This window comes from Hymenobacter sp. UYAg731, from assembly GCF_054061335.1.
The window spans coordinates 115,344-327,135 of record NZ_JBSSEC010000006.1 but is presented as its reverse complement, the minus strand read 5'-3'; the positions used below and the strand labels follow the sequence as shown (position 1 = coordinate 327,135).

Annotated in this window: 180 protein-coding genes, 3 tRNA genes and 1 riboswitch (1 of these 184 running past the window's edge); of the genes, 102 read left to right on the top strand and 81 right to left on the bottom strand. The window is 61.0% G+C overall.

Annotated elements, in window-relative coordinates; genetic code table 11:
• Window positions 1–360 precede the first annotated feature (360 nt).
• Window positions 361–588 (top strand): hypothetical protein, encoded by a 228-nt coding sequence (locus ACVWYF_RS19445; protein ID WP_457071161.1) that lies wholly within the window; start codon window positions 361–363, stop codon window positions 586–588.
• Between the two features lie 89 nt (window positions 589–677).
• Here the strand turns inward: ACVWYF_RS19445 and ACVWYF_RS19440 are convergent, their stop codons facing one another.
• Window positions 678–1,967 carry a serine hydrolase domain-containing protein gene (locus tag ACVWYF_RS19440; protein ID WP_457071159.1) on the bottom strand — a complete coding sequence of 430 codons (1,290 nt, stop codon included), beginning with the start codon at window positions 1,965–1,967 and terminating at the stop codon, window positions 678–680.
• 212 nt (window positions 1,968–2,179) lie between these two features.
• Here ACVWYF_RS19440 and ACVWYF_RS19435 point away from each other — a divergent pair, with 212 nt between their 5' ends.
• The 4 genes from ACVWYF_RS19435 (at window position 2,180) to ACVWYF_RS19420 (ending at window position 5,525) form a co-directional block, all read left to right on the top strand.
• Window positions 2,180–3,859, top strand: coding sequence for a histidine kinase (locus tag ACVWYF_RS19435; protein ID WP_457071157.1), 1,680 nt, complete (start codon window positions 2,180–2,182; stop codon window positions 3,857–3,859).
• Window positions 3,856–4,554, top strand: a complete 699-nt coding sequence (locus ACVWYF_RS19430) for a LytR/AlgR family response regulator transcription factor (RefSeq protein WP_457071155.1) — start codon at window positions 3,856–3,858, stop codon at window positions 4,552–4,554. Before ACVWYF_RS19435 ends, ACVWYF_RS19430 begins: the two co-directional genes overlap by 4 nt.
• A gap of 232 nt (window positions 4,555–4,786) precedes the next feature.
• Complete coding sequence (locus tag ACVWYF_RS19425; protein WP_457071153.1) at window positions 4,787–5,161, top strand: hypothetical protein; 375 nt, start codon at window positions 4,787–4,789, stop codon at window positions 5,159–5,161.
• Window positions 5,162–5,243: 82 nt separating this feature from the next.
• Window positions 5,244–5,525, top strand: a complete 282-nt coding sequence (locus tag ACVWYF_RS19420) for an RNA polymerase sigma factor (protein ID WP_457071173.1) — start codon at window positions 5,244–5,246, stop codon at window positions 5,523–5,525.
• 160 nt (window positions 5,526–5,685) lie between these two features.
• On the opposite strand, the gene ACVWYF_RS19415 is transcribed toward ACVWYF_RS19420, so the two are convergent.
• Both ACVWYF_RS19415 and ACVWYF_RS19410 read right to left on the bottom strand, forming a co-directional pair.
• The gene (locus tag ACVWYF_RS19415) at window positions 5,686–7,227 is read right to left on the bottom strand and encodes a DUF4209 domain-containing protein (RefSeq protein ID WP_457071151.1); all 1,542 of its coding nucleotides are present in this window, start codon (window positions 7,225–7,227) and stop codon (window positions 5,686–5,688) included.
• 698 nt (window positions 7,228–7,925) lie between these two features.
• Entirely contained in the window at window positions 7,926–8,666 is a 741-nt protein-coding gene (locus tag ACVWYF_RS19410; protein WP_457071149.1) for a helix-turn-helix domain-containing protein, read from the bottom strand.
• Window positions 8,667–8,829: 163 nt separating this feature from the next.
• Here ACVWYF_RS19410 and ACVWYF_RS19405 point away from each other — a divergent pair, with 163 nt between their 5' ends.
• The 8 genes from ACVWYF_RS19405 (at window position 8,830) to ACVWYF_RS19370 (ending at window position 14,713) form a co-directional block, all read left to right on the top strand.
• Entirely contained in the window at window positions 8,830–8,982 is a 153-nt protein-coding gene (locus ACVWYF_RS19405) for a hypothetical protein (protein ID WP_457071147.1), read from the top strand.
• On the top strand, window positions 8,979–9,377 hold the full coding sequence (locus ACVWYF_RS19400) for a hypothetical protein (RefSeq protein ID WP_457071145.1): 399 nt from the start codon (window positions 8,979–8,981) through the stop codon (window positions 9,375–9,377). The genes ACVWYF_RS19405 and ACVWYF_RS19400 overlap by 4 nt, the downstream gene beginning before the upstream one ends.
• Entirely contained in the window at window positions 9,370–9,756 is a 387-nt protein-coding gene (locus tag ACVWYF_RS19395) for a hypothetical protein (protein ID WP_457071143.1), read from the top strand. Before ACVWYF_RS19400 ends, ACVWYF_RS19395 begins: the two co-directional genes overlap by 8 nt.
• A gap of 64 nt (window positions 9,757–9,820) precedes the next feature.
• On the top strand, window positions 9,821–10,144 hold the full coding sequence (locus ACVWYF_RS19390; protein WP_457071140.1) for a helix-turn-helix domain-containing protein: 324 nt from the start codon (window positions 9,821–9,823) through the stop codon (window positions 10,142–10,144).
• Window positions 10,145–10,157: 13 nt separating this feature from the next.
• The gene (locus tag ACVWYF_RS19385; RefSeq protein WP_457071138.1) at window positions 10,158–10,745 is read left to right on the top strand and encodes a hypothetical protein; all 588 of its coding nucleotides are present in this window, start codon (window positions 10,158–10,160) and stop codon (window positions 10,743–10,745) included.
• Window positions 10,742–11,557, top strand: a complete 816-nt coding sequence (locus ACVWYF_RS19380) for a hypothetical protein (RefSeq protein WP_457071136.1) — start codon at window positions 10,742–10,744, stop codon at window positions 11,555–11,557. Before ACVWYF_RS19385 ends, ACVWYF_RS19380 begins: the two co-directional genes overlap by 4 nt.
• Before the next feature lie 12 nt (window positions 11,558–11,569).
• The gene (gene dnaB / locus ACVWYF_RS19375) at window positions 11,570–13,027 is read left to right on the top strand and encodes a replicative DNA helicase (RefSeq protein WP_457071134.1); all 1,458 of its coding nucleotides are present in this window, start codon (window positions 11,570–11,572) and stop codon (window positions 13,025–13,027) included.
• Between the two features lie 666 nt (window positions 13,028–13,693).
• Entirely contained in the window at window positions 13,694–14,713 is a 1,020-nt protein-coding gene (locus tag ACVWYF_RS19370; protein WP_457071132.1) for a hypothetical protein, read from the top strand.
• Between the two features lie 25 nt (window positions 14,714–14,738).
• Here the strand turns inward: ACVWYF_RS19370 and ACVWYF_RS19365 are convergent, their stop codons facing one another.
• Window positions 14,739–15,710 (bottom strand): HNH endonuclease, encoded by a 972-nt coding sequence (locus tag ACVWYF_RS19365; protein ID WP_457071130.1) that lies wholly within the window; start codon window positions 15,708–15,710, stop codon window positions 14,739–14,741.
• Between the two features lie 108 nt (window positions 15,711–15,818).
• Between ACVWYF_RS19365 and ACVWYF_RS19360 the strand changes: the two genes are divergently transcribed.
• The 4 genes from ACVWYF_RS19360 (at window position 15,819) to ACVWYF_RS19345 (ending at window position 19,076) form a co-directional block, all read left to right on the top strand.
• Entirely contained in the window at window positions 15,819–16,697 is an 879-nt protein-coding gene (locus ACVWYF_RS19360; RefSeq protein WP_457071128.1) for a DNA/RNA non-specific endonuclease, read from the top strand.
• 227 nt (window positions 16,698–16,924) lie between these two features.
• Complete coding sequence (locus tag ACVWYF_RS19355) at window positions 16,925–17,398, top strand: LexA family protein (protein ID WP_457071126.1); 474 nt, start codon at window positions 16,925–16,927, stop codon at window positions 17,396–17,398.
• A gap of 36 nt (window positions 17,399–17,434) precedes the next feature.
• Entirely contained in the window at window positions 17,435–18,736 is a 1,302-nt protein-coding gene (locus ACVWYF_RS19350; protein ID WP_457071124.1) for a Y-family DNA polymerase, read from the top strand.
• Between the two features lie 79 nt (window positions 18,737–18,815).
• The gene (locus ACVWYF_RS19345; RefSeq protein WP_457071122.1) at window positions 18,816–19,076 is read left to right on the top strand and encodes a hypothetical protein; all 261 of its coding nucleotides are present in this window, start codon (window positions 18,816–18,818) and stop codon (window positions 19,074–19,076) included.
• 82 nt (window positions 19,077–19,158) lie between these two features.
• On the opposite strand, the gene ACVWYF_RS19340 is transcribed toward ACVWYF_RS19345, so the two are convergent.
• The 3 genes from ACVWYF_RS19340 to ACVWYF_RS19330 all read right to left on the bottom strand — a co-directional run bounded on the left by ACVWYF_RS19340 (window position 19,159) and on the right by ACVWYF_RS19330 (window position 20,428).
• Window positions 19,159–19,443, bottom strand: coding sequence for a hypothetical protein (locus ACVWYF_RS19340; RefSeq protein WP_457071120.1), 285 nt, complete (start codon window positions 19,441–19,443; stop codon window positions 19,159–19,161).
• A gap of 246 nt (window positions 19,444–19,689) precedes the next feature.
• Window positions 19,690–20,154: a M15 family metallopeptidase gene (locus ACVWYF_RS19335; RefSeq protein ID WP_457071118.1), complete on the bottom strand. Its 465-nt coding sequence runs from the start codon at window positions 20,152–20,154 to the stop codon at window positions 19,690–19,692.
• On the bottom strand, window positions 20,141–20,428 hold the full coding sequence (locus ACVWYF_RS19330) for a hypothetical protein (protein ID WP_457071116.1): 288 nt from the start codon (window positions 20,426–20,428) through the stop codon (window positions 20,141–20,143). The genes ACVWYF_RS19335 and ACVWYF_RS19330 overlap by 14 nt, the downstream gene beginning before the upstream one ends.
• Before the next feature lie 1,102 nt (window positions 20,429–21,530).
• Here ACVWYF_RS19330 and ACVWYF_RS19325 point away from each other — a divergent pair.
• The 14 genes from ACVWYF_RS19325 (at window position 21,531) to ACVWYF_RS19260 (ending at window position 31,881) form a co-directional block, all read left to right on the top strand.
• The gene (locus ACVWYF_RS19325; protein WP_457071114.1) at window positions 21,531–21,854 is read left to right on the top strand and encodes a hypothetical protein; all 324 of its coding nucleotides are present in this window, start codon (window positions 21,531–21,533) and stop codon (window positions 21,852–21,854) included.
• The gene (locus ACVWYF_RS19320) at window positions 21,847–22,248 is read left to right on the top strand and encodes a hypothetical protein (protein WP_457071112.1); all 402 of its coding nucleotides are present in this window, start codon (window positions 21,847–21,849) and stop codon (window positions 22,246–22,248) included. Before ACVWYF_RS19325 ends, ACVWYF_RS19320 begins: the two co-directional genes overlap by 8 nt.
• A gap of 49 nt (window positions 22,249–22,297) precedes the next feature.
• Window positions 22,298–22,492, top strand: a complete 195-nt coding sequence (locus ACVWYF_RS19315; RefSeq protein ID WP_457071110.1) for a hypothetical protein — start codon at window positions 22,298–22,300, stop codon at window positions 22,490–22,492.
• A gap of 54 nt (window positions 22,493–22,546) precedes the next feature.
• A complete protein-coding gene (locus tag ACVWYF_RS19310; protein ID WP_457071108.1) occupies window positions 22,547–22,804 on the top strand; it encodes a hypothetical protein in 258 nt (85 codons plus the stop codon).
• A gap of 48 nt (window positions 22,805–22,852) precedes the next feature.
• Window positions 22,853–23,170: a DUF3846 domain-containing protein gene (locus ACVWYF_RS19305; RefSeq protein ID WP_457071106.1), complete on the top strand. Its 318-nt coding sequence runs from the start codon at window positions 22,853–22,855 to the stop codon at window positions 23,168–23,170.
• A gap of 47 nt (window positions 23,171–23,217) precedes the next feature.
• A complete protein-coding gene (locus tag ACVWYF_RS19300; protein WP_457071103.1) occupies window positions 23,218–23,373 on the top strand; it encodes a hypothetical protein in 156 nt (51 codons plus the stop codon).
• 72 nt (window positions 23,374–23,445) lie between these two features.
• The gene (locus ACVWYF_RS19295) at window positions 23,446–24,162 is read left to right on the top strand and encodes a hypothetical protein (RefSeq protein WP_457071101.1); all 717 of its coding nucleotides are present in this window, start codon (window positions 23,446–23,448) and stop codon (window positions 24,160–24,162) included.
• A 68-nt stretch (window positions 24,163–24,230) separates the two neighbouring features.
• Window positions 24,231–24,476 (top strand): hypothetical protein, encoded by a 246-nt coding sequence (locus tag ACVWYF_RS19290; protein WP_457071099.1) that lies wholly within the window; start codon window positions 24,231–24,233, stop codon window positions 24,474–24,476.
• Between the two features lie 19 nt (window positions 24,477–24,495).
• Window positions 24,496–25,155, top strand: a complete 660-nt coding sequence (locus tag ACVWYF_RS19285; protein ID WP_457071097.1) for a PD-(D/E)XK nuclease-like domain-containing protein — start codon at window positions 24,496–24,498, stop codon at window positions 25,153–25,155.
• Between the two features lie 167 nt (window positions 25,156–25,322).
• Window positions 25,323–25,733, top strand: coding sequence for a very short patch repair endonuclease (locus tag ACVWYF_RS19280; RefSeq protein ID WP_457071095.1), 411 nt, complete (start codon window positions 25,323–25,325; stop codon window positions 25,731–25,733).
• A gap of 8 nt (window positions 25,734–25,741) precedes the next feature.
• Window positions 25,742–27,097 carry a DNA cytosine methyltransferase gene (locus ACVWYF_RS19275; RefSeq protein WP_457071093.1) on the top strand — a complete coding sequence of 452 codons (1,356 nt, stop codon included), beginning with the start codon at window positions 25,742–25,744 and terminating at the stop codon, window positions 27,095–27,097.
• Window positions 27,094–28,746: an ATP-binding protein gene (locus ACVWYF_RS19270; protein ID WP_457071091.1), complete on the top strand. Its 1,653-nt coding sequence runs from the start codon at window positions 27,094–27,096 to the stop codon at window positions 28,744–28,746. Before ACVWYF_RS19275 ends, ACVWYF_RS19270 begins: the two co-directional genes overlap by 4 nt.
• 20 nt (window positions 28,747–28,766) lie before the next feature.
• Window positions 28,767–31,004: a Z1 domain-containing protein gene (locus ACVWYF_RS19265; protein ID WP_457071088.1), complete on the top strand. Its 2,238-nt coding sequence runs from the start codon at window positions 28,767–28,769 to the stop codon at window positions 31,002–31,004.
• A gap of 4 nt (window positions 31,005–31,008) precedes the next feature.
• Entirely contained in the window at window positions 31,009–31,881 is an 873-nt protein-coding gene (locus tag ACVWYF_RS19260; protein WP_457071086.1) for an HNH endonuclease, read from the top strand.
• On the opposite strand, the gene ACVWYF_RS19255 is transcribed toward ACVWYF_RS19260, so the two are convergent.
• The 5 genes from ACVWYF_RS19255 to ACVWYF_RS19235 form a co-directional block, all read right to left on the bottom strand.
• Entirely contained in the window at window positions 31,878–32,360 is a 483-nt protein-coding gene (locus ACVWYF_RS19255; protein WP_457071084.1) for a HEPN domain-containing protein, read from the bottom strand. The two genes, ACVWYF_RS19260 and ACVWYF_RS19255, sit on opposite strands and share 4 nt — an antisense overlap.
• Window positions 32,357–33,925, bottom strand: coding sequence for a GmrSD restriction endonuclease domain-containing protein (locus ACVWYF_RS19250; RefSeq protein ID WP_457071082.1), 1,569 nt, complete (start codon window positions 33,923–33,925; stop codon window positions 32,357–32,359). Before ACVWYF_RS19250 ends, ACVWYF_RS19255 begins: the two co-directional genes overlap by 4 nt.
• Before the next feature lie 267 nt (window positions 33,926–34,192).
• A complete protein-coding gene (locus tag ACVWYF_RS19245) occupies window positions 34,193–34,606 on the bottom strand; it encodes a hypothetical protein (RefSeq protein WP_457071080.1) in 414 nt (137 codons plus the stop codon).
• Between the two features lie 116 nt (window positions 34,607–34,722).
• Complete coding sequence (locus ACVWYF_RS19240) at window positions 34,723–35,469, bottom strand: hypothetical protein (RefSeq protein WP_457071077.1); 747 nt, start codon at window positions 35,467–35,469, stop codon at window positions 34,723–34,725.
• A gap of 62 nt (window positions 35,470–35,531) precedes the next feature.
• Window positions 35,532–36,116 (bottom strand): thermonuclease family protein, encoded by a 585-nt coding sequence (locus ACVWYF_RS19235; RefSeq protein WP_457071075.1) that lies wholly within the window; start codon window positions 36,114–36,116, stop codon window positions 35,532–35,534.
• A 70-nt stretch (window positions 36,117–36,186) separates the two neighbouring features.
• Here ACVWYF_RS19235 and ACVWYF_RS19230 point away from each other — a divergent pair, with 70 nt between their 5' ends.
• Both ACVWYF_RS19230 and ACVWYF_RS19225 read left to right on the top strand, forming a co-directional pair.
• On the top strand, window positions 36,187–36,381 hold the full coding sequence (locus tag ACVWYF_RS19230) for a hypothetical protein (RefSeq protein ID WP_331058462.1): 195 nt from the start codon (window positions 36,187–36,189) through the stop codon (window positions 36,379–36,381).
• Window positions 36,382–36,464: 83 nt separating this feature from the next.
• Window positions 36,465–37,001, top strand: a complete 537-nt coding sequence (locus tag ACVWYF_RS19225; protein ID WP_457071073.1) for a hypothetical protein — start codon at window positions 36,465–36,467, stop codon at window positions 36,999–37,001.
• 5 nt (window positions 37,002–37,006) lie between these two features.
• Here the strand turns inward: ACVWYF_RS19225 and ACVWYF_RS19220 are convergent, their stop codons facing one another.
• The 9 genes from ACVWYF_RS19220 to ACVWYF_RS19180 all read right to left on the bottom strand — a co-directional run bounded on the left by ACVWYF_RS19220 (window position 37,007) and on the right by ACVWYF_RS19180 (window position 43,397).
• The gene (locus tag ACVWYF_RS19220) at window positions 37,007–38,371 is read right to left on the bottom strand and encodes a phage integrase SAM-like domain-containing protein (RefSeq protein WP_457071071.1); all 1,365 of its coding nucleotides are present in this window, start codon (window positions 38,369–38,371) and stop codon (window positions 37,007–37,009) included.
• Between the two features lie 165 nt (window positions 38,372–38,536).
• A tRNA-Asn gene (locus ACVWYF_RS19215) sits at window positions 38,537–38,610 on the bottom strand.
• Window positions 38,611–38,721: 111 nt separating this feature from the next.
• A complete protein-coding gene (locus ACVWYF_RS19210) occupies window positions 38,722–39,147 on the bottom strand; it encodes a hypothetical protein (RefSeq protein ID WP_457071069.1) in 426 nt (141 codons plus the stop codon).
• A gap of 123 nt (window positions 39,148–39,270) precedes the next feature.
• Window positions 39,271–40,242, bottom strand: a complete 972-nt coding sequence (gene ftsY, locus ACVWYF_RS19205; protein ID WP_457071067.1) for a signal recognition particle-docking protein FtsY — start codon at window positions 40,240–40,242, stop codon at window positions 39,271–39,273.
• Window positions 40,243–40,343: 101 nt separating this feature from the next.
• A complete protein-coding gene (locus ACVWYF_RS19200; RefSeq protein ID WP_072008680.1) occupies window positions 40,344–40,508 on the bottom strand; it encodes a DUF4295 domain-containing protein in 165 nt (54 codons plus the stop codon).
• Between the two features lie 8 nt (window positions 40,509–40,516).
• Entirely contained in the window at window positions 40,517–40,699 is a 183-nt protein-coding gene (rpmG, locus tag ACVWYF_RS19195) for a 50S ribosomal protein L33 (RefSeq protein ID WP_168674975.1), read from the bottom strand.
• A gap of 267 nt (window positions 40,700–40,966) precedes the next feature.
• Window positions 40,967–42,667: an aminopeptidase P N-terminal domain-containing protein gene (locus tag ACVWYF_RS19190; RefSeq protein WP_457071064.1), complete on the bottom strand. Its 1,701-nt coding sequence runs from the start codon at window positions 42,665–42,667 to the stop codon at window positions 40,967–40,969.
• Window positions 42,668–42,887: 220 nt separating this feature from the next.
• Window positions 42,888–43,127, bottom strand: coding sequence for a 50S ribosomal protein L28 (gene rpmB, locus ACVWYF_RS19185; RefSeq protein ID WP_088462723.1), 240 nt, complete (start codon window positions 43,125–43,127; stop codon window positions 42,888–42,890).
• An 87-nt stretch (window positions 43,128–43,214) separates the two neighbouring features.
• Window positions 43,215–43,397 (bottom strand): DUF5522 domain-containing protein, encoded by a 183-nt coding sequence (locus tag ACVWYF_RS19180; RefSeq protein WP_457071062.1) that lies wholly within the window; start codon window positions 43,395–43,397, stop codon window positions 43,215–43,217.
• An 80-nt stretch (window positions 43,398–43,477) separates the two neighbouring features.
• On the opposite strand from ACVWYF_RS19180, the gene ACVWYF_RS19175 reads away from it, so the two are divergent.
• Entirely contained in the window at window positions 43,478–43,990 is a 513-nt protein-coding gene (locus tag ACVWYF_RS19175) for a hypothetical protein (protein WP_457071060.1), read from the top strand.
• Here ACVWYF_RS19175 and ACVWYF_RS19170 read toward each other — a convergent pair.
• Window positions 43,987–44,397 (bottom strand): RidA family protein, encoded by a 411-nt coding sequence (locus ACVWYF_RS19170; RefSeq protein ID WP_457071058.1) that lies wholly within the window; start codon window positions 44,395–44,397, stop codon window positions 43,987–43,989. The two genes, ACVWYF_RS19175 and ACVWYF_RS19170, sit on opposite strands and share 4 nt — an antisense overlap.
• Window positions 44,398–44,505: 108 nt before the next feature.
• On the opposite strand from ACVWYF_RS19170, the gene rocD reads away from it, so the two are divergent.
• From rocD to ACVWYF_RS19135, 7 genes are all read left to right on the top strand, one after another.
• Window positions 44,506–45,756, top strand: a complete 1,251-nt coding sequence (gene rocD, locus ACVWYF_RS19165; protein WP_457071056.1) for an ornithine--oxo-acid transaminase — start codon at window positions 44,506–44,508, stop codon at window positions 45,754–45,756.
• Window positions 45,757–45,869: 113 nt separating this feature from the next.
• The gene (locus tag ACVWYF_RS19160) at window positions 45,870–47,009 is read left to right on the top strand and encodes an NAD(P)/FAD-dependent oxidoreductase (RefSeq protein ID WP_457071053.1); all 1,140 of its coding nucleotides are present in this window, start codon (window positions 45,870–45,872) and stop codon (window positions 47,007–47,009) included.
• A 57-nt stretch (window positions 47,010–47,066) separates the two neighbouring features.
• Window positions 47,067–47,618 (top strand): hypothetical protein, encoded by a 552-nt coding sequence (locus ACVWYF_RS19155; protein WP_457071051.1) that lies wholly within the window; start codon window positions 47,067–47,069, stop codon window positions 47,616–47,618.
• Between the two features lie 99 nt (window positions 47,619–47,717).
• Entirely contained in the window at window positions 47,718–48,704 is a 987-nt protein-coding gene (hemB, locus tag ACVWYF_RS19150) for a porphobilinogen synthase (RefSeq protein WP_457071049.1), read from the top strand.
• 111 nt (window positions 48,705–48,815) lie between these two features.
• Entirely contained in the window at window positions 48,816–50,009 is a 1,194-nt protein-coding gene (locus tag ACVWYF_RS19145) for a transglutaminase domain-containing protein (RefSeq protein WP_457071047.1), read from the top strand.
• 40 nt (window positions 50,010–50,049) lie between these two features.
• Window positions 50,050–50,556, top strand: coding sequence for an N-acetyltransferase family protein (locus ACVWYF_RS19140; RefSeq protein WP_457071045.1), 507 nt, complete (start codon window positions 50,050–50,052; stop codon window positions 50,554–50,556).
• Window positions 50,544–51,275 carry a DUF92 domain-containing protein gene (locus ACVWYF_RS19135; protein WP_457071042.1) on the top strand — a complete coding sequence of 244 codons (732 nt, stop codon included), beginning with the start codon at window positions 50,544–50,546 and terminating at the stop codon, window positions 51,273–51,275. The genes ACVWYF_RS19140 and ACVWYF_RS19135 overlap by 13 nt, the downstream gene beginning before the upstream one ends.
• 47 nt (window positions 51,276–51,322) lie before the next feature.
• Here ACVWYF_RS19135 and ACVWYF_RS19130 read toward each other — a convergent pair whose 3' ends face one another.
• The 3 genes from ACVWYF_RS19130 to ACVWYF_RS19120 form a co-directional block, all read right to left on the bottom strand.
• Window positions 51,323–52,723, bottom strand: coding sequence for an APC family permease (locus ACVWYF_RS19130; RefSeq protein WP_457071040.1), 1,401 nt, complete (start codon window positions 52,721–52,723; stop codon window positions 51,323–51,325).
• A 198-nt stretch (window positions 52,724–52,921) separates the two neighbouring features.
• Window positions 52,922–53,479, bottom strand: a complete 558-nt coding sequence (locus ACVWYF_RS19125; protein ID WP_457071038.1) for a hypothetical protein — start codon at window positions 53,477–53,479, stop codon at window positions 52,922–52,924.
• Between the two features lie 55 nt (window positions 53,480–53,534).
• Window positions 53,535–55,799, bottom strand: a complete 2,265-nt coding sequence (locus tag ACVWYF_RS19120) for a tetratricopeptide repeat protein (RefSeq protein WP_457071036.1) — start codon at window positions 55,797–55,799, stop codon at window positions 53,535–53,537.
• Between the two features lie 297 nt (window positions 55,800–56,096).
• On the opposite strand from ACVWYF_RS19120, the gene ACVWYF_RS19115 reads away from it, so the two are divergent.
• The 5 genes from ACVWYF_RS19115 to ACVWYF_RS19095 all read left to right on the top strand — a co-directional run bounded on the left by ACVWYF_RS19115 (window position 56,097) and on the right by ACVWYF_RS19095 (window position 59,624).
• A complete protein-coding gene (locus ACVWYF_RS19115) occupies window positions 56,097–56,453 on the top strand; it encodes a hypothetical protein (RefSeq protein ID WP_457071034.1) in 357 nt (118 codons plus the stop codon).
• Between the two features lie 62 nt (window positions 56,454–56,515).
• A complete protein-coding gene (locus ACVWYF_RS19110) occupies window positions 56,516–56,662 on the top strand; it encodes a hypothetical protein (RefSeq protein ID WP_457071032.1) in 147 nt (48 codons plus the stop codon).
• Between the two features lie 135 nt (window positions 56,663–56,797).
• Entirely contained in the window at window positions 56,798–57,724 is a 927-nt protein-coding gene (locus tag ACVWYF_RS19105; protein WP_457071030.1) for a cation diffusion facilitator family transporter, read from the top strand.
• Window positions 57,725–57,852: 128 nt separating this feature from the next.
• Window positions 57,853–59,040, top strand: coding sequence for an amine oxidase (locus tag ACVWYF_RS19100; protein WP_457071028.1), 1,188 nt, complete (start codon window positions 57,853–57,855; stop codon window positions 59,038–59,040).
• Window positions 59,041–59,132: 92 nt separating this feature from the next.
• Entirely contained in the window at window positions 59,133–59,624 is a 492-nt protein-coding gene (locus ACVWYF_RS19095; protein WP_457071026.1) for a methylated-DNA--[protein]-cysteine S-methyltransferase, read from the top strand.
• 116 nt (window positions 59,625–59,740) lie between these two features.
• On the opposite strand, the gene ACVWYF_RS19090 is transcribed toward ACVWYF_RS19095, so the two are convergent.
• Window positions 59,741–60,625, bottom strand: a complete 885-nt coding sequence (locus ACVWYF_RS19090; RefSeq protein ID WP_457071023.1) for an alpha/beta hydrolase — start codon at window positions 60,623–60,625, stop codon at window positions 59,741–59,743.
• 211 nt (window positions 60,626–60,836) lie between these two features.
• On the opposite strand from ACVWYF_RS19090, the gene ACVWYF_RS19085 reads away from it, so the two are divergent.
• Together ACVWYF_RS19085 and ACVWYF_RS19080 are read left to right on the top strand one after the other, a co-directional pair.
• The gene (locus ACVWYF_RS19085; RefSeq protein ID WP_457071021.1) at window positions 60,837–61,601 is read left to right on the top strand and encodes a tetratricopeptide repeat protein; all 765 of its coding nucleotides are present in this window, start codon (window positions 60,837–60,839) and stop codon (window positions 61,599–61,601) included.
• Window positions 61,602–61,680: 79 nt separating this feature from the next.
• A complete protein-coding gene (locus tag ACVWYF_RS19080; RefSeq protein ID WP_457071019.1) occupies window positions 61,681–62,415 on the top strand; it encodes a hypothetical protein in 735 nt (244 codons plus the stop codon).
• A gap of 181 nt (window positions 62,416–62,596) precedes the next feature.
• On the opposite strand, the gene ACVWYF_RS19075 is transcribed toward ACVWYF_RS19080, so the two are convergent.
• Window positions 62,597–65,470, bottom strand: a complete 2,874-nt coding sequence (locus ACVWYF_RS19075; RefSeq protein ID WP_457071017.1) for a M4 family metallopeptidase — start codon at window positions 65,468–65,470, stop codon at window positions 62,597–62,599.
• Between the two features lie 215 nt (window positions 65,471–65,685).
• Complete coding sequence (locus ACVWYF_RS19070) at window positions 65,686–67,011, bottom strand: amidohydrolase (RefSeq protein ID WP_457071014.1); 1,326 nt, start codon at window positions 67,009–67,011, stop codon at window positions 65,686–65,688.
• Window positions 67,012–67,165: 154 nt separating this feature from the next.
• On the opposite strand from ACVWYF_RS19070, the gene ACVWYF_RS19065 reads away from it, so the two are divergent.
• On the top strand, window positions 67,166–67,834 hold the full coding sequence (locus ACVWYF_RS19065) for a phosphatase PAP2-related protein (protein WP_457071012.1): 669 nt from the start codon (window positions 67,166–67,168) through the stop codon (window positions 67,832–67,834).
• A 74-nt stretch (window positions 67,835–67,908) separates the two neighbouring features.
• Here ACVWYF_RS19065 and ACVWYF_RS19060 read toward each other — a convergent pair whose 3' ends face one another.
• Window positions 67,909–68,691, bottom strand: a complete 783-nt coding sequence (locus tag ACVWYF_RS19060) for an SDR family NAD(P)-dependent oxidoreductase (protein ID WP_457071009.1) — start codon at window positions 68,689–68,691, stop codon at window positions 67,909–67,911.
• A gap of 185 nt (window positions 68,692–68,876) precedes the next feature.
• Complete coding sequence (locus ACVWYF_RS19055) at window positions 68,877–69,692, bottom strand: phytanoyl-CoA dioxygenase family protein (protein ID WP_457071007.1); 816 nt, start codon at window positions 69,690–69,692, stop codon at window positions 68,877–68,879.
• A gap of 372 nt (window positions 69,693–70,064) precedes the next feature.
• On the opposite strand from ACVWYF_RS19055, the gene ACVWYF_RS19050 reads away from it, so the two are divergent.
• The 6 genes from ACVWYF_RS19050 (at window position 70,065) to ACVWYF_RS19025 (ending at window position 75,005) form a co-directional block, all read left to right on the top strand.
• Window positions 70,065–70,628: a hypothetical protein gene (locus tag ACVWYF_RS19050; RefSeq protein ID WP_457071004.1), complete on the top strand. Its 564-nt coding sequence runs from the start codon at window positions 70,065–70,067 to the stop codon at window positions 70,626–70,628.
• A gap of 15 nt (window positions 70,629–70,643) precedes the next feature.
• Window positions 70,644–70,835, top strand: coding sequence for a TonB family protein (locus ACVWYF_RS19045; RefSeq protein ID WP_457071002.1), 192 nt, complete (start codon window positions 70,644–70,646; stop codon window positions 70,833–70,835).
• A gap of 98 nt (window positions 70,836–70,933) precedes the next feature.
• Window positions 70,934–72,496 (top strand): hydroxymethylglutaryl-CoA reductase, encoded by a 1,563-nt coding sequence (locus ACVWYF_RS19040; RefSeq protein WP_457071000.1) that lies wholly within the window; start codon window positions 70,934–70,936, stop codon window positions 72,494–72,496.
• A gap of 33 nt (window positions 72,497–72,529) precedes the next feature.
• Entirely contained in the window at window positions 72,530–73,303 is a 774-nt protein-coding gene (locus ACVWYF_RS19035) for a hypothetical protein (RefSeq protein WP_457070998.1), read from the top strand.
• A gap of 72 nt (window positions 73,304–73,375) precedes the next feature.
• On the top strand, window positions 73,376–74,125 hold the full coding sequence (locus ACVWYF_RS19030) for a hypothetical protein (RefSeq protein ID WP_457070995.1): 750 nt from the start codon (window positions 73,376–73,378) through the stop codon (window positions 74,123–74,125).
• A 148-nt stretch (window positions 74,126–74,273) separates the two neighbouring features.
• A complete protein-coding gene (locus tag ACVWYF_RS19025; protein ID WP_457070993.1) occupies window positions 74,274–75,005 on the top strand; it encodes a hypothetical protein in 732 nt (243 codons plus the stop codon).
• Between the two features lie 147 nt (window positions 75,006–75,152).
• Here the strand turns inward: ACVWYF_RS19025 and ACVWYF_RS19020 are convergent, their stop codons facing one another.
• Both ACVWYF_RS19020 and ACVWYF_RS19015 read right to left on the bottom strand, forming a co-directional pair.
• Window positions 75,153–76,358 carry a homogentisate 1,2-dioxygenase gene (locus ACVWYF_RS19020; protein ID WP_457070991.1) on the bottom strand — a complete coding sequence of 402 codons (1,206 nt, stop codon included), beginning with the start codon at window positions 76,356–76,358 and terminating at the stop codon, window positions 75,153–75,155.
• A gap of 78 nt (window positions 76,359–76,436) precedes the next feature.
• Window positions 76,437–78,110: a S41 family peptidase gene (locus tag ACVWYF_RS19015; RefSeq protein ID WP_457070989.1), complete on the bottom strand. Its 1,674-nt coding sequence runs from the start codon at window positions 78,108–78,110 to the stop codon at window positions 76,437–76,439.
• 431 nt (window positions 78,111–78,541) lie between these two features.
• On the opposite strand from ACVWYF_RS19015, the gene ruvX reads away from it, so the two are divergent.
• The 3 genes from ruvX (at window position 78,542) to ACVWYF_RS19000 (ending at window position 80,812) form a co-directional block, all read left to right on the top strand.
• Window positions 78,542–78,967, top strand: a complete 426-nt coding sequence (gene ruvX / locus ACVWYF_RS19010) for a Holliday junction resolvase RuvX (RefSeq protein WP_457070987.1) — start codon at window positions 78,542–78,544, stop codon at window positions 78,965–78,967.
• 89 nt (window positions 78,968–79,056) lie between these two features.
• The gene (gene def / locus ACVWYF_RS19005) at window positions 79,057–79,665 is read left to right on the top strand and encodes a peptide deformylase (protein ID WP_457070985.1); all 609 of its coding nucleotides are present in this window, start codon (window positions 79,057–79,059) and stop codon (window positions 79,663–79,665) included.
• Window positions 79,666–79,867: 202 nt separating this feature from the next.
• The gene (locus ACVWYF_RS19000) at window positions 79,868–80,812 is read left to right on the top strand and encodes a zinc dependent phospholipase C family protein (RefSeq protein WP_457070983.1); all 945 of its coding nucleotides are present in this window, start codon (window positions 79,868–79,870) and stop codon (window positions 80,810–80,812) included.
• Between the two features lie 49 nt (window positions 80,813–80,861).
• Here the strand turns inward: ACVWYF_RS19000 and ACVWYF_RS18995 are convergent, their stop codons facing one another.
• Window positions 80,862–81,779, bottom strand: coding sequence for an ion channel (locus tag ACVWYF_RS18995; protein ID WP_457070981.1), 918 nt, complete (start codon window positions 81,777–81,779; stop codon window positions 80,862–80,864).
• A gap of 174 nt (window positions 81,780–81,953) precedes the next feature.
• On the opposite strand from ACVWYF_RS18995, the gene ACVWYF_RS18990 reads away from it, so the two are divergent.
• Entirely contained in the window at window positions 81,954–82,328 is a 375-nt protein-coding gene (locus ACVWYF_RS18990; RefSeq protein WP_457070979.1) for a DMT family protein, read from the top strand.
• 11 nt (window positions 82,329–82,339) lie between these two features.
• Here the strand turns inward: ACVWYF_RS18990 and ACVWYF_RS18985 are convergent, their stop codons facing one another.
• A complete protein-coding gene (locus tag ACVWYF_RS18985) occupies window positions 82,340–83,830 on the bottom strand; it encodes a hypothetical protein (protein ID WP_457070977.1) in 1,491 nt (496 codons plus the stop codon).
• Between the two features lie 248 nt (window positions 83,831–84,078).
• Here ACVWYF_RS18985 and ACVWYF_RS18980 point away from each other — a divergent pair, with 248 nt between their 5' ends.
• The 5 genes from ACVWYF_RS18980 to ACVWYF_RS18960 all read left to right on the top strand — a co-directional run bounded on the left by ACVWYF_RS18980 (window position 84,079) and on the right by ACVWYF_RS18960 (window position 90,469).
• Complete coding sequence (locus tag ACVWYF_RS18980) at window positions 84,079–84,753, top strand: response regulator transcription factor (RefSeq protein WP_457070975.1); 675 nt, start codon at window positions 84,079–84,081, stop codon at window positions 84,751–84,753.
• 80 nt (window positions 84,754–84,833) lie between these two features.
• Complete coding sequence (locus tag ACVWYF_RS18975) at window positions 84,834–86,201, top strand: HAMP domain-containing sensor histidine kinase (protein ID WP_457070973.1); 1,368 nt, start codon at window positions 84,834–84,836, stop codon at window positions 86,199–86,201.
• Between the two features lie 217 nt (window positions 86,202–86,418).
• Window positions 86,419–87,252: an efflux RND transporter periplasmic adaptor subunit gene (locus ACVWYF_RS18970; protein ID WP_457070970.1), complete on the top strand. Its 834-nt coding sequence runs from the start codon at window positions 86,419–86,421 to the stop codon at window positions 87,250–87,252.
• 7 nt (window positions 87,253–87,259) lie between these two features.
• A complete protein-coding gene (locus ACVWYF_RS18965; RefSeq protein ID WP_457070968.1) occupies window positions 87,260–87,925 on the top strand; it encodes a response regulator transcription factor in 666 nt (221 codons plus the stop codon).
• 234 nt (window positions 87,926–88,159) lie between these two features.
• Window positions 88,160–90,469, top strand: a complete 2,310-nt coding sequence (locus ACVWYF_RS18960; protein WP_457070966.1) for a patatin-like phospholipase family protein — start codon at window positions 88,160–88,162, stop codon at window positions 90,467–90,469.
• 91 nt (window positions 90,470–90,560) lie between these two features.
• Here the strand turns inward: ACVWYF_RS18960 and ACVWYF_RS18955 are convergent, their stop codons facing one another.
• Window positions 90,561–91,271, bottom strand: a complete 711-nt coding sequence (locus tag ACVWYF_RS18955) for an alpha/beta fold hydrolase (protein WP_457070964.1) — start codon at window positions 91,269–91,271, stop codon at window positions 90,561–90,563.
• Between the two features lie 393 nt (window positions 91,272–91,664).
• Between ACVWYF_RS18955 and ACVWYF_RS18950 the strand changes: the two genes are divergently transcribed.
• Window positions 91,665–92,219 (top strand): RNA polymerase sigma factor, encoded by a 555-nt coding sequence (locus ACVWYF_RS18950; protein ID WP_457070962.1) that lies wholly within the window; start codon window positions 91,665–91,667, stop codon window positions 92,217–92,219.
• Between the two features lie 54 nt (window positions 92,220–92,273).
• Here the strand turns inward: ACVWYF_RS18950 and ACVWYF_RS18945 are convergent, their stop codons facing one another.
• Entirely contained in the window at window positions 92,274–93,194 is a 921-nt protein-coding gene (locus tag ACVWYF_RS18945) for an NAD(P)/FAD-dependent oxidoreductase (protein ID WP_457070960.1), read from the bottom strand.
• Window positions 93,195–93,343: 149 nt separating this feature from the next.
• Entirely contained in the window at window positions 93,344–100,810 is a 7,467-nt protein-coding gene (locus tag ACVWYF_RS18940) for a right-handed parallel beta-helix repeat-containing protein (protein ID WP_457070958.1), read from the bottom strand.
• A 1,153-nt stretch (window positions 100,811–101,963) separates the two neighbouring features.
• On the opposite strand from ACVWYF_RS18940, the gene ACVWYF_RS18935 reads away from it, so the two are divergent.
• Window positions 101,964–104,333, top strand: coding sequence for a T9SS type A sorting domain-containing protein (locus tag ACVWYF_RS18935; RefSeq protein ID WP_457070956.1), 2,370 nt, complete (start codon window positions 101,964–101,966; stop codon window positions 104,331–104,333).
• An 89-nt stretch (window positions 104,334–104,422) separates the two neighbouring features.
• Here ACVWYF_RS18935 and ACVWYF_RS18930 read toward each other — a convergent pair whose 3' ends face one another.
• Entirely contained in the window at window positions 104,423–107,251 is a 2,829-nt protein-coding gene (locus tag ACVWYF_RS18930; RefSeq protein ID WP_457070954.1) for a 4-alpha-glucanotransferase, read from the bottom strand.
• Between the two features lie 240 nt (window positions 107,252–107,491).
• Between ACVWYF_RS18930 and ACVWYF_RS18925 the strand changes: the two genes are divergently transcribed.
• Together ACVWYF_RS18925 and tamL are read left to right on the top strand one after the other, a co-directional pair.
• On the top strand, window positions 107,492–112,750 hold the full coding sequence (locus ACVWYF_RS18925) for a translocation/assembly module TamB domain-containing protein (protein WP_457070952.1): 5,259 nt from the start codon (window positions 107,492–107,494) through the stop codon (window positions 112,748–112,750).
• A 143-nt stretch (window positions 112,751–112,893) separates the two neighbouring features.
• Complete coding sequence (gene tamL / locus ACVWYF_RS18920; RefSeq protein WP_457070950.1) at window positions 112,894–115,215, top strand: translocation and assembly module lipoprotein TamL; 2,322 nt, start codon at window positions 112,894–112,896, stop codon at window positions 115,213–115,215.
• 7 nt (window positions 115,216–115,222) lie between these two features.
• Here tamL and ACVWYF_RS18915 read toward each other — a convergent pair whose 3' ends face one another.
• The 5 genes from ACVWYF_RS18915 to ACVWYF_RS18895 all read right to left on the bottom strand — a co-directional run bounded on the left by ACVWYF_RS18915 (window position 115,223) and on the right by ACVWYF_RS18895 (window position 120,715).
• A complete protein-coding gene (locus ACVWYF_RS18915; RefSeq protein WP_457070948.1) occupies window positions 115,223–116,392 on the bottom strand; it encodes a hypothetical protein in 1,170 nt (389 codons plus the stop codon).
• Between the two features lie 87 nt (window positions 116,393–116,479).
• Window positions 116,480–118,117 (bottom strand): hypothetical protein, encoded by a 1,638-nt coding sequence (locus tag ACVWYF_RS18910; protein WP_457070946.1) that lies wholly within the window; start codon window positions 118,115–118,117, stop codon window positions 116,480–116,482.
• A 78-nt stretch (window positions 118,118–118,195) separates the two neighbouring features.
• Window positions 118,196–119,035, bottom strand: a complete 840-nt coding sequence (locus ACVWYF_RS18905; protein WP_457070944.1) for an SDR family oxidoreductase — start codon at window positions 119,033–119,035, stop codon at window positions 118,196–118,198.
• Window positions 119,028–120,023 carry an NAD-dependent epimerase/dehydratase family protein gene (locus tag ACVWYF_RS18900; RefSeq protein WP_457070942.1) on the bottom strand — a complete coding sequence of 332 codons (996 nt, stop codon included), beginning with the start codon at window positions 120,021–120,023 and terminating at the stop codon, window positions 119,028–119,030. Before ACVWYF_RS18900 ends, ACVWYF_RS18905 begins: the two co-directional genes overlap by 8 nt.
• Window positions 120,023–120,715, bottom strand: a complete 693-nt coding sequence (locus ACVWYF_RS18895; protein ID WP_457070940.1) for a TIGR04283 family arsenosugar biosynthesis glycosyltransferase — start codon at window positions 120,713–120,715, stop codon at window positions 120,023–120,025. The genes ACVWYF_RS18900 and ACVWYF_RS18895 overlap by 1 nt, the downstream gene beginning before the upstream one ends.
• A gap of 247 nt (window positions 120,716–120,962) precedes the next feature.
• Here ACVWYF_RS18895 and ACVWYF_RS18890 point away from each other — a divergent pair, with 247 nt between their 5' ends.
• Window positions 120,963–121,763 carry a DUF547 domain-containing protein gene (locus ACVWYF_RS18890; RefSeq protein WP_457070937.1) on the top strand — a complete coding sequence of 267 codons (801 nt, stop codon included), beginning with the start codon at window positions 120,963–120,965 and terminating at the stop codon, window positions 121,761–121,763.
• The gene (locus tag ACVWYF_RS18885) at window positions 121,753–122,421 is read left to right on the top strand and encodes a DUF6134 family protein (RefSeq protein ID WP_457070935.1); all 669 of its coding nucleotides are present in this window, start codon (window positions 121,753–121,755) and stop codon (window positions 122,419–122,421) included. Before ACVWYF_RS18890 ends, ACVWYF_RS18885 begins: the two co-directional genes overlap by 11 nt.
• Window positions 122,422–122,474: 53 nt before the next feature.
• Here the strand turns inward: ACVWYF_RS18885 and ACVWYF_RS18880 are convergent, their stop codons facing one another.
• From ACVWYF_RS18880 to ACVWYF_RS18840, 9 genes are all read right to left on the bottom strand, one after another.
• Window positions 122,475–123,938: an alpha-amylase family glycosyl hydrolase gene (locus ACVWYF_RS18880; RefSeq protein WP_457070933.1), complete on the bottom strand. Its 1,464-nt coding sequence runs from the start codon at window positions 123,936–123,938 to the stop codon at window positions 122,475–122,477.
• 51 nt (window positions 123,939–123,989) lie between these two features.
• Window positions 123,990–126,095, bottom strand: coding sequence for a glycoside hydrolase family 97 protein (locus ACVWYF_RS18875; protein WP_457070930.1), 2,106 nt, complete (start codon window positions 126,093–126,095; stop codon window positions 123,990–123,992).
• Between the two features lie 151 nt (window positions 126,096–126,246).
• Window positions 126,247–127,620, bottom strand: a complete 1,374-nt coding sequence (locus ACVWYF_RS18870; protein ID WP_457070928.1) for an alpha-amylase family glycosyl hydrolase — start codon at window positions 127,618–127,620, stop codon at window positions 126,247–126,249.
• A gap of 59 nt (window positions 127,621–127,679) precedes the next feature.
• On the bottom strand, window positions 127,680–128,876 hold the full coding sequence (locus ACVWYF_RS18865) for a T9SS type A sorting domain-containing protein (protein WP_457070926.1): 1,197 nt from the start codon (window positions 128,874–128,876) through the stop codon (window positions 127,680–127,682).
• Window positions 128,877–129,083: 207 nt separating this feature from the next.
• Window positions 129,084–130,730 carry a RagB/SusD family nutrient uptake outer membrane protein gene (locus tag ACVWYF_RS18860; protein WP_457070924.1) on the bottom strand — a complete coding sequence of 549 codons (1,647 nt, stop codon included), beginning with the start codon at window positions 130,728–130,730 and terminating at the stop codon, window positions 129,084–129,086.
• Between the two features lie 23 nt (window positions 130,731–130,753).
• Window positions 130,754–133,831, bottom strand: a complete 3,078-nt coding sequence (locus ACVWYF_RS18855; RefSeq protein WP_457070922.1) for a SusC/RagA family TonB-linked outer membrane protein — start codon at window positions 133,829–133,831, stop codon at window positions 130,754–130,756.
• A 532-nt stretch (window positions 133,832–134,363) separates the two neighbouring features.
• Window positions 134,364–135,995: a DUF6377 domain-containing protein gene (locus ACVWYF_RS18850; RefSeq protein WP_457070920.1), complete on the bottom strand. Its 1,632-nt coding sequence runs from the start codon at window positions 135,993–135,995 to the stop codon at window positions 134,364–134,366.
• A gap of 154 nt (window positions 135,996–136,149) precedes the next feature.
• A tRNA-Val gene (locus ACVWYF_RS18845) sits at window positions 136,150–136,224 on the bottom strand.
• 115 nt (window positions 136,225–136,339) lie between these two features.
• A tRNA-Val gene (locus tag ACVWYF_RS18840) sits at window positions 136,340–136,414 on the bottom strand.
• A 254-nt stretch (window positions 136,415–136,668) separates the two neighbouring features.
• On the opposite strand from ACVWYF_RS18840, the gene ACVWYF_RS18835 reads away from it, so the two are divergent.
• The gene (locus ACVWYF_RS18835) at window positions 136,669–137,577 is read left to right on the top strand and encodes a TerB family tellurite resistance protein (RefSeq protein ID WP_457070917.1); all 909 of its coding nucleotides are present in this window, start codon (window positions 136,669–136,671) and stop codon (window positions 137,575–137,577) included.
• Window positions 137,578–137,680: 103 nt separating this feature from the next.
• On the opposite strand, the gene ACVWYF_RS18830 is transcribed toward ACVWYF_RS18835, so the two are convergent.
• Window positions 137,681–138,799 (bottom strand): mechanosensitive ion channel family protein, encoded by a 1,119-nt coding sequence (locus tag ACVWYF_RS18830; protein ID WP_457070914.1) that lies wholly within the window; start codon window positions 138,797–138,799, stop codon window positions 137,681–137,683.
• 114 nt (window positions 138,800–138,913) lie between these two features.
• Window positions 138,914–140,176 (bottom strand): ABC transporter permease, encoded by a 1,263-nt coding sequence (locus ACVWYF_RS18825; protein ID WP_457070911.1) that lies wholly within the window; start codon window positions 140,174–140,176, stop codon window positions 138,914–138,916.
• Window positions 140,177–140,403: 227 nt separating this feature from the next.
• Between ACVWYF_RS18825 and queA the strand changes: the two genes are divergently transcribed.
• Both queA and ACVWYF_RS18815 read left to right on the top strand, forming a co-directional pair.
• The gene (gene queA, locus ACVWYF_RS18820) at window positions 140,404–141,453 is read left to right on the top strand and encodes a tRNA preQ1(34) S-adenosylmethionine ribosyltransferase-isomerase QueA (protein ID WP_457071171.1); all 1,050 of its coding nucleotides are present in this window, start codon (window positions 140,404–140,406) and stop codon (window positions 141,451–141,453) included.
• A 92-nt stretch (window positions 141,454–141,545) separates the two neighbouring features.
• Entirely contained in the window at window positions 141,546–142,268 is a 723-nt protein-coding gene (locus tag ACVWYF_RS18815) for a 2-C-methyl-D-erythritol 4-phosphate cytidylyltransferase (RefSeq protein WP_457070908.1), read from the top strand.
• Window positions 142,269–142,334: 66 nt separating this feature from the next.
• On the opposite strand, the gene ACVWYF_RS18810 is transcribed toward ACVWYF_RS18815, so the two are convergent.
• On the bottom strand, window positions 142,335–143,174 hold the full coding sequence (locus ACVWYF_RS18810) for a hypothetical protein (protein ID WP_457070905.1): 840 nt from the start codon (window positions 143,172–143,174) through the stop codon (window positions 142,335–142,337).
• A 197-nt stretch (window positions 143,175–143,371) separates the two neighbouring features.
• Here ACVWYF_RS18810 and ACVWYF_RS18805 point away from each other — a divergent pair, with 197 nt between their 5' ends.
• A complete protein-coding gene (locus ACVWYF_RS18805) occupies window positions 143,372–143,983 on the top strand; it encodes a DUF4142 domain-containing protein (RefSeq protein WP_457070902.1) in 612 nt (203 codons plus the stop codon).
• A gap of 76 nt (window positions 143,984–144,059) precedes the next feature.
• The gene (locus tag ACVWYF_RS18800; protein WP_457070900.1) at window positions 144,060–144,662 is read left to right on the top strand and encodes a DUF4142 domain-containing protein; all 603 of its coding nucleotides are present in this window, start codon (window positions 144,060–144,062) and stop codon (window positions 144,660–144,662) included.
• Window positions 144,663–144,757: 95 nt separating this feature from the next.
• Here the strand turns inward: ACVWYF_RS18800 and uvrA are convergent, their stop codons facing one another.
• Window positions 144,758–147,790, bottom strand: coding sequence for an excinuclease ABC subunit UvrA (uvrA, locus tag ACVWYF_RS18795; RefSeq protein ID WP_457070897.1), 3,033 nt, complete (start codon window positions 147,788–147,790; stop codon window positions 144,758–144,760).
• Between the two features lie 290 nt (window positions 147,791–148,080).
• Here uvrA and ACVWYF_RS18790 point away from each other — a divergent pair, with 290 nt between their 5' ends.
• The 3 genes from ACVWYF_RS18790 to ACVWYF_RS18780 all read left to right on the top strand — a co-directional run bounded on the left by ACVWYF_RS18790 (window position 148,081) and on the right by ACVWYF_RS18780 (window position 150,053).
• On the top strand, window positions 148,081–148,857 hold the full coding sequence (locus ACVWYF_RS18790) for a hypothetical protein (protein ID WP_457070894.1): 777 nt from the start codon (window positions 148,081–148,083) through the stop codon (window positions 148,855–148,857).
• Between the two features lie 105 nt (window positions 148,858–148,962).
• Entirely contained in the window at window positions 148,963–149,436 is a 474-nt protein-coding gene (locus tag ACVWYF_RS18785; RefSeq protein WP_457070891.1) for a hypothetical protein, read from the top strand.
• A 122-nt stretch (window positions 149,437–149,558) separates the two neighbouring features.
• The gene (locus ACVWYF_RS18780; RefSeq protein ID WP_457070888.1) at window positions 149,559–150,053 is read left to right on the top strand and encodes a hypothetical protein; all 495 of its coding nucleotides are present in this window, start codon (window positions 149,559–149,561) and stop codon (window positions 150,051–150,053) included.
• A gap of 84 nt (window positions 150,054–150,137) precedes the next feature.
• Here ACVWYF_RS18780 and ACVWYF_RS18775 read toward each other — a convergent pair whose 3' ends face one another.
• Complete coding sequence (locus ACVWYF_RS18775; protein ID WP_457070885.1) at window positions 150,138–151,760, bottom strand: FAD-dependent oxidoreductase; 1,623 nt, start codon at window positions 151,758–151,760, stop codon at window positions 150,138–150,140.
• 95 nt (window positions 151,761–151,855) lie between these two features.
• Here ACVWYF_RS18775 and ACVWYF_RS18770 point away from each other — a divergent pair, with 95 nt between their 5' ends.
• Window positions 151,856–152,326, top strand: a complete 471-nt coding sequence (locus tag ACVWYF_RS18770; protein ID WP_457070882.1) for a DUF3592 domain-containing protein — start codon at window positions 151,856–151,858, stop codon at window positions 152,324–152,326.
• A gap of 89 nt (window positions 152,327–152,415) precedes the next feature.
• On the opposite strand, the gene asnS is transcribed toward ACVWYF_RS18770, so the two are convergent.
• Window positions 152,416–153,810, bottom strand: coding sequence for an asparagine--tRNA ligase (gene asnS / locus ACVWYF_RS18765; RefSeq protein WP_457070879.1), 1,395 nt, complete (start codon window positions 153,808–153,810; stop codon window positions 152,416–152,418).
• Window positions 153,811–154,002: 192 nt separating this feature from the next.
• Here asnS and rpoN point away from each other — a divergent pair, with 192 nt between their 5' ends.
• Window positions 154,003–155,592 (top strand): RNA polymerase factor sigma-54, encoded by a 1,590-nt coding sequence (gene rpoN / locus ACVWYF_RS18760; RefSeq protein ID WP_457070876.1) that lies wholly within the window; start codon window positions 154,003–154,005, stop codon window positions 155,590–155,592.
• 144 nt (window positions 155,593–155,736) lie between these two features.
• The gene (locus ACVWYF_RS18755) at window positions 155,737–158,523 is read left to right on the top strand and encodes a response regulator (RefSeq protein WP_457070873.1); all 2,787 of its coding nucleotides are present in this window, start codon (window positions 155,737–155,739) and stop codon (window positions 158,521–158,523) included.
• A 64-nt stretch (window positions 158,524–158,587) separates the two neighbouring features.
• On the opposite strand, the gene ACVWYF_RS18750 is transcribed toward ACVWYF_RS18755, so the two are convergent.
• The 3 genes from ACVWYF_RS18750 to ACVWYF_RS18740 all read right to left on the bottom strand — a co-directional run bounded on the left by ACVWYF_RS18750 (window position 158,588) and on the right by ACVWYF_RS18740 (window position 163,460).
• Window positions 158,588–160,348, bottom strand: a complete 1,761-nt coding sequence (locus ACVWYF_RS18750) for a T9SS type A sorting domain-containing protein (protein ID WP_457070870.1) — start codon at window positions 160,346–160,348, stop codon at window positions 158,588–158,590.
• A 268-nt stretch (window positions 160,349–160,616) separates the two neighbouring features.
• Window positions 160,617–161,333 (bottom strand): hypothetical protein, encoded by a 717-nt coding sequence (locus ACVWYF_RS18745; protein WP_457070868.1) that lies wholly within the window; start codon window positions 161,331–161,333, stop codon window positions 160,617–160,619.
• A 78-nt stretch (window positions 161,334–161,411) separates the two neighbouring features.
• On the bottom strand, window positions 161,412–163,460 hold the full coding sequence (locus tag ACVWYF_RS18740) for a hypothetical protein (protein ID WP_457070866.1): 2,049 nt from the start codon (window positions 163,458–163,460) through the stop codon (window positions 161,412–161,414).
• A 222-nt stretch (window positions 163,461–163,682) separates the two neighbouring features.
• Between ACVWYF_RS18740 and ACVWYF_RS18735 the strand changes: the two genes are divergently transcribed.
• Window positions 163,683–165,761: an OmpA family protein gene (locus ACVWYF_RS18735; protein WP_457070864.1), complete on the top strand. Its 2,079-nt coding sequence runs from the start codon at window positions 163,683–163,685 to the stop codon at window positions 165,759–165,761.
• 77 nt (window positions 165,762–165,838) lie between these two features.
• Here ACVWYF_RS18735 and ACVWYF_RS18730 read toward each other — a convergent pair whose 3' ends face one another.
• Together ACVWYF_RS18730 and proS are read right to left on the bottom strand one after the other, a co-directional pair.
• A complete protein-coding gene (locus ACVWYF_RS18730) occupies window positions 165,839–166,261 on the bottom strand; it encodes a DUF4844 domain-containing protein (protein WP_457070861.1) in 423 nt (140 codons plus the stop codon).
• A gap of 273 nt (window positions 166,262–166,534) precedes the next feature.
• The gene (gene proS / locus ACVWYF_RS18725) at window positions 166,535–168,010 is read right to left on the bottom strand and encodes a proline--tRNA ligase (protein ID WP_457070858.1); all 1,476 of its coding nucleotides are present in this window, start codon (window positions 168,008–168,010) and stop codon (window positions 166,535–166,537) included.
• A 264-nt stretch (window positions 168,011–168,274) separates the two neighbouring features.
• Between proS and ACVWYF_RS18720 the strand changes: the two genes are divergently transcribed.
• Together ACVWYF_RS18720 and ACVWYF_RS18715 are read left to right on the top strand one after the other, a co-directional pair.
• The gene (locus ACVWYF_RS18720; RefSeq protein ID WP_457070856.1) at window positions 168,275–169,726 is read left to right on the top strand and encodes a hypothetical protein; all 1,452 of its coding nucleotides are present in this window, start codon (window positions 168,275–168,277) and stop codon (window positions 169,724–169,726) included.
• 78 nt (window positions 169,727–169,804) lie between these two features.
• Window positions 169,805–171,373 carry an OmpP1/FadL family transporter gene (locus ACVWYF_RS18715; RefSeq protein WP_457070854.1) on the top strand — a complete coding sequence of 523 codons (1,569 nt, stop codon included), beginning with the start codon at window positions 169,805–169,807 and terminating at the stop codon, window positions 171,371–171,373.
• Window positions 171,374–171,447: 74 nt separating this feature from the next.
• On the opposite strand, the gene ACVWYF_RS18710 is transcribed toward ACVWYF_RS18715, so the two are convergent.
• Entirely contained in the window at window positions 171,448–172,470 is a 1,023-nt protein-coding gene (locus ACVWYF_RS18710) for a hypothetical protein (RefSeq protein ID WP_457070852.1), read from the bottom strand.
• A gap of 102 nt (window positions 172,471–172,572) precedes the next feature.
• On the opposite strand from ACVWYF_RS18710, the gene ACVWYF_RS18705 reads away from it, so the two are divergent.
• From ACVWYF_RS18705 to ACVWYF_RS18695, 3 genes are all read left to right on the top strand, one after another.
• Window positions 172,573–174,807, top strand: coding sequence for a S9 family peptidase (locus ACVWYF_RS18705; RefSeq protein ID WP_457070849.1), 2,235 nt, complete (start codon window positions 172,573–172,575; stop codon window positions 174,805–174,807).
• A gap of 168 nt (window positions 174,808–174,975) precedes the next feature.
• The gene (locus ACVWYF_RS18700) at window positions 174,976–175,932 is read left to right on the top strand and encodes an alpha/beta fold hydrolase (RefSeq protein ID WP_457070846.1); all 957 of its coding nucleotides are present in this window, start codon (window positions 174,976–174,978) and stop codon (window positions 175,930–175,932) included.
• A 210-nt stretch (window positions 175,933–176,142) separates the two neighbouring features.
• A complete protein-coding gene (locus tag ACVWYF_RS18695; RefSeq protein WP_457070843.1) occupies window positions 176,143–178,137 on the top strand; it encodes a pectate lyase family protein in 1,995 nt (664 codons plus the stop codon).
• Window positions 178,138–178,241: 104 nt separating this feature from the next.
• Here ACVWYF_RS18695 and prmC read toward each other — a convergent pair whose 3' ends face one another.
• On the bottom strand, window positions 178,242–179,099 hold the full coding sequence (prmC, locus tag ACVWYF_RS18690) for a peptide chain release factor N(5)-glutamine methyltransferase (RefSeq protein ID WP_457070840.1): 858 nt from the start codon (window positions 179,097–179,099) through the stop codon (window positions 178,242–178,244).
• A 55-nt stretch (window positions 179,100–179,154) separates the two neighbouring features.
• Here prmC and ribD point away from each other — a divergent pair, with 55 nt between their 5' ends.
• The 4 genes from ribD to ACVWYF_RS18670 all read left to right on the top strand — a co-directional run bounded on the left by ribD (window position 179,155) and on the right by ACVWYF_RS18670 (window position 181,185).
• The gene (ribD, locus tag ACVWYF_RS18685; RefSeq protein ID WP_457070837.1) at window positions 179,155–180,189 is read left to right on the top strand and encodes a bifunctional diaminohydroxyphosphoribosylaminopyrimidine deaminase/5-amino-6-(5-phosphoribosylamino)uracil reductase RibD; all 1,035 of its coding nucleotides are present in this window, start codon (window positions 179,155–179,157) and stop codon (window positions 180,187–180,189) included.
• A 96-nt stretch (window positions 180,190–180,285) separates the two neighbouring features.
• Window positions 180,286–180,768: a GAF domain-containing protein gene (locus ACVWYF_RS18680; RefSeq protein ID WP_457070834.1), complete on the top strand. Its 483-nt coding sequence runs from the start codon at window positions 180,286–180,288 to the stop codon at window positions 180,766–180,768.
• Window positions 180,769–180,818: 50 nt separating this feature from the next.
• Window positions 180,819–181,097 carry a GxxExxY protein gene (locus ACVWYF_RS18675; RefSeq protein WP_457070831.1) on the top strand — a complete coding sequence of 93 codons (279 nt, stop codon included), beginning with the start codon at window positions 180,819–180,821 and terminating at the stop codon, window positions 181,095–181,097.
• Window positions 181,060–181,185 carry a GxxExxY protein gene (locus tag ACVWYF_RS18670; protein WP_457070828.1) on the top strand — a complete coding sequence of 42 codons (126 nt, stop codon included), beginning with the start codon at window positions 181,060–181,062 and terminating at the stop codon, window positions 181,183–181,185. Before ACVWYF_RS18675 ends, ACVWYF_RS18670 begins: the two co-directional genes overlap by 38 nt.
• A gap of 131 nt (window positions 181,186–181,316) precedes the next feature.
• Here the strand turns inward: ACVWYF_RS18670 and ACVWYF_RS18665 are convergent, their stop codons facing one another.
• The 4 genes from ACVWYF_RS18665 to ACVWYF_RS18650 all read right to left on the bottom strand — a co-directional run bounded on the left by ACVWYF_RS18665 (window position 181,317) and on the right by ACVWYF_RS18650 (window position 185,761).
• On the bottom strand, window positions 181,317–181,979 hold the full coding sequence (locus ACVWYF_RS18665) for a phosphatidylserine decarboxylase family protein (RefSeq protein ID WP_457070825.1): 663 nt from the start codon (window positions 181,977–181,979) through the stop codon (window positions 181,317–181,319).
• A gap of 238 nt (window positions 181,980–182,217) precedes the next feature.
• The gene (locus ACVWYF_RS18660) at window positions 182,218–183,507 is read right to left on the bottom strand and encodes a Glu/Leu/Phe/Val family dehydrogenase (protein ID WP_457070823.1); all 1,290 of its coding nucleotides are present in this window, start codon (window positions 183,505–183,507) and stop codon (window positions 182,218–182,220) included.
• 168 nt (window positions 183,508–183,675) lie between these two features.
• The gene (locus tag ACVWYF_RS18655) at window positions 183,676–184,635 is read right to left on the bottom strand and encodes a phosphatidate cytidylyltransferase (RefSeq protein WP_457070821.1); all 960 of its coding nucleotides are present in this window, start codon (window positions 184,633–184,635) and stop codon (window positions 183,676–183,678) included.
• 154 nt (window positions 184,636–184,789) lie between these two features.
• Window positions 184,790–185,761: a CPBP family intramembrane glutamic endopeptidase gene (locus ACVWYF_RS18650; RefSeq protein ID WP_457070819.1), complete on the bottom strand. Its 972-nt coding sequence runs from the start codon at window positions 185,759–185,761 to the stop codon at window positions 184,790–184,792.
• Between the two features lie 231 nt (window positions 185,762–185,992).
• Here ACVWYF_RS18650 and dusB point away from each other — a divergent pair, with 231 nt between their 5' ends.
• Complete coding sequence (dusB, locus tag ACVWYF_RS18645) at window positions 185,993–186,985, top strand: tRNA dihydrouridine synthase DusB (protein WP_457070817.1); 993 nt, start codon at window positions 185,993–185,995, stop codon at window positions 186,983–186,985.
• 158 nt (window positions 186,986–187,143) lie between these two features.
• Window positions 187,144–188,349 carry an ATP-binding protein gene (locus ACVWYF_RS18640; RefSeq protein ID WP_457070815.1) on the top strand — a complete coding sequence of 402 codons (1,206 nt, stop codon included), beginning with the start codon at window positions 187,144–187,146 and terminating at the stop codon, window positions 188,347–188,349.
• Between the two features lie 67 nt (window positions 188,350–188,416).
• Here ACVWYF_RS18640 and ACVWYF_RS18635 read toward each other — a convergent pair whose 3' ends face one another.
• The 4 genes from ACVWYF_RS18635 to ACVWYF_RS18620 form a co-directional block, all read right to left on the bottom strand.
• Window positions 188,417–189,478, bottom strand: a complete 1,062-nt coding sequence (locus tag ACVWYF_RS18635) for a lipocalin family protein (RefSeq protein WP_457070813.1) — start codon at window positions 189,476–189,478, stop codon at window positions 188,417–188,419.
• Window positions 189,479–189,517: 39 nt separating this feature from the next.
• A complete protein-coding gene (locus ACVWYF_RS18630) occupies window positions 189,518–190,108 on the bottom strand; it encodes a hypothetical protein (RefSeq protein ID WP_457070811.1) in 591 nt (196 codons plus the stop codon).
• Between the two features lie 156 nt (window positions 190,109–190,264).
• The gene (locus ACVWYF_RS18625; RefSeq protein WP_457070809.1) at window positions 190,265–190,972 is read right to left on the bottom strand and encodes a carboxypeptidase-like regulatory domain-containing protein; all 708 of its coding nucleotides are present in this window, start codon (window positions 190,970–190,972) and stop codon (window positions 190,265–190,267) included.
• A 50-nt stretch (window positions 190,973–191,022) separates the two neighbouring features.
• The gene (locus ACVWYF_RS18620) at window positions 191,023–191,886 is read right to left on the bottom strand and encodes a carboxypeptidase-like regulatory domain-containing protein (protein ID WP_457070807.1); all 864 of its coding nucleotides are present in this window, start codon (window positions 191,884–191,886) and stop codon (window positions 191,023–191,025) included.
• A 127-nt stretch (window positions 191,887–192,013) separates the two neighbouring features.
• On the opposite strand from ACVWYF_RS18620, the gene ACVWYF_RS18615 reads away from it, so the two are divergent.
• The 6 genes from ACVWYF_RS18615 (at window position 192,014) to ACVWYF_RS18590 (ending at window position 197,967) form a co-directional block, all read left to right on the top strand.
• Window positions 192,014–192,538, top strand: a complete 525-nt coding sequence (locus tag ACVWYF_RS18615) for a hypothetical protein (protein WP_457070805.1) — start codon at window positions 192,014–192,016, stop codon at window positions 192,536–192,538.
• A 73-nt stretch (window positions 192,539–192,611) separates the two neighbouring features.
• Window positions 192,612–194,393 carry an amino acid permease gene (locus tag ACVWYF_RS18610; protein WP_457070803.1) on the top strand — a complete coding sequence of 594 codons (1,782 nt, stop codon included), beginning with the start codon at window positions 192,612–192,614 and terminating at the stop codon, window positions 194,391–194,393.
• 57 nt (window positions 194,394–194,450) lie between these two features.
• Complete coding sequence (locus ACVWYF_RS18605; protein ID WP_457070801.1) at window positions 194,451–195,554, top strand: sensor histidine kinase; 1,104 nt, start codon at window positions 194,451–194,453, stop codon at window positions 195,552–195,554.
• Window positions 195,555–195,590: 36 nt separating this feature from the next.
• On the top strand, window positions 195,591–196,262 hold the full coding sequence (locus ACVWYF_RS18600) for a hypothetical protein (RefSeq protein ID WP_457070799.1): 672 nt from the start codon (window positions 195,591–195,593) through the stop codon (window positions 196,260–196,262).
• Window positions 196,263–196,325: 63 nt separating this feature from the next.
• On the top strand, window positions 196,326–196,868 hold the full coding sequence (locus tag ACVWYF_RS18595) for a transposase (RefSeq protein WP_457070797.1): 543 nt from the start codon (window positions 196,326–196,328) through the stop codon (window positions 196,866–196,868).
• A 118-nt stretch (window positions 196,869–196,986) separates the two neighbouring features.
• Window positions 196,987–197,967 carry a lipid A deacylase LpxR family protein gene (locus tag ACVWYF_RS18590; RefSeq protein ID WP_457070795.1) on the top strand — a complete coding sequence of 327 codons (981 nt, stop codon included), beginning with the start codon at window positions 196,987–196,989 and terminating at the stop codon, window positions 197,965–197,967.
• A gap of 82 nt (window positions 197,968–198,049) precedes the next feature.
• Here ACVWYF_RS18590 and ACVWYF_RS18585 read toward each other — a convergent pair whose 3' ends face one another.
• Window positions 198,050–199,102, bottom strand: coding sequence for a DMT family transporter (locus ACVWYF_RS18585; protein ID WP_457070793.1), 1,053 nt, complete (start codon window positions 199,100–199,102; stop codon window positions 198,050–198,052).
• Window positions 199,103–199,241: 139 nt separating this feature from the next.
• On the opposite strand from ACVWYF_RS18585, the gene hemA reads away from it, so the two are divergent.
• Window positions 199,242–200,513 (top strand): glutamyl-tRNA reductase, encoded by a 1,272-nt coding sequence (gene hemA, locus ACVWYF_RS18580; protein ID WP_457070791.1) that lies wholly within the window; start codon window positions 199,242–199,244, stop codon window positions 200,511–200,513.
• 812 nt (window positions 200,514–201,325) lie between these two features.
• Here the strand turns inward: hemA and ACVWYF_RS18575 are convergent.
• The 3 genes from ACVWYF_RS18575 to fdhD form a co-directional block, all read right to left on the bottom strand.
• On the bottom strand, window positions 201,326–203,908 hold the full coding sequence (locus ACVWYF_RS18575; RefSeq protein ID WP_457070789.1) for an FdhF/YdeP family oxidoreductase: 2,583 nt from the start codon (window positions 203,906–203,908) through the stop codon (window positions 201,326–201,328).
• A 133-nt stretch (window positions 203,909–204,041) separates the two neighbouring features.
• Window positions 204,042–204,389 carry a DUF7009 family protein gene (locus ACVWYF_RS18570; RefSeq protein WP_457070786.1) on the bottom strand — a complete coding sequence of 116 codons (348 nt, stop codon included), beginning with the start codon at window positions 204,387–204,389 and terminating at the stop codon, window positions 204,042–204,044.
• Between the two features lie 153 nt (window positions 204,390–204,542).
• Window positions 204,543–205,436, bottom strand: coding sequence for a formate dehydrogenase accessory sulfurtransferase FdhD (gene fdhD, locus ACVWYF_RS18565; RefSeq protein WP_457070783.1), 894 nt, complete (start codon window positions 205,434–205,436; stop codon window positions 204,543–204,545).
• A gap of 195 nt (window positions 205,437–205,631) precedes the next feature.
• Here fdhD and ACVWYF_RS18560 point away from each other — a divergent pair, with 195 nt between their 5' ends.
• Window positions 205,632–206,912, top strand: a complete 1,281-nt coding sequence (locus ACVWYF_RS18560; RefSeq protein WP_457071169.1) for a cation:dicarboxylate symporter family transporter — start codon at window positions 205,632–205,634, stop codon at window positions 206,910–206,912.
• 134 nt (window positions 206,913–207,046) lie between these two features.
• Here ACVWYF_RS18560 and ACVWYF_RS18555 read toward each other — a convergent pair whose 3' ends face one another.
• On the bottom strand, window positions 207,047–207,574 hold the full coding sequence (locus ACVWYF_RS18555) for a group I truncated hemoglobin (protein ID WP_457070781.1): 528 nt from the start codon (window positions 207,572–207,574) through the stop codon (window positions 207,047–207,049).
• Window positions 207,575–207,664: 90 nt separating this feature from the next.
• Window positions 207,665–208,090, bottom strand: a complete 426-nt coding sequence (locus tag ACVWYF_RS18550; RefSeq protein ID WP_457070779.1) for a hypothetical protein — start codon at window positions 208,088–208,090, stop codon at window positions 207,665–207,667.
• 448 nt (window positions 208,091–208,538) lie between these two features.
• Between ACVWYF_RS18550 and ACVWYF_RS18545 the strand changes: the two genes are divergently transcribed.
• Complete coding sequence (locus ACVWYF_RS18545) at window positions 208,539–209,720, top strand: putative sulfate/molybdate transporter (RefSeq protein ID WP_457070777.1); 1,182 nt, start codon at window positions 208,539–208,541, stop codon at window positions 209,718–209,720.
• 400 nt (window positions 209,721–210,120) lie between these two features.
• On the opposite strand, the gene ACVWYF_RS18540 is transcribed toward ACVWYF_RS18545, so the two are convergent.
• The gene (locus ACVWYF_RS18540) at window positions 210,121–210,555 is read right to left on the bottom strand and encodes an acyl-CoA thioesterase (RefSeq protein ID WP_457070775.1); all 435 of its coding nucleotides are present in this window, start codon (window positions 210,553–210,555) and stop codon (window positions 210,121–210,123) included.
• A gap of 146 nt (window positions 210,556–210,701) precedes the next feature.
• Window positions 210,702–210,925, bottom strand: a riboswitch (cobalamin riboswitch).
• Window positions 210,926–211,008: 83 nt separating this feature from the next.
• Window positions 211,009–211,792 carry the 3' portion of an MDR family MFS transporter gene (locus ACVWYF_RS18535; RefSeq protein ID WP_457070773.1) on the bottom strand. It continues 788 nt past the right edge of the window, so 784 of the gene's 1,572 nt are visible here — the last part of the coding sequence; its start codon lies off the right edge, out of view; its stop codon occupies window positions 211,009–211,011.

Genomic DNA, 211,792 nt, shown 5'->3' with positions numbered 1-211,792 from the left:
CCGCCCTCGGCTACCGCTCGCCCCACCAATTCGAACGCGACTTTCAAATCAGCATATCTTAGTGCATTGTCCGTTTTTACTGGACCACCCCAATTACCAGTTAGTATCAGCCAACTCGTCTCCGGTAGACCCGAGTTCCTATGCTCCCCATGCGTTCAGAAAATTGGTGATGGCGTAAACACGCTCCATTCGCTGAAAGGAGCGATATATTTCCTGCATGAAGCAAGCGCTCAAACATCGACTTCTCGTGATTAGCTGCCTGTTATGGGCGTGTGGGTCCTTCGGCTGTTTGCTGTATGACGGAGCTATTGGCTTTCTTGGGGCGCTAGTAGGCATACCCGTGCTGCTGTCACTACTGGTATGGGTGATATTGCTCTTGCGCTGGGCCGTGACAGCCATTGGTTTGCGGAATCCTCACAAAACGTAAGTTCATTATTGTCGGGTATACCAAACGTGGCCTTGGTTAGAAGTCTTGTCCAAAAGTCGCATTTGGAGAACTTACATGGCAGCTCTTCTTCCAAACAGGTGGATTTACACGTTAATAAGGTTTATCTTGAGCAAAAGCCTAATGAAGAGTATTACACGTAGCAGCGCAGGTAACAAGCTGGTTGGCATCTTTAATGGCACCATTGGTCTTGAGTTATAGTGGCTGCGCCGGCTATCCGTGCCTGTGGGCGTCAGGTGTTTCGCTGGCGGGCAATCCACCAGCGTGTCCAGGTGAAATAGGTAATCACACCGATGATAAGCACCAGCCACCCTATTCCGACTGTCTTTGTCATTCCAGGCAGTAACATGGGAAATAGGAAGGTATCCACCTTGCCCGTCTTCCAAAATACCCATTCGCTTGCTAATCTGGTCGCAATCGTGGGGCTTCCGGTTTCCAGGATAATAATACCATCCCCGGTCGTCGGATTCAGTCGAACCGCGGTATTGATGGGCGGTGTGCTTTTCCCATCATGCCCGATGATAAAATCATTGCCCGCTGTGGTTGCGTAGAGCACCGGGCCAAGCCCCCAGATAGCGACGCCCATTTTTTGCCCGTGCGCTTCCCGCATTCTTTTCATAGTTGCCGGAGTAAGAACCCCTCGGCCAATCGGCTCGTGATGTTGACCTGTAAGATGCGCCTGAAAAAACAACGCCAAGTCCGATAGCGACGTGTACAAAGAAGTGGCGGCTAAAGCGGTGTAATGACGGGGTTTATATTTCGTGCCGTCTTTATTGTAAAATTCAGCCAGCGAGTACGGCGCGTTTTCATTCCACACGTAGCTTGAATGAATCATGCCCAACGGCTGGAAGACGGCCTCTTGCATATAAACGGCAAATGGTTGCCCACTTACTTCTTCTACGACGAGTTGCAGTAACGTGTAACCGCCGCCCGAATAGGTAAAAGCACTCCCGGGCTTCATCCCTACGTGTACTGCCCCGCTGATGCCCTCGTCGGCGTCAGAGGCTTTTGTCAAGGATTGTTCTAGCGACTGTGCCGGCGTTCCTGGAGCATAGCCGGAATACCCCAGGCCGTCGGTGAGCCCGGCCGTGTGGCTCAACAGCCGGCGAACCGTTACGTCGTCGTTATTGAATTCACTCGGTGGCAGATGCCACCGCGTCAAGTAGTTGCTCACCGGCGCGTCCAGGTCGAGCTTGCCCGTTTCTACTAACTTCATGACGCCCACGGCGGAAATCCATTTGCTCAGCGAGGCAACCTGGAAAACGGTATTTCTATCCGTGGGTTTTCCGGCCGAATGATACTTTTCGCTCTCAATAGCCCCCTTTTTAAAGGTGGCCATCGCAAAATTGCCGACAAACTGTTTGTCAATTTCCGCTTCCGTGGCCGTGATAAAATCCGGGGCGGCGTTTCGTGGCGCAATGGGCTGATGTAACCAGCCGTTTAGGGTTGCCGAAAAGACGGCGGCACCCCATAAAATCATGGCAAAAGCTGTCCCTAAGACATAAAGCATTATTTTTTTCATGACGACAGGAGGGGAAGAGTAGCAGCGAACTATTGTCAATAAACAAGTGCTGCGAGTACCTCTGCTACCTGCCGTAGCAGCTAGCAAACGATGCACAGCACAAGGTATTGGGTGTCCGACGCACTGCCGCGGAAATACATGCCAACGGCTCGACAAACTCGTGAACGGCTGCTGGCATTCGTCCGGTCGCCACTCACTTCTACCTTTAGGCCATGTCACGGCTACCGCTCTTGCTCCTGGTCCTGCTCGCGTTTGCCTCCTGCCAACCGGAGGCCCGGTACACGTCCGCGGCGGCTCGGTACCACACGGGCGACAACCGGCGGTGGGCGGCCCGGTCGTACGACGACTCCCACTGGGCAGCCGAGCGCTGCCCTACCGGCCACCAGGTTTTCTGGGTGCGCAGCTGGGTAACGGTCCGCCCCGGCGATTATGCCCCGCCCCTGGGGTTGGAAATAAGAGCCTTCGGCGCTTTTGCCGTTTATTGGGATGGCATTCTCATTGGCAGTAATGGGCAACCGGCTACCGGGACGCAGCCAGAGGTGCCGGGCACGGAGACCAGCCATTACCTGATTCCGGATTCGCTGGCGCAACCGGGTCGGCACTTGGTAGCGCGCCGGGGCACGCAGTGGGCCTTCAGCGACGAACCCCGATTAACCCAGCTAACGCTGCACAGCTATCCGCACATGCTGCGGGCCCCGCTGCTGCGCATGGCGTTCCTGAACCTGATAGCCGGTGCCCTGCTCGTCGCGGCGATTTACTACTTGCTTCTTTTTATCAACAGCCGCCAGCGGCAATCCGGCAGCCTGGTTTTCGGCCTTATCTGTTTGCTGTGCTTCTTGCTGCTGATGGCCGAGTATGCCAAGTATTACCTTGACATTCCGTACCCGGATTTTTACCTCCGCTTGCAACTCATTGGCCTGCTCACGTTTGCCATTGCCCTGCTGGTGCCCCTGTATTTTACCATCCAGTTTGGCTTCAAAAGCCAGGGCCCGATGGCGGGCGTCCTGCTCGCCGTGCTCGCCGGCCTCTGCGTCGTCAATTACCCGCACTACGACCGGACAGCGCTGCTCCTGAGCCGGGCCATGTGGGGCGCCTCCCTGTTGGTGGTCCTGGCGGCGAGTCGCCGGCAAGTTCCCGGTAGCCGCCTTGCACTGGCAGGGTTAGTCGCCAGTGCGGTCGTCAGCTCTTTTCTGTGGTATGATTCGAGCCTGTTCATCGGCTTTGCCATCGTCGTGCTGTGCATGCTCTGCCTGCACACCATTCGGGTCCGAGAGATGGAAAACGAGCGCCGGGCGGCGCAGCTGCTGTCGTCGCGGCTGAAGCTGGAGTTGCTGAAAAAGAATATTCAGCCTCATTTTATCAAGAACACCCTCACCTCGCTGTTGGATTGGATAGAAGAATCTCCCCCGCAAGGGGCCGTTTTTATTCAAGCCCTGGCCAAAGAGTTTGATTTGTTGAACGACATCGTCGATTCTACCCTGATTCCAGTGAGCAAAGAGTTGGAGCTGTGTCAGAACCACTTGCAGATAATGCAGTTTCGCAAGGAAATTCGCTACACCCTGGAACACTCCGGCCTCGACCCGGCGGAGCTTGTTCCGCCGGCTATTTTCCATACCATCCTGGAAAACGGCATTACGCACAGCCTCCCCCCGGCCAACGGCCACATCCGCTTTCAACTGCGTTTTGAGCGTTGCCGCCGGTACAAAAAATACCAGCTGCTCACCTGTGCCCCCCACCGGCCCGAAGTGCAAGGGGCCACAGTGGGCACCGGCACCGGCTTTCAGTACATTGTGGCCCGATTGCAGGAAACCTACGGGTCCGGCTGGGAATTTCACTCGGCCGCCGTGCCGGAAGGCTGGCTAACGTCCATCACCATCACCCAGGGACCATGAAGGTAGTTATCGTGGAAGATGAGGCCCGCATTGCCCGCCGCATTGCGCGCATGACGCAGGCTTTTTTCGGGGAGCAACTGGAATGCCTGACCACTTGCGACTCGGTAACCCAAGGTCTGCACGCCCTGCAAACGACCACCCCGGACCTGCTGCTGCTGGACCTGAATTTGAATGGCCAGGATGGCTTTGACCTGCTGCAACGCGTCAGCACCGGTGCCTTTCATACTATCATCATTTCGGCCTACACCGAAAAGGCCATCACCGCTTTTGCGTACGGCGTGCTGGATTTTGTTCCGAAGCCCTTTACCGAAGAGCGTTTGGTCCAGGCGTTTGCGCGCCTGCACCCCGCAGCCCAAAAGGCTGACTCCGGCTTGAAGTTCCTGGCGGTAAAGAAACAGGGCACCATTTCGTTGACCAACATCCAGGACCTGCGCTACATCAAGGGGGCCGGAATCTACTCGGAACTGCACCTGCAAAACGGCCGGACGGAACTGCACGATAAGTCACTCGAACGCCTGCAGCAGCTCCTGCCGGCCTCGTTTGAGCGAATCCATAAATCCTACCTCGTGCCCATCGACCAAGCCGCGCGAATTCTCGTGCAGAAGGGCTGTAAATACCAGTTGCAGCTAAAGAACGGCGAACTCATCCCGATTGGCCGGTCCCGATTCAAGGGCCTGAAGGAGAAGCTGCTTTAATGGCCGGCAAAAATTAGTCCTTCCCCAATATTTGGGGCTTTAAATTGACCTTGGTTAATTTCGTTCTGGTGGCGCTGTTGCTGTTGGCGCGATAAGAGGAGCCCACCCGCCGAATCATTAAGGTTCAAGAGGGCTGGGATGGAGAGGCTACCGAGAACCCGGTGCATTGAAAGGGTCCAACCGCGAAACCAGCCCACCAGCGGGCGAAAACGTCGGCCTTTCCTTCGACTCCATGAACAAAGAAAAAGAATACGAACTCTTCAATACCTCCGCGCCCGGCCTCACCGTCTTTTCGTATTGGGGCGCGCTCGGCGTGGCCGCCGGATTCAACGCCGCTACGGGCCACCGTGGCGTCCCCTGGTTGATATGGCTCGTGCTGGCGGCCTTGCCCTTGGCCAGCACGACCATTCACCGCCTCTCGCTGGGCCCCGAGGGCGTGGTGGTTAGTTATTCGGTGGCGGGGTTTATCCGCCGAACCCGGGCGTTCCCGCTGCGCACGTCCGTGTTTGGCTGGGAGCACACGACGAGCTTTCGGGGCGGGACCCAGCACCGCCTCTCTCTGCGGGCAAAGGCCACGCTTGCTGGTGGGCACCGCAGACGGCTTTGAAATCGGGGAGTTGCAGCGCTTCCATCGGCGACTGCTGGCGGCCCAGCAAGCGCTGCGCGAGGAATCACCCGGCTAACCAAGCCTGGCCAGCGAGGAATCCAGTTCGGTTCAGGAGCTGTGCGACGACGAGCTGAACCCACAGGACGCTTTAATTCGGCAGCAACACTGCGAGCAGGTGCAGGAAGCGGTAATGCGGCTGCCGGCCAAGTACGTGGACCTGGTGCGGCTGCGCTACTTCGAGGAGCTGAGCTACAAGGAAGTGGCCACGGAACTGCAGTGGCCGCTGGGCACGGTGAAGGCTCACCTGAACCGGGCGCGGGCACTGCTGGCGGAGCTGCTGCAGGGGACTAAGGAGAGGTTGTGATTGGACAAAAATGTATCAAGCGGGCCGGATGTCTTATCCAGCAATAGCAGCGCAGATAGGGACTGCGGATTATCTCTTCAGCTACTGTTCCAGGCACCTCATCTATTGCTCAGCGAGTCACTTCTAAGCCTTCCGTCATGTCAAGGTTACCGGAGACACTTTACTTTGTTTCTTGTTCGGTAGCCCTTTCCGAGACTAGAATGAAGCCGGAAATCCTAAGAAGCGCCATCATCAATAGTATAGCCTTTTGAAGGGAATAGTTTTCAGGAAGATGATAGTAGCCATGGGCAATGTCATTGCGCAGGTTATTGCCAACAGGGGTGAATACATACCTAAAAAAGTAGCATTCACTTTCAGTAAACAGGTTATTAGTGCGGGCTAAGTCCACTAGGTCGTCAAAGTAGACTTCGCGCAAATCGTGTCGTTTGTGCGTAGCGATAGTATGCACATTCATCCGCTGAAGCACGTCTCTAGGCAGGCCCTCAATCTTCACCGTGAGTGAATCAATGGCTAAGACAAAGTTGGCAGCTTGTGGCCCGTTGGTTAATTGTAGGCATAATTGATTGAAAAACTCTGCAATGCCGGGGTAGAGCATGGGGCGCCATGTGTACTCAACGGGGTTACCGCTGATATCATATTCGGTCATGGGTTGGGCTATCCAGCTGCACTTATCCAAGTATTGACAAAACGACTCAAAGTTGAGCTTGCCGGTGCGGTACCCTTCGATAAAAAGCGGCGTCAAGTAGAGGAGCCGGAACGACAACGCTAGGGAATAAGACCGGTTGGTTTCCCACTCCAAGTTGCGGTCTTGGCGAAAGCTGCTTTCGCCGTGTTGGGTGTTTTTGTTTCCATCAATTGTTACAATAGAAAGCATCGACAGGAAGGAGGGCTCTTGCTCTGCGGCCTTAGCTTTCAGGTCTGAATAGTCCGGAATGGTGCTCTCGTGGCAGGCCAAATAGTGCAGGATGTCGTCACTCCCGAAGTTGAGCAGGTGGTCAGTCTGGAAGCGTATATCATCCATGAGTTGTTTGGATTGCTCAGGGGTTAGTTCCGTGGAAATGGTCGCCAACTTAATCTTGGGTTTGAGTAGATGAGCTTGCAGAAGCGCTGCTTCCTCAGCGGCTGTGGCACCAGCCAGTTGGAAAGCTTTGGCGGCACGGGAGTAGAACTCAACCGCCATCAAACTAGATTCATTGCCCGTCGGGAACCGCTGAACGGCTTCCTCTTCGAATGCTTTTCCAAGGCCGAAATGCCACTCTCGTGGGTCGTGGCCAAGGGCTTGCGCATAGGGAGCGGCCACTTGGCATAAGGACTGGCAAGCGAAGTAATCCTCGGCTTGGTAGTGGGTTTCATATAAACTGCGGCTGGTGGCTAATACCACATCGTGGTCGGTTGATTTGAATAGCTTAGGGTATTTGGTAACGAGCCGCAGCAAGGACGTTCGACTGCCCACTTCGAAAGGCAACGTGCCGGTGTACCGCTGTATGACGGTCTCCACAGTATCGGCGGTACGGTAATAAATGCTGGCCGCAATGGCGCAACTCTGACGCAGCATGTCTAGGCAGTTGTGCGGCGCTGCGGTGTCCAAGCAGTCTGCTATTTCTAGTGCTTCCAAGACGTTGTCGAGGGCTGCCTGCGCATACCGAATATGTTTGTACGGCTTAGGTGCATTCCAGATAATGAGGCCGTAGCGAGCCCGCAAATATGGATTGGTGCTTTGGGCTAGCCGCTGCTGGTAGTAGTCGAATGCGGGTGGCTATAATTCATTGGGCAGCGTAGAGCCCCAGGACTTCCCTTCTTTGTCCGTCATGGAAAGCTTCCGTTGGCAGCTGCATTCTTTAAACCAGACATCCAGTGCAACCTCTTCGACTTTGACCAGTGGAGCTAATTCGGAAGGTACACTCGCCGTCCTCAGGGCTGGCAGCAAATTGAAGTCAGCACTGTAAATGCTCCAGTTCGTGCAGTTGTTGTCAAGGAAGAAGGTCAGTTCCTCTGCGGTTGAAAAGGACTAATTCTCGGTTGGCTTAAGCTTTGAACTATCCATAGATTGCATAGATAGCATTTGTATTTCAAAGAAAAGCCCCGAGCACTTGCACTCTGGTCTTTTCTTTAACTGGTGGCGTTAACTATCGTGAAGCGCTGCGTAGCTCCCATTCCACATCATCAGCCATTACGCCTGCTTCGGTGACGGCGGCGCGAAGCTGTTCGGCGGTGCTATCCTAGTTCCGAGAGTGTCCAAAAAACCCCAACCGGGGGCAAAAATTAAAAAAGCCACTTACGATATCGTAAGTGGCTTTTTAGCGCTCCCTCCTGGGTGCGTAACAATCGCCTCTAACGGCTATAGCGGCACTTTTGCTTCGTTTCGTCCCGGTTTGTGTCCCGGTCCCGGCCGCTCTCTGATTATTCTACCCTTCCCCGAATAATATCTACCACTTTCCACAATCCGCGAATATCCTCCCCCGCCACGGTAAGCATACCAGCCTTGGGGTTATCAGAATGCAGCACAAGCTGCCGCTTCGTCAACAGGTCATTGTCCTTAATCCGTTTTATCGTGAGCTGGTTGCCGAAGGCCGCCACATATACCCCGCTTACGATATACTTGATGTCCGCCATTTGCACCGGCGTCACTGCGACAAGCATCCCGGAGCGTAGCTGCGGCTCCATCGAGTCACCATCAATCTCAAACACCAGCGTACCCGGCTTACGCAACTCGGGGCTGGGATTATAAATCCGCATGGTTTCGTACTGGCCATAGTCGCCCTCAGTCGCCACTAGCTCCACGAAGCCAGCCCGCACCGGCACCGTGATGAACGGGCAGTCGATGTGCTCCTCGTCCGCAAACTTACCGAACACGATAACCTCGCCGCCCTTGGTGCTGGTATCGTCCATCGGCCCGCCGCCGAACCACAGCCAGTTGCGGCTGATTCCTAATTCTGAAACAATGGTTTCCAGCACCTCCGTGCTGGGCTGGTGCCGGCCGCCCTCAAGCTGGGCTACGGTGGGCCGCGAGATTTCCAGCAAATCAGCCATTTGCTGCTGCGTCAGGCCGCGGGCCTGCCTAACAACCTTCAGCCGCTCCGCCATGCTCAGTTCCGGCAACGGACTAACTGAGCTTATTTTTTTGCGTTCTAGTGTAGTCATTTTGTAACATTTGGTAACTTTTACCTACATTTGAGCGACATCAACCAATCAAAGGTAACATATCAAAACTAAAATGCAACCAATTGAAACCACAGCTACGCCGGCTGACCTGAGATTGTTGCTGCCACACGGCGCAATTTCCAGCATCGCCCGCTCCCTCAAAATGTCCCACGCAGCCGTGTCCAAGGCTTTGCAGAAGGCCAAGCCCGCCCACCCGGCCGTGGCAGAGGCCATTCGCCTCATCAAGGTAGCTGGCAGCCAGCAGGTCCGGGAAGAGCTCAATCATCTGGCCCAACCAGCCACCCCTGCCCGATGAGCGCCGCCCTTCACTTGCTCGAGGAGCCGCGAGAAGCTACCGCCGCCCTCGAAGCAGCCCTGACCAGTTGCCCCAGGCCCACTCACTTCGGTGACTACCCATTCTCTACCTACCCGCAGCGTCACCAGCTTGACAAGCTACTGGCATCGCACTATCTCACCCACTTCGAATGGAAATGGACGCGGTGGGTAAGCGTAAGCTTCGACGTGGCCACCGCCGCCGAGGTCATCACTCAGCTGGAGCGCATCGTCGCTTACCGCCGCGCCACCGGCCTTGAGCCCGTGTACAAAGAGCGCAGCTATTTCTGGCCCGACACGCCCCCGGCCCCGTCGGCACCCACCAAACCAGCCGCCAAACTCCGTCAAACCCGCAAACCACGCTCCGGCCATGACTGAGCTAACCACCACTACCCCCGACGGCCTGCATATCACCGTTCGGATGCCCGATAACCACGCCTGGGTGCGTGAGTCGCTGGAGAAGGCCTGCGCAGCCGAGGCCCGCCGCCAGTTGGCCGATACGCCCACCCCCGACCCGGCCTACGCCGTGCCCCGCGCCGCCGACCTGCTCGACCTGCACCCCGAAACCCTGCGCGACTACATGCGCCTGCCCGACCACCACCCGCGCCGCCTGCACTACATGCCCGGCGAGTCCAGCCGCGGCGACCGGGTGCTACTGTCCCAGATTAACGACTGGCAGCGACGCAACCGCACCGACGCGGCCCTGATTGCCCCAGCCGGCCCCCGCACGCGGGGCCGCCGCCCGCCGGCCCAATAGCCCGGGCACTCCAGCAGCTATTTGCGTGTAGTGGAAGGTTGGTTTCACCCTCATTTCACTCCCTATGCAAGTTGCCATCATCATCCCCGAAACCGAGTGGCAGGCGCTGCTGGCCACCATTGGAAAACTGGAGCAGCGGGTTGCAGCGCTGGAACCCTCCCCCGCGCCACCCGACACTCTGCTGAACGTTCGGCAGGCTGCCGCCTACATCAATTTCACCCCCGAAGGCGTCCGCAAAGCCCGTCGGGCTGGCCGCTTGAAGGGTGTAAGAATCAACGAAAAAGAGTGGGGATTTTACAAGTCCGAGCTAGACCGCTACCTCAACCGCTACAACCGAACCTCAATGGGTAGCAGCCGCCAACTGCCGCCTTTACCGCCCATCCCTTAATCCTCGTTTCCCAATGTCCCAGCTACTCCCAATCGTCGGCCCTGATAGCCCGGAGGCCATTACGTCCATCATTACCATTCAAAAAGTCAAGGTCAAAGACCAGCACCTGACCTGCGAATTCACCGAGCAGCGTACCCAGGAGGCCCCACCCCGCGCCTTCGCCCTGACGTGCGCTGAGCAGGTACACCTAGACCTCACCCACGCCCTCAGTCGCCTGGTGCCCCACCTCTGCCTGCTGGCCGAACAACTGACAGAAACGCCTGATTTCTGGCCCGACGAGTCCGAGGAACTGCCCGCGCTGTTCGAGCCCTTCACCGTTACCGGCTTCTCGATGGGCCGCAGCCAAAGCGGGGTCACCCTCATCGGCCAGCGCGAGCTAACCGGCGGCCGGGTGCTCAACCTCACTACGCCCCACCAGTCGTTCGACGACGAGCAGGCCAGCTACCCCTACACCGGCCTTCTTGAAACCACCTTGGCCACCGCCCTAACCGAAGTCGAAGCCGCCCTACGCGGCAAATGCACCGACTTCCGCCAGCTTGATTTATTCGAGCAGCCAGTCACCACCAACGTCCTTCTGGTGCCCACGCCACCGCGCGCATGAAACTCCCGGCCATCCAATTCTACCCCGGCGACTGGCATAAGGACCAAGGCGTCCAGGCCCTCGACCTCGCGCAGCGCGGGGCCTGGTTCGAGTTGCTGTTGATGATGCACGACAGCGACGAGCGCGGCGTGCTCCTCGTCAACGGCCAGCCCATGCCCGATGCCGTCATTGCCCGCCGCCTCGGTTTGGATAACCAAACGGCCAACCAAATTCTAACCACCCTCCTAACCTACGGTGTGGCCAGCCGCCGCGAGTCCGACGGCGCGCTGTTTTGCCGCCGCATGGTCAAAGACGAGAACCTGCGTCGGGTACGCACGGAAGCTGGTAAAAAGGGCGGTAACCCCAATTTACTTAACCAAAAGCCCAAGCAAAAAACAACCACCCGGGTTAAGCAAATTCCAACCCCTTCATTTTCATCTTCAATTACAACTTCGGTTATAGAGAGGGAAGCGGCTGACGCCGTCCCGCTCGCGCCCGCCACTGAAATGAAAATTGAAAAGCCAGCCGGCAAACGCCCAAAAGGTGGCGTGCCGCCCATGCTGGCCGAAGTCCAGGACTACGCGGCCGCGCAGTACCCCGACAACGGCGACGCCCAAGCCGAGGCCGCCACCTTTCACGACCACTACGAAAGCAACGGCTGGCGCGTCAGCGGCAAAACCCTGATGGTCGACTGGCGCGCCTCATTCCGCAACTGGATGCGCCGCCGCCCGCAGTTCCAGGCCACGGCTGCCGCCCGCACCGGTACCGGCCCACCAGCCCCGGCCCGCGCCCGCACCGCCCCCAAATCCACCGACCCAGCCCGCTGGAGCTAACCTCACCGCCTCATGTCCGAAGACCGTCCCAAACCCTACTCCGCCCGCCGCCCCGGCATTTCCGCCCCCACCACCGGCCAGTTGCCTCCACAGGCCCTGGACCTCGAAGCCGCCGTACTCGGCGCGGCCCTCCTCGAAGCCGATGCCCAGCGCGCCCTACTCGTCACCCTGCCCACGGAGGAAGTATTCTACTCCACCGCCCACCAGCAGGTCTACCTGGCCATCCGCGACCTGGTAGCCCGCGGCGAACACGCCGACCAGCTAACTGTCGTTCAGCAGCTGCGCCACCGGGGCACCCTGCAGCGCGTTGGCGGCCCCGTCTTCGTGGCCCAGCTAACCATGCGTATCAACTCAGCCGCGCACTTCGATACCCATTGCCGCATCCTGCAGGAGCAGCACGCCCGCCGGGTCGTCATCCGCGCCGGCACCGAGTTGGCCGCCCACGGCTACGACGATTCCCGCGACCCGCTGGAATTGCTGGCTACCGCCCAAACCCATCTCACCAGCCTTCACCGCACCCTCGAAACCAAGCCCGGCCAGACCGCCGCCGCTGCTTTCGACCCCACGTTTGACCGCCTCGCGCAGTCTGTCGGCCAGCACGGCCTGACCGGTATTCCCACTGGCCTCACCCAACTCGACGGCCTCACCGGTGGATGGCAGCCCGGCGACCTCATCATCCTGGCCGCCCGCCCCGCGATGGGCAAAACCGCCGCCCTACTACACTTTGCCCGCACCGCAGCCCTCGACCACGGCCACCACACCGCCATTTTCAGCCTCGAAATGCCCATCCTGCAGCTCATGCAGCGCATGGTGGCCAGCGAAGTCCCGGGCTACAGCAATTCCGACCTACGCCGCGGCAACCTCCCCGGCGGCTTGGAGCAAGTGGCCCATATCCGCCAGCAGGCCCAGCGTCTGAGCACCCACGGCCACCAACTGCATATCGACGACACGCCCGGCCTGAGCATCCAGCAGTTGCGCGCCAAGTGCGCCCGCCTCCACGCCCAGCAGCCCCTGAGCCTGGTCCTGGTCGACTATATCCAACTCATGCGCGGCGACACAAAGGGCAACCGCGAGCAAGAAGTAGGCAGCATCAGCCGCAGCCTGAAAGAGTTGGCCAAAGAGTTGAACGCCCCCGTCATCGCCCTCTCCCAACTCTCCCGCGACGTGGAGAAACGCGGCGGCGAGAAGCGCCCGCTACTCTCGGACCTACGCGAGTCCGGCAGTCTGGAGCAGGACGCCGACTGCATTGTGTTCCTCTGGCGAGGTGAATACTACAACATCGCCGAGTACGAGGACGGAACTGCTACCGCTGACACGGTACTATTCGACATTGCCAAGCATCGGAACGGAGCCACCGATGAGGTGATTGCTGCATGCTCAATGCGTCGCGGCGTTTTCAGCAACCTGCTGGCCACCGGTAGCCCAAATAGCTTCGGCCGACTCCCGAACTCTGAGTTCAGCAATGACTAGCCCTACTAGCTACCATTTGTCCGCCTACCAAAGTCTCGCGGCCAAACCGCGGCCATACTGCGGCCAAACCGCGGCCAAACCGCGGCCAACTGGCAAGAAGCGCGTCTTGCATCAGAAGAATTCCGCAACGCGCTTTGCAGTATAACACTCAATAAATTAGCAGTATATCTCGCAATCAAAGCAACGGATTCCGATACCTATTCCGATACCTATTGCTGCTAAAGATTCAATGCTTAGGGCCTCTTACAATCAGCACAGGCCCACGTAGAATAGCGTCCTCATCATCTGCGTCGAAAGCAACCCCTGATACATCAGCAACGGATACCATACCCTCTTGATTGACTGGCCCTTCACAATCAAACACTGAATAGGCCACATAGTCAGCGCCACTAGCCAGCACGTCAACAAGGTCGGGTGCGCACCCTAGCAACTCGGCAATCTGCGCTGTTACGACAGCGAATCCGCTCTTAGGGTCTGGTAAGGCTAGCCCGTCAACGGATACCGCCAATGGCTGTTGTTGCGGCAGGAAGAGTGTGGCGGTTATAGTGCCCATATAGCTACAGTTATTCAGCAAAGGTCGTGGTTGCAAAGGCTACCTTCACACGGCCGGACCACAGGTGCCAACAGACCCGAGGGCAGCCTTACGAATCTTCTACCTAACCGAACATGCCTCACCAATACTGGCAGCTTGCCTCTGGCGACACCTACCGCGACTTTTCTAAAGTAATGCTCGATTTTGGCGCAGCATGCATTGGTCCCGGACGACTAGGCCCCTTGAGCGACGAATCTATCCCCAGATACAAGCAATTGGGCGATAACGAGAGTGAATACTATAAGATTAAGCCCATTCTAGATATGAAGCCCGGCGACAGGGTAGTATTGAAAAACGGCCGCAATAATATTCTGGCTGTTGGGGAGATTACCGGCCCTTACAGCCACTCCTCCTGCTTTCATGATATAGATGGATGGGACATGGAGCACTACGTGCCCATCCAATGGCGCGATATTCAGTTGCAGCTTTCAGGCAACCCTTTGGTGAGAGCCACGCTTCAACGACTGGCTATACAAAGTGTAATAGCCCAAATTGAGGCGTTATGGGATACTGCGCCCTTGCTCACGCCTATCCACACAATTGCCGAGAGCGGCCAGTTATTAGCAGACCAGCTAATAGAGGAAACCTTGATTAATCACGGCCTGCGCATTGAGGACGCAGAAAATACCACACGCACACTCGCGCGCATTCGCAAGTTGGGCGAGTGGTACGTTCGTATCGATTATACAGCAAGTGAAGAAGAAATCAAGGCCTTTTTGGTCGTACCGTTTCTTCAGGCCTTAGGATGGTCCCCTCAACGCATCGGCTTGGAGGTAAATCGCCGTGACCTTGTCCTATACGACGACTCCGAGCGCAAAAAGCCTTGTGTCATTATCGAAACGAAAAGCCTGTATAGGGGCTCTACGTCGGCTATGGCCCAGGTCAAGAAATACGCGGCTGAACAGCAAACGGACCCGCTCCGGCATTTGGTCGTTTCTGACGGATTGCGCTATTGGCTTCTCGAGCCAGATGGAACGGGAGGCTGGCAAGAAGCGGCGTACATGAATTTGTCTCAGCTTAGAATCCAATGTACTGCATACCCCACCCTGAAAGGAGCACTGGAGTTGATAGCGCTATTATTGCCTCACCGCTAGGAGCATGCTGCAAATCCCCCTGTATTCAAAACCCATCCCTTCGGCTACGCTGCGCAGCTAGGTTTTCTACCAGCGGCCACCACGCCCGCACCTTCGGCAGCCGCAGTTGCCGCCCATTGAAGCGCTGCACCCCATAGTCGTGCCCGCCCAGTTCACCAAAGCCCTCGGCGACACGCACCCGGTAGTCTTCATCAATCCAGAACAGGTGCCGGTCAAAAGCCCGGTGCAGATTCGGGCACAGCGACAACCCATTGCCAATAGTGTCGTCGTGGCTCACCGACCAAGGCACGATGTGGCAGGCATCCAGCAGCGGCGCAGTTCCAGTGGTGCTCAGCAGCTGCAGTCCCGACACCGCACAAGTAGACTCATACGCCCGCAGCACCTCCCGCCCAAACACAGCACTACGTACCAGCACTTCCGTTTCGTCGGCTACGTCGACTACCCGGTTATATACAGCCGCCGGCTCCTCGAGCATTTGCCGGCCCAACTCATCCAGCTTTTCCTGCCCGGCATGAGGCCGAAAGTAATGGCGCGTCAGCGGGAAGTAGCGTGACAGCAACGCCTGTCGCACCTCCTCGCGAGCCACCGGCTGTAGCAATAGGTCCCACAGCGCCGCATCAAGCGAAGCATAGGCAATAACGTCGCGCAGGTGGCCGAAGCTGCGCACCGACTTTGACGAAGTCAGCACCAGCTCCCGTCCAGACCGTGGGTTCAGGTGCCAGAATCCGCTACTCTGCAGGTGAAAAAACGGCATATGAAACGGACAGGCGGCATACTCCGGCCCAGGGCTCAGTAGCTGGCAGTACGCCTTGAATGCCGCAATCAGTTCTGGCGTAATCTCAATGCGGTTATCCTGAATACCGCCTTCCTCAATCCCTTCCAGCACCGCTAGCAGCAGCGCCGGCTTGTACGGTGACTCCAGACGAACCCCTCCGCTGTTTCGAACGTCTACTTTGAGTCGGGTAAGCTTGGATAGATACTGCGGCAAGTAGTCCACGGGCAGAGTAAGTAGTTTCTCAGGCAAGCTACTGAACAGAATGCCTAACGGACCTTTGCCACGCTGTCCGTCAAGCACCACTGGCTTTAAGCACCACTATTCTCAGCTATGATGCCTAAGCAATTGCTTCGTTTCAACCTCCCCATTCTGGCCTTCACGCTCCTCCTGGCATCCTGCCAAAAGGACGCTGTAGCCCCAACGCCAAGCGGACCCGTCACCCAAGCCGCTCCGCTCCCCGAACACCTCACCCTCGGTAACCCCAGCGGTGCCACCACGGACCCCGCCCAACCAACCAATTACCTACTCAGCAAGCCCCAGTACGCCCTGAGCTACCACCGCGACCGCGGCATCCCCAATTGGGTGAGTTGGCACCTGAGCACCGATTGGCGCGGCAGCGCCGCCCGCCAGGACGACTTCCGCCCCGATGCTACCCTACCCGCCGGCTGGTACCAGGTCCAGTCCAACAGCTACACCGGCTCGGGATTTGACCGTGGCCACAACTGTCCCAGCGCTGACCGCACCAGCACCGTAGCCGACAACTCGGCTACATTCCTCATGACCAACATGATGCCACAGGCCCCGCGCAACAACCAGCAGACGTGGGCCAATCTGGAAGACTATACCCGCTCATTCCTCGACACCGGCAACGAGGTCTACATCATCTGCGGCAGCTACGGCCGCGGCGGCACCGGCACCAACGGCTACATGACCACCCTCGACCAGGGCCGCGTCACCGTGCCGGCGCGCTGCTGGAAAGTCGTTGTCATCTTACCCACCGGCACCAACGACGCCACCCGTGTCACCACTGGCACCCGCGTGATTGCTATCGACACGCCTAACGACAATTCCATCAGCACAACATGGGGAACCTACCGCACCAGCGTTGATGCCATCGAAGCCGCTACTGGCCTCGACCTACTTTCTGCAGTGCCCACGGCCATCCAGCAGACCATTGAAGCGCGCACCGACAACGGCCCCACCAGCTAGCTAACCCAGCAGATTAACCATTTACACCAAGAGCGGGCCCCATGGCCCGCTTTTTTTATCCACATTTTTTCCACCACAAAAACTCGAGCCATTCACTCCTATCACGTTATCCACACGACTATCCACATTAGTTACTAACCATATTGGTCACACGTCTACTAACATTATTAGTAGACGTGTCGTTATTTGTAACCAAGTAATACTTCGTCCACTACCCTCAACTCCATATGGATACCGTCGAAATCCTGCAAGTCATCCGCGAGCCCCTCTGGCTGCTTCACTGCGAAACCCCCATTCCCGCCGGCTTTCCCAGCCCCGCCCAGGACCACATCGGGCCCAAAATCGACCTCAACAAGATTCTGCTGCCCCACCCAGATTGCACCTACCTGGCCCGGGTCCGCGGCAACAGCATGGACGGTGCCCCCTCGCACATCACCGATGGGTCACTCATGGCCGTCGACTGCTCCCTGAAGCCCCAGCCCGGCAACATCGTGGTGGCCGCCGTCGACGGTGAGTTCACCCTCAAGCGCCTCGAAAAGCGTGGCGGTATCTACTGGCTGGTACCTGACAATCCTGACCACGATTCCGTCGACACCAGCCGACTCGGCCAGAGCTTCGAAGTATGGGGCGTCGTCACCCACGTCATCACCGAGATGATAAACGGCAAGCTCCACGAGCATACCCGCACCCGCCGCATCTAAACCGCTATTCCCAGCACGATAAGCCGCCTCCCGCCCATGTTCGCCCTTGTCGACTGCAATAATTTCTATGTTAGCTGCGAGCGCGCCTTCCAGCCCAGGCTGGCCGGCCAGCCCGTCGTGGTCCTGAGCAACAACGACGGCTGCATCGTTTCCCGCTCGGCCGAAGCCAAGACCCTCGGCCTCAAAATGGGTGAGCCCCTGTTCCAGGTGCGCCCTCTAATCGAGAAGCATCAGGTCAAAGTCTTCAGCAGCAACTATGCCCTCTACGGTGACATGAGCAGCCGGGTAATGAGCTACCTGACCGACGTTGCACCCGAAGTTGAGGTGTACTCCATTGACGAAGCATTTCTCGGCCTCCACGGCATGCAGCGCTACTTTGGCTCTCTAGAGAAGTATGCCCGCGATGTTCGCGCCGAAGTTCTGCAGCGCACCCACATTCCTACCTGCGTTGGTATTGCCCCAACCAAGACCCTTGCCAAGCTTGCTAACCGCGTCGCCAAGAAAAATGCCTCTCTCGACGGTGTGCTGAGCCTGGAAGAGCCCGATTGCCGCCAATGGGCCCTCACCCAAGTACCCGTAGAGGATGTGTGGGGCGTCGGACGTCAGTACGCCGCCAAGCTCTACGCCCAGGGCATAACAACTGCCGCTGACCTTTCCCGCTGTTCCGAGCTATACGCCCGCAAGCATCTCGGTGGCGTCGTGGGCGCCCGCCTAGTGCGCGAGTTGCAGGGCTTCCCATGCCACCAGTTGGCTCCCAGTGAAGACGGTAGCCTTTCCCGCAAGAGCATCGCGTGTACCCGCACCTTCGGCCGCCCCCTGCACCGGTTTGATGACTTGTTGGCCGCAGTTGCCGCCTTCACCTCACGCGCCGCTGAAAAGCTGCGCCAGCAAGGTTCCGTGGCCCACGTCCTCACCGTATTCCTCAGCCAAAACCGCTTCGGCAACACCCCGCCCCCGCATACCCGCTCCGCTCAAATCACCTTGCCTGCCGCCACCAGCAACACCCTCGAGTTGGTGAGTTACGCTCATGCCATTCTGCTGCGCATCTGGCAGCCCGGCACCATCTACGTTAAGGCCGGCGTCGTCTTCGATGGTTTTGAAGCGGCCGGCCAGCCCCAACTGAGCCTCTTCGAGAAAGTCCCCGAAATCACCCGCCCCCAATCAGCGGCTTTAATGCAGCAGCTTGACAAGCTCAATGCCCGCTACGGCCGCGCCACCGTCCAAGTCGCCGCTGCTCTCACCCCGCAAGGCCAACCCAGCGCCCCTTGGCAAGGCCAGGCTCAGCACCGCACCCCCGCCCGCACTACCTCTTGGGACGAGTTATGGGAAGTGGGCTAATCACTCAGACCGACATGCTGAGCGAAGCCGGCATCTTCACCGGGGAAATAATTCGTCATCTAGCCAAAGCGCCCACATCATGCAGCCAGAAACCAACGTCCGCTTCCTCATTGCTGTTAAGCTAACCACGCCAACTCCCGAGGTTCTCACCTTCACTTTTCAACGTGACTTCCAGGGCCGCGACCTCTACCCTATCACCTTACCCAGCAAGCAGTTCCGTGAGCTAGGTGCTGAACGCTTCCTAGAATACGTCGCCGATACTTATTTGGCCCATCAGCCCGCAGAGGCCATTCGCGTCACCCGCTCCACTATTCTCTTTACCCTAATCCATGGTATGTGACCGGACCATTTAGCCAAAAACATTGCGAGCGAACCGTTTGGCCCGCTCGCTTTCTTACAGTGCAGTGATGCCGGAATAGATTTTATTGACCGGACAATTGCTTAAATCGATTTACAATCTGTTCGATTTGCGCGGGCGTAAGCTCATCATGCAAATGCTGAGCGCCCGTTTTTTGCAAATTTTGCTCTTGGGCAGCAACTCTTTTCTCCGCAGCTTCCAGCTTCTGTAGAATAGCAGCGGAAATAGCGAGTTGCATGTATTGCATCTCTTCCGGGCCGTACGTTTTCCCCGGAGCTTTCGGGTTCAAGGACGACTCGAAAAGGTCATGGTAGGGTTTTAGAAAGTTGTCTAGTTCGGTAGTGCTCATCGTGTAACTGAGAAAAGTGAAAGTTTGGGTTTGAATGTTCAAGCCGAACTATAATCCCGCCAACACGACTTTCGGTGACAGAACGGCAGCGAATGCAAACCCTTACATCTTGATTCCTTACTTTAAAGACAGCGGCTTTTCCTGTTGTCTGTCTATCTGTCCTATCAAAGTGCATCTTCGCGGCGATGAATGAATTACCGCAACAAAAAAGAGCGGACCATCTGGCCTGCTCGCTTCGTTTCCACCCTACACCTCGAAGTGCGGCCGGTCCTTAAAATCCCTCGGGAAGTCCCCGCCCCACCGCACCCGCGCATCGGCCGCCTTTACCAGTCGCGCAAACTTGCTCAACAGCAGTCCCGACCAAGATACCGACCCATCCGCCAGCAGAAACGCCACGTCCAAGGCCCGGCTCGGCAAAACATTGTGCTTCGACTCCCCGCCCCGCTTGTACGTCACCACCGGCCCGGGCTTGCTACGCCCTTGCCGGTACAGCTCATCCTGACGCTCCGGCGACCGGTACGACTCGGTCACGATGGGCAGCCCCGCCAGGCGTAGCACCGGGTCGCCCATCCACCGGGCCAGAGCCTGCGCATAGGCCGCGGCCAAGCTCGGCACCGCCTGCGCCAGCCGGGCCGCCTGGCTGCGCTTCTGCGCCTCACTCAACGCGGGCACCACCCGCACCGCGCCAGCTATTACTTTACTCGGTGACATCAGCAGCAGCAGTGGCAGTGGTATCAGCGGGCACGGCAGGGCCCGCCACTACGCCCACCACCGGGGACTTAACCACATTCTCGGGCTTCTGTAAGGTCTTTCTTACCGTTGCCCAAATAGTGACGATGGCCACCAGCGCCTGGATGATGAGGTGCCCGTAATTCTCAATCTTGCCAGGGTCGGGCGGCGTCAGTTCGTTGCTGGCCACCTGACCCACAAGGGCCGTTGCAAAGATGTGGGCGAGGTGCCCGGTTTTCGTGCTGCTGAATAACATGGCGCTAGGGTTTTGTTTGTTACAAATATTGCATGCGACACAAACTTACGTTACATTTTGCAACATAGTTGGCAACACCAAAGCAAGTCGCTCGATTGAATTATTTTGAGCAGCCCCTTCGGGCCGGGCTATCCGCCACTCCGCTTCGCTTCGGCCCTGCGGGCAGCCTCCCGTTGGTCGGCTTGGCTACTATCCCTGTTGCGGGCAGCAGCACGCCGATACAGCCCTCATCACGCTGAAAACCACCCCAGCACTACCCAGACGCACCGCCAGCCCACCGCCAGCCGGGCCGCCCGCCCTTCGGGACGCGCCGCCCGTCCGGCCCCGCCAAACCCACCGCCCCGGTGCCGGCCGTCGCTTTCATTTCCTGCTCTCCCGCCGCGACGCTGCGCTACGTCCATTCGTCGCTTCGTTCCTGCGCTCCTTATTCCCTACGCTTGCTACGCTCTGGTCGCTTCGGTCATTGCAGCGCCGTCCCGCCCCTCTCCCCACCGCACCGATTCAATAGCCGCTACAGAATCAAGGGAAGCATCCCAACGCCAGCCAGCCGCACCGCCGCCGGGCCGCGCAAGGCCCCCAAAGGCCTCACGCCACCCGTCAGCACCTCCTGATTCGGTTGCAGGCCGCAGGCCAAAAAAGCCTGCCACCCGCGGGCAAAGCTTGCGTTCAGGCCACGCAGGCAGAAGCAAGGCCCGCTTCGCGGAGGGTTTCATTGGGGAGGGCCCCAAGCCCCCGTCATCATGCCCAGGCTGGAAAAGCCCGGTCATCTTCCTCGGGTTCCGCTGCCCCAAAAGGCCGCTACACCCTCATAAGGCCGGCTCCGCCGAGGGTCCATTGGGGGCTCGCCGCCCCCAAACCCCAGCCAAAAGGCATCTAGGTGTTGTGTGGTCGGCCGCGTCTGGCAGCACCGGCACTGCAAATTGCACTTTGCCGCATCTGTCAGGCAGAAAAAAACACCCTACTTTCTCTATCTTTTGGTTGCATATTGTTTGATTTACAAACATTTTGTTTGTATCTTTGGGTAGCAAGTCGGGAAAGACCCGGCTGCCCGCCCTACCCGGAGGCCTACGGCGCGGGGCACCCACGGCTAACACTTACAGCCATGCAACCCAACCAACTTTTGCAGCTCGCTGCTGCCGCCTGGAAAGGCCCCGCCCTTTGCCCATTTGCCGGCATTTGGGTATCCCAGTCTGCCGCTACCTACGACCAAGGCGGCACCTCCTGGTACATCAGCATCAAGCTGGCCGAGCACCCTGCCGAAGGGCAGCCCCGGCCAGACTTCAAAGGCACCGGCAAGTGCCCGTTTCACGCGCTGCGCGAGGCCTTCCGCTCCATGCGCGCCATGTACCCCGGCTATGCCTTTGGGGCCGTGTGGGAGGTTATCAAGGCCGAGGATGAGTTTGCCGGCGTCCCCGCTCATGCTTAGCATAGCTCTAGCCCCAGCCGCGCCCGCAGTGGGCGCGGCTGCTGGCCAAGTTGCTATCAAGCTGGCTGCCTTACAGGCCACGCTGGACCGGCTGGCGGCCAAGCAGCCGCCCCGCTCCGTGGCAGTTCCCGCGCCGGCTCCCATCGACCCGGCCACCACAGCCGCCCGCCACGCGCTGGCCCGCGCCCACTCTGCTTACTTCGATGCCCGCGCCGCCAAGTATGCGCTGCGCGATGATTACCGCCCCCACCCCGGCCGCTTCGCACAGCTACGCGCCGCCATCCTGCGCTGCCGTGAGGCCCAAGCCAGTTACAAGGCTGCCGCCGCCGCTTTCCACGCCAGCCCAGCCGGGGCAGCCTTGCAGGCCGCCCGCGCCCGCTACCCCCTTTTCTAGCCACTAGGTCCGCGTCGGCATCGGCGCGGGCCGTTAAGAGCCCCTTTTCATGGAGCACGAACCCACCGAGGCGGAGCTATGCGCACTCCGCAGCAGCGAAATGGCTGCTGATGAAGCCCAGGCCGCCGCCTACGAGCAGCAGGAGGAATGGGAGCGCCAGGCATGGTACCACCACGAGCAGGAGCAGCAAGGGTGGGAAGATGGCGAATACGAGCAGATGATTTTCGAGGTCGAGGGCTACTAGCCGGTCACCCTTTTCACCCGGCCTGCCCCAGCGCGGCCACTACTCCCCGCTTTTATGATTGCTCGCCTTGCCCTCAGTTTTTTCCAGGTTGCCGCGGCCTGCTTTCCGCTGCCCGGCTGCACGGTGCGCGGCTATGCCTTTGCCAAAGGCACGCGCTTCAACATCACTATCGGCACCCCACCCGATGCAGCCTGCCCCGGCCACTACCACGGCACCGGGGCCACCTGCTACGAGGCGCTGGCCGATGCGCTGCAGCTGTACTACGCCAGCGCCCACGCCTACCCGGCCACGCAGGCCGCCAGCATTCATTAACCCACCGGGGGCCGCCCGCAACGGGCGGCCCTCCTAACCAGCCTCACCATGTCAGCCAAAACCGCCACCCCCTATCAGCCCCATCTACTAGACCCGCACAGCGGCAGCCCGCAGCCCGTCAGCCCCCGCAACGGCACCAGCTTCAAGCTGGCCGAGCTCTACGAACTGCTCGACTGCCGCTTGGTCGACGTGGTGCGCCTCACGCCCGAGTTGATTTTGATAATCGACGACGAGGGCAAGTTCCGCAACCCGGCCTACCTCAACCTGCTGGCTACCTACCTCTGGTACCATCACCAGCCCGAAGCGCGGGGCCAGGATTCCATCGTGGGCCGCGCCATCCTCTGCCACGACAAGCAATTTAAATAGTCAATCAGGGGCCGGCACGGCTGGCCCCGCTTTTCCCTCCATTTCCCATGAAATCCAAGCTATTCCAGGCCTACGGCTACGAAAAGGAAAGCCGCTCCAAAATCGCCGTGCTCCTCACCGAGCGGGCCACCAACCTCACCAAAGCGAAGGCATTATTTCGCAAATACTACGTGCTGACCTCGCCCGTCACGGCCGCCGATTAACTCCCAACGGCATCGGGGCCGGCCGCAACAGGTCCCACCTTTTTCACTCCCAATCCCCAACCATTTCCCGTTATGTCCACCAAAGTAAAAGCCCAGCGTAGCGCCGACACCGAAGCCCCGGCCGCCCCCATAACCACAGCCGTTGCCGAAAAGCCCGTCCGCGCCTATCTCATCGAGAAGCTGGACGAGGCCACCGGCGAGGTTGCCAAAGTATCCCGCTTCCGCTACCTGCCCGGCCACCCGCGCCAGGTGCGTTTCGACGCCAAAGCTGGCCAGTTCAACATCGGCGGCACCGTGCCCCTTGGTAACTCACTTTCCTTCATTCCGCTGGCTTGGCGCATTTTTCAGGATGACATTCTGAACATGGGCCGCAAGCTGTGGGCCGAGCTGTTCTACGCCGACGAGAAGGGTGCCATCTGCGCCGTGCTCTTCCACGGCTACAGTGTCGAAAACCTGTACCGCCTCATCGAGCCGCTTTTCTACGACGACCTGACCCTGGCCGACGTGACAGTAAAAGTCACCGCTGAAAAGAAGCAGACCACTAAAGAAGGCAAGACGGCCACCTACTACATTGCCCAGTTCAGCTACGAAGCCGCCGACCCGGCCGAGGTAGCTGCCCGCCGAGACTACGCCCGCGACCTGCCTATCTGGCGGGCCGAAACCTACACCGGCGCAGCCGATATGCGCATCCAGCACGGCTACACCGTGCCTGCCGAAGGCGACGACCCGCACGGCATCGAAACGGAGCCAGCTGCTGCAGAGCCCGCCGCATTGCCCCAGGCCATCTAGTACCCGGCCCCCACGGTGCCCGCCGTGGGGGCCCCTAGCTACCTCACTACTGCATAACCCCTCACTGTATGGATACTATAACCGAGCTACCCCAGCTTTTCATCGAGCAGCAGCCTCACGATGAGACCGAAGCCTGCTTACTGGCCCAACTCACTGAATTATTGACCAACGCCGCCCCACAGGACGACCTGCGCGACCTGGCCCCCAAGGTGCGCCAGTTCTTTCCCGAGCCCGCATATCTGGTGGGCTGCGGCAGCTCCCACATCTGGCTGCATCGCACCAGCGACCCGAACCGCTTGGCCATTATCCGCTAACCTTCATTCCAGCACCATCATGTTTCACTCGCTCACCTCATACCCCGGCCTCACCCAGGAGCAGCACCGCGCCCTGCCCCAGGTTTCCAATACCAACCTCTCCGAGTTGAAGGCCCAGATACTCGGCCAGCTGCGCAAGCCCAACCCGCAGGCCCTGGCCTTCGGCTCTCACTTCCACAGCGCCACCCTGGAGCCGACCACCTATGCCCGTACCGCCGAGAGATGCCCATGGGAGCAGTTGGAGCAGCTGGCCCGCCAGGTACGCCGCCACCGCTACTGCCGCGACCTGCTATACCGGGGCACCCCCGAGTTGACGCACACGGCCACTCACACCGCCACCGGCGTTCAGGTTAAAATCCGCCCCGACTTACTCGTAACCAGCCGCGCCGGCCGGCGCACCACGCTCATCGACTTCAAAACCACCAGCTGCCAGGACCTGCCGCACTTCCTGGCCAGTGCCGAGCAGTACGACTATGACCGCCAAGCAGCCTTATACCTTGATGCGCTTGCAGCAGACCGCTTCCTGATTATTGGTGTGCAGAAAAAGGCCCCACACGAAGTTTGGGTATTCGACGCCACCACAGCGCCCGGCTTCATCGCGCAGGGCCGCAAAAAGTACACGGCGTTGCTGCGCAAGCATCAATCTGTTGCCGCCACAACAGCAGTAGGGGCATTATAGGTGCGAAAGGTTACCATTGGTATTGCTCCCTAGCCTCAGCTCTATTAGCTTTGTAAGAAGGGCAGCTATGCTAAAATGAATAGCAACTATCTATACGTGGAAGCTTAAAGGTATAAACCCTTAGAGTAGTGGCAATAAAGTACCGAGTTCCAGAAAGCGGCTACCCCATGCCAAAGTCCTCTGCCGTCACCAAGACGATGCAGGGGAATAAATCCAAGGACTCTAAGCCCGAGCTACTACTGCGTAAATCACTTTGGAGCGCCGGCGTGAGAGGGTACCGCCTACACCGAAAGGACTTGCCAGGCAAACCTGACTTGATTTTTACAGCCAAGAAGCTAGTCGTATTCGTTCACGGCTGCTACTGGCACAGTTGCCCAATCTGCGCCATTGCGCGTCCCAAGCACAACGAAACCTACTGGAATGAGAAGCTGGCTGGCAATAGCAGCCGTGACGCTCGAAACGCTCAGCGGCTGGCTGAGCTAGGCTGGCGCGTGCATACCGTTTGGGAATGCCAAGTAAAATCCTCGCCTGGCGAGGCTATTCAACAAATAAAAGACTTGCTGGCTGTACATAGCTAGAACATATAATGCTGAAATTCATAGACTTATTTGCTGGCATCGGCGGCTTCCATGTTGGGCTAGAGCAGCTTGGCATGGAGTGCGTATTTGCCTCCGAGCTAAGCAAAGACTTGCAAGAGCTTTACCATAGCAATTACGGCCTCGACAAAAGCCAAATCCACGGAGACATCCGAAATGTCAGCTTGGATGACATACCGGCCCATAGCTTACTCTGTGCTGGCTTCCCATGCCAGCCATTCTCCAAAGCAGGCTCGCAAGAGGGTATGCGGGATATGGTGCGCGGCAATCTATTTGATGAGATAATGCGCATTATTAAGCACCACAAGCCTCCCTACGTGCTGCTGGAGAACGTAGCCAACCTGCTAAAGCATGACAATCACAACACCTGGAAGGTCATCAAGTCTGCTCTGGAGGATGAAGGGTATCAGGTAGACCATAAGATTCTTTCTCCAAATCAGTTTGGTGTTCCGCAGCTCCGGCAGCGGATGTTCATTGTAGCAGCAAGCAAAGAGAAGGGGGGCCTCAGTCATTTTCAATGGCCCGAGCCCGAGAGCCAAGCAAACATGACGGTGCGCAGCATCTTGGAAGAGGAGCCAACTGAGGTTCGGAAGTTCACCAAGCGCGAGCGCAAAGCAGTGGCGGTGTGGCAGAAGTTCCTTGATTGTATACCCGAGCACACTCCGCTACCTTCTTTCCCAATTTGGGCCACCGAATACAGGGCCACTTACCCGTATGAAACACAGGTGCCAGGCCAACTAAAGAAGAAGCAGCTAGAGAAACATAGGGGAGCATTCGGTGTCAAGCTAGCCGACTTGAGCGGCGCAGAGCAGCTTGAGCACATTCCAACCTATGCACGCGGAGAGGCGCTGTTCCCCGTGTGGAAGCAGCAGTTCATTCGTAACAACCGGACCTTCTTCGAGACTCATGAGAAAGCGTTGAAAAAGGTCATGAAAAAGATTCGCAAGCTCCCCTTTAGCTGGCAAAAGTTTGAGTGGAACTGCAAGGGCGAAGAACGTAAGCTGGACCAACTGATACTACAGTTCCGCCCTTCAGGCATTCGGGTTAAGCGGGCTAATTTCTTTCCGGCGATAGTGTCTTCGACCCGCACCCAGGTTCCGGCCATCGGTTGGCTTGGTCGCTATATCACCCCAGTCGAAGGAGCTCGCCTGCAGTCGCTCGGCACCATCAAGCTCCCTACTAATAATACTGCAGCCTTCCGCGCCCTCGGCAATGCTGTCAATGCCGAAGTAGTTAAGCGGATTGCTGCTCGCCTCGTTCATTTCCCCCAGCCAATTCCAAAGTATCAGCCAGCTCAGCAGCGCTTGGCTCTTACGTCCGTACCTAATAACCTAGTCGCAGTATGAGCGAGACCATTGGTATTAGCCCCGGTGTAGGAATACTAGCCATTTTTCGCTACATCAAATACAAGCCCTGGTACGCCATTGCTGAGTATGTTGACAATGCAATTGACAGCTATCTGAAGAACCGCCAAGCGCTGGAGGCAACTGAGGTGGACTGGTTTTATCAGTTGAAGATTGACATTGAGTTTAATCTAGAGGATAACTTCATAAAGATTACCGATAATGCCGCCGGTATTGGGGGAAACGATTTGGAGCGTGCGCTTCGAATGGCCGTTCGACCCCCTGACCGCACCGGCCTTTCGGAGTTTGGGATGGGCATGAAGGCAGCCAGTTGTTGGTTCTCCCCGATGTGGTCGGTAGAAACGCAGGCGCTAGGCGAACAGGTGAAGCGAAAGGTCCTCTTCGATGTACAGCGCATCGTCGAGAATGAGACCAGCGAGTTGAGCACTAATCCATCACCATCCATACAAGGTGCGCATTTCACAAACATTCACCTTGGTGATGTTTACAGCATGCCTACACAACATGGCATTACCAAGATTAAGGACCACCTGACGAGCATCTACCGCGACTTCATTCGCGAGGATAAGGTTTTTGATAGAGTCATCATAACTGTAAATGGAAAGGAGCTTAAGTATAAAGCGCCCTTGGCATTGACGGCCCCACCCTTCGAGGATAAGACTGCCGAGCCCGTCAAATGGCGCAAAGAGTTGGATTTCACTTGTGTTGGAGGGCAGCGTGTCACCGGCTTTGCAGCCATATATCCCACTGCTAGAACAAAAGAGGCAGGCTTTGCTTTGCTTCGTCGCGGCCGTGTGGTGGAAGGCAGCTTTGATGAGCCTTACCGCCCAGCTAAAATATTTGGCGCGCCTGGCAGTTTCTACAGTCAACGCATCTATGGTGAGCTTCACCTTGACGGTTTCACCGCCAGCTTCACAAAAGACGGCGTTCAATGGAATCATAGCGAAGAGGACTTCTTGAACTGCCTGAAAGCCGCAATGAAGGCACCAGGCATTGATTTGCTGAAGCAAGCAAATGGGATGCGGGTGAAGGAGTCACCAGGTGGAGAGGGCGGCCCAGGTAGCGGCAAGGGCAACGAGCCGCCGGGTGGAACGCCACCCTCAGGCGGTACCCCCGGAGGCGGAGGGGAGCAAGGTGGGGGCAGCACCGGACCCGGAGTTGGCGGAAGTGGGAATGGTCAGCCAGGCAAGGGGCCCACGCCTCCTGGCGGCACGCCACCCAACCCCGGCGGCAACGACCTCTTCGGTGGGCTGTTGGGGGGCAAGCCTAAGACTAATGAAGCAGGAAAGCCGGCTGTGCGCGTGCTTTCTGCACAGCTTAATGGAGTGACCTGGCGTGTCTACGTTGAGTTGAGCAACAACGCTGCCCATACCGAGTGGCTCTGCATCAGCAAGCTGTGTATCCCGCCTGATGCCCCCCAGCCAGTCTCCAATGAGCGGCAGCTTGGAGTTAGGGTCTCAATGGCCCATCCCTTCACCCAAAAATATGAGGTATCCAATACGGATAAGCTAGAGCCACTGCTCAGACTCGCAGCGGCCTTGTCACTAGGAAAAACAGTTGCAGCTGAAGGCAGTGTCCACAACTCCAGCTTATTCATGGACTATGTAAACGAATTGCTGCTAAAGTTCTAGCGCAGCTTCAACACCAACTTATGACCGCAAATACTACTCCAAGCTGGAAAGTTATAGAAGATGGCAAGCAGATTAAGCAATTAAAAAAGCAACTGCCGCTATCCGAATCCGCTTTTAATCAGCTGATTATTGAGACATCCAAGATTCTCGGCTTGTGTGGCTCACCTGAACTCCCGGAGTGTGCAGAAACCGGTTTGGTGCTTGGCTATGTGCAAAGTGGTAAGACAATGTCTTTCACTACGCTAATTGCAATGGCCCGTGATAATGGCTACCAGATTATTATCGTATTGGCAGGCACCCAAACGGTGTTGGTCGACCAGTCAGTGAAACGCTTGACGAAAGACCTTCAAATTGAGGGCACGCGTGATTGGCGTATTGTATCTAGTACAGACGACGACAACAACTTAGATGACATCGAAACGACGCTTCGTGAGTACAAAAGGAGCGGCACGTTGGGGCAGCGCCGACGAGCCACCATTGTAGTTGTTACCAAGAATACAACGCGAATCAGCCAGCTCTGCGATGTGATAGAGCGGCTAAGCGAAGGCTTTACTGGGGTACCAACTCTTATTGTTGATGATGAGGCTGACCAGGCTGGTTTGAACAACCAAGCTCAAAAAAACCGCCAGCGAAAGCTAAACGGAGAGCCGGAGGAAGAGACTGCTGTGTATTCGCAGTTGATGCGGCTAAAAAAGGCCTTGCCGCACCACAGCTATGTACAGTACACTGCTACACCTCAAGCACTGCTTTTTATCAGTAGAAACGATAAGTTCTCCCCCAATTTTATTAAGCTGCTCACCCCAGGCTCTGACTATACTGGTGGGGAAACGTTTTTTACTCCGCCACAATTTTATAAGTTGGTTAAGGTGGTGCCTGAGGAGGAGGCTTATACCACAAAGCATCCCATAACTGATACTCCTGATACACTAAAAGAGGCTCTACGCATATTCTTCATTGGCGCGGCCGATTTTCTAATGAAGGACGAGAGTGGAAACCGCTCAATGATAGTCCATCCGTCGCAGCGCCGTGACATTCATAAAACGTATTTCGACTGGGTTAATACGTTAAAATCGACATGGGAGCGGTTGCTCGAAAAGCCAGAGGATGACCCGCACCGCCAGAAGGTAGTAGCAGATTTCGAGGTCTCATACAACGAGCTTAGCGACGGTAGTTCGGGATTGGCCTCATTCCATGATTTGCTTGCTTATTTGCCTGAGGCTATTGCATCAACGAAGGTCAGAAAGATTAATGCCGCAGCAGGGGCAACCCCCAAAATCAAATGGAACAGCAATGACTTCTTTATCCTCGTAGGGGGACAAGCTATGTCGCGTGGCTATACCGTTGAGGGATTAACTGTTACATACATGCCTCGTAGTGTTGGAACAGGTGCTGCTGACTCAATGCAGCAGTGGGCACGCTTTTTTGGCTACAAGAAAAGCTACCTGCACCTCTGCCGCATCTACCTGCTCGATAAAGTAAGGAATGCATTCTCGGGCTACGTCATCCACGAAGAAGACCTTCGCATACGCTTGCAAGAGCATGACGCGAGCCGGACGCTCAAAGAATTTGCCCGGATAGTTAAGCTTCCTTTTACCATCAAGCAGCTGACTCGCAAATCAGTTCTCAGTGAAGACCTTGAGCGGGTTCGCTTCGGTAGTAGTGCGAAAGGAAGCAAGAGTGTTAGGGGCATTATGGGTAATTGGACCACCACCACCACAGTCCAAGGAAGCCCCTCTGAGATTCAGGACAACTCTTCGACCATAAAAAGCTTCGTTGATAAGCTGAAGAAGTCTTGGAAATTAGACAAGGGTAACGACCAGCGTACTGATTTTCAAAAACACCTAACGGCTCAGGTTCCTTTAACGGAAATTTTAGACTTGTTGCGAGCATACGTCTACCTGTCAACTGACGACGCTGATAGGTTTAGCATGATGGCCAATGGCTTGAAGCAGTACATTTCTTTACATCCTGATGCACAAGGTGCAGCCTTTCAGATGTCACCACTGAAACAAAGAACTCGTACCGCTCCCAATGGCAAGCTGAGTCGACTCGCATTGTTTCAAGGTGCTAACCCTGCCAAGGATGGCGGCAGTGATATTTACCCTGGTGACTATTTCATCTGTGATGAGCAGCGTATCTCAATACAGATTCACCGCCTTGAAGTCGACACTGAAGGGAATGAGTTTGACACGTTTGCGCTTGCTGTATGGGTGCCTTCCACCGAGCCCATGGATATGGTGAAGCTCGCTAACGACTAGGTTAATGCCTCAAGCCTACAGTTCCCGCTTGGCCTCCGAGCAGCTTATCGAGGGCCAAGTCTATACCATAGACGAGTTGCAGCGGCTACTTCACATCTCGGATGCCACAGCCGGCCGGGAGGTGTTCAGGCCTAGTGGCTATAACTCCGTTTGGCTCTCCATTACGGGACAACAACCAGGCCAGGCATCTCATAGCCATCCTATCGATAGAAACACTTTGGTATGGGTAGGGCAGCCTACAGGACGCAACGACCACCTTGTTATCACCCACGAGTTGCGCGGCTTGGAGTTGCTGGTATTCTACCGCGAAGTGCCAGGCCAATACATTGGGGGCGGCTTTTGCTACCTGGGCCGTTTTGAGTACCAGAGCCACAGCGTCGCCCGGCCAGCCATTTTCACTCTGGCGCGCAGCGGGAGCATTCCCAGCCTGGCGGAAGTGCAGGCCAAACAGGACAAGGAAGCAGGGTTCAATCCTGCCACTATCCGCGACGGCCGCGAGTGGGTGCTAGCAAGCATTGTCCGTCGTCGCGGCCAAGCGGCTTTTCGCAACAGCCTGCTCACTGCCTATGCCAGCACCTGCCCCGTTACTGGCTGCCAGGTTGAGCCGCTGCTTGAAGCCGCCCACATAATACCCTACCAAGGCCCGTCGACCAATCACGTCCAGAACGGCATGCCGTTACGAGCGGATATTCATACTCTTTTTGACTTGCAGCTTCTGGCTATTGACCCCGTTACTTTGACCGTAGAGCTTTCGCCCCAACTGGCCGGCTCTGAATACTCATCACTGGCAGGACAGCAGCTACAGCTGCCAGCATTGGTAGCAAACCACCCCAGCCGCGACGCGTTACGCGCCCATCGAATCCGTTGCGCGTTCTAGCGTGTGCGCCTTAACCGCGGCCTGTCCTTTGATATTATCCGCTTCAATAGCGGAAAGATGGTCCGCACGTTGGTGTAGTAGCCTTGTATCCTTCCATAGCTTATACCGCCAGGGTCAATACCGTGCGCTAGCTTATTGCGCAGGCCCACAATAGAGCTTAACGCGCCTGCTGCTTCCTCCGTGACGTTGGTAACATACTCATCCCGCCAAATATCACTAAACGAGAGCAGCAGTTCGACCAGCTTGTCGTTGGGCAAGTTTGCTATTCTTTCGGTCTTGCCCTCAACGTATTTAGCTACCTCAGTGGCTGAGGTGCTTTTAGCATACTCTTTCAGCAGATGCTTAACCACCTGCTCCATTAGCCCCGACGTTCGAATGCATAGGTACTCCGCCAGCCTGGCCTGTGGCTCATCAGGGGGCATGCTTGCCGCTAGCTGGAACATATTGTCCAACTGTCGCTCCATTGCTTCAATCCTCATAGCAATGGTACACCGTGGTACTCCTTTTCAAAATACTCGTGCGCTACCTCCATCCTCGTTTCGATAGAGGCTTTGTCTGATGTACCTGCCCGCACTGCGCCAACATACCTGTCATCACGTAGCAGTTGGCTATACGCCTCGATTATCTGCCCCGGTGGCATGTCAGGGTCACGCAATAGGCGCGTAGCCAGTGCGACTAAAACTGAGTCAAAGACTGCTGCATTTATTCCGCCTCCCAGCCTGAACGCTCTTTTACCCAGCACGCCTGCCACCCGGACTAGCGCGGGCATTAGCAAGGCGTCAAGCTCGCCGCGCGAGTAGCGCTTAAAGTCCCTGTTTTCCGACATGAACTTGTTGAGGAACAAGGACATCGGCTTTTCATAGACAGCACGATTATAGTAGAGCGCGAAAAACCGAAGTATAAGCTCCTGGTTGCGAAATCGGTTTGAGTAGCCGAAAATTTCAACCCATGCTGGAGCGTTAGTTAGCTCATTCAGGTACTCATTAAATGAGCCGTAGTACATACTTGCCCTAATCTCTTGCGCTGTTAGCTTCTGACCGCCTGTGTTAAGGCGCTCGAAAAGGGTATATATTCCAGCACTGTCTTCAACCGGGTCGTTGGGCTTGATGATGATTGCGTGGATGGTTTGGTTATCAAGCCGGCTTCTGTCGTCCGCGGAAAGGTTATTATAACCCTTGCCTTCCAAGTCAGGTGCTACCCCTTTGAGCGTGAACTTGTCGCCGCGCAGCAGTCCTGAGTAAAAGGCTCGTAGGCTTAGGAGCCGCTGTTGACCATCAACAATTATCAGCTTATTACTGCCATCGTGCGCCAAGACAACACTAGGCACTGGTAAGCCCAAAATCAAGGACTCAATAAATCGGGAGGCTGTTTCTCGGTTCCAGATGAATTGACGCTGGAAGCCGGGCACATAAATATTTCCCAAGTCAGGGTCGAGCTTGTTAACCAGCGATTCGATGGGATAGTCCACGCCGTAGCTTGTGAGGGAAAACCGGCGAGAGCTAGGTTCGTCTTCGCCCAAGTCGACGTAAGTACCCTGCTCAACCTCGCTATTAAAGTAGCCGGCATGTATGGCGTCGTGATTTTTGAGGTACGTCAAAGCGCTTTCCTTGCTAAACACTACTACCTGCTCAGCATTTTCTTTCCCTCGAACTGTAATGCCCTCTATCACGGCTTCATGAAGTGCCTCCTCACGAACCTGCAGCGAGACGGACGTTCCGAGTGGGGTGTCATGCTTTTTGTAGTCGTAAGCCACAAATAGCTCCAGCGAGGCCCAATAGCCTAGTATCAAAGTCGTTTCGCCCTCCTCTTGCTTGAACGAATCCACACCAGTTACTTGGATTCTGTACTCCCCATTTGGCCGATTATTACCACCGCGAGACAGGTTCCAGATATAGATACGAAAGCGGCCTGAGAATTCGCTCGTTCTAACATCTAAAACTGCAGGGTGCGCATCGCGAGTGTTGATGTAGTCAACATGAGCTCCTTCTCCCTCGATGGTTTGCACAAAGATTTCTACTAGCTGCTGCTTCGAGTGCTTCGCCATTGGGCAGATTTTACGGCTTAATAAGTTGAAACTTTTGCGAAGCTAATAGTATCAAGGCTGGACTACTGATAAAAGCCATTTGTGATTTTGAGTAGACCACAGAATGTCTACCTGCAACCATCAAAGCATCAGGCCCAGTACCGGAAGGACAATAGGTATTAGAAGAACGAAGGCAGTGATTAAAAGCCCCGACTCTACAGTTGGACTCGAAAAAGGCCGGCCCCTCACAAAGAGGAGCCGGCCTTGCCGTTTATGGATAAGCAGGTGCTAACCCATTATTTCCGATGCCTGCGTATTGAGTGCCTCAGCACCTTTCTCTGTAGCCGCACCCTTCGCAGCCTGCGCCGGTGGGATAATCGGCGTGCCCGCCACAATTTCCCCAAACAGTGGGTTAGCAGGCAATTCCTGCCCGCCATTGCCGTCCGGCACCTGATTGAAGATAATCAACTCCTCGCCCGGCGTGCTTTGCGCCAAGTGGTCTATCAGCACCTCCTGCCCGCTGTTGGCGTGCAGCGCCTGCGTGAGTAGCGTATAGGTGCTCACGTCCACGTTGTAGAGCTGGTTCAGCGCGTTCATCTGCATAGCTGCGTCCTCGGCCGCACCGATGGCATCCGCGAGCAGTTGGGTGTAGCGCCGAGCCTTACGGTCAGCTTTAGCCCGTAGGCTAATAGCGCGCTTCATGCGCCGCTTGAATTGAGTTTGATAGGCTGAGAGTGCCATTGCTATAAGACTGAGAAGGTGAAAGAAAAACGGCCGGCCACATTCGGCCGGCCGCTTGGTGCCGAAGGCTCGTCGGCTTAGGCCACGTACTCAATAGCCAGCGGGTTAGTGCTGTTGTTATTGAGGGCGTAGAACTTGCCGTTAATCTGCTGGTAGAAGTTGATGCCAACCACGCCCACCACCAGATTGGCCGCCGCCGGAGCCGCCGGGAAGCTGGCCACCACCGACTGGTTGGCCAAGGCCGCGCTGTTGATGGGCAGAATACCCAGCGGAGCAGCCACCACGCCGTTGGTGTAAGTCAGCATCTCCATGTCCAGGTCCGAAGCGGCAAACACCACCTCGAAGTGGGTAGCGCCCTGCGGGGCTGCAATGTCCGAGGCCGGATTCAGCGACGGAATGGTCATGGTTACATCAGCACCCGCGCCCGTTACTTCATAAGGGAAGTACATGGTTTGGCCGATGCCGGCCCCGGCGTTGAAGTTGAAGCCCAGCAGCGGCGCCGAGTTGCCCGCGTCGAATACCCGCAGGCCGCGGTCATTCGTGTCGTCGAGTCCGATGACTTCGCGCATCACCTTCGTGAGGCGCGAGGCCAGGAGACTGTCGCTGGCCGAAGCAATGGCCACGCGCAGCGAGTCGCGGAGCAGCTTGCTGTATTTAGCGGCCAAGCCAAATTCGGCCGCGTTTTCGCGGGTACGCGCCCGGCTAGGGGCGTTGGCGAAAGCGGCCTTGTCGCCTTGCGGCTTTTGGGAGATGTTCCCGTTTTTGCTGAACACCAGGCCCCCTACGGTGCCTTGGATGCCAATAATGCCCGTTTGACGTGCCATAGTGGTAAGCTGTTAAGAGTTGAAAAGTCGTTGATTTGGCTGCTTGCGCTTATGCGACTTTGCTACCAGGTGCAGCCCACCCCGTAACGCCGCTTGTTTTTGTAGTTGAATTGCCGCCACTGCCGCGGCGTGAGCACGCTCACCGCCCCGCACTTCCAGAGCCCGCGCCGGGCGGCCACGGCTGAGGCCTGCTGCGCGGCGCGGCCGGCTACCCGGTGCTTCGGGTCCCAGGCCCACGCCCAGCCGCGCGCCACCAGCAGCGAGTCCAGCGCCAGAGCCGGCCCGCCGGCTACCGGCAGCCGCACCGTGGCCAGCGTCCGCCCGTACAGGTCCACACCGCGCCGCCCGAGCAGTACCGTCCGCTCAGGCTGGAGGAGCCGCATTACCGAGTCGCCCGCCTGATGCCCGAATGGCTGGTCCGTCTCCGGCGCATCCACGCCGAGCAGCCGCACCCGGTACACCACGCCCCCGGTCAGCACGTCGTAGGTATCGCCGTCCACGACCCGCACCACGCGCCCGGCTTCCTGCGTCGGTGCAGCAACCTTTGGCCGGGTATCAGTCAGGCCGAGAGTTACCCCCTCACCCAATCCGAAACCAGTGGCAACCAGGAGTAACCACCCGCTGAAATACAGTGCTTTATCTTTCATGGCACGAACCTACAGCCGGCTTTTAGCCGTTGTATATTCGTCTGTCCAAGTAGTCCCAATTCGCCCCCACATGCCCCAGGTTTGCCTTTACCCCAAAGACGTTGCCCAGCTCACCGGCACCGGCTACGACGCCGGCAAGCGCCTGTTACAGCGCATCCGTACCCAACTGCGCAAGCCCGCCCGCGCCTACGTTTCGGTAGCTGAATTCTGCGAGTACACCCGCCTCCCCGAGGCCGAAGTAGCCGCCGCCCTGAACCGGGGCTGAAGGCAGGACGGAGGCAGTCTGCAGGCACTCCGCAGCAGCGGGGATAAGCTCACCGCTCCGGTTACTTTGTACATTGTGCCATTATGAAAAATGGCATTCAGGAAGCAGATTTAGAAACCATTGTTCTCAGTTGGAAAGGGCCCTACACCCTTTCTGAGCTAGAAAAAATACCGGATGGCAACGGTATTTATCTATTAACCGGCACCAAGAAATACAGCCGTTCGCTACTCAACTTCACGAAGGTGCTGTACTGTGGAATTACGGAACGCCGGTTCTCAGTCCGAGTTAATGAGAAACACCACCAAGTACCCAACATCAAGCCCACTAACTTACGGATATGGATAGGGTGCCCAATCTTTCCAGTAAACCATGACCGTTCGCACTTGGAATTATTGGAAACCTGCTTAGTCTCCTTTTGGCAGCCTGAATTAAACCAAAAGAAGAAAGCTTATTATCCCCGCAAACCCATTTGCTTAGTGGTGAAGTGGTGCAAACAGGACGGCACTGCTTACAAACGCTTACCCGACGATATTTCTGAGTTGAAAGACGTTATGTGGTGGGATTGCAAAGACTGGAGAACAGGTGATTTGAAGGTACAAAGACGTACAGCGTCAGCTTAGTGTGGCTACCGAACCGGTTCCCCATCGTACCACTCACCCAGCACCGCCCGCCACGCATCGAGCACGGCCGGGGCCAGCAGCCGGGCCTTGTCTTTGGCGTAACGGTCCGTCACGTCCTCGTCAGCATGTCCGAGCACGAGCTTGGCCAGTGCCTTGTTTCCGTTGCTGACCTGCTTTAGCAGCGTGCCGGCGGTATGCCGCGCCGTGTGGGTGCTGATGACCTGATGAATGGGCCGCCAGTTATGCACCACTTTCCCGCCCGTAATCAGCCGGTCGTCCCATTCCCGCGTGAGACCGGCGGCCTGTGCAATATCTTTTATCCAGTCGCACCGCTGCTGCCAGGTACGCGCCGGAAACTGCCAGCCCCACCGCTCGCCAATCTTCACAGCAATAGGTGGCAGCGGTACGGCCGCGTCATTGCCCGTTTTTCCCTGTGCGTGGAGCAGCGCTGGCACTTTGCCACCATCGGGCAGGGTCAGCGTAATTCGTTCGCGCACGTCGAATTTTTCGAGGTCTTCGTACCGCCGCCCGCTGAACAGTTGAAACAGCCACCGGTCCCGCTCCTCGGCTAAGCCCTCCGACGTCGGCCGCCACTGAATGAGCCGGCGCACCTCTTCAATCTCCAAATCCAGCTGCGGTGCGTTCTTCGCCGAGTATTGCAGCCACGCTAGGTCATGCGGCAGCCCCAGCTGCTCAAGGCACTTGCGGATACCTCCAAAATGCACTTTGATGGTCGCGTCCGACTTCTGCAGGTCCAGTAGATGCTGTTGGTACTCCTTTGCCACCTTTTGCGTCACCTGCTCGGGCCGCAGGTCAGGCTGCCAGCTTTCCATCATCGTGGCCAGTTGGTCGTACTTGCGCAGCGAGTCCTTGGCCAGGTTGCGGTTTTCCCCCTTCCACTCTTCCAGCACCTGCCGGAAGGTGCGGCTAACCTTCGGCGCGGCCACCGGTACCAGCGCGGCTTTCTCAGGTGCCAGCTCTGCCGCCATTACGGCCTTGGGTATTTTACCGGGCCCTCTGTTGTCGTACAGCCGGTAGAACGTGTCCTCGACAGTCTTCTTGCGACCCATCAAGTGCGCATTGATATTGGTGGCCGTGTCGGGATGAGTAGGCACCGTAGCCATTTCTTTCACCGTCAGTTTCCGCCCCTCCATCACGCGCTGGGCCTTGCTGTCCCATAGCACCTCGATGCCCTGCCCATGCGGTCCGGGCCGCTCCGGCAGCACCAGTACCCCCGCATCCGACTGCAATTCCTCCCCATGCCAGCGCACGGTCATCCGAATCGGACAGTGTCCGCGTCTGTTCAGGGCGGCCTTCCGCAGGTAAAACTGTACGCTGATAGTGCGTTTGTAGAAAGTGGGGCTCAGCATTGGATTGGCCGTTATCCCGGGTTCTGTCCCGGTACATGTCCCGGTTTGTGTCCCGGTCCAATCCAAAATTAACCGAAGATGCCCGAAGTGCCAAACAGCAAATGTGCCCGTAAGGCCTGAAAACAAAGAAACCCGCCGGTTATCGGCGGGCTTCTTGTGTTGTAGCGCTCCCTCCTGGGCTCGAACCAGGGACCCTCTGATTAACAGTCAGATGCTCTAACCGGCTGAGCTAAGGAAGCTTTTTTCTAGTCCGAAACCCGGTTGTTGTTGTTTCGGAGTGCAAATCTACAACGGTCTCTCAAAGATACGCAAGCCTTAATCTGTTTTTTTTCAAAAAAATCTACGCAGGCTCAGTTTGTAATATTGAGGATATTGCCTTGTAGGTTGGTACTGTACTGTTTAAGCGGCCGGGGCGTGGGCCCACCGGTTATCTGCCCTTGCAAATCAAATTGTGAGTTGCAGCACGAGTCACGCATAAACAGCCGCGAACGGTCCAGGCTGACCGTGGCACAGGCGTCGTACGGGCGGTAAGGGCAATTGCGCTCGAAGGCTAAATAGGAGTTCGCATTCTGGCGCACCACGATTACGCCCTTCACGCCGCCGGTGCCGGCCGGGCCTTGCACGGGCAGCATTACGGCCCCGTTGTTGGCCCGCAGGTTCACGTACTCCTGGTTCGTGAGCACCAGGCTCAGGTTCACCGGCGCGTAGGGAATCAGCGGCTGGTCGTCGTTTTTGGAGCCGCAGGCCGCAGCACTCAGCAGCAAGCAAAGAGTCATGAATAGCGGGAGACGCTGCATAATCAGGTTTGAATAAATGCGTGACTTGCTCATCTTTTGTCGGGAGCCCAAAATTCCCGATAGAAAGCCAGCCCGGTTACCATCAACGAAAACTGGCCGCGATTATTTCTTAAACAGCGAGTTCACGAACGTGTGCCGGTCGAACAGCTGCAAGTCCGTCATCTTCTCCCCCACCCCGATGTAGCGCACCGGAATGCTAAACTGGTCCGAAATACCAATCACCACGCCGCCGCGGGCCGTGCCGTCGAGCTTGGTGATGGCCAGGGCCGTGACTTCGGTGGCTTTGGTGAACTCCTTGGCTTGCAGGAAGGCGTTCTGGCCGGTGCTACCGTCCAACACCAGCAGCACTTCGTGCGGCGCGTCGGGAATCATTTTCTGCATCACGCGCTTGATTTTGCTCAGCTCGTTCATCAGGTTCACCTTGTTGTGCAGGCGGCCGGCAGTGTCGATGATGATGACATCAGCGCCCATTTCCACTCCTTTTTGCACGGCATCGAAGGCTACGGCAGCGGGGTCGGTGTTCATGCCGTGGCTCACCACGGGCACACCCACGCGCTGGCCCCAGATGATGAGCTGGTCCACGGCGGCGGCGCGGAAGGTATCGGCCGCGCCCAGTACCACCTTTTTGCCGGCGGAGTGGAAGCGGTGGGCCAGCTTGCCGATGGTCGTGGTCTTGCCCACGCCATTCACACCCACCACCATGATGACGTAGGGCTGCCCGGTGCTACCCGCGTTGTCCAGCACGGCCGTAGAACCGGACTTATTATCCTCCAGCAGGGCCACTATTTCCTCGCGCAGGATGCGGTCAAGCTCGCCGGTGCTTACGTACTTGTCGCGGGCCACGCGGGCCTCGATGCGGTCGATGACCTTCACCGTGGTTTCGATGCCCACGTCGGCATGCACCAGCAGGGTTTCCAGGTCATCAAGTACCGACTCGTCCACGGTGCTTTTACCCACCACGGCCTTACTCAGCTGGTCAAAAAAATTGGTTTTGGTCTTTTCCAGGCCGGCATCAAGCGAGGCTTGCTGGGCTGGAGTTTCCTTGTCCTTTTTAAAAAAATCGAAGAGGCCCATGGGGGAGGGAGGATAATGGGGCGGGGAAATATCCCTACACGCAAAAAGTCCCACGAAGGTGGGACTTTTTAAACTTTTACAAGACCGTAGCCGGTCAGCAACTATTTGTTGCCGGTAGCCAGGTAGTCCTGCACTTTGTCGAGCAGCACCATTTCCTCGCGGAAGGTGTAAGCACCGGTTTTCTCCGATTTAACGGCACGAATTACTTTCGCCCAGTTCTTGGCGTTCTCAACGGTTTTCAGCGTTGCTACTACTTTCTTAGCCATTGTTCAGGTTATTTAATTTCCTTGTGAACAGTCATTTTCCGCATAATCGGGTTGAATTTCTTCAGCTCGATGCGCTCAGGGGTATTCTTGCGGTTCTTGGTGGTGATGTAGCGCGAGGTGCCCGGCAGGCCCGAGGTTTTATGCTCGGTGCATTCCATGATAACCTGCACCCGGTTTCCTTTCTTGGCCATCTCGACGGGGGTGTATGTGTTTTAAAATTTAGGACTGCAAAGGTACGGGGATTTTCGGAAAAGTCAAGGATGTGTCCCGCAACTTTCAGTTGGCGAAGCAGAACGGCAGTCGAAACGGTCAGGATAGACCGCCATTAAAAAGGCCGTCATGCCGAGCGCAGCCGAGGCATCTCGCTCGCTTCGTTGCAATGGTGTTGATTACCACAGTAGGCGAGATGCCTCGGCTGCGCTCGGCATGATGGCCTTGCTTAGCTACTACGGTAGCTACTACTTCAAATCCGGCAGCTTAAAGCCTTCCAGCGCGCTGGGTTCGGCCATTAGCTTCTCGATATCGGCCACGGTGCGCGGCGCGTCGGCCGAGAGGTTTTCGTAGCCGGTGGCGGTAATGAGGGCATCATCTTCGATGCGGACGCCTATGTTCCACCACTTGGGGTCGCAGGGCGAGCCGGCGGGGATGTAGATGCCGGGCTCCACGGTGATAACGTTGCCGGGCAGCAACGGGCCGTAGCTGCCGCTGTCATGCACATCGAGGCCGAGGTAGTGGCTGGCCCCGTGGGGATAGTATTTGCGGAACTCGTCTTTCTTTTTGATGATGCCGAGCTTTTGCAGGCCGGCGGCTACTACTTCCTGGGTGGCTTTGTTGGGCGCGTCGAAGGGCACGCCGGGGCGGCAGGCAGCGAAACCGGCCTCCTGGGCGGCCAGTACCAACTCATAAATCTGGCGCTGGGCGGGGCTGAAGGTGCCGGATGGCGGCGCGGTGCGCGTGACGTCGGCGGAGTAGCCATGGTATTCGGCTCCGCAGTCCATGAGGAGGAGGTCGTTGTCGAGGCGCTGGCGGTCGTTGGTTTCGTAGTGCAGGATGCAGCCGTTGGCCCCGCCGCCCACGATGCTGGGGTAGCCCTGGAACTCGGCCCCGTAGCGGCGATACACGTATTCGTGCAGGCCCTGCACCTCCATTTCGCCCATGTCGGGACGCAGCAATTTCATCACCTCGCGCTGCCCCTGGGCGCTGATGCGGATGGCGCGGCGCAGCAAGGCCAGCTCCTCGGGCGTTTTAATAGCGCGCAGGTCGCCGAGCTGTTCGCCCAGCGTGGCATCATCGAAGCGGCCGGGTGGGTTGGCGTCGATGGCGGCCTGGCGGCCGGCATCGGTGGTGGCGGCCAGGTAGGCGCGGATGAGCGGCGTGGTGCCGAGGGCCGGCGTTTCTTTCACCTGACTATTCAGGTACTCAGTGACGCGCCTGGCGCTGCGGATGCCGGTGCGGCGGATGATGCTATTGAATTCGGTAATGGCCGGGTTGTAGTCGGTGGGCACGGCGGCCTGCTGGCGAAAGGTGGCCACGAGGCTGTGCAAATCGGCGGGGTTGGCGAAGTCGTCGCGGGTGTCGGCGGGCAGGCCGGGGACCAGGATTTTATCGAAATCAGCCCACTTGATGCTGGCGGCGGCGAAGTCTTTGTTGTCGGCCGCATACTGGAGTTGAAGCTGGCCTTTGGCTCCGGCCGCGCCCAGGCGGCGGCCAGTCCAGGACTCGCGGGCGGGGTCGCGGGGCTGGGTGAAGAGGGCTTCGGTCACGCCGGGCTGGCCACCCACGGTGCGCGGCTCTTTGAAGAGGAGCAGCACGGCATCGGGCTCCTCGTAGCCGGTAAGGTAGTGAAAATCGGGGTTTTGGTGGTAGATGTAGTCCACGTCGTTGGCCCGGTTACGGACGGGCGCGGCGAACACCACAGCCACGCTATTGGGCGGCATTTGGGCCCGCAGCAGTTCGCGCCGCTGCTTGTGGAAGGCGGGCGAGAGGAAATCGGTAGGCCGGGCGGGAGCCGGATTGTTAGTCAGTGGCTCGGGGATGGACGTGGGGGCCTGGGCCGAGGCGGCGAAGCTTAGCAACCCCAGCAAACCGGCAAAAACCACCGAAGAAGCTTGTGGCCACGGCCGGGGCGACAGGAAACGGGAAGGGAACCGGAACAGCATAAGCATCAGGATTAGGGCGAACAATCAGAATACCAGCCAAGGTAGCCGCCAACAGACAAAGCCAGCGCCGATACAGTTGCCTGGGGAGGCAAACGTATCGGCGCTGGCTTTTTACTATTGGTAGTCGGTATTGGGTAGTCAGTAGTCTGATTTAGGGGTAAGCGTCGTGGTCATTTCTGACTACTCACTACCCAATACCGACTACTAACAGAACCGAAATCTAGTAAACGATGAAGCCCTGCTCCTTGGCCTTCTTGAGGACGGCCATGATGCCATTCTTGTTGATGGTGCGGATGGTGGAGGTAGCTACTTTCAGGGTCACCCAAGCATCCTGCTCGGGGATATAGAAGCGCTTTTTCTGCAGGTTCGGATAGAACTTGCGCTTAGTCTTGTTGTTAGCGTGCGAAACGTTGTTACCAACGCGGGTACGCTTGCCGGTCAAATCACAAACACGGGCCATGATATCGGAGGGTTAAATTTTATTACAAAGCAGGGAAACGGGCCGCAAATATCGGCAAAAGTCTGGCATTCACCAAACACCCGGCCCTTATTTCCCATCGGATGCGCCCTGAGCGCCTGGTTTGGGCCGAAATTTCCAGGGACAGTGGCGGCAGCCGCTCTGGCAGCAACTGCCCCGGCGGCGGTGGTACTGCTCGGTGAAGACGAGGTAGCCTTCGGGCGTGTAGTAAAAATCGCCGGGCTGGAGCGGCTGGGGAACGGGAGCAGGCATTTGGGAATCAAAGGTAGGGCCGGTGGCGTTTTATGGCTTGGGTGTTGTACCTTGTGCTACTGAAATCTGCTATTCATTCTATGAAAACGCCTACTGTTTTTGCATTGTCGCTTCTGGCCGGGACTGCCGTATTGCTTACTTTTCCTACGGTGGCTCAGGCACCCACGCCGGTGGTACTGACGGCGGCTACGGCCCCGGCCGGGTTACGCCCGGCGCTGGCCCGCGACCAAACCGCCCTGGCCGACCCGGTGCGCGAGGCCTTGCGCACGTTGCCCCAGGCCAAGAAGAAATTCCTGGCCGGCCTGCCCATCGGCGACCAGTTTTTGCTTTCGGTGCGGGTGATTGCGACGGATACCAGCTTCCGGCAGGCTTCGGCGCGGGTGCTGGGCTGGCACGGCAACACGGTACAGGCCCTGCTGCTGCCCGAAACGACTACCGATTCCCCTACTGCGGCCGAGCCCACCCCAGTGACTTTTCCCGAAACCGCCGTGGTGGACTGGACCCTGCTGCGGGCCAGCGGCCGCGAAGAAGGCAACTACGTGGGCCGCTACGCCGACACGGCGCACCAAGTAGAAGGCATGCGCTTGCGCTAGAGCTCCGGCGGGGGCTGGGAAACGGCAGCAGGAGGAATTACCGCGATGCATTCAATCTCAACCAGGGCATCGAGCGGCAAACGCGATACTTCGACGGTGGTGCGGGCCGGCCGATGCGCGCCGAATACGCTGCCGTACACGGCGTTCATGCGGGTGAAATCAGCAAAGTTTTTGAGGAAAACGGTGGTTTTTACCACATCGGACAGCCCGAGGTTACGACTCGATAACACGATACTGAGGTTGGCCAGCACTTGACGGGTTTGCTCCTCAATGGTGTCGGCCTCGATGGTCATGGAAGCCAGCACTATTGGCGTCTGACCAGAGCAGAACACGAAGCCGCCCGCCACAATGGCTTGGGCGTAAGGACCGATGGCCTGGGGCGCATCGGGGTGGTGTAGCGTTTCCATGGGGGTAAAAGTAGACGAACAAAGTGGCAATCAGAACGGCAGCGGCTTTATTCGTAATTTTGAGCGGTTCAGCATTACCACCGCTTCACCTACTCATCCCACCCGCCCATGGACACCGCCTCCCCCACCGCCACCAGCCGCCGCGCCGAGCAGCTCATGCGGCTTGAAGACCAGTACGGTGCCCACAACTACCACCCGCTGCCCGTGGTGCTGAACCGGGGCGAAGGCCCACTGCTGTGGGACGTGGATGGCAAGCAGTATTTCGACTTTCTCTCGGCCTATTCGGCGGTAAATCAGGGGCATTGCCACCCGCGCATCATTGGGGCGCTTACGAAACAGGCGCAACAGCTCACGCTCACGTCGCGGGCGTTTTTCAATGACCAGCTGGGGGCGGCCGAAAAGCAGCTCTGTGAGCTGTTCGGCTATGATAAGGCCCTGATGATGAACTCCGGGGCTGAGGCCGTGGAAACCGCGCTGAAGCTGGCCCGGAAATGGGGCTACCAGGAAAAAGGTATCGCGCCGAACATGGCCCAGATTGTGGTGGCCGAGCACAATTTCCACGGGCGCACCACGGGCATCATCTCCTTCAGCACCGATGGCGACAGCACGGGCGGCTTCGGGCCCTTTATGCCCGGCTACCGGGTAGTGCCTTACAACGACATCGAAGCGCTGGAGGAAGCCCTGAAAGACCCGCACGTGTGCGGCTTTATGGTCGAACCCATTCAGGGCGAGGCCGGCGTGATGGTGCCGGCCGTGGGCTACCTGGCCCAGGCAAAGGCAGTCTGCCAGGCGCACAACGTGCTCTTCATTGTCGATGAAATCCAGACTGGGCTGGGCCGCACGGGCAAGCTGCTGGCCTGCGACCACGAGGCTGTGGACCCCGATATCCTCATCCTGGGCAAGGCCCTGAGCGGGGGCGTGCTGCCAGTGTCGGCGGTGCTGTGCAATGATATTATCATGCTCACGATTCAGCCGGGGCAGCACGGCTCTACGTTTGGCGGCAACCCGCTGGCCTGCGCCGTGATGCGGGCTGCGCTGGACGTACTCGTCGATGAAAAGCTGGCCGAAAACGCCGCCCGGCTGGGTGAAATCTTCCGCGAGCGGATGCGCCAGGTGCAGGCCCAGCGCCCCGAAGTGGTGGACCTGGTGCGCGGCAAAGGCCTGCTCAACGCCGTGGTGATTGTGCCCGCCGAGGACGGCCGCACCGCCTGGGACGTGTGCGTGACGCTGATGGAGCGCGGCGTGCTGGCCAAGCCCACGCACGGCGACATCATCCGCTTCGCCCCGCCGCTGGTGATTACGGAGGCGCAGTTGCACGAGGCCTGCGACGTGATTGCGGAGGTGATTCTGGCGTTTTAAGCCCAATCTGTCATTCTGTAGCGCAACGAAGGACCTTCTCACGTTTGAGCAATTTGTTCGGGCGTTAGAAGGTCCTTCGCTGCGCTCAGAATGACAGGCTTTTCCCTTGCCTCATGCACAACGCCAACCTCTCCTACTGGGAATACCAATCCTTCTTCGGCCCGGCTGAGGTCGCCATCATCGGCGCAGGGCTGGTGGGGCTCACGGCGGCCGTCTACCTGAAACAGCAGCGGCCCGACTGGCGCGTGGTGGTGCTGGAGCGCGGCGCACTGCCCAGCGGGGCTTCAACCAAAAATGCCGGGTTTGCGTGTTTTGGGTCGATTTCAGAGTTGATGGAGCAGGAGAAGCGCGGCGACCTGCAGGCCGTGGTGGCCGCCCGCTGGGCCGGACTGGCGCGGCTGCGCGCACTGCTGGGCGATGCCGCCTTGGACTACCAGCCGGTAGGCGGCTACGAGCTCTTCCGGCACGAAGAAACGGTACTGGCAGCCGAATGCCGGGATAAAATCGACTACTTCAACGCGCTGCTGGCTCCGGTAATTGGCCATGCCCGCACTTTCCGCGATGCCAGTGCGGAGGCGGGGCAATTCGGTTTCGGGGGTGTGGGCACGCTGCTCAAAAATGAGCACGAGGGTAGCCTTGATGCCGGCCGCATGGTGCGTGCCCTGCTGGCCCGCGCCTGGGCCGCCGATGTGCCGGTGCTCACCAACTGCGCCGTGGAAGATGTGGCCAGCAGCGCCACCGGCCACCGCCTGCACCTGGCCAACGGCGCGACCGTGGCAGCCGGCCAGGTGCTGCTGGCCACCAACGCTTTCGCCACCGAGCTGCTGCCGGAGATGGCCGTGACGCCCGGCCGCGGCCAGGTGCTGGTGACGGAGCCGCTACCGGAAGTAAAATTGCCCGGCACCTTCCATTACGACCACGGCTACGCCTATTTCCGCCAGCTGCCCGACCACCGGATATTGCTCGGCGGCGGCCGTAACCTAGATTTTGCGGCCGAAGCAACCACCGCGCCCGGCCTCACGCGCCCGGTGCAGCAGTACCTCGAAAACCTGCTGCAGACAGTGATTTTGCCCGGCCGGCAGCCGCGCATCGACTACCGCTGGAGCGGGGTGATGGGTTTCGGGCCGGCGCTGGCGCCCATCATCGACTGGGTGCGGCCGGGCGTGCTGGCCGCCGTGCGCTGCAACGGCATGGGCGTGGCCCTGGGCGCGGGCATTGGCTGGGAGGCGGCGCAAAAGCTGGCCGCCGGGTAGCGGAAACCGGCCAATATTCGTACAGCCCTGCTCAGACCTCACTTCCGGCTTTCCTCTATGCTTTTTGTTACGCGCCCTCGCTTGTTTCACTCCCGTTTGCTGGCGTTGCTGGTGGTAGCCGGCGGCCTGGCCAGCGGCTGCCAGAGCAGCCGGCCCAGCTTCTCGTTTCAGCCGATGCCGGGGCGGGTGCGGACGGTGCAAGCGGCCGGGACAACGCGCGCCGCGCCGAAAGCGGCTGCCACGCCAATTGCCGTGGCTCCCACCAAACCGGCCGCGCAGCCGGTAATTGCTTCGCCCGTAGCTCGGGGGCACCGCCGCGCACTGCCGCAGCCCGAACCAGTAGTGGCATCGACCGCAAACACTGCTATTGCTCCTCTGCCGATAGTGCGGCTGGCCACCGCGCACCGGCGGACACTGCTGGCCCGGGCGCACGCCACGGCCGAAGCCGGATTGGGCACCACGGTGCTGGGCGTGCTGGGGCTGGTGGTGCTGCCCATTGCCCTGCTGGGCCTGCTGCTGAGTGGTGGCGGGCTGGTGTGGGGCATTGTGGCGGGGGCGGCGGCGTTGGCGGTGCTGGTGGCGTACATCGACCCGTTTGGGCGGCGGTAGTCTGCGTTTTGAAACGAACTTTGCGGCGCGTTTTCGCTTGTTAGGAATCGATTTTATTATTTCGCTCGCCCCGGGCGCAAGCCTGGTGTCACCCTTCGTATGCTCCCAACCCACCGCCCCCGCCGCAATCGCAAGTCCGCCGTTATCCGCGATATGGTCCAGGAAACCCGCCTCACCGCCCACGATTTCATCTACCCCCTCTTCATCACCGAAGGCCAGAACCAGACCGAGGAAATCAAGTCGATGCCCGGCATCATGCGCTTCACGGCCGACCGGGTGATTGACGAAATCGGGCAGTGCGTGGAGCTGGGCGTGAAAGCCTTCGCGCCCTTCCCCAACATCAACGAAGTGCTGAAGGACCCGATGGCCCGCGAAAGCACCAACCTCGACGGCCTCTACCTCAAAGCCGTGGCCGATATCAAGCGCCAGTTCCCGGAGGTGGTCATCATGACCGACGTGGCCATGGACCCTTACAGTTCCGATGGCCACGACGGCGTGGTGGACCCCGACTCGGGCGAAATCCTCAACGATGCCAGCCTGGAAGTGCTGGGCCAGATGGCACTGGCCCAGGCCCGCGCCGGGGCCGACATCATCGGCCCGAGCGACATGATGGACGGCCGCGTGGCTTGGATTCGGCGGGTGCTGGACGAGAATGGCTTCAGCCACGTCAGCATCATGAGCTACACGGCCAAGTATGCGTCGGCCTTCTACGGTCCGTTCCGCGAAGCCTTGGCTTCGGCCCCCAAAAAAGGCGACAAGAAAAGCTACCAGATGAACCCCGCCAACCGCCTCGAAGCCCTGCGCGAACTGGCGCTGGACGAAGCCGAAGGCGCGGATATGGTGATGATAAAGCCGGCATTGAGCTACCTCGACATCATTCGGGAAGTGAAAAACCACACCAACCTGCCCGTGACGGCCTACAACGTGAGCGGCGAGTACGCCATGATAAAAGCGGCCGCCCAAAACGGCTGGGTCGACGGCGAGCGCACCATGATGGAGGTGCTCACGAGCATCAAGCGGGCCGGGGCCGATGCCATTCTGACCTACTTCGCCAAGGAGGCGGCGGCAGTGCTGCGGCGCGGCTAAGTCTCGCTTGAAGGTTTTCGGTTTTTTAACGTTGGGCAAATTTGGTGGGTAATGCCGCCGGATTTGCCCAATTTTGTTGGTGGGTTTTCCGTCCTTGAATTCGTAGCTGCCGTGCGTGTATCGTTGACTTCCGTTTGCCTGCTGGGGCTGCTGAGCCGGGCCGGACTGGCGCAACCGGCCCGGGCGCAGGGTGCCCGGCCCAAACCCCGCCCGGCCGCCCCGGCTCCGTACCAGGCCGTGGATGCCCGGATGCGGCAGGTGCCCGACTCCTCGGCGCGGACGGTGGGCGGGCTGGCGCGTTTCATCACGGCCTCATTTCCGTCAGAAGGCGACCGGGCGCGGGCCGCTTTCGTGTGGGTGACGCGCAACATCCGCTACGACGTGGAGAATATGTACCTGCTCGAATACGAGCGCCCCCCGGCCGTTGTGGTGCAGGAAACCCTGGACAAGCGCGAGGGCGTGTGCCGGCATTATGCCGAGCTCTACAGCGCCGTGGCCAACCAAGCCGGCGTGCTTACCTACGTGGTGCCCGGCTACACCAGCCTGCTGGCCTCGGTGGGCCACGCCTGGTGCGCCAGCCGCATCGAGGGGAAGTGGCAGCTGCTGGAACCAACCTGGGCGGCCGGCAGGGTGGTGAACCACAAGTTTGTGGCCGAGTTCGACAACACGTACTTCTGCATGCCGCCGAAAGCTTTTATTGAGCTACACATGCCATTCGACCCGCTGTGGCAGCTGCTGCCCGCGCCGCGCACGCCCCAGCAGTTTCAGCAGGGCATTGTGCCGCCCACGCCCCGCCCGGCGTTTGCGTTCGCCGATTCGCTGGCCCTGTACACGCAGCAAACGCCCAAGCAGCGGATACATGCCACCAACCGGCGCATCGCCCAGAACGGCGTCAAAAACGGCCACACTTACACCTACCTGGCCAACAACCGGGGCCGGGAAGACAACCTGCACATCGATACCTACAATGAGGCGCTGAACGAGTACAACGAGGGCGTGAAGCTGGTGAATGCGTTCGTGGAGTTCTACAACCGGCAGTTCCAGCCCCGCAAAACCGATGAGGAGCTGCGCCAACAGCTGCCGCCGATTCAGGCCCGTTTCGCGCAGGCCCGCCAGCTGGCGGCCACGGTGCAAAGCCAGAATCCGGCCCTGCTCACCAGCCTCAAAGAATTCAACGCGTCGTTGCAGGAAGCCGACGACAAGCTGCAGAAGTGCCAGACCTTTATGGACCGCTACCTGGCCACCGGGAAGCTCCTGCGGCCCACCTTGTTTCTGAGTTTTAATGTGCTGGGCGAACGCCGGTAGCGGCGTTCATTTCTTTTTTTCGACCATTATTTTTCCCTTTATGCCCACTACTCGCCGCGCCACTGCTGCTGACATGCCGGCCATCCTCGCCCTAGTGCGGCGCGTGGTGCCGCTGATGCAGGCCAGCGGCAACTTCCAATGGACGGCCGACTACCCGAACGAGGCCGTCTTTACCGCTGATATCGCGCAAAACCAGCTATGGGTAGCCGAGTTGGATGGCACCATTGCCGGCGTGGCCGCCCTCACCCAGGACCAGGATGCCGAATACGCTCAGGCCGACTGGGACGCGGCCGAGTCCGCCCTGGTAACGCACCGCCTGGCCGTGGACCCGGCCACCCAGGGCAAAGGCGTAGCGCTGGCCCTGATGGCCGAGGCCGAGCGGCAGGCCGTAGCCCAAGGGTTGAAAGTATTGCGCGTCGATACCAACTCCGAAAACGTGGCCACGCAGCGGCTGTTTCCGAAGCTGGGCTACCGGTTTGCGGGCGAGATTACGCTGGGGTTCCGGCCGGGGCTGCGCTTCTTTTGCTACGAAAAGTGGCTGGGGTAATGGATTTATTTCGGCTCGGTTTGGTGGCGCTGTTGCTGGCGTTTGGCATGTTTTACAGCGTGCGGGCGGGCAAGCTGACCACGGCCGCTGCGGCAACCGGCGGGGCGCTGGGCTTGCTAATTTACCTCGGCTGCGGCTTCACGGGCTTGGCGCTGCTGGCGCTGTTTTTTGGGCTGGGCACGGCGGCCTCCGGCTGGCGCGTGGCCGACAAGCGCCGCCTCGGGCTGGCCGAAGAGAACAAGGGCCGCCGCACAACTGGGCAGGTAGTGGCCAATGCCGGGGTGGCGGGGCTACTGGGCTTGCTGGCCTGGCAACTGCCAGCCTACGCCCCGTTGGCTGGTCTGATGCTGGCCGGCAGCTTCGCCGCCGCCACCGCCGACACGCTTTCCTCCGAGCTGGGCAACGTGTATGGCCGCCGCTACTACAACATCCTCACGCTGCGGCCCAACACGCGCGGCCTCAACGGCGTGGTGAGCCTGGAAGGCACGGCGCTGGGGCTGGCCGGCACGGCCGTGCTGGCGGTGGCTTACTGCCTGGGTTTTGGCTGGGGGCCGGCGTTTGGGTGGCTGCTGGTAGCGGGCACAGCCGGCAATCTGGCCGACTCGGTGCTGGGCGCGACGCTGGAACGGCGCGGTTTCCTCAGCAACAACGCGGTCAACTCGCTAAATACCCTGACCGGGGCGCTGGTGGCAGGCGGGTTGATGCAGTGTCTGGGTTAGCATTATGGGGCCACTGTTTCGGGAATTTCTCAGTAACTAAACCGAACCTATTGCGCAAATGGCCACCGCTTCAGCCGCCGGCTCCAGAGCAGGAACGCGCCCGTGCCCAGCGCCATCATGCCCAGCGCGGCCACCTGGAAGTAGAGCTTGAAATGCACGCCGCCCCACGTCACCTCGGCCGGCGCGATGCCTACGAATACGAACAGCCACACGATGATGGCCAGAATGACGGGCAACGGGTAGAGCGGCATTTTGAACGGCAGCGCGCTCGTGCCACGCCGCTTCCGCAGCAGCATCAGTCCCACGGCCTGGCCCACGAATTGCACCAGAATCCGCATGGCCAAGATGGCCGAAATCACCTCACCCAACCGAAACAGCAGGCTGAACACGAAGCCCACCCCGCCTAGCAGCAGCAGCGACACGTAGGGGAAGTGTTTGGTGGGATGCAGCTTGCCGAAAACGGGCAAAAACTCGCCATCGGCCGCCGCCGCGTAGGGAATGCGCGAGTAGCCCAGCAGCACCGCAAACAACGACGCAAACGCCACCAGCAGCACCATGGCCGTGGCCACGTTGGCCGCCGTGGGGCCGTACAGCCGCTCCATAAACACGCTGATGATAAACTGCGACTTGTCGCCGGCGCTGGCCTGCCAGCCCTGCACTTCCTGCCAGCCGATGACCGTGCCCACGCTCCAGTTCAGGAGCAGGTACAGCGCCGCGATGCCCAGAATGCTCAGGAAAATGCTGCGCGGAATCACCTTCTCCGGCCCTTTGATTTCGGCCCCGAGGTGGCACACATTGTAGTAGCCGAGGTAGGAATAGATGGTTTTGACCGCCGCCTGGCCCATAGCAGCCGAAATGAGCAGGCCCGGCAGCGCCGAGAAGCCACCCGCCGGGAAAATATCGACGTGGTGGTTGGGGTGCGTAACGCCGCCAAAAATCAGCCAGCCCATCAGGCTCAGCACGCCCACCCACAGGGCCACGCCCAGCTTGCCGATGTCCTCAATGCGGCGGTAAAGCAGCACAATCAGCAGCAACACCACGGTGCCGGCCACCGCTTTGGGCTGCCACCACTCGGTCATCGGCACGAGGTAGCCGAAGTATTGGGCGAAGCCGATGGCCCCCGACGCCAGCACCAGCGGCGACTGAATGAGCGTCTGCCAAACGTAGAGGAACGACATGTAGCGGCCCCATTTCTGCTCGCCGTAAGCCAGCTTGAGGAAACGGTAGCTGCCGCCGGCTTCGGGGTAGGCCGCGCCCAGCTCACTCCAGATTAATCCATCGACGGAGGCCAGGGCCGCGCCCACCAGCCAGGCCAGCAGGAAATTCGGCCCCATGAAGCCCATCACGAGCGGCAGGGTGACAAAGGGGCCAATGCCCACCATGTCAATCATATTGAGGGCGGTAGCTTGAACCAGGCCGAGGCGGCGCTGCAAAGTAGGTGCGGACATGAGGGCGAAAGTAAGGTGAGGGGGGTGGCCACCGATAAATTCTGCGGGTAGGACAGGCCGTAAATAGGACTATATGCCGGGGCACGTTCGGGGTAGGTTGGTTCTGTCTCTATACTGCCTCTAGACTTTCTCTACACTCCTCCTATTAAAGCAAGCTGGAAGGTAATGGCAGAAATTGAATAAAAGCGGGGCTGCGATTTACAGCGTGAAGCGGCGGGTGGTGCAGTTGCCGGGGCGGTCGTGGGCCTCGACGTCGCAGGTGGTGCCGGTGGCGTGGTTTTGCCGCACGGCGTAGTGCCAGTCGCCGGCGGGCTGTAGCGTGGCGGGGCCGGTTTCGAGCTCGGTACCGGTGGGGCTAAGGAAGCGCAGGACGACGGCGATGACTTCGAAATCGTCGGTGGCCTGGATGAGGAGGGCGTCGCCGGGGCGGCCGTGGTAGGCGCGGGCGTCGAGGCCGAGGACTTCGGGGGCGCGCATGTAGTCGGCAATGGCGACGGTGTAGGCGCTGGTGCGGCGCTGGTCGATGCGGGTGGCGTACAGGGCTTTGGCGGCGGGGTCGCGCAGCTGGGCTTTGGCGTAGAGCTGGGCCTGGTACATGCGGTCGAGGTGGGCCTGCTGTTTGGGCGAGCGGGGGGCGCGCTTAGCGTTGCTTTCAGCCGCCTGCACGATGGTTTGACCGCCGACCTGGCGGATGACGAGGGGGCCGATTTTGCCGCTGATGCCTTGGAGGAGCAGGTTGTTGGTGACGCGGGCCATGCGGGCAGGGGGCTTGGGGTGGGGAGTGGGGAGTGGGGTAGTAAGGTGCGGTGGGCTATTTCGTGCCCGGCGCGGCTATGGCCTCGCCATTGGCCTGCTGCCATTCCGGCCATTCGGCCAGTACCTCCAGCGGCGATTCATCGGCGATGACTGCGGCTAGCTTCGGTAGCCATTCGGCAAACGGGTGCCCGTCCTGCTGGGCGCGGGCTATGTTGGGCACAAAGTCCCAGCCTGTAGACCGCTCGCCTTTTGTCAGCAATTGCTTTAGGCGGCTTAGCGGCAGGGTATCTCCAAGCGGGGGCCGATGGGCTAGCTCGTAAAAAGCAAGTTCAAGGAGCAGGTCAGAGGACGCTTCAGAGGCTAGTGCTTGAACTTGGTCTAATATAGGCAGCCCTTCTATGGAATTTCTCGCCAGAAGGAGTTGGGCGTAATTGCCGAGATTGATAGCGTGGGTGGGGTCGGTTTCAATAGCGCGCTTGTAGTACCCCTCTGCTTCCTGCACGCGCTTCTCACCTACAAGAAGATTGGCATAACTCCCGAGAGTATTAACGTTGGCAGGGTTGGCTTCGATAGCGCGCTTATAATACTCCTCCGCTTCCTGCGCCCGCTTCTCCTTTGTAAGGAACAGGGCATAATTCCAGAGAGCGTTAGCATAATTGGGGTCAGCTTCAATAGCGCGCTTATAATACTCTTCAGCTTCCTGCGTACGCTTCTCACCTGCAAGCACAATAGCGTAGTTCGCGAGAGTCACAGCATGGGTAGGGTCGACTTCAAGGGCACGCTTGTAGTACCCCATTGCTTCTTGTGGGCGCTTTTCCTCTGCAAGGAGATTACCGTAACTCCCGAGAGCTGTTACGAAAGTGGGGTCTGCTTCGATAGCACGCTTGTAGAATGTCTCCGCCTCATGCACACGCTTTTCATCTGTAAGCCAAAGAGCGTAGTTCCCAAGAGCGTTAGCGTAAGTGGGGTCTGCTTCAATAGTACGCTTGTAGAATGTCTCCGCTTCCTGCTTTCTCTTTTCACCTGCAAGCAAAAAAGCGTAGTTCCCAAGATTGATAGCTTCAGTAGGGTCAGCTTCAAGGGCACGCTTGTAATATGTCTCCGCTTCCTGCACACGCTTCTCACCTGCAAGAAAGACGGCGTAGCTTCCTAAGATTTCCATTGATTCCGGGAACCGCTCAATCCCGGAAATATAGATTGCTTCCGCCTTTGCCGGGGCGCTTTTCTCAAACCGAGAGGCCTCTAGCAATACGGCGCGCCAATCGGGAAAGGATTTATCGGCTTTTTGGACGGCTGCTTTTAGGGCTACCTGGGCTTTGGTAGTAGCGGGCTTTCGGGTGATGGTGCCAGTTAAGACCTTGTAGGTTTCCATCAGCTTATCGAACACGTCTTCGAAGCGTTTGGGCTTGGGGAGGCTCAGGTTCATGGCCGCGTGAACCAAGAGCATGAACTCATCAAACCGGGGGCTTTCAATCCATACGGCCTGCCGCTTGTGCAGCCACTCCGATAGCCGGCAGTTGGGCTCGGTTTGGCTGCACCAGTACACGCCCAGGGGCAGGGCATCGTCCGGCAAGGCTTCCAGCAGTTTCACCACGCTCTCATCGTTGCCGCTGTAGCCTAAGAAAATCAGCCCCCGGTCGTGCAGCAGGTTACGAACCTGGACGTTCGTTCTATCGGGCAGCTCGGCCGTTTCCTGCGGGGTATTGTACGGGCTTAGGTGGTTGTCGCCGTGGATTTTGACGATGAGCGGGCGGGTGCGGGTGGGGCGGATGTAGCCCGCCAGCGACTCGTGATGAATGACCAGGGGCCGGATGGACGTGAACAGGTACAGGGCATCGGCTACCAGGTCGTCGAAGTTGGTGGTGAGCACCACGTTGAAGGTGCCGTTGGCTTTGGTGTGCTCCATCAGGGCGGCCAGCACGGAATAGCCGAACGCTGGAAATTTGTTGTCGCAGAGCCGTTCAATCTCCCGTTGTTGCGCCTCCCGCTGCAAAAAGAGTCGTTCCATCAGAATGCCATAGCTCGCGGCCGGATTGGTGTGGTCGTAGGCAAACTCGTCTTTTCCCCAAACGGCATGGTCGGCTTGCTCGGGAGCCATCATATCGCGCAATTTGGGCAGCCACTCATCGGCAACCAATCCGCCGGCGGTTTTGATACCCGACGAAACGGAGCAGCCCGAGCCGAGAAAGAAGGCGTACCGTTTATCCTGGGTGCTGAGGTCCGCGTTCAAGCGGCGGGCAAATTCGCTGGCGCTGATACGCATTAACTTCTTTGGGGTGGTAGCGTTTTTGGGAGTCATGTCAGGTAGTTCAATGCTCATACTAAAGTATGGGGTATGCGCCAAAGGATAGGCTGAAACCGGAGAGGTCCGGCCGTTTCTATTCTGCCTCAAAAGGCAACAAAAGCGGGGCTGACGCCACAAGCGCCGGCTACTGCCTGCCACTTTTCCAGCCTGCCGGGCGTGTGTCAAAACTTGTTAGCGCAGGTGTTATAACATGGTTTCCGCCAGCCTGGGGATTGATGTTTCGGGCGGGTTAGCAGTTGTGCTACTATAACCGCAGCCAGACGTGCCAGACACGGCTACAAACTGTGTTTATTCGCATAACAGATGCCTGCTATGCGCCCCCTTTTCCTCACCCTGCTCCTCGCCGCCCTTCCCCTACTCTTCGGCTTCTGGGTGAACGAAACGGCCCCGCACCCGCCTACCAAAGCTTACCTAGCAGCCCGCTGCACCCGCTACTGCTACGCCCACGCCTGCCCCCACGCCACGGCGGCCAACAGCCCGGCCTACTTCCGGCTCCGGCCGCTGTACGGGTTCACCATCGCGGCGTTGTCGGTGGGCGGCGGGGCGTTGTACAGCCTGTTCAATGTGGATTTCTACCTGGTATTCATTCCCGGGCTGCTGCTGGGGCTCACGTATGGGGTGCTGCGCAACGCCCAGACGCTGCGGCAGCTAAAGCAACGGCGGGCATGAGTGCGCTGGGGCAGCTGGCGGGCCGGTTCGCGCACCTTGCGTTTTGGTACTGCGTCGATTTCATGGTGAACCTAGCCAACCTGGCCCACAGCAGCTACCCCGAAGCCAATACCTGGGTGCTGCTGCTCCTGCTGCCGGGGCTGCTGGCAGGCCTCATCGGGGTGCGGGTGGCGCAGGGATTTGCGCTGCGCCGGGCCCGGCGGCGTTAGCACGCGTGTAGCGCGGACTTTTAGTCCGCGCCGGTGGGCGAACCGGTTCGCGGACTAAAAGTCCACGCTACTTTTCGCCAGCCTGCTCCCGCCTTTTGCCAACGGCAACCCCATTTCCTCCGTACTTGCGCACCTATGGCCGACGCTAACGCATCCAAAGTTTCCCTTTACGGCGGCATTGCCGCCAACGTAGCCATTGCCATCAGCAAGTTTGTGGCGGCATATTTCACCGGCTCCTCGGCCATGTTATCCGAGGGCATTCACTCCTTGGTCGACACCGGCAACAGTGGCCTGCTGCTCTACGGCACCGCCCAGAGCCAGCGCCCGCCCGATGCCGAGCACCCCTTCGGCCACAGCAAGGAGCTGTATTTCTGGGGCCTGATTGTGGCCGTGCTCATCTTCGCCATCGGCGGCGGCATGTCGTTCTACGAGGGCATCAAGCACATTCAGCACCCCGAGCCCATCGAAGACGCGGGCTGGAACTACGTGGTGCTGGGCATTTCCTTTCTCTTCGAAGGCATTGCCTTTTACCTCTCGGTGAAAGCGCTGCTGGCCCAGGCCGATGCCAACGTGGGCTTCGTGAAAATGCTACGCACGAGCAAAGACCCGGCAGTATTTGCCTCGGTAATGGAAAATCTGGCGGCCCTCGTGGGCCTGGCCATCGCGGGCCTGGGAGTATTTCTGGGACATTTGCTGAATAATCCCTACTTCGATGGCGGTGCGTCCATCGCAATTGGCCTGCTGCTGATGCTGGTGGCCATGTTTCTGGTGGGCCGCACCAAGGGCCTGCTGGTGGGCACCGGCGTCGATGCCGCTACCCTGGCCAACCTGGAGCGCATTGCCCGCGACCAGCCCCAGGTGCGCGACATCCGCTCGCCCCTCACCATGTACCTCGGCCCACACGACGTGATGCTGGCCCTCGATGTGGACTTTGCCGACAACCTGACTTCAAGCGAAGTAGCGTCTGCCGTCGAGCATCTACAGGACGCCATTCGGGTGGAGCACCCCGAGGTGAAGCGCATTTTCATTGAGGCAAAGAACCTGGCCAAGGCCGCCAAGTAGCGCGAGCTAAAAGTCCGCGCTGCGATAAGCACGACCTTAACCCTAGCCCTATTTTTACAGTTTACCACGATGCCCGCGCCCGCCTCACCGGCAGGCACGGGCATTTGCCCATTATACCGCTTCCTTCCATGGCCATTCTTACCCCCGTCGCCTCCCCGTTCCGCTCCTTTTGGTGGGGCGGCTACGAATGCACCGACCAGCTCAATGCCTTCGGCCACCGCGTCGATTTCCTGCCCCTCACCGGCCATTTGCAGCTGATTGACGAAGATTATACCGACCTTGGCCCGTTCAATGTCCGCACTGTGCGCGAAGGGATTCGCTGGGCGCAGATTGAGAAAACGCCCTACCAGTATGATTTCAGCACGGTAAAAACCATGCTCGAAGCCGGGCTGCGCCACGGCATCCAGCAAGTCTGGGACCTATGCCACTTCGGCTACCCCGACGACCTCACGCCGCTGCACCCGCTCTTCGCCCGGCGCTTCGCCGCCCTCTGCCGCGCCTTCGTGGATTTCTACCGCAGCCAGCGGCCCGATGACGTGCTCATCGTCACGCCCATCAACGAGGTCAGCTTTATTTCCTGGCTCGGGGGCGATGCCCGGGGCACCACGCCCTACTGCCACGGCCAGGGCTGGGACGTGAAATACGGCCTCATGCGCGCCTACATTGAAGGAGCCCACGCCCTGCGCGAGACCGATCCCACCATCCGCATGCTCAGCACCGAGCCGCTGGTTCACATTGTGCCGCCGCTGCACGCCACGCCCCGCGAGCGCCGCCAGGCCCGCGAAGCTCACCGCAACCAGTTTCAGGCCACCGACATCCTCGCCGGCCGCCTGTGCCCCGAGCTGGGCGGCCGCGAAGAGCTGCTCGACATCGTGGGCTTCAACTACTACTACGACAACCAGTGGCAGAACGGCACGCCCAATAAGCTGGGCTGGAACGACCAGGTGCCCGACCCGCGCTGGGTGCCCCTGCGCAACCTGCTGCGCGCCGCCTACAAGCGCTACCGCCGCCCCTTCGCCCTCACCGAAACCAGCCACCCCGGCGTCGACCGCCCCCTGTGGCTGCGCATGATTGCTGAAGAATGCGCCGCCGTGCTCCGCGAGGGCCTGCCGCTGCAAGGCATCTGCCTCTACCCCATCATCGACCGCCCCGACTGGGACCACCTCGACCAGTGGCACCAGTCCGGCCTCTGGGATGCCGACCTCGCCCAGCCCGGCCCCGCCCGCGTGCTGCACCAGCCCAGCGCCGAAGCCCTGCTGGCCGCCCAGGCCCTGATAACCGAAGCCGCGCCCCAGCGCCAGGCAGTGTTGGTGTAGCGCGAACCGGTGGTTCGCGGCCGCGCGCCGTTAAAAATGCGTGAGCGGCGCGGGGCCGCGACCCGCCAGTTCGCGCTACTTATTTTTGGTCCATGGATGCCACGGTCTACCTCCCTTCCCCCCTCGGCCCGCTCGCCCTCATCGGCTCCGATGCGGGCCTACGGGCCGTTTCGTTTCTGGATGCAGCTACAATAACCGCCACGCCGCCCACCGCCGTGCCCGCCTGCCTGCGCCCCGCCCATCAGCAGCTCCAGGCCTATTTCAACCGCGAGCTGCGCGCCTTCGACCTCACCTACGCCACCGGTTTCGGCACCGATTTCCAGCAGCAGGTGTGGCAGGCGCTGCTGGGCATCGGCTACGGCCGCACGGCCTCTTACCTCGACGTGGCCAGGGTGCTGAACAACCCCAAATCCGTGCGGGCCGTGGGCGCGGCCAACGGCCAGAACCCGCTGGCCATTGTCTGGCCCTGCCACCGCGTCATCGGGGCCGATGGCAGCCTCACGGGCTACGCCGGCGGCATGCACCGCAAAAAATGGCTGCTCGAATTTGAGCAGCCCACCCGCCAGGGCGGCTTGTTTGGGTGAGGCAGGTTGGCGGAATGGTGGCTTAGTGAGTCATTGTCAGTGGATTAGTAGGTCATTAGGTTGAACTGATTCTACAAGCTTTGTAAAATTCACCAACCCACTACTCCGTCAACCCACTATGCCCCCACCAGCTTCAGCAGCCCTTGATAAATAATGTTGTGCTGCCAATACAGCTGCAAGACCATCGGAATGTGGTGCCGGCCGGGAATAATGGTATACGGCGCGGGCTGCCCCGTCGCCTTCAGCCGGTCCCGGAAGCGGCCCGAGCTGCCGCTGATGCTCGGGTACGTCTCGCCGCCGATGTAGAAGATGAACGGCGGCAGATTGGGCTTAATCTTGTAGATGGGCGACATTTCCTTCCACACGGCCGGGTCTTTGCCGAAGGGCACGAGGTATTGCACGTCACCCTCATACTTCATTTCCTTGAGGTAGCTGTACATATCCAGCCCCGCCGGGTCGTCCATAATGGCCCCGCGCACGGGGTTTTGGGGCAGGCCGTTGGCGGCCAGCAGGGCGTCATCGGTGGCCAGTAGGGCAGCCAGGCCGCCGCCGGCCGAGTGGCCCATCACGAACACGCGGGCTGGGTCGCCGCCGTATTGCTTGATGTTTTGCACCGTCCAGGCCAGGGCGCGGGCGCAGTCGGCGGCCTGCTCGGGCACATGCACGGGCGGCGCGAGGCGGTAATTAATCAGCACGGCCACCACGCCCTGCTTGGCCAGCCGCCGGCCGATGAAGGTATAGATGTTCTTGTTGCCGCTCGTCCAGCTCCCGCCGTGAATGAAGAGGACGACGGGGTAGCCGGCTCCGTTCGGCGCAGCTTTTTTGGGCGAATACACGTCCAGAATGTGGCGTTCCTTATCAAAATCGGGGGCCGAGGCGGGCACGTAGGCCACGTCTTTGGTGCGGTGGCTGGGGCGGGCCACCACGTATTCGGTGGCCAGGATGATGACCACGGCGGCCAGCAGCACGGCCACGGGAGTCAGCAAAAAGAAACGACGCATTTGTGGAAATTAAGCGGGAAAGCCTGCGGCCGAATGCCGGCGCAGGGTTTTCACCTACGCCCGGGCCGGGCCGGCAGTTTGCCCGGCACCGGCCCGACACTGGCCCGGCACCAGGGCCGGGGCCTTGGCAGCATTGGCTTTATCTTTGTTGGAATGGCTGCGGGCTGGCTTTTTGCCGGGCCGCGCCTTCCTCATTTATTTATTCGCACCCGTGTCGATTTCTGCTTTGCCTAAGAATATTTCAGCGGCCTTTGCCGTGCTGCTGTTGGCAGGCCTGCTGGGGGCCGCGCCCGCCCAGGCCCAGCGCAAGGGTGCCACCCCCACCGTGAACCCCGATGGCAGCCTGGCCACCCCGGCCCCGGGCAAGCCCATCCGGTTGCAGCCGCTGTTCGGCGGCCTCAGCCCCACCCAGGCCACCCAGCTGCTGGGCGAGGCGCAGCTCAAAGCCATTGCCGCCAGCTTCGCCTCCACGGCCGAAGCCAGCGCGTTTTTCACCAACAAGGGCTACGAATACCTGCGCGAAAACCAGCCCGACACGGCCACCTACCGCTTCAACCTAGCCTGGCTCCTCAACCCGCAGAACGCCGAAGCCTACCGCGGCCTGGGCATCATCGCCAGCAGCCAGCCTACGCCCGATGCCGCCATTGCCCTCCTGAGCAAGGGCTTCGGCATCGCCCCCGGCAGCACCTTGCTCATGAGCGACCTGGGCGCGAGCTACCTCATCCGCTACGGCCAGACCAAGAAAAAAAAGGACCTCACCATGGGCCTCACCCTGCTCCAGCGCGCCACCACCGCCGACCCCGCCAACGCCAACGGCTGGCAGCAGCTGGCCCGTGGCTTCTACTACCAGGAAAAGTACGCCGAAGCCTGGGACGCCGTGCATAAAGGCCAGAATGCCAGCGTCAGCAGCCTCGACTTCGACCTCATCTCCGACCTGCTGGCCAAGCTGCCCGACCCGCAGGGCACCTTCAAATAAACCCCGCCGGCACACGGATTTCAGCGCTTTGTGCGTTGGGCTGCGTATAGGCGGTTTTCGTTTCACTTTGGTTAATAGTATGCGGTTTCGCGCGTTGATTTTCGGAGGGCTGGCGGCTGGCGCACTTAGCAGCCATACCGCCCAGGCGCAGTACCACCACCCGGTGCGGCACTACAACCGCCAGGAACGGGCCTACTTCCGGGGGCCGCTGCACGTCACCCTCGGCGGCGGCACGGCCCTCTACAACGGCGACCTGGGCAACAGCCCCGGCGATAATTTCCTAGGACCGGCCCTGAGCCTGGGCGTGCTCTACCGCCTCACGCCGCACCTGCACCTGGGCAGCGAGTTCTCCTACGTGGAGCTGGGCGCGCGCGACAAGGCCAAGGAGCGCGGCCTGGCCTTCACCAGCACCAACGGCCTGGGCACGGTTTTTCTCCGGTTCGATTTATTGCCCGACGAGTCCGTGTTTGCGTCCTCCACGGCCGATGCGCCCATTTTCCAGGTGTTCGTGCAGGGCGGCGCGGGGCTGCTGCTCTACAATCCGCAGGCCTACATCGGCACGGAGCGCGCCACCGGGAGCACGGGCTTCCTGCGGCCCGAACGCAACGACTACCCCGCCCTGGCCGGCGCGTTTCCGGTGGGCGCGGGCTTTAGCGTGCGCCTCACCGACAAGCTGCGCGCCAACCTCGAAGGCAACTACTACTTCACCACCACCGACCAGCTCGACGACATCAGCCTGCGCCTCGGCGGGGCCTCGGCCAGCAACGACGGCTTCGGCACGGTAATGCTCAAGCTGGACTACTCGCTGAAGTAGAACCAACAACGCTGTCATCCTGAACCCAGCGAAGGACCTTGTGGTTGAAGAACGGTTTGCAGTAACTCAAACGGCTCAAATGTGATAAGGTCCTTCGCAAGCCCAGGATGATGGAAACAACAAAAAAGGCCCGCCAGCAATGCTGACGGGCCTTTTTATTGCCTTGCGGTGAGAGAGCGGACTACTCTTTCACGAAGCGCTGGTGGTACACCTGCTTGCCGTCGCTCACGGTCAGGGTATACATCCCGTTGGCCAGGCGGCCGATGCTCAGCACGCCGTTGTTCAGCGACAGGCCTTCGACGCGGGCACCGCGTACGTCGGTTACCGTTACGCTCTTGATTTCAGCATTCTCCGGCAGCAGCAGGTTCAGCACGTCGGTGGCCGGGTTGGGGTACACAGCCAGCAACTTCGAGCCGTTGGCAACCGTGTTGCCGGTCAGGGACGCGATACCGGTACCGCCGGTGATGTTCACCGTGTAGTCCTCCGTTTCGCCGTAGCTGTAGGTGCCGCAGCTGCTGGTAGCAGCGGCGTCGCTCAGCGTAACGCGCATGCGGGTAGCCCCGCTCTTGGCCGTGGAAGGCACCGTGAAGGCTGCCGAACGGGTGGTCGCTACGCTGCTGGCAGCCGCACTCACCACCAGCTCACCGGCATCGGTGAACACACCGTTCTGGTTGTAGTCGATGTACACTTTCACGTACTCCGAGTAGGCCGTGCCCACGAAACCGGCCGAGAAGTTGATGGTCTGGGCCGAGCCGGCCGCCACCGTGGTGCTCAGGGCCGTGCCGTTGTAGTAGCCAGCATCAGCGCCCGAAGTGCGGTTGATGGAGCCAAGGTTCACGAGGTCGATGTACTCATAGGCCACGCTGGTGCCCTTGCTGGCGCAGTAGGTGGGCGTGCCGCCGCCGCCACCGGCAGCAGTGATGTTCACCGTATAGTCCTCGGTTTCGCCGTAGCTGTAGCTGCCGCAGCTGGTAGTCGCGGCGGCGTCGCTCAGCGTCACCCGCATGCGGGTAGCACCCACGGTAGCCGTAGCGGGCACCGTGAAGCTGCCGGTAGCGGCCGTAGCCGAAGCCACGGTACCTGAGGCAACCAGTTCACCGGCATCGGTGAACACGCCGTTCTTGTTGTAGTCGATGTACACTTTCACGTACTCGGTGTAGGCGCTCGATACAAAGCCGGCCTTGTAGGTAACGGTCTGGGCCGAGCCCTGCGCGATGCTCGTGGTCAGGGCCGTGCCGTCGTAGTAGCCGGCATCAGCCCCCGAAGTGCGGTTGATGCTGCCGAGGGCCACCTGGGCAATGTACTCGTAGGCCACGCTGGCACCCTGCGAAGTGCAGTAGGTGCTACCACCGCCACCGCCGCCGCTGTAGGCTGCGCCGATGCCCACGGCATACCAGGCGTTGGTTACGGCTTGCGTCTGCGTCGAAGTAGCGCCGAACAGGTCCGTGGCGGCCTGGATGGAATAGGTGCGGGCTTGGGCATAGGTCGAGCCGGCTACCATGTACACGCTTTCCATGCGGAAGGTGATTTTAGCCGCATCCGTAATCCCAATGGCACCCACGTTGTAGGCAAAGCCTTTTTCGTTGGTGCCCGACTTGCCCACCGCAATCAGGTAGTACCAGTAGTTGAGGATGCCCGAGTTGGTATGCACCCCGCCCTGGTCGTTGGCGTTCGACGGCGACGAAGTGGTGGCCGCCCAATACTGGCCTTTATAGTAAGCCGGCTGGCCGTAGAGGTTGGGGTTGCTCATCGAGCGCAGCGCGCCGCCGGCTTTCATGATGTCTTCGCCGATGTCCCAGGTCGACTTGGTGAGGCCCAGGGCCGCCGTGGTGTACTGCTCGATGCTGGCACCCCAGATATCGGACAGGCCTTCGTTCATCGCGCCCGACTCGTTGGCGTAGGTCAGGTTAGCCGTCTTTTCGCACACGGCGTGGCCGATTTCGTGACCGCACACGTCCAGCGCCGTCAGGGGCTTGAAGGTGCTGGCACCGTCGCCGTAGGTCATTTCGGTGCCGTCCCAGTAGGCATTTTCGTAGCCCGCGCCGCCCGGTACGTCATCAAAGTGTACGTAGCTCTTGATTTTGGCCCCGGCGTTGTCGTAGCTGTTGCGGCCGAAAACGTTTTTCCAGTAGTCATAAGTGGCCTGCGCCCCGAAGTGGGCATCGCCGGCCACGTTGTCGAAGTTGGCGTTGTTATACTCGGCGGCCGTCCAGTTATTGTCGGCGTCCACGAAGTCGGTGGCGGCGGTGTAGCTGTTGCCTTTCCTGCAGTTATAGGTTTCGATACCCAGGCCGCGGGTATATTCCTTCAGGTGGTAGCCGCCGGTGGTCGTTTCGTTGGCCAGCGAGCGGGTGCCGCTGTAAGCCGTAGCAAACGTAGCCGTGCCGGCCGTGTGCTTGATGATGTTGTCTTGCAACACTACCTGACCGGTGCGGGCATCCACGTAAATGAACGCGCGGCTGATGGGCTGCGCGGCGTACACGTTGAACTTCCAGGCCAGCACGAGCGGGCCGGTTTCGGCGCTCACGCGGGCGTCGCGCACAATCACCAACTCGCCCTGGGGGAGGAATGATTTGGCGTCGGCTTCGTTGGTCTGCCACTTGTACTGGCGGGCACCTACGTGGGCCAGGGCGCGGTCCAGGGCCGCGCTTTCGCCCAGCGACGGCGTCGTGTTCAGGCCCGAAATCTTCTCAAAATCACCGCTGATGCTTTCCACGGCCCCGGCTTTGGAATGCACCGAATAAGTGGCGTGCTCCACGCGAATGCCCTGGTAATATTGGGCAAATTTCTGGTGCGTGAAGCCAAGCTGGTCGGTTTCGGCGCTACGCTGCACCATTTGGTCGGCATTGGTAAGGGCCAGCTGCTGGCGCAGCACCTGGTCGCCGCTCATGCCCCGGGAGGCCATTTTAGCATCGGCACTAAACTGCACCAGCACGGGCTGGTTGTCTTCGCCCAATACTTTGGATTGGATGCGCGAGGCGTCCTGGGCATTGGCCGTGGTGGCAACCAGGCCGCCGAGCATCAGCAATGCCGCCGCTGAGTATTGTTTTTTCATGTAATGAGATAAAGTTGTTGGTGGGACACTAAGCCTGAGCAAATTTTGAATATTTTGCATCTAAGCGGCTGCAACGTAGGCAACTTTATCAAAACCATGAGCACAATGGCATCAATCTGTTAATAAAACCGAAATTTTGTACGTTTGATGAACATCCGATGAATTATGAATTGCATTTAATCAAATTCAACTATTCATTTGTCCTGAACGGATTACTACTTGCGGTTGCCGACGTTCAGATAGTCCGCCGCCAGGGTGGCTAAGGTCTTCACGCCCAAGGTGAGGCCGCTTTCATCGATGCGAAACCCGGCCGTGTGGTGGTCGGCGGTGGTGGCGGGGTCCTGGCCTTTGGTCATGCCGCCCACGAAGAGAAACAGGCCGGGCACCTTCTCCTGATAGAAGGAAAAATCCTCGGCTCCGGTCACGGCCTTTATCTCCCGCACATGGGCCGGGCCGGCCGCCGCTTGCAGCGTGGGCAGCATCTGGGCCGTGAGGGCAGGGTCGTTGGTGGTCACGGGCACGTAGGGCTCGATGGTGACATCGGCGGTGGCCCCGGCGCTCTCGGCAATGTTGGTGGCAATGCGGCGGATGGAGGCCCAGATTTGCTGCTGCACCGCCGGATTCAGCGCCCGGATGGTGCCCGACATTTCCACATCGGGCGGGATGACGTTGTAGCGCACCCCGCCGTTGATGGTGCCCACCGTGACCACGGCCGCGTCGTCAATGAGCTTCACCTGCCGGCTCACGATGGTTTGCAGGCCCATGATAATCTGGGCGGCCGTCACCACGGGGTCCACGCTGTTCCAGGGGTAGGCCCCGTGCGAGCCCTTGCCGTGGACTTTGATGGTGAAGCGGTCGGAGCTGGCCATCTCACCGCCGGGGCGGTAGCTGAGGTTGCCCACCTCGGTCTGGGCGTTGATGTGGACGCCAAACACGGCATCGACCTTGGGCTTGTCGAGCACGCCTTCCTTCACCATGAGCTTGGCCCCGCCCTCCACGCCGGGCAGCGAGCCTTCCTCGGCGGGCTGGAAAATGAACTTCACGGTGCCGGGCAGGTCGGCTTTCACCTGGCTCAGCACCTCGGCCGCCCCCATGAGCATGGCAACGTGGGTGTCGTGGCCGCAGGCGTGCATCACGCCCACGGGCTGGCCCAGGTAGGTAGTGGTGACTTTGGAGGCGAAGGGCAAGCCGCTGGTTTCGGTGAGGGGCAGGCCGTCCATGTCGGCGCGCAGGGCCACTACGGGGCCGGGCTTGCCGCCGCGCAGCACGCCCACTACGCCGGTGCGGCCCACGCCGGTCTGCACTTCCAGGCCCAGCTTGCGGAGGTGCGCGGCGATGATGCCGGCGGTACGGGTTTCCTGGTTGCCCAGCTCGGGGTGCTCATGGATGTCGCGCCGCCAGGCGATGACCTTGCTTTCTTCCTGGGTGGCCAGCTGGGCAATGCGGGCATCGAGGGCGGCATTCTGGGCGTGGGCGGCGGGGGTGGCGGCCAGCGCCAGCACGAGGCCGGCTGGCAAAGCAGAAAGTAAAAAGCGCGTCATAAAACCGGGGGTGAGGAATGAAAGCCAGGCGGCACGTTTCGGCCGGTGGGCAATGTTACGCCACCATTGCCAACCAGCGCGCTACTGTTCAGGCTGGAACGTATTTTTGCACGTTGTTTTATTGCCTTTCCATTAGCTGAACCCGTAATTTTTTGTGGCTACGATTCTAACTCCTCCTCCCCTGCCCCCATCCGTAGCGGCTCCACGCCCGCGCTTCTGGCCGGCGGCCTGGTCTTCGATGGGCTTCCGCCTGCGGCTGGGCGCGGTAGTGCTGCTGTTGCTGGGGTTGCTGCCGGTGGTGCCGGGCTTTTATCATTTCATTCAGGCGCGCCCCGGCCAGCGGCTGGCCGACCCGCTGCTGGAGCTGCTGCCGGTACACGACGTGTCGGCCCTCACGTTCGCGCTGATTTATGGCGGCATCGCGGCCACGCTGGCCTACCTGCTGCCCCGGCCCCAACGGCTGTTGCCGGCGCTGTGGGCCTATTATTTCCTGCAACTACTGCGAATGCTCACGCTGTGGCTGCTGCCGCTGGAGCCGCCCACCACGCTCGTCATCCTGCACGACCCGGTGATGGACCGCATTTTTGAAGTAACGACCCAGCCCATCGTGCGCGACCTATTTTTCTCGGGCCACACCGCCACCATGGTGCTTCTAACGCTAGTCGGCCGGGGCCAAAAGTGGCGCTGGGTGTTGGGCCTGATGAGCGTGGCCGTGGGCGTGCTGGTGCTGGTGCAGCGCGTGCATTACTCCTATGACGTGCTGGCCGCGCCGTTTTTCGCTTGGGCCGCGTATCGGCTGGCCGGGCGCGTGTGCCGGAAGTAGCGCGGACTTTGTAGTCCGCGAGTGGGGCACTTTAATGCCAGTTCACTCGCGGACTACAAAGTCCGCGCTACTTCTTACAAATACTTCTCGTAAATCCCGGCCGCAATCTTCTCCACGATGCCTTTGGGCACCAGGCTGGTGAGGCCGGCCGATACCTTGTTGAGTACGCCGGGGATGATTTCAGCCTCGCCAGCCAGCAGGCCGTTCACGGCGGCGGCGGCCACGGCTTCGGGCGTCATCGAGACTTTGTTGGCGGTGGCTTGCAGCTCGGCTCCCATGCCGGCGCGGTCGGCAAAGCTGGTGGTGGTAGCGCCGGGGCTCAGGCAGGTTACTGAGATATTGCTGGTTTTCAATTCGTAGCGCAGGCCCCGGCTGAAGCTCAGCAAAAAGGCCTTGCTGGCCGCGTAGAGCGAAAGCGAGGGCACGGCCTGGTAGGCGGCGGTGCTGGCCACGTTCAGGATGTAGGCTTTCGGGGCCTTGTGCAGGGTGGGCAGCAGGGCGTGGGTGAGGGCCACGGGCAGGTGCATATTCAGCTGCATCATGTTCTGCTGCTCCGTCAGGCTTAGCTGCTCGAAGCGGCCCCAGAGGCCGTAGCCGGCATTGTTTACCAACACGGCCAGCTGGTCGGTTTGCTGAATGGCCCAGGCGGCCACGGTTTCGGCGGCTCCGGGAGCGGCTAGGTCGGTGGCCAGCACGTGGGCCTGGCGCTTGTGCCGGGTGCCGATTTCGAGGGCCAGGTTGGTGAGTTGGTCTTCGGACCGCGCCACCAGCAGCAGGTCGTAGCCGCGCTGGGCCAGCAGAAGGGCAATGGCGCGGCCAATGCCGCGCGAAGCGCCGGTAACAAGGGCGTAGGCCATTTTTTCGATGAGGATAATGTCGTATCAGTATTACTACAAGGCCATCATGCTTCATCTGGCGTCCGCGGAGTCGAAGCATCTCTACCGCAATACTAAATCCTGTTGATTGGATTACTACCGTGAGGGAGATGCTTCGACTCCGCGGACGCCAGATGAAGCATGACGGCCTTTTTTCTTCGCCCGGACTACTTCACCAAGTGCAAGAAGCGCAGGTAGAACGGCGTGGGGCTGTCCTCGCTCTTGGGCTGGTATTTGCCCGAGATGATGGGCACGTACATCACGCGGCGGCGGCTTTCGGCCCCGATTAGCGGTGACTGGGCCACCCGGTGCCACATCCGGCCGTCGTGTACGGTGAGGTCGCCGGGCTCGGTTTCGATGGCCATTTCGTTGGGGTCGTAGTACACGTCCTTGTAGTACTTCTTGCGAAACAGCATCTTGTGCAGGCCCTGGCGGTGGGTGGCGGGAATCACGCGCAGGCCGCCGTTGGTGGCCTTGGTGCCGTCGAGATGCAGGCCCACGTTCAGCATGGGGCCGATGCGCTTGCCGTAGAATACGTCGCGCAACGAGTCGGTGTGCCAGCCCATCTGGCTGAATTCGGAGCCGGGCACGTTCACGTAATGGTTCACCACGAGGCCATCCTTCTCGTTCTCGCCCACGCGGCCGCCTTCGGCTTCGAGCAGCGGGAAAAGAGCTTTGAAACGCTCGTCCTGCAGCAATTCGTGCAGCACGGGGTGGTGCTGCGAGGCGAATGCGAAGCGCTGCACAATGCGCGAGCCGTCCACGTCGTGGCCGTATTTAATGGGCACGCCGTTTACTTTTTCTACGCCCTCGGCCAGCCATTTGGCCTGCACTTCCTGAGTCGCCTGGAGAATTTGCTGGACGTATTCGGGCGAGGCGAAGGGCCGGAAATGCAGGAAACCGTATTTGGTAAAAAAAGCCCGCTGCTCGGCGGTGAGGGTGCTGCCGAGCGTGAAGCGTGGATAGTCAGAGGATAGGGCCATAACAGAAAATTGGCGGCCGCCGGGTATGCCCAGCAACGCACAAAGGTAATACGTCCGGCGTGGCCTCTCCAGATTTTTGGGCACGGGCCACGAACAGCACGGCGGCTATAACCGCGCCGTCGCGCAGTAGTTTGGATGAGGCAAATACACGTTTCACGCGTGAACAGCTGGTGAATTTCCACCCAGCGGCCCGCCCGCGCTAACGGCCGCAATACGGCAATGTTTTAACAATCAGGCCTTTCCCTGATGCATCTGCCTGCCCGGGGGCGCATGGCCGGGCTACCCGCAGGCAAGGAAATGCCCACAACCGCGTTGCAGAAGCCACGCCAACCGTGAAAATTCCTATCTTTTCCCGCTCCTTTCCACCCAGCCATGTTCCTGCTGCCCACTTTCAACGCCGTTTTGCAGCCGTGTGCGGTAGGGCCGGCGGCTTTCCGGGCCCACGCACAAGGCCATTTTTGCGATAGCTGCCAGCGGGTGGTGCAGGATTTCAGCCAATCGAAAAATCCCGTGGCCGACCTGGCCGCCGCCCGCGCCGCCGCGCCCGATGGCCGGGTATGCGGCAGCTTCCGGGCCGCGCAGGTGCAGCGGACTCCGCCGACACTGACGCGACGCTTGAAGTGGTTTCTGGTGGCGCTGGTGCTGGTAGTGAGCCAGGGCCTGACGGCGCGGGAGGCGCTGGCGCAGGTGCGGCGAACTACTTATCATGCACGCCCACACACTGCAAAAGCCCGACTGTCAGAAGTGCCGACGGTGAACGAAACCATAACAATAAGTGGCGATATCACTCCCATTCCAATGCCAGAACCTACCCGGACCGGCAACGAGGTGTACGGCTACGTGGAGCAAATGCCCAGCTTCCGGGGTGGCGGCAACCGCGAGCTGATTGCCTACATTGAACAACAGGTGAAGCGGCCGACCGGCCCGGGTACCTAGGGTGTAGCGGGCCGGGTGTTCGTCACTTTCATCGTAGGAAAGGATGGCTTGGTGCGCGAAGTTGCCTTGCTTAAAGGCATCCAGCCGCTATTTGATGCTGAAGCCCTTCGAGTAGTGCGGGCGCTAACGGGCTTCACACCTGGCCGACAGAACGGCGAGGCAGTGGCCGTGACCATGAATGTGCCCATAACCTTCAAATCCGAATAAGCTACCTGAGTCCCATCAAGAGTCTCATATTATTTGGACATTCCGCCCAAAATTCCGCACCTTCACCTTTCCACACTAACCCCCACCCTCCCCGCCCTATGGTTTTCACGCCCAGCCCCATGCTCCTCAAACTGCTTTACACCCGTGGCAGCCTGCACAACCTGCCCGAAAACGCGGGCGTGGCCTTCAGCCTCAAAAACCGGCTCGATACCGTGCGGGTGACCGGCTTCAAGCAGGTGCAGATTGGCGAGGTGGTGGTGCCGGCCGATAAAATTCGGGTCGATTTGGGCAACGGGGAGCAGCGCGCCGCCACGAACATCGATGCCGACGGGCAGGCCGTGGAGCTGCCCGTCGGCCGCGCCATCACGGTGATGCTCGACATGCCGGCCCTGCCGGAGGGCATCCACCCGGTGCAAATGTGGTTTTCGACCGATGCCTTCGGCGATTTGCATATCGAGGTGGAAGATGCCATTGTGGGCGTGGCCAGCTCCAAGCCCCGCATTCCACGCTCCGACGAAGACGATTATTCCGATGCCGCCATCGCGGCCCGGCAGCGCTTCGCCGAGCAGTTTTCGGACACCGAATTCAAGCATCTCAAGCACTACTCCTTCGATGCTCACCAGCTGCAAGGCAACTGCGAGCATTTCATGGGCGTGGCCCAGATTCCGGTGGGCCTGGCCGGGCCGCTCACCGTGAACGGCGAGCACGCCCAGGGTGATTTCCTGATTCCGATGGCCACCACCGAGGGCACCTTGGTAGCGAGCTACAACCGGGGCATCCAGCTCCTGAACCTGTGCGGCGGCGTGAAATGCACCGTCATCGGCGATGCCATGCAGCGGGCCCCGGTGTTTGTGTTTGAGGACGCGCGCGGGGCGCGGGACTTCGGCAAGTGGATTGAGGACAACATCGACCTGATTCGGCCGCAGGCCGAAAGCACGTCCAGCGTGGCCAAGCTGCAGTACATCGACACCTATCTGAGCAACAAATTCGCCTACCTGCGCTTCAATTTCAGCACCGGCGACGCGGCCGGGCAGAACATGGTGGGCCGCGCCACCTTCGCCGCCTGCTCCTGGATTCTGGAAAACTATAAGGGGCCAAAAGTGGAGCACTTCTACCTCGAATCGAACTTCGCCACCGACAAAAAGGCCTCCCAAATCAACGTGATGCGGACCCGGGGCAAGCGCGTGGTGGCCGAAGCCGTGGTGAAGCGCGACATTCTGATGCAGCGCATGCGCGTGACGCCCGAGCAGCTGGCCTACCACGGCCAGGTGAGCAACGTGGGCGCGTTCATTTCGGGGGCCAACAACAACGGCGCGCACTCGGCCAACGGCATCACGGCCATGTTCATTGCCACAGGGCAGGACGTGGCCAACGTGAGCGAATCCTCGGCCGGCATTCTATATTCGGAAGTGACCAAGGACGGGGATTTGTACATCAGCATCACCATTCCGTCGCTCATCGTGGCCACCCACGGCGGCGGCACCGGCCTGGCCACCCAAAATGAGTGCCTGCAAATGCTGGGCTGCGTGGGCCGGGGCACGGTGCGCAAGTTTGCCGAAATAGTGGCCGGCGTGGTGCTGGCCGGCGAGCTCAGCTTGGGCGCGGCCATCTCCAGCTCCGACTGGGTGAGCAGCCACGAACAGTACGGCCGCAACCGCTAAGCGCAGCTTCATCCACTTCATTCCTTTCCACTTATGTCATCACATTTACTGAAATCGGGCACGCTGGCCCTGGGCCTGCTGCTGGGCGCGGCGGCTACCAGCCGGGCGCAGTCGGGCGAGCTGCTGGCGCACGAGTTTATCCGCAAGGATGTATTCGATGCCATGACTAAATCGATGCGGGATTCGCGCGATTACACCAAGCTCATGGGCTCGTTCAAGAACGTGGCCGGCAATGGCTATTTTGTGCCCCAATGGCTGCCGGGCACCCTGCTGATGGCGGCGGGCAGCCCCGGGGTGCCCAGCCCCGCCATACGGTACAACCTGGCGGGCCAGGTGCTGGAAATCCAAACCGACACCGACGATATCAAGGCCTTTTCGCCCCGGGATATCAGCGGCTTCAGCATCAAGACCGACGCTATCACCACCCATCAGTTCGAGGTTCGCACGTACCAGAACAGCTACGAAAACGCCGGGCGCGCCTTTTTTGAAGTCCTCAATCCCGGGGGCGCGTTGCAGTTCTTTTTGCTGCATCAGCTTGGGGTGAAGCCCGGCAACCCCGCCCTCACGAGCACCGGCGAGACGCGCGCCGACAACTACGTGAAGGAAACGCATTTCTACGTGCTGCGCCCGGGAGAAAGCAAGCTCACGGAGTTTTTGATTACCCCCAAAAAGGTGGTCAAGCTCTTCGGCAGCCACGCGGTGGAAGTGCAGCAATTCGCGGCCGCCAAGCACCTGGACTACTCCGTGGCCGATGACATTGTGACGATGACGGATTACTACAACAAGCTCGTTACGGCCCCCAAATAGGCGGGTTTCTGCGTGGGTTTGGCCCTTGTGCCTATTCAGGCCGGGCCGCACCTTTTCACTCCTCCTTCCCACATGCTTTCCTACCGCAAACCCTTCCTGCTGCTGGTATTAACCGGGGTATTCGGGGGCCGCGCCCAGGCCCAGATGCAGTCCTCGCGCGACCTCGCCGAACTCGGCATGGACCTGTACCAGCGGGCCAACTCGCCCGATGCCCTGGCCCGCATGCGCAAGGACTTGGTGAATGCCCCCGAAGCCTACCTGGAGCGCGTGGAGCTGCCCGGCACCCTGGTGCTGCTCGACAAGCGCCGGGTGCGGGTGCCAGCCCTGAAATATAACGTGGCCCTGCACCTGCTGGAAGTGCGCGACTCGACCGGCAGCCACGTATGGCCGCCCGGCAGCCTCGACGGCTTTTACCTAAACCTGGGCAGCGAGGCGCGGCATTTTCGCAGCCGGCTGGTGCGCAACGGCAGCACCCGGCTCGACTTTGTGGAAGTGCTGACCCAGGCCGACGACAGCCCCCTAGTCCTGGCCGTGCAGCACAGCTATTTCCACGAAGATGCCCAGCTCGACCCCGTGCTGCACACCGAAACCCGGCCGGAGCGCGCCGAAATTGGCCAGACCGTGCTGGCCGGCACCGGCCTCCTGGCCAAAGAACCGTTGCGGGCAGTATCGCTCAGCCAAAAGAGTGTGAGCCCGCTCTTCGGTAGCCGGGCTCCCGAAGTAGCCGCCTGGGCAGCCAAACAGGGTCTGAGCTACACCGACCTGGGCCAAGTGCTGCGCATGGTGGAATATTATAATCAGATATCCTTTAAGCAGCCCTAAAGCACTTCGAGCGCTCTACGAAAAATTCCAAATCCGGGGAATCCTAAGGCTGGCACGGTGCTTGAAAACGAACCACATTAGTGTGCAACCGCCTAATTATCGTATTTTTGACGCCCCCTGTACTGTTCATCTTCTTTTATATTCATTAGTGAAAATTCACTCCTGCTTATTTGCTATTTTTCTACTCGCCGGCGGGCTGCGGGCTAATGCCCAGGCGGCCAAAGAACAGGCCGAAGCCCGCACCATCTACGCCCAAAGCAACCGCAACCCCACTGCCGCCACCCTCCGGGCCGGCCTGAAAAACCAAGCCACCGGCTTCCTCGGCGATGGCACCTTTCAGCCCGGTGCCCTGCGCACCTTCGACGGGCGCTACCGCCCCGTGCCGGGCTTGCGCTTCCACGCTGGTATGCGCCTGCTCGAAGCCCAAGATTCCATCAACACCGATTCGACGCACCTGTGGCCCGTGGGCAGCCTGCGCGGCTTCGACCTAGGCGAGATGGGCGGCACCGGGGCCGATGCCCTGCGCCGCTTCCGCCCCCGCCTGGTGAAGGAAGGCAGCGCTGGCACCCGCCGCGAATTTGTGGAAGTGCTCACGGCCGTGGATGCTGGCCCGCTGCTGCTGGCCCGGCTCTACTCCTCGGGGGCCGATGCGGTGGCCGGCCGCCTGTCCATGGCCCCGCTGCTGCTGGTGGGTGCTGGCAACGAACCGACGGAACCTCTGCACCCCATCAACCTCAACCAGAGCGATGTACTGCACCTGTTTGGCAAGCGCGACAACGAAATAAGCACCTTCGCCAACACCCAGCACCTGCAATACGACCAACCTGCCGACGTGGCCAAAATGATTGACCGCTACAACCGCGTGGCGGTGGTGAAGTAAAGCAGCACTATTTGGCAAGTAAAAGGCCGTCATGCTGAGCGCAGCCGAAGCATCTCTACCGTAATACTAAATCCTTGCGCTTGGATTAGTTATACGGTAGAGATGCTTCGGCTGCGCTCAGCATGACGGCTTTTTACTTGCCAAATTTTAGTCCATCATATCCGCCGAGCGGGGCGGGTCGGGCACGAAGCCGGGGTTCCAGCTCATGGGATAGCGGCCGTCCACGTATTGCAGGGCCGTTTCGGTGAGGTAGAGCGGGCGGAACGTGTCGAGCATCACGGCCAGCTCGTGGGTTTCCTTTTTGCCGATGCTGGCCTCCACGGTGCCGGGGTGCGGGCCGTGCGGCAGGCCGGTGGGGTGCCAGGTGAAGGAGGCCAAATCAACCCCTTTGCGCGACATGAAATTGCCGGCCACGTAGTACAGCACCTCGTCCGAATCAACGTTGGAGTGGTTGTAAGGCGCGGGAATGCTGAGCGGGTGGTAGTCGAACAGGCGCGGCACGAAGGAGCAGATGACGAAGTTTTGCCCCTCAAACGTCTGATGCACGGGCGGTGGCTGGTGCAGGCGGCCGGTTATCGGCTCAAAATCGTGAATACTGAAGGCGTAGGGGTAAAAATAGCCGTCCCAGCCCACCACATCGAACGGCGAGTGTGCGTAGGTCAACTCATGAAGCAGGCCCTCTTTCTTAGTGTAAATCACGTAGTCACCCTCCGGGAATTCCTCGGTGATGAGCTCACTCGGCGGACGCATATCGCGCTCACAATAAGGCGAGTGCTCCAGCAGCTGGCCGAAGTGGTTGCGGTAGCGCCGCACGGTTTCCACGGGGCTGAACGACTCTATAATCATCAGCCGCACCGGGCCTTCCTCGAAGTGCAGCTGGTGGATGACGGTACGCGGCACCACCACGTAGTCGCCGGGCTCGAATGCCACCTTGCCCATCTGGCTCCACAGCTCGCCCCGGCCCTCATGCACGAAAATCACCTCGTCGGCCTGGGCGTTTTTGTAGTAATAGTCCATCCGCTTGGCCGTGGGGTTGCAGATGCTCATCGTCACATCCGCATTGCCCAATAGCGTTTGGCGGGCGGCCAGGTAGTCGCCGCCGGTGCTGGTCTGAGCCAGCGTGCGCAGGTGCTCGGGCTGGAGCGGCCGGTCCTTGATTAGCTTCGGGGCAAAGGGTTTGGGCGTGCCGACGTGCTTAATCTGCGTGGGCGGATGCACATGGTAGAGCAGCGACGACACGCCGTGAAACCCCAGCGTGCCCACCAATTGCTCCGAATACAGGGAGCCGTCGGGCTGGCGAAACTGGGTGTGCCGCTTGCGCGGAATCTGGCCGATGCGGTGGTAATGCGACATAAAAAGAGGGGTGGGATGGAGCCGTGAAGTTACGGAAAAGGGCGTAAGACGACCCCTCTGCATCCTGAATTCCCCATCCTACTTCCCCAGTAACGCCAGTTGCGCGGTGCTGTCGCTCACCACATGCAGGGCGCGCTGCAATTCGGCATCCTGCTCCCGCAGCACGGTGTAGTACGCCACGTTGCCATAAGCGCTACGGGCAATATAGGCCTTGAGCTGGTTGCGCAGCAGCGGTGCGCAGCGGCGCACGGTGGCCACGTCGGTCTTCACGCCATCCTGAGCGGCCTGGGCAGCCAGGCTCAGTAGCTGGGCATCGGTGACGCGGAAGGTGGCGTTGAACTGCTCAAAGCGCAGGCCTTCCAGCTCAGCCTTGTGGCTTTGGTAGAAGTTTAGGGCGAAGGCGCGAGCCACGCCGTGGCTCAGAAGCTTGGTGTAATAAGTGGAATGGGCCACCGAATCGCGCGGCACGAACACATCGGGCATGATGCCGCCGCCGCCGTACACGGTGCGGCCGTGGTCGGTGCGGAATTGCAGGGCCTTGAAAAAGTGGATGCTGTCGGCCGATTGCAGTTCGCCGCGGGCCGAGCGCCCGCTCAGTTCGGCGCTGTACTCGGCGTAGTTGGCCCCATAGGGTTTTTGAATGGAGCGGCCGGCGGGCGTGTAGTAGCGGGCAATGGTGAGGCGCAGCTCACCGCCGTCGCTCAGGACAATAGGCTGCTGCACAAGACCTTTACCGAAGGTACGGCGGCCCACCAGCGTGGCGCGGTCGTGGTCCTGCAGCGCGCCGGCCACCACTTCGGCCGCCGAGGCACTGCCTTCGTCCACAAGCACCACTAGGGAGCCTTCCTCGAATTCGCCGGCCACTTTGGCGTAGGTCTGCGAGTCGTATTGGTCGCCCTTGCCATCGGTGTACACGATTTTGCGCGAGCCGGCGATGAACTCATCCGCCAGACGGGTGGCGCGGTCGAGGTAGCCGCCGGGATTGCCGCGCAGGTCCAGCACGAGGCGGGTGAGGCCCTGCCGACGCAGGTCGGCCAGGGCGGCCTTGAATTCGTCGTAGGTATTGGAAGCGAAGCGGCTCACTTTGATGTAGCCCGTCTGTTCGTCAACCAGATACGCGGCATCAATGGAGCTATTGGGAATGCGGCTGCGGGCAATGCTCAGCCGCAGGGGCTGGCCTAGGTGCCGGCGGCGCAGCTCGATGGCCACGCTGCTGCCCCGGGGGCCGCGCAACAGCTGCGAGAGCTGCCCGGACGTGAGGTGTGCGCCCGATACGCGCTTACCACCGATGCTCAGAATCTGGTCGCCGGGCTGCACGCCAGCCTGCTCAGCCGGGCCACCGCTGAGCGGAGCCACCACTGTCACGGTGTCGCGGAAGGCATTGAATTCGACCCCGATGCCGTCGTAATCGCTTTGCAGGAAGGCATCAGTTTTTTCGCGGTCGCGGGCCGGGATGTAGACGGAGTGTGGGTCGAGCTTTTCCAGCATCTGGACCACGGCGTAGTCGGCCAGGCCTTCGGTGTCCACCGAGTCGGCGTAGTCGCGGTCCACGTAGCTCAGGATTTCCTTGAAGCGCAGATAGCCCCGGGCCGTAGCGTCAGGGTTTTCCGACGAGGGCCGGAAGGGGTTGTTGGCTACCAATACGCCGCAGCCCATGGCCAGCACCAGCAATAATGCCTGCCGCAACCAGCCGCGCCGCCGGGGGCCGGCGGGCACACCAGTTGTCTGGTTAGCAGGGATAGAAGTGGGCATGAGCAATAAGAGTAGCGTTAATAATCAATAGGATAACCTTAGATGGAATTCAAAATTATTGAAATTTTCCCAGTTACAAGCCCGGAAAGGTAGCCATTCCTGAATTTCATAAATTTATCCAATAATTTACAATAAAAGGGCAAATTATCGATGTTTTTACTGGCAAATTACAATTCACACTTTCCGGATACACCTTTTTAAAGAGAATCAAATTTATGATTTTACCCATAATTTTTCGGATGAGTTTCGTTCAGCTCAGGTATTTGCCCGTCGGACAGGTCTCTTTCCGGTGCGAGCGCGGCGGCAATTGGAACACGGGTCAACTACGGCCGGGGCTGCCCGGCGGATTGGGACCTTTCGGCCCGCCGTATCTTTGCACTGGCCGCAACGGCTGGCTCTTTTCACTTTCTTCGTTTTTACAATGCCGTCCCATGGGTCGCATCCTCGCCATCGACTACGGAAATAAGCGCGTGGGCCTGGCCGTGACCGACCCGCTTTGCATGATTGCCTCGCCGCTGGAAACCATTCACAGCAAGGATTTGCTGACCTACGTGAAGGCCTACCACCTGCGCGAGCCCCTGCGTGCCGTGGTGGTGGGCATGCCGCGTACGCTGCTGAACGAGCCCACCGATGTGACCAGCGCCGTAGTGGGACTGTTGCGCACGCTACGCCGGGAACTGCCCGAGCTGCCCATTCACGAACTCGACGAGCGGTTTACCTCGCGTATGGCCCACGCCACCATGCTGGCTGGTGGGCTGGGCCAGAAGGCACGGCGTGACAAGGCCACCGTGGACCGCATCAGTGCCACCATCATTCTGCAATCATTCCTCGAATCGCCGCTCATGCGGGAAGTTTAAATTAATGGTTAATTATTAGTGGTAAGTGGTTAATTTTCAAAACCAGCCGCCATTAAGCATTGACCACTAAGCATTAACCATTAAAAAAGATGATTTATTCCATTGTTGCCATCGGCGACCCCGTCCTCAAGACTAAAGCCAAAAACATTGCCGCCGACCTGCCAGCGGCCGAGTTGAAGCAGCTTATTGCCGACATGTACGAAACCATGTATTCGGCCAGTGGCGTGGGCCTGGCCGCGCCCCAGGTGGGCAAGGCTGTGCGCCTGTTCGTGATGGATTCGGGCCCGATGGTGGACCTCGACGAAGAAGACCTGGCCGACCTGGAAGAGGGCGAAGTGCCCGAGCCGTCCGTGAAGCGCGCCTTCATCAACCCCCAAATGGTAAGCGAAACCGGCGAGGAATGGGGCTTTGAGGAAGGCTGCCTGAGCATTCCCGGCGTGCGCGAGCTGGTGACGCGCCACGCCGACATTGTGTTGCGCTACGAAGACGAAAACCGGCAAATGCACGAGGAAGCGTTTTCGGGCATGGCCGCCCGCGTCATTCAGCACGAGTACGACCATTTGGAGGGCATTCTGTTCACCGACAAGCTCTCCGGCTTCAAGAAGCAACTGCTGAAGGGCAAGCTGGCCCGCATCAGCAAGGGCGACGTGCGGCACGAATACCGCATGCGGTTCGTGGGCGACGGGCGGCGGCGGTAAGACAAATTCAAGCGCACAAGCCCGTCATGCTGAGCGCAGCCGAAGCATCTCTACCGCACAAGTAGTTGATTTACTATTGCGGTAGAAATGCTTCGGCTACGCTCAGCATGACTGTTTTAACGAATCCCGATTTAGTGAACTCCGGAGTTGGTTCCGTACCTTGTTCACCGTGAAAAAATACGGCTACCTGCTCCTAATTTGTTTGCCCCTACTCTTCGTTGCCCGTCAGGCGCAGGCGTGGGGCTTCTTCGGCCACCGGCTGCTGAACCGGCTGGCAGTGTACACGTTGCCACCGGGCATGATTGGCTTTTACAAGGCCAATATCGACTACCTGACGGTGAATGCCACGCGGCCCGACTCGCGGCGCACGGTGGTGCCCGGCGAAGCCCCCAAGCATTTCCTCGACGTGGACCGCTACGGCGACAGCGCCGAGTTTAAACTGCCGCGCAAGTACGCCGACGCCGTGGCCCGCTACGGCGAAGACTCGCTGTTGCGCCACGGCATCGTGCCCTGGAACGTGGTGAGCATGAAAAACCAGCTCACCGCTGCCTTCAAGGCCAAGGACACCGACCGCATTCTCAGCCTCTCGGCCGACCTGGGGCACTACGTGGCCGATGCCTGCGTGCCGCTGCACACCACCCGCAACTACAACGGCCAGCTCACGGGCCAGCGCGGCATCCACGGGCTGTGGGAATCGCGCCTGCCCGAGTTGCTGAGCGCCGACTACGACCTGTTCAGCGGCAAGGCCGAGTACCTGGAGCGCCCCAGCGACGCGATTTGGGCGGCCGTCATCCGCTCGCACGCGGCCGTCGATTCGGTGCTGCGGTTCGAGAAGCAACTCACCGCTGAGTTCGGCGACGACCAGAAATTTGGCTACGAGCAGCGCGGCAGCCAGACGGTGCGGACTTACTCGCGCGATTTCAGCAAGGCCTACCACGCCCGCCTCAATGGCCAGGTGGAGCGGCAGTTGCGCTACGCGGCGGCCCTCATCGGCGACTTCTGGTTCACCTGCTGGGTCGATGGCGGCTCGCCCGATTTAAGTAAAATGACCCGCCAGCCTTCGGAAACCGAAAAGCAGCGGCTCGACCGCGAAGCGCGGGAAACGGCCGCCGCCCCGGTGATGGCCGCGCCCGGACACGATGAGTAACGCTGCGCTTGGTGAGGAATGAGGAATTTCGGCTTTAGTTGCCAATTCCTCATTCCTCGTTAAGCGCCAGCGTCATGTGCAGCTGGTCTAAGTCCATCACGGCGATACCGTCTTCGCCCACTTCGTAGGCGCGGATGAAGCGGCGGTGCCACTCAATCTCGTCGTGGGTGTAGGAGTTGCGGGCGTGTACGTCCTGGGCGAAGGTGTCGTCGTAGGCTTTGAGCTGGATGATGATTTCGGTATCGAGGCGCTCGTAATCAGCAGGTAGCAGGCCGTGGAGCGGGCTTGTGGGGGTGATGTCATGCACGATGGTCCAGCTCAGGGGGAAGAAGCTGATGGCATCACGTTCGAGTGGTAGCAAGGCATAAGTCTGGTCGTTGGTGGCGGGGTCCACGGTTTTGAGCAGCACGCGGGCCTGCAGGTTGATGAGGATGTTGTTGCGCTGGTTGGCGATGCGAAACTGCAGGCAGGGCGTGCCATCGGGCCGGCGGCTGATGATGGCCGTGCGGCTGAAGTGAATGCGCGCCGTGGGCCGCGAAAACCGCCCGTACAATAAGCCTGTGGCCAGTGCGAACGTGAGCACGCCCACCAGCGCCTCCACGCTGCTGAGGAAACCGGTGGCATTGGTGCCGGGGTAAACATGCCCGTAGCCGACGGAGGTAAAAGTCTGGATGGAGAAAAACAGGGCGCTCAGGAAATCCTGGACGGCCCCACGCGGGGCGGCCACCCCGGGCAGGTCTTCGAGGCCCAGTGCCATGAAGGCCAGCGCAAACGCCACGTTGAGCACCGTGAAAAACACCACGACCAGCCCAATAAACGGCCACCATTCCATCTGGATGAGCCACTGATAGGGGTCGTGGCGATGCGGGCCGCCGCGCCGCCGCACGTTGAACGAGCCGTCGTGATTGATGGCCCGCAGGGTGCGGCGCGAGAATTTTTCGCCGATACCGGGGTCGAGGGTAGGCATGAGGTGGGGTGGTGGGGTGACGTATGACGACAAATTAACGTCATGCAGAGCGCAGCGAAGCGTCTTGCCCGCTTCGTTGCAACGATTGGATTACTTGCGCAGTAGAGATGCTTCGACTATGCTCAGCATGACGTTCACGCATCCACCAATTTACCACCCCAACAGCCCACTTCCATGAAAGGCGTTTATTCCCTGCTGCTCCTCACCATCTCCAACCTATTCATGACGTTTGCCTGGTACGGGCACCTGCATCTATTCAAAAAAATGGCTTGGTTTGCCAAATTGGGCTTATTCGGCGTCATTATGGTGAGCTGGGGGCTGGCGTTGTTCGAGTACGTGTTTCAGGTGCCGGCCAACCGGCTGGGGTTCGAGGAGAACGGCGGGCCATTCAGCCTGTTTCAACTCAAGGTCATTCAGGAGGTGATTACGCTCACGGTGTTCACGCTGTGCGCGGTGTTTGTTTTCAAAACCGATAAGCTGGGCTGGAACCACGTCGTGGGGTTCATTCTGCTGGTGGCGGCCGTGTACGTCATCTTCAGGAAATGGTAGCCAGGGCACGACTACTGCGTTTTCAGCACCCGCAGCACTTCCGTGCGGCCCTCCTGCGCAAACCGCAGGTGCAGCGTGTACACGCCCACGGGCAGGCCGGCGGTGGGCAAAGTAAGTTCCCGCGCCCCCGCGGGCTGCGGCGCGGCGGCCACTGCCCGCACCGGGCGGCCCAGGGCATCGTGCAGGACCAAGCCCACGGGCTGCGGGCTGGCCAGGGTGAATGCCACCTTGATTTCTGCACCAAAGGGATTGGGGAAAGCAGCCGTGGTGCTGGCCGGGCGGCTGGCGCGCACGGGCAGCAGCTGCGCGAAAGTGGTGAGCTGGCCCCAGGTTTCGGTGCCCTTGCGGTAGCCGATGAGCACGGTGGTGTCGGCAGTGAAAAAATTAAGGTGCTCTTCCCGCGTTTTGCCCAAGCCGGCCCCCGTCCATAAATGATATCCAAAGTCCATTTGTTCAGCGTCGCGCAGGGAAACCGAGTCGGCAGCCGTTGCACACTGCATATAATCCAGGTGGCGCTGCACGGGGCGCTGCTTGAAACTGGCCGTGTGGCAGACCGGCAAGTGCATTCGGCCGACCGAAATTCCGGCTCCCGCAAACGGCTCCCATGAACTGGTGGGCTGATTAAGATGGTCGGTGGTGCGCGTAATATTCAGCGTCTGGACCACGGGCGCGCTCAGCACCGGCCCGCCGTAGCAGTTGCGGGTGAGCGTACGGCTTTGCTGCTGATAGCCCAGCGTGTTGCCGTCGGTGCTCAGCGTGCGGTTGATGATACTATCGCGGGTCCACACCTGGCTGATGCACCGCACCCCGGGAGCAAAGTCAAAAAAGCTCGTGGTTTTGCGCAAAAACACGTCGCCCGGCTGAAAATCATACACCGCAAAGGCTCCCAGCTGATTGGTGCCCAAACCCAGCTCCGGCAGGGCCGTGAGGGTGAGCGTGGCCTGTGGCAGCCGGGCATTGAGGTAGTGCCCCAAAGCCGGGCCACTTACCCAGCCGAAGCGCTTGCCGAGCGTGATAACGGCTCCATCCGATAGGAGGATGGTAGCCAGCGAATCGGCCTGCCCCAGCACCGTGCCCAGCGTGCGGGCCGTGACACTAGCGGTGAGGCCGGCGGTGGTCGCCGCCCACGCCTGCCCCAACGGGGTGCGCGGGCGGAGTGTGAGGGTGCGGCCGTTGGCGGCCGTGAGGACGTATTCGGCCCCGGGCCGCTGAGTTAGTGACGCGCCGAACAAGTTGTCGTTACGCAACATGTAATTGCCGCACTGGCCGGTATTTGGTAGAACGCGGCCCCGGCTGGCGCGCTTATCGAACAGAAACAGGGAATCGGTACCCTGTGCCTGCCGGCTGGCCAGGCGCAACAGGTGCGTGGTGTCGCCGGGGGTTGTACTGGCGCTGAGTTGGTAGCTGAGGCCGAAGCGAAAGGGCCGGTAAGCCTGCGCATGGGCCGTGCTGGCGCACAGGCCGGCGGCCAGCAATAAAACCAGTGAGAAAAAGTGTTTCATGTGTGGAAGAGGAAGGAATGATATGGGCAACGGGCGGGGCTGTCAGCGGTAGACAGCTGGCAATAAATGTATTAAAGAAAAATTAGCAGGGCGTTATTTGACGTTGGAGGACGCTGGATATTCAACTCCAAAACACCGGAAAGTTGCGCGGCAACAACAGCCTTTTCAGCAGGCGGGCACCGCTACGCGCCCTGGGTTACCCGCCGTGCCGACCTTTGGGTTCCGTGTCACCCCTCCCCTTTACGCCCATGAACATTCTGCTGGTTGAAGACGACCCCCGGCTTTCGGCCCTCATCAGGCGGGGGCTGGAGGAAGAACAGCTGACCGTGACCGTGGCCGCCGACGGCGAGCGCGGCCAGGAGCTGGCCCTCGCGCAGCCGTTCGACCTCATTATTCTCGATGTGATTCTGCCCCACCGCAGCGGGCTGGAGGTGCTGGACGCCATTCGGGCGCAGGATGCGCGGGTACCGGTGCTGCTGCTCACGGCCCTGGGCACTACCACCGACAAGCTTCAGGGATTCGGCAACGGGGCCGATGACTACCTGGTGAAACCGTTCGATTTTGCTGAGCTGGTGGCGCGGGTGGGAGCCCTCACGCGGCGCGGCAGCGCCCAGCCCCACGGTGCCCGCCTGGCCTTTGCCGATGTGCTGATGGACACGGCTAGCCGCACCGTGACGCGGGCCGGGCAGCCGCTACGCCTCACCACCCGCGAGTTTGGCCTGCTGGAGCTGCTGCTGCGCCACCCCGGCCGCGTGTTGAGCCGGGGCGAAATTGCGGAGCACGGCTGGGACGAGTCCTTCGACACGGGCAGCAACGTGATTGATGTGTACGTGAGCTACCTGCGCAAAAAGGTGGACCACGGCTTTGCAACCAGGCTCATTCATACCGTGACGGGCGCGGGCTACGTGCTACGGCAGGAATAAGTACGATGTGGGCGAACGTCATGCCTCGGCGACGCTCGGCATGACGTTCTTTTACGTACCCCAAACCCTCACCCCTTTATATGACCATCCGCAACCGCCTGACCTGGCTCTTCGTGGGCGTGGTGGCTTTTATTCTGCTGGGGGTGCTCACCACGGCGTTTCTGTTACAGTCCGACTACAGCCGGCGCGATTTTCGGCAGCGCCTGCGCGAGCGGGCGGTGGTGGCGGCCTACATCTACCTCGAAAAAGATGAGCTGCGCAGCTCAGCGTTTCAGGCGTTTCAGCAGCAGTTTCAGCGCACGCTGCCCGAGGAAATTATTCAGCTGTATGATGCCCGTGGCGAGGTGCGGTTCGTGCGCGAGGATGCCCGGCTCGAAGTGCCGCCCGAGGTGCTGGCCCGCATTCAGGAAGGGCACGAGGAATATTTTGGGGACGGGCCGCGCGAGGCAGTGGGCATTTTTTACCGCGACAACCAAGGGCAGTACGTGGTGGTGGCCGGAGCCGAAAACCAGTATGGCAATGGCCGCCTGCGCTACCTGGCCAGTATTCTGATTTCGGTATTCGTGCTGAGCCTGCTGCTGATTTATGCGGCCGGGCGGCTGTTTGCGGGGCGGGCCCTGGCCCCCATCGCCGCCCTCAACGACCAGATGGACCGCATCTCGGCCCACGACCTGCACCGGCGGGTGGCCGAAAACCTCTCGGGCCGCGAGCAGGACGAACTCTCGCGCCTCGCCCACACCTTCAACCGCTTGCTCGACCGCCTCGAAAGCAGCTTCGACGGCCAGCGCGCCTTCGTGCGCAACGCCTCGCACGAGCTGCGCACGCCGCTGGCCGCCAGCATCGGCGAGGCCCAGCTGGCCCTGGCCCGCGAGCGTGAGCCCGCCGCCTACCGCGCCGCCCTGCACGCGCTGCTCACCGACCTCACCCAGCTCAACGCCCTGCTCAACCACCTGCTGGAGCTGGCCCAGGCCGAAACCCCGCTGCCCGAGCACGACACCCGCATCCGCGTCGATGAGCTGCTGGCCGAGGCCTGCGCGGCCATTGCCCCCGCCCAGCGCCCCCGCCTGCGCCTGCACACCGGCCGCCTCCCCGCCGAGCCCGAGCAGCTGGAACTCACCGGCAACCGCACCCTGCTCAGCCGCGCCCTCATCAACCTGCTGGAAAACGCCCTGAAATATTCGGAGCCCAATCCAGTAGCTGTCGACCTTGAATACGAGCCCGGCGGCGTGCGCCTGCGCATCCGCGACGAGGGCATCGGCATTGCCGAGGCAGATTTACCGCAGGTATTCCAGCCGTTTTTTCGGGCCGGCAATGCCCGGTCGGTCACAGGCCACGGCGTGGGCCTGCCGTTGGCCCGCAAAATCATTGAGCAGCACGGCGGGGAGTTGGAATTGACCTCGCGGCTGGGCCACGGCACCACCGCGCTGGTGCGCCTGCCCACAGCGTAGCCACGTAGCGCGGACTTTGTAGTCCGCGGATAGTAAGTTGGTGGCAACGATTGAACTCGCAGACTACAAAGTCTGCGCTATTGCCTTCTTTCTAATCGTATTCTAATGACTTGCCGGTAGCCTTGCAGCAGTTTAATCACTGCCGCACTCCATGAACCTACCAAACCAGCCGCTTGCGAACCGTCGCAGCTGCTAAAATGCCTTCGCCCTCGCGGCCATGCTTGGGCTGCTGACCTTCCCCGCCTGCACCCCTGCCGACGCTGATGCCATGGATGAGCCCGCGCCCCAGGCAGTCGTAACCGAATCAAAAACGACCACGGCACCGGCCCCAGCCGAGTTGGTACTCAGCGGCGAAATCGCGGCCGATGCCAACCGCACGGCGCGGGTGTTTCCGCGCGTGGGTGGCCAGGTGCTGGCCGTGGGCGTGGATTTGGGCGATGAAGTGCGCCAGGGCCAGGTGCTGGCTGTGCTGCAAAGCCGCGAAATCGCGGAGCTGCAAAACCAGAGCACCGCCGGCACCGCTGACCTGGCCGTGGCCCGCAAGAATCTGGCCGTGGCCGAGGAATTATTCCAGGATGGCCTGGGGGCCGAGCAGGATTTGGTGCGGGCACGCGCCGAACTGGCCCGCGCCACCGGTACGGCCACCCGCAACCAGCGCCAGCTCGATACTTATGGCATGGGCCAGGGCGGGCAATATGAGCTGAAATCGCCGGTGGCGGGCTACGTTATCGAGAAAAACCTGGCGGCGGGCCTGCGCTTCAACGCCGCCAATGTGCCGGCCGCCTTCACCGTGGCCAACCTCGACAGCGTGTGGGTGATGGCCAACGTGTTCGAGGCCGACCTGCGCCAGGTGCGCCGGGGCCAGGCCGTCGAAATCACCACCCTGAGCTACCCCGACCAGCCCCTGCACGGCCGCATCAACCAGCTTTTTCACTTCCTCGACCACGAGAGCAAAGTGATGAAGGTACGCTGCACCCTGCCCAACCCCGGCCACCTGCTCAAACCTGGCATGCACGCCCAGGTGCGGGTGCGGGCCACGCCCACCAACTAAGCACGGCATGGCCATTCTCATCATCGAAGCCGAAGAACAACGCCGCAATTCCGTGCAGCGGTTTTTGCAGCGCGCCGGCTACGTCACCGACCTCGCCCCCACCCTGGCCGCCGCCGCCGCCAAGCTGGCCGCCCGCCACTACGAATTCGTGCTGCTGGCCCAGACCCTGCCCGACGGCGAAGGCCTCACGCTACTGCACGAAGCCCGCCGCCGCAGCTACCAGGCAGCGGCCTTCATCCTGCTGATGGCCACCGACGCGGTGGACGACCGCCTGCGCGGCTTCGCCGCCGGGGCCGACGACTGCCTAGCCCGCTCCACCACGCTGCTGGAGCTGGAACGGCGGCTGCGCAGCATTGCCCGGCAGCGGTTTGGGCGGCCCCGACCGCGCATCTGCTTCGGGGCGGGGTTTGAGCTGGATTTGGCGGGCCGCCGCCTGCGCCACGGCCCGGACGCAGTGGATTTGAGCCGTTCGCAGTTCGATTTGCTGCACCATTTGCTGCGGCACCGGGGCCGGCCCCTCACCCGCGAGCAGCTGGGCGCGCACATCGGCAAAGGGGCCGAGGGCTCCAACTACATCGACGTACACATCAGGAACGTGCGCAAGGCGCTGGCCCGCTTCGCCCCGCCCGATTTCCTGCAAACCGTGCGCGGCATCGGCTACCAGGCGGCGTAAGCTTTGTCATTCCGCCGCCGGAGGAATCTGAAGGTTAACCAAACGGGTTTACTCCGATTCTTCCGGCGGCGGAACGGCAACATTATTTTTCCTTTACCATCTATTTATAAGTATTTTACCTAACGCTACTAGAAGCAAAATTCCCAACCACTTGAGCCGCAAAAACCCCACGGCCCGGCCCGGCGTACCAGCGGCAGCCGCATAATTCCCGGCGCTGGTTGTTATTTGGCTTCTATGGTCTACTTCTGCACTCGTTTACCGCTGGCTCTGCTGCTGGCGGCGCTTTCTATTTTCACCGCATCGGCCCAGAAAGTGGGCCTAGTGCTCAGCGGCGGCGGGGCCAAGGGCCTGGCCCACGTAGGCGTGCTGCGGCAGCTGGAGAAAAACCACATTCCCATCGACTACATCGTGGGCACGAGCATGGGCGCGGTGATTGGCGGCATGTATGCGGCCGGCTACTCGCCCGATGAGATTGAGCAGATTGTGCTCAGCCCCGAGTTTCAAAACTGGACCTCGGGCAAGGCGCTGGAAAGCAAAACGTTCAACTTCCTCACCGCCGAGCCGTCGCCTTCGGCCCTGCGCCTGGGCATTGCCATCGATTCCTCGTTCAAGGCCCGCATCAGCACCAACCTGGTGAATGATTTGAACCTGAACCTGGCCCTGGCCCGCCTGCTGGCCCCGGCCGGGGCCAGCAGCAACTACAACTTCGACAACCTGTTTGTGCCCTTCCGCTGCATGGCGTCGGAGGTATTTACGCGGCAGGTAGTGGAGCAGAAAAGCGGGTCGTTGTCCGACGCCATCCGCAACTCGATGTCGTTTCCGCTGGCGTTCCGGCCCATCCGCAACCTCGACGGCAAGTACTACTACGACGGCGCGGTGTACGACAACTTCCCCACCAACACGATGAAGAAAACCTTCGCCCCGGACATCATCATTGGGGTGAACGTGGGCGATGTGGCTTTCAAGAAATACCCGAAAAACGACGATGCCCTGCTGGCCAGCACCGTGGCCTTTCTGGGCACCAGCGTGGCCGATACGGGCAGCGTGGGTAAAAACGGCATCTACATTCAGCCCGATTTGGACGGCCTGGGCGTGGGCGATTTCGACCGCGTGAAGGACTTCATCGCCGAAGGCGACACGGCCGCCCGCCGCAGCATGGAAAAAATAAAGTCCCGCATTAGCCGGCGGGTAGACTCGACGAGCTTGCAGCGGCGGCGGCTGGCTTTTCAGGGCCTGGCCCCCAAACCGCGCTTCATTGAAGTGCAGGTGCATGGCCTGCGGCCTGACCAGAATACGTACGCGGCGCGGTTTTTCCCGCGCTCGGGCCGGGAGTATTCGCTCGATGACATTGCGGAGGGCTACTACCGGCTGGCTTCGGATGATTATTTCAAGAACATCTACCCGCGCATTCGCTACGACGCGGCGCGCAAGGGCTACATTTTCAGCGTCGATGCCCAGCGCAATAACAACGTGAGCACCGAGGTGGGCTTCGTGCTCAGCAACCGGCCGATTGATAACCTGTTTTTCGGGCTCGAATTTCGCTACCTGCGCAGGCTGCTCTACACCGCCTCGGCCGACGTGAGCCTGGGCCGCTTTTACAACGGCGCGCACGGCTCGTTCCGCATCAACGTGCCGGCCAAGCTACCGTTCTATTTCGAGCCCGAAGTGACCTACAACCAGTGGGATTTTCAGAACACGGCCGGCGTGCTGGGCCGCGGTGTGGTGAACACCCAGGTACGGCAGCAGGACACCAAGCTGGGCGGGCAGTTTGGCATCAGCCCCACCTACCGCAGCCGGCTATTGCTCGACGTGGCCACCTTCGTAACGAAGGACGAATACACCAACTCCAAGGAAATCAACACTTCCGATGTGCTCGACGCCACCGTGTTCCGGGGCGTAACCGGGGCGCTACGCCTGGCCCGCAACACCCTGAACCGCAAGCAGTACTCTACCAGCGGCCACCGCTATGTGTACACGCTGCGCGGCGTCACGGGTGCGGCAACTTACACGCCGGGCTCCACGGCCCAGCAGCCGGGCAGCTCGGAGCACCGCGAGTGGCTCCAGTTTCGGGCCACCGTGGAGCGCTATTTTTCGCTGAAGGGCGACCGCCACGCCTGGGGTTATTTCGGCGAGCTGATGGCCAGCAACCAGCCCACCTTCACCAACTACCGCTCGTCGCAAACCATCTCGCCGGTATTTGCGCCGCTGCCCGATTCGCGCACGCTGTTTATGGACACCTACCGCTCGGCGCGCTACGCAGCCGTGGGCGTGCGCTACACCCAGCCTTTCCTTAAAAAGCTGGAATGGCGCACCGAAGTATACGTCCACCTCAACGCGCAGCCGCTGGTGCAGGGCGACCAGCAGGTAGCCGTGCGCAAGTCGGGTTTCGACCGCCCCCGCGTGACGGCCAGCACGGGCCTCATTTTCCAGACGCCGGTGGGGCCGCTGGCCCTGCACGCCCGCTTCTACGACGACCCCTCCGAGCGATTCGGCATCTACGGGCACCTAGGCTACCTGCTGTTCCGGGGCCGGGCGCTGGAGTAGTAGCCTTACGCTGTCATTCCGACGCGGCAGGAATCTGGGTAAAACAGTTAAACGGCAATCCTCTGGTCCCTCCGGCGTCGGAATGACAGTTTTAGCCGAGTAGTACCCGGCGCACTTCGCCCGCTGCTTCCAGCGGCAGCAGGTGTCCGGTATTCGGCACCACCTCGAATGTGGTGCCGGCCGGCAGCAGCGGCAGCGTGAGGCGGCGCTGCGTGGCGGGCGTGATGGCCGTGTCGCCGTCGCCCACCAGCAGGTGGCAGGGCGCATTCAGCTGAGGCATCAGGGAGCTGATGTCCTCGCGGGCACCTTTCAGCAGCCAGGTGGCCCAGGCAGCTTCGGTGCTGCGCAGGTTATCGGCGATGACGTGGGCGCGCAGGGCGGTGGGCAATGGTTGGCGGGTGATTTTACGGAAGGTTTTTTCCGCCTCCTTGAACTTGCCATAGGCGGCAAGGGAAGCGGCCCGGGCTTTTTCCGACATGGGCTCACCGGCCGGCGGCGAGGGCGAGAGCAGCACCAGCCGGCGCAGGCCCGCCGGCTGCCGGGCGGCCAGCGCCAGCGCCATCTTGCCGCTCATGCTGTGCCCGATGAGGGTAAAATCCGTCACCTGCTGCTGCTGAATGTAGGCGGCTATCCAGTCGGCGTAGGCCCGCACCGAGTAGTCGAACCCCGGCGGCACCGGCTGCGCGCCGAAGCCGGGCAGGTCGGGGGCCAGGAAGGTAGTCCCGGGCAGCAGCGGGCGTAGCACGTCGTATTCGCGGCCGGAACCGGCCCAGTAGTGCAGGGCAATGATGGTGTGTGGCATAAAAAGTATCGGTGTGCAAGGCTGTACGGCCGGATGATGGCCGCCGCTGGAAATACAATGGCCGAAGGCGCGGCGCCACTGTGCCAAGGCTTTCCCGGCCGGCATTGCGCAGCAATCTTAATTCATAAAAATCACCGAATTAGTTGGTCGGCCAGGCGTGGGTTTGATTAGGCGGCAAGTTTTTCGGGCGCGCCGGTGCAATCCAGCTTTGGGAATGCGCCGTAGGTTCTGACGCCACTACCAATTAAGTCTTTATTTATTACCACCCCTCCACCCCTAGCCCCGCTCCTATTTCCGTATACATTACTATTCTGTTCCGTTTATCTTTCCTCCGGTGCCTGGCCCGCGTTACGGCTATTTAGCTATTAGCCAGGCATCTTCACCCTCCCCTGTATGACCTCACCTCCGACGTTGCTTCCCGCAACGGACGAAGACATTCTCGTGCAGCGCCTGATAGCGCGCGACGAGCAAGCCCTACGAGTGCTACACGACCGGTATTCCCGGAACCTGTTCACCGTTATCAACCGCTTGGTGCGCGATGATTCGCTGGCCCAGGACGTGTTGCAGGAGGGCTTGCTCAAGGTCTGGTTCAGCATCGACCGCTACGATGCTACGCGTGGCCGCCTGTTTACCTGGATGGTGCGGGTGTGCTGCAACCACGCTATCGATGCGATGCGCAGCCCCCGGCACCGTTTCAACAGCGGCACCAAGTCGCTGGAGGTGAGCGGCGCGCAACGGGCCCAGGCCCCCACTTCCTTTAACCCCGAGCACATTGGCCTGCGCGAACTTACCCTCAAGCTCAAGCCCAAGCAGCGCGAGGTGATTGACCTGCTCTACTTTGACGGCTGCACCCAGGTAGAAGCGGCGGAGCAGCTTGGCATACCGCTGGCCACGGTGAAAACCCGCGCCCGCGCCGCCCTGCTGGTGCTGTCCCACATGGCAAAGTGATTTTTTAATGGTGAGTGGTTGGTGGCGAATGTGTACCCGTACCACCAACCACCACTACCTCGGGCACTCCTCCCGCGTCAGGCTTTCGTTGATGACGATGGCGGCGTGGTTGCCCTCGGCGGCAGCCAGCAGCGCCTGCTGGGTGCCGGGGGTGGTATCGCCGGCCGCGTACAGGCCGGGAATGGAGGTATGCCGCTTGGAATCGACCCACACCGCGCCCTTGCTGGAGAGGCGCGCTCCCAGGTTAGCCGCCAGCGGCGTGCGCTGGTGCTGGGGCGCGTGCAGAAATAGCGCGGCCCGCTCCAGCTGGTCGCCATTGGCGAATTCGATGCAGCGCAGGTCGCCTTGCACGGAGCCAATGAGGCGGGTGATGGGCTCTTCCCGAATGCCGATTTTTTCGCGGCGCAGGCGGCGGCGGGCGTTGGGCGTGAGATGGCCGGGGCCATCGGTCACCACCATCACATCGCGGCTCCAGCGGCTCACCAGCAGGGCCAGGCCCGTCACGGTGCGGCCCTGGCCGTACACGGCCAGCGGCTGGTTGCGCACCTCCCAGCCGTGGCAGTACGGGCAGTGCAGCACGCCCCGGCCCCACAGCTCGCGGAAGCCCGGCAGCGGCGGCAGAATGTCGCTCACGCCCGTCGCCAGCAGCACCCGCCGGGCCATCACGGTGATGGGTGTATCGTCGGCGGTGCCGTGGCCGGTGGCCCGGAAGCCCTTGCCCTGCCGCGTGAGCGTATCGATGTGCAGGCACTGCACTTCCACGGTTTCGTAGGGGGCCAGTTGCTCCTGGCCCAGGCGCAGCAGCTCGGCCGGCCGGATGCCGTCGCGGGTGAGAAAGCCATGCACGCCGGGCGAGGCCGCGTTGCGCGGCGGCCCGCCATCGGCCACCAATACCCGCCGCAGGCAGCGCCCCAGCGTGAGGGCCGCCGACAGCCCGGCGCTGCCCGCGCCAATAATTAAGACATCGTATTCCATACCAAAAGCCCCAGTAAGGGGGCCGGCGGGGTTAACCTCAAAACCGATGCTCAGGTTATGACAACGCCTGGGGCTAACGCAAAAAAGGCCCTCCCCGCGTGGGGAGGGCCTTTTTACATGGTCGCCGGCCGGAGCCGGGGCCGCATCAGTTATTCCTTGATGAGGCGCTTGGTCAGGTTGATGGTCTGGCCGTTGCTCTGGCCGCGCACCAGCACGTTGTAGGTGCCGCTGGCGATGGTGTTCAGGTCCAGGGCGTGGGCCAGACCGGCTTCCAGCGTGGTGTTGAGCACGATGCGGCCGGTAGCGTCAAGCACGCTCACCTGGTAGCGGCCGGTGGGTAGCTGGCTCAGGTCGAGCTGCGTGCCGGTGGTGGCCGGGTTCGGGAACAGCGTGATGGCGGGCACCAGCGCGGTGGTGAAGGTCACCGGCCGCACGGGCGAGTAGCTCGTTTCGCCGTCGGTGTCCACCTGCTTGAGGCGGTAGTACACCAGGCCTTTGGCTTTCGGGCCGATGCCGGCATCGGTGAGGGCGTACTCGGTGGGCGTGGTTTTGCTGCCCTGGCCTTTCACTTCGCCAATCTTCACGAAGTCCGTGCCGTTGAGGCTGCGCTCCACGTCGAAGTGGTCGTTGTTCTTCTCCTGGGCCGTGTGCCACAGCAGCGCCGCATCGAGGTTTTTCACTGCCGAGGCCGTGAAGTCCGTCAGCTCTACCGGCAGCGGGAAGTCGCCGATGGTGTAGGAGTAGGTCAGCGTGTTGGTGCCGCCGTTGGCGTCGATGGTCGTCACGGTTATCGAGTAGGTACCGGACCGGATGGCCGTGCGGTCCAGCACGTAAATCTGACCCGTAGCGGCATCGAGGGCGAGGCCGGCGGCCAGCGTACCACCCGTCTGCACCACGCTGGTGAGGCCCCCATTGGCTGGAGTCGGGTTAACGGAGCGGTCGGCCAGGTACTTGCCGAAGGGCAGTGAGCCATCGGTGTTATACTTCACCGTGTTCACATCAATCAGGTTCACAACGACGTCGAGGTTCTGGTACTTCACCGTGCGACCCTTGGTAGCACTGCTCACGGCGGTCGATTTCTCGTCCTTGCCCACCGCGATGGTATACAGCGCCGGGGCCGAAGTCAGGCCGGGCGTATCCGTGGTGATGTAGCCGAAGGTTACGTTGCCGACATAGGTCGGGTCGGTGGCCAGGATGGTGCCGCGCGGGTTGAAGTACAGGTTAGCAATCTGAGCGGCCGTATAGCCTACACCGGCGAGGGCGGGCGTGGTGCCGGCGGCGTCCAGGTACAGGATGCCGGTGTTGGCGGCTGGCAGCGAGGTCAGCGTGTAGGTCAGCGTCGCGGTCTGGCCGGCATCAGCATCGGTGCCCGTGAGGGGCGAAATTTTGATGGGGCCGGCCGTGCTGCCTATGACACCGGTCAGGAAGCTGGGCAGCGTGTTCACCACATCGTAAGCCGTAGGCGTCTGGTCGACGGCGGTAGCGAAGGGCGTAGCCACCGTGTTGTTGCCGGTATTGGTATCGCCGGGGGTGCTGGCCGTGGCCGACACCGTGTAGCTGGCGTTGGGCGCGTCGAAGGATACGTAGTTCACCACATCGCCGGCCGGGGTCACGCTCATGGCGTTAATCAGCGGGAAGGTGATGGTGATGGTGCCGCCCGAGGCTGGGGCCTGGGTGCTGCCCGCCGGGAAGCTGATGTTAGTGGCAGTGGCCGGGATGGTCACCGTCTGGGTCACCACACCCGAGGGCGAAGGGCCGTTGTTGGCCGTTACCACGGCGTAGGTTACGCGGCTGCCCGTCAGGGCGGCAACGGGACCTTTCACGCTGGTCGTCACATCAACCTGCGAGGTCACGGTGAGGGTCGTGCTGTTGGCGTTGTTGGTGGCTACAGCGTCGGCCGTGGCCGAGGCCACGAACGAGGTGCCCGTTACCGTGCCGCTGGCCGGGGCCTTGAAGGTCACGTTGTAGCCTGTGAGGGCGGCCGCACCCGAAGCGAGCGAAGGCACCGTGTTCCAAGTTACCAAACCAGTCGTGTTGTTGTAGACGCCACCGGTGCCACCGGCCACGGTCACGCCGTTGCCACCATTGGCCAGGCCGGCCGGCAGTTGCAGGCGGGGTACCACATTGGTAGCCGTGATGCCGCCCGCCAGGTTGGTGAAGGTCGCGTTCAGGGTAACCGAAGCGCCGGGGAGTATCGTGCTCACACCACCTGCAATGCTGATGCTCGTGCTCAAATCGGCCGCGCCTACTACCGCAGTATTAGTAATGGTCGTGATGGCATCCGCGCGGTTGTTGTCGAGGTTGGTGTCGATGGTGGCGCTGCCTACCTGGGCCCGGGCTACGGGCACCAGCTGCGTCACATCGGGCATCTGCACCGTCACGGTGTTGGCTACACTGCCACCAGTGGGCAGGTTGGTTGCCGTGGCGAAGGTGATGAGGCCGGTCGTGTTGTCGTAGCTGGCACCGGCAGCAGTGCCGTTCACCAGTACCGTGCCACCGCTGGTGGTCAGGCCGGCGGGCAGTTGCAGGGTCGAAACGATGGAAGCCACCGGCACCGGGCCGTTGTTGGTCGTGGTCACGGCGAAGGTTACGGGGCTGCCGGCCAGGGCCAAAGCCGGGCCGCTCACGGCTACCGTTACGTCAGCAGCCGGCGTCACGGCCGTGATGGTCGTGGCCGAGTTGTTGGTGCTGCTGGTTTCGGTGGTCGAAGTGCGGACGCCGGCCAGCAGGGCCAGCTGGTTGCTGCCCGTAGTAGCGCCCGAGGGGTCGGTAATTACGCTGGCGGGCAAGCTGAAGGTGAGGTTATTCACCTGCCGGCTGCCGGCGGCCAGCGGGCTGGCCAGTAAGAAAGTGGCCACGCCCGTGGCATTGTCGTAGGTGCCGGCAGTGGTGCCGGCGAAGGTCACGCCGCCGTTGGCGTTCAGGCCAGCGGGCAGCTGCACCGTCTGCACCACGTTGAAGGCGGTGTTGATACCGGTGTTAGCAGTGGTTACGGCGTAGGTTACGGCCTGGCCGACGGTCGCGGTAGCCGGGCCGGCCAGCGTGGTGCTCACATCGGTAGTCGTGGTGATGTCCACTTTCACTTCGGCCACGTTATCGGCCGGCACGGGGTCGGCGTTGGCCTCCCGCACGGTGGCGGTAGCCAATACTGGGCCACTGGCCGGGGCCGTAAACTGAATAGTGAACGGCAGCGGGTTGGTGCCCTGCGGCGCGAGAGTGGCAATGTTAGTAAAGGTCACAATGCCCGTGGCCGAGTCGTAGGTACCGTTGCCTACCGTCACACCGGCGAGGCCGGCGGGCAGCTGCACTTGCTGCAATACGTTGGCAGCCGTGCCCGCGCCGCGGTTGCCGGCCACTACCGTTAGGGTAACGGTGGTGCCCGCGGTGGTCACCGTTTTGTCCGAGCTGATGGTGGTGTACACGTTGGCGGGGGTGCCCACGGGGGCAATTACCGTCGTGCTTACCGTGGCCACGTCATTTGAGCCGGCAGCGGGAGCCGTGTTGGTATCGCCGGGGTTAGCGGCACCCGGAGTAGCCGCTCCGTTGGCCTGCACGTTGGCCGTGGCGCTATAGGTGAAGGTAGTAGCCGGGGCCACCAAGGCGGGGGCCGCGAAGCTGATGGTGTTGGTCACCGTCTGGCCGATGGGCAGCGTGCTCAGGGTCGGGAAGGTTACCACCGTTTTGTTGGTGCCCGAGTTGTAGGCGGCCGTGCCGCCGTTCGAGATGTAGAGGCCGGTAGTGGTGCCATCGGCCGCCACGGTCAGGTTGCCATCAAACGTCACGGTCTGAATAACGCCGGGAGCCGGCGAGGCCGAAGCCGCCGCGTTGGTGGTACGCACCAAGTAGGTCACCAGAGCACCGGATACTACCGAGGCAGGTAGGCCGGCAGCATTTACCGAACCCGTGATGGTGGTCGACACGTCATACGAAGGCGTGATGTTTACCGTGTTGGTGGCGAAGTTGTTGGTACGGTTCAGCTCCGGGCCATTGCTGCCGGCCGTGCTGCCAATGTTGGCCGTGGCCGTAACCGGGCCGCTGGCGGGCGCTTTGGTGAAGTTGGCCACGTAGGTGTTCGTGGTATTGGCCGCCAGCGCGATGGCCGTTGGCGTGAAGTTCACCAGGCCCGTCGCATTGTCGTAAGTGGGCGTGAGGCTGGCCGAGCCGTTGATGGTGAAAGTCACCAGGCCGCCATTGCTGGTGAGGCCGGGCACGAGTTGCAGGGTCTGGGTCACGTTGCTGGCCGCAATGGCGCTGGCATTCTGGGCCGTTACGGTGTAGCTCAGGGCGGCACCGGCCGTCACGCTGCCGTTGTTGGCGGGCGCGGTGATGGCAGTTACCAAATCCAGCACCGGCGTTACCGACACCGTCAGGTTAGCCTGGTTCGATACCACGCCTTCGCTGTTGCTGATGACGTAGGGAATGGTCACATTGCCCGTAAAGGTCAGGTTGGCCGGCGTGAATTTCACCGACCCAACGGCGACGCCTACCGTGGTGAACGTGCCCTGGCCGGCCACCGTGAAGGTGGTAGCCGACTGCCCGGCGATGTTGTTGGGGTTCAGATTGATGGTCGTGCCCACGAGCGAGCCGTCAGCCGGAGTGTCGTTGGCAATGGCGCTGAAGGTGATGGGCGCGGCCGGGTTGGCCGTGGTCGTGGCGAAGTCGTTGTTGGCGGTGGGGGCTGCCAGCACCGCAGCAGTACCCGAAAACTCCGAAGTACCCTGGTTGCCGTTGGTGAGCGTGGCCAGGGTGGCCGTGGCGGTCAGCTTGGCGTTGGTAGCATTCAACTCAGTCAGCTGAGCAGCCGTGAGCGACGAGAGCGGGATGGAGAAAGTGAAGCGGCGCTGGCCGGTTTCCGTGCCTTGGTTCAGGCCGTTGACGTTGGCGGCATAAGTGCCCGTGCCCGCGTCAGCATCCGCCGCCGAGCCTTCGGTGCGGCTGGCCAAGTACGTCTTGCCTTCACCAAAGCCCGGGGTAGTCGTGAAATTGTCCGAGACGTAGATTTCCACTACCGAGTTGGCCGTGGCAAAGCCCGTAATCACCAGGTTACCGTTGCGGATGGTGGCCGACTGAATAACCGGGGAGTTGAACAGGCCATTGCCCGACGCGGTAGCTCCCGTGCCGTCGGCATCGCCCGAGTCGTTCAGCGTCACCCCATCGCCCTGGTAGGCGGTGCCGCTTGCCACCGCCAAATCAATCGCTAAGTCGCCGTTGCCAAAGAAAGAATTCTGCGAAATCACATTGTTCACCCCTTGCAGCACCGTAATACCGTCGCCGATGTTGGCCGTGAACGTGTTGTTGCTGATGGTATTGTTAGAGCTGTTGCTTCGAATACCAATGCCCGCCGTTTGGCCGTTGCTCGAAAGCTGGCCGTTGTTTTTGAACAGGTTGCCGGAAATCGTGTTGCCATCGTTGGCCCCGGCAATAAAGTCGATGCCGTAGCCGGCATTGTTCAGAAACTGGTTATTGGTGATGGTGTTGTTGGCTGAAGTAGTCAACTCAATACCATCCGAATTATTGGCCAGGGCATCGCGAAACACGTTACCCGTCACCGTGGCTCCGCCGACCCCGTTGATGCGCATATTGGCCCCGTTGTTATTCATGGTGTTGTCCTGCACCACCGCGCCCGTTGCCAGAATGCTCAACGCCCCGGTCGTGGAGCCGCCCGTCGCCAGCGTACCCGTCAGCCCCAGACTGATGATGCTGGCGTTGGTGCCCGTAGCCGCTACGGTTAAGCCACTCTGTCCGTTGAAGTTTACGATTACTTCCGGGCCGGTAGTCACTTCGGCTATCGGCAGGCTGGTGTTGCCGTAGAGGGCCGTTTGCGTAAGACCCGTGATGGTGGTGTTGGCATCGGTGATATTAGGGAGTGTCGTGCTCAGCATAATGGTAGCCACACCGCCGCTGGCGGCACCACCGTTCACGCCGGAACGGGTGCCCGCCGGAATGGTCCCCGTCGTGCGTCCGTCGCTAATCATGAAAATGGAGGCTTCCTTGCCGGCCGTTTGGCCCACCTGCGCCAGGCCGGCGTTGGTCAGCGTGTTGCTGTTGGTGATGAACTGCCGCAACGAGCCCTGGCCGGCATCGTTGGTGTTCACCACCAGGTCGAAGTTGAAGCCGAAGTCTTGGTTGGTAAGGCCCGAAGTGGTCACGGCCAGCGTGGCCAACGATTCCGGCGTGGTGGTTCCCCCGCCGGGTGTCAGGGCCGTCAGGGTCTGGGCGCCGGTATTAGCGGCAGCATCCGTTTTGCTGGGTTCCTCGCCCCCAACGCGGGTAGTAGTGCCGTTATACGTTTGCACGGCGGCCTCGGTGCTCACGCGGTAGCCGCCCGCAGCGGTGGTGAAAGTAGCACCCGGGCGGCCCGACGTAACCGAACTGTTTAACACCCGCACCTTGTAGGTCGCGGCGCTGGGCACGTTGAACGAGTAGTTGCCGGAAGCATCCGTGATGGTGGAGCCCAGGTAAACGTTGGCATTGCTATAAAGCTCAACCAGCACACCCGGCCGCAGGCTATATCCTGCCGCAGCGGCATAAGCGCGGCCCGAGCCGCCGCCGTAGTTGGCGTCTTCATACACCCGGCCGCTCAGCACTATTGGCGTTACGGCGATGGATGCGTTGGCCGTGTTGGGGTTTTGGTCGGGGGTTTCGGCGGTAGCCGAGGTAATGTTGGAAGTAGCCGCGACCGACCCCGTAGTGGGGGCAGTGAAGGTGATGGCCGAGCTAAAGGTGGAATTGGCCGCCTTGGCCGTGGTTCCGGGGTACTCTACCCGGAAGTTGGCCGGGTTGTAGACGCCGCCGTTGGTGGCCGCTATGTTGGTCAGGCCCGCTGGCAGCTGCACATAAGGGGTGGTGTTGCCCGCGATGGCCAACTCGCCGGTGTTGGCAAACGTCACGTTGAACTGGGCAGTGGTACCGGCCGTTACCGGCGAAACGGCGGCCAGGGTCGTGGTCAGGTCGGCCTGGGCGCACCAGGAGATGGTATTGATACCAATCGTCTGCTGCCGGGTAACGTTGACGGCGTAAGGATAGGTGTTGAAATAGGTAAGGACCAGGCGCTGCACCGGCGTGCTGAACGTAATGGTTACGTTGGCTTTGGTGTCGCCCGCCGCAGCCGCAGCCGTTCCCTGCACCGTATTAGGACTAACAAACTTGTTGTCGGCCCCGAAGGCAAAGTTGGCAGCCGTCAGCGTGGCTGCCGTACCGCCCGATTGGGTAGGAAAGCCGTCCAGCTTGAGGTTATCGGTAAAGTTGGTGGTGGGGTCCGAATCCAAATCCTGGATAACAAACGACAGGTTACTAACCGGCCGCGTGAAGGTCAGGGTAATGGATGCCGTATTGGGGTCCGTATTCTGGCTGTTTTCCTGCCATATCAACGAAGTCCCGCTCAGGTTACCAATCGTACCGACCGCGAAAGTGCGAACGGTGGGCGAAGTCGAGTTGTAGCCGCTGTAAGTGAAACTGGTGCCACTAATTGTCTCAGTGGTAGTCTTTCTATCACCAGCAGTCGCGGTTGTGTAGTCGAGCGTATTCGTCTGGGCACATTGGGCCTGCGCGGTTCCCGGTCTGAGCAACGCGGTCCACGCCAGCAGCAGCAGAAGGAGTCGTAAGAGAGGTTTCATAAGAAATGGGGAAGGGTATTAAAAAAGTTTATTGTTAGTAAGTCGTTGTTTTTAAAGCAAAAAGCTATATTGCTCAAGGGGTATTTCGTCTTTTTAACTGGTTACAAAACTATCCCTGAAGCAGAGGCAGAGGAAGTGAACTTCGACCAACCCAGCATCATTCCGGACGAAAGTGGGATTTGACCCCTATTAAAATCAGGAAGCATCATATGCGGATGCGGGCAAAACAATTTATACTTATAAAAATCCTAAATCGTAAGCTAATCTTGAAAATTAATCACATATAAGCATCGTTATTTATTCAGGCGGCCGGCCTTTGGGAAAAGCATTTTTTTCGATTCCAAACCTGCATACGCACCTGAATTTTTGGCTTACCTCTATTCCAAAAAACGTTCATTCATGCTACAAAGGCATATTTTGAGGCTTTTGTGCATACGAATTCAGCATCAGTATCGGATTGCCAAAATGAGTAATTGCATCAAACCGCAACAATAAGTTCACCTATCGGCGGTTTCTTGGCAATAATTTTATTATAAGATAAATTACATTTACTCATCATGCCGGCTCTGAGCTTACAGGGTTGCATTAGCATCTGGCAACGGTGGACTGGCCGGGCACTCAACTGGCAAACGGGCCGGCAGAGGCGGCCGGGCGAAATTTACCCGGCCGTCTCCGCCGGCCCGTTTGCGCTATGGTTTTGTTCTATTCGCCTGGTGTCAGCCCTACCCGCTGGCGCTCGCCAGTTGCCAGAGCGGCTAGTTGAAACCCACGGCGTTGGCCATTTCTTTCAGCGGGAGGCGCAGGCGGTATTTTCAGAAGTGGGTGGGGCGGCCGGGCACGCCGATTTGCGTCTCATGCGGGGTGGCGCGGCGCGGGTGCCGGGCCGATGCCCACAGGCGCTTGCAGTGGCGGGAGAAGCCGGCTATTGCCAGGCTTCATACTTATAAAAACAATATTTTTTCTTAATTATCAGATATTAATAAACCTGATGACGGTGCGGAATAATTATATTGTGGTACAACGTGCATACCCAGCAATCACCTCATGTCAAGCAATTCACAACATCGTTTGCTATGTTTTAAAGGCATATTTATACATTTACTGTTTCTAACAACTTAACTAATTGTTTAAATAATTCAAAATCTGCCATACCATGAAAATTACTTGTACCTGGCTGTTTTTTGCTATCGGGCTGCTATTGAACGGCTTTGCGCAGGGCCAGTCCTACGCCTTCACCGACAACAATCTTAACCCTTACAAGCAGGATTTCAACACCTTTACCGGCACGGTTGCGATGACGGGCAATCAGGTAGCTGCCAGCCCGGAATTGTATGCCGAAGCTGAGTTTGGCCCTGGCAACAGCTATAACTACCTTCCCCCCTCCTTTGCGTCCAACGACGGCAATACGCCGGCGGCAAACTACTACCACTTCGGCGACGCGAGTGGGGCCAATAGCGCCGACCGGGCTTTCGGGGGCATTGGCGGCTTCGTGACGGGCACCACCAGCGGAATTGGCTACGTTGGCATCCGTTTCAAAAACGGGACCACGGCCACTATCATAAAGAATCTGGAAATCAGCTACGCCATGGAGCAGTGGTTTAACTCCACGTACAATACGGCGGCGCAGGTATCGGTATCGTACCTGATACTGCCTTCGGTGAGCAGCTTGCGGGAGGCAACCGGAACCTGGACCGACATCCCGGCGCTGGCGGTCAACGCGCCATCGACGGCCACCACCATCGGGGCACGGGATGGCAACGCCGCCGCCAACCGCCGCTTGGCCAGCACTACCCTGAGCGGCATCAACCTGGCCGTGGGCGATGAAATCATGATTCGGTGGTCGTATGCTCTGAACGCCAACACCAATGGCAATGGCCTGAGCATTGACGATGTGGTGGTGACGCCCGAAACCAACGTATTTTATTCTGCCCCGGCGGGAAATCTGGATGTGCTGGCCAACTGGCACACCCAGCCTGATGGCGGCGGCATAACACCGGCCGACTTCAGCTCGGCTAACCAGACTTTTTATGTGCAGAGCCCGGATGCTACCACCCCCGTTGAACGCCAGAGCGGTACAACATGGACGGTTAGCGGGGACAACTCCAAAATTGTGGTGGGTACTGCCGCAGTGCCCGCCACCCTGCGGCTCGGCAACTCGAAAAACATCGTGGGGACGATTGATGTAAGCAAAGACTCTTACTTCTACAACAACCACCCCACCAGCCCGGGCTTCACGCTGGGCAACCTGGCCCCGACCAGCCTGGTGGAATACATTAGCAGCACCATCCCGCAAGCAGTTCAGGCGGGCCAGTATGGCAATCTGAAAATCAACGGGGGCAACGCAGGCACCGACCGCAGCACGAACCCAAAGTCTCTTGCCGGCACGACCGTTGTGGCAGGCACGCTGACCATTGCCGATGGCTCTAACCTGGTGCTGGGCGACCATAACCTGACGGTGCTGGGCAGCTTCCCCACCTTTTCGGCCACCGCTTATGTGGTGGCGGATGGCAAAGGCCGCCTGCGGATGCTGGTGCCCCGGGCCAGCAGCACCTCGGCACCGGGCACGGTGGTCAAATTCCCGGTTGGCGGCAGCTTCACCTTATATAACCCCGTCACACTGCAACAGACCTCGACCGACAGCGACGATATTTTTGAAGTGCGGGTGCTCAACGGAGTGGCTAAGACGTACGATGCCAGCAATGCGCCCGGTGCTGTACCGATAGCGTCGGAAGTGGTCAACAAAACATGGCTCATCGGCAAGGAAGTGCCGGCCAACCCCACCAAGGTGGGCATGACGCTCCAGTGGAGCGCGAGCGAAGCAACAGCCAATTTTATCAATGCCCAAGCCCACATCAACCACTACACCGGTGGCGCGTGGGACGTGTACAAGGCCGAATTGGGCGTTACGGGCGCCGGGCCTTACGTGGCTACCCGCACGGGCATCACCAGCTTCTCCCCGTTCTCGGTTTCGTCGCGGGTAGATGGGGCACTGCCAGTTGAGCTGGTTTCGTTTGAAGCCAGGCGCACGGGCGCTACCGTTGCGGTGGCCTGGGCTACGGCCAGCGAGAAAAACAGCGCCTACTTCACGGTGGAGCGTAGCGTGAACGGGGCGGAGTTTGAGGGCATCGGCACGGTAAAAGGGGCCGGTGCATCGACCCAGCGGCTGGACTATGCTTTTGAAGACAAAACCCCGCTGCCTGGCACGGCTTACTACCGCCTGCGCCAAACCGATACGGACGGCACGTTCAGCTTCGCGCCGGTGGTGGCGGTGAAAGGCACCGTGGCCGCCCAGGCCGTGGCCGTGCCCAATCCCAGCACCGGCCGGTTCGAAATATGGACCCCGGCCGCCGAAGTAGTTGCTACCGAAGTTACCACCGTGCTGGGAACCCGGGTAAATGCTGCGGCAACCGCTACGCCCGCAGGCACCCTGCGCTTCGACCTGAGTGCCCAGCCGGCAGGTTTGTACTTCGTGCGCCTGCAACTGAAAACCGGCACCCAAATGGTGCGCGTGGTGCGGAATTGACCATCTGCCAAAACAAATCAAAAGGGCCACTCAACAACGTTGAGTGGCCCTTTTGATTTGGGCAATTACCAAACTGCAGGCTGCCGGCGCTACGCCCGGCCGCTGGCTGCCACCAGCGTCCGCAGCGGCTCATTGAAGCCCACGGCCTCCACCAGCTCTTCCAGCGGCAGGTGCAGGCGGTACTTCCAGAAGTGCGTGGGGTTGCTGGGCACGTTGATTTGCTCCTCATGCGGGTTGGCCCGGCGCAGGTGGCTGTCGATAGCCAGCAAATCCTGGAGCGGGAAAATGGCCCACATGGCCGGCGAGTGCAGGTGCTGCACCAGGATTTCGCGTGCCACCCAAGGCTCGCAGTAGAACGGAGCCACCTCGCGCCAGTGGCCGAGGATGGTTTCGAAGAAGCGCTGGGTGCGCACCCGGTCCTCCTCCCACCAGCCGCGTACGGTGCTGGTATCGTGGCTACTGGGCGTGACCACGCTCAGGTAGGCGGCGGCATCGGGGTGGCTGAACTCGACTTCGGGGTTGGCGGGCATGCGCTGCACGTTCAGGCCCAGGATGCCGAGCTCTTTCATCACGCCGGGCACCGAGGCGGGCACCATGCCCAGGTCTTCGCCGCAGATGAGCATGTCGGTGGCGTAGCGCACGGGCGGCAACTTGGTGAGGCCCTGCTGCCGCCAGAATTCCTCGTGGCGGCGGAAGAAGAAGTCCACGTAAATGTCGTCGTACAAACGGCGGCGGTCCTCATCGGAGTCCAGCTCGCGGAACGAGTAGCTCTTATTCAGGGTGATGCGCGGGTGGTAGAAGTCGTTGCCGGCGGGCACGAAGAGGACTTCGTTCACCAGGGCAAAAAGTCCCTTTTGCAGCCAGGCGAAATACTCGGCGTGCTCAGGCTGAGCGGCTACTTTTTGGGCGATGTAGGCTTCGATTTTGCGCTGGTCGCTCACGGCTTCCTTGAGGTGGATGCGGCCGTAGCTGGCATCGTCCAGGTACTCGTCGAACACGGCCTGAGCCTCGCCTTGGAAGATATCCTGGAGCATGTGCCAGCGGATGTAGGGCTCGCAGAGGCGCGAGTAATCGAACCAGCCCAAGCGCTGCTCAATCTCGTGGCGGTGCAGCGGCAGGGCCGGCGCAAAGTGCCCCAGCAGGCCCTCCACCGACTCAATCGGCATTTCCCAGATGCGGAAAAAGCCCAGGATGTGGTCGATGCGCAGCGTATCGAAGTAGCGGGCGAGGTGGCCCATGCGCTGCTTCCACCACAGGTAGCCGTCCTCGGCCATGCGCTGCCAGTTGTAGGTGGGGAAGCGCCAGTTCTGGCCGGTGGTGGAGAAATCATCGGGCGGGGCACCGGCCTGGCTGTCCATGTGGTACAGCTCGGGCTGGGTCCAGGCATCGACGGAGTGGCGGTAGATGCCGATGGGCAGGTCGCCCTTCAGCACCACGCCACGGGAGCGGGCGTAGTCCACGGCGGCGCGCAACTGCTTGTCGAGGTGGTATTGGGTGAAGAAGAACAGGCCGTAGTCATCGTAGTCGGCGGCGGTTTCGGCAGTCAGCTTCGTTAGGTTTTTAGGGGTGCGAAACTCCTTGGGCCACTCCTGAAAATCGGCGGTGTGGTATCGGTCGCGCAACGCGGAAAAGGCGGCGTAGGGCACCAGCCAGTCAGCTTGGCTGGCGTAGAACTCGCGGTATTCGGCATCGGCCAGGAAGGCAGCTTTCTCCTGCTTATAGAGTAGCTTGAGAAACTTCCACTTGGCGCTCATCATCGGCTCATAGTCCACGAAGTCCCTGGCGTTGAGTTCGACTTTCAGCGCAGCTAATTCCTTGGCGGCTTTCCTGTCCTTGAGCGCGGCAATGCCTTCGAGGTGAATGAACTGCGGATGCAGCGCAAACACCGAAATAGCCGCGTAGGGGTAAGAATCGACCCAGGTGTGGGTGGCCGTGGTGTCGTTGATGGGCAGAATCTGCAATAGCTTGAGGCCAGTTTGCACGGCCCAGTCGGCCAGCAGCTTCAAATCGGAGAACTCCCCTACCCCAAGGCCACTAGCGCTGCGCATGGCAAACACGGGCAGGGCTACGCCGGCTCCGCGCCAATTAGTAGCATACTGATACGCTTCATCGTTGAAAACACGGGCCACGGTGCGGTCCTGCGTGGCGGGGATGACGCGGTTTTCGCCGCCTTCCATGTCGAGGGCGTGGCCAGCGGCGGCATCCCACATGGCGTACTTATAGAGGCAGTCCTCGGCCGGGTTGGCCAGCGTCACGGTGCCGCTCCAGGTGGGGTAGTCGGCATCCGAAAGCACCAGGGCTTTGGTGTTGTCCCAGGCCCCCAGCGCGGGGTCGGAGCCGAGGATGCAGAGGCCGTGCTGCGGCGCTACGCGCGGAGCGAGGAGGCGAAAGGTGGTTGCGCCGGCAGCGGGATAAGTGGTATCTGGTGACTGATTTTTGGTGCCTGGTGTGGCGGATTCCCCCGTGGCTTTGGCAACTTTCGCGCCTTTGGCAGCGGCGGGGGCTTTGGTTTTTTTGGCGGGCGCGGCCGGGGCTTCGGCGGCAGCTTTGGCCGGACGGCGGAACAGGGCTTTGGTGAAAGCGGCGGTCAGCAGCTCGTTTTCGGGTTGGGCGGGGGCGCGCCAATAGTCGGCCAGGTGCAGGCGCTGCATGCGGGCGGCATCGTAGGTGATGGCGCGGTTGGGGCCGGCTTCCCAGTGCTCGCCGCCCGTGTTGGCGTCGCGCAGTACGTACTTATAGGTAAGCTCACCGACGGCGTCGGGCACGGGCAGCTCGATGCTCCAGCAGGTGCTGGCTTCGTCGTAATGCATGTCGGCGGCGGCCGTGGGCTGCCAGTTGCCGAGGTCGGGATGGGAGCCGCACACGGCCAGACGCTGGCCGAACACGGTGCGGTAGGGAAGAGAAAAACGGATGGTCATGGGCAAGCGGTGGGGTTTGGGAGGCGCAAGATAAGGACTTGCCGAGAGAGGATTTGTGAAGCCGAAATAGCGTGGGAATGCTCAAACGGTTGCGCACGGGCAGCCGCTTGGGCCGGGACTTACGCAGCCGGACCGGGTAGCGTTCGGCCGGCGGGGCGACGGGCCAGTTGCCAACCCCAGCCGCTGGTTTTGCGTTTGGAAGGTGCCCTTGCTTTGTGTTGCTGCTAATTATCTTCCGCTTTGTCCACTTTTCTGCGTCGTGCCCTCTACGGAATCCTGGGGCTAATAGCCTTGGTCCTGCTCCTCGTTATCGGGGTGGTTGTGTTCCTGCAATTCCCTTCGGGACAAGATTTTGTGGCCAGCAAAGCCGAGGGCTACCTGCGCGGCAAACTCAAAACGGAGGTTAGAATCGGGAAATTCCGGACCGACTTCCGCCACGCCATCAACCTCGACGGCGTGTACCTGGCCGACCAGCAGCGCGACACGCTTTTGTCAGTCGGCCACCTCGGAGTCGACCTCGATATCTGGGCATTGCTGCACAGCCAGGTAAATATTTCCAACGTGGAGTTGAACGACGGCCGCGTGCGCCTCACGCGCACCGAGCCCGACTCGGTGAACAACTACGACTTCATCATCGACGCTTTCGTGGACCCGAATGCACCGGTAGATACCACAGCTTCGAAGCTGAAATACGACATTGGCAGGGCGCGGCTCACCAATGTCTACTTCACACAGCTCGATGAGGTGACGGGCTCCGACATCCGGGCGCGCATCGGCGAGTTCACCGCCAACATGGACGAGGTGAATGTGGATAAGTCCATCTACAAGGTGGATAAAGCCGCGCTGCATCGCGCCGCCATCAGCATAACCCAAACCAAGACGGCTCCGCAGGTGGATAATGCCGCTCCCACTACCCCAATTTCGGTGCAGTTCGGTATTAATCAGGCCACGCTCGACAGCGTGGGGTTCGTGTATAAGAACGCGCCGTCGGGCCAGTATATCAGCACCAATATTGGCCTGGCTGATATCACGGCCAAGAACATTGACCTGCAAAAAGAGCTGGTGGCGCTGGATAAGCTCACACTCAAAAATACCACCTTCGCCTACGCTCAGAACAAGGATATTGCGGTGGAAGAGCGGGTGGTAAATCCCGCCGAGGTGGTGCGCAAGCTCGATGAGGCAGCCGACCAGAACAAGACCGCCACAGGCCAGCGCCTGGCCTGGAAGGTGACCCTGAACGAGTCCGATATCAGCGGGCTGGCCGTGAAGTTCGACAACTTCAACGAGCCCAAGCAGAAGACCCGCCTGCCCGCTCTCGACTACAACCACCTCGACTTTACCGACCTCGTGCTGAATACGCACAACCTGCGCTACACCGAAAACCGCACCACGGCCCAGGTCGACAACTTGGCGGGCAAGGAACAGAGCGGTTTTGAAATCACCTCGTGGCGGGCTAACGTGGTGTACGACTCGGTGCAAATCCGGCTCGACAGCCTTGACTTGATTACGCCGCACACGCGCATCCGGCGCAAGCTGGCCATTGGCTACAAAAACCTGGCGGCGCTGAGCGACACCAAACAGCTGGCGAACCTGAAGATTGACGGCGATTTGCGCGATGTCCGCATTGGCTTCCGCGACATTTTGTACCTGGCCCCGCAACTGGCCGGCACGCCGCCCTTCAACACCGGCCCCAACCAGAGCGTGCTGGTGAACGGGCTGGTTGCGGGCCGCGTGGGCGATATGACCATTCGCAACTTCGAGTTTGTGGGCCTGCGCAACACCATTGTGAAAGCGCCCCGCATCCACATCACCGGCCTGCCGGAGGTGGACGGGCGGTTGTACGTGGATGCCAATTTGCAGCAGTTCAGCTCGTCGCGGGCCGATATTATGAGCCTCGCGCCGAAGGGCAGCATTCCGAATAACATCAGCATTCCGCCCACGTTCGCGGTGAATGGCACCTTCAAGGGCTACCCCACCACGCTGCAGTTCAACACCAACCTGAAGGCCCGCACCAGCTACGGCGACCTGGCCTTTTCGGGCAACCTAGGCAAGGCGCAGGCCAACGGCCGGCAGCCGCTGGTGGGCACCTTCGCGGTGAAGGCGTTTGATTTTGGCAAGCTGCTGAAGGACCCCACCATCGGGCGCGTTACGGCCACGGGCCGCATCAACGCCACCGGCAACCTGAAAGACCCCGGCACGCTGGTGGGCCAGGTGAAGGCCAACGTGCAGAGCGCCCGCTACAACGGCTACACCTACCACGGCGTGGCCGCCACCGTGGACCTCGACCGCAACCGCTACGTCATCAACGCGAGCAGCAAATCGGACCCCAACCTGAACCTCGACCTGACGGCCGTGGTGAACCTGCGCGACGCCAAAAACCCCACCTACGAAGTCACGAAGCTGAACCTGCGCGGGGCCAACCTTTCGGCGCTGGGCTTCTATACCGGCGGCGATTTGCGGGTGCAGGGCAACCTGGTGGCCAACCTGCGCGGCTCCAACCTGAACACGCTGAACGGCACGTTAAGCGGAACGAAGATTGTGATTGTGCGCGACAACCAGGCGTTTCCGCTCGACTCGCTCAACGGCCGCATCGTGCAGAATGCCAACCGCACGCTGGCCGTCATCACCTCCGACATTGCCAACGTGAAGCTGGATGGCAACGTGCATCTCGGCGACATTGCCACCGAATTGCAGCAGCATCTCGACCGGTATTTCGACGTGCCCGGCGTGAAGTACGTGGCCAACAATGCCGACCGGCATTTTACGTATTCCTTGCAACTGAAAGACCCGACGCTGGCCACCAAACTGGTGCCGGGGCTGAAGAAAATCTCGCCCTTTACGCTGGCCGGCGACTACTCGCGGCAGGCGGCCCGCCTCACGGCCACCACCAGCATTCCCGTCATTCGCTACCAGAATTACAAGCTCGATTCGCTGCGCCTGAACGTGGACTCCGACCCCGCCAAGCTGGACTATAGCCTGCGCCTGGCCCAGGCCGCCCAGGACACGACGCTGAAACTGCGCCGCCCCAGCATCATCGGCAACGTGGCGAACAATAAGCTGTTCAGCCGCGTGGCCATCCTCGGCGACTCGGCCAACCGCGAGCGGCTGGCGGTGGCCGGCACCTTGCAGGCCCTGGCCCAGGGCGGCGGCAAAAACAGCAGCGTGGTGTATGAATTCGTAGCCGCGCCCGAGCAGGTCATCAACTACGAGAACTGGACGGCGGGCGCGAATAACTTTGTGCGCTACTACCCCACCGGCGAGGTAGTGGCCGACGGCCTGAACCTAACCAACGGCCGCAGCACGCTGGCCCTGCAAAGCCAGAACCCGCAGGTGCGGACCTCGCCGCTGGGGGTCACGTTCACCAATTTCGAGCTGGCCGAGCTGGCCCGCATCGTGCAGCAGCAGGATTCGCTGGTGGCCGGCAACCTCAACGGCACCGCCCGGATTGATAACCTAGGCAAGAAAAACCAGGCCTTCACGGCCGATGCCACCATTAAAAACCTGGTGTTCCAGAAAGCCCAGATTGGTGATATCGCCTTCCGAGCCACCAACCCCGCCCCCAGCCGCTACGACATTGACGCGCGCCTGACCGGCGGCGCGGCCGGCACCGTGGGCGGCGCGGGCAACGACGTGCAGGTGCGCGGCACCTACCTGGCCAGCAGCGCCACCCCGCTCAACCTGACCGTGGATGCCAACCGCCTCAACCTGAAATTAATTGAGCCCTTCTCGGTGGGTCAGGTGCGCAGCGCCAGCGGCTACGTGCGCGGTCAACTGACCTTGACGGGCGCGCCGAGCGCACCGGTGGTGCGCGGTACCCTCAATACCTCGGACGATGCCGGCTTCATCGTGCCACAGCTGGGCTCGCCGTTCCGCCTGCCCAACCAGTCGCTCACCTTTGATGACCGGGGCATTGCCTTCAACAACTTCACGGTACTGGATTCGGCTTCGAACAAGGCTGTTATCAATGGCTACCTGTTGAGCAAGGACTTCGTCAACTACTCCTTCGATATGCGGGCCACGACCAACAATTTCCTGGCCGTGCGCAACACCCGCGAAAACAACCAGTTGTTCTACGGCCGCCTAGTGCTCGACTCCGAAACCCGGATTACGGGGCCGGTTTCGCTCATTAAGGTGAACACCAACGTGACGGTGGTGCAGGGCTCCAACCTCACGGTGGAGTCGCCTACGGCCACGCCCACAACGGTGGAGCGCGAGGGCATCGTGGAATTCGTGGACAAAAGCGCCCCGCTCGACACCATGCTTTCGCGCAAGCTGGCCGCCGGCGACACGCTGAAAATGGCCGCCTCGGGTTACGACGTGACGGCCGTGGTCACGATTACGGACCGCACGCCGTTCACCATCGTTATCGACCCGGTGAGTGGCGACAACCTGAAAGTGCGGGCTGCCGGCACGCTCAACACCAACATCGCGCCGGATGGCACCATCACGCTCAGCGGGCGGCTGGAAGTGGCGCGCGGGCAGTACCACATGTCGCTCTACAGCCTGGCGCAGCGAGATTTCATCATCCGCCGGGGCTCCTCGATTACCTGGGACGGCGACCCGTACAATGCCACGCTCAACATTACGGCCGTGTATAAGGTAGATGCCGCCCCCGCCGAGCTGCTGGCTGGCCAGGGCACTGATGACCCCACCAGCGCGAGCATCGCACGCAACCGGCTTCCATTCAGTGTCATATTAAACGTGACCGACCAGCTGAGCAAGCCTACCATCGGCTTCGATATTACGCTGCCGGAGGCCCAGCGCGGGGCCCTCAACGGCCAGGTGGAAGCCAAGCTGGCCCAGCTGCGCCAGCCCAACCAGACCTCGGAACAGAGCAAGCAGGTGTTTTCACTGCTGATTCTGGGCCGGTTTGTGGCGCAGAATCCCTTCCAGACCAGCAGCGGCGAGGGCTTGGTGGCCAGCCAGCTGCGCGGCAGCGCCAGCGCCGTGCTCACCGACCAGCTCAACAACCTCACCGGCAAATACCTCTCCGGCCTGGGCCTCGACCTTGGCCTGACCAACCAGGCCGCCTACGGGGCCGATGGCAGCCAGGGCAGCCGCACCGACCTGAACGTGGCCGTGCGCCGCCAGCTCCTCAACAACCGCCTGACCGTGCGCGTGGGGACCGATATTAACCTAAGCGGCGGCTCCGGCACCCAATCCACTCAAGGTAAGAGTAGCATCAGCAACCTAACCGGCGACGTGAGCCTGGAATACAAGCTGCTGGCCGACGGCCGCCTGCGGGTGCGCGTATTCCGCCAGAATAGCTATGAGGACATCGACGGGCCAATTGTGCGCACCGGCGCGGGGCTGGTTTTCCAGCGCGACTACCAGGACCTGAAGGAGTTGTTTTCGAAGGTGCCGAAGGACGTGAAGGCCGAGCGCAAGGCCAACCGCAAGCAGGAAAAAGTGGACAAGAAAGCCGAGCAGGATTCCGTGCAGCAAGCTTCGCAGCCCTCAGCACGAGTCGATTCTACGAAGCAGGCGAATAAGAAATAAGGATTTAGATAGCAGTGAACGATAGTAGCATGTTTGATTGGCGTACCCGAACCTTACTTCCCGGCCATCTCTCCCCGAAAAAGGAGGAGCTTGACGGCTTCTGCCAGGACCAAACCAGCACCCTTTTTTCATTGGGTAAGCGGGTGAGAAGCGTTATTTCGCTGCACCGCCTGCTCAGCCTTGCCCTGCTCCTGCTCCTGGCCTCCTGCTCCGGCCTGAAATACGTCCCCGAAGGCCAGAAGCTCTACACCGGCAGCAAAGTCACCATTAAATCACCACAGAAGCTACCCAACCAGGCCGCCTTGCAAACCGAGCTGGCCTCGGTGGTAACACCCAAGCCCAACAGCTCCATTCTGGGCCAGCGGCCGAAGCTGTATTTCTGGCACCTGGGCGTGGGCAAGAAGAAGGGCCTGGGCAAGTTCTTCGCCGATAAGCTTGGAGAAGCCCCGGTGCTGCTGAAAGACGTAAAAATCAGCGCCACCGAAGGCTTGATTACCAACCGGCTCTACAACAACGGCTTCTTCAAGGGCACCGTGGCCCACGAGGTAAAGGAAAAGGCCAACACCGCGCAGGTGGACTACACGGCCACCACCGGCCGGGTCTACACCATCAAGGAAATTCATTTTCCGGAAAGTGATACCGTGGTGAACGCCGCCGTGCGCGCCGCCCAGCCCGGCACCCTGCTCAAAGTGGGCGATGCTTATAACCTGACCACGCTCACCAACGAGCGGGTCCGCATCGACAACGTACTGAAAAACGAAGGCTACTTCTACTTTAATCCCGATTACATTCTGTTTCAGGTGGATAGCACGCTGCACGACAAGGTGAACGTGTACCTGCGCGTGAAAAGCAGTGCTCCGGCCAAAGCCGTACAGCCCTACTGGCTCGATGCGGTAAAGCTGAACACGAACTACGTCCTGACCGATACCACCACCCGCCCGCCCATCCTGTACCGCAAGTACCTCTACTATCCCGACGAGAAAATATTCAAGGCCAGCGCCATTACGCGGGCCACGTTCCTGTACCCGGACAGCCTGTACCGCCGCCGCCGCCGCGACCAGACCATCAGCCGCCTGATGAGCCTGAACACATTCAAGTTTGTGGAAATCCGCCTGAAGCCGGCCCTGGCCGGCGACTCGGCCGGCCGCGCCCGCCTCGATGCCGACGTGCTGATGACCCAACTCAAGAAGAAAAGCCTGCGGGCCGATTTGCAGCTGGTGTCCAAGAGCAACGGCTTTACCGGGCCGGGGCTCACCGTGTCGTTCCGCAACCGTTCGGCCCTGCGCGGCGGCGAGCAGCTGATTATCAATGCCGTGGCTTCCACCGAAACCCAGACCGGGAGCGGCAGCGGCGGCGTGGGCCTCACCAGCTACGAGCTGGGCCTGAATGCGCAGCTACTCATCCCGCGCCTCGTGGTGCCCGATTTGCCACTACTCGACGTGCATCTGCCCAACTCCGATTTCCAGCCGCGCACCACCGTTGGGGCGGGCTTTCGGCTGGTGACCCGCGCCAGCTACTTCACCCAAAATTTCTTCAACCTGAATTACGGCTACAGTTGGAAAACCAAGATTACCAACGAGCAGGAAATCAAACCCATTGACATCACCTACGTTCAGTTTACCCCCACCGATACGTTTACCAGCATTCTGAAAGCGCGGCCTTTCCTGCGCAGTGCGTTTCAGCAGCAGTTTATTCTGGCCAGCTCCTACCGCTACACCTACAACCAGCAGGTGCTGGAGCAGCGCCGCCAGCAAATTTATTTCAGCGGGCAGATAGAGGGCAGCGGCAACGTGGCCCAGGGCATCGTCAGCTCCATCGGCGGTACCAAGGATGCGAATGGCAAGTACACCATTGGTGGCCAAGAATATAGCCAGTATTTAAAGCTCGATTTAGAGTTCCGCGAATACTACCGCACCAGTCCGAACCCGGCTTCCGGCAATCGCATCGTAGCGCGTTTCCAGGCCGGTGTGGGCCTGCCTTACGGCAATTCCGACGTGTTGCCCTACCCCAAGCAGTACGGCATTGGCGGCCCCAATAGCGTGCGCGCCTTTGCCGCCCGAGGCATCGGCCCCGGTACTTACAGGCCTGCGCCGGGCCAGCAAAGCCTCAACAGCTTCTACGACCAGGTGGGCGACATCCGCCTCGAAGGCAACGTGGAATACCGCCAGGACCTGATTCCCTACCTCAAAGGGGCCGTGTTCCTCGATGCCGGCAACATCTGGCTGGCCAACCCCGACCCCAGCCGCCCCGGCGTGAACGCCAATGGCGAGCCCGACGGCACAAACGGCCAGTTCAGCCCCAGCACGTTCCTAAAGCAACTGGCCGTGGGCGCGGGCGTGGGCCTGCGCGTCGATGTGCAGTTTTTCGTCATTCGCTTCGACCTGGCCTTTCCGTTGCAAGCGCCCTACGGCACGCCTACCAGCTCTTCGGGCCGCTTCAATCTGGCCATCGGCTATCCGTTCTAACGTAGCCTCACCGGATTATCGGCATCCGCTCAAACGGCCGCTCCCGGTCGAACTGGTAGCGGTAGGTGGCGTGGGTTTTCACGATGGTGGCCCCGATGGAGCGCGTGGTCACCAGCATGCGCGGGTTGAAATCGCCAATCCAGTTCATCTCAATATCGGCGTACCCCGCGTCGATGAAGGCCTGCCTGGCGTACACCAGCATGGCCGCGTCCACGCCCTTGCCTTGGTACTCGGGCACCACGCCGTAGATGATGCCGAACAGGCGCTTATCAGTCCGGCGCATGAAGCGCCAGCGGGCCCACAGGAAGCGCAACTTGCCCAGCAGGTTGAGCCGCCGGCCCACGTGCCGGAAAATCTGGTTCAGCTCGGGCAGGCTGATGAAAAACGCCACCGGCTCGGAGCCGTGATAGGCGAACCAGAGCAGGCGCTCATCCACCACGGGCTTCATTTCCTTCACGATGTTGCGGGCCTGGTCCAGCGTCATCGGCTTCACGCCCGAGTGCTTAGCCCAGGCCAGGTTATAAACGTGGTGAAAATCGTAGGCCAGCTTTTCGGCATCGGCCTTGCGGGCGTGCTCAAACCGGAACTCCTTCGCGTGCGCCTCGGCCTGCTGCGCGAAGCGGGCGTGCAGCGGCGCGGCCGTGGTGCGGTAGCAGGTGTATTGCTTGAAGTAGAGTTGAAAGCCGTACTGCTCAAACAGCTGCTGATAGTACGGCGGGTGCCAGAACATGCCATAGTTCGGCGGCCGGTCGAAGCCGTCAATCAGCAGGCCCCACAGCCGGTCGCGCTCGCCGAAGTTGATGGGGCCGTCCATGGCCTGCATGCCGCGCACGGCCAGCCACTGTCGGCCGGCATCGAAGAGCTGGTTGGCCGCCGACTGGTCGTCGACGCACTCAAAAAAGCCTACTCCGCCGGTGGGCAGGTCAGCGTTCTGCACGTCCACCGCGTCGCGGTTGAGGAAGGCCGCCACCCGGCCGATAATCGTGCCCGTGGCATCGGTCAGCACCCAGCGAATGGCTTCACCGTTGGCGAACTTGGGGTTTTTGATGGGGTCGAAAACGACCTCAATTTCGTTTTCCAGCACCCCGATGTATTGCGGCACCGCCTGGTGCAGGCGGGCGGGCAACTCCACAAACTGCCGCGCCAGGCGGGCATCCGTAACTTCAAGCAGCGGCATAAGCTAAAACAATAAAGGCCCCACTGGCCAACTAAGCCCAAGTAAAAAAGGCCCAACGGGGCCACAAAGAAACACCCGCGCCGCTGTTCAGGGCCGGCGCAGCACCGTGAGAATAACCGCGCCTCCCGCCCGGATAACATGTACCGGACGCCCCATGCTGGCCGGGTACGGCCCCGGATGCCAGCGATGAATACTTAGAAAATACCCCCCAGAGGCCGAATCCGGCGGTTCGAGGCGCAGCCGGGCGCGTCCGGCAGGCGGCATCATCTTAGCATTGATGCGCAGGGTCATTTCGGTGCGGCGGTCCATGCTCACGGGCACGGCCGGGCGGGCATCGTGGGCCAGTACCCATTGCAGCCCCTGCTTAACGGATAAGCCCCAATAGTCGCGCTCGAAGTTTTGCTCGATGCTTTTTCCCGGCAAAAAGCTGAAATACACGTTTTGAAACGGATGCTCCGAGGCCATACGCCACGCCACCTGCGCGGTGCCCACCGCTATGGCCAGCAGGACCGCGCCGGCTACCCAGGCCCCGGGCCGTCTGGTCGCAGCCACGGGCTGGTGCCACTTTTGCCATATCCGCCGCAAGCCCTGCCCCGCCAGCAGCACGAAGGCTGGGTACACAAAATAAAGGTGCCGCCAGCCGTCGTAGATGGCCGAATGCAGGAACATCACGGCCAGCAGCGGGCCGGCGAACCAGGCCAGCAGTAGCAGGTCGTGCCGGCTGGCCGAACGCCGCAGCCAGCGACCCAAGCCGGCCAACAGCAGCTCACGGCTCATTCCTGCCACTCCAATCCCAAACAGCAGCACGTAGGGCAGCGGCGTGGTAATGAACAGCCACACCGGCCCATAGTGCCACGGCAAAGCCTGAGTCGACACAAATCGCCCCAGGTAAAACACGTCGATTGGAATAGCATAATGGCCAAAGCTGCTGAAGGCGGCCTTGAAATTCCCCCAAGGGTTTTCCCACAGGTAAGGCCAGCCCAGCACCACCAGCGCCATCGCCACCGGCAGATACAGCCCGAGCGCGCCGGCCAGCCCGCGCCGCCGCACCGGCCGCGCCCACATTTCCAGTGCCCCGAAGCCCAGCGTGAGCAGCGGCAGCAGCACGCCCATCGTGCGCACATCAATGGCCGCTGCCGTGGCCAGCGCGTGCAGCAACACCCGTCCCGCCGTGGGCCGCCGCAACAGCCGCGTGAGCGTGAGCACGGCCAGCGCAAACAGGCTCAGAAACACAATGTCCTTGTAGTTGTAAAACGCCTCTGCGAAGATGCGGGGCGAGAGCACCAGCAGCCCCGCCCCCACCAACCCCCAATGCCAGCTGCCCAGCCGCGCCCGCCCCAGCCGGTACACGGCCCACGCCCCGGCTACAAACAGCAGGAAGCCGGCCAGATGCCGCCGGTAGGCCCATTCGGCCGGGTCGGGGCCGGGCCGCAGGGCCTCCAGGCCCACCCAAGGCAGCATGAACAGTACGCCGTGGTCGGCATCGGGGTGGTGGCGCAGGTCGGGAATATCGGCCAGGCGGGGCTGACGGCGGGCCAGCTCGGGGGCCAGCTTCAGGGCCACGTACTTGGCGCTCACGAAGGCGTTGAGGCGTTCGGCGGGCTCATCCCAGCCCATGCCATAGTCGCGGTGCAGCACCACGCCCAGCAGCGCCAAAAGGCCAAAGAACACGCCCACTACCCAGCGGCGCGAACGAAAAAACGCAGGAAAAGCAGAGTCAGACAAAGTAGCGCGAAGGCAAAAACGAAACAGGTTATCTACGAATGTAGCCGCTGCTACCGGCGCGGCGGCACTTTCCGGCGGCTATTCGTAGAAACGCCGCATCCGCCGCATGGTGGACAGCACCACCCAGTCGCCCAGCTTCGGCAGGTAAGTATGCACCAGCACAATGATGCGGCCCAGGGCCGAAATGACGGTGCGCTGCCGCCGCTTACGCACATGCCGCACGATGATGGCCGCTACTTCGGCCTGCGATTTTTGCCAGCGTGGCGGGCGGTGGGCAATGGGCACGGGCCGGCCGGCCGCGTCCAGCACGCGCTTTTCGGGGTCGTTCTGGGTGAAGCCGATGTGAACCACGCCGAAATGAATGCCGGTATCGGCCAGCTCTAGCCGCAGGGTGTGGGCCAGGTTGGCCACGGCGGCCTTGCCGGCGCAGTAGGCCGAGCCGCTGGGCATGCCATTGAGGGCCGAAATGGAGGAAATGAACGTGACGCTGCCCCGCGTGCGCGTCAGGTGCGGCAGGGCCGCTTTGAGCGGGTACACCGAGCCGTATACGTTGCTATCGAGCACCTGCCGGAACACTTCGGGAGCCATGTCGGCGAAGTAGGCCCGCATGGAAATGCTGGCGTTGGTTATCAGAATATCGACTTGGCCGAAGTGGTCGAGGGCCGTTTGCACCAAGCGCTCGCAGGCGGCGTAGTCGGTCACGTCGGCCACGCAGGCGGCTACGGTGTGGCCGACGGCGGCCAGGGTTTGGCGGGTCTGTTCCAGCCGCTCGGCGTTGCGGCCGTTGAGGACCACGGCGGCCCCGCTTTCGCACAGCGTGCGGGCCGTTTCGCGCCCAATGCCCGATTCTGAGCCGGTGACAATGGCCACCTTGCCCGCCAACGGACCAGTCCGGCGGGCCGGAGTTGAATCAAACATAATGGTTGGTTTTAAACCAGTCGAACGCCTCGGCCACAGCCTGCCTGATGGACGTTTGGGGCAGGGCCAGCTCCTGGCGGGCCTTCTGCACGTTGAAATAATGGCCGTCGTTGGCCACGGCCGCCATGGCCGCATTCAGCTGCGCCGGGCGGCCGGTGAGCCGTGCCTTCAGGTCGCAAATATCGCCGTAAAGCACCGCCAGCCCGGCCGGCACGGGCCAGCGCGGTGGCCGAACGCCCAGCACGCCCGCCATCAGCCCGAAGGCTTCGCGGTAGCTCAGGTTTTCATTGCCGAGAATGTAGGATTCGCCCACGCGGCCCTGCGTGAGGGCATTAACGGTGGCCGTGGCCACGTCGCGGACGTACACGTAGTTTTTGCCGCCCGGCGGATAGCCCGGCAGCTTTCCTCGCAACAGCTCCAATAACAGGGCGTTGGACGTGGGCTTGGCATCCTGCGGGCCAAGCATAAAAGTGGGATGCACCAGTACGGCGGGCAACTGCTCCTGCGCCACGGCACGCAGCACGAGGTCGGTAGCCGCGCGCTTGCTGTCCATGTAGTCGAGGCCGTAGCGCTGGCCGGCGTAGGGCCGGGTTTCGTCGCCGGGGTTGGCCTTGGGGCCGAAGCCGAAGACGTTGGCCGTGCCCACGTACACCAGCCGGCGCACGCCCGCCCGGCGGGCCAGCCGCAGCACGGCCTCGGTCCCACCGAGGTTGGCGGCCCACACGGCGGGGTGGCGGGCCGGGTTCACGCGGGCCAGGGCGGCGGCGTGGATAATGGCCCCGCAGCCATTGGCCGCGCTGGCCAGGGTGGCGGGTTGGGTGAGGTCGGCTTCGTGGTATTCGACGCGCCAATCAACCGGGAACGGCGCGGGCGTACCGGGCCGCAGCAGCGCCCGCACCGGGTAGCCGCGCTGCCACAACTCGGCCACGAGGTGGCGGCCCAGAAAGCCGTTGGCACCGGTCACGAGCACGGTTTCGGGTATGCTCATTAGTAGGTGTTGAGCATGGCTTTGTAGGTGCGGGCAATGCGGCACGGGGCCACTTTGAGGAAGTAGAGCGAGAAGGCCGTCAGGTTGGCCAGCTGCACGCGCAGCCAGCTGTTGTTCTGGTACTTGCGGGCAGAAACCAGCACGTCCTGCGGCACAATCAGGAACGAGGCCACCCGCCGGATGCGCTGGATAATCTCGAAGTCCTCCATTACCACAAACCGCTCGTTGAACCCGCCCAGCTGCTCAAACAGCGCCCGCGTGATAAACAGCGTCTGGTCGCCGCCCCGGCTCATAATCCCTTTAAAACGGGTCCCGTAGCTATTAATGCGCAGCAGCAGATTCGCCGAATCGAACCGAAACCGGTAGCAGCCGGCCGCATAGCCCTGCCCCACGGCCTGGCCGATGGTGGCCACGTAGCCGGGGTGAATGCTTACGTCGGCATGCACGAAATAAAGCACGTCGCCGGTGGCGTGGGCGGCCCCGTGGTTCATCTGAGGCGCACGGCCGGGCTTGGGGGCCAGCAGCACGGTGGCCCCGGCCTGGCGGGCCAACTCGGCGGTGCCGTCGGAGCTGTGGGCATCCACCACCAATATTTCTACTGCGCCGGTGGCATCGTGGCGGCGCAGCTCGGCTACCAAGCGGGCAATGTTGGGGGCTTCGTTGAAGGTGGGAATGATGACGCTTAATTTCATAGTAAGGGAAGGGACGAGGGCGCAATTTCTGCATTTTGCTGCCCTCGCGCCCTGGCATTTTCCATGTTTACGCAAGTGCCGCTGCTGGAAGTTTGAAATGGGCAAAATCTTTGTTCCACCAGCGGTGGGGCTGTCCGCTTCCGGAGCTCGTCAATCGGCGCAGCTTTATTTCTCGTATGGTGTAAAGTAACGGGTCGCGTTGCGTCTATTGCCGCAGCAGCTGCCTGCTCCCAATTAATCCTTATTCATGAAAACCACCCGTCCTGTCACCCTCGCCCTGCTCGGAGCTCTGTTTTTGGGCGCCAATGCCTTCGCGGCGGCTCCGCCCTACCCATCGACCAACCCGCCGGCTACCGCTGCCAGCCCCACCGCCGTGGACCACGGCAGCTACGACAAGCTGCTGAAAAAGTACGTGAGCGCCAAAGGCCTCGTCAACTATAAGGGCCTCAAGGCCGACCAGCAGGCGCTCAACAGCTACCTCGACATGCTCAGCAAAAACGCGCCCGCCGCGTCATGGAGCAAGGCCGAGCAGATGGCGTTCTGGATTAACGCATACAACGCCTACACCATCCGCCTGGTGCTCGACCACTATCCTATTTCGAGCATCAAGGATATTGGTTCGAAAATTAAGATTCCCTTCGTGACCACGCCTTGGGCCATCAAGTTTTTCAGCATCGGCGGCGAGAAAATGAGCCTTGACAACATCGAGCACGGCACGCTGCGCAAGAAATACAATGACCCGCGCATTCACTTCGCGCTGGTGTGCGCGGCCATGACCTGCCCGCGCCTGCGCAACGAGGCCTACACGGCCGCTAAGCTGGACGCTCAGTTGGACGACCAGGGCCACGACTTTCTGAACAACCCGGCCAAGAACAAAATCAGCGCCGCCAGCGCCCAGCTTTCCAAGTATTTTGATTGGTACAAGGGCGACTGGGACAAGAACGGCCAGTCGGTGGAAAAGTGGGTGAACAAGTATTCCAGCACCAAAATCGACGCCAAAACCAAAATTTCCTTCCTCGATTACAATTGGAGCCTGAATGAGCAATAGGCCCTACCGGGTACAACTCCGCGCCGGCCAGCTACTGCCCCTGTTGTGGCTGGGGCTGGCCGGCGCGGCACACGCCCAGGCCCTGCCGGGTACAACCCCGCGCCCGGCCGCCCCCCCCGAAACCCGCCACTACGCCATTGAGGTGGCCGGCCTACGGGTGGGCACCATGACGGCCACGCGCCAGCCTCAGCCCGGCACCACCGAGGTGGTTTCCACGCTCATCAGCGACGTGCAGGTCACGTTCCTGTTTTATCACCTCAAGATTTACTACAAGGTCACTAACCGCGTGCGGGGCGGCCAGTTGCTGCTCTCCACCGTGGACGCGCACACCAACCAGGGCGATTTTTCGTCCCGCACCGAGTGGCTGGGCGACCACTACGCCATCCGCGCCGACCAGTACAAGCACCACTACCAAGCCACCGAAAAGCAGCCCATCACCTACACCGTGACGGACATGTTTTTTGGCGAGCCCGGCAGCCACGCCACCGCTTTCGCCGAATATTTCGGCGACTATTTCACCGTGGCCCGCGCGCCCGATGGCACCTACCGCGCCCACCGCGACGGCCGCGAAGACGAGTACCACTACGCCAACGGCCAACTGGTGACGCTCATCAAGAAGAACCCGCTGAAGAACTTCGTCATCCGGCTGCTGCCATAGCTGCACTCAGGATGACAGGCGCTCAAGGGAATGATTAACCAGTTTTTATTAAGCTATTTAGTCAGCACGATGTAGCCATAGGCGGGCAGCAGCAACGCGCTCCCCAGCGTGACCGGGCTGGCTTGCAGGGCATTGGTCCAGGCAGTGCCGGCGAAGCCGGGAGGCAGTGCGAAGGACGTAGCCGAGTTGCGCGTATTGACCACCACCAGCGCCTGCGACGTGCCCGAGGCTTTGGTGAAGGCGCACACGTTGGCGGTACTATACGAGGCGGTGGGCAGGCCGTGTTGCAGGGCCGGGCTGTCGGCGCGGGCTTTCAGCAGCTGGCGGTAGAGGCGCGTCACCTCGGGGTGGGCATTCCAAATTACTTTCACGCCGGTGAAGGGGAATTTGATGGCCGTGCTCATGCCCACTTCCTGGCCGTTGTAAATCATGGGCACACCCTTGTAGAGCGCGGCGATGACGAAGGCCGACATCGCGCCCGCGTCGCCGCCGAACAGCGCCACCGGGGTGCCATCGGAGTCATTCACGTCGTGGTTGGTGATGTAGCGCACCACCTGCTGGGTGCTGCCGTTGGTGTCCACGTATTCGCTGCTGTTGAAGGCATCGAAGTTGGTAGCAGGCTGCCCGTTGCGGTACACGTTATAAATACCGCCGTAGAAGTTGAAGCCGAAATTGTAGTCGAAGCCTGCGGTGTAGTTGCTGCTGCGGCTGCCTTCGGCCAGCAGCAGCAGCTTGTGGGTTTTGATTGTGCGCAGCGTGTCCACGGCCTGCTTCCAGAAGGTGGAAGCGGCGATGGTGGGTGCGTCGGCATAGTCGCAGCGGAAGCCGTCGACGTTGGCCGTAAACACCCACGATTTCATGGCCGAAATCATCTCCGCGCGCATGGCCGCGTTGTTGAAATCGAGCTGGGCCACGTCGGTGAATGGGGTACCGGGCGGGCTCTGAATAACGCCGCTTTTTTGCAGGTACCAGTCGGGGTGGGCGGTTATCCAGGCATTGTCCCAGCTAGTGTGGTTGGCCACCCAGTCCAGCATCACGGTCAGGCCCCGGGCGTGGGCGGCGTCCACCAGCGTGCGCAGGTCGGCGAGGGTGCCGAATTCGGCGTTCACGGCGCGGTAATCCTTCACGGCGTAGGGTGAGTTGGCCGTGTTATGCGTGCCAGCGGCCGGGCCGCTGGGGTAATTAACGGTTGCTCCCACCGGGTATATCGGCATCAGGTACACCACGTTCGCGCCCAGGCTTTTCATGGAATCGAGCCGGGCCGTGACGCCCGCAAAGTTGGCGCTTTGGCTGAATGCCCGCATGTTCACCTGATAAATCACGGCATCCTCGCGGTTGGGCACGGCGGTGAAGGGCATGCCGTACTGCGGATTGGTGGGAGTCGTCGGCGTGGTGGGCGTCACGGGTGGCACGATGGGAGCCGGGGCCACAGGCGTGTCTTTTTTGCAGCCCGCCAGGAAGCTGGCGGCCAGCACCAAAGCCAGACTGTTCTTAACTAAAATACGACGAATAGACATTTAGGAAATCTTTTAAAAGGACGTAACAATAGTGTGCCTGAGCGCGGAGAATTATTTCTTAACTGGCTTGAAGCTGACCGCCGCGCCGCCGCCGGGGGCCAGCTGCAAGGTCAGGCCCGATTTACTGGTGACCACCTGCTTGGTGATGCGGTAGGCCGTGGGGTTTTTCTGCCAGTCGGCCCCTTTGCCATCGGCATAGATGGTGGCCTCGTAGCGCTGGCCGGGCATCAGAAAATCCAGCTTGATGGGCTGCCGGCGGGCATTTTCATCGGTGATGCTGCCGAGGTACCACTCGTCGCGGCCCTTGGCCTTACGCACGGTGGTGAGGTAGTCGCCCGGCTCGGCGGCCAGGATGCGGGTATCGTCCCAGTCCACGGGCACGTCTTCGATGAACTGGAAGGCGTCGAGGTGCTGGTTGTAGTTTTCGGGCAGGTCGGCGGCCATTTGCAGGGGCGAGTACATGGTCACGTACAGGGCCAGCTGCTTGGCCAGGGTGGTGTGGACCAAGCGTTTGCCCGTCGGCTCAAAATGCTGGAGCTTGAAGATGCCAGGCGTGTAGTCCATCGGCCCGCCCATGAGGCGGGTGAAGGGCAGAATGGTTTCGTGCTCGGGTGGGTTGCCCTCGCTGAAGGCGTTGAACTCGTTGCCCCGGGCGGCTTCGCAGGCCAGCCAGTTGGGGTAGGTGCGCGAGAGGCCGGTGGGCCGCACGGGCTCGTGCATGTCGACCATGATGTGATAATCAGCCGTTTTTTGGGCCGTTTGCACGTAGTGGTTCACCATCCACTGGCCGTCGTGGTGCTCGCCACGCGGGATGATTTTGCCCACGTAGCCGGTTTTCACGGCGGTGTAGCCGTGGGCATTCATGAAGCGGTAAGCGGCATCCTGGCGGCGCTCGTAGTTGGTGGCCGCGCCGCTGGTTTCGTGGTGCATAATGATGTTGACGCCCTTGCCGGCGGCGTAGCGCTGCAATTCGTCCACGTCGAAATCGGGGTACGGCGTCACGAAGTCGAACACCTCCTCTTTCCAGTTATTGGCCCAGTCCTCCCAGCCCACGTTCCAGCCCTCCACCAGCACACCGGGGATGTGGTGCGCGGCCGCAAAGTCGATGTATTCTTTCACATGAGCGGTATTGGCCATGTGGCGGCCGTTGGGCTTGAGCTTGCTCCAGTCGGTGCCGGCCAGCTTGATGTTGAAGGTATCGGCGTAGTTCCAGCTGCCCCGGCTGGTCTGCATTTCCCACCACACGCCCACAAATTTCTGGGGCTTAATCCAGCCGGTGTCGGTGATTTTGCTGGGCTCGTTCAGGTTCAGAATCAGCTTGCTGGCCAGTACCTCGGGGGCCTTGTCGCTCACCACGATGGTGCGCCAAGGCGTGTGCTCCGGGGCCTGCAAATAGGCCTTGGCCCCCGTACCGGTGGCATCGGGCACGAGCTGGCTGGTGAGGCTGAGGCCCTTGGTGTCCACGTTCAGGAACAGGGCCGGGTAGTTTACCAGCGCGGCCTCGTGGATGTTGATGTACAGCCCGTCGTCCGATTTCAGCATCAGCGGCGTCTGGATGCGGTGGGCCGGCGCTTTCTCCTGAATGGCCGGAATGGGCGTGGTGTTCACCTCGCTCAGGCGGCTGGTGGTGTAGGCGTACTCGTTCGAGTCGTAGTCTCCGGGAATCCAGAACGCCTTGTGGTTGGCGGGCAGCCGGAACTCCGTGAATTCATCCTGCACCGTGAAGTATTGCAAGTTGGCTTGGCGCGGAAACTCGTAGCGAAAGCCCACGCCGTCGGCAAAAACCCGAAACACCACGTCCAGCTTCCGGCCATCGGCGGCGGGCTGGCGCAGGTGTACCGTGAGCTGCTGGTAGTGGTTGCGGATGTCCTTTACCTCGCCCCACACCGGCTGCCAGGTCTCATCCACGTCCCTGGTTTCGCTGCCCGTGAGCACCAGCGGGCCCTCGAAGCCCTTGCCATCGGCGAAAGCCAGTCCCAGCCGCGAGGGCGCAATCACGGTTTTCGGGCCGAAGGCCACGGCATAGGTGGGGCGGCCGTCCGTTCCCAGCGCCACCGTCAGGCTCACTTTATCGAGGCGGGCGGTGAGCGACGCGGTGGGCTGCGCGTGGGCCTGGAAGCCGGCCGTGAGCATCACCGCCAGCAGGAATTTTCTCATTGAGTTATGTATCAAGCGCAGTCTATAGCTTGTTAGGAGATTGTCAGCCCGTCATGCTGAGCTTGTCGAAGCATCTCTACCGCAATAGTAAATGGATTAGTTACGCGGTAGAGATGCTTCGACAAGCTCAGCATGACGTTCTATCGAACGGTTACTTTTTCAAAATTAGGTACTGATAGGGCTGTAGCGTGAGGCCGGACAGGCTGGCGGGCTGGTTATCGAAGGCGTTGCGCCAGCCCGTGGTGCCCATGCTGGCGGGCACCGGGTAGTTCACGGCCGCGTTGCGCAGGTTGGCCAGCACGAGCACCTGCTCCTTGCCCTCGGTTTTGGTGAAGGCGCACACGTCGGCGGTGCTGTAGGAGGCCAGTGCGCCGTTGCGCACGGCCGGGCTGCCGTTGCGAAATTTCAGCAGCCGCTGGTATTCGCGGGTCAGCGGCGGGTTGGGCGTCCAGTCAATGGGCTTGCGCGGCCCCATGAAGGGCACCCGCTCGGAGTAGCCCACTTCCTGGCCGTTGTAAATCAGGGGCACGGCCCGCATGTAGGCCGCTACCACGAAGGCGGCCATGGCCCCGCGCGGGCCGCCGAACAGCTCCTGGGGTGTGCCGTCCCAGGCGTTGATGTCGTGGTTGGAGGTGTAGCGCAGCATCCGGGCGTTGGCCGGGGCGTGGCGGTAGTTGGCGGTATTCACGGAGTCGATGAGCTTGACACTTTGGCCTTTGGCAAAAATCCGGCCCTTCATCACGTTCATAAACCCAAAGTCGTAGCACAGGTCGAAGCCGCCTTGCAGGTAGTATTTCTTCTTGTCGCCTTCGGCCAGCATCAGCAGCTTGTGCTTCGGGATGGCGCGCAGGTTGGCCAGGGCCTCGGTGAAAAATTCCTGGCTGGGACCGTCGGCGTAATCGAAGCGGTAGCCGTCGATGTTGGCCGCGAACACCCAGTAGCGCAGGGCCTGAATCATGGCAGCGTGTACTTCGGGTTTGGTCCAGTTAAGCTGGGCAATGTCTTTCCACTCGGGTATCGGGTTCGCGATATTGCCGGCGGCATCATGCACGTACCAGTCGGGGTGCTGGGCAATCCAGGCGTGGTCGAAGCTGGTGTGGTTGCCCACCCAGTCCAGCATCACGGCCAGGCCCCGGGCGTGGGCGGCGTCTACCAGCGCCCGCAAGTCGGCCAGCGTGCCGAACTCCGGGTTCACGGCCGTGTAGTTCTGCACGGCAAAGGGCGAATCGACGGCCCGCAGCTTGCCGATGGGAAAGATGGGCATTAGATACACCACATTCACCCCCAGCGCTTTGATGGAATCGAGCCGGGCCATCACGGCCTTAAAGTTGCCCGCCTGGCTGAAGCCCCGCATGTTGACCTGGTAGATGGTCGCGTCCCGGCCATCGGGCACGCCGGCAAAGGGCCGGCCGTACTGCGCGGGGTCTTTGGCGCGGGCCGGCGCGGCCGTTTGGCCCAGGCCCGGAATGGCGAGCGCCAAACCGGCCAGCACGCGGAGCAGAGTAAGAAAGGCTGTTTTTTTCATGAACAAAAAAATATCGGGCCAGACAGACGAGCCCTGCCCGATAGTCAATCATAAGCTAATTAGCGAGTTACTTCCAGTCGGCGGGTGGCTACTTTGTCGCCCACCTGCACTTTCGCCAGGTAAATGCCGGCCGGCAGGTCGGTCATCGAAACCTTGAAATCGTGGAAGCCGGCGGCTTGCTTCGTGTCCAGCAGCGTCCGCACTTCGCGGCCCAGCAGGTCGGTCACGCGCACGGCTACGGCCTGGGTGCCGCCCTGCACCTGGTAGGAAATGGTCGATTCGCCCTGCGCCGGATTTGGGAACACGCTCATGGCCACCACGGCGTCATCGGCCTGGCGGGTGCTGGTCACCACCACGTTGAGCGTGGCGGCCTGGGTGCCGGGAAACAGCGTAGTGTTCGTGAAGTCGGGCGAAAAGCCGATGTTGTTAAGGCCGCCCGTGGTGGTGCTGCCTTGGGTGCCGCCCGTCGTTTCCGGAATAATATCCGACGACCAGTAGGCGTCGCCGCTCACGTAGGCGGCGAATACTTTCACGATGGATGCCCCCGAGGGCAGGCCCAGCGAGGTGCGGTTGAACTCATATTCCAAGGCGAAAGAACCGGCCCCACCGCCATTGAGGTTGCCAGGATTGTCCATAATACCCGTCGCCGAGCCCTTATAAGCCACGCGGGTGCCCGCAAACAGGCTATAAACCCCCGTGGTAGAAGACGCCAGAATAGTACTGGCCACGCCGTCGCTGGTAATGGGGGCACTCAGCCCGTCACCCAGCGACTTGGCTACGCCCGTAGTAGCCGTGTATACGGCCGCCTGTACGTCATTATTGCCGGTAGTGGCAATGGCCGCGTCGGCCTCCAAATCCAGCTTGGTACCGCCAATAGTGCCTGCCGGAAAAGTGCCGAATACGGTACTGGCTCCCGCTATAGTAGGCAGCCCCGTGCCCACGGGCACACCGGTTCGGTTCGGTAAGTCCATGTAAAGCTGGAAGTTATTGCCCCCGGTTTCGATAGTGCCGGCCAGGGAAATATAAAGCTTGGTGCTGCTGTTGGCCCCGTACATGCGCAGCAGGCCAGCGTTTCCGAAACCCGTTGGGCCACTCGTCGCGTTGTGAGGCGTGCTAAAAGCGCCCAGCGAAACGTACTTGCCGCCAGCGCCGATTTCGCTGGCATTGATGACGCCGTCGAGCACAATCTGGGCGCGGGCGCTGAGCGTGGTTCCACCCAAGGCGGTGAGGAGAGCGAGGGTAAGCGTTTTTTTCATGAGTGAAAAGCTGAAAAAGTGAGTGGGAATTGAAAATGACGGGCCGGGGCGGGCTGCCCCGGCGAGGGGTTTCGGACTTAGTGCCTGGTGGTGCTCAATCAGCTGGCAATTCCCAATGCAGTCCGAGGTTCCCACCCGGTTTCCCACCGAGAGCGCCCCAGACACTAAGTCCCAAACCATGATGTAGTTGCGAGCCAGATTATTGGCTTAGTATCCCGGATTCTGCACCAGCGTGGGGTTGGCCACGATGTCGGTAGAAGGCAGGGGGTAGAGGTTGTATTTGGCATCGATGCCCTGGCCGGCTTTCACGCCGCCTTTCCAGGGCCACAGGTAGGTAGCGCCCGTGAATTTGCCGAAGCGGATGAGGTCGGTCCGGCGGGTGCCTTCCCAGTACAGTTCGCGGGCGCGCTCTTCGAGGATGAAGTCAGGGGCCGTGAGTTCGGCAGTGGTTATCTGGCCGTCGGTGGTGCCCGGGGTGTTGCCGTAGGCGCGGTCGCGCAGCAGGTTCACGTAAGCCAGGGCCTGGGTCTGGGTGCCGCCCCGGCCGTTGCGCAGCACGGCTTCGGCGTACATCAGGTACACATCAGCGAGGCGGAAGAGCGGGAAATCGGTGTCGACAAAAATCTGCTGGGGGTCGTTGCCGTTGGCCCCGGTCGATTTTTTGTTGCGCCACTTCGTCACCGCATAACCGTCGGTGAAGGCCGTCAGGTCGTTGATTTCCAGGTTCTGGCCGGCGGTAAAGAACATGGCCCGGGTATCGAAGCCATTGGCCGGCGTGGGGAATAGTAGCGGTAGGTTTTTGCGGGTGCGGTTGCCGGCCCAGCCGCTGTTTACGCCGAAGCCGGCGTTGAGCATCCGGCCGCCCACGGCGGCATGCACCAAGTAAGTAGTGCCGCCGTACACCTGCGACACCAGCCCGTCGCTTTCCAGCGGGAAGATGATTTCCGAGGCCGAGGTCACGTTGTTATCGGCCAGAAAAAGCAGCCGGTATTCCGGGGCCAGCGCGTAGCTAGGCTTGGTCAGGATTTTATTGCAGTACACCAGGCAGCTATCGAACGCGGCCGTGGTGGTGCGGCCCGTGTACACGTTACCGTTCAGGTAGAGCTTGGCGGCCAGCGCCCAGGCGGCCCCCTTGTCGGCGCGGCCGTAGGGCGCCTGGTGGGCAGCCAGCAGCGCCGGCTGAATGTCGCGCAGCTCCTTGGCGATGTAGTCAAATAGCTCGGCCCGCTTGATTTGCCGGGGCTGGAGCTGCTTGCTGGGCACATCGGCTTCGGTCACGAAAGGCACGTTGCCGTACAAATCGAGCGCGTGGGAATAGGCTACCGCACGCAGGAAGCGGGCTTCGGCCCGATAAATGCGGGCCTTGTCAGCATTAGCGCCGATGATGCCGCGGCTGCTGAGCTTGTCATCCGTCGTTTCCCGGATAAACTCGTTGCAGAGCGCAATGGTGTAGAAAATGCGGGTGTAGCAGTTGTTTATCAGCTCGTTGCCCGAAGTCCAGTTAGTTTTGTTCAGCTCCTGTAGCGGCGGGCTGTTCCAGGCCACCACGGCTTCGTCGGTGGGCAGCTCCTGCAGGTACCAGTAGGCGCGCAGATAGGCAGTTTCGCCCTCGTCCTTGCCTTGGCCGGCAAACACGTCGGGACTGCCCGAGTTGCCCGACAGGTTGAGCGAGGCGTAGCACTTGGCCAGCACCTGGATGTAGTTGGCCGGGTCGCGGTACACCGATTCGGTGTTCAGGTCGTAGAAAGGCTCGCGCTGCAAGTCCTTGTTGCAGGCCGTGAGCCCGCCGGTGAGCGCGGCCACCGCCACGGCAAATACAAGCCCGGCGCGGCGCAAAATGGGGTGGGATTTCATATCAGTAGGCAGCGTGAGGATGATTAAAAGCCGACGTTGACGCCCAGCGTCACGGTGCGGGGAAGGGGGTAGAAGTTGCTGTCGAGGCCGTTGGAGCGCTCCGGGTCGAGGCCCGAGTATTTGGTGAGCAGCAGCAGGTTCTGGCCGGCCAAGTTGAGGCGCAGGGTGGTGCCGGCGCGCAGCAGGCTGCCGAAATCATAGCCCACGGTCACATTCTGGAGGCGCACGAAGGAGGCACTTTCCAGGTTGATGTCGCTGTAGGGCTGCCCGTTAGCAAAGCCCGTGTTGTAGATGGCGGGCACCACGTTCGAGTTGAAATTGTGCGTGGTATTCAAGCCGTAGTAGTTGTTCTGGCCCGCCGCCACGTTGTTGTACACGTAGCCGCCCACGTTGGAGCGCACCGTGAAGGCTAGGCTGGCCTTGCCGTAGCTCAGGTTCGAGCCAAACCCGAAAATGGCACTGGGCGCGGGGTTCTTGCCGTACACCTTATCCTGCGGGTCGATTTTGCCGTCGTTGTTCTGGTCCACGTACTGCACCGTGCTGGTACTGGAAGTTAGGTCCTGCAGCGGCTTGCCGTTCTCGTACTTCTGCTGGTACAGGAAGAAGGTGTTGGGCGCGTAGCCCACGGCATTCACCTGCACAAACTGGAAGTTGCCAATGTTGCCCGTGGGCGTGCCCAGGTAGTTGGGGTCTTCGGCTAGCAGCAGCTTGGTAATCTTGCCCCGGTTCACAGTGGCGTTGAAATTCACGGCCCAGCTCAGGCGCTTGCCTTGCAGCACGTTGTAGTTCAGGGCCAGCTCCACGCCCCGGTTTTCGAGGTTGCCGATGTTAGTGAGCACCGTGTTGGAGAGGTTTGTCCCGGCCCGAATGGGCACCACGGCCAGCAGGTCGCTGGTTTTGCGCAGGTACACATCCACCGAGCCCGTGAAGCGGTTGTTGAAGAAGCCGAAATCGAGACCCGCGTCGTAGGTGTCGGTCTGCTCCCACTTCAGGTTGGTATCGTACGCCGCCGGCCGGAGGGTGCGGATGGTATCGGTGCCAAATATCTGGCTGCCAACCGGCGAGCCGAGGCTGTACTTGGCCAGATACGGGTAGTCGCCGGCCACGCTGGTGATGTCCTGCTGGCCCGTGCGACCGTAGCTCACGCGCAGCTTCAGGTCCGACACCGTGCGGGAATCCTTCAGGAAAGCTTCCTGATTGACACGCCAGGCCACCGAAGCCGCCGGGAAATACCCCCACGGATTGCGGAAGTGCGACGAGCCATCGGCCCGCACGGTGCCCGTGAACAGGTACCGGTCCCGGAAATTGTAATTGACCCGGCCGTAGTACGAAAGCAGCGTATACTGCGTCTTATAGGGGTTTTCAGCCGGCAAAACGGGGTTTACCCGCGAGCCGTCGGCCCGGTAGGCGAAGCGGAAGGGCGAATAGGTGTAAAAGTCCTGATACGAATAGCCCGCCAGCGCTTCCACATGGTGGTCGCCAAGCTGCTTGCTGTAGTTAAAATAGGCTTCCAGTAGCTTGTTGTTCTTTTCCTGGCGGTAAGAATCGTTCTGACCTTTGTTGGCAAAAGCGAGCGACGAAACGGCCGGAATAAACACAGTGCCATTGCTGCGCGAAAGGTCGTAGCCCAAGTTCAGGTTGGCGTGCAGGTCGGGCAGGAAGTGCAGCTTGTAATCAAACTGCACGTTGCCGATGCTGCGCAGCACCGTGCTGCGGTCGCGCTTATCGTTGAGGCGCGCCACCGGGTTGCGGTCGCTCAAGTCGTTCGGAATCGCGCCCGCTTTCCACTCGAAGTAGCCGTTAAAGCCGTCCGGGCTGTCGGCGTAAATCGGCTGCGTGGGGTCGAAGCGGGCCGCGCCGCCAATCGCGCCCTGGTCGGCAAAGCGGTAGTCGGCCCAGGTGCCTTTCGCGTTTACGTCAATGCGCAAGTGGTTGTCAAACAAGCGCGGCGACAGGCCAATGGAAGCCGAATTCCGCTTCAGGTTGCCGGTGCGCAGCGTGCCGTCCTGGTCGAGATAACCCACCGAAATGCGGTAGGGCATGTGCTTGGCGCTGCCGCTCAGACTCACGCTGTTATCCGTGGTCCAGGCCGTTTTGTAAATGGCGTCCTGCCAATCGGTGCTGGCCGGGCCCAGGTAGGAAGGCGTGGCAGCCGGAATGCTGCCATTGAGCTTGGCCTGCGCAAACAGCGTGCGGTAGGCGTCGGCGCTCAGCACGTCCACCTTGCCGTAGTTCGTGGCCCGCGACACCTGCGAACTGATGTTGACGTGCATCTTCTCCCCTTCCACCCCTTTTTTGGTGGTAATGAGGATAACGCCATTCGAAGCCCGCGAGCCGTAAATGGCCGTCGCCGAAGCGTCCTTGAGCACCGTGAAGCTCTCAATATCCTGCGGGTTCACCAGCGACAGCGGGTTGCCCGCCCCACTGATGCCCTGGTTATCCACCGGCACCCCGTCGATGACGATGAGCGGGTCGTTGCTGGCGTTCAGCGACGAGCCCCCGCGAATGCGAATCACACTGGCCTCGCCGGGCGCACCGCCGCCGGTCGTAATCTGCACGCCGGCCACCTTGCCCTGCACCAGTTGCTCGGGCGAAGTCACCTGACCCTGCACGAAGTCTTTGGTGGTCACGGTGGTTACCGCGCCGGTCACGTCCTGGCGGCGGGTGGTGCCGTAGCCCACCACCACGGCCTCGCTCAGGGCGGTGGCATTCTCGCTCAGGGCCGTCGCGGCCAACTGGGTGGTCTGCCCTTCCGTCACGGTCACCGGCACGCGCACCGAGTTCAACCCGATGGACGAGTACACCAGCGTGTGCGGCCCCGCCGGCACATTGGCAATGCTATAGGTGCCGGACACATCCGTCGAAGAGCCCAGCGTGGTGCCTTCCACAATGATGGTGACGCCCGGAATGCCTTCGCCCTTGGCGTCCACCACGCGGCCGGTTACCGTGCCGCCGGCCAGCATTTCCGCGCCGGCCAGCGGGGGCATCAGTGCCGCCGGGTGCGCCAGCGCGGCGTTCAAAACAAAAGCGCCCAGCGCCGAAGTCAGCAACGATTTTCGGAGCAGCCGGGAAGTGAGCAGAGGAGGTAACGAGTGCAGCATGGGTGGGATGTTTGAGGTGGCTAATCGTAGTGCTGGCCGCTCGCTGCCGGGCAGCGTACTGGCCAATGGCCGCGAAGCCCTCCCCCCTGCCGAACCACGCCCAGAGCCATCGACTCAGGCAGTTTGCAGCAATCGTTTGGGGGAGCTTGCCGGGCAAAACTATGGTCACCTCTCACCCCCTGAAATTTGTCAAACCGCAGTATGAAAAATATTAACCCGCCACACGATTCAACCCCTCATTTATAAGCGTTTGACTTATAAAACACCAGCCAAAATATTAGCCTGATATAGCTGTTCTAGTCCCCATTTTCCATAAAAAAAGGAGCCTTGGCCCCACAAAACAACCTCCCAAGACCTGCTTGTTCACGCCCAAAAAAGGCACCCGTTTTCGTTGCCCATACCCCTCCAACGCCAACCCCGCATCCTGCGACAGGTCAATAATCCGGGCCTGCAAACTGGGGTGTGTGCTTACTCACCCAACCAAATATTCAGCTACCAGCCCACACTTTCCACCGCATAACGGCCTCGTTTTTCAGACGGCCTGGATGGCTTGAATGCGCGCCTCGAACTCTTCGTTCGGCAGGAAAGACCGGTTCTTCACCCGGGTCTTGTAGGTGTAAATCGTGTTGATGGAGTAGCCCAGCATCCGGCTGATTTGCTCGCTGTCATCAATGCCCAGCCGGATGAGCGCGAAAATACGCAGCTCCGTGGTGAGGAGCTGGTCGTCGGCCAGTTTCACCCGCTCCTCTTCGTGAAACAGCGCGTTGAATTGCGCGATGAAGTGGGGAAACAGCCGCAGAAATACCGTGTCAAAACCCTTCAGCAGCTCGTTGCGCTCGGTTTTGATGTTCACGCCGTCCACCAGCTTCTGCACGCCGGCGTACTGCTTGCTGGCCAGCAGGGCATCGAGCCGCTTTTTCAGCGTCTCGATTTTGTCGATGTACTGCGAGTTATTGTGGAAGTAGAACCCGATGTACTCCTCCTTAATCTTGTTGGCCTCGTTCAGGTCACCGTTCAGCTGCCGAAGTACCTCGTTGCGCTCGCGCAACTCCTGGTTGGTGGCAAAAATTACCCGGTCGGCCTTGCGCACCTTCCGCAGCTGCTGGAAGCTGATAACGGCAAAGCCAATGACCACGCCCGCCAGCATCGTCATGATAATAGCGTAGGTTTTCAGCGACTTGCGCTGGTTTTCGATGATGTTGATTTTCTGGCCTTCGATGATGGACGAGACGTGGCTAATCTCAATCTGCCGCTGCCGGGCCTTGTAAAACGTGGCATCCTCCCGCGCCTCTTTGATAAAGGTATAGGCATTTTTCAGGTCGCCCTGGCGGTAGCAGTAGTCCGAGAGCTTGAAAATGGCCGTGGTTTCCTTGGTGGCCGTTTTCACGTCGGCAATGGCCGATACCAGCAGTAGCTCAACGGCCTTGTCGGTCTGACCCGCCAGCTCGTAGAGGTAGGCCGTGGTGCTGGCGCTCACGGCCAGCTGATGCAGCGTGAGGTGCGGCAGGCGCAGTATCTGCTGGTACACGGCCGCGCCGGCCCGCAGGTTGTTGGTTTTCTGCGCCCGGAATTCCTGCACCGACAGGTACTCGTAGGAGCCGGCCCGGGCATATTGCAGGGCCGTATCGGCGTAGGCCAGCGCCTTGGTGTAGTAAGTAGGCCGGTAGGTCTGGTCCTGGTTAAAGTCACCCAGGTCGCTGTAAGCCCGGGCTTTCAGGAAATAGAAGCTCTGTTTATCCGCATCCTTCAGCAAGGCGGAATTGATGCCATCAAGCGTGTCAAATGTTTCCTTGAACAGGCCCGACGAGAGCAGCACGAAGGCCAGCTTCAGCTTGGCCACTTCTATCTTCTCCGGCTGCTTCAGTTGGTTGGCCAACCGGATAATCTTCTGGCAGTACACAAAAGCCGAGTCGTACTTAAAGGCCTTGTACTCATCATAAATGCGCAGTCCCAGGTCAAATTTCGCATTATCATTCACCTCAGCCGAGGCGAACTCGGCCGTCAGCTCGGCAATGCGGTTCAGGCGCTGCGCGTCGTACTCCTTTTTGTGGTCCAGCACCTTATTCAGCTCCACCAGTAGGCTATCGGTCGTGCCCGCGCTCACGGCGGCGTAAGCAGGTGCCGCGCCAAACAACAGACCACACAGGACTAAAAAGAGCTTCACAGGGTCGACGGACAGTTATTCGGGCGGAGGGGCCAAAAGTAACGGGTTGATGCGGGTTGATGCGGGTTGATGCGGGTTGATGCGGGCCGCCTCCCGAACGCGCCAAAAAGAAAACAGCCACCCGGTATCGCTACCAAGTGGCTGTTAATCAATGTGGGAAGTAAAGGATTCGAACCTTCGACCTCTGCCGTGTGAAAGCAGCGCTCTAAACCAACTGAGCTAACCTCCCATTTAAAAACCTGCACGCTCAATCAGCGGTTGCAGCGGCCCCGGGGCAAACCCAAAGGCCAGTTTTAGAATAAAACAGCCACTCAGATGTCAATCTAAGTGGCTGTTTTTCAGTGTGGGGGATACTGGGTTCGAACCAGTGACCCTCTGCTTGTAAGGCAGATGCTCTGAACCAGCTGAGCTAATCCCCCGAGTGGTTGTTTCCGTTTGGGATTGCAAAGATGGGGGGACTTTTTGGAAACACAAAACCCTTGGCTGCATTTGGGCGCATATTTTTTCGTTTTTCGGCGTAATCCGGCAGCAACAAATTCATTTTCAGCACAAGTAAATTTCGCCGGATTTCAGAAAAAAACTGCTTTCCCAGCGCCAATCAGCGCAAGCAACGTATTCCGGGCCGCGCCGTTAAGGGGTTGAAACAACTTTCTCACTCAACGCTCTCTCCCCGATGGATACCCAACTCCTCCAGAATTACTCGGAACAAGAAAAAACTGCTTACCTGAGCGCCATTGCCAGCCTGGCCACTGCCGACCGGCAGGCCTCCGGTGCCGAAGGCCAATTCCTGCAAGCGCTGGCCCAGCAGGCCGGCCTCTCGGGCGGAGCCACCCAGCAGGTGCTGGCCGCCGCCCAAGATGCCAACAATGAGAGCATTCAGCAAAACCTGGATATTCTAAAAAATAGCGACCTGCGCTTTTCGCTCGTTACCGACCTCATCAGCTTCGCCCGCGCCGATGGCTCATACGCCAACGACGAAGAGGCGATGATTAGCAAAATGTCCCAATACCTCGGCATCAACGCCGAGCAGAAGCAAACCCTCGAAACCGTAGTGGACCAGGCCGCCACCATTCCCCACGACCCGCAGGACCCGGCCAAAACTGGCTTCCTGAACAGCATTGGCGACAAACTCTCCAATGTGGGCATTCCCAAAGGCGCGCTCATGGCCGGCCTGCTGGGCGTGGTGGCACCAATGGTAATTTCGAAAGTAATAGGCGGCGGCAACAACCAGAGCCAGAGCGGCTACGGCGACCAAAGCAACTCCGGTGGCTTGCTGAGCGGCGGCATGGGCGGCCTGCTGGGCGGTGTGGCCCACAGCGGCATGGGCAGCCTGCTGGGGGGCCTGTTGGGCAGCGGCATGCTGGGCGGCCTGCTCGGCGGCGGCAACTCCAACGCGACGGCCGATATGCCGCAGCAAGGCTCGGCCATCGGCAGCGGCGGGCTGGGCTCGATGATGTCCATTCTGGGTGGCCTGGGTGGCCAACCCAATTCGCAGCCGGCCAGCGCGGGCGGCGCGGGCCTGGGCGGCCTGCTCAGCGGTGGCCTGGGCAGCATGCTCGGCGGCCTGTTTGGCGGCCGGTAGGCCTTTCAACTTAATAGCAGACGCAAAAAAGGCTTGCCAGTTGGCAAGCCTTTTTTGCGTCTGGGTTTGAGCCCAGGGCATCTAAAACCACGGCTCTACAACTTTAGACCTTCGCAACGGGGGCGGCTACCACGGGCGCGCCGGCAAAGGCCCCGCCGTGCTGCTCTACCACTTCGATGATGCTGTAGTTGAGGTCTTCTTTCACGTTGAGGTATTCGTCGTAGCTGGTGGTTTCCACGAAGTATTGCACGGTCACTTCCTTGCCGGCGGGCGTGAGGGCATTGAACTTCATTTGCACGTCCTGGGTCACGAGCGGGTGGGCCTGCATAGCCACCACGGCCGCCGCGATGATGGCGTGTAGCTGGGCACTGGTGGTTTTCTGGTCGAAGGTGAGGGTGAAGCCCACGCGGCGCGAGGTACGCAGCGAGAGGTTGTCCAGGGGCTTATCAATCATGCTCTTGTTGGGCACGGTAAGGTAGCTTTTCTCAGCGGTGCGCAGGCGGGTGCTGCGGAAGCCGATTTTTTCCACCGTGCCGCTCACGTCGCCGGCCGTCACGAGGTCACCCACGCCGAAGGGCTGGTCGAGGAAGATTGTGAACGAGGCGATGAGGTTTTCGAGGCTTTCCTTGGCCGCGAAAGCCACCGCCAGCCCGCCAATGCCCAGGCCGCCAATGAGGGCCGTGACATTGACCCCAAACACCTGCCCCAGTGCCACCAGCACCGCAATAATGATGAAAAACACCTTCAGCAGGTCCTTGGCGAAGGGCAGGAACTGATTATCGAGGCGCGTGGGACTGCTGGCGGTTTCTCGCAGGGCCGCCCGGCGGGCCATCACCAACAGCGCAAAATCGACGAGGCGCAGGGCCACCCGCGCCGCCGCCACAATGAAGGCCAGCGCCAGCACGCGCAGCAGCAGCACCTCGTGCCAGGGCAGCACGCCGGGACCGGCCGTGGGGCTGTGCGGGTAGGTGAGCGTGGCCCCGGCCAGTTCCAGCGTCACGAGCAGCAACAGCGTAGACAGCGGCTGAATGAGCAGGTCGTGCAGCTCCTCCTGCGTCACGCCAGCGGTATAGCGCTTGGTGAAGGAAAACAGCAGCTTGCTGAGCAGCCGCGAAAACAGCCGCCGGAATGCGCTGCCTACCAACAGGATGAGTACCGCAATGAGGTATTGCCCGAGGGTATTGCCCAAGATTTGGTAGTCGAGAAAGGCCGGAAGCGTCATAGGTAACGGTGAATCGTAGCGCGGGCTTTGTAGTTCGCGTCCCCGGACGATAATCGTTGCGGTGGCGCGGAGACGCGAACTACAAAGTTCGCGCTACGGCCGCCAATCCCGGCGCTATTTGGCCCTGATGGCAATTACCGGGTCCAGGTTGGCCGCCAGCACGGCGGGCACAATGCCAGCAATGATGCCGATGGCTACCGAAATAAGTAGCCCCAGCACTACCCGCGCCGCCGACATGGTGAGCGGCAAAGCATCCTGCGGAATCAGGGTCACGAGCCACACCAGCGCAATGCCGGCCACGCCCCCAATCAGGCACAGGAACACGGCTTCAAACAGAAACTGGAACAGGATGAAAAAATTCTTCGCCCCCAATGACTTCTGGATTCCGATGATGTTGGTACGCTCGCGCACGCTCACAAACATGATGTTGGCAATGCCAAAGCCGCCCACCAGAATGGCAAACGAGCCGATGACCCCGCCCACCAAGCCGATTACGCTGAACAGCTTGCCTACGGCCGAGGCAATCATTTCGGGGCGGTTCAGGGCAAAATTGTCTTCCTCGCGGGGCTTCAGGCCGCGAATGTTGCGCATCACACCGCGCATCTCGTACTCCAAATCGAGCAGGCCCACGTCTTCGTCGCGGCCCTTCACGGCAATGGTGGCGCTGGGACCACCGCCGAAACCGGTGGTGCTGAGCGCGAACATCTTCGTAAACATTGGGAACGGGACAATGCAGTTGGCATCATTGCTGGAAATGGTGATGAGCTTTTTGCCCTCCTTTTCCATTACCCCAATCACGGTGAAGTTCTGGCCCCGCGCCTTGAATTCTTTGCCCAGCGCATTGCCGTTGGGAAACAGGTTTTCGGCGATGGTGGCCCCGATAATGGCCACGGGCCGGGCGGCATCCATTTCCTGCACCGTGAAATAGCGGCCTTCCTTGATGGGCACGTTGCTCACCACGCGGAAGTCGTAGCTCACGCCCTGAAGCACGCAGTCGGCCACCGAGTTGGAGCCGGCTTTCAGGGTATTGCCGTTGTTGGCGGCGAAAACGGCAATGCCTTTGTTGTTGGGCCCCAGCTGTCGGCGCAGCTGCTGGTACTCGCGGGGCGTGGGCACGGGCCGCTGGAAATACTTCCACCACGGGAAGTCCGAATCGAACGCGAAGGGCCACTTCGAGACGTAGATAATTTTATCGCCCACAAAGTCGAGGCTGCTGCGCACGTTGGCCTCCAGCGAATCGACGATGGTGAAAACGGCGATAATGGCAAAGATGCCGACCGTGACGCCCAACAGCGACAGCACGGTGCGCAACAGGTTGGATTTGAGGGCATCCCAGGCAAACAGGAAGCTTTCGAGGGTGAGGCGCAGGTTCAACATAAGGGCGGGCGGACACGGATAAAGCTGCTTCCGGCCCCAAAAGACGGAAACCGGCGGGGAAGTTGCGCCGGAAAGTAGTGCAGGCCCTTCAGAGTCCACGCACTGGCGAACGGTGGAAAGCACAGATTTTCAAAGCCTGCGCTTTCCTAAAAACCGAAATCCAAATAAAAGCCGTACTTTTGCCTCCCCAAATTTCCGTATATTCCCCCAAATACTGCCCTATGGCCATGAAATTGCACGAGTTCAAATTTGAACTCCCTGAGGAGCTGGTGGCATTGCACCCCGCCCGCAACCGTGACGAGAGCCGCCTGATGGTGGTGCATCGCGCCACCGGCCAGATTGAGCACCGCAACTTTAAGGATATTCTCGACTATTTCAACGAGGGCGATGTAATGGTGTTCAACGATACCAAGGTTTTCCCGGCCCGCCTGTATGGCAACAAGGAAAAAACCGGCGCTAAAATCGAGGTTTTCCTGCTGCGCGAGCTGAACAAGGAGCTGCGCCTGTGGGACGTGCTGGTGGACCCCGCCCGCAAAATCCGCGTCGGCAACAAGCTGTACTTCGGCGAGTCGGACATGGTGGCCGAGGTTATTGACAACACGACGTCGCGCGGCCGGACCATCAAGTTTTTGTTTGATGGCACCGACGAGGAGTTCCGCAAGGCACTCTACGAGCTGGGCGAAACCCCGCTGCCGAAAGAGGTTATCAACCGCGAAACCGAGCCCGCCGACAAGGAGCGATACCAGACCATCTACGCCGAGCACATTGGCGCGGTGGCGGCTCCTTCGGCCGGCCTGCACTTCACCCGCGAGGTAATGAAGCGCATGGAAATCAAGGGCATCGAGCCGGCGTTTGTGACTCTGCACGTAGGCCTGGGCACCTTCCGCACGGTGGATGTGGAAGACCTGACCAAGCACAAGATGGACTCGGAGAACTTCATCGTGACGGCCCCGGCCTGCGAAGTGGTGAACAAGGCCCTCGATACCAAGAAGAAAGTGTGCGCCGTGGGCACCACCACCATCCGCGCCATGGAGGCGTCGGTGTCGGCCAATGCCCGCATGAAGCCCACGCAGGGCTGGATTGACCGGTTCATCTTCCCGCCCCATGATTTCAAAATTGCCAACTGCATGCTCACCAACTTCCACATGCCGGAGAGCACGCTCATCATGCTGGCCTCAGCCTTCGCAGGCTATCCGCTGATGATGGAAGCCTACAAGCAGGCCATCAAGGAGAAGTATAAGTTCTTCAGCTACGGCGACGCGATGCTGATTCTGTAGGTTGATAATTGAACGAGCAAAAGGCCCGGCTGCATGTGCAGCCGGGCCTTTTGCTTTGTCGGATATTTGCGCTTCTTTCACTCTTGCTGTTTATGGCTTTGCCGCGCCCTTCCATTCATTCCTCTGCCCAGTCAATCACGCACCGGTTTGCCATTCTGGTGGCGGGCGGCAGCGGCACCCGCATGGGGGCCGACCGGCCCAAGCAGTTCCTGCTGCTGCGCGGCGAACCCGTGCTGCTGCACACGCTGCGCCGCTTTGCCGAGCCGGCGCTGGGCGTGACGGACATTGTGGTAGTGCTGCCAGCCGACCAGTTGGATACCTGGCAGGTGCTGTGCGCGCAGTTCAGCGTGGCTATTCCGCACCGGCTGGTAGCGGGCGGGGCCACGCGCTGGGCATCGGTGAAAGCCGGCCTGGCCTCTCTCAGCGCCCACGCCGAAGGCCTGGTGGCGGTGCATGACGGCGTGCGCCCGCTGGTGTCGCGCCTAGTGGTGGAGCGCACCTACGCCGCCGCCGCTACCCACGCCGCTGCGGCTGCGGCCGTGATGCCCAAAGACTCGGTGCGGCTGGTGTCGCCCCACGGCTCGGCGGCCCAGAACCGGAGCCGCCTGCGCCTGATGCAAACGCCCCAGACGTTTGAAATCGACCTGCTGCGCCGCGCCTACGCCATGCCCGAACTGGCCAGCTTCACCGATGATGCCACGGTGGTGGACGACCTGTGCCGCGTGCAGTTGGTGGATGGCGACTACCGCAACCTAAAAATCACCACGCCCGAAGATTTGGTGGTGGCCGAAGCCCTGCTGGCGGCGGGGCTATAAACGCAAAAAAGCCGCCCCGATTAAGGGCGGCTTTTTTTACGTACACTTGAAATTCAATTTCGAATACTAGCGCAAGGCAATGGTGCGGGTGTGGCCATTCACAGTCACGGTAGCCACGTTGTCGCAGGTACCGGTGCCGTAATCCAATGTCATCGCCTTGCTGTTGGTGTTGGTGACGGCAATAGTGCCCTGTACGAAGTATTTGGGGCAGTCGGCACGCTTGAAGAGCGGGTTTTGGATGGTGGCGGTGTAGCCCACGTTTTTGCGGTTGGTACCGGTGGCCGAGCCGGTTACACTGTATACGTCGTCGGAAACCTGCGGCGTATTGTACCCTTCCTTGCGGGTGAAGGTCCAATTGGCGGTCCAGGAGTGGGTGCCGCCGTTGTTGGCGCGGATGATGCTGGCGTTGGTGACATCGACGGTGAACGAGCCGCCGCCAATGTCGGTGAAGGTGCGAGTGGCGGTGTGCTGGTTTTCGTTCACGAAGTAGTTGTCGCGGGTGACTACCGCACCGGCCCGGCGGGTCAACACATCAGTGGTGAAGTGAACGATGATTTTACCCCGGCGGTAGCGGCCATCGGCACACAGGCAATTGGTGGTGCCGAAGTCGATGGTGAGGGTTTTGGTGGGGAAGTCGTAGGTGCGGTTCGCGCAGTAGCCGAAGCGGTTTTTAAAGTCATTCTCGCCGATGACATAAGCTGAGCCCTGCGTCTGGGGGTCGGTGGGGCCGGCCATCTGGGCGGCTTCCGAGCTCATGGCCGTTTCGGAGTTGTCGTCGGTGCGGTCTTCGGCCGTGGTAATGTCGTCGGAGGGCGTGGCGTCGTTGTTGCGGTTGCAGCCAGTGGTGAGCAGGGCGGCGCTGGCGAGGCATGCTAAGGCGAGGGAACGGAGAGTGGCGGTACGCATAACAGAGCTGGAAAAAGGTTGGGAATAACGTGAGAAGCGAAACGTAGTACTGCGTTTGTGGCCGGTTGGAAGCGGAAGGTAGGGCTGGGTTTAAGCATCCCGAAAAAATATTGCACCGGTTTCGGACAAACCCCGGTTTCGGCCGGCCGTATAGCATGCACGCCCGGCCAAAGGTGCTGCGCGGTCCCGACTACCTCATGCATATTCCCCTGAATTACACGCCCCTGCCCCGCCAGCTAGGCTGGGCGCTGCTGCTGGCCCTGCCGCTGCTCGGCAGCTGCTCGGGCAACGGTACCAACGCCGATGCCGTGACCGACGCAACGGCTCAGAACGAGAAGAAAATTGACACCGCCGACATCACCAAAAAGCAGGAGGCCGACGCCGAATTCTTGGTGAAAAGCACTAGCAACGCCCTGCTTGAGGTAGAGCTAGGCAAGCTGGCGCAGGCCCGCGCCACCGCGCCCGCCGTGCGCAGCTACGGGGCCCGCTTGGTACCGCAACGCCTGGAGTTGCTGGCGACATTACGCGCCCTGGCTGCCGCCAAGAGCCTGACCATCCCCGCCGCCCTCGGCGGCGATGAGCAGGAAGCCTACCACGAAGCCAGCAACCAGCCCGGCTCTCAGCTCGACAAGCACCTGATGGCGCTGCTAGTGAAAGCCCAGAAACAGGACGAAGACAATTTCGACGACATGAGCGACGATGCGTACGATGGCGACATTCGCGGCTTCGCGGCCAAGTTCCACGGCCCCGTGGAAGAGCAGCTCGACGCCGCCAAAGACGCGGCCGACGTGGCCGAAAAACTGCCGTAACGGGCGGCGCTTCAGCCATTTTTCATCTTACCGACTTCATCTTGTTACTTCCATTTCACTAACCGCTTCTTTTCCCATGAAACGTTCTTTCATCACCCTGTTCAGCGCTGCCGCTTTGCTCATTACCGCCGCCGGCTGCACTTCCAACGACTCCGTAAAGGAGGCCGAAAAAGTAAACGATGCCAAAGCGGAAACCACCACTGCCGACACCGATATGGGCAAAGTGGAGAAAACCGGCATGGACTACGATTCCGAATTTATGGCCAAGGCTGCCAGCGGTGGCATGCTCGAAGTGGAAATGGGCAAGCAGGTAGCAGCCCGCGCCGTGACGCCGGATGCCAAGAAATTTGCCGAGCAAATGGTGTCGGACCACAGCAAAGCCAACGCTGAACTGATGGCCCTGGCGGCGAAAAAGAACATCACCCTGCCCACCACCCTCAGCGATGACCATAGCAAAGTACTGAAAGACGTGGTGGAAGAAAAAGGCGTGAAAATGGACCAGGAATACATGAAGGAGATGCTCAAGGACCATGAGGAAGACGTGAAGGAATTCACCGATGCTTCCATCAAAGCCTCTGACCCCGATATCAAAGCCTTCGCCGCCAAAAACGTGCCCGTGCTGCAAATGCACCTCGATATGGTGACCAAAATGAAACCGACCGTAGACGCGGCTAAGTAAAAGCTCATTGAGCACAAAAAAGCCGGTTCCGTCTGTCGACGGAACCGGCTTTTTTGTGCTCGCGGGGCGCAAGCTGAAGCATGCGCTACAGGCTCCTACGCCGTGGCGTATTTGCTGGTTTTCAGCTCCTCGGCCAGGAAGCGGGCCGTGTGGCCTTTGCCGGATTTAGCCACCTGCTCGGGCGTGCCCTGCGCCACGATGCTGCCGCCGCCCGCGCCGCCTTCGGGGCCGATGTCAATGACGTGGTCGGCCACCTTAATCAGGTCGAGGTTGTGCTCGATGATGAGGACGGTATTGCCCTTGTCAGCCAGCTTCTGGAGCACATCGGCGAGGTGGTTGATGTCCTCGAAGTGCAGGCCGGTGGTGGGCTCGTCGAGGATGTAGAACGTTTTGCCGGTGTCCTTTTTGCTGAGCTCGGTGGCGAGTTTCACGCGCTGGGCTTCGCCGCCCGAAAGCGTGGTGGCCTGCTGGCCCAACGTGAGGTAGCCGAGGCCTACTTCGTTCAGGGTCTTGATTTTGCGCAGGATGCGGGGCTGGTATTCGAAGAACTCCACGGCCTTCTCCACGGTCATGTCGAGAATGTCGGTGATGGACTTGCCTTTGAAGCGCACCTCCAGCGTTTCGCGGTTGTAGCGGCGGCCCTTGCAGGTTTCGCAGGGCACATGTACGTCGGGCAGGAAGTTCATCTCGATGGTGCGGATGCCCGCGCCCTCACAGGTTTCGCAGCGCCCGCCCTTCACGTTGAAGGAGAAGCGGCCGGGGCCGTAGCCGCGAATTTTGGCCTCCGCCATCTCACCAAACAGCTGCCGAATTTCGGTGAACACGCCCGTGTAAGTGGCCGGATTCGAGCGCGGCGTGCGCCCGATGGGCGACTGGTCGACTTCAATCACCTTGTCCACCAAATCCAGCCCCTCAATGCTGCCGTAGGCCAGGGGCTCACGCTTGGCGTTGAAGAAATACTGGTTGAGAATGGGGTACAGCGTGTCGTGGATGAGCGTGGATTTGCCCGAGCCCGACACGCCCGTGACGGCCACCAGCTTGCCCAGGGGCACTTTTAGGGTCACGTTTTTGAGGTTGTTGCCCTTCGCGCCTTTCAGAACCAGTTCGGTGCCTTCGCCCTTGCGCTTTTTGCGCTGCATCTCAATGTGCTTTTGGCCGCTGAGGTACTGCGAGGTGAGCGAGCCAGAGTTAAAAATCTCCTGAGGCGTGCCCGAAGCCACGATGTGCCCGCCGTGGATGCCCGCGCCGGGGCCAATGTCGAGCACATGGTCGGCGTGCAGAATCATGTCCTTGTCGTGCTCCACCACAATCACCGAGTTACCGATGTCGCGCAGGTGCTGCAGCGCCTTGATAAGCCGCTCGTTGTCACGCTGGTGCAGGCCAATGCTGGGCTCATCCATGATGTAGAGCACGCCCACGAGCTGGGTGCCAATCTGGGTGGCGAGGCGGATGCGCTGGCTTTCGCCGCCGCTCAGGGTACGTACCGGGCGGTGCAGATTCAGGTAATCCAGGCCCACTTCGAGCAGGAAGCCGATGCGCTTGCGGATTTCCTTGAGCAATTCGCGGGCAATGACGTTCTGGCGGTCCGTCAGGCGGCTTTCCAGGCCCTCGAACCAGCCGGCTAAGTCGTTCAAATCCATCACCGACAGCTCGCCGATGTTTTTGCCGTCCATTTTAAAGTGCAGGCTCTCCTTCTTGAGGCGGTATCCGTGGCACTCGGGGCAGGGCTGGGCCTGCGCGTACTGCGCAATCCACTCCCGAATGTTGTCCGACTCTGAGTCCATCTGCCGGCGCAGGAAGGGAATGATGCCCTCGAACACCTCGTTGTACATGCCCTTGCCGCTGTCGGCTTCGTCCTCCGAAATACCGTGGAGCAGGCGTTTCAGCAGCTCCTCGGGCAGTTTTTCAATCGGGGTGTTCAGCGTGGCTTTGTTCTTTTTGAGAATAAGTTGAAGCTGCTGAAAAATCCAGATGTCGCGGTACTCGCCCAGCGGCGCGATGCCGCCCCGGCTGATGCTCAGCTTGCGGTCGGGCAACACGGCTTCTTCCGTGATTTCCTGCACCTCGCCCAGGCCGTTGCAGGTAGGACACGCGCCGTAGGGCGAGTTGAAGGAGAAGGTGTTCGGGGCCGGGTCGTCGTAGGCGATGCCGGTGGCCGGGTCCATCAGAAAGCGCGAGAAGAACTGCGGCGCGGCCTTTTTGGCGTCGGGGTCGAGGACCAGCATGGTGCCTTTGCCGTGCGTGAGGGAATTCTGCACCGAGCCGCTGAGGCGAAACCGGTCCTCCTCCTTCACCATCAGCCGGTCAATCACGATTTCGATGTCGTGAATCTTGTAGCGGTCCACCTGCATCTTGGCGGTGATGTCGAGGATTTCGCCATCGACCCGCACTTTGGTGAAGCCCAGCTTGGCAATCTTCTGGAAATCTTCGCGGTAGTGGCCCTTGCGGCCTTTCACCACCGGCGCCAGCACCACCAGCTTCTTCCCATCGAAGTGCTTGAGAATGTAGTTGATAATCTGGTCGTCGCTCTGCCGAATCATCTTCTTGCCCGTGGCGTAGCTGAAGGCTTCGGCCGTGCGGGCATAGAGCAGGCGCAGGAAATCGTAGATTTCCGTAATCGTGCCCACCGTGGAGCGCGGGTTGCGCGAGGTCGTTTTCTGCTCGATGCTGATAACCGGCGACAGGCCCTCAATCTTGTCCACGTCGGGCCGCTCTAGCCCGCCCATAAACGAGCGGGCGTAGGCCGAAAACGTCTCCATATACCGCCGTTGCCCTTCAGCATAAATGGTATCAAACGCCAGACTCGACTTGCCCGAGCCCGAAATGCCCGTGAACACCACCAGCCGGTTGCGCGGAATCTTCACGCTCACGTTTTTCAGGTTGTGCTCGCGCGCGCCGTACACCTCGATGTACTGCGCCTCCAGGTGCTGCGAGGCGGGGCTGTGGCCGTTGAGCTGACCATGCACATGCTCCGTAAGGGGGCCGGCGGCCGGAATTTCGGTGAGGTCGCGCACGGCGGCAGCCGTTTCGGCGGCCACGGCCGCGCCGTTAGATGCCGGTTTTTTCTTGGCGGCGGCCGGGGCTTTGGGGGCTTTGGCAACCGGGGTAGCAGTGGATTTTTTGGCCATTCAGAAACGCAGCGAATAAGTTCGCAAAAGTACGGAAAGCGCCGCCCGATAGCTAGCCCGGGCCGCGAGATAAGACGAGGAATGACGCCGCCGGGCGTCGGGGTACAACCCCAAACGGGGGGTATTTGTCCCCGGAAATTCGGCGGAAAATAAATCGGCGTTGATTTTGGGCAATTGGGCGAATGTTTTAGGGTAACCAGCGGTTGGCGGGGTACTCTGGCACTTGCCTTGCATCTATTGAAGTGGCAGCACCGTTACGGGGCTAGCTTATTTTTTATCAGCTCCTTATTATGAAACCCCTCGCAAAATTTGTTGGCGCGGCCCTGGTGGGCGCGTTGGCGCTGTTCGCGGCTCCGGCCGCCCAGGCCCAGGTGGGGGTAAATATTAATATTGGCACCCCGTCTTGGGGGCCGCAGGTTCCCTACGGCACGCAGTATTACTACATCCCCGAAATCGACGGTTACTACGACCTCTACACCCAGCAGTACATCGTGTATCAGGATGGCTACTGGGTGCCCCTGCCCGAACTGTACGGCTACGACCCCTACCAGTTCCACCCCGTCATTGTGGACTACCGCGGCGCTCAGCCGTGGCTGCGGGTCGATTATTACCGCCAGCGCTACGCCTACCAGCCCTACCGCAACTACGGGCCCAGCCGCGCCGGCTACTACAACGGCGGCTATGGCTACGGCCCCAGCTACGGCCGCGCCCGCTACGACAACCGCGGCGGCTACTCTAACGGCCGCAGCTACGGCGACCGCGACGACCGCGGCGGCTACCGCGGCAACGACAACCGCGGTGGTGACCGTGACGGCCGAGGTGGTGACCGTGACAACCGCGCCCAGTATCCCGGCGGCGGCTATAATACCCCGCGCAGCAACCCCATGCCCCAGCAACCTACGCAGCATCCTCAGCAAGGGGGCGGCTATAATCCTGGCCAGGGCCAGGGCAACCATGGGGGTTTCGGGGGTGGCCAGAGCCAGCCGGGCGGCCAGGGTAACAACGGCGGCGGGCGCAGTAATGGTGGTGGTAATAACGGTGGCAGCCATGGCCACGGCCGCGACTAAGCCCGCTCCGTAGCCCGGCCAACTTGTTGGAACCAACTACAGTATAAAGCGCCCGGCTCCAGCAGTGGGCCGGGCGTATTGCTTTTATCTAGTAAACTCTTCGCCATGAAACTCATTCCCACCGTGCTCTGCGCCATCCTGGTTGGAGGCCCGGCCTTTTTGGCCGCTCCGGCCGCCCAGGCCCAGGTCAACATCAATATCAATCCGAGTTGGGGTCCGGCCGTGCCGCAGGGTTCGCAGTACTACTACATTCCCGAAACCGACGGCTTCTACGACGTGCCCGCCCGCCAGTACGTGGTGCGGCGCGATGGCAAATGGATGCGCACCAGCACCATTTCGGGCTATAATACGGCTAACTTCCACCCGGTAGTGGTCGACTACGTGGGGGCCGAGCCCTGGTCGCGCTACGATGAGTACCGGGGCAAATACCCCAAGCACGGCGGCAATCCGCACGGCCTGCCGCCCGGCCAGGCCAAGAAAATGTACCGCGACGATGACCGCCGCGAAGGCGACCACGACGACGACGGCCACGGCAAAGGCCATGGCAAAGACAAGGATAAGGGCAAAGGCAAGCACTAAGCGGCTGGCGCTGAGTCAACAAGCCCCCGCCCCACGGGCGGGGCTTTTTGGTTCGGCAGTATTTGGCACCTTCCTTGCAAACAGAGCCGTATTACCCTTTTACTTCCCCTTCGGAAAAAGCCATGAATTACTCCCCCAAAACCCTGTGCGTGGCGCTCGTTGGCATGGTTGCGCTGGCGCTGGCCCCGGCGGCTAAAGCGCAGGTCAATGTGAACGTGAACGTAGGCCGCCCTGCCTGGGGCCCGGCCGTACCGCAAGGCACACAGTTTTATTACATCCCCGAAATCGACGGCTACTACGACCTGTATGCCCAGCAGTACATCGTGTTCCGCAACGGCCAGTGGGTGCCCCTGGCCGTGGTAGAGGGCTACGACCCTTACCAGTTTCACCCCGTGGTGCTCGACTACCGGGGCCGCCAGCCCTGGGTGTACGTGGGCGCGCACCGCGACCGCTACCCCCGCCGCGTAGTGGTGGTGCAGCCCCGTCCCGTAATTGTTCGCCAGCGCGGCCTGCCCCCCGGCCAGGCCAAAAAGCTGTATCGGGAAGGCTACCGCGAAGGCCGGCAGGATGACCGCGGCCACGGTAATGGCCACGGACGCGGCCACGGCCGTGACTAGGCGAATTTTCCGTCATAAAAAAGGAAAGAAGGCTGCCCGCACGGACAGCCTTCTTTCCTTTAAACCCGAACATCGGCCAGCATTTTAGACCAGTGCGGCCCAATTGGTATCGGGGCTGATACCGGCCGAATCAGGCATTTTATTCTGGCCCAATAGTTCGGTGATGTAGAGCATGGCCGTATCGCGGCCCATGCCGGCTACGGCCGCGATGCGGCCCGCCAGCACATAAAAAGCCAGAAAATCCTGCTGTGCTACTTCGCCGTGGTAGATGATGGTATCCCACTGCTCGGCGTGGCCGGCGTAGCGCAGGCTTTTGCCGTACTGCTGCGTCCAGAAGAACGGGGCGGCGGCGAATTTTTCCTGCTGGCCCAGCATGTTGCGGGCGGCGGTGCGGCCGTGCTGCTGGGCCAGCCGCCAGTGTTCGATGCGGGTGGGCACACCACCGGCGGCCAGCGGGAAACGGGCAATATCGCCGGCGGCGTATACGTTTTCGGCGGCCCGCAGCTGCGCATCGACGAGCACGCTGCCGTCTTTTTCTAAGGCGAAAACGTCCTTGAGAAATTCGGTAGCCGGGCGCACGCCCACGCCCAGCACCACGGCATCGGCGGGCAGGATTTTGCCCGTTTTCAAGCGTACGCCGCTTACGAAGCCACCCTCGCCCAGCAGGGCCGTTACCTCTGCTTCGGCTTCAAACTGCACGCCTTTTTCTTCGTGCAGCCGGCGGAACATCAGCCCGATTTCTGGTCCCAGCACCCGCTCAAACGGCACTTTATCCTGCGCCACCACGGTCACCTGCCGCGTCTCGCTGACGAGGCTGCTCGCGGCTTCCATCCCAATGAAACTGGAGCCGATGACAACGACCTGCTGTGCCTCTTTGGTCGCTTTCAGAATACCCTCCGCATCGGCCTGAGTGCGGAGGATGAGCACATTGGCGAGGTCGTGGCCCGGCAGTTTGGGCAGGGTATTGGGCGTGCCGCCGAGGGCCAGCAGCAGCTGGTCGTAGCGCAGCGGCGGGTGGTTCTCAAGCTGGATTTCCTGCCGTGCCAAGTCGAGGCCAGTGGCGCGGGTATTGGTCAGCAAATCAATGCGTTGCTCTTCATAAAAATCAGGCTCGCGCAACAACAGCGCCGCTGGTTTCGCCTTGCCGGCCAGGTAGGCTTTGCTGAGCTTGGTGCGGTCATAGGGCGCGGCTTCATCGGCTGAAACCAGCACCAACCGGCCCTTAAATCCCTCTCTCCGCAGCGTCTGCGCGGCGAACTGCCCGGCCGCCCCACCGCCGATGATGACGAAGGTGTGCGCATCGGCCGGCGCGGCGGCGGGGGCGGGCGGGGTGCCACCTACTTCCGCCGTAGGCGTGGCATCGGGCTTGTCGGTGCTGGCGGGCGGGTTTTCGGGAAGCTGCACCCAGATGCGACCTTGCGCCTCACGCACGGCGAAGGTGGGGAGGTCGTCGAGGGCGGGCGGTTCGCAGAGGTGGCCATTCTCAACCTTGAAACAGGCGTGGTGCCAAGGGCAAATCAGCTTCCTTCCCACTACCTGGCCCTTCTCCAGCGGCGCGCCGTAGTGCGGGCAGTGGGCGGCAAAGGCATGGACCTGGCCCTGCTGGCGGGTGAGCAGCACGGGCGGGCCATCGTTGGGCGTGGAGAAGGTTTTGAGGCCGCCTTCGGGCAGGCTGATGGAGTCGGTCAGGTCGATTTCGGGAAGCATACGCGGCAAGCAAGGTTAGTGCTAAGTAGCAACGGGCGGCGGGCCAGTGGGGTTGAGGATGGTGTCGTTATTACCAGCCGTATATCTTTGAACACATGACCCATGCCCAGGAAAACAAGCTGTTCTTTTACTGCTTTTACTTTGTTATCATCGCGGTAGGCAGTGGCTTTCTAACCTTTGGCCTACTTGAAGCGCATCATTCTTCTGTTCTCTACAACGCCGGCTTGCTGACACAAGGCAAAGTGCAGAAGGTAGAAGATGAAGGCAATACGGATGGTGATTGGACGACTTATGAAGTGGCGTTTGTGGCTTCTGACCACAATACCTATATTATTCAAAACCATTATTCAATAGATGACAAAGTGAAACTCTACCAAATAGGTCAGTCAGTGCCGGTGGTCTATCTGCCTGCAGCACCGGAAGATGGGCGAATAGATAACAGCCGCGAGAAGGCCGGCGTGTATGGCGGCTGTTTTGCGGGGGCGCTGTTTGCCGTACTGTTCGGTGCCGTATTCTATTACTTTTTCCACCGGCCTTATTTACTTGCTTCGCAGGCCAGCGTTTAGCAATGTGGAACAACTAAAGAAATAACGGGACACAAAAAAAGAGGTAGCCCGCGCGGACTACCTCTTTTTTTAAACCTTGTTTCCGGCGTTTAAAACGCCGCGTTCTTGGGATAGCGCGGGAAGGGAATCACGTCGCGGATGTTGCTCATACCGGTCACGAACAGCACGAGGCGCTCGAAGCCCAGGCCGAAGCCGGCGTGCGGCGCGCTGCCGAAGCGGCGCGTGTCGAGGTACCAGTCAAGGTCTTCGGTGGGCACATGCATCTCGGCCATGCGGGTGGTGAGCTTGGTGTAATCTTCTTCGCGCTGCGAGCCGCCGATGATTTCACCGATGCCGGGAAACAGCACGTCCATGGCACGCACGGTGCGGCCGTCGTCGTCCAGCTTCATGTAGAAGGCTTTGATTTCCTTCGGGTAATTGGTGAGAATGACGGGCTTCTTGAAGTGCTTCTCGACCAGATAACGCTCGTGCTCCGACTGCAAATCGGTGCCCCAATCGACGGGAAACTCGAACTTCTGCTTGGCCGATTTCAGAATTTCCACGGCCTCGGTATAGGTGAGGCGCTGGAAGGCATTATCGGCCACGGAGTGGAGGCGGGCAAGCAGCTCCTTGTCGTACTGCTCGTTGAGGAAGGCGAGGTCGTCGGCGCAGTTTGCCAGGGCGTAGCGGACCAGGCTCTGGAGGAAATCCTCGGCCAGGTCCATGTTTTCTTCGAGCTCGTTGAAGGCCACTTCGGGCTCAATCATCCAGAACTCGGCCAGGTGGCGGGCGGTGTTGGAGTTTTCGGCCCGGAAAGTGGGGCCGAAGGTGTAGATGCTGCCCAGCGCCATGGCCGCCAGTTCGCCTTCAAGCTGGCCCGATACGGTGAGGTTAGTTTGCTTGCCGAAAAAGTCCTGGGTGTAATCTACCGAACCATCCTCGGCGAGCGGCGGCTTATCGGCCGATAGCGTGGTGACGCGGAACATCTGGCCCGCACCCTCGGCGTCGGAGCCGGTGATGATGGGCGTGTGGACGTAGAAAAAGCCGTGGTCGTTGAAATACTGATGCACGGCGAAGGCCAGCGCGTGGCGCACGCGCAGCACCGCGCCAAACGTGTTGGTGCGGGGGCGCAGGTGGGCAATGTCGCGCAGGTGCTCCAGTGAGGTGGCTTTCTTTTGCAGCGGGTAGGCTTCGGCATCGGCCGCGCCCAGCACCGTGATTTCGGTGGCCTGAATCTCCACGGCCTGGCCCTTGCCCTGCGACGCAACCAGCGTGCCCCGAATGGCCACGGCGGCTCCGTTGCCCACGTCTTTGAGGGTTTCCTCGGGGAAGTTCTCGGCGGCGGCCACGGCCTGAATGGTGTGGATGGTAGAGCCGTCGTTCACGATGATGAACTGCACGTACTTGTTGCCGCGGCGGGAGCGAACCCAGCCTTTAACCAGGACTTCGCGGTCGAGGTCCTGGCTGGCCAGGAGTTCTTTGACGGTGGACCGTTTGAGGGACATAACTTGCGGGGAAGCGAATTGTAAGAGGGCAAAGGTAGGGACGTACCGTGGACTCTGCGAGTCCGCGCGTGGGCTGTTTCGTGCAATCGCCCGGACTCGCAGAGTCCACGGTACGTTCGCGGTACGCCAACTTTTCGGGCCGAACCGTAGTAAAATTGGCCTCCGCCCCCACCTTTCCGTACTTTCGTCATTATGCAACGCCTCGACCTCAAACAACTCCTTTCGCAAAAGCTCAGCCCGCAGCAGATTCAGTTTATCAAGCTGCTGCAAATTCCCACGGCGGAGCTGGAAACGCGCATCAAGGAAGAAATGGAGGTGAACCCGGCCCTGGAAGAGGATGAGCCCGACGATACCGAAGAGCTGGACCGCGATGACGACGACAGCGATGCCGACGACCCCGACGCCGGCCTCGACAACGACGAAAACACGCTGGATGAGGACTTTGACGACCGCAGCAGCAACGAGTCGGAAATGGCCGACGAGATGCCCGAGCCCGAAATCCAGCCCAAGGACGAAGGCCCCGTGGACAGCGAAACCGCCGCCGACAACACCGACCTCGACCTGAGCGACTACCTCAACGACGATGAAATAGCCGGCTACAAGATGCAGGGCGACGGCCCCGGCGAGGAAGAGGAGCGCGACACGCCCCTGGCCGATACCAGCGGCTCGCTCCTGGATTCGCTGCTCGACCAGCTGCATTTTGCCAGCCTGGACGAGCGGCAGGAGGCCATCGGCCAGCAGCTCATCGGCTCGATTGACGGGGACGGCTACATCCGCCGCGACCTGTCGGCCATTGCCAACGACCTGGCTTTTTCGCAGAACCTGGAAGTAACGGTGCCTGAGATTGAGGCCGTGCTGCGCGTGGTGCAGCAGTTCGACCCGCCCGGCATTGCCGCCCGCGACCTGCCCGAGTGCCTGCTGCTCCAGCTGGAGCGCCGCCCGCAGGACGAGGGCACGGTGAACGCCGAGCGGATATTGACCGACACGTTTGAGGAGTTCAGCAAGAAGCACTACCCGCGCATTCAGCAGAAGCTGGATTTGGAGGATGATGAGTTGAAGGAGGCCATCAACGTCATTCTCAAGCTGAACCCGAAGCCGGGCGGTAGCGGCCCCAGCGGCCTGGGCAAGACGCAGTACCTGATGCCGGACTTCATTCTGACCAACGACAACGGCAGCTTCAACCTGACCCTGAACGCCCGCAACGCCCCCGAGCTGCGCGTGAGCCCGGCCTACACCGAGATGTTCCGGACCTACGACAAGGCCGCCAAGAAGGACACCAAGATGAAGGAGGCCGTTACCTTCGTGAAGCAGAAGCTGGACTCGGCCAAGTGGTTTATCGACGCCATCCGGCAGCGCCAGAACACGCTGCTGCGCACCATGAACGCCATTGTGGAATTGCAGCGCGAGTTCTTTGTAGAAGGCGACGAAGGCAAGCTCAAGCCCATGATTCTGAAGGATATTGCCCAGATGATTAGCATGGATATTTCGACGGTGAGCCGGGTGGCGAACTCCAAATCTATCCAGACGGAGTTTGGGATTTACCCGTTGAAATACTTCTTCTCCGAAGGCATTGCCACCGACTCGGGCGAGGACGCCAGCAGCCGCGAGGTGAAGAGCATCCTCAAAGACCTCATCGGCAAGGAGAGCAAGGAGCGGCCCCTGAGCGACGATAAGCTGGAGAAGATGCTCAATGCGCGCGGCTACAACATTGCCCGCCGCACGGTGGCCAAGTACCGCGAGCAGCTGAACATTCCGGTAGCCCGGCTGCGCAAGGAGCTGTAGCCCAGACCAAAAACCCGGTTGGAGCGGCCGATTGGCGGGCCAGCCGAGGCTTTGCGCTGTACCTTTCCGGTAAAGATTGGGCTTCCGTGCCCAAACTGCAGTACATTGCCAGATGCCGCTGCGTGGCTTCTCCTACCCTACCCAATGAAAACCGAACTTCCCACCGACCCGGCCGCCCTGCGCGAGCTGCTGCTGGCCGAGCGCGCCCGGCGCGAGCAGGCCGAGACCGTGGCCGACCACCTGCGCTTTGCCAGCCGCATTCCCGAGCTCAACCCCAACCCGGTGCTGCGGCTGAGCACCACGGGCGAGCTGCTGATGGCCAACCCCGCCGCCGGGCTGCTGGCCGAAGAAATGCTGGGCACGGGCCCGTCGCGGGTGCGGCCGCAGCTGGTGAACGCCGCCATGCAGGCCCTGCGCACCGGCGAGGTGGCGCGGCGGGAAATAACGGCCAACGCACACTATTACCTGCTCTTCACGGTGCCGCTCATGGAAGAGCGCTGCGCCCTGCTTTACCTCACCGACATCACGGCGCAGCGGCAGGCCGAGGAGCAAATCCGGCAGCAGCACACGTTTTATGAATCCATCATGGCCCACCTGCCGGCCGTGGTCACGGTGCTGGACCCCGACCAGCGCTACCGCTACGTGAATGCCTACGCCGAGCCTGACCCCGCCCAGCGCCAGGCCCGCATCGGCCTCACCTTTGCCGACCATTGCGTCCAACAGGGCCTGCCCGACGCGCTGGCCGTGCGCCGCCGCCGCCTGTTTGAGCGGGCCGTGCAAACCCGCGCCCTGGTGAACTGGGAGGAGCGCTGGCCCGATACCGCCTCCGATACCCACCACCACTGGCTGTGCTACTACCAGCCCGTGTTCGGGCCTGATGAGGTGCTGCGCCAGGTGATGTGCTACGGCCTGGATATCACCAACCTGCGCCAGGCGGAGGCCCGCACCCGCGAGAGCGAAGCCACTGCCCAGGCCCAGCACGCCTTTACCAACTTAGTGCTCGACCTCAACCCCAACCTCATCTGGGTGCGCGATGCCGAGGGCAACACCATATTTGAGAACGCCGAGATGAAATTTTGGCGCCGCCGCGTGGCCGAGCTGGCCGACGCGGCCAGCATGGAGGCGGCCATGAGCAAAGAGGAAATTCAAACGGCCATAATGGCTGACCATCAGGTGCTGCGCACCGGCCAGCCGCTTACCACACAAACATCCTTCGTGCTGGCCAACGGCGAAGTGCGCTGGCTGCAAACCGTGCGCTGCCCACTGGTGGTAGCCGACGGCACGGCCCAGGTACTGGGCGTGGGCACCGACATATCGGCCCTGAAAAACGCCCAGCACGCGGCCGAGGCCGCTGCCACGGCCCGCGAAAACTTCCTGGCTAACATGAGCCACGAAATCCGCACGCCCCTCAACGGCGTGCTGGGCATGACCAGCCTGCTGGCCAAAACCGGCCTCAATGAGCAGCAGCGCAACTACACGGCCGTCATTCAGCACTCGGGCCGCCACTTGCTGAACGTGGTGAACGACGTGCTCGACATGGCCAAAATCACCTCCGGCAACCTGGAGCTGGAGCAGAGCGCCTTCAATCTCTGCGACTCGATGGGCAGCGCCTGCCAGCCCCTGGTTATGCAGGCCGAGGAGAAGAGCATACGGGTGCTGGGCACGCGCCTGCAGGACTCCTGCCCCCACCCCTGGGTACTGGGCGACTCCTACCGCCTCAACCAAGTGCTCATCAACCTGCTGTCCAACGCCATCAAGTTCACGCCGGCGGGCGGCACCGTGACGGTAGGCGGCTACTACGTGAGCGAAACCGAAGACACCCTTACCACCGAGTTCCGGGTGACGGACACAGGCATCGGTATTGCCCCGGACAAGCTGGAGAGCATCTTTCAGGAGTTTACCCAGGCCTATGCCGACACCACCCGGCAGTTTGGCGGCACGGGGCTGGGTCTGAGCATCAGCCGGGCGCTAGTGGCCCGAATGGGCGGGCAGCTCACGGTGCAGAGCGAACCGGGCAAGGGCAGCTCCTTCGCCTTCCAGACCACCCTGCCCAAGGCGGGGGCGGCGGCCCGGCATGCGGCCCTGGCCCCCCTGGCCCCGGTGCAGGGAGCGGCTGTGCGCGGCGCAAGGGTGCTGCTGGTGGAAGACAATGCCGTGAACCGCGAAGTAGCCCAGCTGCTGCTGGAAGCCCACGGCGTGGTGGTAGACGAGGCCGCCAGCGGCTTTGAAGCCCTGGAATTATTCGAAATAAACCGCTACGACGTGGTGCTGATGGACATTCAGATGCCCGGCATGAACGGCCTGGAAGCCACGGCCCGCATCCGTGCCCACGCCGATGTGCGACGGGCCAATACGCCCATCCTGGCCCTCACAGCCAACGCCTTCCGGGCCGATGCCGAGAAGTACCACGCCGCCGGCATGAACGACACCCTGCCCAAGCCCTTCGATGAGGCCGAGCTGCTGAGCAAGCTGGCTTCGCTGATGGCCGGGGTGAACGAGCCGCTGGTGGACGTAATGCCGGCCGCCGCTGCTATCCCTGCTCCTGCTACGCCGCCGGCCGCTCCCGGTGCCGCCCCGGTTTCCGCGTCGCTCTTCGACCTGGCCCTACTGCACCAGACGGCCCACGGCAACACCACGTTCATCAACCGGATTCTGGCCTCTTTTCATACCAACACGCCCGGCAGCGTGGCCGACCTGCACGCTGCCCTGGCCGCCTCCGACTGGCACGCCGCCGCCGCCGTGGCTCACAAGCTGCGGCCGTCGCTCAAGCTCATTGGGGCCGAGCAGCTGGTGCCCTGGATGGAAGCATTGGAAAGCAAAACCGCCCCCGAGGCCGAGCGCCGGGAAGCCACCCAGGCCCTGGCCACCGGCCTCACCGAGCTGCTGGCTGCCCTGCCCACCGCCGTGCCCACCGCCGTGCCCACCGCCTAAAGCCAAACGCCCCCGCCACGGAAGTAGCGGGGGCGTTTGGCTTTAGGCAACCGGGCGGCCGGCCCTACTCCACCACCAGGCGGTGGGTGGCGCTGCGGCCCCCGGCGGCTACGCGCACGGCGTAGAGGCCGGCGGGCAGCCCGGCCAGGTCCAGCGGGTGGCGCAGGCCGGCGGCGGGCAGGGGCACGGTGGCGGTGCGCACTACGCGGCCCAGGGCATCGGTGAGGGTGAGGGTGGCGACCGAGGCGCCGGGCACGGGCGGCAGCTGCACGGTGGCCGTGGCGTGGGCGGGGTTGGGGAATACCGCCACGTCGGGCAGGGCGCGGGGGCCGGCGGTGGCCGTGAGGGTGGCGTCGGTGAGGGTGGCTACGTAGCCCATGCTTCGCATCGGGACATTATTTGTGAGCGCCAGCGAGCCGAAAGTGGCAGTGCCTGCTCCTATCAGACCGGCCACGCACACGCTGGTGCCGGACAGGGCCAGCGCGTAGCCCAGGTCGCGGTCACCGCTGCCGGCTTGCTGGGCCCAGACGAAGCTGCCCGTTGGGCCTGCGTCGGTGAGCTTGGCCACGCAGATGTCGCCAAAACCCCGGCTGGTGAGGGTGGTACTACCGAACTGCGCAGCCCCGTAAAAAGTACCGGCCACGTAGATGCTCTGCCCGTTCAGGGCCAAGGCTTGCAACCCATCGATGCGACTGGCCGACTGCGCCCATGTGAAGCTGCCAGCGGAACCCGCGTCGGTAACCTTGGCCACGAAAGCGCTGATATCACCGCTCCCGCTATTGGCCAGGGTGCTGCCGCCGAGGGTGACGGCGGCACTCGAAAACGCCCCCGTCAGGTATACGCTGCTGCCACTGGCTTGCAGCGCGTTTACCCGTTCGCTCCCGGTGCCTCTGATGGACAAAGCCCAAGTGAAGGCGGCAGTGGAGCCGGCATCGGCGAGCTTGGCCAAGAACCCATCGCTGGAATTACCGGCCGCGTTGGCCAGCGTGAGGGTGCCAAAGGTGGCCGTGGTGCTGGTGAAGTGCCCGCCCAGGTACACGCTGCTGCCGCTCACGGCCAGGGCTTCGGCCCCGTCGGTGAAGGTGCCGCCGGCCCGGTAGGCCCACACAAAGCTGCCCGTGGTGCCCGCATCGGTGAGCTTGGCCACGAACGCATTGTCGGACCCAGTGCATACCAGGGTGGTGCTGCCAAAGGCCAGCGTGGGGCTCCGAAACTGCCCGCAGATGTACACGCTGCTGCCCACCGCAGCCACAGCGTTGCTGAATTCAATGTTGCCGCCGCCGAACTGCTGCGTCCAGCCGAAGCTGCTGGTGCTGCCTGCGTCCACGAACTTGGTTAGGAAACCATCGGAGGTATTGCCGGCGGCTAGGGTATTGGCATTGGCAAGCGTGACGGGGCCAAAATCGGCCGTAGGGCTGGCGAAGCTACCGGTCACGTACACGTTGGCCCCCTGCACGGCCACGCCGTCGGCCTGGTCCGAGGCATTGCCGCCGGCCCGCTGCGCCCACACGAAGGCGCGCGTGTTGGGGTCCCATTTGGTCACAAAAATATCGTCGCTGCCGGCGCTGGTTAGCTGCGTGGTGCCAAAGGTGGCGGTGCCCGTAAACAGTCCCACCATAAACACGAAGCCGCCCGGCCCGGTGGTGGCGGCGACGGGGAACACATCGAGCCCGACCAGCGCCTGCGCCGTTTGCCAGGCCGGGGCCGGGGCCTGGGCGCGGGCCAGCGGGGCGGCCAGCAGCAGCAGCAGCGCCGCTAGGTACGGCCGCAGCCGGGTGATGAAATGCCGGCCGGAGCCGGGAGGAGTTGTAGAGAATTGTTTCATCAGGAAAGGGAAAGGTGGCTATGAATGGAAAAACATTACCCAAAGCTACTGGTGGGGCAGGCAGTGGCATCGGCACCGGTGCCGGGCCACACGGGCATACTGCTGATGGGCATTGGCACCGGTGCCGGGCCATGTAGGCATAGCACCCACGGGCATTGGCACCGGTGCCGGGTAATACCAGCACAGTGCCCACTACCACCGGCACTGGTGCCGGTAGTAGTGGGCACACCAGGCAACCCTACCGGCACCGGTGCCGGTGGTTTTTGCCTTACAATTTCGGGGAGCTGTCGGCGGCGCGGCTGGCGGCGCGGGCGGCATTGCGGCTGGGCAGCAGGCCGTAGTTGAAGTAGATTTCGGCCTGTGCAGGGTGCTCCCAGTACGCGGCCAGGGCGGTGCAATGCACCTGCCACAGCAGCTGGCAGGCCTGCGCCCACTGCCCGCCCAATGAGCCGATGGTTTCCTTGGCCACTTTCAGGCCGGCATCCTTGGCGACGGTGGCGGCCGCGAGTTCGGCCAGCAGGGCCACCGCAGCGGTGCCCAGGGTGGGGCCGCCGAGGTCGGCCTTGTGGGCCGTGAGGGCCGTGGCGAAGGCCTCGAAGCGTACCGGAAAGTCGGTGCCGTTGGCATCGGTGAGGTGCATGAGGCCCTGGGGCAGCAGCTCCTTGAGTTTTTCGGGGTGCTGGCGGTAGGCAGGCACTAGGGTCACGGCGTTGGTGTCCTGCACAAACACGCGCATGGCCCGCAGCACGTCCTTGCGGGAGCGGGTGAGGGTTTGGCCGGTGCCGTCCTGGCCTTCGCGGGCCACCACGGAGCCGCCCAAGGCGGTGGCGGCGGCCTGCAACGGCCCGCTCAAGGCCTTGAGGGCGGCATTAGCGCTGGCGGCGGTGGCCGTCACGGTGTAGTTGAGGAAGCCCAGGAAGGTGGGCCGGCTGCACCGGATATTGGCAAAATGGTTGACGTAAAGGTCGTGGTAGGGAGCTGCCATCGGGTTGGAAATGGGGGTTAGGTTGTGAGGCCGGAAGGTAGGGGAAGTAGCGCGAACTTTCAGTTCGCGCTACTTCCCCTACCTTCCTACCCGCCACTCGGCGGCCAGCTCGAAATACGGTAGTACCCGGCGCGTCTCCTGCGCCAAATCCACGGCCGTGTAGCTGCTGCCCGAGTACGCCCCCTTGCCCACCGAGTACGCCGAGTACGTGCGCAGCCATTGCAGCCAGATGCTGGCCGTGAGGTTGAAGCCGGCCGTGGCGCGGCGCTCCACCGCCACCTCCGGGCCCTGCTGCCGCGTGATGCTGTGCAGGTATATCAGCTGCGAGGCTGGCCCGGTGGAGTTGTCGAGCTGGAGGGCGGCGCGGCCGTAATTGCGCTGTTCCAGCAGGCGGTAGCCCAGGCGCAGGCTGGTGCTGCCCCGCCGGCCGGTCCAGCTCTGGCGGCCCCCGATGGACAGGTCGTGCGTCACGCTGGTATCGAGCGGGCTCTCGCGGAAGCGCGTCCAGTCGAGCTGGCCCACGCGGTTTTCGCGGCGCTGGTAGTCGGCCAGCAGCAGCAGGTGGGGGCGCAGCTGGTAGGTGAGGCTCTGGGTTTGCTCCAGCACGCGGCTGGCGCGGTTGCGGGCCTGCTCGGCGGTCTGGTCGCGCACCTGGTAGCTCACCCACAGGTGGTAGTTCGAGCGGATGCTCCACTTGCCCGGTGCCCAAGTGAAGCCCGGCTCCCAGTGCAGCAGGTGGTCCACGTAGTTCTCGGCGCTCTGGCTGGCCCGGATAAACACCGTTTGGCGGTACTCGCCCGCCACGCCCAGCGTGGTGCGGAAGGCCCCGGCCCAGCGGCCCGTCCAGGTCAGGCGCAGCAGGTGCTGGGCTTCGTCGCGGGTTTGCTGGTTGTCCTTGCTGGGCGCATCCACGCGCAGCAATTGGGCCGAGCCCAGCAGCGCCAGCGCGTGGCGCGGACTGGGCAGCCAGGTCAGGTTGCCCAGCCACAGGATGGTCTGCTCCTTAATGTCCTTCACCTGCTCGCGGGCCAGCGCCGCGGCCAGGCGCGGCACGCTCAGCAACCGGGAATTATCGAGGTAATACGACCGGGTGCGCTCGCGGTAGCCAAAGCTGATGGACGATTGCAGCTTGGGCCGGGCAAAGCGCAACTCCTGGCGGGTGTCCAGCTCGCGCTGGCGGTAGCCCACGTCCTGCAAGGTATCGGCCCGCTCGCCCAGCCGCCGGTACCGGAAGGCCCGGTTGGGCAGCAGCAGACTATTATCGGAGCGCAGCGTGGCAAACTCATTGATGCGGTACGAAGCCCCCGCCTGCACCGCCACGGTATCGGATTGAATGCGCTGCACGGAGCCCAGCAGGTAGTCCTCGGCGCGGTTGGTGCGGTAGCCCACGCGGCCCTGCACCACCAGCGGCGCGCCCGGCAGAAAGGTCTGCTCGCCGGCCGCCTCGGCCACCAGCCGCTGCATGGTGCGCGGGCCCAGGCGGGCGCGGGTGCCCAGCACGCGCACCGCCAGCGGCGCGGCCGTGGGGCCGTTCAGGAAGTACAGTGCCGCCGCATCGAAGCCAAGGGCGAAGCCGGCGTCTTCGCGGCCGTTGCGGCGGTCGGTGGCCAGGCCACCCAGCACCGTAATGCGCATCTGCGATAATGAGTCGGACGCAGAAGCGGCGCGCAGGCGGCGCTGGTAGCCCAGGCGGCCCAGCCATAGGCCGGTGCGCGTGGCATTGGCCCGGCTTTGGTCGTAGTGAAACTGCTGGCCCAGCTGCCAATGGTTGGCCACGTCGAGGGTGAAAACGTCGGCCACATCGGCCCCATAGTCTTCCCGCACGAAGGGCGGCGTGCCCCGCGAGTCGTAAATCATGTCGGTGCCCACGCGGTAGCGCAGCTGCTGGCGCGGCCCCAGGCGCAGGTAGCCCCGCGCTCCGCTGGTCTGCACGAAGGTGCTCACACCCACCCGCCGCGCCCGGGCCACCAGCAGCAGCGCCGTATCGGCCCCGGCGGGCCGCAAGCCCCGAAATACCGGCCCAAACGCGGTAGCGCCCACCAATACCTGTGCCCGGCCCGCCAGCGGCAGTAGCGCCAGCAACACCAGCAGCGCGGCCACGCGCCAGCTGGCCGTCGCGCGCCGCACTACGGTTGCCTTACCTACCGAAAACCACCGGATTACCACGTTTGCCCGGCCCCCGGCTTGTTCCCCCGGCGGGTCGTAGCGGGAAGGTAATACATTGCCCGGGTAGGCTCCGAAAATAGTTTTTCGTTAGGTTAGCTATTGAAAACCCGGCCCGTTCCCGACGGCGCGGGTGTAAATTTGCCCGGGGCCACTCTGCCATTCTCTTTTTCTGCTATCGTTACCATGAATAATTATCTTATCAAACGCCTGCTCACGGCCGCGCCGGTGGCGCTGGGGCTGCTGGCCGCCACTTCGGCCCAGGCCCAGCACGTCCAATGGGCCGCCCGTCTGGTGGCCGTGTCGTCGCAGAAATCCGATGGCAAAGACCCGTTCTCGCCCTCGCAGGTGCTGGGCGTGCCCAACGCCCTGCCGCTGGGCCAAATCAGCAACGATGCCTGGATTCCGCGCAAGGAAGGGCCCAATGAGTTCATTGAGGTGCGCTTTGCGCGCTCGGTAGCGGCCCAGCAGGTCACCATCGTCGAGAACTTCAACCCCGGCTCCATCACCAAAGTCGAGTTGGTGGACACCAAGGGCGTCCACCACGAAGTGTATTCCAACGACAACCCCGGCCCCCTGCCCGAGCCCTCCCGCACGCTGGAAGTGAAGTTTCCGGCCGCCGAGTACCGCACCCTGGGCGTGGTGGTTCGCATGAACACGGCCAAGGTGGAAGGCATCAACCAGATTGACGCCATCGGCATTGCCGACGTGGTGTCGACCATGGTGAAGCAGGCCTTCACCGGCGAGAAAGGCCCGGATGCCGTGAAATCAAGCCAGTTCGACTCCTCGCTGGTGAACCTGGGCCCGAACGTGAACACCCGTTACGTGGAAACCCACCCGGTTATCTCGCCCAACGGCCGCACGCTGTATTTCGCCCGCGAAAGCAACCCCGACAACGTGGGCGGCGGCCGCGACCCGCAGGACGTCTTCGCGTCGGCGCTGCTGAGCGGCAAAAACAAGACCTGGGGCCTGGCCAAAAACGTGGGCGGCCCCGTGAACACCCCCGACGACCCCAACGGCATCGCCTCGGTATCGGCCAACGGCCAGAACGCCATCCTCATCAACATCTACAACCGCGACGGCACCATGGACCCGCTCGGGTGCAGCCTCACCAAGCACACCCGCATGGGCTGGACGCAGCCCGTACCGCAGGTCATCAAGGACTTCGTGAACTTAGATAAGGAGCACGTCGACTTCTTCCTCGCTACTTCGGGCAAGGCCCTGCTCATGGCCGTGGAGCGCCCGGACGGCCTGGGCGGGCAGGACCTCTTCGTGAGCTTCCCGGTGCCCGAAACCAACAACACCTGGACCAAGCCCCGCAACCTGGGCCCGAACGTGAACACCGCCAAATCGGACTTCGCCCCCTTCCTCGCCGCCGACGAAAAGACCCTGTACTTCGCCAGCGAAGGCCGGGGCGGATATGGTAAGTCGGACATCTTCTACAGCAAGCGCCTCGACGATACCTGGACCAACTGGAGCCCGCCCCGCAACCTGGGCCCGGTGGTGAACTCGCCCGATTTCGACGCCTACTACACCATCTCGGCCGCCGGCCAGGATGCGTACCTGGTGTCGTCGCGCAACGGCACGGCCAATTCCAAGGACATTTTCCGCATCTCGCTGGCTCCCGCCTTCCAGCCCGAAGTGGTGACCCTGGTGACCGGCCGGGTGCTCGACGTGAACACCGGCAAGCCCATCCGGGCCATCATTCACTACGAAAACCTACTCACGGGCGAAGAAATCGGCGTGGCCGAAACCGACCCCGTCGACGGTTCCTACACCATCGTGCTGCCCAGCGGCGTGCAGTACGGCTACCGCGCCGAGGCCAAAGGCTACATCGCCGAAAACGCCAACCTCGACGTGACCGCCAAGGACAAATACTCCGAGCAGAAGCAGGACCTTTTCCTGGTGCCCTTCAACGTGGGCCAGACGGTGAAGCTGAACAACATCTTCTTCCAACAAAGCAAGTACTACCTCACCACCAGTTCCTACCCCGAATTGCTGCGCCTTATCCGCATCATGAAGGACTACCCGACGGTGGAAATCAAGCTCTCGGGCCACACCGACAACCAGGGCGACCCGGCGCTGAACCTCAAGCTCAGCCAGGACCGCGTGAACGAGGTGAAGAAATACCTCGGCAGCCACGGCATCAAGGCCGAGCGCGTCACCACCGAAGGCTTCGGTGACACCAAGCCCATTGCCAGCAACGACCAGGAAGAAACGCGCATGAAAAACCGCCGCGTGGAGTTCACCATCACCAAGAAATAACCCCGGCCCGGCCGAATACAAAAAGCCCCGACACGCCATGTGTCGGGGCTTTTTGCATGATGTACTTGTTGCTACTGCTACTTAGCGGCCGAAGCGACGAAGGTATCAAGCCGGCCTTCGGAGCTTTCCAGACCCACGATTTCCATCAGGTCCTGGAAGTATTCAGCCACCTGCTTGCGGTCGGTAGCATTGGCGGTGAGCGGGGCTACGCGGGCCAGGCCATTGTCCAGGCACTTGAGGTAGGCCTCTTTGGTAGGCTGCTCCTTGGTCACGCGCAGAAAATCATCGGCCGAGATAACGAGGTAGCGGTTGAGTTCGGGGCGCACTTCGGCGTGGGCTTTGGCGGTTTTGCCGGCCTTGGCTACTTCGGCTTTGGTGAGCTCTTTCAGGTCTTCGAGCTGATTGATGGCCTGGGCCGGCACTTTTACGGGCGTACCCGTCTGGGCATGGCCGGCCAGCGTGGCCAGGCCCAGCAGGCCAATGAGGAACAGGTGCTTCATAGTAAGTAATGGGTTGGTTAAGGTTATGAAAATATGATGGAATGGCTAAATCGAGGCTGTGGAGCATGATAATGCTTTCCGAAGATACTAGCAGACGGGCACAAGTTCACCCTCACGTTGGCGCTCGGGCACAAATAATTTCTCCCGGCTACTCGATATCATTGCGCACGAGAAGCCGGTAAGTCTGCCCGCAAAAAGGCCGCTAACCAATCGGTCAGCGGCCTCGAAATGCAATTTTACCGGCTAGCAAATGCGCCACCAGCTGGACCTTGCTTAGTAGGCGCGGGCGAAGTAGGCGCGGCGCGGGCTGGGCTTGCCCGTTACTATGCAGATGCCTTCTTCATCGGCCTCGTTCAGGGGCAGGCAGCGCACGGTGGCTTTGGTTTCTTCCTTGATGCGCTCCTCGGTTTCGGAGGTGCCGTCGTAGTGGGCCAGCAGGAAGCCGGGCTCCTCGTCCAGCATCCGCTTGAACTCGTCGTAGCTGTCGACGCGGGTGGTGTGGGCGGCGCGGAAATTCTTGGCGCGCTCGTAGATGTTAGTTTGAATATCGGTCAGTAGCTGGTCCACGCTGGCCACGATGTCGGCCAGGGGCAGGCTCATTTTCTCCTTCGTATCGCGGCGCACCACTTCCACCATGCCGGCGTCGAGGTCGCGCGCACCGATGGCCAGGCGCACGGGCACGCCCTTCAGCTCCCACTCGGCAAACTTGAAGCCGGGCCGCTCGGTATCGCGGGCATCCAGCTTCACCGAAATGCCCCGCGCAATGAGGCCCATCTGGATGGGCTTAATGCGCTCCAGCAACGCGTCCAGCTCGCCGGTTTTGTAGATGGGGATGATGACCACCTGAATGGGGGCCAGCTTGGGCGGCAGCACCAGGCCTTCGTCATCGGAGTGGGCCATCACGAGGGCACCCATCAGGCGGGTGCTCACGCCCCAGCTGGTGCCCCACACGTGCTCACGCACACCTTCTTTATTGGCAAACTGCACGTCGAACGCCTTGGCGAAGTTCTGGCCCAGGAAGTGGCTGGTGCCGGCTTGCAGGGCCTTGCCGTCTTGCATCAAGGCTTCGATGCAATAGGTATCCTCGGCCCCGGCGAACCGCTCGTTGGGCGTTTTCACGCCTTTCACCACGGGCAGGGCCATGTGCTCCTCGGCAAACTCGGCGTACACGTCCAGCATCTGGCGGGTTTCGGCCACGGCTTCCTCGGCGGTGGCGTGGGCGGTGTGGCCCTCCTGCCACAGGAACTCAGCGGTGCGCAGAAACAGGCGGGTGCGCATTTCCCAGCGCACCACGTTGGCCCATTGGTTGATGAGCAGCGGCAGGTCGCGGTAGCTCTGCACCCAGTTTTTGTAGGTGCTCCAGATGATGGCCTCCGAGGTGGGGCGCACCACCAGCTCTTCTTCCAGCTTGGCGTTGGGGTCCACGCGCAGCTTGCCGGGCCGGTCGGGGTCGGTTTGGAGGCGGTAGTGGGTCACCACGGCGCATTCTTTGGCGAAGCCTTCAGCATTTTTTTCCTCGGCCTCGAACAGGCTTTTGGGTACGAAAAGCGGAAAATAAGCGTTTTCGTGGCCGGTGCGCTTGAACATATCGTCCAATTGGCGCTGCATCTTTTCCCAGATGGCGTAGCCATAGGGTTTAATAACCATGCAGCCGCGCACGGCCGAGTTTTCGGCCAGGCCGGCGCGCTTCACTAACTCATTGTACCAAAGCGAATAATCTTCTTGGCGGGTAGGCAACTTTTTGCTCATGGGAGGCATCTTAGGGGTAATTGAAAAAGTTCCCAGTTTTGGTACAGGATTTGAATTGACCTTGGGGCACCGTTTCGGGTTCAAATTACGTTATTAAAGTGCGGACCTCCTTGCGGGAGCTCTTTGCGCGGACAACGGCGGCGCCCGGCTTATTTTCCAGTATTTTTTACTGGGTTGGCCCTGATTCCTAGCCGCTTCATCTCGCTTCCATCGTATAGTCCGTTACTTTACAGAAAGCCTTCCCATCCTTACCTTTTTTCAGTCATGAAAAACCTGCTCACCGCCTGTTTGCCCGCTTTGGCCCTGTTTGCGCTGGGTGGCTGCGCGGGTACTTCGGCCCTTACATCGTCGGAAGACGACGGGGTCTATTATTCGTCGAAGGACCGGACCACGGCCATCGTCAGCACCGCCCCGGCTCCGGCCGCCTACAGCGAGGAAGCCAATCCGGACTATAACGGGGGAAGCACGAATTCTTCGTCGGCCCGGCAAAATAATTCCGGCTCCACCCAGTATTACGACAACACGTACACCTACATGCGTGGCGCACCCGGTTACGGCGGCTCACCGAGCTATTACGGCCCGGGCCTGAATTCCTACTCGCCCTATAGCCCTTACACCAGCCTGAGCTACGGCGGCGGCTACGGCGGCGGCTACGCCTATGGCGGCGGGGCCTGCGGCTTTTCGCCGTATGCCTACGGCGGCTACGACCCATTTTACAGTTCATTCGGCAGCCCTTATGGCTATAGCCCTTACGGCTACGGTTCGGGCCTGAGCATCAGCTTCGGGTTTGGCCGCTCGTTTGGGTACGGCGGCTATGGCGGCTACGGCTACAGCCCATTTGGCTATGGTGGCTATGGTGGCTATAGCCCTTTCTACTATAGCAGCCCCTTTTACGGGGGGTATTATGGGCGGAGCGGCTACTATGGCAACAGCTACTACGGCAACAATTACAACGGCGGGAGCTACTACAACAACGGCGGGGGCAATGAGCGGAACCCCGTTCGCTCTTACGGCCACCGCAACAGCGAGGCTTCGGATGTGCGGTATTCATCCGGCAACGGCGGGAACGTGCCGAACACCACTCCAGGCACGCCCGGCGGCGGCGGCCGGGTTCGCAGTGCCGACCGGGTAATGACGAATGTGCCGGAAACCATGCCAATGAGCACGGCCGATGCCGTAGGCCGCTCCCGTAGCGAAACGATTTCGGCAGGCCAGCCGGAACGTGCAAAAGACGCCTATAACCAGCCCCAAGGTATGAGTGGCATAGACCAGCCGCGCTACCGCGATATGGGCAAGCGGCGGGATGCGCAGTCCGGCAATTTGGCAACCCCCGACCAGGAACAGATTGCGCGCGATAACGGCCGGGGCCGCATGCGTAACGCCGAGGCTATGCCCCAGAATAATGGCCAGATGCAGCCCCAGCCAGCGGCCATGCCGCAGGATGGCCAGCGCCGGCGTGGAGGCTTTTTTCAGAACGTACTTGGCGAACAGCCGAACAACAGCGGCGGCCAGGCCACCGAGCAACCCCGCCAACGCGCCAACGACCAGCCCCAGCAGCAACGCACGTACGACCAGCCCCGGCAGCGCACTTACGAGCAGCCGCAGCAGCGCACGTATGAGCAGCCACAGCAGCGCTCATATAGCCAGCCATCGTATTCCGCGCCATCGGCTCCCTCCTATGGCGGTGGGGGTGGCGGCCACCGGGGCCGCGACTAACCGATAGACTGGCATTTCTGCAAAAATATTTCCCAAGTGAGCCGGCCCTTCGGCTGGCTCCTTTTCTTCCACCCCACCATGAAAAAACGGATAATCTGGCTTAGCCTGGCCCTCGTAGCAGGGCAGGCAGGCCACGCCTTTGCCCAGGACGCCACCGATGCGTTGCGCTATTCCCGCCTGCAGTTTGGTGGGCCGGCCCGTACACAAGGCATTGCCGGAGCCAATGTGGCCTTGGGAGCCGATTTTGGCAACCTGACCAGCAACCCGGCTGGGCTGGGGCTGTTTCAGAAATCGGAGCTCCACTTCACGCCCGGCATCGGCATTGGCCAGAGCGATGCCAGCATTCAGGGCAACGGTATGGCTTCGCAAAGCGCCGACAAAAACAGCTTTCACATCGCCAGCCTGGGCGGAGTATTTGCCACCCGCCGCCCCGACAATGACCAAACCTCCAACTGGCGCGGCGGGGCTTTTGCGCTGGGCTTTAGCCGGGTGGCCGATTTCAATTCGGCTTCGAGCTACCAGGGAACGCTGAACAACAACCAGTCGTACCTATCGCGGCTGCAGCCGCTGGCCGATGGCGTACAGGGCCGGGCCGCGTTTCAATCGCTGGATGACCAAGCCTATTCCGGCACCTACACTTCTAAATTAGGACTGGCCTACGGGGCATATCTGGCCAACGTCCGGATTTTGCGCCCCAAAGTCGACTCCATTGTGGTGCTGCGCCAGCAGGGCAGCGTACTCAATCAGGGCGAGACGGTGACCAATGCAGGGTCGGTTTCGCAGTTCGATATTGGCTACGGCGGCAACTACCGCGACCGGCTGTACATCGGCGGGGCCATCGGCATTATTACTTCCAATTTTACGCAGACCCGGACGCTGACGGAAGCCGACAACGACCCGAACACCCATTTCAACAGCCTGATGAGCACCAAGGGGCTCAAAACGGCCGGCCGGGGCTTCAACGCCCGCCTGGGACTCATTTATCGGGCACTGGACAACCTGCGCGTGGGGGCCTCGGTGCAAACGCCTACGTTCATGCAACTGACCGACACCAATAGCGAGAGCCTGACCTCAAGCTTCAGCGCGCAGGGCACTGACCGCGCCCCCGGCGACCTGCCCCTGACGCCCTATACGGTATCGATGGCCACTTACGACTACGCCTATACGCTTACCACGCCCTTCCGGGCCAACGGCGGGCTGGCCTACACGCTGGGCAAACGTGGTTTCCTGACCGGCGACATCGAATACGTGGGCTACGGGCAGGCGCGCCTGCACAACGACTCCCAAAGCGCGGTGGGCGATAATTATGCCTTCACGAACGAAAACAGCGACATTCAGACCAGCTACAAGAACGCGGTGAACCTGCGCTTCGGAGCCGAGGGCCGTTTCGATGTGTTTCGGCTGCGGCTGGGCTACGCCCGCTATGGCGACCCCTACAAGGGCGATATTAATAATGAGCGGGCGCAGAACTTCTATACGGTGGGTGGCGGCCTGCGCCAGGGCAACTTCTTCCTGGACGCGGCAGCCGTGTACACCACCTTCAACCAGCTTTACACGCCTTATTCGCTCAATAATGGCTTGCAGCCGGTCATCAAGGTGAATGGCACACGCTACACTACCAGCGTCACGGCCGGCATTACCTTCTAGCCGAAGCGTAACGGCAGACAAGAAAAAGGGCTGCTCCACATCGGAGCAGCCCTTTTTCTTGTCTGCCAGGGTCCTTATTTCTGCACCCTGACGGAGCAAGTCAGCACCGGAGCCGAACCCAGCACGAGGTCGGAAATGAGCAGCAGGCCGAAGCGTTCGGTAGTGCCGTCGGTGATTTTGAAAGCGATGACCTGGCCTTTGCTCAGTGCCCCGGTGGCGAGGCCGCTGGGGGCGTAGGCGTTGGTGCTGCTGTAGCCCGTGGCAAAATCGTCAACTGTAGCGGCGGCAAACTGGGTGCTGGTGAGCGTGGTTAGGTGCATGACGGTAGATTTCCGCACCGTCCACACGGCGGGCAGCTTGCACACGGCGGTATCGGGATTGGCGGGTGCTACCAGCTGCACGGAGGTACCCGTGCCATTGGCGATGCAGAACAGGTCCACCAGCGCCTGGTTGGCCTCCAAGGAGCGTTCCTGGTTCAGCACCGCGTATTTGGGCAGCACTAAGCCGTATTGCAGGTTGAGGAACACGCGGCTGCGGTCGCGCGCGCCCCGGGCCACCACGGCCGCCCGGCGCGGCACCGGCCGCAGCACGGCCGTGAAGCTGTGAAAGACGGCGGCCGAGTCGGCTTTGCGGGCCGTGAGACGGTAAGCGCGACTGGCCGTGGCCCCGGCCACATCGGTGGCCGTGTACTGCCACAGTTCGGTGCCGGAGGTGGCGCGGGCCGAAAACTGATTGACGAAAAGTACTTCGCTGATGGCGCGGCCGTTGGTAATGCCGGGTTTGGGCTCAATCAGCGAGTCGAGGTAGATAATTTCTTTATTACCAGGTGCTTTGGTGGGGTCGTAGGACGCCAGGGGCGACGGGTAAATAATGGGCGTGATACCGGGCTCGTAGGTGACCGTGATGCGCAGGCGCTTGAGCATATTATCGTTGCCCACGGCGTACACGCGGGTCGTGAGCGTATCGTTCGGCTGCACCGTTTTGCTGCCGGAAGTGAGCGTGGAGATACCAACAAAATCGAGCTGAACCGGCCGGGCGGTTTTGGAACAGGCGGCCAGCAGCACGGGCAGGCAAAGCAACAGGAGGCGAAAACGCATAATGCAAAGGTAACGGGGGCCACGGCCAGCAGCCGTGCTGCCGGCGAATGTTACCTTTAACGTTCGGTTGTCGTCCTTATTTCGATTTTGCTCTTATTCCTTATGCGTTTACGCTTCTTTGCGCTGGCAGCCCTCCTGGCCACCAATGGCCCGGCCCTGGTGCCGGGCCTCACCCCCACCCTCCTGCACGCGCAGCAGAAGCTCCCCCTGACCCTGGAAGACATCTGGGCCAAGCCCACGTTCCGCTCGGCCTCGGTGCCGGGCTTCAACTGGATGAACGACGGCCGCTACTATTCGGCCCTGGAAAACGGCAGCCTGGTGCAGTACGAGGTGACCACCGGCAAAGCCGTGCAAACCCTGGTGGCCGCCGCCGAATTGCAGCTGGCCGCCGCGCCGCTCAACGTGGATGGCTACTCCTTCAACGCCGACGAGCAGAAAATCCTGTTCACGACCGGTACCGAGCCCATTTACCGCCGCAGCGCCCGCGCCAGCTACTACGTGTTCGACCGCGGCACCAAGAAGCTGACGCCGCTGAGCGCCGGCGGTAAGCAGGGCTACGCCACGTTTTCGCCCGATGGCCAGCGCGTGGCTTTCACCCGCGACAACAACATGTACGTGACCGACCTGGCCACGATGCAGGAAACCACCGTGACGACCAACGGCCTGAGAAACAACCTCATCAACGGCTCGGCCGACTGGGTGTACGAGGAGGAATTTGGCTTCGCGCAGGGCTTTTTCTGGTCGCCGGATAGCCGGCAGCTGGCCTTTTACACCTTCGACGAAAGCCAGGTGCCCGAGTACGACATGCAGGAATGGGGCGGGCTTTATCCTAAGGAATACCGCTTCAAATACCCCAAGGCCGGTGAAAAAAACTCCGTCGTGAGTGTGAGCAGCTACGACGTGGCCAGCGCCCGCACCACCAAAATGAACGTAGGCCCGGTGGCCGACCAGTACATCCCCCGCGTGCAGTGGACGCGGGTGGCGAACACGCTCAGCATCCAGCGCCTGAACCGCTTGCAAAACAAGCTCGAAATTCTGCACGGCGATGCCAGCACCGGCAAAACCAAGGTGGTACTCACGGACACCAACCCCGCCTACGTTGAGATAAACGACGATTTGAACTACCTCGAAGGGGGCAAGCAGTTCCTGTTCACCAGCGAGAAGGACGGCTACCAGCACCTCTATCTGCACGACATGGACGGCAAGCCGGTACGCCAGCTCACGAAGGGCAGCTGGGAAATCTCGGCCATCAACGGCTTCGATGCCAGAACCGGCAACGTGTACTACACCAGCACCGAAGGCTCGGCCCTGCAGCGCCACCTCTACCGCGTGAACCTGAGCGGCAAAGGCAAGCAGCGCATCAGCGAAGCCGGCCCGGGCACCGACGTGGTGAACATGAGCCCCGACACCAAGTATTTCCTGAATGTGCATTCGTCGGCGGGCGTGCCGGCCGTGAGCAGCCTGCGCGAGGGCAGCACCGGCAAGCTGGTGAAAACGCTGGAAGACAATGCTAAGCTGACGCAAACCCTGACGCAGTATGACTTGGGCAAGCTCGAATTCATCACCTTCAAAACCACCGAGGGCGTGGCGCTGAATGCCTGGATGATAAAGCCCAGCAACTTCGACCCCGCCAAGAAATACCCCGTGCTGATGCACGTTTACGGCGGCCCCAGCTTCGGCACCAGTAGCACCCAGACGGTGCTGGATAATGCCGGCGGCGGCACCGCTTTCACCAACTACCTCTGGCACCAACTGCTGGCCGAAAAGGGCTACATCGTGGTTTCGGTGGAAAACCGGGGTACGTCGGGCCGGGGCTCGGCCTTCCGCAAGGCCACATATGCCAACCTGGGCAAGCTCGAAACCATTGACCAGGGCGAGGGCGCCAAGTACCTGGCCACGCTGCCCTACGTCGATAAATCCCGCATCGGCATCTGGGGCTGGAGCTACGGCGGCTACATGACCTCGCTGGCCATGACCAAAAATGCCGACCTCTTCAAGATGGGCATCGCCGTGGCCCCGGTCACGAACTGGCGCTACTACGACACCGTATACACGGAGCGCTACCTCAAAACGCCCCAGGAAAACCCGGGCGGCTACGACGACAACTCGCCCGTGCAGTTCGCCCAGAACCTGAAAGGCAAGTTCCTGCTCGTGCACGGCACCGGCGACGACAACGTGCATTTCCAGAACTCCATCGCCCTGGTTGATGCGATGGTGAAAGCCAACAAGGACTTCCAGACGCTGTACTACCCCAACCGCAACCACGGCATTGCGGGCGGCAACACGCGCCTGCACCTCTACCGCCAGATGACCAACTTCGTGCTGCAGAACCTGTAATTAGCCGGGTGAAGAACCTCCAGGAGCCATCATGCCAGGCATGACGGCTCTTTTTTTGTGCCCGGCAGCTACACGCTTGTTCCGGCCGCGCCATCGGTTCATCGCCTGAATCCCCCCTTTCGGCAACCTTTATTTCGGCCCGGGCCGGCCCGTTGCCAGCTTTGGGACATGAAAACGCACTCCCTTACCTGCCCAGCCCTGTTCCACCTCATTTTCTCGCTGCTGCTGCTGGCTACTACCAGCGCCTACGCGGCCCCCTTGGTTTTAGCCAACGGCACCCCGGCCGTTACCACTTCGGACGGCGTGCGCCTGTATGTGCATGTGGCGGGCCAGGGCCGTCCCTGCGTGTTCGTGCATGGCGGCCCCGGCGCGGGTTCCGAAGTGCAGGAAACCCTGGCTGGCCCCCTGCTGGAACAGCAGTTTCAAATGATTTACCTCGACCAGCGCGGCAGTGGCCGCTCGGCCAGCTCGGCTACCCAAAGCTATGGCCTGCCCCGCCTGGTGCAGGATTTGGAAGAGCTGCGCCAGCAGCTGCACGTTGATAAGTGGGTATTGCTGTCGCACTCCTTCGGTGGCCTCATTGCCACGGCCTACGCCCGGCAATACCCCGGGCATGTGCTGGGTTTGGTGCTCAGCAACAGTATCCTGAACCTGCCGGCTTCTATGGAAAGCCTGGCCACCAACGGCTACGCTCTGCTGCCGCCCGCCGCCCGGGCATCCGTCGATACTGCTGCGCCGCTGCCCCAGCGTTTCGGCATGGTGATGGGCCTGCTCAACCAGCACCACCTCATGGACCAGCTCATGTACAGCACCGACTCCACGGCGGCCCGTGTGGCCCGCATCAAGCCCGCCCAACCGGCCAACCACGATTTTGCGGCCTCTCTCTACCAACCCGGCGTCATCGACGGCTACCTGGAAGATTTCACGGCGGCCACCCCGGCCCTGCGGATGCCCGTGCTGGTTCTGCCCGGCTCGGCCGATGCCGTAACCGGCCCGCAGCACCAGGCGTTCTGTTTCCCCAACCAGCGCGTGGTGCCCATGCCCGGCAAGCACAACGCCCTGCTCGAAAGTCCGCACGAAGTGAGCCGGGCGCTGGCCGCCTTCGTGCGCCAGCTGCCGAAGTAGCTTCGCCTGCACCTGTCGCCAAGGCCATCCGCTGCCGGGTGGCCTTTTGGGTTTTGGCTTAAATGCATCAGTCAGGAGGTTATCCGGCATCGTTCCCGGCATCGTTTGCGCTAATATAAAGCTGTTTTCCAGCGTCTTATTAGGACTTAAGGTTCTACTATTACCAGGCAAACGCTTCGCTTGCTTCCCAAACCCACCCACTTTCCACCCATGAAACAACGCTTACTCTCCATTATGCTGCTGGCCCTGGCCAGCTCCTTCTCTGCCTTCGCCCAAACGGCGGGAGCCACCTTTGGCGTGTTCGGCTACGCGGCCATGACCACGGGCACCACCGGCGGCGCGGGCGGCACCAGCGTCACGGTGAGCACCGGCACGGCCCTGCAAGCCGCCATCAGAAACAAGGGAGCGCAGCCACTCACCATCTACATCAACGGCACCATCACGCTGTCCAACTCGCCCACCCTCACCAAGATTGACGTGAAAGACGTGAGCGACCTGTCCATCATCGGCTTCGACCGGCTGGGCGAGTTCGTCGGCATCGGCCTGAAGGTGTTCCGGGCCAACAACATCATCCTGCAAAACCTGAAAGTGCATAACGTCCTGGCCTCTACCGGCGATGGCGACTGCATCGGCATTGAAGGCCCGGCCAACCACATCTGGGTCGACCACTGCGAGATGTACAACGTGTACCAGGGCGTGGGCACCGACGACTACGACGGCCTGCTCGATGCCAAGGCCGACTGCCAGTACATCACCTATTCCTGGAATTACCTGCACGACGGCTGGAAGGCCAGCCTCTGCGGCTTCACCGAAACCGACAATTTCGACCGCAAAATCACCTACCACCACAACCGCTTCGAGAACATCAACTCGCGCCTGCCGCTGTTCCGCTTCGGCACCGGCCACGTCTTCAACAACTACTACAAAGACATTGCCTCCACCTGCGTGAACTCGCGCATGGGGGCCTGCCTCAAAATCGAAAACAACTACTATGAAAACGCCCGCAACCCTTACGTGGCCGCTTATAGCCCGATGGATGGCTACGGCGACATTGTAGGCAACACCCTTGTCAACAGCCCCTTCGTGTATGCCTCCGACGTGCATTTGCTCACGGCCTGCACCGCCGTGGTGCCCTACGTGTACACCAGCGTACTGAATACGGCCGCCGACGTGCCGGCCATCGTGGTAGCCAATGCGGGCATCGGCAAAGTGGGTCCCACGCTGGCAGCGGGCACGTATTCGGTCACAGCCTCGGCGCTGGGCCAGGGCACCGTGACGCCGGCCAGCGGCATCTACAACCTGGGCCAGAGCGTGACGCTCACGGCCACGCCCGGCATCGGCTGGCAGTTTGCCGGTTGGAGCGGCGACAGCACCACGACCACCAACCCGCTTACCTTCCGGGTGCATGGCAGCAAGGCCCTGCGCGCCACCTTCACGCTCATTCCCGGCACCGGCGCGCCCGGCCCGCTCATCCGCATCGAGGACACCAACACGCCCGCCACCGGCCTGTGCAACTTCGACGGCGTGGTGAGCAACAACACCGGGGCCGATAACGGCTCAGTCATCAACCTGACCAACTCGTCGGGCCGAGCCATTGTCTGGAAAGTGGAAGTGACGCCCGCTGGCGCTTACGAGTTGAAATGGCGCTATTCCAACAGCAGCGCCAGCTCGGGCTTCACCGGCCAGCTCAGCATCAACGGCGTGGTGGTGAACCCGGTCGCGCCCTTCCCGCGCACGGCCAGCAGCACCACCTTCGGCTTCGCCACCCAAAACGTAACGCTGAACAACGGTGTGAACGAAATTCGCCTCGAAACCACCGCCGTCGCTTCTTTTGCCGACATTGATTGGCTGGAAATCACCGGCAACCGCATCGTGCCCACCAACTGCGCCAATGCCATTGGCAGTGTGCAGGTGCTGGCCACCAAAGCCAGCGCGGGAGCCGCCGCCCCCCAGGTTTCGGCCTACCCCAACCCCACGGCCGGGGCCACCATCTTCGAGGTGACGCTGCCTACCGCCAGCCCCGTTCGCATTGCCCTGTTCAGCCTCACCGGCGCGAAAGTGGCCGACGTACCGGTAGGCTCCGCCACGCTGGGCGCGGGCACTCATCAGATTAACTACCAGACTGCCAAGCTGCCCGCTGGCGTCTACATCTACGTGGTGAGCACCAATGGCGGCACCTACCGCGCCAAGCTGATGGTGGAATAATCGTCCGCCTGTCACCCGGAGCAAAGCGAAGGACCTCATTACGTTGGCGCAAGTCGTGCTAATGTGATGAGGTCCTTCGCTTTGCTCCGGGTGACAGGTGAGCCTTACCGGCGGGTACCGCGCACCACCCGCGCCTTGCCGAACATATCGGGAAGCACGCGCACATCCTCAAAATCTACCGGCGTGAGCAGGGCCGCCGTTTCAGCACCCAGTGCTTCGTTGATTTCCAGATAAATAGCACCGCCAGCGCGTAGCAGCGCCCAGCCCACTTCGGCCAGCCGGCGGTAGAACAGCAGCGGGTCGGCATTGGGCACGAACAGCGCAGTGGCGGGTTCCCAGGCCAGCACGTTATCGCGCATTGCGGGCCGCTCGCTTTCGCGCACGTAGGGCGGGTTGCTTACTAATATATCCAGCGAGCCGGGGGCAATTTCCTTGGGTAAGCCATTCAGGATATCAACCTGCTCAAACGCCACCTGCGGCGCAAAGCGGGCCGCATTGCGCCGGGCCACGACCAGGGCTTCGGTCGAAATATCCACGGCCAGCACCTCGGCGGCGGGCAGCAGGCGGGCCAGCGCCAGGGCCAGACAGCCTGAGCCCGTACCCACGTCGAGCACGCGCAGGCCCGCCCGGCCCGCCTGCTCCTGCCTGATGAGATGCACCAGTTCCTCAGTTTCGGGGCGCGGGATGAGGGTAGCGGGCGTCACTTCCAGGTCCATATCGGCGAAGTAGGCGGTACCCAGCACGTATTGCACCGGCTCGTGGACCAGCAGCCGGGCCAGCAGCGGCTCCAGCGCAGCTTCCGCGCCGGGCGCAACGGGCTGCTGGGCTTCCATCAGGCGGGCTAGGGCATCCATTTGCAGTAGGTGCTCTGCCACCAACGCCGCAATGGCCTGGGCTTCGGACTGGGGGTAGATAGCTTGCAGCGCCGTGGCGACCGAGGCAGTAAATTGGCGAACGTTCATTGCGCCAAAGGTAGCGCCGCGCCCCAGCGGCGGCCCGGCGCTTACCTTCGCGCCCATGGAAAACGATGATGCCCTGTTCATGCGCCGCGCCCTCGATTTGGCGCTGCTCGGCACCGGCTACGCCCGGCCCAACCCCTTGGTCGGCTGCGTGGTAACGCACGAAGGCCGCATCATCGGCGAGGGCTGGCATAAGCAACACGGCGGCCCCCACGCCGAAGTAAACGCCCTGGCTGCGGTAGAAAACCAGGACTTGCTGAAGAAAAGCCGCGTCTACGTCACGCTGGAGCCCTGCGCCCACCACGGCAAAACGCCGCCCTGCGCCGATTTGCTCATTGCCAAAGGCGTGCCCGAGGTGGTGATTTGCAACGAGGACCCATTTCCGCTGGTGGCCGGGCGCGGCATCGAGAAGCTCCGCGCCGCCGGTGTGCGCGTCGAAACCGGCCTGCTGGCCGAAGAAGGCCGCTGGCTGAACCGACGTTTTTTCACTTTTCACGAAAAAAAGCGCCCTTACCTGGTGCTAAAATGGGCCGAAACAGCCGATGGCTTCCTGGCCGGCCGCTACTTTCAGCAGGTGCAAATCAGCGGGCCGCAGGCGGGGCTGCTCACGCACAAGTGGCGCACCGAGGAACAGGGCATTCTGGTGGGCACGCGCACGGCCCTGCACGACAACCCCCGCCTGAGCGCCCGCGACTGGCCCGGAGCCCAGCCCACGCGCCTCGTCATCGACAAAAACCTGAGCCTGCCGCCCACCCACCACCTGCTCGACGGCTCGCAGCCCACCTTCATCTACACCTACCGCCAGCCCCGCCACACCACCAACCTCGACCACGTCATGCTGAATGAAGCCGACGACCTCCTGCCCCAGGTCATGGCCGACCTCTACCAACGTCAGGTGCAATCGGTATTGGTCGAAGGCGGCCCCACGGTGCTCAATGCGCTGATAAACGCCGGGATGTGGGACGAAATCCGCGTATTCCGCTCGCCCATGAAGCTTGGCCAGGGCATTGCTGCCCCACGCCTGGGCCACAGCGGCCTGCGCACCGTCGAAAACGTTGGGGCCGATGAGTTGTTTTGGTACGTAAATCAGTAGCGCGGTCCTACCCAGCGGTACTTATCGTCCGCGAATGCGTCTTTAAAATACGACAATCCAAAAATCCACTCGCGGACTAAAAGTCTGCGCTACATCATGGCCGAAACCCTCACCCTCGACACCACGCTCACTAAAGCCGAGCAATACCGGCAGCTGCTGCCCCAAATCGAAGCCCTCACCACCGGCGAGCCCGACCTCGTCGCCAACCTGGCCAATACGGCCGCCGCGCTGCGGCAGGCGTTCGGCTTTTTCTGGGTCGGTTTTTATCTCGTGAAAGGCGAAGAGCTGGTGCTCGGGCCGTTCCAGGGCCCTATTGCCTGCACGCGCATCCGCCAGGGCAAGGGCGTGTGCGGGGCCAGCTGGGCGCGCGCCGAAACCCTCCTCGTGCCCGACGTAGAAGCCTTCCCCGGCCACATTGCCTGCAGCTCCGATTCGAAATCCGAAATCGTGGTGCCCATCCTCAAAAACGGCCTGGTCGTGGCCGTACTCGATGTCGATAGCGACCAACTCAATGACTTCGACCACGACGACCAGACCGCGCTGGAGCAACTGATGCAGCTGGCCGCTACCTGGTTCTGAACCGCAGATTTTAACGGATTTGACGGATAAGAACGGATTTTTATTGCGCGATGGAGAGGACGTTAATAAATCTGGAGGATTACCAAGAATTAACGGGTCGGATTATCGGCTGTGCGATGCAAGTGCATCGCATAATAGGCACGGGTTTTCAGGAAGCTATTTATCAGCGGGCGCTGGCCATCGAGTTGGAGCAGTGCGGTATCGTCGCGCAACGCGAGCTGGAAATGCCGATTCATTATCGGCAGAAAGAAATCGGCTCACGGCGCGTTGATTTCCTGTGTCAACGACACGGTGTTGGTGGAATTGAAAGCGCTGAGTGCATTAAATGAAACCCACCACGCTCAAATCATCAACTACCTCGAAACCTACCGATTACCCATCGGCTTACTCATCAACTGCGGCGGCCCGTCATTATAATTTAAACGCTTCGTCAAAACGCGCCCCGTATATTAAAACCAAAACGCAGACCCTCCCGCAAGTACGAACACAAAAAAAGAACGGACTCATTAGAATCCGTTCTTATCCGTTAAATCTGCATAATCTGCGGTTCAGACCTTCAGCTGGCAAATCACCGTTTCGCCGCCTTTCACCTTCTGGCCGAGCTCCACTTTCACCTCCGTGTCCATCGGCACGAATACATCGACGCGCGAGCCGAACTTGATGAAGCCGAACTCTTCGCCCTGGCTCACTTCGTCGCCCTCGTTCACATACCACACAATGCGGCGGGCCATGGCCCCGGCAATCTGCCGGAAGAGCACCAGCGGGCCGGCATCGGACTCCACCACCACGGTGGTGCGCTCATTCTGGGTGCTGCTTTTGGGGTGCCAGGCCACCAAGTAGTTGCCGGGGTGATACTTGAAGTACTTCACCAGGCCCGAAATGGGGTTGCGCGTGACATGCACGTTGATGGGCGACATGAAAATACTGATTTGCTTGCGCTCATCCTCAAAATACTCGGGCTCAAACACGTTTTCAATCACTACCACCTTGCCGTCGGCGGGGGCCAGCAGCAGGTCCTCATGGGTGAACAGGTGCCGGAACGGGCTCCGAAAGAACTGGAGAATTAGCAAAAAGATAATGACCGTGGCCCCGGCGAAGAGCCGGTTCACGAGGTCAGCCCCCTTATTGAATTGAAATACAAGTAGGTTGAGTGCCAACAAAATCAGCAGCGTAACGAACAGAATGCGTCTTCCTTCTTTATGAATCTTCATGAACCGCAGATTTAACGGATTTTAACGGATGAAACGGATGATTGTGGGTCCGTATAGCATCTGCGTAAGTGAACTGTTTCAGTAGTGCCAGTAAAGGTCGGCAGGAAAAGTAAAAAGGCACGAACCCGGTGGCTCATGCCTTTTTCCAGTAAATACGTTAGGATTTCAAAAACGACTGACGAAAAGCAAAACCACGGCAATCCGTTTCATCCGTTAAAATCCGTTGAATCGGTGGTCCTTAGAAGCCGCCGCGGAACTTGTAGGTTTGGGCCACTTTGTCGATGCTCACGACGTAGGCCGCGATGCGCATCGGGATTTTATATTTCTGGCTGGTCTGGTACACCTTCTCGAAGGCGTCCGACATGATGCGGTCGGCGCGCTCGGTCACCATTTCTTCGGTCCACTTGAAGCCCTGGCGGTTCTGCACCCACTCGAAGTACGACACCGTGACGCCGCCCGAGTTGGCCAGGATATCCGGCACCACCATGATGCCTTTTTCGTTGATAATCGGGTCGGCCGAGGCCGAGGTGGGGCCGTTGGCACCTTCCACGATGAGCTTGGCCTTGATGTCGCGGGCGTTGTGCTCGGTGATGACGTCTTCCACGGCGGCAGGCACCAGCACGTCCACATCGGCGGTCAGCAGGTCGTCGGCGTTGTCCATCAGCGCGGCACCGGTGTAGCCGTCGAGGCGGCCGTTGTGGGCATTCTTGTAGGCAATGGCTTCGTCGATGTTGATGCCATCGGCGTTCCAGTAAGCCCCCGATACGTCGCTCACCGCCTTGATTTTCACGCCTTTCTCACAGAGCAGCTTGGCAGCCCAGGAGCCCACGTTGCCGAAGCCCTGCACGGCGGCCGATACTTCGGTCGGCTTCAGGCCCAGCTTGGCGAGGGCGGCCAGCGTGGATACCATCACGCCGCGGCCAGTGGCCTCGGTGCGGCCCAGCGAGCCGCCCATTACCAGCGGCTTGCCGGTTACTACGGCGGGCGAGGTTGCGCCCACGGTTTTGGAGAATTCGTCCATCAGCCAGGCCATTTCGCGAGGGCCGGTGCCCATATCGGGGGCCGGAATATCGCGGTCGGGGCCGAATACGTCTTTCAGGGCCAGCGTGTAGGCGCGGGTGAGGCGCTCCAGCTCGCCGGCGCTCATGGTGGTGGGCTCGCAGATGATGCCGCCCTTGGCCCCGCCGTAGGGAATGTCCACCACGGCGCATTTCCAGGTCATCCAGGCCGCGAGGGCCTTCACCTCGTCGAGGTGAACGTGCTTGTCGTAGCGGATGCCCCCTTTCGAGGGGCCGAGGATGGTGTTGTGAATCACGCGGTAGCCTTCGAACACGCGCAGCTTGCCATCGTCCATCGTCACGGGCAGGTTCACGATGACCTGCTTATCGGGCGCTTTGAGAACGTTGTATGTTTCATCGTCGAGGCCGAGGATTTCGGCCGCAATGTTGAAACGCGACATCATGGATTCGAGCGGATTTTCGCGGTCCATTATCGGAGCCGGCTCCTTGTACACAGTGTGGGCTGCCATTCGGGATGGGGATTTAGGGGTGTGGGTTGGGTGGGAAGTTGGGTACGGTTTCGCGCCGCAAAGGTATTGCTTTTGGCAGGAAGCAGCGGGCAAGTGCCCCAAAGGTTTGGGGAAACACTAACCATCTGTCATTGCGAATGAAGCGTAGCGCAACGCGGCAATGAGCCCCTACCCCACCAGCAGCTGTAGCAGCGCCAGTACCGGCAGCACCAGCAGAAACGCATCGAACCTATCGAGCAGGCCGCCGTGGCCGGGCATGATGCTGCCCGAGTCCTTCACCCCCACGCTGCGCTTGAGCATGGACTCGGCCAAGTCGCCGAGGGGCGCGAACACGGCCACCACGCCCGCCGCCACGAGGCGGTGCAGCAGCGGCATATCGGGCAGCATGTAGCCGATGGCCCAGCCCACCACCAGCGTCAGCAAGAAGCCACCGGCCCAGCCTTCCCAGGTTTTGCCGGGCGAGATTTTGGGGGCCAGCTTGTGCTTGCCAATGGCCCGGCCCACGGCGTACGCGCCGATATCGGATGCCCAGATGAGGAAGAGCAGGGCGAAAACGCGGCGGGGGAGAAAACCGTTGTTGCGGACAAACGGCAACGCATTTAGCATAGCCATTGGCAGGCTTACATACAGCAAACCCAAAAGGGTAAGTCCCACATTCGTGAACGGTTGCTTTTGTTGCGGCCACTCCCGCATCTCACGCACAATTAAAACTATTGGCAATAGAAACAGTGTGGCAATAGCTATTGGAGAAACAACTGCTTGTATTTGCTCAAACAAGGGAGCCCACTTACTCGACGCGAATTCGCCTTTTACCCCATTAATGTACATTCCATTACTAAAGCAAATTACCCATATTGCTACAAATAGGATGGTACCCGCCCCCACCCCAATCCACGTAGCCGGCGCGTACCCGCCCGCCCGCATCATGCGGTAAAACTCCCAGAGCATGATGGCCTGCACGGCGGCGAAGAACAGCCCAAACGTCCAGGGGCTGAACCAGACGCTGCCCAGCAGCAGCGCGGCCCCGATGACGCCCCAGATGACGCGCAGACGCAGGTTGCTGGGGCCGGCTTTTTCAGCAGGAGCTTCGATAGTAACAGGGATAATCGGAGGCGTAGCGTCGGGCAAAGTGGGAAGTGAATTAATGTGGGAATCTGGCGAGGTAGAGACGCAATATTTTGCGTCTCGTCGTTGCTGATGTTGTTTAATTGTTTGTGCGAACGGCGCGGTTACGAAGGTTCAACGCAAGTCGTTCAACGACGAGACGCAAAATATTGCGTCTCTACACTATTCGCTTTACCCCCTCGCTGCTGAGGGTGAGCATGGCGGTGGGCGCGGCCGGGGCCGTGAAGTGCCGGTGCAGGGCATAGAGCAAGCCGACCGAGAGCAGGGCCGACGGAATCACCAGCAGCCAAGGCAGGGCATCGGTGGAGTCGGGGTCGAAGCCCCAGCCGAATTGGCCGCGCTGAGCCAGGTAGAGGATGACGAGCTGGAAGGCATTCTGGGTGAAGTGCGCGGCCATGCTCACCAGGATATTGCCGCTCCAGAGGTACAGATACCCCAGCACCAGCCCCAGCACGAAGCGCGGCACAAACCCAAAAAATTGGAAGTGAATGGCCGAAAAAATGGCCGCCCCCAGCCACACGCCCACATGCGGCGAAAACCAGCGCACCAGGTTCTTCTGAATCACGCCCCGAAACACCAGCTCCTCGGCCACGGCCGGCACCAGCCCAATCACCAGCACGCCCACCCAAAACCGCGCGGGCGAGTTGAAATTCGTCAGGAACCTGGTGAGGACGGCAGCGCGGTCCTCGCTGGCCCGCGCCCACACCTCAAACCCGTGCAGCGCGGCCGGGAAATGCGCCTCCGCGTTCCAGGCAATGATGGTGGACATGAACGGCAGCGTGACGATAATCAGCACCGCCACAACCAACAGCCACCACGCCGCCCCCAGCCGGCGCGGACTGAAATATTCGGCCCAGCCGTAGCCCAGCGCCGAGGCCAGCCCCAGCGCCCCGCCCGCGCCCGCCACAAACAGCAGCACTCCCTGCATCATCATCAACAGGCTCCAGCCTTGCGGGGAGGCCGCCGGGGCCTGCGCCACCTGCTGGATTTCAAGCACCGACAAGCCGAAGCCCCACTGCGCCCAGGCAAACACGATGGCGTAGCCCACGCAGCCCCCCGCCACCAGCATAGCCAGTAGCACCAATATCTGAAGGCCAGGGTGCAGGGTGCGGGGTAGGAAACCTTTCATAGCGGGGCGCAAGTTGGGAAGGGCGTAAATTTACCGCAGTTTTTAACTTAGGCGTAATTGAACGAAGGTAAAGGAACGTCATGCAGAGCGCAGCGAAGCATCTTGCCCGCAGGAAGTAATCCAATCGAAAGGATTTACTATCGAGGCAAAGATGCTGCGCTGCGCTCTGCATGACGGTCACGCGCTACCGTTCTGGCTCTACCAACGCCTTCTTATAACCCCAGTATTCCCGTGGTCAACATAGGTCCCAACATCCAGCTTCCCGATTTCCCGCTTCTGCTAGCGCCCATGGAGGACGTGAGCGACCCACCCTTCCGCGCCGTGTGCAAGGCCCACGGGGCCGACCTCATGTACACCGAATTCATCTCCTCGGAGGGCCTGATTCGGGCGGCTGCCAAGAGCCGTAAGAAGCTGGATATCTTTGATTATGAGCGGCCCATCGGCATTCAGCTGTTCGGTTCCGACGTGGAGACGATGGGCGAGTGCGCGGCCATCAGCACCGAGGCCGGGCCCGATTTGATTGACATCAACTACGGCTGCCCGGTGAAGCAGGTGGCCTGCCGGGGCGCGGGTGCGGCTCTGCTCCAGGACATCCCCAAGATGGTGGCCATGACGGCCTCGGTGGTGAAGCACACCCACCTGCCCGTGACCGTGAAAACCCGCCTGGGCTGGGACGAAGGCACCAAAAACGTGGAAGAAGTGGCCGAGCGCCTGCAAGACGTAGGCATTGCCGCCCTCACCGTACACGGCCGCACCCGCGCCCAGCTCTACAAGGGCGAGGCCGACTGGCGGCTCATCGCCAAAATCAAGGACAACCCGCGCATCAAAATTCCGATTTTTGGCAACGGCGACATTACCTCCCCCGAAAAAGCCCTCGAATACAAAACCCGCTACGGCGTGGACGGCGTGATGATTGGCCGGGCCAGCATCGGCTACCCCTGGATTTTCCGGGAGGTGAAGCACTACGTGGCCACCGGCCAGCTCCTGGCCCCGCCCACGCTGGAAGAGCGGGTGGCCGCCTGCCAGATGCACTTCGACCGCAGCATTGAGTGGAAGGGGCCGAAGGTGGGCGTGTTTGAGATGCGCCGGCACTACGCGCAGTATTTCCGGGGCCTGGAAGGGGCCAAAGCCTGGCGCACCAGCCTGGTGAATGCCGAAACCCCCGCCGACGTACTGGAGATTTTGCAGGAAATTGCCAGCAGCAACGCCGTGCTGGTGGGGTAATTTGACGTTCCTGAAGAACGTTATCAGAACGTCATGCTGAGCGCAGCCGAAGCATCTCGCGTGTGGTAGTAATCCAATCGACAGGATTAGTTGCGCGGTAGAGATGCTTCGGCTGCGCTCAGCATGACGTTCTTTTTTGGATTCCTAAGTAATTGTTAATGCCTCCGATTTACGACCAAAAAACCCGCATCAAAATTCTGATAGCCGTGCTGGCCCTGCTCATCGGGGCGGCCACGGTCATCTACACTAATTGGCTGGTGCAGCGCGTGTCGGCCCGGGAGCAGCAGCAGATTCAGCTGTACGCCAAGGCGCTGGAATACATCATCAATTCCGAAACCGAAACCAACACCTTTGTTTTCAACGAAATAATCAGCAACAACACCACCATTCCGGTCATTCTCAGCAGCGACGGGAAGGACATCACCAACGCCAAAAACATCACCATGCCGGCCCACCTCTCGCCGGCCGATTCGGTGACGCTGCTCGACAGTGAGCTGCTGCTGATGCGAAAGCAGCACCCGCCCATCATCGTAAAATTTGGGGCGGGGCAGGTGAACTACATTTTCTACCGCGACTCGGAGCTGCTGCGGCAACTGCGCACCTACCCGCTGGTGCAGTTGGTGGTGATTGGCTGCCTGGCCGTCATCGCGTATTTCGCGTTCAGCTCATCGCGCCGGGCCGAGCAAAACCGCGTGTGGGTGGGCCTGGCCAAGGAAACGGCCCACCAACTGGGCACGCCCCTCAGCAGCCTGGTAGGCTGGCAGAACTACCTGCGCGACTCCGACCGCTTCAAAGACGAGCCCATCGTGGAGGAGCTGGGCAAGGACATCCGGCGCTTGGAAATCATCACGGAGCGCTTCTCCAACATCGGCTCAGTGCCGGTACTGAAGGACGAAAATCTGTACCAGACCACCCGCAACGCCATCGAGTACCTGCAAAGCCGGGTGTCGAAAAAGGTAATCTTCAAGATTGAATCGGACCTGCCGATGGACACGCCGGCCCGTATCAACGTGCCGCTGTTCGACTGGGTCATCGAAAACATTTGCAAAAACGCCGTGGATGCCATGGAAGGGCGCGGCTCCATCACGCTGCACCTGCGCCGCGTGCGTACCCGCCGCAGTTGGTACCGGCGCGGTGCCCCGCCCCGCCAGGTGGCCATCGACATTACCGACACGGGCAAGGGCATTCCCAAAAACAAGCTCGAAAGCGTGTTTATGCCCGGTTTCACGACCAAAAAGCGCGGCTGGGGCTTGGGTCTGGCCCTTGCCAAGCGCATCATCGAGAACTACCACGAGGGCAAGCTTTTCGTGAAATGGAGCGAGCCGGGGCGCGGCACCACCTTCCGCGTGGTACTGAATCAGTAGTACCGTGGACTCTGCGAGTCCGCGCGTTTGAACGGCCCCATTCGCGGACTCGCAGAGTCCACGGTACTTACCGATTGGTAATCTCCACGTACGCCTTGCCCGTCACGGGCTGTCCATTGTGAGTGCCTTTCACACGACACATGCCTTCCCAGTAATACATGGTGAAGGCGTGGAAAAACCGTAGCGCCAGCTCCTGTTGGGGCACCAGCGGCTCCACGGTAAGGTCGTAGCCCTGGGCGGGCACCTGCACGCGCCAGGTGGCAGGGTACTTCTTTTTGGACGTTGGGCTGGTCCAGTACGTGAGGGGCGTGAGCTGGAAATCAGGGCCGGAGAGGTGTACGCTGGGGCCGGTAGCGCCGCTGAAAGTGCCGTTGTTGAGGTTTTTGCCGGTGGCGGAATTGCGCAGGGTGTTCAGCATGAATTCCTCCTGCGGCTGGTCTAGTTGGATGCTGAGCCAGTCCCAGCCCACGTTTTTGTCCACGATGCTGGTGCAGTTCCACTGCCGGTCGTACCACAGCTCGCCGGTTACCTGGCGGGTTTTGCCGGCCACGGTGAGCGTGCCGGTGGTGGCCAGGCGCGGGAAGGAATAATAGCCGGCCATGATGCCGTTGCCGTAGTTTTCGTAGCCGGTGCCGCTGTGCAGTACCACGTCGCGGGTGGGCCGGGTGGTCAGGTCGAGGGCGCAGCCGGCATTGGCCTTGCCGGTGAGGGCGGCTTGCAGGTGGTAGGCTCCCTCCTGCCCGTCAAACTTCCAGACCTGCCCGCGCTGGTGTTCGCGCAGCCGCAGCGGCAAGGAGTCGGTGAGCAGCACGGGCAGCTTGCCCAGCTTGTAGTCGAAGTGGAATTGCTGGCCCTGCGGGTCGGTCAGGGCCACGTTCACCATCTGCCAGTCCTGGCGGCCGTCTTTCAGGTTGAAGTGGAAGAACACGTATTCCACACCGAAATCCTCGCCGGTAGCCTGGTCGTGCAGGTGGCCGGTGAGGTACCACCATTCCAGCGAGTTTTTGGGATGTACGGCTTCCTCGTGGGGCAGCGCGGCGCGGGTAGCGGTGGGGTTGAAGCGGGTGGTGGGCCGGGGGGCGGCGCAGGCCGCCAGCAGGCAAAGGAGGGCAAAACGCAAAACTTTCATACCCTCTCAGAAGGCATTTTGGGGCCGAAAGGTTTGGAGTTAGTAACGGCTTTTGCGCGAACCTGGCAGCGCTACCGGGGACTCCTCAAACTTGGCTTTTCCTTTGCGAAAGCCGCGCTCCGGAATCGAAAGCAAACGGATAGCAAGCGGCGCGGGTGCTGCCCCCCCTCCAACATTAACCTCTACCGTCTGCCCTAAAAGCGCAAAAGGTACTCCCCCAACTCGCACTTTTATAACCCCGCTTTTTGCGGGTGCCCAATCAGCGGGAAAGGAAAAGGAAAATTCTCCTCGTTCGTTGGCAACCGTACCGTATTGGGTGTCGCCGAAGTACACTTTCGCTCCATCTTCCGGCACATTTAAGGAGTCATCCAGTACGACCCCGCGAATGGTAATCATGGCCTGAGTGGGATTTTGCCCAACCAGCGCCTGCCTGATGAGCAGCGGCTGCGGTGGCAAAGCGGCCGCCGAAACCTGCTGTCCACTCAGAAAAGCAGCTACCGCCAACAGCCATTGCCGGGGGCCACTCCACCGCTTCGGATGGTGCGGCACTATCGCCGGAGCCGGCATAAACGCGCAAACGCGCTGCCCTTTCCTACCAGCCATAAAAGCCAGCATTTCGGCGTCGCTCATCCGAGTAAAATCCACCACCTCCGTTTGGCAGCGGCTGCACTAGCGGCCGGCGGCTGTGGGCGTCATGGCAGCCCAACTTTCAGCACAGGGCTTCGGAATGGAAATCATGGTTTCAGGGGTTGAAGCTTAGCTTATGGCTACTGAGGAAGCGGCCTGCTACTTCTGCGGCGGGGCCACGGGCGGCTCGGGCATCCGAATTTTGCCCATCACCTTGCCCCGGTTGGGCACCGACTCCATAGGCACGACCAGCGGGGCGGGCTGGGGCGTGGCTTTCAGGTCCAGCACCACATCTTTAGGCTGGAAATCGAACGGATTACCCAGGAATTTTAGCGTGACACTGCCACTGGCAATGGGGGCCCAGTCGCGGGCCATTATCAGTTCGAAGTTGCCTTTCTCATCGGTGATGGTGCCGAACTGCGTGTCGTTTATCAGCACGCGCACGCCGGCCACGGCGGGACCACCGGCCCCGTCCAGCACCTGGCCGCGAATGATAAGCTGGCGCGCCGGGGTCATGGCCGGGTCGGTGGCCACGGTGGCGGTGGTGGGCACGGGCGGCTGCTGGGGTGCCTTGGTAGCGCACGACGTAGCCGACTGCCAGCCCAGCAGCGCGAGCCCGGCCAGTAGCCAGCGCCGCCAGCGCGTGGCCGGAGCCAATGGGGCCAACTGCGCCGAATGCGCCAGCGCGCACACCGGCCGCCCCCCCTGCCGGGCCATAAAGGCCAGAATTTCGGCGTCGCTCATGCGGGTGAAATCGACCACTTCGGTGGCGCAGGCGGCGCAGTGACGGCCGGCAGCGGTGGGCGACATATTGGCCCAGGGCTGGGCGCAAGGCTGCGGAATGGAGATGCTGAGGAGAGTGGCCATGCGGCGAAAGTAGCAGTTTTGGGGAAAGCAATAGGGAAAATGCGCCGGCATTAGCTGCGGCGGAAGGGCCGGGTGAGCCAGTATTTGCCCCAGTAGTAAAATGCTCGCGGGTGCCAGGGCGCGGGCGGCAGCACCGGCATGTACATCTCCATTACGCCCAGGACCTGGGTATTCAGCTGCATTGCTATCAATTGACTGGTACTGCCAAACCGTACCATCCGCTCTTCCGTCACAAAGCCGACACTACTGAATACCAGGGTTATGTCTTTATTCAGTGACGCTTCTGGCACGGGCAGCACAAAGCGCCCGTCCGCATCGGTAGATGTGCCCGTTGTAGTGCCTTTTATCAGCACCGTAACTCCCGGAATAGTTTCGTGCGCTTTGGCATCGATGATAGTACCCCGCAACCCGGGTGGCGTGGCCGTCAATGAATCGAGGTGAGCCGGCAGCATATCGTCGACTTCAGGTGCGCCCATTGTTGTTGGACTGGAATTGACCGACGGCCCTTCCGGAGTGGGGATTTCTGCCCCAAGCGGCGGCGCGGCCGGCACCGGGCCACCCCAGTAGCGGGCGCGCCATTCGGCCGGGGCTTGCGCCTGGGCCACCACCCCACTGCCTTCCCGCAGGCCCCAAACGGCCACAGCGGCCGCCAGCCAGGCCCGCCACCGGGCCGTTGGGGCAGCCGGGGCGGCGCGCTGCAACGGCCGCTCCAGCTGCCCCGCCGCGAAGCGCCCGCAGGTGCGGCCATTCGCGGCTCCGGCCAGGTAGGCCAGGATTTCGGCATCGGTTTTCAGGGTGAAGTCGACCACCGTCTGGGCGCAGGCGGCGCAGTGGCGGCCAGCGGCGGTGGGCAACATGGCGGCCCAGTTTTCGGGGCAGGGCTGCGGAACGGACAGGGAAACGGCGCGGCGCATGGAATATTGGCGAAGAAGTATGCCCGGAAGATGCCGGCCGCCAAAAAAATACACACACGCCCCCACCCAAATTCCGTAACTTAGCCATACCCTTTACTCGGGCCTTCCCCCACTTACGTTTGCTGCCATGCTCCATTTTTTTCGCATTGCGCCGCTGGCGCTGGTTTTGTTGCCCCTGCTGAGCCCCGCCCAAACGCGCACCACCGCCGCGCTCGGGCTGGAAATTCCGGCCCCGGCCCCGCCCAGCCAGGGCCATTTTCTCACGGGAGCCTACGTGGTGGGCAACTACACGCCACTGCCCACGGCATCGGGCTACAGCTACGCCATGCAGCCCTACCTGCGCTACCAGCTGGGCAGCAGTGCCAAGGGCCGGCCGCGTCCCTTCGTGCAATACAGCTTTGTGCCCTACCGCCTGCAAGGCAACGGGGCCGGCATGCTTTATAACCCCGGCGATGCCCTGCTCAACCCAGGCTTTGCCCCACTGGCCCAACGCCCCGCCCCTTTTGGTGGCTACGGCAGCCCCAGCAACTACGGTGGACTGGGCGCTTTTTCGGTGGGAATCCCCATGCAGATTGGGCGCGGCTCGGCCGTGCTGAACATCGGCGGCTCGCTGGTCGAAAGCGCGTTCATGCAGTCGCTGCACTTGAGGTAGCCGGGGCCGCGCGGGCCGCAACCCGCGCCGGGGCGTTATCTTTTGCCCCTCAAACCCGCCCCTCCCACCTTACATGAGTTCTGAAAAGTCGCTTTTCCGCCGCAAAACCATCGCGGCCATTCTGCAAAACCCACCCGCCGACCACGAAGGCCATTCGCCCGGCGGCCTGGAGCGCCACCTCACCGTGCGCGACCTCACGGCCTTGGGCATCGCGGCCATTATCGGGGCCGGCATTTTCAGCACCATCGGCAAGGCCAGTCTGGACGGCGGGCCGGCGGTGTCGCTGCTGTTTGTGTTCACGGCCATTGCCTGCGCGTTTTCGGCGCTGTGCTACGCGCAGTTCGCGGCCACCATCCCGGTCAGCGGCTCGGCTTACACCTATGCCTACGCCTCATTTGGCGAGCTGGCGGCCTGGATTATTGGCTGGGCGCTGATAATGGAATATGCGGTGGGCAACATCGTGGTGGCCATTTCGTGGTCCGATTATTTCACGGGTTTGATGGACGGTATCGGGCTGCACATCCCGCTCTGGCTCACGATGGGCACCCAAACCGGCCACGCCGGCTACGATGCCGTGCAGACGCTGGTGCAGTCGGGCAAGTCGCTGGCCGAGGCTACGGCCGCCGTATCACCGGCCCAGCTCGACGGCTACAAGGCCTGGATGCAGGCCCCGGCCCTGTCCGACAGCCTGCATCTGGTTATCGACCTGCCGGCCTTTGCCATCACCGTGGCCATTACGGCGCTGGTGTACGTGGGCATCAAGGAAAGCAAAAACGCCTCCAACCTACTGGTGCTGTTGAAGTTGGTAATCGTGTTCATCGTGATTGTGGTGGGCGCGTTCTACGTGAACCCCGATAACTGGCACCCCTTCGCCCCCAACGGCGTGGGCGGCGTGCTCAAGGGCGTGTCGGCGGTGTTCTTTGCCTACATCGGCTTCGATGCCATCTCGACCACGGCCGAGGAATGCAAGAACCCGCAACGCGACCTGCCCAAGGCCATGATGTATGCCCTCATCATTTGCACCGTGCTGTATGTGATTATCACGCTGGTGCTTACGGGCATGGTGTCGTATAAGGAACTGGGCGTGGGCGACCCGCTGTCCTTCGTATTTGCCAAGGTGGGGCTGTCGCGCCTGTCGGGGCTGGTGGCGGTGAGCGCGGTGTTTGCGATGGCCTCGGTGCTGCTGGTGTTTCAGTTGGGGCAGCCGCGCATCTGGCTCACCATGAGCCGTGACGGGCTGCTGCCCTCGGTGTTCTCGCGCATTCACCCGCGCTTTCATACGCCTTCGTTCGCCACCATCGTCACGGGCTTCTTTGTGGCGGTGCCGGCGCTGATTCTGAACATGGATTTGGTGGTCGACCTCACCAGTATTGGTACGCTGTTCGCGTTTGCGCTGGTGTGCGGCGGCATTCTCATCATCGACCCGTATGGCAAGTCGGAGGCCCGTTTTAAGGTACCGTACATCAACGGGCAGTGGCTGGTGCCGCTCATTCTGGCCATTGGGGCTTACCTGGTCTACCGTTTCAATGCGACCGGCAACCATGAGTTCTGGCTCGATGCGACCGGGCAGCACGGCTGGCTGCAGACCGATGCGGTGAGCGGCAAAGTGACGGGCGGCTTCGCCCACCAGATTCCCACGCTGGTGTTCCTGCTGTTTTGCGTGGGCATGAGCGCCCTGTCATTCCGCAAAAAGCTCTCCCTGCTGCCCACCCTGGGCCTGCTCATCAACCTGTACCTGATGACCGAGCTGGGCATCAGCAACTGGACGCTGTTTTTCGTGTGGCTGCTGATTGGGCTGGCGGTGTACTTTGGCTACGGCTACAAAAATTCGAAGCTGAACCGGGTGATGGCTTAGCTGTTTGCCATCGGGTCAGCGCTTGCTTACTGCTCACCCTTTGCCTGCAAACTCCTTATGCTCCCACTCGCCGAACTATTCCAGCACCTGCTCGAAGGCAGCCCGCTCACGACTTTTGTGTATAGCGTGGCGGCCCGCCGCTTGCTCTACGTGAGTGCGGCCTACGAGCAGCTGTTTCCCGGTGCCCGGTGCGCAGACGCGGATGCCGACCTGCCCCGCCTGCTGCGCTACTTGCCCGCCGATGACCAGGCCTACGCCCTGCATTGCCTGGGCCAGCTGGCGGCCGGCGAGCTGTGCGACGACCTGCTGCTGCGCGTGCAGCCCCGCCCCGAGGTGCCCCTGCGCTGGCTGAGCATGCAGGCCTGGTCCGCCGTGGGCAGCGATGGCCAGCGGCTGCTCTGCGGCACGGTGCAGGACGTGACGGTGGAGCAGGAGTACCTGCGCAACGCCGACAAGTACATGGCCAAGAAGAACACGACGCTCGAAATCCTGTCGCACGACCTGGCCGGGCCATTCAATATGCTCCAGCAGCTGGCCACCGTGCTCGGCGAGCGCACCCAGGCCCTGGATGACCCGCTGGTGCGCAAGCTGATTGGGGTGATGGAGAACACCTGCCGCGACAGCGTGAACCTCATTCGCGACTTCGTGGACGGCGAGTTTATGGACTCGGCCAGCGTGGATTACAAGGCCATTCGCGTGGATTTGGTGCAGAACATCGGTCAGGTGGTAGACACGTACCGGCAGGGAGAGCACCTGGTGTCCAAGCACTTCGCCTTCCAGCATTCGCAGCCCACCCTGTACGTGGAAATCGACAACAACAAGTTTTTGCAGGTGATTAACAACCTGATGTCGAACGCCATTAAGTTCACCAACGAGGGCGGCCGCATCACCGTGGGCCTGGCCCAGCACCCCGACCATGTGCTCGTGACCGTGGCCGACGACGGCATCGGCATTCCGGCCCACCTGCTGCCCGTGCTCTTCGACCGTTTCACGCCGGCCCGCCGGCCCGGCCTGCGCGGCGAAAAAACCACCGGCCTGGGCATGCACATCATCGAAACCATAGTGCGGCTGCACCAGGGCCGCATCTGGGTCGAGAGCCAGGAAAACGTGGGGACGACGTTTTATATCAAGCTGCCGGCCACGGCTGTGGCGGCGGGTTGAGTGCGTTTTGGCGTAACACCGATTACTTTCAGCGCCATGAGAATTATTCTTATGATATGGCTGGCTTTTTTTGTTGAGTCAGGAGCATATGCCCAAACAGCTGCTACACCCAGATTCCCGGCCACAGGGCGGCTGCTAGCCGATTTTATTCCGGCCGGTTACGATACCCTGCGGCTTGGTTATGCCACGGGCGACCTGAACCACGATGACCGGCCCGACGTGGCCGCCCTGCTCTATGCGGCAACGGCCGACTCCAGCAACCCGGCCGATGGGCCACCGCCGCGATTGATAATTTTGTTTGGCACCGCAACAGGCTACGCGCTAGTCGAAAGCACAGCCCACGCAGTGCTCTGCGACAATTGCGGAGGCCAGGGCTCCGACCCGTTTTCTAGCCTGCGCATCCGGGCCGGAGTGCTCATCATCGAACACTTCACCTATACGGGGTGGTATCGTCGCACAGTTGCCCGGTTTCGATATCAGCACGACACTTTTTACCTGATTGGGGAGCTAACCGAAGCGGGCCGCAACGACGGTGACTGCCCCAACCTGGCAGGCCCCGCTGGTTGGAATTACCGCGACACCAACTTTGTAACGGGCGACTATCAATTCGAAGAGATTTCGGAAGACTGTAAGCGGCTGGCCAAGAAGCGTGGCAGGAGCAAACCCACTCCGTTGCGCCGGCTGGCGGATTACACAGTCGAACCCTGAGCCTCCCCAACACGCTTCCCACAGCTACCTAATCCGTGAAATTCCAAAAACTCATCTAATTCCGTGACCAGCCTGCTCACCTTCCGCCTGCACGGCACCATGCCCGCCGCCACCGGCCGCGAGCTGGCCGCCGGGCTGCGGCAGGCCCGCGAAGCCGGCACCGACCACTACCGCGCCCAGAAGCAGTTTTTCGCCAAGTTCGATGCCGTGCTGGACCGTGCTCCCATCGGCCCCAGCTTTTTTGAGGATGAGAAAATAGCCGAGGTGCTGGCCGGTGAAATCATGATGCTGGAGGAAGTTGGTTTAACCGTTTACGGCTTCGCCATTCTGCCTAACCACGCGCATTTCGTGGTGCATTTGCCTGAAACCAGCAACCTTTCTTTCGCCAAAGCCATCGACCTGCTGCGCCTGCGCTCCGGCACCGCCTGCCGCCGCCTGGTGCGCCCCAGGCTCCCGCCCGAAGCCGAGTTCTGGCAGATGGGCTGGTTTGCCTACGAAGTGCAGGACGAGGCCGAGCTCACCCGCCTGCTGGCCTACGTGCGCGGCAATGCCCGGCAGGCCGGCCTGTCCGCCCGCTTTCAGGAGTGGCCCTATGCGAATGAGTAGAACGTGAATTCCTTGAACGTCGTGCTGAGCGCAGCCAAAGCATGACGGCCTGGCTCTTACCACCAAACCAGCGCACCTCCAATCCTCGCCGCCCGCCAGCGCGTACCTCCCGTCACTTATGCGCCTGCTGTTTCTTGTGCTTCTATTCTCGCTGCCCCGGCTGCTGCCAGCGGCTCCCGCGCCGGCCGATACCCTGCACCCCATCAGCCCGGCCCGGCTGCTGCGCTACACCTACGCCAACGACCTGTTTTTTCGCACCGATTATTATTTCACGCAGGGCATGACGCTTACGCTGGTGCATCCGGTGCTGGCGCGGCTGCCGGTGCGGCACCTGCTGGCGGCCGGCACGCGCGGCAGCACGCAACAGCACGGCCTCACGCTGCGCTACGACGGGTTTACGCCCCTACGCATTCAGGACCCATTTATTCGGGTGGGTGACCGGCCGTATGCGGCGTATCTGTACGGCTCGTTTTTCCGCGTCAGCAACCAGCCAACGCGGCATCAGCGGTTGACCACGGCGCTGGAACTCGGCTTCATCGGCCCGGCGGCGGGCGGCAAGGAGCTGCAAACCGCCATCCACCGCGTCACGGGCAACGCCGCGCCGCGTGGCTGGGATTATCAGATTCGCAACGCGCCCATCATCGGCTATCGCGTAGCGTTTGAGCGGCAACTGCTGGCCACTGGCCGCCACGCCGAGCTGCTGGGCTCTGCCGAAGCCTCATTGGGCACGCTGTACACCTACGCCGGCACGGGGCTGCGGCTGCGGGCGGGAAAATTCAGCCCCTATTTTGCCAATCCGGGCACCACATATTCGGAGCGCCGCGATGAGCCGAAACCCTGGCAATTTTACGGCGAAGCCACGCTGGAAGGCCGCCTCATCGGCTACGATGCCACCTTGCAGGGCAGCCCGTTCACCCGCCGCGACCCGTACACGCTGGCCGCTGGCGACGTGCGCCGGGCCGTTTTGCGCAGCTCCGGCGGCATGGTGCTGGCCCACGGCGGGCTGAGTTTTGCCGCCACGGCCACTTGGGTTACGCCGGAATTTACGGGCGGCCGCTCGCACCGCTGGGGGCAGTTGAGCGTGATGAAAGCGTTTTGACGCTTCGCTTAATGAGGAACGAGGAATTTCGGCCCCACCCGGTCATTTCCCAATTCCTCATTCCTTTATTAAGACGCAGGTGTCATTTCGCCCGGTGAATGATGAGCACGCCGGCCAGAATCACCACCATGCCAGCAAAATGCCACAGGTTGAACGCCTCGCCATCCAGCGCGCCCCAGGCTAGGGCTACGATGGGAATCAGGTAAGTACTGGAAGAAGCAAACAGCGCCGTCGATTGCTGAATCAGTCTATTAAAGAGCACCATGGCCACGGCCGTGCTCATGGTGGCCAGCAGCGCGATGTAGCCAAACGCCGCCCAGGCCCCCGGCACGGTGGCCAGCTTGTGCAGAAAACTGGTACCCAGCAGCAGATATGCCAGCGCCGGCCCGCCGATGAGCAGCAGCAGCACCGACGTCACGGCCACCGGCGTCATGCCACCCAGCTTGTGCTTTATCACGTTCACACTCAGGCCGTAGCCCATGGTCGCAATCAGAATATAGATGCCGTACCAGGCGTTGCCCTCGCCGGCGGGCGTGGCATCGCCGCCGCTGCCGCCGAGCAGTAGCATCACCACCGTGCCCACCAGCCCCAGCGTGATGCCCAGCACCCGCAGGCCCGTCAGCCGCTGCCGGAACAGCAAGGCCCCCACCAGCAGCGTGAACACCACCGTGAGGGCGTTGAGCACGCCCGCCAGCCCCGAGGCCAGCCGCGTTTCGGCATAAGCAAACAGAAACGCCGGAATCAGCGTGCCCACCACCCCACTCAGGGCCAACCACTTGAAGCGGTTGCGCTCGACGCGCCCCACATGGCGCAGGGCAAACGGCAGCAGTAGCAGCGCCGCCACGCTCACGCGGGTAGCGCCCAGCTCCATGGCCGAAAACACCACCAACCCCTTCTTCATCAGAATAAACGACGTGCCCCAAATGGACGCCAGAATGACCAGCAGCATCCACGCCACCGGCGAGGTCACGGCCGGCGCGGGAGCGGCCAAGGCTTCGGTGGCTTCGAGGGACGCGGTTTCGTCGGCAGAACCCGGCAGGGTGGTTTCATTGGCCACTCTGGGTCCCTCCGAAGCAACCCCGGCGGGCACCGGCACGAGTGGATAATCGGGAGCGGGTGGAGTTTTGGTGAGCATGGCACAAAGGTACGAGGCCCGTGAAGGGCGGGCTTCCAGATTATTGCGCAATTGCCCGAACCGGAGAGTTGCATTGGCTGTTTCATACTTGCCGATTCCTGCCGTAATTTTGTCGTCCGGTTTCGTGCCGATTTCATCTATGTCGCATCCGTTCAAGGCCGTCAGCCTCTCCTTCAAGAAAGCCCCGCTCGCCATCCGCGAGCTGCTTTCGCTGGACGAGGCCGCCTGCCGTCGCTTCCTGAATACGCTGCACAATGAGCTGGGTCTCACCGACCTGCTTGTGCTGAGCACCTGCAACCGCACCGAGGTGTACTACGCCGCCGAGGACGACCGCAGCCGCGAAATCATCCTCGCCCTGGGCCACCTGAAAGACCGCGCCGACATCGGCCAGTTCCTGCCCTACTTCGACCTGCTGCCTACCGCCGACGCGGCCGTGCAACACCTGTTCGAAGTCGCCATGGGCCTCGATGCCCAGGTAGTGGGCGACCTGCAAATCAGCAACCAGGTGAAAATGGCCTACCAGTGGGCTGCCGACGCCGACGCCGCCGGCCCCTTCCTGCACCGCCTGCTGCACACGGTTTTCTTCACCAACAAGCGCGTTCAAACCGAAACCAGCTTCCGCGACGGGGCTGCCTCGGTCAGCTACGCCGCCCTGGAATTGGTCGAAGAATTGACCGCCGACGTGGCCAACCCCAAAGTTCTGGTAGTTGGGTTAGGTGAAATCGGGGCCGATGTGTGCCGCCACTTGGCCGCCAGCAAGGCCTTTGGCGAAGTCACGCTCTGCAACCGCACCCGCGCCAAAGCGGAGGAACTAGCCGCCGAGTGCCACATGCGCATCGTGGAGTTTGAAGGCCTCGTGCCTGCTTTGAAAGAAGCCGACGTTGTCATTTCATCCATCAACCGTAGCGAGCCCTTCTTCACCCGCGAACTGGCCGAGCACCTGGATGTGCTCAGCTTCAAGTTCCTGATTGACTTGAGCGTACCCCGCAGCATTGCCGCCGATGTGGAGCAAGTGCCCGGCGTGCTTGTCTATAACATCGACGCCATTCAGAGCAAAGCCTCGGCCGCGCTGCAAACCCGCCTCGAAGCTGTGCCGCAGGTGCGTGCCATCATCGCCGAAAGCATTGCCGGTCTCAATGACTGGGCCAAGGAAATGATGGTGTCGCCCCTCATCCAGAAAATGAAGGCCAACCTCGAAACTCTCCGTCAGGAAGAGCTCGACCGTTACCAGAAACGCGCCACCCCCGCCGAAAGCAAGCTCCTCGACGAAGCCACCCGCTCGCTGATGCAGAAGATTCTCAAGCAGCATGTGCTCCAGCTCAAAGCCGCCTGCAAGCGCGACGATGGCGGGCAATGGGTGGAATTGCTGGGCGAGTTGTTCGACATGGAGAAGACGGGTGAGACGGCGTAGCCTCACCCCTGCCCTTCTCGGGAGGAGAGGGGGCACTGAAAGTGCTTCAAAGGCTACTTTTATCATGAAAAAGGCTCGCTATTCAGCGGGCCTTTTTGGCGTATCAGCCTTTGCTTAAATCCTTTTTCATCACTGTTTCCAACAATTAAAAAATAAATTTTTAATCAATTGTAATGCAGTTATTTAATTCACGCCTTCTCTCAAACCCCAATCACTATCAATACCTTTACACAGCACGGTTAATCCACCTCACCTCGGCGGTCTTTGAGAAAAGACAAAGCCCCGGCCGGTGGAACGGTCGGGGCTTAAAAGAAGAAGGTGGTTGAGCACCTAATTCTCCCTGAAGATGAGAAACAAGCGTGTAAAACCGGGAGCCAAGTTTCGACTTGACTTCCAGCTGTCCGATGAGCTAGTGAAGTGGCTTGTCGGACTTGCAGTAGGTAGTGGCGCCCTTTCGGCAGCCATTCACTACTTGTAAGAGGCGGCAAGGGGCTGGGCCGGGAGGTTCGGCCCCTTGTTTTTTGGCGTTGTTACGCTGCAAATCTACAGCAAGTTTCCAAATATCCGGACAGTTTCGTACAACAGTTTTTGTTGGTTATTATCAGATCATACTTAAAAATCAGTTTGTTGCCTCTTGAATTCAACAAAACGTTTTGTTGAATTGGTTTTCCTCAACGCTGTAATTTTCCAATTATCTGGAAATATAAAGCCCCGACACTGCAAAGTGCCGGGGCTTTTCATATCTCAAGTCTTTCTGCATCGAGAGAACGGATTGCCGCGCTACGCTCCATTCGCAACGACAGACGTGCCCGTTACGCCATCATCGCCTCGCGCTGCTTAATGCGCTTGTCGTTGTTCACCGCCGTGGGCACCACCGTTACCACCACGTATTTCGAGGTGGGCGTGTTGCTTATTTTGGCTACGCTAGTAATGGGCACCAGTGGGTTAGCCTCGGGGAAGTAGGCCGACACGTTGCCTTTCGGGATGTCGTAGGGCACGGCCACGAACTTTTCTACGGTGCGCTCTTCGCCTTGGAAATGGCTGGTGATGTCGATGAGGTCCTTGGCTTTGATGCTGCGGGCGGCCATATCGGCCGGGTTCATGAACAGCACGCGGCGCTCGTTGTGGATGCCGCGGTACCGGTCGTTGTACTCGTAAATCGTGGTATTGAACTGGTCATGCGAGCGCACGGTCATCAGGATAAGCTGGTCGGGCGCCACGTCGTACTTCTCCAGCGTGGTGGTGCTGAAGTGGGCCTTGCCGTCCTTGGTCGTGAACTTGCGCTCGCGGGGGCCGTTGGGCAGGTAGAAGCCGCCGGGCTCGCGCAGCTTCTGGTTGAAGTCCTCGAAGCCGGGGATGACGCGGGCAATGCTTTCGCGGATGACATCGTAGTTCTCCGTCATGGCCACCCAGTCGGTGCGGGTTTTGTCGCCGAGCGTGGCAATGGCCATGCCGCTGATAATGGCCACTTCGCTGAGCTGGTCGCCGGCCAGCGGCACCAGGATGCCCTTGTTCTGGCTTACCACGCCCATCGAATTTTCGCAGCTCGTCATCTGGTGGCCAGCCTTCTGCATGTCGATATCGACGTGGGCGAAGGTGGGCAGCAGCAGGCTGGTTTCGCCTGTGGTGAGGTGGCCGCGGTTGAGCTTGGTACCTACAAACACGGTCAGTTTCTGCTTGCGCATGGCTTCGGCGATGAACTCGGTATCGGGGCCGGCGGCCAGCAGGTTGCCGCCCAAGCTGAAATACACCCGGGTTTTGCCGGCGTGCATGGCCTTCAGGCTCTCCACCACGTCGAGGCCGTCTTCGCGCGGCGCGGTGAATTTGAACTCCTTTTCCAGCGCATCAAGGAAATCACCTTTCACGCGCTCCCAGATGCCCATCGTGCGGTCGCCCTGCACGTTGGAATGGCCGCGCACCGGGCAGGTGCCCGCGCCGGGCTTGCCGATGGCCCCTTTCATAAGGTGCAGGTTCACAATTTCCTGAATCGTTTCGACGCCCTTGCGCTGCTGCGTGACGCCCATGGCCCAGCAGGTGATTATTTTCTGCTTGTGGGCGATGATATTGGCCGCTTCCAGCAGCTGGGCGCGGCTGATGCCGCTGATTTCCTCAATCTCGGCCCAACTCGTGTTGCGAATGTTCTGCTCGAACGAGTCGAAGCCTTCGGTGAATTCGGCAATGAAGCTGCGGTCCACCACCTGGCCGGGGTTCAAATCCTCGGCCTCAAATAGGTGCTTCATGATGCCGCGTAGCAGGGCCATGTCGCCGTCCACGCGCACTTGCAGGAACACGTCGGTGATTTGGGTGCCGTCGCCCATGAGCGCGCCTAGCGCCCGCAGCGGGTTCATGAAATCCTGCGGGTTTTTGAAGTGGTTCAGGCCGGCCTCAATCAGCGGATTCACGCTGATGATTTTGGCCCCGTTGCGCTTGGCAATTTGCAGGGCCGAGAGCATGCGCGGGTGGTTAGTGCCCGGGTTCTGGCCAATGATGAGGATGACCTCCGCCTCGTGAATGTCGTTGAGCGTGACCGAGCCTTTGCCCAGGCCCAGCGTGGGGCTCAGGGCCGAGCCGCTGCTCTCGTGGCACATATTGGAGCAGTCGGGCAGGTTGTTGGTGCCGTACTCCCGGGCAAACAGCTGGAACAGGAAGGCCGGCTCGTTCGGGATTTTGCCCGAGGTGTAAAACACGGCTTCATCCGGTGTTTTGCAGGCGTTCAGCTCTTTGGCGATGAGGTCGAACGCATCGGGCCAGGCAATGGGCGAGTAGTGGTTATCGCCGGGGCGCTTCACCATCGGGTGGGTGAGGCGGCCGGCGTTGTTCTGGTCGCGGTCGGTGAGCTTGGACAGCTCGGCCAGGCTGTGCTTGGCGAAAAATTCGGGACCGGCGGCCTTATCATCGGCATCCGAAGCCGTGGCTTTGGCCCCGTTCTCGCAGAACTCGGCCACCGAGCGGTGCTCATCCGGGTCGGGCCAGGCACAGCTGGAGCAGTCGAAACCGTTCTTCTGGTTGAGGCTGAGCAGGGCTTTGGTGCCGCGCCCCACGCCGCCCTCGCTCCAGCTGAACTGCATGGATTTTACCACGGCCGTGACGCCGGCCGCGATTTTCTCTCGGCCTTCGAGTCGTAGGCCGGTGAGGGCTTCGGGCGGCTGGGCCAGGATGGGGTGCAGGTACTTAGCCTCCATGGTGGGTGGGGCCGGAATGTGCTCCTCAGCGGGCGGGGTGTGGGCGCTGGCTTCGTGCATGGCTTTGGTAGGGTTGTCAGCGGTGGGAATTTCGTGGTCGGCTACCGGGGCGTGGCCCTGGTCGGGGCGCTCGCCGCTGGTGGGAGCATGCTTGGCCAGCTGCTCTTCGGTCTTGCCAGCCTTGCTGGGGTCAGTCTGCGGGGAATCTTCCATGGTCGAGTTAGGAGTTAAGAGTTAGAGGTTAAGAGTTTGGTTAGCAGTGGGAGTTGGTTCGCTTAAAACATTGCCACACGATAAGTAGACGTCCGGCAACTCTTAACTCCTAACTTTTAACTCGTAACTGAAATCAGTGTCGGCAGTCCAGGTCCTTCTCAACCAGAATACGGAGGAACTGGTTTTCAGCTAATGGCAGGTTGTGCGAAAAGCCGTTCTGGTCGGTTTCAACCCAGGTTTTGGCCAGGGTGAGGGGGACCAGTACGGTGAGCGCGCCGGGCTCGTAGTGGATTTGCACGGGCTCTTCGTCGGGCATGGTTTGGGGCCGCTCGGAGCCGCGTTCCAGGGCGTAGGTGAGGCGCTGGGCGGGGCCGAGGCCGAAATGCACGGCCCCCTCAACCCGGCCTGTCGAGGCGAATTCGTCCAGCTCGCCCTGGGAGAGGCGCAAGCGCAGGGTGTCGTCTTCGATGCGGAGCTTCATAAGTGAAAGTTAAACGGGCGGGCGGGTTGGGCGTTGCCGAACTATAGGTATTAAGCAAGTTTATGTGCCACGGCGCGAGGTACAGTTGCCGCAAAGGACGCAGCGGTAACCCGCTGAGGTTCGTAGAGCTGTTCTGGCACGCCCCGGCGAACCTCAGCGGGCTACCGCTGCGGCAACCTCCGTTTGCACCCGCCAGCCGTGGCTATAGATGTTGAACCGCTCGTTGCGCACGAAACCCAGCACCGTCATCCCAAAGCTCTCGGCGGCCTGAATGGCCAGGCTACTGGGCGCGCCCACGGCCGCCAGCACCCCAATTCCGGCCGCCGCCGCCTTCTGCACCAGCTCGAAGCTAACCCGGCCGCTCACCAGCAAAATGTGCTGATGCAGCGGCAGCCACCCGGCCAGCAGCGCTGCGCCAATCACCTTGTCCAGCGCATTGTGGCGGCCCACGTCTTCGCGCAGCAGCAGCAGCTCACCGGCCGGGGTAAACAGCGCGGAGGCATGCTGCCCGCCGGTTTGCTCAAAGCCGGCCTGGGCGGCACGCAGCTTCCCGGGCAGCTGATGCACCACGGCGGCGCGCAGGTGCGGGCCGGTGGCGGGCAGCACCGGGCAACTGGCGGTACGCACGGCATCGATGCTGGTTTTACCACACACACCACAACTGGAGCTGGTGTAAAAATGCCGCTCCATGGCCGCAAAATCGACTTTTACGTGGGCGGCCAGCTCGGCGCGCACCACATTGCCGGCTTCCTCGACCTTCTGCACGTCGGGGCAGGGAATGATGCCGAGCAGGTCAGCTTTACTTTGGATAATGCCTTCGGTGAGCAGGAAGCCGGCGGCCAGTTCCTCGTCGTGGCCGGGCGTGCGCATGGTCACGGACAGGGTGCGGTGCTGACGCGGGCCGTCGGTTTCGTAGCCCACGCGGATTTCGAGCGGTTCTTCGGCGGCGAGCTGGTCGGAGGCGGGCACGGGCGGGCCGCTGCCGCTCACCTTCTGGATGGTGGCGAAGTCGTAGCTGGCGGCGGGGAGCAGGATGGCAGGGTTCATAGAAAGCAGGTTGTTGGCAGGATTGTCATGCAGCGCGCAGCGCAGCATCTTGCCCGCAGTAATGTAAACCAATCATTCAGAAAAAAGGATTGATGGTAGGGGGCAAGATGCTGCGTTGCGCGCTGCATGACGTTCTTGCGGCCCCTTTCCGGTCTAACTCTGCCCCAAATTTCCCTGCCTGCGCTGCCTATGAAAATCAAAAAAATCACCCGTAACCTCACGTTTTGGGTACTGCTGGCCATCGGGGCCGGGGCGCTGCTGGGCCACTTCCGGCCGGCCCTGGCCGTGCAGATGGAGCCCCTGGGCAAGCGCTTCATCGACGTGGTCAAGCTGTTCATCAACCCCATTATTTTCCTCACCATCACGCTTGGCATCAGCACCATGGGCGATTTGAAGAAGGTGGGGCGCATCGGGGGCAAGGCGCTGCTATACTTTGAAATCGTGACCACGCTGGCCCTGCTCATTGGGGTGGGCGTGGCGGCGCTGGTGCGGCCGGGGGCAGGCGTGAGCACCGGCAAGCTCGATACCGGGAAGGTGGGCGAGTTCACGAAACGGGCCACGGAGTTCTCCTGGGGCCACTTTCTGGCCGATAACCTGACCTTGCAGGTGCTCATCGTGGCCATCGTGCTGGGCATTGTGCTCAGCAAGTACGCCGGCCGCAAGCCCATCATCCACTTCCTGAAGCAGTGCTCGAAATACGTGTTCCGGGGGCTGCACCTAGTGATGCTGCTCGCGCCCGTTGGCGCATTTGGGGGCATGGCCTTCACCATTGGCAAGTACGGCATCGCCACGCTGCTCCCGCTGGGCAAGCTGATGGTGACGGTGTACCTGACCATGGGCCTGTTCGTTTTTCTCATTCTGGGGGCCATTCTGCGCTACTGCGGCATCGGCATGTGGTCGTTTCTCCGCTACATCAAGGCCGAATTGCTGATTGTGCTGGGCACGTCCTCATCCGAGGCCGGCCTGCCGGGCCTAATGGAAAAGCTGGAGGGCATGGGCTGCGCGCAGCCGGTGGTGGGGCTAGTGGTGCCCACGGGCTATTCCTTCAACCTCGACGGCACCACGATTTACCTCTCGCTCTCGACCCTGTTTCTGGCCCAGGTGTTCCATATCGAGCTTTCGAGCGCGCAGATTCTGACCATGATGGGCATCCTGATGGTGACCAGCAAGGGTGCGGCGGGCGTGGCGGGCAGCGGCTTCGTGGTGCTGGCCAGCACGCTCACGGCCATGAAGGTGATTCCGGTGGAGGGCCTGGCCCTGCTGCTGGGCGTGGACCGGTTTATGTCGGAGGCCCGCAGCATCACCAACTTCATCGGCAACGGCGTGGCGACCATTTTCCTGGCCCACACCGAAGGCGAGTTGGACCACGAAATGGCCGCCGAAGCCTTGGGCAAGCGACTGCGGCCGCTGCGTTTCCGGCGCGGCCTGACCAGCGGCGAATACCTGGGCGAAGTGGCCGAGAAAGCGGCGGAATGAGGTGCAGCACGTCGCACTGGATGCCCCAGCGGCGTTCCCACGAACATTATATGACGCAATATGATGCAAAAACCCCGGATACTTCCCCGCCAATGCAGCAAGGAAATATCCGGGGAGCTACTGAACCGAGCAGGCTAGTGGCCTACCACGTCGCGCCGCATTACGTCGATGAGAGTAGTAAACTCGGCCTTTTCCTTGGCCGGGATGTTGCGCTTGGCCAGCGCATTGTCGAGCAGCACCCGCCACGCATCGTACTCGGCATCGGTGATGTGCATGCCGGTGTGGACGTTCAGCATGCCGGGACCCTGGTACTTGAGCGGGCCGCCGGTGATTTCCGAAAACTGGTCCACCACGCTGTTGCGCAGGCGCGTGAGGCGGGTGGGGTCGGTGGGCGCGGCACCATTCACGCCGTTCACGGCGTTGAGCATGGGCAGGTGCGTACGCAGCATCACGGAACTGGCTAGGCCGGTTTCGGCACCTACGTTGGCCACCATCTGGTCGGTCAGGGCCTCAATGCCGGCCGCGCCACCCATGCGGATGAACAACGACTCCTGCGGGGCAGGCGTGGGTGCCGGCGCGTCTTTCGACTTGCTGCAAGCAGTGGTAAATAAGCTGGCGGCCAGAAAGCAGGCACCAACTAAAGAGCGTTGAAGTTTGTGCATAAATAAAGAAAAAAGGGAAATGGGGGAAACAGGGGTGATTATTGTCCGCTGTAGGCAGCCATAGCTGATGCTGAGGCCGGCCGGAAGCGCTTACACGGAAACGAACAAACGGCGCAGGTTCAGGGCAAAGCGCACTTTGTCTAGGAACACGAAGTACCCGGCCGGCACAGGGCATTGGCGGGCGGTACTCGTCTGGACCGGGGGATTGGTTATCACCCGAAAACCGCTCTGTCCAATGGCTCGGTAGAGGTCATCGGGCGTCGCCTCGTCGGGGTGGTATACCAGGGCAATGCAGCTGGTGCGTGGGCTCACGCTGCACGCGGCCACGCCGGGCTGCGCGGACAGCCGGGTTTCCAGCGTACGGGCGGCATCGGGGCTTTCCAACGGAGCCAGCTGCCAGATGACGGAATCGGCCGGCTGCATGTAATGGTGCATTTCGGGGGCCTGCCAATTGGCCCAAACGAGTATAGCTACGGGAAGAACCAACCACCACCACCGGCGTAAACGTGCAATCATAGTCAAATAAGAAGAGAAATTTGCAATTAGACGGAAAAACTGTAGCGAAATAGAAGTTTTTGAGGAATGCAGCTGAATAAATGCAAGGCCAGCGCCAAGGATGATAATCCTTGGAGAGTATGATACCTGACCGCAATCCGACTTCGCTAGGCCATTACTGGTGCCCTGGCCAATTGGGGCGCTGCCAACACAAGGCAGGAAAAGGGCATCTTTGTGGCCGCGTAGAATAGGAAATAATCAGTGTGGGAAGGGCTACAAAATTATAGTATACCCGATGTCTTTGTTGAAGGCATTACCCATATATAGTGAACAAAAACTTTAACTTTTAGATAAACCATCCATAATCGGAGGTGAACCTGGCAACGCCCCCGATGAACTCTTTTTTTCTCCGTAAACTGCTGTAGCACACGAATTTTTAATATTTTTACGTCTACTGTCGCATAACCATTTGACTCCTAACGCCGCCCTCCCCCGCCCTGCTCCTGCCCGCCCGCCCATCCGCTTCGACCGCAACGAGCTGGCCGGCGCGTTTGGCGACCTCGGCACCGATTTGCCGCTGCTCATCGGCGTCATCGCCGCCTCGGGCATCGACAGTGCTTCGGTGCTCATCCTGTTTGGCTTGATGCAGGTTTTTACCGGCCTGTGGTACCGGATGCCTATGCCGGTGCAGCCGCTCAAGGCCTTCGCGGCGCTGGTTATTGCCCAGAAAATCCCGGGGCGCGTCATCTTTGGAGGGGGGCTGGCCATTGGCATCAGCATGTTTTTCCTGTCGATAACCGGGCTCATTGATGTGCTGGCGCGGCTGGTGCCCAAGGCCGTGGTGCGCGGCATCCAGTTCGGGCTGGCCTTGCAGTTGGCCACGCTGGCCCTTACCAAATATGTGGGCGCCGATGGCGCGGCGGGCTACGCGCTGGCGGCGGCGGCCTTTGCCGTGACGGTGGTGCTGTTTGGCAACCGGCGCTGGCCGGCGGCGCTCATCGTCATTGCCCTGGGCGTGGCGTATGCGCTGGTGTTCAAACTCGATTTGGCCACGGCGCAGCGGGCAGTGGGCCTGCACCTGCCCACCTGGCACCTGCCGCAGTCACAGGATATTCTCACCGGCGCGGTGCTGCTGGCGCTGCCCCAGATTCCGCTCTCGCTCGGCAACTCCATTCTGGCCACCAAGCAGGTGGCGCAGGACTTATTTCCGGAGCGCGAGCCGCTCACCATCCGTAAAATCAGCTTCACCTACGCGCTGATGAACCTAGTGAACCCGTTTTTCGGGGGCTTTCCGGTGTGCCACGGCTCGGGCGGCATGGTGGGGCACTATGCGTTTGGGGCGCGCACGGGCGGCTCGGTGGTCATTTATGGCAGCATCTTTCTGGTGATGGGGCTGTTTTTCAGCCAGGGCTTTGCCGAGGTGGTGCAGATTTTTCCGCTGCCGGTGCTGGGCGTGCTGCTGCTGTTCGAGGCGCTGTCATTGGCCACATTGCTGCGCGACGTGAGCACGAGCCGCGCCGATTTGTTAGTGGCGCTGCTGGTGGGGCTGCTCTGCGCCGGCCTGCCGTATGGGTATTTGGTGGGCTTGATTGTGGGCACGGCCATTTACTACGCCATGCAGCGCGGCTGGGTGGGGCTGGGGAAGCACTAGCCCCGCTGGCCCACCCCAAACTATGGGCGGTGGTTTGGGGCTTAAACCCGCCTCCCATAGTTTGGGGTGGAGGAATTAAGGCGAAAATCAGCCAGCCATAATTTGGGGTGACGGGTTTTGGTCCCAAACGCACCAGCCATAGTTTGGGGTGGCGGGCTTGGGCTTAAAACCGGCCAACCCAAACTATGGAAGAAGAATTTAGCGCCAAACCCTGCTCCCATAGTTTGGGGTGGGTTGTTTTGGCCTTGCAGATGGTGTTCGCTGGTAGGGCCACCTTTAGCTCCAAACCCAGCCCTACCAACGTTGGTAAGGCCATTTTTGGCCCCAAGCCCATCGTTACCAACGTTGGTAGGGCAGGAATTAAGACCAAATGTGGTCCTACCAATGTTGGTAAGGCCCGCTATGAGGCCAAAGGTGGCGTTACCAGCGTTGGTGAGGCCGACGGTTCTTCGGCGAGAATCCGCACGGGCTGCTTGTGCTCGTCCACGGCCACGAAGGTGAACAGGCCGGTCACGGCCTTGTGGCGGTCTTCGGAATACATCTGCTCCACAAATAGCTCGACGCGCACTTTGAGGCTGGTACGGCCGACGTGCTCGATGTTGGCCACCAGCTCCACCAGCGAGCCGCCGGGAATGGGGTGCGTAAAATCGACCCGCTCGGAAGACACGGTCACCATTTTCAGGCGCGAAAAGCGGGTGGCGGCGATGAAGGCCACCTCATCCATGAGCAGCAGCGTGGTGCCACCGAACAGGGTGTCGTAGTGGTTGGTGGTGTTGGGGAACACGGCTTTGAAGATGCGCGTTTCGGCGCGGGCAATGCGGTCGGCAAGAAGCATGGGCAACGGGGTGAGGGGTGAGAAACGGCCTCCGTTTGCATTCAAGCCCCTTATTGCCAAAGCCCGCCACCGGCCGCACGCCGCCCCGGCCGCGCCCCAGGCGCGGCGGCACGGCACCGCCGATGCCAGCCCCAAAGCGCGAGGGCAGCATCACTCGGCGGCCGGCAGGTCTCCTGACTTATTTCGGGCCGGCCCCGCCCTTCTCGGCCCGGTTTCAGGGGGCCAATGGGCATGCGTGGAGCCACCGGCTCCGGCTGGTGAAGGCCGGGAAACTCACAGTAGCGCGTCTGTTCGGGAGTTGCACCCGATTCCCTTTTAATCTTTACCCCGGCCGAAACCGGGGTTAAAAACCGTCCGCTGATTAAAGGAAATCAAACCGAGAACCAACGCGGCGAAGGTACGGGCGGAACGCTGAAACGAGTAGGGGCAAGCCCTCCGGGTACGACCCCGCCCCTACTCCGCCAGGGCCGGCGCGTTCTCATTGGCCTTGCGCAGCGGCAGCTCCGGCACCAGCAGCGTGAGCAGCAGGCCGCCCACCACCAGCAAAATATCCACCACGTACACCCGCCGAATGGCCGTGGCGAAGGCCGCCCGCACCGCCGGGTCGGCCGCGCCGGCGGTGGTGGTGGGCACGGCCGGCCCTTCCGCCACTACCGCCGGGCCGGCGGCGGGGCGGGACTGCGCAACGGCCGGCAGGCTGTGGGCCAGCGTGAAGGCCAGCACCGCGCCCAGGGCCGAGGCGGTGAGCGCCCCGCCAATTTGCCGAAAAAACTGGCTGGCCGAGGTGGCCTGGCCCATGAGGGCGGGCACGGTGGCGTTCTGAATGGCCAGGGTGTAAAGCGGCATCGTTGGCCCAAGGCCCAGGCCGCACACGGCCAGATAGAGGAGCACTTGGTAGTACTGCACGGTGGGCGGCATGGTGGCCAGCAGGCTCAGGCCCACCAGTAGCAGTACGAGGCCGCCCAGCATCCAGCGCTTGTAGTGGCCGAAGCGCGACACCATCTGGCCGGCCAGCATCGAGCCCGTGACCACGCCCAGCGACAGCGGCATGAGGCTGGCCCCGGCCCGCGTGGCCGACTCGCCCAGCACGTTCACCATGAACAGCGGCTCGAAAATGATAACGCCCAAAAACGCCCCGCCCATGCAAAACAGCGCCGCGTTGGCCGTGCGGAACACCGGGTTTCGGAACAGGCTGAAGTTGAGAATGGGGTTCTCGTGCCGCAGGCTGCGCACCACA

Excerpts from the sequence above, each read along its gene's own strand:
- ACVWYF_RS19445 (WP_457071161.1), top strand. The coding sequence starts at position 361 with ATGGGTGATATTGCTCTTGCGCTGGGCCGTGACAGCCATTGGTTTGCG.
- ACVWYF_RS19440 (WP_457071159.1), bottom strand. The coding sequence starts at position 1,967 with ATGAAAAAAATAATGCTTTATGTCTTAGGGACAGCTTTTGCCATGATT.
- ACVWYF_RS19435 (WP_457071157.1), top strand. The coding sequence starts at position 2,180 with ATGTCACGGCTACCGCTCTTGCTCCTGGTCCTGCTCGCGTTTGCCTCC.
- ACVWYF_RS19430 (WP_457071155.1), top strand. The coding sequence starts at position 3,856 with ATGAAGGTAGTTATCGTGGAAGATGAGGCCCGCATTGCCCGCCGCATT.
- ACVWYF_RS19425 (WP_457071153.1), top strand. The coding sequence starts at position 4,787 with ATGAACAAAGAAAAAGAATACGAACTCTTCAATACCTCCGCGCCCGGC.
- ACVWYF_RS19410 (WP_457071149.1), bottom strand. The coding sequence starts at position 8,666 with ATGACTACACTAGAACGCAAAAAAATAAGCTCAGTTAGTCCGTTGCCG.
- ACVWYF_RS19405 (WP_457071147.1), top strand. The coding sequence starts at position 8,830 with ATGTCCCACGCAGCCGTGTCCAAGGCTTTGCAGAAGGCCAAGCCCGCC.
- ACVWYF_RS19400 (WP_457071145.1), top strand. The coding sequence starts at position 8,979 with ATGAGCGCCGCCCTTCACTTGCTCGAGGAGCCGCGAGAAGCTACCGCC.
- ACVWYF_RS19395 (WP_457071143.1), top strand. The coding sequence starts at position 9,370 with ATGACTGAGCTAACCACCACTACCCCCGACGGCCTGCATATCACCGTT.
- ACVWYF_RS19390 (WP_457071140.1), top strand. The coding sequence starts at position 9,821 with ATGCAAGTTGCCATCATCATCCCCGAAACCGAGTGGCAGGCGCTGCTG.
- ACVWYF_RS19385 (WP_457071138.1), top strand. The coding sequence starts at position 10,158 with ATGTCCCAGCTACTCCCAATCGTCGGCCCTGATAGCCCGGAGGCCATT.
- ACVWYF_RS19380 (WP_457071136.1), top strand. The coding sequence starts at position 10,742 with ATGAAACTCCCGGCCATCCAATTCTACCCCGGCGACTGGCATAAGGAC.
- dnaB (WP_457071134.1), top strand. The coding sequence starts at position 11,570 with ATGTCCGAAGACCGTCCCAAACCCTACTCCGCCCGCCGCCCCGGCATT.
- ACVWYF_RS19370 (WP_457071132.1), top strand. The coding sequence starts at position 13,694 with ATGCCTCACCAATACTGGCAGCTTGCCTCTGGCGACACCTACCGCGAC.
- ACVWYF_RS19360 (WP_457071128.1), top strand. The coding sequence starts at position 15,819 with ATGATGCCTAAGCAATTGCTTCGTTTCAACCTCCCCATTCTGGCCTTC.
- ACVWYF_RS19355 (WP_457071126.1), top strand. The coding sequence starts at position 16,925 with ATGGATACCGTCGAAATCCTGCAAGTCATCCGCGAGCCCCTCTGGCTG.
- ACVWYF_RS19350 (WP_457071124.1), top strand. The coding sequence starts at position 17,435 with ATGTTCGCCCTTGTCGACTGCAATAATTTCTATGTTAGCTGCGAGCGC.
- ACVWYF_RS19345 (WP_457071122.1), top strand. The coding sequence starts at position 18,816 with ATGCAGCCAGAAACCAACGTCCGCTTCCTCATTGCTGTTAAGCTAACC.
- ACVWYF_RS19340 (WP_457071120.1), bottom strand. The coding sequence starts at position 19,443 with ATGAGCACTACCGAACTAGACAACTTTCTAAAACCCTACCATGACCTT.
- ACVWYF_RS19335 (WP_457071118.1), bottom strand. The coding sequence starts at position 20,154 with ATGTCACCGAGTAAAGTAATAGCTGGCGCGGTGCGGGTGGTGCCCGCG.
- ACVWYF_RS19330 (WP_457071116.1), bottom strand. The coding sequence starts at position 20,428 with ATGTTATTCAGCAGCACGAAAACCGGGCACCTCGCCCACATCTTTGCA.
- ACVWYF_RS19325 (WP_457071114.1), top strand. The coding sequence starts at position 21,531 with ATGCAACCCAACCAACTTTTGCAGCTCGCTGCTGCCGCCTGGAAAGGC.
- ACVWYF_RS19320 (WP_457071112.1), top strand. The coding sequence starts at position 21,847 with ATGCTTAGCATAGCTCTAGCCCCAGCCGCGCCCGCAGTGGGCGCGGCT.
- ACVWYF_RS19315 (WP_457071110.1), top strand. The coding sequence starts at position 22,298 with ATGGAGCACGAACCCACCGAGGCGGAGCTATGCGCACTCCGCAGCAGC.
- ACVWYF_RS19310 (WP_457071108.1), top strand. The coding sequence starts at position 22,547 with ATGATTGCTCGCCTTGCCCTCAGTTTTTTCCAGGTTGCCGCGGCCTGC.
- ACVWYF_RS19305 (WP_457071106.1), top strand. The coding sequence starts at position 22,853 with ATGTCAGCCAAAACCGCCACCCCCTATCAGCCCCATCTACTAGACCCG.
- ACVWYF_RS19300 (WP_457071103.1), top strand. The coding sequence starts at position 23,218 with ATGAAATCCAAGCTATTCCAGGCCTACGGCTACGAAAAGGAAAGCCGC.
- ACVWYF_RS19295 (WP_457071101.1), top strand. The coding sequence starts at position 23,446 with ATGTCCACCAAAGTAAAAGCCCAGCGTAGCGCCGACACCGAAGCCCCG.
- ACVWYF_RS19290 (WP_457071099.1), top strand. The coding sequence starts at position 24,231 with ATGGATACTATAACCGAGCTACCCCAGCTTTTCATCGAGCAGCAGCCT.
- ACVWYF_RS19285 (WP_457071097.1), top strand. The coding sequence starts at position 24,496 with ATGTTTCACTCGCTCACCTCATACCCCGGCCTCACCCAGGAGCAGCAC.
- ACVWYF_RS19280 (WP_457071095.1), top strand. The coding sequence starts at position 25,323 with ATGCCAAAGTCCTCTGCCGTCACCAAGACGATGCAGGGGAATAAATCC.
- ACVWYF_RS19275 (WP_457071093.1), top strand. The coding sequence starts at position 25,742 with ATGCTGAAATTCATAGACTTATTTGCTGGCATCGGCGGCTTCCATGTT.
- ACVWYF_RS19270 (WP_457071091.1), top strand. The coding sequence starts at position 27,094 with ATGAGCGAGACCATTGGTATTAGCCCCGGTGTAGGAATACTAGCCATT.
- ACVWYF_RS19265 (WP_457071088.1), top strand. The coding sequence starts at position 28,767 with ATGACCGCAAATACTACTCCAAGCTGGAAAGTTATAGAAGATGGCAAG.
- ACVWYF_RS19260 (WP_457071086.1), top strand. The coding sequence starts at position 31,009 with ATGCCTCAAGCCTACAGTTCCCGCTTGGCCTCCGAGCAGCTTATCGAG.
- ACVWYF_RS19255 (WP_457071084.1), bottom strand. The coding sequence starts at position 32,360 with ATGAGGATTGAAGCAATGGAGCGACAGTTGGACAATATGTTCCAGCTA.
- ACVWYF_RS19250 (WP_457071082.1), bottom strand. The coding sequence starts at position 33,925 with ATGGCGAAGCACTCGAAGCAGCAGCTAGTAGAAATCTTTGTGCAAACC.
- ACVWYF_RS19245 (WP_457071080.1), bottom strand. The coding sequence starts at position 34,606 with ATGAAGCGCGCTATTAGCCTACGGGCTAAAGCTGACCGTAAGGCTCGG.
- ACVWYF_RS19240 (WP_457071077.1), bottom strand. The coding sequence starts at position 35,469 with ATGGCACGTCAAACGGGCATTATTGGCATCCAAGGCACCGTAGGGGGC.
- ACVWYF_RS19235 (WP_457071075.1), bottom strand. The coding sequence starts at position 36,116 with ATGAAAGATAAAGCACTGTATTTCAGCGGGTGGTTACTCCTGGTTGCC.
- ACVWYF_RS19230 (WP_331058462.1), top strand. The coding sequence starts at position 36,187 with ATGCCCCAGGTTTGCCTTTACCCCAAAGACGTTGCCCAGCTCACCGGC.
- ACVWYF_RS19225 (WP_457071073.1), top strand. The coding sequence starts at position 36,465 with ATGAAAAATGGCATTCAGGAAGCAGATTTAGAAACCATTGTTCTCAGT.
- ACVWYF_RS19220 (WP_457071071.1), bottom strand. The coding sequence starts at position 38,371 with ATGCTGAGCCCCACTTTCTACAAACGCACTATCAGCGTACAGTTTTAC.
- ACVWYF_RS19210 (WP_457071069.1), bottom strand. The coding sequence starts at position 39,147 with ATGACTCTTTGCTTGCTGCTGAGTGCTGCGGCCTGCGGCTCCAAAAAC.
- ftsY (WP_457071067.1), bottom strand. The coding sequence starts at position 40,242 with ATGGGCCTCTTCGATTTTTTTAAAAAGGACAAGGAAACTCCAGCCCAG.
- ACVWYF_RS19200 (WP_072008680.1), bottom strand. The coding sequence starts at position 40,508 with ATGGCTAAGAAAGTAGTAGCAACGCTGAAAACCGTTGAGAACGCCAAG.
- rpmG (WP_168674975.1), bottom strand. The coding sequence starts at position 40,699 with ATGGCCAAGAAAGGAAACCGGGTGCAGGTTATCATGGAATGCACCGAG.
- ACVWYF_RS19190 (WP_457071064.1), bottom strand. The coding sequence starts at position 42,667 with ATGCTGTTCCGGTTCCCTTCCCGTTTCCTGTCGCCCCGGCCGTGGCCA.
- rpmB (WP_088462723.1), bottom strand. The coding sequence starts at position 43,127 with ATGGCCCGTGTTTGTGATTTGACCGGCAAGCGTACCCGCGTTGGTAAC.
- ACVWYF_RS19180 (WP_457071062.1), bottom strand. The coding sequence starts at position 43,397 with ATGCCTGCTCCCGTTCCCCAGCCGCTCCAGCCCGGCGATTTTTACTAC.
- ACVWYF_RS19175 (WP_457071060.1), top strand. The coding sequence starts at position 43,478 with ATGAAAACGCCTACTGTTTTTGCATTGTCGCTTCTGGCCGGGACTGCC.
- ACVWYF_RS19170 (WP_457071058.1), bottom strand. The coding sequence starts at position 44,397 with ATGGAAACGCTACACCACCCCGATGCGCCCCAGGCCATCGGTCCTTAC.
- rocD (WP_457071056.1), top strand. The coding sequence starts at position 44,506 with ATGGACACCGCCTCCCCCACCGCCACCAGCCGCCGCGCCGAGCAGCTC.
- ACVWYF_RS19160 (WP_457071053.1), top strand. The coding sequence starts at position 45,870 with ATGCACAACGCCAACCTCTCCTACTGGGAATACCAATCCTTCTTCGGC.
- ACVWYF_RS19155 (WP_457071051.1), top strand. The coding sequence starts at position 47,067 with ATGCTTTTTGTTACGCGCCCTCGCTTGTTTCACTCCCGTTTGCTGGCG.
- hemB (WP_457071049.1), top strand. The coding sequence starts at position 47,718 with ATGCTCCCAACCCACCGCCCCCGCCGCAATCGCAAGTCCGCCGTTATC.
- ACVWYF_RS19140 (WP_457071045.1), top strand. The coding sequence starts at position 50,050 with ATGCCCACTACTCGCCGCGCCACTGCTGCTGACATGCCGGCCATCCTC.
- ACVWYF_RS19130 (WP_457071040.1), bottom strand. The coding sequence starts at position 52,723 with ATGTCCGCACCTACTTTGCAGCGCCGCCTCGGCCTGGTTCAAGCTACC.
- ACVWYF_RS19125 (WP_457071038.1), bottom strand. The coding sequence starts at position 53,479 with ATGGCCCGCGTCACCAACAACCTGCTCCTCCAAGGCATCAGCGGCAAA.
- ACVWYF_RS19120 (WP_457071036.1), bottom strand. The coding sequence starts at position 55,799 with ATGAGCATTGAACTACCTGACATGACTCCCAAAAACGCTACCACCCCA.
- ACVWYF_RS19115 (WP_457071034.1), top strand. The coding sequence starts at position 56,097 with ATGCGCCCCCTTTTCCTCACCCTGCTCCTCGCCGCCCTTCCCCTACTC.
- ACVWYF_RS19110 (WP_457071032.1), top strand. The coding sequence starts at position 56,516 with ATGGTGAACCTAGCCAACCTGGCCCACAGCAGCTACCCCGAAGCCAAT.
- ACVWYF_RS19105 (WP_457071030.1), top strand. The coding sequence starts at position 56,798 with ATGGCCGACGCTAACGCATCCAAAGTTTCCCTTTACGGCGGCATTGCC.
- ACVWYF_RS19100 (WP_457071028.1), top strand. The coding sequence starts at position 57,853 with ATGGCCATTCTTACCCCCGTCGCCTCCCCGTTCCGCTCCTTTTGGTGG.
- ACVWYF_RS19095 (WP_457071026.1), top strand. The coding sequence starts at position 59,133 with ATGGATGCCACGGTCTACCTCCCTTCCCCCCTCGGCCCGCTCGCCCTC.
- ACVWYF_RS19090 (WP_457071023.1), bottom strand. The coding sequence starts at position 60,625 with ATGCGTCGTTTCTTTTTGCTGACTCCCGTGGCCGTGCTGCTGGCCGCC.
- ACVWYF_RS19080 (WP_457071019.1), top strand. The coding sequence starts at position 61,681 with ATGCGGTTTCGCGCGTTGATTTTCGGAGGGCTGGCGGCTGGCGCACTT.
- ACVWYF_RS19075 (WP_457071017.1), bottom strand. The coding sequence starts at position 65,470 with ATGAAAAAACAATACTCAGCGGCGGCATTGCTGATGCTCGGCGGCCTG.
- ACVWYF_RS19070 (WP_457071014.1), bottom strand. The coding sequence starts at position 67,011 with ATGACGCGCTTTTTACTTTCTGCTTTGCCAGCCGGCCTCGTGCTGGCG.
- ACVWYF_RS19060 (WP_457071009.1), bottom strand. The coding sequence starts at position 68,691 with ATGGCCTACGCCCTTGTTACCGGCGCTTCGCGCGGCATTGGCCGCGCC.
- ACVWYF_RS19055 (WP_457071007.1), bottom strand. The coding sequence starts at position 69,692 with ATGGCCCTATCCTCTGACTATCCACGCTTCACGCTCGGCAGCACCCTC.
- ACVWYF_RS19050 (WP_457071004.1), top strand. The coding sequence starts at position 70,065 with ATGTTCCTGCTGCCCACTTTCAACGCCGTTTTGCAGCCGTGTGCGGTA.
- ACVWYF_RS19040 (WP_457071000.1), top strand. The coding sequence starts at position 70,934 with ATGGTTTTCACGCCCAGCCCCATGCTCCTCAAACTGCTTTACACCCGT.
- ACVWYF_RS19035 (WP_457070998.1), top strand. The coding sequence starts at position 72,530 with ATGTCATCACATTTACTGAAATCGGGCACGCTGGCCCTGGGCCTGCTG.
- ACVWYF_RS19030 (WP_457070995.1), top strand. The coding sequence starts at position 73,376 with ATGCTTTCCTACCGCAAACCCTTCCTGCTGCTGGTATTAACCGGGGTA.
- ACVWYF_RS19020 (WP_457070991.1), bottom strand. The coding sequence starts at position 76,358 with ATGTCGCATTACCACCGCATCGGCCAGATTCCGCGCAAGCGGCACACC.
- ACVWYF_RS19015 (WP_457070989.1), bottom strand. The coding sequence starts at position 78,110 with ATGCCCACTTCTATCCCTGCTAACCAGACAACTGGTGTGCCCGCCGGC.
- ruvX (WP_457070987.1), top strand. The coding sequence starts at position 78,542 with ATGGGTCGCATCCTCGCCATCGACTACGGAAATAAGCGCGTGGGCCTG.
- def (WP_457070985.1), top strand. The coding sequence starts at position 79,057 with ATGATTTATTCCATTGTTGCCATCGGCGACCCCGTCCTCAAGACTAAA.
- ACVWYF_RS18995 (WP_457070981.1), bottom strand. The coding sequence starts at position 81,779 with ATGCCTACCCTCGACCCCGGTATCGGCGAAAAATTCTCGCGCCGCACC.
- ACVWYF_RS18990 (WP_457070979.1), top strand. The coding sequence starts at position 81,954 with ATGAAAGGCGTTTATTCCCTGCTGCTCCTCACCATCTCCAACCTATTC.
- ACVWYF_RS18985 (WP_457070977.1), bottom strand. The coding sequence starts at position 83,830 with ATGAAACACTTTTTCTCACTGGTTTTATTGCTGGCCGCCGGCCTGTGC.
- ACVWYF_RS18980 (WP_457070975.1), top strand. The coding sequence starts at position 84,079 with ATGAACATTCTGCTGGTTGAAGACGACCCCCGGCTTTCGGCCCTCATC.
- ACVWYF_RS18975 (WP_457070973.1), top strand. The coding sequence starts at position 84,834 with ATGACCATCCGCAACCGCCTGACCTGGCTCTTCGTGGGCGTGGTGGCT.
- ACVWYF_RS18970 (WP_457070970.1), top strand. The coding sequence starts at position 86,419 with ATGCTTGGGCTGCTGACCTTCCCCGCCTGCACCCCTGCCGACGCTGAT.
- ACVWYF_RS18965 (WP_457070968.1), top strand. The coding sequence starts at position 87,260 with ATGGCCATTCTCATCATCGAAGCCGAAGAACAACGCCGCAATTCCGTG.
- ACVWYF_RS18960 (WP_457070966.1), top strand. The coding sequence starts at position 88,160 with ATGGTCTACTTCTGCACTCGTTTACCGCTGGCTCTGCTGCTGGCGGCG.
- ACVWYF_RS18955 (WP_457070964.1), bottom strand. The coding sequence starts at position 91,271 with ATGCCACACACCATCATTGCCCTGCACTACTGGGCCGGTTCCGGCCGC.
- ACVWYF_RS18950 (WP_457070962.1), top strand. The coding sequence starts at position 91,665 with ATGACCTCACCTCCGACGTTGCTTCCCGCAACGGACGAAGACATTCTC.
- ACVWYF_RS18945 (WP_457070960.1), bottom strand. The coding sequence starts at position 93,194 with ATGGAATACGATGTCTTAATTATTGGCGCGGGCAGCGCCGGGCTGTCG.
- ACVWYF_RS18940 (WP_457070958.1), bottom strand. The coding sequence starts at position 100,810 with ATGAAACCTCTCTTACGACTCCTTCTGCTGCTGCTGGCGTGGACCGCG.
- ACVWYF_RS18935 (WP_457070956.1), top strand. The coding sequence starts at position 101,964 with ATGAAAATTACTTGTACCTGGCTGTTTTTTGCTATCGGGCTGCTATTG.
- ACVWYF_RS18930 (WP_457070954.1), bottom strand. The coding sequence starts at position 107,251 with ATGACCATCCGTTTTTCTCTTCCCTACCGCACCGTGTTCGGCCAGCGT.
- ACVWYF_RS18915 (WP_457070948.1), bottom strand. The coding sequence starts at position 116,392 with ATGCCGCTGCTTGAAGTTACGGATGCCCGCCTGGCGCGGCAGTTTGTG.
- ACVWYF_RS18905 (WP_457070944.1), bottom strand. The coding sequence starts at position 119,035 with ATGTTTGATTCAACTCCGGCCCGCCGGACTGGTCCGTTGGCGGGCAAG.
- ACVWYF_RS18900 (WP_457070942.1), bottom strand. The coding sequence starts at position 120,023 with ATGAGCATACCCGAAACCGTGCTCGTGACCGGTGCCAACGGCTTTCTG.
- ACVWYF_RS18895 (WP_457070940.1), bottom strand. The coding sequence starts at position 120,715 with ATGAAATTAAGCGTCATCATTCCCACCTTCAACGAAGCCCCCAACATT.
- ACVWYF_RS18890 (WP_457070937.1), top strand. The coding sequence starts at position 120,963 with ATGAAAACCACCCGTCCTGTCACCCTCGCCCTGCTCGGAGCTCTGTTT.
- ACVWYF_RS18885 (WP_457070935.1), top strand. The coding sequence starts at position 121,753 with ATGAGCAATAGGCCCTACCGGGTACAACTCCGCGCCGGCCAGCTACTG.
- ACVWYF_RS18880 (WP_457070933.1), bottom strand. The coding sequence starts at position 123,938 with ATGTCTATTCGTCGTATTTTAGTTAAGAACAGTCTGGCTTTGGTGCTG.
- ACVWYF_RS18875 (WP_457070930.1), bottom strand. The coding sequence starts at position 126,095 with ATGAGAAAATTCCTGCTGGCGGTGATGCTCACGGCCGGCTTCCAGGCC.
- ACVWYF_RS18870 (WP_457070928.1), bottom strand. The coding sequence starts at position 127,620 with ATGAAAAAAACAGCCTTTCTTACTCTGCTCCGCGTGCTGGCCGGTTTG.
- ACVWYF_RS18865 (WP_457070926.1), bottom strand. The coding sequence starts at position 128,876 with ATGAAAAAAACGCTTACCCTCGCTCTCCTCACCGCCTTGGGTGGAACC.
- ACVWYF_RS18860 (WP_457070924.1), bottom strand. The coding sequence starts at position 130,730 with ATGAAATCCCACCCCATTTTGCGCCGCGCCGGGCTTGTATTTGCCGTG.
- ACVWYF_RS18855 (WP_457070922.1), bottom strand. The coding sequence starts at position 133,831 with ATGCTGCACTCGTTACCTCCTCTGCTCACTTCCCGGCTGCTCCGAAAA.
- ACVWYF_RS18835 (WP_457070917.1), top strand. The coding sequence starts at position 136,669 with ATGGATACCCAACTCCTCCAGAATTACTCGGAACAAGAAAAAACTGCT.
- ACVWYF_RS18830 (WP_457070914.1), bottom strand. The coding sequence starts at position 138,799 with ATGACGCTTCCGGCCTTTCTCGACTACCAAATCTTGGGCAATACCCTC.
- ACVWYF_RS18825 (WP_457070911.1), bottom strand. The coding sequence starts at position 140,176 with ATGTTGAACCTGCGCCTCACCCTCGAAAGCTTCCTGTTTGCCTGGGAT.
- queA (WP_457071171.1), top strand. The coding sequence starts at position 140,404 with ATGAAATTGCACGAGTTCAAATTTGAACTCCCTGAGGAGCTGGTGGCA.
- ACVWYF_RS18815 (WP_457070908.1), top strand. The coding sequence starts at position 141,546 with ATGGCTTTGCCGCGCCCTTCCATTCATTCCTCTGCCCAGTCAATCACG.
- ACVWYF_RS18810 (WP_457070905.1), bottom strand. The coding sequence starts at position 143,174 with ATGCGTACCGCCACTCTCCGTTCCCTCGCCTTAGCATGCCTCGCCAGC.
- ACVWYF_RS18805 (WP_457070902.1), top strand. The coding sequence starts at position 143,372 with ATGCATATTCCCCTGAATTACACGCCCCTGCCCCGCCAGCTAGGCTGG.
- ACVWYF_RS18800 (WP_457070900.1), top strand. The coding sequence starts at position 144,060 with ATGAAACGTTCTTTCATCACCCTGTTCAGCGCTGCCGCTTTGCTCATT.
- uvrA (WP_457070897.1), bottom strand. The coding sequence starts at position 147,790 with ATGGCCAAAAAATCCACTGCTACCCCGGTTGCCAAAGCCCCCAAAGCC.
- ACVWYF_RS18790 (WP_457070894.1), top strand. The coding sequence starts at position 148,081 with ATGAAACCCCTCGCAAAATTTGTTGGCGCGGCCCTGGTGGGCGCGTTG.
- ACVWYF_RS18785 (WP_457070891.1), top strand. The coding sequence starts at position 148,963 with ATGAAACTCATTCCCACCGTGCTCTGCGCCATCCTGGTTGGAGGCCCG.
- ACVWYF_RS18780 (WP_457070888.1), top strand. The coding sequence starts at position 149,559 with ATGAATTACTCCCCCAAAACCCTGTGCGTGGCGCTCGTTGGCATGGTT.
- ACVWYF_RS18775 (WP_457070885.1), bottom strand. The coding sequence starts at position 151,760 with ATGCTTCCCGAAATCGACCTGACCGACTCCATCAGCCTGCCCGAAGGC.
- ACVWYF_RS18770 (WP_457070882.1), top strand. The coding sequence starts at position 151,856 with ATGACCCATGCCCAGGAAAACAAGCTGTTCTTTTACTGCTTTTACTTT.
- asnS (WP_457070879.1), bottom strand. The coding sequence starts at position 153,810 with ATGTCCCTCAAACGGTCCACCGTCAAAGAACTCCTGGCCAGCCAGGAC.
- rpoN (WP_457070876.1), top strand. The coding sequence starts at position 154,003 with ATGCAACGCCTCGACCTCAAACAACTCCTTTCGCAAAAGCTCAGCCCG.
- ACVWYF_RS18755 (WP_457070873.1), top strand. The coding sequence starts at position 155,737 with ATGAAAACCGAACTTCCCACCGACCCGGCCGCCCTGCGCGAGCTGCTG.
- ACVWYF_RS18750 (WP_457070870.1), bottom strand. The coding sequence starts at position 160,348 with ATGAAACAATTCTCTACAACTCCTCCCGGCTCCGGCCGGCATTTCATC.
- ACVWYF_RS18745 (WP_457070868.1), bottom strand. The coding sequence starts at position 161,333 with ATGGCAGCTCCCTACCACGACCTTTACGTCAACCATTTTGCCAATATC.
- ACVWYF_RS18735 (WP_457070864.1), top strand. The coding sequence starts at position 163,683 with ATGAATAATTATCTTATCAAACGCCTGCTCACGGCCGCGCCGGTGGCG.
- ACVWYF_RS18730 (WP_457070861.1), bottom strand. The coding sequence starts at position 166,261 with ATGAAGCACCTGTTCCTCATTGGCCTGCTGGGCCTGGCCACGCTGGCC.
- proS (WP_457070858.1), bottom strand. The coding sequence starts at position 168,010 with ATGAGCAAAAAGTTGCCTACCCGCCAAGAAGATTATTCGCTTTGGTAC.
- ACVWYF_RS18720 (WP_457070856.1), top strand. The coding sequence starts at position 168,275 with ATGAAAAACCTGCTCACCGCCTGTTTGCCCGCTTTGGCCCTGTTTGCG.
- ACVWYF_RS18715 (WP_457070854.1), top strand. The coding sequence starts at position 169,805 with ATGAAAAAACGGATAATCTGGCTTAGCCTGGCCCTCGTAGCAGGGCAG.
- ACVWYF_RS18710 (WP_457070852.1), bottom strand. The coding sequence starts at position 172,470 with ATGCGTTTTCGCCTCCTGTTGCTTTGCCTGCCCGTGCTGCTGGCCGCC.
- ACVWYF_RS18705 (WP_457070849.1), top strand. The coding sequence starts at position 172,573 with ATGCGTTTACGCTTCTTTGCGCTGGCAGCCCTCCTGGCCACCAATGGC.
- ACVWYF_RS18700 (WP_457070846.1), top strand. The coding sequence starts at position 174,976 with ATGAAAACGCACTCCCTTACCTGCCCAGCCCTGTTCCACCTCATTTTC.
- ACVWYF_RS18695 (WP_457070843.1), top strand. The coding sequence starts at position 176,143 with ATGAAACAACGCTTACTCTCCATTATGCTGCTGGCCCTGGCCAGCTCC.
- prmC (WP_457070840.1), bottom strand. The coding sequence starts at position 179,099 with ATGAACGTTCGCCAATTTACTGCCTCGGTCGCCACGGCGCTGCAAGCT.
- ribD (WP_457070837.1), top strand. The coding sequence starts at position 179,155 with ATGGAAAACGATGATGCCCTGTTCATGCGCCGCGCCCTCGATTTGGCG.
- ACVWYF_RS18680 (WP_457070834.1), top strand. The coding sequence starts at position 180,286 with ATGGCCGAAACCCTCACCCTCGACACCACGCTCACTAAAGCCGAGCAA.
- ACVWYF_RS18675 (WP_457070831.1), top strand. The coding sequence starts at position 180,819 with ATGGAGAGGACGTTAATAAATCTGGAGGATTACCAAGAATTAACGGGT.
- ACVWYF_RS18665 (WP_457070825.1), bottom strand. The coding sequence starts at position 181,979 with ATGAAGATTCATAAAGAAGGAAGACGCATTCTGTTCGTTACGCTGCTG.
- ACVWYF_RS18660 (WP_457070823.1), bottom strand. The coding sequence starts at position 183,507 with ATGGCAGCCCACACTGTGTACAAGGAGCCGGCTCCGATAATGGACCGC.
- ACVWYF_RS18650 (WP_457070819.1), bottom strand. The coding sequence starts at position 185,761 with ATGAAAGGTTTCCTACCCCGCACCCTGCACCCTGGCCTTCAGATATTG.
- ACVWYF_RS18640 (WP_457070815.1), top strand. The coding sequence starts at position 187,144 with ATGCCTCCGATTTACGACCAAAAAACCCGCATCAAAATTCTGATAGCC.
- ACVWYF_RS18635 (WP_457070813.1), bottom strand. The coding sequence starts at position 189,478 with ATGAAAGTTTTGCGTTTTGCCCTCCTTTGCCTGCTGGCGGCCTGCGCC.
- ACVWYF_RS18630 (WP_457070811.1), bottom strand. The coding sequence starts at position 190,108 with ATGAGCGACGCCGAAATGCTGGCTTTTATGGCTGGTAGGAAAGGGCAG.
- ACVWYF_RS18625 (WP_457070809.1), bottom strand. The coding sequence starts at position 190,972 with ATGGCCACTCTCCTCAGCATCTCCATTCCGCAGCCTTGCGCCCAGCCC.
- ACVWYF_RS18620 (WP_457070807.1), bottom strand. The coding sequence starts at position 191,886 with ATGCGCCGCGCCGTTTCCCTGTCCGTTCCGCAGCCCTGCCCCGAAAAC.
- ACVWYF_RS18615 (WP_457070805.1), top strand. The coding sequence starts at position 192,014 with ATGCTCCATTTTTTTCGCATTGCGCCGCTGGCGCTGGTTTTGTTGCCC.
- ACVWYF_RS18610 (WP_457070803.1), top strand. The coding sequence starts at position 192,612 with ATGAGTTCTGAAAAGTCGCTTTTCCGCCGCAAAACCATCGCGGCCATT.
- ACVWYF_RS18605 (WP_457070801.1), top strand. The coding sequence starts at position 194,451 with ATGCTCCCACTCGCCGAACTATTCCAGCACCTGCTCGAAGGCAGCCCG.
- ACVWYF_RS18600 (WP_457070799.1), top strand. The coding sequence starts at position 195,591 with ATGAGAATTATTCTTATGATATGGCTGGCTTTTTTTGTTGAGTCAGGA.
- ACVWYF_RS18590 (WP_457070795.1), top strand. The coding sequence starts at position 196,987 with ATGCGCCTGCTGTTTCTTGTGCTTCTATTCTCGCTGCCCCGGCTGCTG.
- ACVWYF_RS18585 (WP_457070793.1), bottom strand. The coding sequence starts at position 199,102 with ATGCTCACCAAAACTCCACCCGCTCCCGATTATCCACTCGTGCCGGTG.
- hemA (WP_457070791.1), top strand. The coding sequence starts at position 199,242 with ATGTCGCATCCGTTCAAGGCCGTCAGCCTCTCCTTCAAGAAAGCCCCG.
- ACVWYF_RS18575 (WP_457070789.1), bottom strand. The coding sequence starts at position 203,908 with ATGGAAGATTCCCCGCAGACTGACCCCAGCAAGGCTGGCAAGACCGAA.
- ACVWYF_RS18570 (WP_457070786.1), bottom strand. The coding sequence starts at position 204,389 with ATGAAGCTCCGCATCGAAGACGACACCCTGCGCTTGCGCCTCTCCCAG.
- fdhD (WP_457070783.1), bottom strand. The coding sequence starts at position 205,436 with ATGAACCCTGCCATCCTGCTCCCCGCCGCCAGCTACGACTTCGCCACC.
- ACVWYF_RS18555 (WP_457070781.1), bottom strand. The coding sequence starts at position 207,574 with ATGCACAAACTTCAACGCTCTTTAGTTGGTGCCTGCTTTCTGGCCGCC.
- ACVWYF_RS18550 (WP_457070779.1), bottom strand. The coding sequence starts at position 208,090 with ATGATTGCACGTTTACGCCGGTGGTGGTGGTTGGTTCTTCCCGTAGCT.
- ACVWYF_RS18540 (WP_457070775.1), bottom strand. The coding sequence starts at position 210,555 with ATGCTTCTTGCCGACCGCATTGCCCGCGCCGAAACGCGCATCTTCAAA.